The organism is Gracilibacillus pellucidus (genome assembly GCF_033949965.1).
Taxonomy (GTDB): domain Bacteria; phylum Bacillota; class Bacilli; order Bacillales; family Amphibacillaceae; genus Gracilibacillus; species Gracilibacillus pellucidus.
Map to the genome: position 1 here is coordinate 115344 of NZ_JAWZSR010000002.1, position 230686 is coordinate 346029.

Here is a 230686-nt window from a genome sequence, read left to right on the forward strand (position 1 = left end):
AATATTGATGAAACAATCACTGTTGAACAAGAATTAGAGCACTTACAAAATTATGTCCAAATCAATCAAGCTAGATATGGCGATCGTATTAAAGTGAATTATTTAATCGCTCCTGATTGTTTACAGCTTGCTATACCAAAATTAATCATTCAACCTTTTATAGAAAATGCCTTTTTCCATGGTTTCAACACAAAAACAAACGGATATATTCAAGTATTAATCGCTCGTAAAGATGACACGCTTACCTGTGAGATAATAGACAACGGAGACGGAATTAAACTGGAGCAATTGAACAATAAATTAGTGCAATCAAAAGGAAAAAGACAACTGTTCAGTGGCATCGGTGTTAAAAATGTAAATGAAAGAATTCAGTTATTATACGGAAAACATTATGGTGTAGAAATAGACAGCGAATTAAGCAAAGGGACGAAAGTAAAAATAACATTACCAGCAAAGCAGCTGAAATAATTACCTTTTTCTAAAAATAGTCCTATTTTTCTTGCCTACTTAACCAACAACTAAATATTGTCGTAGTTTTTACTAAAGATTATCCAAGAGTAGAAAAAGCTTTTTTTGTTACACTAACGTTACATTAATGAAAGCGATTTCATTAACTAGACTATTTTGAGGGGGTAAGACAAATGAAAGAAATAGGTATGAAGAAGTTTTGGACCCTATTAGCAACGATTTTAATGGTATCCTTGTTAGCAGCTTGCTCTAATAGTACAGATGAAGAGGCTGATTCAGACGATGATGCACCAGCCGAATCAAGTGGCGATGCGGAAATAACGGCATGGGCATGGGATGCTAACTTTAATGTTGCAGCACTGGAAATTGCGTTAGAACATTACGATAATGATGATTTCGACATGGAAGTCATTGAAAATGCACAAGATGATATCGTTCAACGATTAAATACGGGCTTAAGCTCAGGAACGATGAACGGAATGCCTAATATTGTATTAATTGAAGATCAACGTGCACAAAGTTTCTTGCAATCGTATCCAGATGCATTCTACCCACTTGATGACTATTTCAATCCAGATGATTTTGCACCATATAAGCTATCCCCAACAAGTTTTGACGGGCATCAATATGCTCTTCCGTTTGACACTGGTGTAACAGGTTTCTTTTATCGAACGGATTATTTAGAAGAGGCTGGATACACACATGAAGACTTAGTAGATATTACATGGGCAGAATTCATTGATGTTGCAAAAGATGTAAAAGACAACACAGACCATCCAATGGTTTCCTTAGATCCTAACGACTTAGGCATTTTACGTGTAATGATGCAATCTGCTGGCGCATGGTACACAACAGAAGACGGCACGATCAATATTGAAGACAATGAACCGTTAGCACTTGCACTTGAACATTTTAAAGAAATGATGGATAACGACCTTGTCAAGCTAAATTCAGATTGGAGCCAATTTTTAGCTGACTTCAACAGTGGAGCTGTCGCATCTGTTCCTTCTGGTTCCTGGATTGCTCCGAGTATTGAAGCAGAAGAAAGCCAAGCAGGTCTTTGGCAGCTTGCTCCAATTCCTCGTCTAGACATTGATGGAGCTGTTAATGCTTCTAACTTAGGTGGTAGTTCCTTCTACGTATTAAATATTGATGGTAAAGAAGAAGCTGCACAATTCCTAGGTGAAACATTTGGTTCTGATGTTGAATTTTATCAAGATTTAGTTCGTGAAATTGGTGCAATTGGGACATATATCCCTGCTTCTGAAGGGGAAGCATATCAATTCGAAAATGAATATTTCAATAATCAACAAGTTATCTATGACTTATCACAATGGATGGAAGACGTGCCACCAGTTGATTACGGAATGAATACGTACGGTATCGAAGACATTATCACCGCCGAAGTACAAAACTATTTGAATGGTAAAAGTCTAGATGATGTATTAGCTGACTCGCAAACGCAAGCAGAAAATCAATTTAAGTAATAACTATCTGGAGCCTCAGGATGCATTTGTCTCCTGAGGCGTTTATTCAGATATGGAGGGGGATTGTCATGAGTGAGCATGTCGAAACCGTGAAGCAAACTAGTTTCTTGAAAAAAATCCGCAAATCCTATATCGGTTGGCTTTTCATTCTCCTATCTATGATAGGTATTTCATTGTTCTATTTTTACCCAATGATTCAAGCCTTTCTATTATCACTTCAATCAGGTATGGGGGCTAGCTTAGAATATGTCGGATTGGATAACTATGTAAGATTATTTAATGACCCGACATTTATTGCAGCACTAACCAATACAGTTCTCTATTTATTAGTGCAAGTGCCAGCAATGATTATTCTAGCTTTAGTATTTTCCGTGTTATTAAATGATCCTACATTAAAATTTAGAGGCTTCTTCCGAACTGCTATCTTCTTACCTGCTGTAACATCACTTGTTGCCTACGCGGTTATTTTTAAATATCTGTTTAGTGGCGATGGGTTAGTGAATGAATTTTTACTTAGTATGAATCTGATTTCACAACCACTCAATTGGCTTAGTGACCCTACTTTAGCCAAAATCACGATTATTATTGCGATTACATGGCGATGGACTGGTTACAACATGATTTTTTACTTATCTGCTTTACAAAATGTAGACAAATCAATGTATGAAGCGGCCAAAATTGATGGTGCATCCGCTATACAGCAATTCTTTTTTATTACCATACCATTATTAAAGCCGATTATCCTTTTCACCTCGATCGTATCTACAATCGGTACACTTCAATTATTTGACGAGGTAATGAATATTACAAGTGGTGGACCTGGTAATGCTACTTTAAGTATTTCAATGTATATTTATAATTTATCTTTTGAGTACACACCAGATTTTGGCTATGCAGCAACGGTTTCTTATGTTGTTTTACTCTTAGTTGTTGTACTATCGTTTATCCAATTTAGAGTGGCAGGTGATCGAGATTGAAAAAATTAAAACGTTTATTCATTTACTTGTTTTTAAGTGTTGCTGCTTTAGTATCGATTTTTCCATTCTTATGGATGGTTATAAGCATGACGAACAAATCGGTTGACGTCACACAAGGCCGCTTAATTCCTGGTACACATTTGCTAGAGAACATTACTAACCTACTCGATCAAACACAGATTGGGACGGCAATGTGGAATTCTTTTGTTATTGCGATTATTACAACATTCCTTACATTATTAATCGGCTCTTTAGCAGGTTATGGATTTGAAATCTATCGTTCAAAAGGTAAGGATATCGTCTTTAATATCTTAATCTTATCGATGATGATTCCATTTGCTGCGATTATGATCCCTTTATATCGATTATTTGGGCAAATATCTGAAACAGCACCACTAATCGGGATTGATACATTAGCGGCAGCCTTTTTACCGACAGTTATTACCGCCTTTTTTATCTTCTTCTTTAGACAAAATACGAAAATGTTTGCACGTGAATTGGTGGAGGCCGGCAGAATTGATGGGTTAAGTGAGTGGGGCATCTTTTTCCGAATTTATATGCCAACAATGAAAACAACTTATGCAGCGGCTGCGATTATTGCTTTTATGAACAGCTGGAACAATTATCTTTGGCCATTAGTTGTTTTACAATCACCTAGTAAGCAAACGATTCCACTGTTAATCTCTAATTTAGGTGCCGGGTATTCGCCTGATTACGGTCTTATCATGACAGCCATTGTTATTGCAACACTTCCGACAGCACTTGTTTTCTTCTTCATGCAAAGACACTTTGTTGCCGGTATGATGGGGTCTGTGAAAGGATGAGAAAAAGCGAGCTGTTTGTAGGCAGCTCGCTTTCTTCATTTATTCTACTACTACATCCATCAACTCAAATGTTGTAACATCAACAAGTCCTCTGTTAGAGATTCGAACTTCCGGGATAACCGGTAAAGCGATCAGTGAAAAGGTCATAAATGGTGCATTAATTGTACAACCTAATTGTTGCCATGCTTGTTCTAACTCTTTCACTTGTTCTACAACTGTTTCTACTGTTTGATCAGACATTAAGCCTGCAATTGACATTGGAACATGTGCAAGTACTTCCCCGTCTTCAACAACAATCATACCGCCACCCGATTCCGCTAATTTATTTGCAGCAATCGCCATATCTTCTTGATTTACACCCATCACCAATAAATTGTGACTATCATGAGCAACGGTTGAGGCTACAGCTCCAGATTTCAAACCAAAACCTTTGGCAAATGCTAGTGAAATTTGACCTGTTCCTTTATGACGTTCGATACAAGCAAGCTGGATAATATCTTGGTGTACATCCATTTGAATCGTACCGTCTTCTACAGGTAATGTAGCTGTCATTTTTGCCGTTCGTGCACTATTTTCAATAATATGAATACCATTAATTTGCACTTCATTTTCTTGCTCTGTCTGCAAGACAAAATCATCCGCTTGTAGTGCTCGTTGTAATTTGACAGTATTTTTTACGTGATCGGGATATTCGTAACGAGGAATGTCTTTTACAAGCACATTATCGCGAGCAACTATCTCTCCATTCGTTACAACCGTAGATGGCTCCATACTAGCTAAATCATCTAACACAAGCAGATCCGCGACTTTTCCTGGGGTGATACTGCCGTATTGTTTATCTATTTGGAAATAGCGCGCCACATTGATTGTCGCCATCTGAATAGCTACAATCGGGTCTACGCCTTCTTCAATCGCACGACGGACAACATGATTAATCTGTCCTTTCTCTACTAATGTCTCTGGATAAATATCATCTGTCACTAGTGAAACATTGGAAGAATCAATGCCGTCCTCTGTGATAATTTTTATCACTTCTTTTACATCTTGCCAAGCAGATCCTTCTCGAATCATAATATGCATGCCGAGTCTTGCTTTTTCTAATGCTTGTTCCTTTGCCACTGTTTCATGACAGGAATCAACTCCTGAAGCAATATAAGCTTGAAGCATGCCATTTGGGCCATCAGGAAAATGTCCCGTTACAATTTTATCTGTTGCCATTGTTGCTTCTATTTCATTAATCATTTTCGGATCATTATAGACGACTCCCGGAAAGTTCATTACTTCACCTATACCAATAACACCGTCCCATTTTAATCCTTCTTCGATATCTTTTTCTGTTAATGTTGCGCCTGCATCTTCCAAACCGTCAGTAGCAGGAACACAGGAAGGAAATGTGGTAAATACTTTTAACGGAAGGCTTTGCCCTTCTTCATGCATAAGGCGTACCCCTTCTGTACCTAACACATTTGCGATTTCATGAGGATCCATAAAAATCGCAGTCGTTCCTTTTTTCAAGGCAGCCTTCGCAAATTCTGTAACAGATAACATCGTGCTTTCTACGTGCATATGTCCATCCATTAATCCTGGTGCTACATACTTGCCTTTCGCATCTACTATTTTTGTTTCGGGGCCAGTAATATGATCAGCCTTCCCAATTAAGGCAACCTGCTCCCCTTTTATGGCTATATCAACATTAGGCTGTAATTCCCTCGTCAATACATTCACTAATGTTCCATTTTGGATGACAAGGTCTGCATCTTCTTCCCCTAATGCTACCTTTCTCAGTAATTCCCTACTCATTATTCATTCTCCTCTCTTTTCACATGTATATGGAGGAGTATCTCCACACATAGTTTAGCAATTTACGGTTGCTAAGTAGAAACGCTTATGCCTTATCCTTAAGCTTATACATGTTTTCACTATATTACGTCTGAAAACGTTTTACAGTCAATGTTTTTCTGGAATTGGATGAGAAAAGTTGTTTGAACTTGAGAAGCTTAAGAACGAAAGAAGGCCTGTACCGTTTTATTGGTACAAGCCTTCTTTTTCACTTGATTATTGTAATTCTGTTCGTTCTGAGATTTCCTCTAATGCTCTGCCTGCTGCTTCATCTGACATATCATCTACAGATAAATCACCTAATGACACAATTCCGGCTAATTTTCCATTCGCTACAACTGGAAGACGGCGAATTTGGTGCTCTGCCATCGCTTCACTTGCGTCTTGTAATGTAACATCTGGAGAAACATAGTATAAATGTTCACTCATTACTTCTTGGACTTGGCGAGAGCCATCTTTATTGTCTGCATACCCTCTAATTACTAAATCTCGGTCTGTTACCATTCCCAACAACTCTTGATTATCACTACATACAGGAATAGCCCCAACATTTCTTTCTTTCATTAATGTAGCTGCTTCTGATAATGTATCAGTTGGCTTACACGCTGATACGTTATCCGCCATAATATCTCTAACTGTTTTCACTTCGAAAACCTCCTTGTATTCAGCCATCATAGTGTAGTATGGACAGCTTTGTTTAAAACTTGCACTTGAAAACATGGAAGTTTTTTCAATGAAAAAGCACTTCGTTGATGCTATGCTTAACGAAGTGCTTTGATAACCTCTAGTCCCAGCTCTTGCAAACTTTCCACATCTTTATTTTCTGCATGGCTATCTGTCACAATTCGTTCTACATGAGAGAGCGACGCTACATGAGCAAATGCTTGAGAATGGAACTTATGATGGTCAGCTAAAATATAGGATGTATCCGCAATTTCCATCATTTTTTGTTTTACACGCGCTTGTTGTTCATTGGACTCGCTAATCCCTTTATCAAAATGAAGCCCTTTGCAAGATAAAAAAGCCTTATTAACATGGTATTCATCAAGCGATCGTACTGCTAGTGGTCCTACATATGAAAGAGACCGTTGCAACAATGTACCGCCTGTAGAAATGACAGTGATTTGTTTTTTCTTACTTAATTCCAGCGCAACATTAACCGAATTAGTTAAAACCGTCACCGGCATATTCGGCAAGTTCTTGGCCACATACCATGCTGTCGTGCTAGCATCTAACAATATTTTATCGGTTTCTACTATGTGTTTGACAGCTTCTTCTGCGATTTCTTTTTTCTCTTTTACATACATTACTTCTCGTTCTTGAAAAGGAATTTCTGGTCCATCATTAGAGGAATCTATACTTACCGCTCCTCCATGACTTCTTGCTAATTTTTTCTCTTTTTCTAATTTTTCTAAGTCACGTCGAATTGTTTCATCTGTTACGGAGAAAAGAGTTGCAAGCTCAGACACTCTAATGCTCTTCTTCTCGTTCACGACCTCCACAATTCGTTGATGTCGTTCTGCAACTAGCATTCGCCTCTCCTACCTTCTCGATCTACAAAAACTGTTTACTACATGACTATAGGCAAAATTATCATAAATTTCAACTGTTTAGTCAAGGCGGAATACTTCTTGATCAATTACATACATTTTGGGATCACCTTTCTCATCCATCGCTAAAATATCGCTCATAAATGCCTGCCACTTGCGGTTCGCTGGATTTGTTTCAAGCTCCTTCATAGCCCGATGATAATCATCCACTTCCATATAAGCATATAACTTATTACCGTCCATAAAAATACTATAACTTGTTATCCCTACCTCTTTTAATGCTTGCAATAACGCTGGATGAACCGCCTGATGCCTTGCCTTATATTCTTCCTCCGAACCTTCTTTACATTCCATTGTAAAAATATATCGTGCCATCAAACCCCTCCCATCAATGTAATCGCATTCATTTTATAGCACTTTATTTATGTTTGTTTTAATTATAACAAAACCACAAACAAACATAAATAAAAAAAATCAAAATTATACTTCAGCTTGAAAATAGTTCTTTAAGAAATGGTATACGCCTTCTTCATCATTTGTATAGGTAGTCGTATCTGTGACTAACTCTTTAATTTGATCCGTCGCATTACGCATACCTACTGGGTAACCTACATATTTCATCATCGGAATATCATTATTACTATCCCCCATTGCCATCGTTTGTTCAGGGCTAATCCCATAATGATTGAGTAAAGCTTTAATTCCCGTTGCTTTATTCACACCACTAACCATAACTTCTACATTATGATGACTAGATGAAGAAGTAGTAAAATCTGTTTCTTTTTTCAGTTCCTCTAAACACTCAATCCAATTTTTCATTTCTGTTTGCTCAGAAGAAAAACAATACATTTTTGCATATTTTTGTTCTGGTAATTGCTCATACCATTTAATATCATGGTTGATTGCATCTTCTCTTTCCAACCATTCATTAATGCCTACTTGATCTGGCTTATTACCACTAATCATTTTCTCCATATATGGTTTATCCTCTAATAACGATAGACGATCACCATCATTTGGGTGTGCTTCGTAATAAATGTTATGCTCTCTAGCGGACTGAATAACTTTTTCCACAAGTGTTGTTGATAAGCTATGCTCCAACAATTTCTCCCCATCTAAATAAGTAATCATTCCATTAGCCGTTACAAATCCGTCTAATTCGATATCCGCAGGTGCCGAGTCAAATACTTCATTTAATGAACGTCCTGTTACGATAAACACGCGAACACCTTGTTGTCTTATGTACTGAATAATAGTAAGTGTATTTTCCGTTAATTGATTATGATTATTTAATAATGTACCATCCATATCTAAACATAATGCTTTCGGTAAAAATGTCATATTATCACCCTCCTAGCTGTAAGTATAGCATATCCTAAAGTAGGAAGTTGATGACAGCTCTTATCCCATTCTTTCATTGACATTTCCAACTTGTTTGATATAATTTCCCATATTAATATACGTGTTATCACTACTAGGGGTGCCTGTTCATTACAGGCTGAGAGAAAGACATATCAAGCCTTTTAACCCTAAGAACCTGATCTGGCTTATACCAGCGGAGGGAAGTAGTCAAACTATCCACATAGTATGGCTAGGTTCTAAATATAGAATCTGGTCTTTTTTGTTATTAATATGTGAATAAACGGTTAGCGAGACACTTTTTTCAGGTTAGTGACACACGTTCCACATCAATGAGGAGGGTGTTAACTTGAATCGAACGTTACGATTAACAATGATGGCTGTTTTTGTGGCAATCGGCGTATTAGGTTCACAGTTTTTATGGTTTCCAACTGGCATTGCCAAAGCATATCCGGTGCAACATGCTGTAAATGTCATTTCTGCGGTTATACTCGGACCAATTCCTGCTGTGATTATCGCCTTTGTTATCGGACTATTACGAAATTTATTAGGCATCGGAACAATCCTTGCCTTTCCTGGTGGAATGATCGGTGCTTTATTTGCTGGTTACTTATATCACTGGACAAAAAAGAAACTGTTAGCTGGTGTTGGTGAAATTATCGGAACTGGTGTAATAGGAGCTCTGCTCTGTGTACCAATTGCGAATATCATCATGGGAACCCCAGCCGGAATAATAGCGTTTTTACCCGGGTTTCTCGTCAGTAGTATCACAGGAGCGATTATTGGAATGTTAATATTATCAAAGGTTAAGCATACGTCTATTGTCAGGCAACCTGCTTCGCCCAAATAAATGGTGTTTTAAAATAAACTGAACTTCGCATGACGTTAGCATAGTAATAAAATAATGGTTTGTTCGTGAGAGGTTACGTGTTCGAAGACAGAACTTTTGTTAATGGGAACGATATGTCCTTGAGACGCTCTCTCGACGACATAGCTTCATCAAAAAAGAAAGCTGAGGTCCTATCCCAACTTTCTTTTTTTGATTTTATCGTTTATTAAATGTGTCAGGGTCTGCCCCTACGCGTTCATCTTTGTTCATTTCATTAATTAATTGCATTTCTTCTTGTGACAGTTCGAAATCAAACACGTCCGCATTATCTTGAATACGGTGTTGTTTAACTGATTTTGGAATAGTCACTACTTCTTGTTGTAAGTCCCAACGCAAGATTACTTGTACGGTTGTTTTACCGTGACGCTCAGCAATCTTCGTTAAAGTAGGATCATCAAGAAGCTGCCCTTGTTTTAATGGAGACCAAGCTTCTAATTGAATATTGTGTTGTTTACAAAATGCTTGTACATCACGTTGTTGCAAGTGTGGATGGTATTCTACTTGATTAACCATTGGTACTACTTCTGCATCTTTCATAAGATCTTCTAAATGGTGCTCTTTGAAGTTACTTACGCCAATCGCACGAACCTTACCATCTTTATATAATTGCTCCATAGCCTTCCATGATTCTTTATATTTATTTTGTTCAGGAACTGGCCAATGAATTAAATATAAATCTAAATAATCAATTCCTAATTTATTTAAGCTTGTTTCAAATGCTTTAAATGTTTCATCATAACCTTGATCAGCATTCCATAGCTTTGTAGTAATAAATAGATCTTCACGAGGAATACCTGAATCTTTAATTGCTTTTCCTACACCTTCTTCATTACCATAAACAGCTGCTGTATCAATACTTTTATAGCCGTGCTCAAGTGCCCACTTGACAGAGTTATAAACTTCTTCTCCCTCTTCAACTTTGAAAACACCTAAACCGAACCATGGCATTTTCACACCATTATGTAGCGTAGTAGTTGACTCTAAATTCTTCGCCATACCTACATTCCTCCTTTATTTATTACGTATATTAGAATGCCACAAAACAAATAAAATATAAAACATTGTGCTCAAGATCACAGTACTTCTTATTTTGTCGGTGGAACAAAAAATCCGACATATGATAGCCGGATTTTTATATCACACGAATTTTATTCTTTTCCATAATTACCAATTTGGTGCACTTTGTAATGACGATATTGTTGTTTCGGTATATCATCCATGAAAGGGGTTGGAGAGCCAATAGAAAATAGTGCTAGATGATGCATTGCTCTTGTACACGCTGTATAGAAAAGGTTCCGTTCCAATTCATCCTGAAAATTGTCGTGTGATGCGTCTGTAATGATAACCGCATCAAATTCGATCCCTTTTGCTAGATAGGCGGGAATGACGACAATTCCCTTATCAAAAGTATGTGCTTCCTGTGTCATTAACTCTATTTCCATATATGGCTTGAGCTGCTGATACATTTGTTCACATTGTTCCATCGTTTTACCGATCAGCGCAATTGTTTCATTACCATCTTGTTCATATTGTTCTATTTGATCCATTATTTTACCGATCAACATTTCTTGTTGCTCTACTTCCATCAGAATTGGTGTGTCACCATCACGTTCAAATGGTTCAATTAAGTGACCCTTCGGCATAAATGATTTCGTAAATTCCACAATTGGTGCAGTAGAACGGTAACTTCTCGTTAACTCCATTCGTTCATGTTTTTCTTGCCATTTTTCTGATAACAAGGTCTCTTCTCTTAGAGCATGCGCATAAATAGCTTGGTTTATATCACCTAGCAATGTCATTCGACTAACAGGAAACATTAATTTCATCAACGCAAACTGGAAAGGTGTATAATCTTGCGCCTCATCAATAAATAAATGCTGAATAGCTCGTTGCGCATCAAAGCCAAGCAAACTTTTTTCGAAGTAAATATAACCTGGTGCATCTTCCCATGATAAATACTTATGTTTTAAATGTTCATCTGTTAATGCACATATTTCCTCCCATTTTTCCGGTAGTGAATCTATTTCATCCGCTTGGACTTTTTCTGTTGTGAATAACTTCCTAAATGTTTTAAGTGGATCTACAAATGCTAACTGTTTTATTTTTTTACGTAAAGGTCTGAGCTTCGCTGCTACAACTCGCTTACGTAATAGCTCTTCTTCACGGTCAAAATCATCAAACGTATCCTCAGAAAAACGACTTTCATCCTGTAATGCTTTATGCACATCTACATAATCAGCTTTCTCTAGCAATTCACTCTCTTCGAGTACCCAGTCTTGCTCTCTTTCTTCTTTCTCTAACTGTTTCAACTGATGCAAAATCCAATTAGCAACTTGCTCAAGTCTGTCAGGGATTGCTAAAGTACCTTCTGTTTGATAAAAATATTCCTCTATCATTTGTTTGGTGAGAATCGTTTCACCTCTAAACGTAATATTACGGAAGACGATCCCATCACTCGCAAGTCGCTCTAAAAAGTGATCAATTAAACCTTTATATGGAAGACTTGCTTTATAATGCATTGCTTCTACTCTCGCTTCATAATTATCCGCCTGCTTTTGCAAATAGAATTCCATTTGCTCAAATGGCGTTTCTAATTGGAAACTGTCGTCTAGCTGGCGGTGTAAGAATTGATAAAAGGTCATCTGTTGCATATTATCTTCACCAAGCTCTGGCAGAACGGTCGCTACATAGCTATTGAACAATGGATTCGGTGAAAATAAAACAATCTGTTCAGACGTTAATGTCTCACGATAACGATATAACAAATAAGCTACACGTTGCAAAGCAGCTGACGTTTTACCACTTCCAGCTACACCTTGCACAATTAAAACATTTGCTTTTTCATTCCGAATAATTTGATTTTGTTCTCTTTGGATCGTTGACACAATACTCTTCATTTTCGTACTTGCTTGATTACCTAGTACTGCCTGAAGTAAATGGTCACCTATTGTCAAACCAGTGTCAAACATTCCCTTTAAATCGCCATTACGAATCACATATTGTCGTTTTAAGGTTATTTCCCCGGAAATATTTCCATCTACTGTGTCATATTGTGCCGGTCCTGGTGGATAATCGTAGTACATACTCGAAATTGGCGCTCTCCAATCATATACTAAAAAGTCTTCTTCCTCTTTATCCAATACAGAAGCTAACCCTATGTATATATTTTTTTCCTCTTCTTGTCCGTCTTCAAGAAAATCAATTCGGCCAAAATACGGTTTATCCTCTAAACGGCGTAATATATCAAGACGCTCACTTACTTGACCATGGCTTCTTTCACGTTCCGAAAGAAATTCTTGTTGCTGCTTAATACTAGCCTCCGTCTCAATCTTGTCATCCATTTCTTCAATATTAACCGTTACATCTTCCCAAAACTCGCGTCTAATATCGATAACATCTTCCCTTAAATCTTTTGCGCGTGATTGTAGGGAAATCATTTTTCTTTTAATTTCATCGACAACCTCTGTTACTCTCTCTTTTTCCTGTTGCCATTCTTTATCTTCATGTTTATCTGCCACTATATCCACCTCCGTGACATTAATTTTGTCAGTTAGTTTTATTTGTATCACTCATATACAGTTTGTGTTTCAATTAGATTAGCATAGAATCCTTTTTCTTTCATTAATATTGAATGTGTTCCTTTTTCTATTATTTTACCATCCTTTAGGACAAGTATCATATCAGCCTTCTCAATCGTATTCAAGCGATGTGCAATCACAAAGCTAGTCTTCCCTTGCATCAACTTTTCTAACGCATCTGTTATTTTTAATTCGGTGATTGTATCAATACTACTTGTTGCTTCATCTAATAGTAAGAGCGATGGATTAGATAGCATCGCTCTTGCTATCATTAATAATTGACGCTGGCCTTGACTAATACCTTGGCCATTACCTTCCAGTACTGTATCATACTTATTTGGTAATCGTTCGATAAAAGAAGCTGCATTAGCTAGTTTTGCTGCATCTTCTACCTCTTGATCGGTTGCACTCAGTTTTCCATAGCGAATATTCTCCCGTATCGTCGTATCAAATAAATAGGTATCTTGCAAAACAATACCTAGATGACTGCGAATGCTTTGATTCGTTAATTGTTTCATCGGTTGACCATCTAACAAAATTTCTCCCGCTTGTTCTTGAAAAAAACGAGTTAATAACGATAGTATCGTTGTTTTTCCTGCCCCTGTTGGTCCAACTAGAGCAATCATTTGACCCGGCTTCGCATGAAAAGATATCGATTGTAAAACATGTTCATTATCTTTATAAGAAAAAGAAACATCTTTAAATTCAATATCACCTTGAATAGTAGAGAGTGCTTGTTTGCCCTCTTCTTTCGCCTCAGTATCTTGATCGATTAATTCAAAAGCCCGTTCTGCTCCCGCTATTGCTGATAAAACCATGTTAAACTCATTTGCTAAATCATTTAACGGACGGGTAAATTGACGAGCATATGTTGTAAAAGTAACAATTATTCCGATTGTAATTGTGGTCGAATTTGTTGCTAGAACAATCCATCCTCCTATCCCAACAATAATAGCGAACGCAAAATTGTTTAAACCATTCATTAATTTAGGAATAAAACCAGAATATACTTGTGCCCAATAACCCGCTCTCCTTAATTTCTCATTGCGCTGTTGATACTCATCTATTACCCTTTTTTCCTGATGGAACAATTTCACCATTGAATGACCAGATAACGTCTCTTCCAAAAACCCTGTCATATTACCTAATTCCTTTTGTCGCTCTTTAAAATAATAATTTGTTCGCTTCGTAATCCACTTCATCCCCATATACATAATGGGTACGATTGTTACCGTCAATAATGTCAAAAGCGGACTTAACCAAATCATTACAGCTAATGTTCCTACCAGTGTAAGAATGCTCGTCGTCACTTGAATAATAGCTGAATTCAACGTACGACTAATATTTTCCACATCATTGGTTAATCTACTTATTAAATCTCCACTTTCCGTTTGTTGAAAGAAACTAGTCGGTAAATGCAACACATGTCCGAACAAGTCCCTCCTTAATGCAAAAACAGCCTTTTGCGAAATACCAATCATCCAGTAATTTTGCAATGCTATTGTTACAGATTGTAGAATGAATATCCCTAACAATAAGATGAGAAGTAGCTTGAAGGAAAAGAAAGATAATGTTCCTGTCATTACATCTACAGCTACTCCAATAAAATATGGACCAAGCAATGACAAAACAGCACTAAAAAACACCATGATTACTACTAATAAAAACATCATTTTATCTGCCTTCACATACTGCCAGATTCTTCGTAATGTCTCATGAACATTCTTTACTTTTGGCTTTTTTAAATCTGCGGAAAGGTTTCGAACCCTTTTATTCATCATCCAGCTGCACCCCTTCCCGCTCTTGAGTTTCCGATATTTTCCTATATAATGCACTTGATGCTAATAATTCTTGATGAGTTCCTTTTTCCACTATTTTCCCTCGTTCTAACAACATAATTTGATTGGCATCTTTTACAGAACTAATTTTTTGCGAAACGATAAACGTCGTACATTTACGCTTTTTAATTGCTTGCAAAACATGTGACTCTGTTGTTGTATCAAGGGCACTCGTACTATCATCCAGCAGTAATATCCTTGGGGCATCAGCTATGGCACGAGCAATGGAGAGTCGTTGCTTTTGACCACCAGAAAGGTTAACGCCTCTTTGGCCAATGCGTGTTTCGTATTTATTCGGTAAAGTCATAATAAAATCATGTAATTGTGCTTCTTTTGCTACTTTTTCTGCTTGCTTGTGATTTAAATGTTCATTGCCCCATCTAATATTCTCTAATATCGTACCTGAAAAAAGGAATCCTTCTTGCGGTACCAGTGTTACATCATGTCGTACATTGTTTCCAACCTGATCGATTTCTTTGCCATCAATATAAATAGTGCCTTTTGTTGTATGATATAAGTATGGTATTAAATGTAATAATGTCGTTTTCCCAGAACCAGTCTCACCTAGTATTCCTATTTTCTCTCCAGCCTTCACCTGCAGATCAATATTTTCTAGTACGTTGCGCTTCATATTAGGATAGTGAAAGGATACTCGCTCAAATGTTACATCTCCATTTATCTTTTCCTTTTCTCTTCGTTCATCCACTTCATCATCCACGGTTTGTGTCAGTATTTCATTAATTCGCTGAGCAGACGTACGACCTCTGGATACATTCATAATCAAAAAGGAAAAAACACCAAATGATGCTAACATCCTTGTCGCATAATTAATCACTCCAACAATCTCTCCAGCCTGTGCAGATGTTGTCTCAAGTTGGATAGAGCCAAATGCTAATAAAGCAATCATTGCGATATTCATAATGAGCATGACGATTGGCATAACCAATTCCATCACCCATAATGCTTGTTTATTTTTATCCCTTAATTCGCTATTTGCCTGCGAAAATCGTTTACTAGCAAAAGTCATTCGGTGAAATGCTTTTACTAATTTGATCGCCAATAAGTTTTCACGAATGATGCTATTAAGCTGATCAATTTTAATTTGAACCTGGTTAAATAGCTTCATTCCTTTGATCATTAACAAGAACATGACAACAAATAATAATGGAATAGTTGCTAGTAAAATAAGTGCTAACGAAACATTTAACGTAAACGACATCACGATACCAAAAATAATAAATAATGGCGCTCGTAACATAATCCGCATAAAGGCAAATAAGAGGTTCTGCACTTGCACAACATCATTCGTCATTCTCGTCAGTAATGTAGACGTAGAGAACTGTTGTACTTTCATCACTGAAAACATTTGCAGTTTATGAAACATTTCATTTCGCATATCATAACCTGTACCTTGACTTACCTCTGCAGCAAAATAAGAACTCATAATACCGGCAGCGAATGCTAAAGCTGTAATGACTAAAAGAATTGCTCCATAAACATAAACCGCTTGTAAATTTTGAACCACAATACCTTCATCTATGATTTTTGCCATGATGATCGGTTGGACCAGCTCTACCACAAGTTCTACCATCATAAGTAACAAAGCAATAATCATTGCCTTTCTATATGTATCTGCATATTTAAAAATGACTTTCATAGGATTCCTCCGCACGTCAACTTATTAAAATGAGATTTTTCTGACTTTTATACAATTAAGTAGATTATACCTAAAAAAGCAGACTTTCTCCATCTAAATAAAGCGCGTCCTATCAAGAAACAAACACACATTAAGACAAATTTCATCCTGTCTTTTTGTTAAGTTATTAATAAATTTGTAATAATTGTGTAAATTATATAGATTTAATTGGTACTTTCGATATATAATGACAGTACAAGAGTCCTTTGATAGAAGCGACATTTATTGTAAGATCCTCTTACATTTTGGTAGATTTTCATGTCCATTCTATGGAGAATATTCTTGTGCTATTTTTACTATATCAAGGGGGATTTTGAGAAATGAAGAAATGGTTATTAATGCTAGTTGCTTTACTTACTCTTCTTGTAATTTCAGCTTGTGGAACAAGTGATGATACAGAAGACAGTAACGACACTGACGATGCTGACACGGAAGAAAGCGCTAATAGTGATGATGCTAACGAAGATGCTAGTAATGACGCATCGGCTGCAGAAGGTGAAACACCAGATGAAATCGTGATGGGATTTGTTCCTTCACAAGATTCTGACACAATCGCAGACACGGTTGAACCGTTAGCAGAAAGACTTTCTGACGAATTAGGAATTCCTGTCGAAGGTAAAGTTATGACAAACTATACTGCTTTAGTTGAAGCAATGGGTACAAACGAAGTACAAGTTGGTTTCATTCCTGCATTTGCTTACGTATTAGCAAATGACAAGCATGGTGTAGACGTTATCTTAAAATCTGAGCGTTATGGCAGTGGTACATATGTAGCTCAATACCTTGTTAGAGCGGATTCTGATTATGAAGAATTAGCTGATTTAGAAGGCACTGTTTGGGCATATGGCGATCCTTCTTCTACAAGTGGTTACTTATTCCCAGCTGCACAAATCATGGATGAATTTGGTGTGGATGATCCACAAACAGAATTCTTCGCTGATGTCCTACCTACTGGTGGGCATGATAACTCAGCTCTAGCTGTTTATAACGGTGAAGCAGATGTTGCAACTACTTTCGATGATGTTCGTACAACATTGGAAGAAGAATACCCGGATATCATGGACGAACTTAAAGTTCTAGGTTACACAGATGAAATTCCTAACGATACGATTTCTGTAACAAAGGAATTAGATAGTGAATTAGTACAAAATATTAAAGATGCTTTCTTATCATTTAATGATGATGAAGACATGATCCAAATTATGAACGACGTATACAGCTGGGATGCGATCATTGAAGCGGAAGATAGCGAATACGACGTAGTTCGTAGTACGTACAATAAATTTGGAGATGACATCAGTCTAGATTAATAGATAATAAGTAAAGCTTAACAGGAGGGGGCATGCTCTCTCCTGTTTCCATATGAATGAGAGGGGCTATACCATGATTGAGTTTAAGGATGTCTCATTAGTTTATCCAAATGGGACAGAGGGTTTGAAAAACGTTAACGTAAAAATAAATGAAGGTGAGTTTGTTGTTATTGTCGGTTTATCTGGTGCAGGTAAATCAACTTTCATTCGTAGTATCAATAGACTTGTAACACCTACTAGCGGTTCATTAATTGTTGATGATGAAGATATTTTAAAAGCAAAAGGAAAAGGCTTAAGAAAACTTCGTACAAAAATCGGGATGATATTCCAAAATTACAACCTTGTTAAGCGCTCCACAGTTATTAAAAATGTTATTTCTGGTCGATTAGGATACACTGGTACATTTGCAAGTATTTTTAACTTATTTTCGAAGGAAGACAAGCTATTAGCTTACGAAAATTTGAAACGTGTAAATATCGAAGAAAAACTTTATAACCGTGCTGACGAATTAAGTGGTGGACAACAACAACGTGTTAGTATCGCTCGTGTATTAACACAAAAACCAAAATTAATTTTAGCCGATGAGCCAGTAGCAAGTCTTGACCCACCTACGTCTCATCAAGTAATGAACTACTTAAAACAGATAAATCGTGAAGATAAAATCACTACGATTGTCAATCTTCACTTCATTGATATGGCTATGGAATATGCTGATCGTATTATCGGTATGCGTGCAGGGGAAGTTGTATTTGACGGCCCTGCTAGTGAAGTAAGCGAAAAAACATTCGAGGAAATCTATGGACGTTCCATCCGTGAAGACGATCGTCGAGGAGGGGTGGAGGATGAGTAAACACCCTTCTTCCTTCACACCTAAAGGGCTATATCCTGCTAAAACGAAATGGATTACTACAATTTCATTACTAGTAGTTCTTGGCTTTTATTTACTTAGCTCGTTCAAAACGGATTCATTTATCGTGAACTTTTTTGTTAAACTACCAAATGTTTTCGGCTTAATTAGTGACTTTTTCCCACCTGATTGGAGTTATGTATCTAGTATTTGGCCGAAATTATTTGAAACGATTCACATCGCGATTATCGCAACTACTGTCGCAGTTATTATAAGTATTCCTTTCTCACTTTTAACTGCGAACAACGTAACGACCAATTCTTGGTTATATCAAGGGATGCGTTTTATTCTAAATATCATCCGTACGGTTCCAGATATCGTATTAGCGGTTGTATTCGTTGGTTTATTCGGAATCGGTGCATTTTCCGGTATTGTGGCATTAATTGTTTTTGCTGTCGGAATTTTAGTTAAGTTAATGAGTGAAGTAATTGAAACAATCGATATGAATCCCACCGAAGCGATTCGTGCATCAGGAGGTAACACGCTACAAACGATTAGTTTTGCGATTGTACCACAAGTATTACCTCAGTTTATTTCATTCAGTCTCTATGTGTTCGAGATAAATATTCGTGCATCCTTAGTACTTGGACTTGTTGGTGCCGGTGGTATTGGTCAATTGTTAAACACACAAATTAACTTTATGAATTATCCAGCTGTTAGTACGATTATCATTATCGTATTTGCAGTAGTCGTCGTAATTGATTACATTAGTAGTAAATTAAGGGAGGGACTTGTATAATGGCGAAAGAATTAACCCTTCCCGAAAAGCCGAAAAGTAAGATCAAACTGATTAAACGAATTACTATCCTTGTAGCGCTTGTCTTGATTTATACTTGGACATTTACAAGTATTAATATCCGTTGGGATGTTATTTTTAGCGAACGTACATTAGACAACTTTGATCGAATTATTCCGAAGTTCTTCCAGCCAGCGATCGATCAAACAGGTTCTATTATGGAAATGATGTTTGAAACATTATTTATTGCTTACACTGGATCGTTAGCGGCAGCGATTATTGCTGTTCCACTTGCATTCCTATGTGCTTCCAATATGGTAAAAAATAAGTTCCTTAACAATATTGGTATGTGGATTTTAGGTGGTGTCCGCGCCTTCCCTGAGATTGTTCTAGCGATCATTTTTGTGGCGGCTGTAGGACCGAATCCTTTTGCTGGGGTACTTGCGATCGCAATCGGATCGACTGGTATGCTAGGAAAACTCTACTCTGAGGTGCTTGAATCAATCGATATGAATGTAGTTGAAGCACTAGAAGCTAGTGGTGCTAACAAGCTGCAAATTCTGTTTTACGGTATTTTGCCTCAAGTATTACCAGAATTTTTATCCTATGCAATTTATCGATTCGAAATCGATGTTCGTGCTTCATCTGTTTTAGGTATAGTTGGTGCTGGTGGTATCGGTACATTAATCACCTTCGCCTATATGAACCGAAATTGGGAAGAAGTAGGTATGATTCTATTAGTTATCATTATTACGGTTACCATCATTGATCAAATCTCTGGATTTATCCGTAAACGTTTAGTATAACCATTAAAAAACACAATCGTGGTTTTCATTTGAATCACGATTGTGTTTTTTCTTATTTAGTTAAACATCTCTCTAATAGAATTAATAATTCGTTTAAAGAAGTTTTTAACTTCCTGCCAGAAGCCTTCTGTGTCTCCACCAGTTACTTCGTCTAACTTGCCTTTTAAACTCCCAACAATTGATTCAAGCTGCTCAGTTACTTTGCCAAAATCAATGTTCAAGTCACGCATTTTCTCAAAAAGATTCGTAAGCATTTCACGATCTTCTGGACTTAGTTCGATATTCAATTTATCTAATTGCTCGCGGACAATTCGCTCTACATCTTCTTTGGTTGCTGGGTTTTGCTCAGAAATTTCACGTTTAATTTCACTTAATAGCTCACTTACTTTCTCTTTATCAATTCCTGCATCTTCCGCCAAATCTGTGGCCACATCTAATTCTTCATTTGCCACTTCCATTCGATCCTGATCTAGTGATTCACCATCGACATTAAACGCTTTATAGATACCAGTCAAAGCGGAATGACCTGTTACTTTAAGTGGGGATGCCACTTCAACTAGCGCGTTCTCTACACCAGCTGTTAGTAAAGCATTAGCATACATTTCATTTGTTACTTGCGTAATATTTTCTGGTGTAACAACATTCACGACTACACCATTTCCTTCACCTTTACGTGTGATTTTAGCTGATGAATACATATTTGAACTTGGGTCTCCACCAATAAAATTAACAAGATCTTGCGCATTAACAATATATTCATCTACTTGCTCAGCATCTGTCGCATCTAAAAGTTGTCTTACTTTATCTTTATCCGCATCCGATAGTTGTTCGCCGAGAACTAATTTAGGCTTACCATATCTCTCATCAATAACATTATCATCATCATTACCATTACTAGCTGAAGCAATTGGCGCAATAACTAGTCCAATCAACATTACAACCATAAGCATCCATGTAATCTTCTTCATTGTTTATCTCCTTTTCATGATAATACTTACTTTTTTATTATGATTGATTTTCTCCTTTTGGGGAAGAACATTCTACTTTTTTCTATACTTTTTCCTTAAATATATGTGTGTAAGACTACTTTATACATCCCCTCCTATTTTCTTATCGATTAATTTCATCTTACATCATTTGTTCATATATGGAAAATAATTGCACAAAAAACTTCCAACCCTTTTTAGGGTTGAAAGTTTCTGTTTGTTATTTTTTTGCGATAACATCCATTTCTACACCGACACCTTTTGGCAACTTGCTTACCTCTACTGTTGCTCTTGCTGGATATGGTTCCTGCAAGAATTGTGCGTATGCTTCATTAATCGTAGCAAAATCGTCCATATTCGAGATATAAATCGTGAATTTCACTACATTAGCAAAACTTAAATCTGCTTCTGTTAAAATCGCTTCTAAGTTTTTCATGACTTGCTCTGTTTGCTGCGCGATTCCGCCCTCTACTACTTCCATCGTTTCTGGATTAAGGGGAATCTGTCCCGATACAAAAACAAGTTCTCCTGCATCTATTGCTTGTGAATAAGGGCCAATTGCTTGTGGTGCGTTATTAGTATGTATTGCTTTAACCATGATAATGACATCCTCTCTATTTTCTTATTTACTGAAAATTTTAACATATTATTAAGATATAGTAGACTATTTATATTACTAATTTTTTAAAAAAGGATGATACTAATGGAAAAGACATTTACATTAAAAACTTCTCACCACGATCAAATGATTGATATTACCGCACAAGTAGCACAATATATTAGAGAACAACATGTGACAGATGGGATTGTCATTGTTTCCTCCCTACACACAACTGCGGGTATCACTGTAAACGAAAATGCAGATCCAGATGTTAAAACAGACTTTTTGCGTAGATTACGCGAAGTATATCCATGGGAACATCCAGAAGATTTACACATGGAAGGAAACACTGCTGCACATTTGAAGGTTAGCACAGTTGGACATAATCAGACATTAGTTGTGACAAATGAGCGACTTGTATTAGGAACATGGCAAGGAATTTACTTCTGTGAATTTGATGGACCACGCCATCGTAAATTTCACGTAAAAGTACTACAAGGTTAGTGCAAATGTGATGGCAAAGGCTTATAATGAATAGCAGCTAATAAAGGAAGACTTAGTATGTATGCATTTAACATCCTTTCACAAATTAATACAACCTAGCTAGTCACCAAGAATAACCTAACTTTTTTAGGGAGGGAAAACAATGCCCGAAAAAATGACAGAGACAGAAAGCACACTAGTAATCATCCAAGCGATTAAAGATGGGAAAAAAGGGGAACTGCAAGCATTCATTGATGAATTGCAACCATATGATATTGCCCAACATTATCATAGCCTTCCAACCAAACACCGCAATAAATTTCTCATTTATTTATCTATAGAACAATTAACAGACTTGTTGCAGGAGCTTGGTAAAGAGGAACAATTAGCCGTTATCTATAAGCTCGGTATTGAAAAATCTTCCAAAGTCTTTGATTTAATGCAAAATGATGACTTAGCATCCCTTCTTTCAGATTTAGAACCAGAGAAAATCGACGAACTATTGTCGGAAATGAAGGAAGAGGAATCAAAGGCTGTTCAAAACTTGATGAACTATCCGCCTGAAACAGCCGGAAGACTAATGAACAATCGTTATGTTTGGATTTCGCAACATTATACAGTCCGTCAAGCTGTTGATAAATTAAAACACTTCGCTGGTTTAGCTGAGTACCTTAACTATTTATATGTCATTGACGAACAAAAGAAACTATCAGGTGTTGTATCTTATCGTGATTTATTGTTAGCTGATATCCAAGATAAAATAGAAGATATCATGTATCGCAGAGTGGTAAAAGCCGAGGTACATACCGACCAGGAGGAAATCGCCAAACTAATCAGTAGATATGATTTTGTCTCATTGCCGATTGTCGAACCAGACAACACATTAGTCGGTGTCGTAACTGTTGATGACGTGATTGATGTCATGATGCAAGAAGCAAATGAAGATATTGAAAAATTATCTGCCTCTGGTAAAGCCATTACTTTTACAACAAAACCACTTGTAGCCGCTTATCGCCGGCTTCCTTGGTTAATTTTATTACTGTTCATTGGACTAATATCCGGCAGTATTATCAGTTCATTTGAAGACACGTTACAATCTGTTGTAGCCTTAGCCTTTTTCATGCCTCTGATTGCGGGTATGACAGGTAATACTGGTACACAATCACTTGCAGTAGTTGTTCGTGGTTTAGTTTCCGATGACTTAAATCTCAAACAAGTAATCAAACTCATTTTCCGAGAATTATGGGTTGGCATTATTATCGGAATTACATGTGGTGTCATGATCTCTATCATTGCCTATATATGGCGTGGGAATTTCATCCTTGGCTTAGTGGTAGGAAGTTCTTTACTAATTACATTAATCATCGGTACATTAGCAGGAACAATTATTCCACTCATCCTGTACAAACTGAAGGTAGACCCAGCTGTCGCGTCTGGTCCACTTATTACAACGATTAATGACATACTTTCCTTATTAATTTATTTCGGGATTGCAACAGCATTTATTACACAATTGTCGTGATGAAGCGATTCCTATCTTGAATTGAGGTATTAGTAAACAAAGCTCAGATCATGATCTGAGCTTTGTCTATTTAGAAGTTAAAATATTCTTTCGCATTGTAATAAGAGATATTTTGGACAATCTCTCGTAATGTTTCTTCATCGTTTGGATATTCTCCATTTTCTACCCATTCACCGATAAGGTTACACATAATACGACGGAAATACTCATGACGTGTATAAGATAAGAAACTACGTGAATCAGTCAGCATTCCGATGAAACGGCTGAATACACCAATATCCGCTAATGTCTCCATCTGCTTGATCATACCTAGCTTCGTATCGTTAAACCACCATGCTGTGCCGAATTGCATTTTCCCTGGTGTACCTCCACCCTGGAAGCTACCCATTAGTGTCGCAATCGTTACGTTATCTCTAGGATTTAGTGAGTAAAGAATCGTTTTTGGTAATGCATCTGCTTGATCTAATGAGTCAAGTAGTTTTACTAACGGACCAGCTACTAATGTATCATTCATAGAATCAAAACCAGTATCAGGACCAAGCTCCTTAAACATACGTGCATTATTGTTTCGGTGAGCATTCATATGATATTGCATTGCCCAGCCTCGTTTATGATATTCTTTTCCTAAGAAAGTAAGCGTAAATGACTTATATTTTTTCTCTTCTTCGATCGTTACTTTCTCATCTTTTAATGCTTTTGCAAAAATAGCATTAACCTCATCTGCAGTTGCTTTTTCATACATTACTTCATCTAAGGCATGATCTGAAACTCGACCACCTATCTCATGGAAGAAATCAATACGTTGTGCTAATGCTTGCTGGAAAGCCTCATAAGAATCAATGGTCATGCCTGTTACGTCCGCTAACTTCTCCACCCAGCTTAAGAAACCTTCTCGATTAATTTCCAATCCTTTATCAGGACGATAGCTCGGTAATACTTGCACATCAAAGGAAGTATCCGCTTTAATTTTCTCATGATATTCTAAAGAATCAGTCGGATCATCTGTTGTACAAATGACTTCTACTCCTGATTTCACAATAAAGTCACGTACATTCCATTCACCACTATTTAACAGACTATTAACCTTTTCCCAAATAGCTGGCGCTGTATGTTCATTTAATGGTTCTTCTACCCCAAAATAGCGCTTTAATTCTAAATGTGTCCAATGATAAAGTGGGTTACCGATTAGCTGTGGAACTGTTTTTGCCCACGCTAAAAATTTATCGTAATCACTTGCATTACCTGTTACATATTGTTCTTCAATACCATTTGCTCTCATTGCACGCCATTTATAATGATCACCATACAACCATACTTTTGTAATGTTTTCAAATTGGATATTGTCATAAATCTCTTGTGGACTTAAATGACAATGGTAATCAATAATCGGTAAGTCCTTCACATATTTGTGGTAAAGTGTTTCAGCGGTCTTGTTTGTTAAAACGAAATTGTCATCCATAAAGGCTTTCATTATGAACCTTCCTTTCTATAATCCTAGTAAATCTACATGTCTCCCAATATGTTTCACTAACGACTCTCGATAAGCATCCTCATGATTAATTAACGTCGTGAAAAATTCTGTGTTAAACAAATCGTTACCAGCCTCATCTTGAGCAGTTAATAGAATTCCATATGTAACATGGAATAACTGACGAGAGGCATCATGATCCATATAAGACGGAAGCTCCTCATCTTTCGTTTCATTTAGTGGTGCTACGCTATCTAAGTCAGGTGTTACATGATAATATTTTAATGTTTCCTCAAAATGCTCTTCTGCATAGACATGCATTCTGCGATAAAGGTCAGGATTTACTTGTGCAATAACACGGACAGCTTCTAACCAGTTCGTACCTGCCGTTTTAATATGCAATAGCCCTTCTGTATACTTGCCGATAATCGGGAAAACACTGAATTTATCGCTACCAGAGTGAATACTGAGCTTATAACCAAAATATTTCGCAATTTCTGCATGCTCTTGCAATTCTTTCTCAAATTGCGTAATGTCCCCTATATAATCAATACCTTTTTGGAACTCGCCACAGAATCGTGGTGCTAAACTTTGCACTGTCACGCCTCTTCTTCGCAGTTCTTCTGCAACAAAAAAGTGTGCTTCTGGTGCCGTAACAGTTTCCGTCTCATCAATAGAAATTTCAAAATCGATTGCTTTTTCAGCCTTAGAAATATACGCATTATAAACATGTTCCATAAAATCAATCGCTTCGCCATATACAAGTACATTTTTATGGAGACTTGCTTCATCAAATGTTATGTTTAATCCGTCAGCATCAAATGATTTGTTTACATAATGAGTACTATAATAGTCTTTGCGCTCTGCTGGCAAACTTGCAAATTCCTTACTAACCTCTGCTACAGACATCTCTTCAATGCCATTACGAATTTGCTCAGAACAATCCAATGTGATAAAAGAAAACCCAAGATCTAACGCATACTTAATATCTTCTTCTAATTTAATATGGTCAGCATCTGCTCCATAACCATCTTTATAACCTTCTTGGAATACCGCGAATGTTGCTGCATCTAAAATATCTGTCATTGTACGATTTAACAACGTCAATTCACGAATACTTTGTTGAGCAAGGATCGGTTTTACTTTTCTATCCCTCACTGTCTCTATATGCCCTGGAGACGCTAAACCTAGCCTGTCACCAAGTCCCATTGTCGCAATGTCTGTACCGAATGCTTGTGGCTTGGTATAATCAAAAAACTGATTAAGCACTTGGCTATTCTCATGTGTTAATGGACACACTTTTCCGCCTTGTACCACTTCACCATTCAACGCATCAAACAATGGACCATCACCTACCGCAATAAGGTATTTCGTTTGAGCCGCTTTCACCATAATAAGAGAAACATTATCTTGCTTTTCTAATGAATGTTGATAAACTTTCACTACATCTGAAGATTCTGGAGACTGTCCTTCTTGTAACGCTTTCACTACTGACTGAAACTGTTCCAATTATTTCACTCCTTTTCTCTGTTAACGGTTCCAAACTTTTGCTATAATAAAATAACAACGTTGTTATTTATATGATATACTATTTGAAAATAGAACACAACTATAAAGTGAGACTTCAATCAGTGGGAGTTTTTTACTCCCACTGATTGTTAGCGAAACTTATCAGGGCGTTAGCGTCCGTTTATCCCCCACTTAACTTCCTTGTTTTCACTTGAATCTTGAAGTGAGGGATTTACGGACGTTTGCACCGTGATAAATTTTACAATTTCACAGAAAGTTAAAGGTGATCATGATGCACGTAACAATTAAAGATATCGCAAAAGAAGCTAATGTCAGCTATTCCACTGTTTCCAAAGCATTAAATAATAGTCCGCTCGTAAAAGAAGGAACGAAACAAAAAATCTTGCGTGTTGCCGAAAACATGGGATATGAGCCCAATTTAGCTGCGAAACAGTTAGTCCGTAAGAAAACAGAGGTGATTGGATTAATCTGGCCAACGATTGAGAGAGTTGTACTAGCTACTTTAGTAACAAATATTAGTAAAGCTTTTGAATCTAGCCGTTATTCGATGATTTTATCTGTAGATCCTATTGAAATGGCAATGGATACCTTCAAAAAGTTTCAAGTAGACGGAACAATCGTTTTTGCGGAGTCAGAGAATAGGATTCCTGAAGATAATATTCCATTAGTCGCCTATGGTGTCTCTGGCAAAAATGAAGGGACATACCCAATCATTGATGCCAATCACGAACAAGCTATCCAAAAAGCTGTCCATTATTTATATGATTTAGGACATCGAGATATCGCTTATGTAGGACTTTTGCATACAACGGATTCGTTACAAAATGAGAAGATAGAAGGCTATCAAAAAGCGTCTAGAAAGCTTGGACTAACAGAACATAGTATTACAACCAATGGTCTAGATTGGTTTGATGGTTATCTAGCAGTAAATGACGTATTATCATTAGCTAAAAGACCGACCGCTATTATCGGTGGTAGTTATGATATAAGTAGCGGCATTCTTCGAGCGCTGCATGAAAAAGGGATCAGCATTCCAGAAGAAATGTCATTAATCAGTTATGACAATATTCCACAAATGGCTACAGCAGAAACACCGCTGACATGTGTCGGAGTCCCTGTCGACCAACTTGCTGAAGAAATTGTTAATACCATCATTCAACGAATCGAATCAGATGATACGAATGTAGCAAAAAAATTAAAGCCAACACTCACAGAACGAGAAAGTACCGGTACAGTGCCACCACAACATCGTTCCAATTAGCAATAAAAAATCTGAACAATAATATAGCAACGGGCGTTTTAGACGCTCGTTGCTGAAGCATGCGTACCACATTAATGTTCAGATTTATGTTTATTTACTATTCGGTTGTCTCAGCCTAATGATCAATCATCATATTCTACTTTGAGAAAATCACCTGTACTTGCATCTATTTCTAATTCAACATCACCTTTATCTGTTCGAATCTCTACTTCATAGATATATCGCTCATCTTCATCTTCCAGATCAAATTCTACTATTGTACCAGCATACTTTTCTAAAGCAATGGAGCGAACTTCCTCGGCTGATAGCCATTCATTTTTATTTTCTGCTAGATTAGCTTGTTTCACTTTATCGTCATCTTCATCAACGGAAATATATAATATCTCCCCTGTGTTTGCGTGTATAGCTAGTTCAACCTCGCCTGTTTCTGTTACTAATTCCATTTCGTAATAATAACGACCATCGTCTTCATCCATTTCCATCTCTGTCACTACACCTGGATACATATCCGTTGCAATGTTTTTTGCTTTTTCCATTGAAATAAAGGCGTCATCCTTCGATTTAGCTTCATGTTCTTGTGTGTCGTTAGAGAGTGCTACGGTTGTCACTTGTTCATTGTTATTGCTTTGTTTCTTATCAATATGAACAATGTCACCTGTTTCAGCATCTACTTCCATTTTATATTGATAATCTGATCCAGCCATTTTCACCTCATATATGTTGTTACTCTCATCTAATTCAAATGACTCAATCTCTCCAGAAAATTTAGCAGACACCTTTTGTTCTGCTTCCTCTTTAGATACATATGCATTAGCGGTCGTAGGTGAAAATTGCATCACTGCTAACACCCCTCCGATAGTAATTAAACCTGAAACAATAATAAAAAATGCTTTATTCGACATGTTTTGTCCTCCTTGTTAATGTTGTTAACTCTATCATAACCAAGGAAAATGAGTATACTATAAGAGAAAAATGAGAAAACAATGAGAAATGTTTTCTGCCTATGAAAAAACCCGATTTAGCTACTGCTAAACCGGGTTTTCTTTCCTATTAAGCTTCGATAGTTAATTCAGCTAACCGCTCTGCAGCAGCTTTTACTTCTTCTAAACCGTTAGCTACGATTTCTTCTGCTTTATGTGGCATTGCATTATGTCCTTCAATAATCACTTCTTCGACAATTTCCATTCCGAAGATTCCACCTAAAACATTGCGCATGTAGTTAACAGCCATTTCCATCGGTGCTGCTTCTGGTGTAGAATAAACACCTCCACGAGCATTTAAGATAACAGCTTTCTTATCTGTTAATAATGGAATAAGGTTACCTTCTGCATCATATTTGAATGAGAAACCTGCTGCATATACATAATCAATAAATGTTTGTAATTTGGCAGGAATCGTTAAATTCCATAATGGAAAAGCAAATACAACTACATCAGCAGCAGTAATAGCATCCATTGCTTTTTGTTTTGCTGCTAACAGACGAGATTCCACATCTGTCAATTCTTGCTCATTTTGCACTTTACCAAATGCATTGAAAAGGTCTTGACCGAAATATGGTGTATCTTCCTCATATACATCATATGTTGTTACATTAACATCTTTATCTTTTAATGCAGCAATTGCTGTTTCATACATTTTACTTGAAATTCCCTCTGAAGAAGGACGATTGTTTGCTTTTACTACTAATACATTCATTAAAAATCTCTCCTTGTCACTAAAATATCTATTTAAATAGAAAACTATTTTTCATATTTAGTTTTCGATTGTAACATAAATCAAAAGAGAGCGGAACTTGTCCGCTCTCCTTTTTCGACATGTTCAAAAAGTTGTCATAATAAATCATTCAAATTACCTACATATCAGTCCAAACAGCATGATATACATCCTTAAGAGCTATGCCATTTTGTTCAGCAATTTGCTTACAATCATCATATTCTGGAGATGCCTTGATTACTTCCCCTTGCTGGATTCCCTCTTTCACTCGAACAGGCCCCCATTTTGTATCAACCGTTCGTATTCTTCGTTCCATGCGGAACACAGACAATGGGTAATAACGAATCCCTAATGTAGTGGTTTCCGCTAATAGAATCTGCTTCATGTCTGCTAGTTTCGCTTCACTACACAGTAATTGCAATTGTACAGCTGGACGATTCTTTTTCATATAAATCGGTGTGTAATAAACATCATTTGCTCCTGCATCTAATAACTTGTCCATTACATAACCAAGCCATTCACCAGGAGTATCATCTAAGTTCACTTCGACTTTGATCATATTGTCATCGACATGCTCATGGTCTGGCGGATGTTTGCCCATTTTCCCCACCCTCTCCTCTATCTCATCTCTCTTTTACAATACGTGTAAGAAATTGCTGTGTTCTCGGTTCTTTTGGCTTCTCTAATACATCTTTCGGAGGGCCTTGCTCGACAATATGACCACCATCCATAAAAATAACATGGTCAGATACATGTCTGGCAAAAGATACTTCATGTGTCACAACAACCATTGTCCATCCTTCATTCGCTAATTCTTTTATAACACTAAGCACTTCTCCAACCAACTCCGGATCAAGTGCAGATGTTGGTTCATCGAATAACATTAATTCTGGCTCAATCGCAAGTGCTCGAGCAATACCAACACGTTGCTGTTGACCACCAGATAATTGATGTGGATATAAATCCATCTTGTCGTGTAAACCAACTTTTGTCAACAATTGTTGCGCTTCATTTCTAGCTATTTGCTTATCCTTTTTCTGCACAATTACAGGACCTTCCATCACATTTTGTAATGCTGTCTTATGAGGAAACAAGTGATAAGACTGAAAAACCATGCCTGATTTCCTTCTTAATCGGAGCATGTCTTTTTTCGTTAATTTTTGCGTAAAATCTAGTGTAAAGCCATCTCCAAATTGGTAGTGACCTTGTTCAGGCAGTTCTAAGCCATTCAAACAACGTAAAAAGGTTGTCTTTCCAGAGCCAGACGGCCCCATAATCGTGACGACCTTTCCCTTTTCCACCGTTATGTCAACATTTTTTATGACATGTAAATCCTGAAAACTTTTCGTTAAGCCATTTATAGACAAAAGCATGATAATACCCCTTTTTTATTTTGCTATATAGCGATCCAACCTGCGTTCTACTACTTCTTGAACAATCGATAAAGCAAAACAAATGATCCAATATAAAACGGCTGCTTCCATATATAACAACATAAACTGATAAGTTGTCGCAGCAATCTCTTGTGCTTTTCGAAACAATTCTGTTACTAAAATCATCGAGGCAAGTGATGTATCTTTTATTAAACTAATAAACGTATTGGAAAGAGGTGGGATAGATACTCTTGTTGCTTGAGGTAAAATAATTCTCCTTAATGTCGTCGTATAGTTCATACCTATCGTATAACCTGCTTCCCATTGACCTTTTGGTATAGAGGAAATCGATGCACGGATAATTTCTGATGCATATGCTCCAACATTTAGCGAAAAAGCGATGACAGCACTTGGTAATGGATTAAGCGTGATACCAAGTGTCGGCAATCCATAAAAGACAATAAATAATTGCACTAATAATGGTGTTCCTCTAATCGCGGACACATAAAATGTAGCAGGTGCTCGTACTAACCTAATTGGCGATAACCGCATAACAGCCGTGATTAAGGCAATAATAATTCCGATAAAAAAAGAAACAAGCGCAAGGGGAATCGTATATTTGATTGCCCCTTCCACCATTGGCCAAAGTGCTTGCAGGATTAAATCCACATTATCTGTTAAACCAACTTGCACATTATTGACTAGAAACATCTTCACCAAACCATTCTTCGGATATTTCCGCTAATGTACCATCTTCTTTCATTGCTGTTAATGCCTCATTAAATGCTTCTACAAGCTCTTCGTTCCCTTTGCGAAAAGTAAAAGCTGTTTCCGATACATCTTCACCTTCTACCGCTATTTTAATTGAGTCATCGCCAGTTTCATTGATATATTCTAATACAGCTAGACGATCATTCACGGTTACCTCTACTCGTCCTAGCTTGATATTTTCAATGGCTTGCGCGAGCCCCTCTACTCCAACAATCTCTGCCCCATTTTCTTCTGCAACATGACGGAAATTACTGTCTAATGATTGTGCTGATTTCTTCCCATCTATATCATCAAATGACGTAATCTCATCATTATCTGCCGGAACTACTACTACTGAACCAGAATACGTATATGGCTCTGAAAAATCATAAGACTCCAATCGTTCTTGATTAATACCAACCTGATTGGCAATCACATCAAATCGTTCCGCATTCAAACCTGCAAACATAGAGTCCCATTGTGTTTCATCAAAAGATGCTTCAACCCCGATATGAGAAGCAAGTTCACGAATTACCTCTACATCATAACCAGTTAAATTACCTTGATCATCATGGAATGTAAATGGCGCATATGTACCTTCTGTTCCAACATTTATCACGCCATCTTCTTTTATTTGCTCATATAAATTCACTGTTTCTTCTGTCGTCGTATCTTCTTCATTGTCTACTCCACAAGCTGCTAATACTGCTACAAGCACGACCATCAGTATTTTTTTCATATTGCTACCTCCATATGTTATTTGCTTTTTTACACATAAAGTGAGACTTCAATCAGAGGAAGTTTTTGACTCCCACTGATTGTTAGCGAAACTTATCAGGGCGTTAGCGTCCGTTTATCCCCCATCTTCGCTTCTTTGTTTTAACTCGAATCTTGAAGTGGGGGTTTTTCGGACTCGTGCACCGTGATAAAAAAAGAAGGGACTATTTGTGATATAGTCTCTTCTCTTTCGGAGGAAATATGCTTAGGATTACTGATAAATTTCATTCTAATCATACACATTGACTTATTAGCTAAACGAAATATGATAGGATTTATTAGCCTCTACAGTGAATTCAAATAAATAAGGATTAGTTTGAGTAAAAGGTTGGTTTTTAATCATTATTTTCGCATAATTCGGTATCCTCACTCGGCAGATTCCTGACTGATTAGCATGAATCGTTGCTTCTATTAATTGATGCTCCTCCCATTTACATGCTATTTCGTAACCACCACGAGCTTTTAATCCTTTAACACACCCATTTTTCCACACTTTAGGTAAAGCAGGAAGCAAATGGATTTCCTGTTGATGACTTTGCATAAGCATCTCTGCAATACCGGCAGTACCACCAAAGTTCCCATCAATTTGAAATGGTGGATGGTTATCAAATAAATTAGGTAATGTTGATTGTTTTAATAATTCTACTACATTTTCATAGGACTTCTCACTTTTAAATAAACGAGCCCACATATTAATAATCCATGCCCTACTCCAACCAGTATGTCCTCCCCCATGTGCCAATCTTCTATTTAGCGTTATCTCAGCTGCATCTGCTAATCCCGGTGTAGTTAAAGGAGAAACCTGATTACTTGGATGTAAGGCAAACAAATGTGAAATATGGCGATGGCCTGGTTCTGCTTCATCATAATCTTCTAGCCATTCTTGAATTTGGCCATGCTTGCCAACCTTTATTGGAGGTAGTTTTGCTTTTAGTTCCGACAACTGTTGACGAAAACTTTCGTCAACATCCAATAGCTCACCTGCTTTCATACAACTAGAAAATAAACGATCGATAATTTGACTATCCATTGCTGGCGCAATACACAAATTCCCCTTTTCCCCGTTTGGCAATAGATACGTATTTTCTGGAGATACGGATGGCGTTGTCACCAATAAGCCTTCACTATTTTCCACCAGAAAATCAACGAAAAATAATGCTGCTTCTTTGAGTGTATCGTATTTTTCCTGTAAAAATGCCAGGTCACCTGTATACTCATAATGCTCCCACAAATGTAAACAAAGCCAAGCAGCTCCTAATGGCCAATAGCTTGCAGGTGGATAGATATCTTGTGGTGCTGTATCACCCCAAATATCTGTATTGTGATGTGCAGTAAAACCTCGACAATTATACATTTTCTTTGCAGTTATTCTGCCTGATTCTTTCATTTTTTCAATATGTTCTAATAACGGTACATGACATTCCGATAAATTACATACTTCGGCTGGCCAATAATTCATCTGGGCATTAATATTAAGCGTATACTTACTATCCCACGGCGGAAGCATATTATCGTTCCAAATCCCTTGTAGTGTAGCCGGTAAGGAATTCAGTCTACTTGAAGCAATCATTAAATAACGACCAAAGTGGAAGTATGTATTAATCAATCCTAGATCTGCGTCTCCAAGCTTCATATTGTGTAATCTTTCGTCAGTTGGTAAGTGAACTTCAGAATCTGCTTGATTAAAAATATCTAGCTCTACTCGATTGAAAAGTCTTTGGTAATCCTCCACATGGCGTCCTTTAAGTGATTCATAATCAGTTGCTCCGAAACGTTCGATTATTTGCTGACATTGCTTAACTGGATCCTCATATCTAAAAGAGGTTGCGGCACAGACTAATATGGTTACAGCACTTGCTTTATCCACACATATCCGATTTCCAAGTGTCTTTACTTCTCCATCCTCTACCATTACTTTTACTAATGCAGAAAAAGCTATACCATCCTTTCCACCTGTTTCTCCTGACATCACAATACTAGAATCAGAAAGCGCAGCTGTAGTATCAAAATTCCGAGTATTTCCTCTATCTAAGTATATTTGAAAAGTTAATCCCGTCGCATTAGTCGTTGTCAACCGCATTGCTAACAATTGATCCGGATAACTAGTAAATACCTCTCTATCATATTTACTATCATTTGCAGAAAAACTAGTTTTAGTAATAGCTGTATTTAAATCCAATTCCCGATGATAGTCAGTAAAATCATCTAAGCCGTTAAAATGAATGTTCATTTCGCCTAATGGCTCATAATGACGCTGGCTTTTTGGAATACCTGATAAGCACAATCTAGCTAATTCTTCTGCCTCCTTTAATTTCCCTTCTTGTAATAATGCTCGTATTTCTTCTATATGAGGTAACGCATCTGGATTTAGCCGATCACGTGGACCACCATACCAAACAGAATCTTCGTTTAATTGAATTTTTTCTTTTTCTACCTGACCAAATACCATTCCACCTAATCTACCATTTCCAATGGGTAAAGCTTCATTCCAATTATTTGCTGGTCTTTTGTACCATAATTTTTTACTCATCTTTACACATCCTCTCCCAAATAGGTGAATAGGATTCCTCTTTTCAGAGGAATCCTATTTTATATTACTTGTTGTGTGGAGCTTGAATACTTTTCTTTCAAATACCGAATACTATCATTAATATACGGTTCTTTCGTATTTTCTAACAATACTTCAATATATGGCTTATGTTCTTTTAACCATTCGAAGAGTAATGGATAATTTAATAAACCTTTGCCAACAGGAACCATCTTGATCCAATTATCCTCTATAACAAAATCTTTCGCATGAATGGCAATGATACGATCACCGAACAATTCAAATGATTCAGCAAAAACATCTTCTTGCTGCTCATAGTTTTCCATTGACATAAAATTGGCCGGATCAAAAATGACTTGTAGATGATTTGAATCTACTTCATCAATGAGTCGCTTCATTTTTTGTGGAGTATGGATCGGATGATTAATACCACCCTCTATTCCAACAATCACTCCCCATTTTTCCGCTTCATCCGTCAATTCCTTCACACTACTTACGACTTTTTGAAAAGCCTCTTCGGTAAAATTGTCCTCGGTATACCCCATCTTTTCGTTTATATTACCTGTCTCAGAAGCAACAATACTACAACCGAAATCACGCGCGAAACGGATATGTTCCTTAAATCTGGCTAATAATTGTTCTCGTTTTTCTTTATGCGGATGAATCATATTAATATAGCATCCCAATATTGCTATATCGATGTCCTGTTGCTTAAAGGTATGCTTCATATATTTTGCATAGCCTGGGCTTAATGTCCCTGTTTCCGTAGGGATATTCTTAAATGATTTTGCTAATGCTAGTTGAACAGCATGTAGTCCTTTCGAGGATACTTCCTCTGCAATTTGTTGTGGTTCTGCAAAGTCCACATCATGCCCACGAATACCAAGATTCAACTCCATATTTGCTCCTCCCTTTTTGTACTAAATACAAGAAGAAGAGCTAACCTATTTTGTAATCGGGCTAGCTCTGATTCATTTACTATCAACTCTGATACTTTTTCTATCAACTTTTCGGATTTACTATCAACTTCTCATTATTATCTCGCTAGCCATCCGCCGTCTACTGCTAAAATATGTCCGTTCATATAATCGGATGCTGTGCTTGCTAGGTAGACTACCGTTCCCATTAAATCACTTGGGTCTGCCCAGTATCCTGCCGGGATTCTTGATAAGATTTCTGCGTTACGCTTTTCGTCAGCACGAATTGGTGCTGTATTTTTCGTTGCAAAATATCCCGGGGCAATCGCATTTACTTGGATGCCATGTTCAGCTAATTCGTTAGCAAATGATTTGGTTAGACCTGCTACTGCATGCTTACTTGCTGTGTATGGCGGAATAAATTTACCACCTTGAAAAGATAACATGGAGGCAATGTTAATTATTTTCCCGGAACCTTTTTCCACCATAACCTTTGCAGCTCTTTGACTTAAGAAATAAACAGCGTCTAGATTAAGACCGATCACATCATCCCAGTCTTCATCGTTAAATTCCAACAATGGATTTCGTCTAATCGTTCCGGCATTGTTGACGAGAATATCAACTGTGCCAAACTCCTCTACACAAGCTGGTACGACTTGTTGTAACTGTTCGCGATTTATCAAATCCGCTTGAAAAAAAGCTACCTCATTCTCGATATCTGCTAGTTGTTCCTTTGTATCCTCCCAGTCTGTTCCATGTGTCACCACAAATACATTGGCACCAGCCTTAGCCAAGGCTACTGTATAAGCCTGACCAAGACCAGTATTTCCACCTGTTACAATCGCTGTTTTACCTTTTAGAGAGAAATAATCTAATGAAAAATCTTGTAATCCCGTACCCATAGAGCATCCTCCTTAGCGTAATTGATCCATACTGATGTGATCCATGTCATCATACGTAATGTTCTCACCGCACATACCCCAAATAAATGTATAATTGCTTGTTGCTGTTCCACTATGAATGGACCAACTTGGTGAAATAACCGCTTGTTCATTTTTCAAAATAAGATGTCTTGTTTCACTTGGTTCCCCCATAAAATGGAATGCTCGCGTATTTTCTTCCATACCAAAATATAAGTAAACCTCACTACGACGATCATGTGTATGCGCTGGCATTGTGTTCCATACACTTCCTGGCTGAAGCATAGTTAAGCCCATTTGCAATTGACAGCTTTCACACACATTCGGGTGAATATATTGGTGAATTCTTCGCTCATTTAATGTTCCTGGCTCCCCAAGTTCTAATGGCTTAATATCCTTAATATCTATTTTTACCGTTGGATACGTATGATGTGCTGGTGATGACAACGTGTAGAACTTCGCCGGTTTGGCAGGATCGTTAGAACCGAACCATACTTCCTCCGTACCTCTGCTCACATATAAGCCATCATGGCGCTTCATTTCATAACGCTCACCATCTAACACAACATACCCATCATTACCGATATTAATAATACCTAGCTCACGACGTTCTAGAAAATAATTAACACCTAATTGTTTATCCAGCTTAATGGTTAATTCTTCTGCTGCAGGCGTCACTCCACCAAAAATCATTCGTTCCACATGTGTATAAGTTAAATGCACTTTGCCAGGTTCAAATAACTTCTCCACTAAAAACTTCTCACGCAACTCATCGGTATTGTATCTTTTAATTTCCTCCGGGTGATTAGCATAACGTACATCCATTTTTATTCCTCCTCATATTGGTTATCACGGTGCAAACGTCCGTAATACCCCCTCTTCAAGCTTCGAGCTGTAACAAGGAAGCTAGGTGGGGGATAAACGAACGCTAGCTCCCTGATAAGTTTTGCTAACAATCAGTAGAAGTTCTGGAGCTCCCACTGATTGAAGTCCCACTTTATCTACTTATTTCCTTATTAGAACTTACACGATACGATTCCACTTCCTCAGCGGAAAAGATATTGCCGTCGCCTCTGATCGTATGTTTTAGTACGGCATTCGCTATTGCAAAGGAGGCCATTTTCTCCTCAGACCAGTTATGCAAATAGCCATAGAGAATTCCCGCTGCATATGCATCTCCGCCACCAATACGGTCAATGACGGGATTGATCGTAAACTGGGCAGATTTTTCTAAAAACCCTTTCATAAATAGATTTCCTTGTAAAGAATGATGAGATGCTGTTCCTACTTTTCTTGTTGTCGAAGCAAATAGCTCAATGTTCGGATAACGATACTGAATTTGTGTATAATAGCTTGCTAAATCAGCTTGCTCTCCGATATTTAGTAGATATTTAGCATCCATATCATTACAAAAGGCAATATCAACAAAAGGTAACACGTCTTGTATTGCCACGCTCGCTTCTTCCTGAGACCACAATTTCGATCGATAGTTAAAATCAAAGCTAATTTTAACCCCTTTACTACGAGCTACTTGCATTGCTTCTTTCGTTATATGTCGCAATTCCTCTGATAATGCTAATGTAATACCTGTCGTATGAAACAGATCGACATCTTCTAACAATCGATCCCAATCTATTTCCGTCACTTGTAAATTAGCAAAGCTAGAAAATTTGCGATCATAGACTACTTCGCTAGACCTGTTCCCAATTCCTGCTTCTACAAAATAAATTCCTAATCTATCTCCCCCATATAAAACGGAAGTAGCGTCTACTCGATTTGACTGTAAATACCTTGCACACGCTTGACCGATCTGATTGTTTGGCACCTTTGTTACATACTTACTCTCGATTCCTAGGTTCGCTAATGAAACAGCAACATTTGCTTCTGCCCCGCCATAATAAAAATCAAATTGATTTGTTTGCTGAAGGCGTACTGCAGGGTCTGTTGTTAATCGTAATAACATTTCACCAAAAGTTAAAACGTTCATACAGTTACCCCTTTTGCTCTTGAAATATATGCATTAGCTAACTCGGTAATTTTTTGATAGTTCCCTTCCTTAGCTGGTGCTACTAGGTTTCCACCTATTCCAACCGCTATCGCACCATTTTTTAGCCATTTGTCGATATTGTCTAAACTCACACCACCAGTCGGCATCATGTTTGCTTGTGGAACAGGTCCATGAACTGCCTTAATAAAACTAGGGTCAATGCTAGCACCAGGAAAGATTTTTACTACATCTACACCAGACTCCATTGCTTCCTTAATCTCTGTAACAGTTAAGCATCCCGGTAAATAAGGGATTTGATATAAGTTACATAGTTTCGCTGTTTCCTTATCAAACGATGGTCCAACAATAAACGATGCACCAGCAAAAATCGCTTGCCTTGCGGTATATGCATCCAATACCGTCCCCGCCCCAATTATGACCTCTTGATCACTTTGATATTTCATTTGAAGCTCTTCTATGGCACGCTCCGCATTGGGTATCGAATAGGTCAATTCTATTATTTTCATTCCTCCTGCGATACATGCATCTGCAACATGTATTGCTTGCTCTGTTGATTCTGTGCGGATAACTGCTACTACTTTTTGCTGCTGTACATTTCGTAAAACTTGTAACTTTTTCATAGACTCACCTCACTTCTCTTTACATAACTAGCTAGAGGATGATTGATTTTAAGCAACGCTTGAACAAATAGCTGACAATGCGCGCGTGCACCAAGTTCATGCAAGTGCGTATCATCTTCTATTCCGTCTGGATAATTGTTATATTCTCCAGCTGCTAGCCTCATAAACCATTTTTTCGAGGCTTCATCACCTTGGTTTCGTAATGCGTCAGATGTAATAGAAAGCATATCGATACAGAGAACCTCTTCTTTTACCGCAAGTTCTTTCATTGCCTGTGGGTAATCACCATGTGTCTCAACTAGATGACCTGTTTCATTAAAATGCCTACGCGCAATAGATGTGAGTAATATGGGGATAACCCCAGCAGATCTAGCACACTGAATAAAGAAATGCAAATTATGTTGATAACTTGTGAATGGTTGTGTTGCACGTTCTTCATCTTTCTTTTGATCATTGTGGCCAAATTGAATGAGCACATAGTCACCAGGGTGAAACGCTCTCTCCATCTCATCCCAACGCCCTTCATCAATAAAGGATTTCGTACTGCGACCTGATGCTGCATGATTACGAACGATGATTTCATCCGTAAAATAATCTGCTAACGTTTGTCCCCAGCCCATTTGTGGGTATCTTGATGATTCAACAATTGCCATCGTAGAATCTCCCGCTAAAAATAACTGCGTGCCCATTAGTTATCCTCTTTTCCACGTTCCAATTGAATACTAGCTAAAATAAAAGCACCAACACCATGTAAATCATTCACACTTATCTCCCGATGAACATAATAATCATACGTACCAATTGATGTACCAATACAAATATCTTTTAACTGGAAATGCCCTTCATCATTTAACACTACTTTGTGATCTAATAAGCCTTGATATGCTTTTTCTGCATTACTGCGATAAGACGAATCAACATATCCTTTATTAACCGCTTTCGCAATAGCATAAGTAAACAAACAAGAACAAGAACTCTCTAAATAGTTGTCAGGTTGCTCTTGTTTATCCACAACTTGATACCAGAGTCCTGTTTCCTCATCTTGAAAAGTTATTAACGCAGCGATTAACTCCTGCACTACCCCCGTTAATTCTGCTCGCTTCGGATGATCTTCCTCTAACATTTCAATAAAATTAGTCGTCACCATTGCATACCAACCTAACGCACGCCCCCATACTTCAGGCGCATGACCTTTTTCCGTTGCCCATGGTGTTTGTTTACTTTCGTCATACCCATGATAATAAAGGCCATTTTCTTTCTTTGTATTTTTGCGCATTAATCGTTCTTGCTCCATCACTAAATCCGTTAATTCAGGCTCATCAAACAGCTGTCCGTACCGGATTGTAAATGGTCCCCCCATATATAAGCCATCTAACCACATTTGATATGGATATTTATCCTTATGCCAAAATCCACCTTCTTTTGTTTTGTTTAACGTATGCAGTAAGTTTCTTAACTTAGTTGCAGCGACTTTATAGCGTTTATCTTTCGTTTTCTCATACAATGGCAATAATAAAAGGCCTGGTTGGATCGCATCTAATTCACTTCTAGCAAAATAAAAGTTACCTTCCCCATCAACTAACTTATCCACATATTCTTTGTAATACTTGAAATACTTCTCTTCGCCTGTGTAGTTATACAAATCTTGCATACCACATAAGAAGACGCCTTGATGATAATGCCAGCGATTTTCTGGCGGTAATGCAATCGGCTCATATTGTTCCATCAACGTATCACATGCTTTTTTCGCCCAATCTAAGGCAGATAATTGCTTTACTGTCATCTAAATCACTCCTCTATTCCGTGATATTCAAACCAATCAAAATCTGCATAGTTATCTGTTTTACTACCATTACTAGAACAATACATGCCGATGTACGCCCCAACAAACCCATCTGCCACATCTGTACTTAAAATTCTTCCATCAGCCTTTTCCACTAACACTTGCCAATCAAAAGGCTTCGTCGTATAGAAAAAGGAATAGTCTTGACCGTTAGCTTCTACTTTTAGATACACTTTACCTGTTGCATCCATCTCTTCTTTAGCAAGTATTTCATCTTTACCAGCTTCTCGTCTCACCAGTCGGATAAATGTTTGGCCTGCTTCCAACACTAATTCCACCCTGAATTGAAAGTTGTGATTTTGTAACAATACGATTCCTGCTGTTTCATTCGCTTGCTTCGGTTCAAATTCCATCACTGTTTGAGCAAAGAAGTTCAGATGCTGCTGTCTTCTGCCAATAAAGGCTGGATTTTCTTCTTCCATAATGGTTTCTGGCTTTGCTTTTAATCGTAAAAAGCCGGGGCGTTCTGATAATGACCAAAACTCTCCTCTTGGCGTCCGTAAAAAGTTCCATTGGTCGTCTAACTCTTCTGCCTCGAACGAGTCTGCATGTGGAAGAGCACTCCATTTATGCTCGGGAAGATTGGGAAAGTCCATCGTAGGTTCTATAATTCCTTTGCCCTGATTAACAATCGGCCAGCCATCCTCCCAAATAAATGGAACGAGGAATGTTTCACGTCCAAGATTACGGTAGTAACCACCGTATGGTCTTGAGCCAAGCGCAACCATCCACCAATCACCATTTTGTGTTTCAACGATGTCAGCATGACCAACATTGACAATCGGATGATTCCTCCCTAAATGGCGATGTGTTAAGATCGGATTTGTTTCGGTCATCTCATATGGACCTGTCACCTCTTTACTTCGAGCAATCGTCACCGCATGTGTATGACCTGTTCCACCTTCTGCAATTATTAAATAATACCAGCCATCTATTTTATATAAATGTGGTGCTTCTTGAGCATGCGCATTCTTTAATGCACCATCCCACAAGCTATACTTTGGCCCAACTAACTGCTTCTTTTCTATATCTAATTCTTGCAACCAAATTTCGTTATGCTTTTTATAGTTTTGACCTGTTGGCGGTCTGCGATTACCTGTGTAATAGACTTTGCCATCATCATCAAAAAGCAATGAAGGATCAATGCCTGGCGCATCCTCTAACCAGTTTGGATCAGACCATGGACCAGCAGGATCTGTTGCCGTTACATAAAAATTACGTCTTGCACCTGTTTTACTAACAACAAAAGTAGTAATCATATAGAAAATGCCTTCATGATAGCGGATCGTCGGTGCATAAATCCCTCTTGAGTTTGGTGTTTGATCTAAATTAAGCTGTTCCGGTCGATCAAGCACATGACCGATTTGTTGCCAATTAACCAGATCCTTACTATGAAAGATTGGCACACCTGGAAAATACTCAAAACTTGACGTAACAAGATAATAGTCCTCGCCAACGCGGCAAATCGAAGGGTCTGGATAAAACCCTGGAATAATTGGATTGTTAAAGGTTTTCATTATCGTTCACCTGCCTTTTGTAGCTTGCTTTCATTACCTAAAATAAATAGTTCCTCCGTATCTTGATAAACAAGAACAGATTCATGTTGATTCAATGATGTTAACTCTTCTACTTTGATTCGCCTCGCATTATGTAATTGAAGTGCTGGACCTTTTCTTTGTTTCACTTCTACATGATGGAAACGAAGATCCTCGACATATTTAGCATAAATTCCTTCACCTGCCATACTAATCACCTCACGAACCATATCCGGTTCACCACCCGGTATTGTTTCGTCAGCGGTCATTTCTAACGTAACGTGCTCGATGCTAATATTTCTAATAGGCATTTCAGGCAAACCGTAAATAAAACCAGCAGCTGCACGACAGTTTCTTGCTGTAATATGGCTTATTCTCATTTGTTCCACAACCGGTGTTTTCTCTGTTATTGCAGCAGGAGCAGCATCTAATAATTCTGGATTGCTCTTGCTTACGCCGTGACGATAAAAAGCGTTGATCGCAATCGGACAGAGCACATTATCCATCATAATGTTTTGAACTAAAAGGTTACGAATATAGCTACCACGCTCGCGATTTGTTTTGACACGGATTCCTCGGTCAGTACCATCAAATACACAGTTAGACACCGTAATATTTTCAATACCGCCAGAATTTTCACTTCCTAATACAACGCCACCATGTCCATGATGCATCGTACAGTTAGTGACGGTAACATTTTTTGTTGGTATCCCGTAATGACGACCATCTTCATTAATACCTGACTTCAATACAACACAATCATCCCCAACATCAAAATGACAATCCGTAATTCTCACATTCTGACAAGAGTCAATATCTAATCCATCCCCATTCGGTGTATCAGATGGATTCTGAAATGTCACGTTTTGAATCGAAACATTATCACAAAACACTAAATGCGTATTCCAAAATGGTGAATTTTTAACTGTAACTCCTGAAATCGTGATATGCTTCGCTTCGTAAAACTGAATAAGTGGTGGGCGTAAAAATTGCGACGGCCACTCTACTAGATTCGTATCAGCAGGCTCCGTAAATGTTTTATTTGCCTCAGCAATTTCTTCTGTTTTCGGAGATTGATAATGTTCACCTTTTCGTAATTGTCTATTAATCTTCCACCACGCTCGACCATTTCCATTAATGATACCGTTCCCTTTAATCGCTACATTCGTAATGTTTTCACCAAAGATGAGTGGCATAAAACCATGACAAACATAACCAGACCAACGGGTTTTTACAACTGGATAGCGCTCAAAATCATCGATAAACGACAATTCCGCTCCAGCATCAAGATATAATGTCATATTACTTTTCAAAGCAAAGGGACCTGTTTCATAAACTCCAGATGGAAGGTAGACCGTCCCACCACCCGCTTTTTCACACGCATCAATTGCCTGCTGTATCGCTTTAGAACTATCTGTTTCTTCTTGTAGTTGATAGTCTTTCACATTGAATAAAGTCATGCGCTCACTCCTTATCTAATAAATCTTCTCGTAACGGGGTAAATACATCTAATAGCTTACTTTTCGTTAATGCGGTAACTCCGTGAACAGCATTGGGAGGGATTGTTAACGAGTCGCCTTCTTCAATGGTGATTTCCTCTCCATCAATATGAAAAGCTAGCTTCCCTGCTAAACAATACGTTAATTGCTCATGTGGATGACTATGCGCCGATCCTTCTGCTCCCTCTTCAAAAACAACTTCCATCATCATTAATTGCTGACCAGGTTCATGTATCTTTCGCCTTACTCCTGGCTCTGCTTGCTCCCATTCATTAACCGCCATTATGATTCTCCTTTCAACTTTGTAATCATTGGTAAAATGAGTTGAATTGCCATTGCTAGCATAATCACATAAGCAACAGTAATCGTATCAATTCCATCCGAAAACAACATAAACACAATAATTCCTAAACCTCGACCAACATTAATGATCGTTTCTCGTAAAACAACGGATTCCACCCGAAACTCTGAACCTAGTGGCAACCGGTCAATCCACTGAAAATAATAAGCTGCATAGGCATTTGCTTGTAATGGCTTAAACATATTTTGCGTCACCATAAACAAGATGACACTCCAAATCGCGATTTCCCATGTTAAAAAGATAGAAGAGACAAAGAAGCCAATTGCTGCAATCCATAAATATTTTTTCGTTTGGTCAACATCAGCAAAACGCGAAATAATATAGCTCGCTAGAATGGACACTGATAAAAACCCTGCGTTTAAGTAACCAACTACCCCTTCATCCTCGAAGATGCTATAAATGAGAATTGGCGGAATATACATCAAAATACCTTGTGGAAAACCGATAATAAACCAGCCGAATAATGCTTTGCGAAATGCCTTTTGTCGATCAATAATTTGACCTAAATATTTCATATAATAATTTCTATGGCGTAGTGTTTCCTTCTTGATCCTAAAACTACCGATTGTAGCAATGAAAAACATCATAAACGCAATGGAAAAGACAATTAAATAGCCTGATAATCCAGCAAATAAACCAATAATGAATCCAGAAAGTGCTGGTGCAATTAAATTACTTGCACCCATCACGATTTGATTCCAGCCTAAATAACGGTGACGATTTTGATCAGATGATACTTCATGCACAATCGTAAAATACGCGACCCAATAAAGTCCTTGCGCAATTCCACGTAGTAATGCAAATAAGTAAAAGTAATGAACAATTTCTTCTTGCACGATAACAATAAGTAAATAAAAGATGGCCGTCATCAATATCCCGTAGCGATAGATCGTTGTTCTACCTTTTTTCTTCGACATCTTCCCGATGAGAAAGGTTGCCACAGCTTGAGATAAAATGGCGACCAAATTATACATGCCATTTATCCATAAATCATTCGTCAATCGCCATAGATACAAATTAATAAAGATAATCGATAATGAGCCACCAAATTGAAAGATTGCTTGATTAATTAATATTTGGACAGCATGAGAAGACAGACGCTTTTCCTTATTTAGCTTTTTCATTGATTGAACCAAGCCTTACACTTCTTTCTGTTCGCTTATTTTCCTGTAATAATCGGTCCTGTTAAAGTAGTCGGTATGGAACCCTTCTGCTTTCCCCACAACTGATGTAGCTGCTCGCGAATCAATGTTGCTTGTGTCGTAGCGTTCATATCGCCTTCTATTAGTCCTGCACCGATCTCTACTGCTGCAGGCATATTTGGGTAAAAGTCTCCCTGTTTCACTTGTGCAACATTTGGCGCTTTTGGTGAATGTGCTAATTCTCTTGAAAAAGCACCATCTCGCCGTTTTAATCGTTCCATATTGTGGACCGATATTACTGAAATTTCTTTTAATTCCTTTTCTGTCATAGCTGGTTTCATATAACTAATCAAGTCAATTGGATTACGGATATAGCACATATCCATCGCCTCTTCAGTTCTTAGGCACGTAAGAATAGTTTGGTACATCTGCGCTTGATTCGGCATTGGAATACGGTGTCTCCGGTAGAATGTGTGCAATTTAAACGTGCCAGATATACGTACATACAAGGAACCTTCTCCCCATAACCCTGTATCTCTATCTTGCTTTTCTGCTAAATATTTCGCGAAAGCCTCGACGTACTGCGCTTTCTTTGCTTTCTCCATCTGTGAGAAATAGACAGTCGTTGATGCAAGTAAATCACAACCACGCCAGCTATTCGAAAGCTCAATGCTATCCCATTTTTCCTGATAAGCAGACAATGACTCCGTATAGCTTGGCGCTACTTGTTGTTCAACCGGTAAGGCAAATAAAGGCTTACTTCCTAATCGTTTTAAACTGTTTTGTGCATAGGCAAGTGCTCGATGTACCATTACTTCATCTTTTTTCATATTCGGATTTTCATCATAGAAATACCCGGTATGAACATCTTGCTTTTTTTGAAAAAAGCTAATTAATTTCGCTTTTGTTTCTTGTGGCAATTGATCTAGTAACTGATACCGAAGGAGAATATTAATCGCTTGAGCAGTCGACTCAATATCTGGCGCAAACTGCTTACCTTGAACAGAACTTCTCGCATAGTAAAATCCTCCGGTAATCGGATCAAATTGTTCCGACAGCCAAACAAACAAACTATCAAACAAGTGATCCAATCTACGACTAGTTTCATCAAGCCAATTCTGGTTCGTCATTGGACATACACCTCTTAGTGTGAATTAACCTTTTACCGATCCTAGTAATGCACCTTTAGCAAAATATTTTTGTAAAAATGGATACACTAGCAATACTGGAACTGTTGCTACTACAATCGTCGCCATCTTAACCGTTACTTCTGGTGGCGGAACATCGGAATATGCCTCGGCATCGTAATTCATCCCACTCGCTAATACAACGATTTGTCGTAACAATACTTGCACCGGCCATTTATCTGCATCTGCCAAATAAAGAATCGCATGCATATACGTATTCCAATATGTTACGGCATAGAATAGTGAAATAGTCGCAATCGCTGGAAGCGAGATCGGAATAACAATTCGGAATAAAATACTGAAATCATTCGCACCATCAATTTTCGCTGATTCTTCTAGTCCTTGAGGTAGGTTCATAAAGAAACTACGCAAGATAATCATATTAAATGCATTAATTGTCACAGGGATAATTAACGCCCATAATGAGTCTAGTAAACCTGTTTGTTGAACAACTAAGAATGTCGGGATCATCCCACCATTAAATAGCAATGTAAACACGATCAAAAAGTTAATAACACGTCTTCCAACTAAATCTCTTCTCGATAAACCATAGGCAGTTAAGACAGAGAACAACATACTCCACAACGTTCCTCCTACCGTTACGATGATGGATACACCTAACGCTCGGAAAATAGTATCAGTTGAGAAGATATATTTATAGGCTTGCAAAGAGAACTCTGTTGGGAATAGTAAAAACTTTGTTCTAGCAATCTCAGCACTTGTAGCGAAGGAACTACCGACAACATGAATAAACGGAAGAACCGTAATAATAGCTAAAAGTGCTAACAAAAAGTAATTAAAGAAATCAAATACTCTACTACCTGTAGAAATCCGTCGTTGAGCCATATTTTTTCACCTCACCTATTTCCAAATTAATAGATTCCTTCTTCATTAAATTTCTTCGCTAACCAGTTAGCAAAGACTACTAAAATGAGCCCTATGCCACCTTTAAAGAACCCAACCGCGGTACTGTAACTGAATTGTCCTTGCTGCAGACCAGCAACATATACATACGTATCAAATATCTCTGCAACATTACGGTTAGACGAGTTCAGTAATAAATAAACATGCTCAAACCCTAACTCTAAAACATCTCCAATTTTTAAAATTAAAAGAACGATAATAACGTTACGGATTGCCGGCAAGGTGATATGCCACATTTGACGGAAACGATTTGCCCCATCCATTCGTGCTGCTTCATATAGCTGTGGGTCTACTGCGGTAATAGCAGCCAAGAAGATAATCGTTCCCCATCCAGCTTCACGCCAAATTACTTGCAAAATATACATTGGTCTAAACCAATCTTCATTTAATAAGAAATTGACTTTTTGAAATCCTAAAGATTCTAGGATAGCGTTTACAATACCGCCATCTAATGTCAACATTACATAACTAATTGATACAATTACTACCCATGACATGAAGTGTGGTATATAGATTAAGGTTTGCACACCTCGTTTGAAAAAGCTGTGTCTTACTTCATTTAACATGAGTGAAATAATGATCGGTATTGGGAAGAAAATAAATAGTTGTAACGCGAACAAAATGAGTGTATTTTTGAAAATCATCCAAAACTCTGCACTGTTAAATAAACGTGCAAAGTGGTCAAAGCCAACCCATTGACTTCCCATTATCCCTAGGTATGGCTTATAATCCATAAATGAGATAATGAGTCCATACATCGGCAAATATTTATAAATTAGAAAATAAATTAAACCTGGTAAAATCATTAAATAAATCATTTTGTTCCGCTTGATCCGACGCCATGTTTCGGAACGTTTTATCTTCTTGACTTGCTTTTTTTCTTCTTCAGCCGTCAATGTCGAAGTCTCCATAAGCAGCATCCTTTCTTTTTAGATTCCATAAGGAAAAGTGGTGTGATAATACCGCTGTGATATCTTACTGACAGCGGCATTATGCAGCATATCTTCCCTTTTACTGATCAGATTTAGTCTTAAAACATTAAACGTGATACTTTTCTACAAACTTATTTACTAATTAGATGCGTTGTATTCTTCGATGATGTCTTCGCCGCCTTGTGATTTCCAGCTTTCAATTGCGTCTTCAAATCCTGCCTCATCTAATTGACCGATAATATAGTTATATGTTGCGTCAGTGATGATCTCTTGTAATCTAGCTCCATCGTTTACATATGTTTCTGAATAAAGTGATACACTAGGATCCTCAATTAAATGATTTTCGTTATCTTTCGTTAATTCTTCGGCTTTTTCTTTCACATCATAGTCAAATTGCGATTCATAACGTCCATTCGTTTCTGGCTCTCCAATTCCAATTGACATATAGGGTTTCACTTCACTATCTGTTAATGATTTATCATCAGACGGTAATGCTTTATCATCTACAACTTCATAATGTTCTCCTTCAATACCCCAGTAAGTTAAGTTGGCTACCTCTGGTGTCATCAATTGATCGAAGAAATCTAAAATATTTAAAAGCTCTTCTTCTGATTCAACGGAACTTTTCGGGAACATTACTAAACTTCCATAACCAGGGATCGACCAAACACCAAATTCTCCATCCGGACCTGCAATCTCATTTTGTACATCAAACAACACCTCTTCATTAATCTGGATCGCATCATTATTAATACTAACTACATCACCCATTGAACCTACATACATACCGGCTGTACCATTTTTAAAGAATTCTTGTTGATCTGTTTTACTTGTTACAGGGAAATCTTGATTAATATAACCGTTATCATACATTTCTTTAAAGAAATCCATTGTTTGTTTGTATTCATCAAACATAAACTCTGGCAATAATTCACCATCTTTTTCGCCCCAATTGTTCGGTGTACCAAACCAGGAAGCTACGGTTTTAAATGCTCCATAGATTAAGTCACTACGATCCGTTAAACCAAACGTATCATCTTCACCATTTTCATTAGGATCATCTTCTGTAAACGCCCGCGCCATTTCCATAAACTCATCTGTTGTGGTTGGTGCATCTAATCCTAAATTATCTGCCCAATCCTTACGGTATATTAACCCTTGACTTGATAATGGTCGCCCTTGATATAGCGTATATAGCTTGCCATCAACGTTTGTATTATCTAGTACGGTATCTTTTAGTTTAGAGAGGTTTTCAAACTGCTCTAAATATTGGCCAACCTCCCAAAACTGTCCGTCTTCGATTGCTTCACGAAATTGAATAAAGGAAGCTTGATTTTTCAAAAAAACTGCTTCAGGTAATGAGTTAGTCGCAAATGCTGTATTTAATCGATCTTCATAATTACTGTCTGGAACCCATTGAATATCTACCTCTTTACCTGTTATCTCATTTACTTTATCTAGTATTTTGTCGTTTGGAACTTCTGGTGTGTGCAAGTTTGCCATAATAGTGAAAGAATTACCTGCTTCTTCACCACTACTGCTACTATCACTTGATGCATTGTTATCACTACTACAAGCTGTAATGACCAATAAAACAACAATCCCTAACATAATTATTTGCCATTTTTTCCTCAAATCCATCACCTTCTATTTATCTGATTTTGTACAACAATGCTACCGTTGTTAAAGTAAGCGATTTCATAATTCCGATAATATTCATTGCTTATTAACTCCACATGCACTGTTGCCTTAATCAAATATTATATAAAAGGTTGTATAACGTAAATAATCATTATCTTAATAGTTGCTCAAAACCGCATAAATACTCGTTTTTTCTGTATCATCTAAGGTAAACAATCATCATAACATAATGATTATCTATGCTTTCATTTCCGGCTAGAACTCCTATTATCATCCTTTTTTCGACTAGGTGATAGAATGATTATTGTGCTGCATTAAATTCTTCCATGATTTTATTTCCACCTTGTGATCGCCAATTTTCTACAGCTTGATCAAATCCTTCATCATCCAATTGACCTAACATATAATTATACGTTGCATCGGTAATAATCTCTTGAAGTCTCGCTCCATCGTTTACATAAGTCTCTGAGTATAAAGAAAGTGTAGGATCTTCGATTAAATATTGGTCATTATCTTTCACTAACTCTTCTGCCTTTTCCTTTACATCATAATCAAAAAAACCTTCGAGACGTCCATTTGTTTCTGGTTCACCAATTTCTAATGATTGGTATGGTTTTACTTCTCTATCAAATAACGTTTGATCATCTGTCGTTTGAGCACTACCATCTTTCACTTCATAATGCTCCCCTTCTATTCCCCAATAAGCATAGTTGATCAATTCAGGTGTCATTAATTGATCGAAGAAACCTAATATTTTCAGTAGTTTCTCCTCTGTCTCAATCGCATTTTTCGGAAACATCACTAAACTTCCATAACCAGGTATTGCCCAAACACCAAACTCACCATCTGGACCTTCAACGTAATTTTGCACATCAAATGCAGCATCTGGATTAATCGCTACCGTATCATTGTAAAGTGTTCCAACGAATGATATATTCCCAACATACATTCCTGCTGTTCCATTTTTAACGAATTCTTGTTGATCTGTACTAGATGTTACCGGGAAATCTTGATTAATATAGCCTTTTTCATGCATTTCTCTAAAGAAATCCATCGTCTGTTTATATTCATCAAACATAAATTCTGGCAGTAATTCTCCATCTTTCTCACCCCAATTGTTCGGCGTACCAAACCAAGAGGAAACCGTTTTAAATGCACCATAAATCAAATCATTACGATCTGAAAGACCGAATGTATCATCCTCTCCACTACCATTCGGGTCATCCTCGGTGAATGCTCGAGCCATCTCCATAAACTCATCCGTTGTCGTTGGTGTATCTAAACCTAAGTTATCTGCCCAATCTTTACGAAATATGAATCCTTGTCGTGATAAAGGACGTCCTTGGTATAACGAATAAAGCTCGCCTTGAATCCGTGTATTATCTAAAATATTTTCTTTTAACTTTGATAAATGCTCAAATTGGTCTAAATATTGTCCTATTTCCCAAAACTGCCCATCTTCCATCGCATCACGATATTGAATAAATGTTGCTTGATTTTTCAAAAACACTGCTTCTGGTAGCGTATTTGTTGCGAATGCTGTATTCAACCTATCTTCATAATTATTATCAGGAACCCACTGGATATCAATTTCTGTATTCGTTGCTTCTTCTATCTTGTTGAGAATCTTATCACTCGGTACTTCGGGTGTATGAAGGTTCGCCATGATTGTAAATGAGAGTGGTTCTCCTTCGTCCACCGTTTGGTCACCACTTACTGTCTCTTCTTTTGTCTTTTCACCCTCACTTGACGTATTACTGCTACAACCAATTAACAAAGTGGCTAGCAACATTACACCGAAGATATTTTTCCATGAAAACAAGTGAATCACCTTCCTTATATGTGTACTGGCTTGTGAAAGATAGCCCCTTAAAAGGATATTTTAAGGGGCTATCTTTATCGTTATTGTGCTGCATTATATTCTTCGATTATTTTGTCTCCACCTTGCGATCTCCAGTTTTCAACTGCTTGATCAAACCCATCTTCATCTAACTGACCTAAAATATAGTTATATGTTGCATCGGTAATAATCTCTTGCAGCCTTACACCATCATTGACATATGTTTCTGAATATAATGGTACTGTAGGGTCTTCGATTAAGAAGTTCTCGTTATCCTTAAACAACTCTTCTGATTTCGCTTTTGCATCATAATCAAAGTGACCTTCATAACGTCCATTTGTTTCAGGTTCGCCAATTTCAAGTGTCTGATATGGTTTTACTTCACGATCAAATAATGATTGATCTTCTGTCGGAAGGGCACCACCTTCGACTACTTCATAGTGCTCACCTTCAATTCCCCAGTATGCATAGTTCATTACTTCAGGAGTCATTAACTGATCAAAGAAGCCTAATATTTTAAGTAACTGTTCCTCTGTTTCTACAGCACTTTTCGGAAACATTATCAAACTACCATAACCAGGTATTGCCCAAACACCAAATTCACCATCTGGACCTGCTACACGGTTATGCACGTCAAATTCTGCATCGGGATTAATGGCTATTGCATCATTATTTAAACTAACAACATCTCCCATTGAACCGACATATACGCCCGCTGAACCATTTTTGAAGAATTCTTGTTGATCTGTTTTACTTGTTACCGGAAAGTCTTGATTGATATATCCTTTTTCATGCATTTCTTTAAAAAAGTCCATTGTTTCTTTATATTCATCAAACATAAATTCTGGTAACAGTTCGCCATCTTTCTCTCCCCATTCGTTTGGCGTACCAAACCAGGAAGCAACTGTTTTAAATGCTCCGTAAATTAAATCACTACGATCTGTTAGACCAAACGTATCATCTTCACCACTTCCATTTGGGTCATCTTCCGTAAACGCTCTCACCATTTCCATGAATTCATCCGTTGTAGTTGGAGCGTCTAATCCAAGATTGTCTGCCCAGTCCTTACGATAGATAATACCTTGTCTAGCTAATGGACGTCCTTGATATAATGTGTATAAATTCCCATTTACTCTTGTGTTATCCAATACATTCTCTTTTAACTTAGATAAATTATCAAATTGATCTAAATACTGTCCAACTTCCCAGAATTGCTCATCTTCCAACGCATCACGAAATTGGATAAATGTCGCTTGGTTTTTCAAAAATACTGCCTCTGGTAACGAACTTGTTGCAAATGCTGTGTTTAATCGATCTTCATAATTATTATCTGGTACCCATTGAACTTCTATATCTGTGTTTGTTGCTTCTTCAATTTTTTCTAAAATCTTGTCGTTCGGTACTTCAGGTGTGTGTAAGTTTGCCATGATAGTAAATGAAAACGGATCGTCTGAATTAGTATCGCCATCATTCGTATCTGTTGTATCTTCCTCTGATGTATTGTCATCATCTGCATTATTTCCACTGTCTGTTGCAGAATCTCCACTACACGCTACTAACAAAGCGAGTAATAGCAGCAACATAATTCCTACCAATTTCTTTCCAATACTCAAATGAACCACCCTCCATAAATATGAATTTTTTTCACACAACAATTGCTCGCCGTGTACAATCTAATAGTATGAAACTACCATTCATTTGTATATAATCACTTTATTACAGGGATTGTAAACGCTTACTATATAAAAGAAAAATTATAAACATTTGGATTAAATAATCATTTTTTCTTGCAAAATGAAATAATATGAAATAATGATTATTCTCTTTAGTTCTAAGCTAGTCCATTCCTTGAAGCATGAAGGTTAGCGCCACCTAACATGATGATTATAATATGAAAACGCTTAAATTATTTGTTTACGAAACGTTTATTTAGAGGTATTCTAGATATAAGAACATTTAATTTACAGAATTAGGTGATGATTAATGATGGAAATTTCAGGACTATGGGGCGGTTTTTATCGGATCAGTGTGTGGGTGATGAGATTCGCATGGCTAAATATGCTGTGGATTGCTTTCACGCTACTCGGATTAATTTTCTTTGGAATCATGCCAGCAACAATTGCTATGTTTGCCGTTGTTCGAAAATGGGTATTAAAGGATTATGATATTGCTATCTTCGAACTCTTTTTCAAAGAATATAAACGGCATTTTATTCGTGCCAATCTTCTAGGAATAATCCTTTATGTTATCGGATACTTTTTATCAGTCTTTTTGAATTATACTGGGTTTATGCACGACTCTAGCTTTTATCCAGTCCTTCTCGGCATTTTTATTATAGCCGCTTTTCTGTATGTCATGCTGGTACTTTATATTGCGCCTGTGTTTGTTCACTATCAACTTCGATTTTGGCAGTACATTCGCTACGCCGTTTCTATCGGTGCGATTAATTTACATTATTCCATATGCACATTAGCTGTATTAGCTGGCATGTACTATGTCTCGTTCAGACTGCCGGGCATTACACTTTTTTTCTCTTTTAGTGTTAGCGCTTACTTAACGATGTTTATTGTTCATATTGGGTTTAGTCAGCTTCTGAAAAAACAACAAGAGTTAAGTAATGAAACGTCGATCCCTACTTCCTAGTACTCTACAAATTCAAAAATAATGATGAAGGAAGTATGCCTATGAAAAAATTGTCTACTCAACATTATTTTAAATTAATCGCTTTTTTAGTTATTTTAAGTACGGTACCTGTTATCATCACTGGAGGATTATCGTACTGGCAATCTGCCAAAGCAATTGTCGATTATTCTAATGAAGAAAAGAAACAAAATATCTTTCAAATCCAGACAAATGTCGAGCAAGTATTAAAATATATTGATTTATCGACGACCTATTTTGTCCGTTCCGCTCAAACAACAGAATTTTTAAAATCAGATATGAACGGAAGATCCTTTCATGACTTTAACAAATTACGAAAGGATCTAAACCATTTACAGACAATCGATACAGGTATAGAAGATGTTGTACTAGTTAGCTTTGATCACAAGTGGTTGGTGAATAATGATGGATTAGTACGGCTAGATGGGCAAACGTTCGAGCAGATTAATACTAACTATTTGCGTCTACCTAATCAATCTACGTGGTTACTGGAGGATGCTAGTCAACTAAAAATACCGAACGCTACCAAAAAATCATGTTCTCAGTATATTAATTTAGTAAAGAAATTACCGATGTTATCAACTAATCCAAACGGACTTATTTCTGTTGTTATTCCTACATGTGAGCTCAATCAAATTATGACTCAAACCGTTGATAATGAATCATTCATTTTATTAGATGAGAATCGTAACACCATTGCCCACAGTAATGCTGAGTATACTGGTGAAGATGGTTATATACCGAACAATTTATTTGAATTAATTGATCAAAATGAATCTACAGGACAATTTGAATATGAGATTAGTGGTGTTGATTTTAAAGTTTCGTATCAAACATCTGATTATAATGGCTGGACATATTTATCTTTAGTAAAACTTTCTGATCTACATATGAAATCCGTATCGATTGGGTGGCTTACTGCACTGATTGTTGCTATATTACTTATTATTTCTTTATGCTTTGCCTTCATCGGTAGTAGGATTTTATATAAGCCTGTTAAAAAACTACAGAAAGTAATTGGTCCATCTGCCACGGATAGAAATGCTAACGAGTTTGACCTAATTGAAACACATATTGAAAAACTACTTAATCAAAATAACCAATTAGAAAGACGGGTAGAAAGTCAAATCACACAGTTAAAGCATTTATTTATGATTCGCCTATTACAAGGAAAAGTTACAACAAACGAGCTCCCGTTAAAACTAAAATCATTTCATTATAAGAAAGATTGGACAGAACTAACTGTTTTTTCGTTAAAATTAGATGAGATCGATCAGAAAAAATTCGAGAAAAACGATCGTGATTTAATTTTATTTGCTATTAATAACCTAATTGAGGACCTCATTGCAGAGGATGAGCGTTTTACACCAGTTGTTATTAATGATACACAATCAACGATTATCATTTTAGACTCTGAAAATAAGGCAAACTATACCCATACTATTAATCAAAAAGTAAAAATAATCCAAAACAAAGTAATGGAACTATTCCACTTATCTGTTAGTATCGGTATTAGTAATCGATTCAGTGATTTACAAGAGGCAAATCGAGCCTTCAAAGAAAGTAAAGAAGCATTAAAGTATCGTTTGAAAATGGGCGAATCTTCTATCATTTTTTATGAAAACTTAAATAGGCGCTATTCAAGTGTTGCGCCATACCCTACAGCTATTAAGAATAAAATATTTGACGGTATTAAGTTAAGTGATAAAGATAAGGCATTATCAGAGCTCTCCAAATTCTTTGATTATATCGCTCGGCATGATATGAATCATCAACAACTAGAAATTATTTTATCAAGATTTTTATACGAGTTATATGAATTAAAAGAATTACTCGGAGCAACAGTAGAGGACTTTCAATCAACAGACATGATCACTTACTATCAAAACCTGAATTCGATTGAAGCAATTCATGATTGGGTTAGTAAACGAATTATTATCCCACTCATCGACAGTATTGATGCCAAAGATGACTCTAAAAACAAGAAAATATCTGATCGAATGATTCGAATCATTCACGAAGACTATGATAAGGATATTTCCCTTGATGTCATTGCTGCTGAATTACATTATAATCCTAACTATTTAAGTAGCATTTTCCAAAAAGAAACAGGTTATTCCTTTAGTGAATATTTACTTCGCTATCGCCTGAATAAAGCGAAAGAATGGTTAGTAACAACCAATATGTCTGTCAAAGAAATTGCCGAAAGATTACAATATAATAATTCACAAAATTTTATCCGCTCTTTTAGAAAAATGGAGGAAATTACGCCAGGTAAATATCGTGCACAGTATAAAAGTAAAGAAGCGTAAAAAACGAACAATAACGGATGGGGGAAATACCATTGTTATTGTTCGTTTTTTGCTCCAACTGATTATTAAAGTAGGGATTTACGGATGACACCGTAGTAAAATTACTGTTCCTAGATTTCCGCCTACCATTATCCATCCTACTACATAGACATTGCTTTTTTAGCCAAGACCATATCATGTTGAAGTAGCTGGTTTAAGTTATATGACGGATAATTACCAGTTTGATACATATAGTTATAAATTCGTTCATGACTTGCAACTGCCTTGTTCATTTGTTTCTTTAATACATTCCTTAATGCCGGGGTAGCAACTTCTGTAATGGCAATACCATAATTTCTTACGGCTGTCTTTGCGAAAGATAATAAATCCCCCGCAAAAAAACTGTCTGAAACACGATAATCACTGGATTGGCCAGGGTGTGGTGCATAAGGATAGAATTGCAAAAGCTCATTTAAATTCATTTCCAGTTCCTTGATTGTTTGCATATAAATATTTTGCAGTGCTGGATCGTCAATTTGTTGTAAGCCCATTTTTAATTTCATTAAACCTATGGCTTGAAATGCTACTAATTCGTGAATTTCCAATGTTTCATGCCAGGCAAGTGTTGGTTGATGAAAAATTTTATCCAATTAATATCTCTCCTTTTTGATATTCCCCTATAGTGTATGTTAGGAAAAAATATTGGGTACTTATCCCACCAAAACACTTGTTAAAGAAAAAATATATTCATTTTTATTAACATGGTAAATCTTTTTTCAAAATAACACTCTCACAAAATGTGGCTGTAGAGTCATTATTGTTTAAAATGAAATGGACACTTAGATAAAGACTGGTTATCATCCCGTAAAAAATACTGTTTCCACTCATAATTATTATTTTCTCCATATGTTTTTAACTCAGGATGAATAGGAACGGAATCGTACTTTTCTATTCTTCTTCTTACTTTTTCTATTATTTTTTCTGCATATTTAGATTCTTTAAATTGCTGAAACACCCATCTTGGGGTAATAGCTAACATATAGGTTGGAAAAGATCTGCTGTTTCGATTTTTATGTGATGGGGTTGCACAATACACAAAGTACCTTTCACCATGAAAACAAAATTCCCACATGTTATGATTCGGATCTGTTGGAATCTCGCTTGGCCATTCCGCATTGTCTTGATCAATTAATTCACTTAGTTGCTTCCAAAATAGTTGTTCATATTGCTCTATTCCGTGAGTTTTGTTCATTTCCTCTGATATATCATAAAAAATGATCAATGAAGTGTATTTTCCATATTCCCTTGACCGTTCCGAATAAATACGTAATAAATCAGCGAGTTCATGAATAGTGTCCTCTTCTGTCGGATCTCCAACAAAGCCATATCGTAACTGGTCTAACGAATAACCAATCATTGCAGGAACACAAGGAAATAGATGCTCTCTATCTGACATTTTTTCAGTAAATTGTCTAATCATCATTCTCTTCTGATAATCAAGTGATTTGTCTCTCGTTAAATCAGCTTTATTGTATAATTTTTTCATATTAATCACCTCACGCCTATCACATCTTATGCATCCAAGTAGTATTTGGGTAAATGTCTAAATAAAATAGGCACTAGCGGAGGTAATGATTATAAGATGGTTTATTGTGGCGGACTTTCTTCTATCAAATAACTTAATTACGAAAGAATTATCTGAATGGTACAATATCTTTATAATATCAGTGATGATCACTATGTGAGTGGTAACTGTGTGCATGGTTGTGTTCATGATTATGTTCAGGATCATCTATCTGTATGGTCGTGTTGTTGAATAAGGAGCTAGTCACCACAAATATTTCTGTCAAAGGAAATCGTGACTACAATATTATAACTTGCAAATTTCCATCCTATCCCTTAGAAGAATGGAAACACCTTTATTTTTTAAAACCCCTACTACTGCCTATTATTCATCTTTATCCTTATAAAATTTTAAAACCTTTATATTTAAATCACTGATTTCTGAGAAGTGCCATTCATATGCTGTTAGGATTCTATGAAATTCAAATAATATGTTATCCACTTCTTCTCCATCATCCTTATCTATAGATTCCCATCTTCTCAATATTTGATCCAACTAGGTAGCCCCTCCCCAAGAGAAAACCTTGAAAGGCATATAGCCAATCAAGGTTTTTACTGTAGGTTTTGCTATCAATCTTCATCATTTTTTAATTCTTTTAAAAGATCAGGGTCAATCCAAACATCTTCAACTTTGTAATCATCTAAATCACTTCATGATGGTGATATGGTTTCATAAGACTAAAAAATTCCTCACAACTTTTACAAGAGAATTAGTAGACAAAACATCCTCATTCATAAGTTCCGTATCATGGTCCCACAAACTTATTAACCCATTATCAATGTTTAAACAAACTATATTGCACCCCTCTTCAAGGGTTACACACTCTCCCCCACAATTATCCTTAATACATTCGGTTGATTATCAAAAGTTTTTGTCCCTGCACCATATCCGATTTTTTCAACTTTAAAATTTGGCATTGTGGAGAACTCTTTTGCTAACGTTTTAATAATCGCTGCTCCTGTAGGCGTTGTTAATTCCCCTTTTATTTTACTTTCTTTTAACGGAACGCCTTTCAATACCTCCAATGTCGCGGGTGCTGGAACAGGGTAAATACCATGATCTATATGAATGTGACCTGACCCAACTGGTACAGATGCAGAAATTATTTTATCTACCTTTAATGCATCAACTAAAATAGCAGTACCTACGATATCAATAATCGAATCTATTGCACCAACTTCATGAAAATGTACATTTTGTAGATCCATTCCGTGGATTTTCGCTTCTGCCTCTCCAATTTCACGAAACATCTCGAGTGACATACGCTTCACAGAATCATTCAATTCACTTTGCTCAATAAGTTGCACAATGTCTTTATAATGTCTGTGATGGTGACTATGGGAGTGATTATGACCATGATGATGGTGATTATGTGTATGGTCGTGTTGGTGACTATGTTCATGATGATTATGTGTATGGTCATGTTCTTGTTGATTGTTTTCATATATAACATCAAACTTGTTACTATTTATTCCGTTTTTTATGACTTTATGTAATTTCAATTCGTATTCTTCTGCTAAACCTAAAGCTTTTAACTCATTCTCAAACCATTCAAATGAAATACCTGTATCTAATAGTGCTGCAATCGTCATATCTCCACTGATTCCTGTAAAGCAGTCAAAATAAAGGGTTTTAGTCATGATATTTTCCTCCTGATTATTGTATTATTATCATTTTATCTAACCATATAGTTTTGCACAATAACAATCATTAACTACCATTCTAACCGCCACACTTACGAAGTCTAAAAGCGAGAGTCCGTGTTGATACACGTCGGCTACTCGATGAAATGCACTCACTCATACTTATTGATGGATAGTGGAAAACTTTTCGCTACGTCAGAATACTCCGCGTTCCACGGGCTTGTCTTCAACTAACTTTTCAACAAAAGCGGTTGAAAAGTGGATTTTCAGACTGCGCTTTTTCCGTAGGAGTCTCCGTATTCTGCCTTCGCTAGATTTACACGTCTGATGTTTGAGAGAAAACAACGAAGGTTCTATGTCCATAGAACACGATGGTCGCATGTGCTAAGGGTAGAGATATCCGTGCTACATATAAAAAGCAATCTCCTAACCGGGATGTGATTTTAACATGTTTCTACTTTCAAACATTAGATCGCATCACATAGCGTAGTGTTTTGTCGGAGCTTATGCCAGCACTCATCATCAATAGAATGGAAGAAAGACTAGCCCACAAAAGACTCTTGCTTTTAGACTACGAAAACACAGCTTGTGACTACAGATAAAATGAAGCTTGTAAAAAAGAAAATCGGCAAGTTGTTTCTCACCGATTTCCTTTTATAATTATTATTTAATTTTTACGCTTAAAACAGACTTAGACGGTAATGTTAATGATAGTTCACTACCACTCGTTTGGAAATCATTGAATGCTACTGGTTTCACTTTGTCCGGATTGTCAAATGTATTATGTGCATCTAATTCATCCGCTGTAATAACACGAGCTGACACATCTGTAAGGTCTTTTCCTCGTAAATCGATGGATAAATCCGCTGTTTTTGCTTTATCAAGGTTACATAATGTAATAGTAACGGATCCATCTGCTGCTTTTGAAGCAGAAGCAGAAACTTGTGGAATTTCCTTTTCGCCCACTTTGATTGTGTCACTTTCAATATTAAGATCTAAGCGATCCGCATCTTGATGTTCTTTGTACATTTCGAACACATGATATGTTGGCGTTAAGATCATTTTTTCTTTATCTGTTAAAATCATCGCTTGAATAACATTAATCGTTTGGGCGATATTCGCCATTTGCACACGCTCATTGTGGTTATTGAAAATGTTTAAGGAAACACCTGCAACAAGTGCATCACGAATCGTATTTTGTTGATATAAGAATCCTGGGTTTGTACCTGGTTCTACATCATACCACGCACCCCACTCATCGAAAATAATTCCGATACGTTTTTCAGGATCATATTTATCCATAATCGTACTATGTTTTTCAAGAAGCTCTTCTGTGTATACTGTTTTCTCCATTGTAATATCCCAAACATCTTCATCAAATCCAGTCGCAGGTCCCTTGTTCCAGAATCCACCTGGGTGAACGTAATAATGTAAGCTTAGTCCATCCATAAATGGAGCTGCCTCTCTCATTAATACTTCTGTCCAATTGTAGTCATCTACATTTGCACCACCAGCAATACGGAAAATTTTATTATCTCCATAATCTCTTACATATGTCTGGAAGCGTCGATACAAGTCCGCATAGTATTGTGGGCGCATGTTACCACCACAGCCCCAGTTCTCATTACCAACACCGAAATATTTTAGTTTCCATGGCTCTTCTTGCCCATTTTCCTTACGTAAGTTAGCCATTGGTGATTCACCATCGAACGTCATGTATTCAACCCATTCAGACATTTCTTGAACAGTTCCACTACCAACATTTCCATTAATATATGGCTCTGTATCTAACATGTCACATAACATATAAAATTCATGTGTACCGAAATGATTGTTCTCAATAACTCCACCCCAGTGTGTGTTTACCATACGTTTACGGTTTTCTCTTGGGCCAATTCCATCTTTCCAATGATATTCATCTGCAAAACAGCCACCAGGCCAGCGAAGAACTGGAATGTTTAACTGACGTAATGCTTCTACTACATCATTACGGATACCATTAGTGTTTGGGATATCAGAATCTTCTCCTACCCAGAAACCTTCATAAATACAGCGGCCTAAGTGCTCCGCAAAATGTCCATATATATTTTTATTGATTGTCCCTTTACCTACATCAGCATTTACAATTACTTTCTTTGTCATTTTGTCACCTCATTATAAATTTTGTATTTTTACTAATTTTGCAGCATGTGGTTCTAATTCATAGGTAAGCTTATTTGTTAAGATACCTACATCCTTCTGTTCCCAAAGATCACGAACCGCTACCTCATTACTATTCATATCTACATCTTCTAACATAACTTCTACTATCTGCTTCTCATCAGCAATATTAAATAATGCTACATAGACCGACCCATCCTCTGCGAAAGAACGCCACACTACTTGATCTTTCTTTCGGAAAACTTGTCGTGCACCATAACTATTTCGATGAACTTCGAGCACCTCTGCATTCGTTATAAGTGACAATGTCCAGTCATCATTATCACGTAATTCTCCCCCAAACATGAGCGGCGAGCGAAAAATTGTCCATAACGTCATCATCGTAATTTGTTCATCTTTGGTAAATCGCGTGTATCGGTCTGAAGCTCCACCATCAACAGAGCGTATTCCAATATGTCCAAGCGGTAACATATCAGCATCCGGCCAATAGCCTGGTCCGATATTTTTACTCCACTTATAACATCTTTCAAACATGTCATAGAGTAGTTTCCAAATATCCCAATAATCGTCTGTCATGCGCCACATATTTGCATGTTCTTCTAGTAAACTCGCTTGATCAAGTGAAGCTGGTCCAGGTGATAGACTAAGAACCATTGGCCTGCCGCATCGATCAATTGCTTTACGAATCATTTTTATTTCCTCTGCATGAATACCATACAATTTGGAATCTGCAATATCGTCCACCTTAACAAAATCAACGCCCCATTCAGCATACAATTGAAAAAGAGAATCATAATATTGTTGAGCACCATCTTTCGTATGGTCAACTCCATACATATCGGTATTCCATGGGCAAATGGAATTCGGCTTAGCGATGTCTCTTGCCCGCTTATTAGAACCTAGAATTTTCGTATTTTGATGGACAGCTTGCCTAGGTATCCCTCGCATAATATGTATACCAAACTTTAAATCTAGTTGATGAACATAGTCCGCTAAAGGTTTAAAGCCTTGTTTATCTTTTGCAGATGGGAAACGATTCTCAGCGGGTACTAAACGAGAATACTCATCCATCTCAAGTGGAACAAACGGGCGATAAGCAGATGACACGGCACCTGGCTCTGACCACTGAATATCGACAACAACATATTCCCAACCAAATGGTTTCAAATGCTCTGCCATATAGTCTGCATTACCCTTTACTTCATCTTCTCTTACAGTTGCTCCATAACAATCCCAGCTATTCCAACCCATCGGTGGTGTTACTGCATACTGATGATGCTTCACCTGAAACAACTCCCTTTTTTGGTAATCGCGGAAAAAGGGAAAAGCCAAAAAAGATGACTTTTCACCCTTTTCTAAGACTTGTTATGCTTTCTTTTGTAAACGAATCATATTCCAAGAGAATTTAGGGAAAATACCAGTTAATTTACCATCGTCTACAAATGATTCACCATTTGAATGTGGCTTAACATTCTCTTGTCCTGCAAGGTTAACCGCTTTTGCATCTTCATTTTCCAAGACAACATGCTCTACAACGTCATATCCCTCAAATGAACGAACATCAATATCCACTTCTAATGTTTGCTCTAAATGACGATTCGTTGCAAAGATTACCAGCTCTTCTTTTTCTTCATTGTAGACAACAGATGGATCTAAGTAAGGAACATCTGTAAAGTCTTTACTATCATATTTAGGCGAGCTTACTACTGGGTTTAACGCTACACCACGTCCATATACAGAAGTGTAATAGTACGGATAGAAAATGGTTTGTTTCCATGCAGCACCACCATTGTCTGTCATGATTGGTGCAATAACATTAACAAGCTGTGCCATACAAGCTACTTTTACTCGATCAGAGTGGCGTAACATCGTATTAAGCATGCTACCAACTAATAATGCATCCTCAAACGTATACACATCTTCTAATTGAGGTGGCGCAACGGACCATGGCTCAATCTCTTTATCTTGTTCATTAGAGTGGAACCATACATTCCATTCATCAAAGCTTAAGTACATTTTTTTCTTACTACGTTTTTTCGCTTTAATATAATCACATGTTGCAATAACTGTTTGAATAAAGTTTTCCATGTCCATTGATTTCGCTAAAAAGTTAGCCGTATCATTACTACGATTACCATAGTATTGGTGTAAAGAAATATAATCAGCAACTTCATATGTGTGCTCTAATGATTCTGCTTCCCAACTTGGGAAAGTCGGCATATTAGAATTTGAGCTACCACAGCTTACTAGTTCAATATCTGGGTCCACTAATTTCATCGCTTTAGCAGTTTCAAAAGCTAATCTACCATATTCATTAGCTGTTTTTTGTCCTACTTGCCACGGTCCATCCATTTCATTACCTAGGCACCATGTTTTAATTTTGTGAGGGTTTTCATACCCGTGTGACTTACGTAATTCACTCCAATATGTCCCCCCTGGATGATTACAGTATTCTAATAGATTTCTCGCTGCATCAATTCCTCTTGTACCAAGATTGACAGCCATCATTACATCTGTATTGGCAGCTTTTGCCCAATCCATAAATTCATTTGTACCGACTTGATTTGTTTCTAGTACTCTCCAAGCTAATTCCAATCGTGTCGGACGATCATCTTTTGGACCGACACCATCTTCCCAATTGTACGCAGATACCATATTTCCACCTGGGTAACGAACGATTGGTACTTGTAATTCTTTGACTAAATCAATAACATCTTGACGAAAACCATTTGCATCTGCTGTAGGATGATCTGGTTCATAAATCCCACCATAAACTGCTCTACCTAGGTGTTCAATAAATGATCCGTAAACTCTTGGATCAATCTCGGAAATCTTAAATTCCTTGTCTACAACCATTTTTGCTTTTACTGTTTCGTTAGACATTTTGATTATCCCCCCATTAATTATTTGACTCATAATTTATTTAAGTATGAGCTCGATTTGAACTGCTATTTCCTTTTCTTAAACGCCTACTATCTTATTCACCTTAGGATCCGCTAGTTTAATTGCTTTATTTTTCGCTGTATACATAATAAAAGCAAACATATAAATAAGGAACCCTACAATATCCATAGATATCAGCTGGATAACAGCCCAAATTCCAACCCATATCATTACCCCTTTTTGTATCTCGTTATCTCGTAATTTTGTTGCTACTAAAAAATTGATAATCGCACCTACTAAGGTAAATAAACCAAAGATAAAAATGACACTAGAGATATTATTAAGCATTTGAGAGCCAGCTAACGCTACATTGCCATCAACCTGTTCAAGTTGCTTGGCACCCTCTCGATTAAACCAAGAATTATAACTAAACATCGTTAACAATGCGATAATTAGATTCCATACAGAACCAGTAATTAACAGTTTCCTTTCTAGCCCTCGCTTCATATAATCTCCTCATTTCTATCTTAGTTTAACTCTTACCCTTTAATACCTGAGTTTAAATTGATTCCTTTAATAAAATGTTTTTGTGCAAAGAAGAATAATAACAATGTCGGGATAATTGCTAAAATAGCTGATCCCATTAACTGACCTATCATACGGTAGTTTCCGTATACATCTTGTAATAACAATAGTCCTGCCGTTACAGGCATTTTATTCACATCCGTATACACAATTACCGGCCACAAGAAATCATTCCACGATCCCGTAAAGGAAAATAACGCACAAACTATTAAAACTGGCTTGATGAGCGGCAAAATAATCTTAGAGAATATGGTGAAGTCACCAGCTCCATCCACCCTAGCAGATTCATCAAGATCCATTGGAATCCCCTTCATAAACTGACGAACTAAAAAGATATTCCCCATACCTGCTAGTCCTGGAATAATCATCGCCCACGGTGTATTTACCCAGCCAAGAATATCAATAATTTTATAAGAAGGGATCAAGTTTACAACATTCGGGAAAAAGGAAATCCCTAACAACGTGAAGAATAGTAAATCTCTCCCTTTAAATTTCATACGTGAATAACCGTATGCCGTTACCGAGATAACAACAACGACTAAAAGAGTATGAAGTGTTGCAATAAATACTGAATTCCACAACCATTGAAGAATCGGTGCTGTCGACGTATTTTCCAATATTGCTACATAATTTTCTACAATCCAGTTTACTGGTAATAGCCGAAATCCTTCACTTACTACTTCCGTCTGGGACCTAAAAGATGTCACAATCCCAAATATTACTGGTATCGTCCAAATAGCACTAACTATTACCAAAAATAAATATGCTAAATACTTGGATATCTTTAACTTCTTCAACATGGTACATCCCTACCTTTCTCTTCAAACTTCCATTCATCGTGATTATGTTGTAGCATTACGGTTCATGATGTAATACTGAATAGCTGAAATAATCAGGATTACTATACCTAGTAACACCGCCATCGCGGAAGCCATACCAGCAATCGATTCACCATGACTAAACGCTAGATCTCGTATATACATCATTAACACTGTCGTACTTTGACGTGGTCCACCTTCTGTCATCATCAAAGGTTGAGCAAACACATTAAATGCTCCAGCAGTTGTCATAACCATTGTATAGATTAATGGAAATTTGATAGCAGGTAACGTAACATTGAAAAACTTACGGATCGGTCCAGCTCCATCAATCTCCGCAGCTTCATAAAGATCTTTCGAAACACCATTAATACCTGCTCGGTAAATAATCATATTCCCGCCAATACCTGCCCATATCGTAATAATAATAATGATGAGCCAAGCATACGGTTGTGTTGTGGACCATACTACCTCTGATCCAAATAAGTTATTTACCACCCCAAGCTGCGCATTAAAAATTAACGACCAAATTAGTGCTGCAGCTGAGATAGATACTAATCCAGGAATATAGATTAATGTTTGAAATAGGCTAGTGAACTTCACTTCTTTATGCTCCATCGCCACCGCAATTAATAGCGGAATGACAATCATTAACGGAACACTTAATCCAACAAAAATAAACGTATTTTGCATTCCGTTAAAAAACTGGCTATAAAAAGTAGAATCACTGTTTGTTAATATTGTTTTATAATTATCAAGCCCTACCCACTCTGGATTACCGACTAAATTCCATTTTGTAAAAGAAGCATAAATACCATAAATTGATGGTATCAAGATAAATACTAGAAATAAGATAATATGTGGCCCAACAAAGAATAGAGGAGCAAATTTACTTTGTTCTTTCAATTAAATGACCTCCTTCATAAAAGAGACTAGGATAGTTCCCTCAAGTGAAAATCCATATTACTTGAGGGGATTATTTCCAAACCATCCTAACAATACTTATTCGTCTGATAATTCTTCTTCTAACTCATCTTCATCAAGCAATTCTGTATTTTCCATATCTAACGCGCCTTCATCCACTTTATCTTCGACGAATCTTTGCATATCAGCAAATCCTTCATCCATATCTATTTCACCGTGGATAAGGTCACCAACATAGGTATCAATAGCTTCTGCTACATATGGATAGTGCTCATACGTATAAATATAAAGCGATTCTTCTTCTGCTTGGTTAGAAGTGAAGAAAGATTGCATATAGTTTTCATATTCAGGACTTTCAATGACGTCCACACTGGCAACGATTTGACCAGCTTCCGCCCATTCAATAGAGTTTTCTCGAATAAATTCTAAAAAGTCCGCAATTCCTGCTTCTTTTTCATCCGTTCTTTCTTCTTTCGTTAACATTGCAAATAAGTGTGCAGATGAACGATTATGGAATATTGATGGTTCAAAGGAATAAATGTTTGTCACACCAAAATTCAAATCTTCTACCTGCGCATGTCCTGTAGAACTCCATGTACCATCAGTTGAAAACATAACATTTCCTGATTGGAACATTAAATAGCCGTCTTCACCATACGGTGTCATAATTCCTGCATCTGACAAATCTTTGATTGCTTGGAATGCTTCACGCATTTCCGGAGTATCTATAACAGGCTTACCGTCCTCTTGAATATCCCCGCCAAGGTTTTGGAGTTGTGCTAACACTACCCAACCAATTAATGCATCATTTAATACATAGTCGCCTTCCTCCAATTGACCTTGTAAGCTCAACATTTCATCGAATGTAACAACATCATCATCTAACCAATGCTCTACACCGTATTTTTTCATTAAATCTTCATTGTAGTACATCGCACTACCATGAATATCCAGTGGAATTGTATATTGGGTTCCATCCACTTCGCCAGCCGTCCAAGCTTGCGGAATGTAGTTATCAGCGTTTAAATTTGGTTGCGCTTCCATTATGTCTGTCATTGGTTCTAACAATCCTTGCTCTACAAAGCTTGCTATACGGTCCGCATGAATAATTGATAAATCTGGAATACCATTACCTGAGTTCAACACTGTGTACATCTTCGTATACATATCTGAGGTAATAACATGATTTACTTCTATTTCAGGCTCTGTAGCGTTATATTCCTCTACTAATTTGTCCATATAAGCACCGTCATCACCTGTTAAAGGTGTCCAAAATTGAATCTTGTTTTCGTCGTCCCCACTGCATGCTGCTAACAAAACCGTCAATAAAACTAACATAAACATTAGTCTCTTTCTCATTAACGACCCCTCCATTTATTTACTAATTGTTTAAGGTGTATCCTAGCTTAATCGTTTTAAAAACGCTTACATATTAAACCTCCCTATATATACATTTTTGTTACACACAAACTACATATGTTTAAGCTAAGCGGTTTATTACTATTCATACGAATAAATTTTATTAAAAAAATAAAATTTGTACGTATGAGATGTCTTGCCTTTAGTATAGCGAATGATATTCTTTTTTTCAATACTTTTTTGTTTATGTAATAAAATAAATTTCAACTTTTCCAACCTAAATATTAATAACTATTTTTATTGGCAGAAGAAAAAAAGGACGCCCAGTCTACCGCCCCTTTTCACTGTTTCCTACTTCTTCTTGGCTATAGAAACAATTCCTTTATCATTCTTACCGATAAATACTACCGTCTCTTGCCATCGTTCCCAGTCCCAACTTTTCATCGTTACACCACTAACATCTTCCTCTTGCACTTTCAATTGATAATGTTCTTTTGATAAAGCAGTCCAGTTTTCCTCTGGCAATGTGATAGTTATTGCAAGGTCTTGTTTATCATTATGTGGATCAACGGTAATCCACTCCCATTCTCCAACAAGTTGTGATTTATCTAACTCCATTAAAACTTCACCAGCAAATCGCTCAGGTGATACGAGTGGCCAACCATCATTTGTCCAGACAATTTTCCTTATATGTAAGTAGTGCCAATGCTTATCTTTTGGCGCTCGAATATGATGACAAATATAGTGTTCTTCCCCATCTGTCAGAACAGAATTATGCCCCGGTGCAACCCATCCGTCCGAGCCACTAAACCGGTAGCCTCCTAATATCTTCATGCCTATTTCATATTGTTCCGACTCTATATCCGTCATTTCTTTGCCATTGAAATCATAATAGGGTCCTTCAATCGTTTTAGATCTTGCAACTCGAATATTATAGTTCGAAAACAAGGAATCATAGGACACAAATAAGTAATATTGTTTAAAGGTAGGATGATAGACAATATATGGACCTTCAATCGCTCGATCTACACTCCGGTTTCTTTTAGCAATTAATGTCCCTAACCCTTCATGTACTAATTTTCCAGTCTGTTGATTCACCTCTGCAACATAGATCCCGCCAAAAAATGACCCATAGACCATCCATGGTGTTCCATGTTCATCAAACGTAATATTCGGATCTATCGCATTTGGTCCATCTGTACCTTCTTCCGATTTGATTACCACACCTTTGTCTACATATGGCCCTTCAATTTGCTTACTCGTTGCTACGCCGATAAAAGATTGTGTCTTACCAAATTGACTTGCCGCATAATACATATAATAAGTATCACCGTACTTAACAACCTCTGGTGCCCATAAGCCTTTTGCACCCGTCCATTTTTTCGCCTCTTCTGGTACACCATTTGGAAAAGCACGCCCTACCCATTGCCAATTCATTAAGTCGTTAGATTTACGAATTTGAATGCCAGCCTTAAATTCTCCCCCTACCTGGGCATCAGTCGAAAAAACATAGTACCAATCTCCATCCTTAATAATAGCAGGATCATGTACATTGTTAGTTGTCCACATCGTTTCATCATCCGCAATTTTTCTATTGTACAACGAATCTTTCGGTATATTCTTTTCCTCAAACATCAAAACGCACCTCTCTTTCTAGATATCTGCTACCCCTCTAAATGCAGCGGTTGATTGTCTTACAACTAATTCAGGTTCATACAATTTTGACAGTGATTCCATCGATTGATGATTAGCTTCATTTGGTCTAATCATTTGAATGATTGCTTTTGCTGCATCAAGTCCCAACTTGCTCTTAGGGTGTGTGATAGATGTCAGCTTTATTTCCGAGACTTCTGCGAACATAGAATCATCATACCCAACAAGTGATAACTCATCAGGGATTCTAATCCCTAATTCCCTTACCTCATCCATCAATTGCAAAACTAATTGATCGTTATAGCAAACAAGTGCTGTTGGCCTATCCATTTTTGCAGTTAAAAGTCGTTTCAACTCTTGTTTCGGCTTTGCTATATTATTTTCTGTACTATATGTGATAATATTTTTAGGATGTAATGGAACGTTTGATTCTCGGTACGCTTTAATGTATCCTTTTAAACGTTTTTGTCCTTGTGCATCATCTGTCTTATACATACAAGCAATATTCTGGTGTCCTAAATCTAACAAGTGCTTTGTTTGTAAATAGCCACCTAATTCATCATCCATCATAAAATAGATTGGCTCTAATTCATCATAAATAGCATTGATCATTACATATGGGATTTGTGCTTTTTCTAAATTTAGATAATACCTTAAATTTGGTGTAGCAGATGCACTATGACTCGGCTCTATAATGACACCATCATAATTCCCTTCTAACAATAGATTAATAATTTTCTTCTCTTGTTCATGCTTATTGTTCGTATTAAAAATACTGACATGATAGCCTTGTTCACTTAAATATGCTTCTGCTCCACGAATTATAGAAGGAAAAATATACGCGGATATATACGTCGTTACAATAGCAATATTTTTTTGTGGTAATCGAGATGAATAACTATCATTCTTAGTCCGATCTGCACAAAAAGTACCTGCGCCTTGCTCTCGATACAACCATCCTTCATTTACCAGTTCTCCAATTGCAACTCGTACTGTATGCCTACTCACATCAAACTGACTCATCAATTCACTTTCAGAACTTATTTTTTCATGTGGTTGCATTAATCCTTCTAGTATCTTTGACTTGATTGACTGTTTAATCTGTTTATACATAGCCTCCATTTTCTCTTCCCTCTCTCCACTCACCTGAACATAAGCCAGTAGTCACTTCACAGTTATACAGAAACCGTTTTCAATAACATTTTTATGCCCCTTGAAAATTTATACGTACTAATATTATAGCACACCACTCTAAAGTTACACTATTGGTATGGTCTATTTTTCAGAAAATTATTAATAATTCACCCATTTAAAAAACAAACAAGGTATACACAATGCTTACATTGAATACACCTTGTCCTCTTAACTATTTTGTTTTCTTCGACAATGGAGCCGTTGAATTTCGTTCGACCAGTTTTGGTTCAAAACGGATTAAATCATTCTCCATATTTTGTTGTTTTTTCGATGCTTTACTTTTTTTCACCATATCTAAAATAACTTTAGCTGCAAGTTCGCCCATTTCGCTTTGTGGGTGACTTACGGTAGTCAACTTCACTTCTGTTAAATCTGCCATAAATGAATTGTCAAAACCTACAATTGAAATATCCTCCGGCACTTTAAGCCTTGCTTCTCTTAAAATATCAAGTAATCTAATAGCCAATTCATCATTATAGCAAACAATAGCTGTTGGACGTTTGCTAGCTGGTTCTTTCAGTAATTCTTTTAATACGGCTGCCGGTTTTGTCGCCTTGTCTACCGTGTTATACGTTACAATATTATTTGGTTGAATATCAATAGCATGTTTACGGTGAGCTTTTAAATAACCTTTCATCCGTTTCGTACCTTGGATGTCATCCGTTTTGAAAAAACCTACAATATTCGTATGCCCTAATTCAATTAAATGCTCTGTTTGGAGCATCCCACCCTTTTCATCATCCATTACGATATGAAAAGGTTCTAACTCATCATAATAAGCATTAATCATTAGATAAGGAATATTTTCTCGTTCAAGATTTAAATAATAATTAATATTAGGGTTACTCACTGCACTCTTCGTTGGTTCTACAATGACACCATCGAATTGTTGTGTCAGTATTTTCTCCAGGAATTTACGTTCATTTTCGTGGTCATTATTTGTACTGAAAAGACTGACTTGATAACCTTGCTTACTTAAATAGGATTCCGCCCCTCGAATAATAGACGGGAAAATGTAATCAGAAAGATAGGTAGTAATAAGTGCAATACTTTTCTGTTCAACCATTGATTGGGCGTTATTTTTAGAACGGTCTGCACAGAAAGTACCTGCCCCCTGTTCTCTATATAACCATCCTTGATTAACTAAATCCCCAATTGCTAGACGTACAGTATGTCTACTCACGCCAAACTCTTCCATTAATTCACTTTCTGAACTTATTTTTTCATGTGGTTGGAATGTACCATCCAATATTTGTGATTTTATCGCTTCTTTTACTATGCTATATTTTGTCTGCACGGTAAACACCTCATTTATTTGCCTTGTCTACTATTAAGGATAAAGGTTTCACTCATACTGTCAAGTGATTTTGACGTACAACAAGAAATACGTCCACAATAAACCTAACCGACACCATTCATTATCATTAGACCGGAAGAATACTAACCTATATGTTCATGATCATTTTTAAATGGTTCAGACTTGGTTACTTTTTTTCTAGATTGAAAACAACACGCGTTTCTTTGGTTGAAACGCGTGTTGTTTTGGTTTTTATAATCTTAGCGATAGAGCGCCTCGTTCCATTTTAGTTCATTACGGAATTGGCGAAGTTTTGTATCCTCATCGATTATGACACATTCGATTTTCGCCATGTTTGCGAAATCGTATAATTGTTCTGTCGATACATCAAATGAGAATACTGTATGGTGTGCACCACCTGCATAAATCCATGCTTCTGTTGCTTCACTTAGTGATGGTTCTGGCTTCCATAGTACTTTCGCAACTGGTAGATTTGGTGTTTCTACTTTCGGTTGCTCCGCTTTTACTTCATTAATAATTAGGCGATATCTACCACCCATTTCAACAAGAGATGCATTGACTGCATCGCCACCACGTCCATCAAATACTAGACGAGCAGGATCTTCTTTTCCACCTATACCTAGTGGATTAACAACGATTTTCGGTTTTGTCGCAGAAACTGTCGGACAAATTTCTAACATGTGAGAACCTAAAATCATTTCGTTACCAGGCTCAAGGTGGTACGTATAATCTTCCATGAATGATGTACCTTCATTACCTGCAACAATCTTCATAAAACGAAGCAATGCAGCTGTTCTCCAGTCACCCTCACCAGCAAAACCATAACCTTCCGCCATCAAACGTTGTGCTGCAAGACCTGGCAATTGTTTCATACCATGTAAATCTTCAAAGTTTGTTGTAAATGCTGTATAGTTACCTTTTTGTAAGAATGATTTCAATCCTAACTCTACTTTTCCTTGATATAAAATAGCATCGCGAACAGCTCCAGGCTCACTTGCTTCTGCTGGTAGCTCATATAACTCTTCATATTCTTTGTATAATGCATCTAATTCCGCATCTGTTACTTTTTCCATCTCTTCAACTAAATCACCGATACCGTAATAGTCAACTGTCCAACCAAACTTGATTTGTGCTTCGACTTTATCACCATCTGTTACAGCTACATTACGCATGTTGTCACCAAAACGAGCTACACGGATATTGCTACCTTCTGCAACACCTACTGCCGTCTTCATCCAATCAGACACTTTTGTTGTAACATCTTTACTTTGCCAGTGTCCTACAACTACTTTTCTTGCGATATCCATTCTTGTATTAATGAAACCATATTCACGATCACCATGTGCTGCTTGATTTAAGTTCATAAAATCCATATCAATCGTATCCCATGGGATATCACGATTGAATTGTGTATGAAGATGTAATAAAGGTTTTTGTAATGAACCTAAACCTGCAATCCATATTTTCGCCGGAGAGAATGTATGCATCCATGTGATGACACCTGCACAGTTCTCATCTGCATTCGCTTGTAGCATCAGACGCTTAATATCTGCTGAAGTTGTTAGCACTTCTTTAAACTCTACTGCGAAAGGTAAATTCCCTTCCTTATTTAACCCTTCTACTACCTCTTTTGAATTATTTGCTACTTCTGTTAATGTTTCTTCCCCATATAAATGTTGACTACCTGTTACAAACCAAAATGTATAAGGACGTACTTCTAGCATTGTTATTCCTCCTCTAGTTTTCTCTTTATTTATTATTTTTTATCTTGACCATAGTACGCATTTGCACCATGTTTTCGTAAATAGTGTTTATCTAATAAAAACTGATCCATATTTGCTGCATCCGGATTAATTTGGTAAGTATGTAATGCCATCTTCGCGACTTCCTCTACTACAACCGCATTATGGACTGCTTCATGAGGATCTTTCCCCCAGTTAAATGGAGCGTGACTATGCACTAACACACTCGGAACTTGTAATGGATCAATATCTTTGAATGCTTCCACAATCACATTACCTGTTTCCCACTCATACTCACCTTTTACCTCTTCTTCTGTCATTCTGCGAGTACAAGGAATTTCACCGTAAAAATAATCTGCTTGTGTTGTACCAAGCGCAGGAATTCCTTTACCTGCTTGAGCCCAACTTGTTGCCCATGGCGAGTGAGTATGTACAATACCACCGATTCCTGGAAATTTCTTATACAACAAACGATGTGTTGGTGTATCAGAAGACGGTTTCAAATCACCTTCCACGATATTCCCATCTAAATCAAGTACTACTAAATCCTCCACTTTCAACTCCTCATACGGCACACCACTAGGCTTGATCACCATTAAACCTGACTCTTTATCGAAACCGCTTACATTGCCCCAAGTAAAAGTTACTAATCCATACTTAGGTAGATCAAGGTTTGCCTCCAATACTTGCTGTTTTAACGCTTCAAGCATGTTATATCCACCCTTTTCTTTATATTCCGCACTTGTGCGTATGTGTAAAATAGGTTACTTTTATGATAATATAATTCGTACGTACATTCAATAGATAAATAATATTTTCTTCTAAAAAAATTTTACTTTTTTAGCTTGTACCCCCCAATTACTTTTATCAAGAATAGTAATATACCGCATTTCTATCGTTAGAAATGCGGTATTCTGGTTTCAATATTTACACAACTGTTCAGTCTATAAATCAATTAAAAATTCTACCTCTTCGTGTTGATAGATAATCTCAAAATCTTTGTTCTCCAGTAATTGATGATACAAATCCTCTGGAGAAAACCATAAGTGATCATTTTCAAATGTATAATCCGCTCCGTAATGATAACAAAGCCATACTAATTTAGAACAGTATATTTTATCCCATGGGTCATCTAATTGTTGTGCTAAAGTGAACGAAAAAGTTGGTTGCTGTATGCCATTTTCTAAATTTTTCATATATGTTTGATGATAATCGATAGCATATTGTGTAGCCTGTTGTCCTAGCTTTGACTGAACTGGTCTAAATTGTGCATGCAGTGGATGCTTAGCTAAAAATTGCTGAATGGATTCTCTCACAATCGCTATTGCTGTTCCTGGAGCTTCCACTAATTCATTCTCATTAACCACAATAGCAGCATGCCCCATATATCCTGTTAACTCTGTCTTTACATTATCACTTGCGACTAATATATCACCTGGCTGATAATCGCGCACTCTTGTTGCATAAAAATATTTTAACGGATAACATTCTCGATATAACTTATTATCCATAAAATATTCTATCGAAATTTTCGTATCAGGTTTTCTTTCATTTATTCGAATCAATGTCTCTTCACCATCTCGACTACTTGCTATCAAGTGTCTATTTTCATATATTTTGTATACGATATTCGCGATCGTCGGTTTGACTAATAATTCTCGCCCACGAATCCATAGATTAAAATAACTCACCTAAACCACCTCACCATAGCATATGAGAAAAGATCGTGATGGGCACTGATGAAAAAGCCTATTTCATAAGAAAAGCGCAAAGCCCCTTAACTGAGATAAAGTGAGACTTCAATCAGTGGGAGTCTTTGACTCCCACTGATTGTTAGCGAAACTTATCACGGTGAATGGACGAATCGATGATGACTCTCACCTAAAGGCACGACGAACACGATGTTCTAGTATTGACGTTGGTCACAGGACGTGACCGAATGTAGTCGATGGAAGTGCGACTAAGCCTCGTGAAGTCACCTAGTTTCTGGGCACTCGCGTAAACAGGTACCCAAACTTTATACTTTCTTTCCTTATAACAAAAAAGCACTCTTACCTTTTATCAAAGTGTAAGAATGCTTATCGTTTTAAAATACAATCGTTTTATTTCCATATACAATAATGCGATCATCAAGATGCCATTTAATTGCTCGTGCTAATACACTACGTTCCACAGATTGACCGATCTTTTTCATTGCTGCTGCATTATCACGATGGTCTACTCGACTAATATCTTGTTCAATAATTGGCCCTTCATCCAGATCATTCGTCACATAATGCGATGTTGCACCAATTAATTTTACCCCGCGGTGATACGCACGCTCATACGGCTTCGCTCCGATAAACGCTGGTAAAAAAGAATGATGGATATTAATAATTTTATTTTTAAATGTTTCCACAAAATTGGGTGTTAAAATTTGCATATAACGGGCTAATACAATCACATCAATTTCATGTTCTTGTAACAATCGAATTTGCTCTTCTTCTACTTGATTACGAATATCTTTATTCGCTGGAATATAATAATACGGAATACCAAGCGGTTCGACAAAAGCACGTGATGTTTCATGATTACTAATGACAAGGCTAATATCAGCCATCAAGTCACCACTTTGCCACTCCCATAGTAATTCAAGTAAACAATGTGGTTCTTTCGATACAAAGATTGCCATCTTCTTCACTTCATCCACATATTTAAACGTTGCCTCCATGCTAAATGATCGCTTCACTTCTTCAAAGTCTGCCTCAAGCTTCTCGACATTCGCCTTCAGCTCTTCTACTTCAAATTCAATTCGCATGAAGAATTCACCACCGTGTGGATCTGTTGTATATTGATTTGACTCAATAATATTGGCATCATGTTCATGTAAAAACTTTGATACAGCTGAAACAATGCCTGGCTGATCGGCACAATTAATTAATAAACGTGCTCTATTTTTATTCACATTTTTAAAAGCGTCAATTTTTTCTGCAATATAACTTTTCATTTTTGCTCCCTCTTTATCTTCGATTCTTCTCTTACTTTACCACGTAAACGGGAATCGTCAAAGAGTCTTACACAAATAATTGGTCGATAATTGCAATAAATTGTTCTGCTTCTGTTTTACTTGCTGTTAACGGCGGAAGGATACGCACGATATTTGGTCCTGCGACAACGATTAACAATTGATGTTCTTCCCTTGCTTTATTCACATATTCCATCGCATTACCGTCTACTTCTATACCAATTAACAGCCCTTTACCTCTAATAGATTTTATTGCTTGTTTATTTGATGATAACTTTTGCAGTTCACTCCAAATAAACGCTGCCAACTGGTTCGATTGTTCTAAAATATCGGATTCAACAAATTGACTGATTGTCGCTAACCCTGCAGTTGCCGCTAACGGATTTCCGCCAAATGTACTGCCATGTGTTCCTGGCGAAAATACTTTAGCAACATGCTCTTTTGCTATCATCGCTCCAATCGGAAAGCCTGAACCTAGACCTTTTGCCAACGTAATCACATCTGGTTCGATATCGTAATGTTCATATGCAAATAACGTTCCTGTCCGGCCAATACCTGTCTGGATCTCATCGATCATAAGCAAAATATCTAATTCCTTACAGATCTCCGCCATTTTATGCATCCATGTAGCGTCAGCAGGTATCACTCCACCTTCTCCTTGGATAAGCTCTAACAGAACAGCTGTCGGTTTCTGTGCAATTAACGCATCAAGCGAAGCATCGTCATTAAAAGGCAAATAAGAAAAGCCAGGCGTTAAAGGAGTAAACCCATTTTGAATTTTCTCTTGTCCTGTCGCGGATAAGGTTGCCATTGTTCGACCATGAAATGAATTTTTAAATGTAATGATATGTGGATTAGCTTGGTTTCGTACGTCATGGCCATATTTTTTAGCAATTTTAATTGCTGCTTCATTCGCCTCTGCACCACTATTACAGAAAAACACCTGGTCACCAACACTATTCTCCGTTAATGTTTGTGCTAATTTCTCTTGATTTGGTATATGATAAAGATTAGAACAATGCCATAGTTTCTCTACTTGTTCCGCAACCGCCGTCTTCACCTCATCAGGTACATGCCCTAAGTTACACGTTGCAATACCAGATGTGAAATCTAAATATTTCGTTCCTTTGTCATCCCATACATTGCTCCCTTTTCCTTCTACTAATGTAATCGGAAAACGACCATACGTATGCATAACTGATTGTACTGCTTGTTTATACATGTGACACCTCCTGTGTTAAAGCAATTCTTGTACCAATTTGTTCTCCTTGCATAAATGCTTTTAAACCATGAATTTGTGTCCCGTCGACAATCGATACTTCCGACACGTTTTGATGAAGTGCAGCTATGGCTGATTTCACTTTAGGAACCATTCCGCCTTCAATCACCTTTTGCTCGATTAATGCATCTATTTTCTGTTCATTTAGTTGATGGAATACTTGCTTTGTTCCGCCTACTTCCTGATAAATCCCTGGGATATCACTAATAAAACACAATTTCGCTCCTAATGCTTGTGCAACTGCCGAGGCTGCCATATCTGCATTAATATTGTAACGTTGACCTGTTTTATCAATAGCGATTGGGGATACGACAGGAATAAGACCTTGGCTAACTAAATTCTCTAACATTTTCGTATTGACATTGATCACTTCTCCAACAAAACCTAAATCCTCCTTACCACTAACTGGTTTTGCTTCTAATAGGGATCCATCAACACCACTCACACCAATCGCATTACCGGATTTTTCTCTAATTTTACGAACAATTCCTTTATTCATTGAACCGCTAAGTGCCATTTCTACTACATCTAATACATCATTCGTCGTGACACGCAATCCGTCAACAAATGTAGTTTTCACACCTGTTTGTTGTAATAATTTCGTTATTAATGGACCACCGCCATGAACAATAATCGGCTGCCATTCACCTGATTCTTGAATTGTCACAATGTCTTGATAAAAAGTTGACGGTAATTGTTCAAAAACACTTCCACCACATTTAATCACTACATAATTCATTGTTCGTCCCCCTCAAGTCCGATATGAAGCATTGATTCTGACATATTCATAAGAAAGGTCACATCCCCAAGCAGTTGCTTTGCCTTCACCATCACCAAGTTTGACAAATAGCGTTACCTCGTCCTCTAGCAAGTGTTGCTTCGCGACATCTTCATCAAATGGATGTGGCACTCCCTTCTCTACTACTAATGTTTCGCCTAAATATACACTCACCTTATTAGGATCTAAAGGCTCACCACTATAGCCTACCGCTGTAATAATACGCCCCCAGTTCGCATCTGCACCATGAATAGCTGTTTTAACAAGGTTAGAAGAAACGACGGATTTCGCAATCGCTGTTGCTCCCTGATCTGTCCATGCTCCATCAACCTGTACTTCTACTAATCTAGTTGCTCCCTCTCCATCACGAGCAATCTCTTTCGCTAAATATTCACAAACAAATTTTAACCCTTCATAGAAATGAGACCATTCTGCATGTTCCGGTGTTAAGGCTTGGTTTTCAGCCATGCCATTTGCTAAAACAAGTACCATGTCATTTGTACTTGTGTCACCATCTACTGTAATCATGTTGAACGATTTATTCGTAATAGATTTTAATGCATCTGACAAATGACTAGCTGGTATACTCGCGTCTGTTGTAATAAAACTGAGCATTGTCGCCATATTCGGATGAATCATACCTGATCCTTTTGCCGCCCCACCGATTGTGACAGTCTGCCCATCTATTTCTAATTCAATCGCAATCCCCTTTTCTTTTGTATCTGTTGTTAAAATAGCTGTTTCAAATTTATTTGCACCGACAAACTGATCTTCGGGTATTTGGCTAATTCCTTTTTGCAATTTGTCCATCGGTAGTAATTCGCCAATAACTCCTGTCGAAGCAACTGCTGCTAAATGCTCTTCTACACCAATCGTTTCAGCAAATTGTTGACGCATATCGTAAGCATCTTGTAATCCTTGTTCACCTGTACATGCATTAGCAATCGCAGAATTCACTATAAGTGCTTGTAATTTATTTTCTTTTGCCATACTCTCTTGTGTTACTTTAAGTGGAGCAGCTTGGAATGCATTCATTGTATAAACACCTGCTGCTTCTGCTGGAATCTCTGAATATACCCAACCTAAATCTAATTTTTTCTTGCGTAGCCCACAATGTAATCCTCCTGCCTGGAATCCTTTCGCAGAGGCAATATTACCATTTTGCAATTGTTTAAATTGTTCTAGTTGAACTTCCATGTCTGTTTTCACTCCTTATGGATAAATAGGTAGTTGATGTAAACCTGTTGTCTCTTCCCATCCGCACATAATATTCATGTTTTGAATAGCTTGACCTGATGCTCCCTTAACTAAATTGTCAATAACGGAAACAATAATTAGTTTCCCTGTCCGTTCGTCAGCATATAATCCAATATCACAATAGTTGCTTCCATACACCTCTTTTGTCGCTGGCAATGCCCCTTCTTTTCGAATACGTACAAAAGGATGGGTCTGATAATATTCTTGATAAAGCTGAATTAATTCTTCTGTTGAATAAACATCTTTCATATCGACATACATCGTACTCATAATCCCTCGTGTCATAGGCACAATGTGTGGTGTAAAAATAACTTGAATCGCTTGCTCCGCTCGTTCTGATAACATTTGCTCTATTTCCGGAATGTGTTTATGCACACCCACCTTGTATGCCTTGAAATTTTCATTCATTTCTGAAAAATGAACATTTAATGATAACTTGCGACCTGCACCAGAAACACCTGTTTTCGCATCAACAATAATAGAGTTAGGATTAACGAGGCCTTTCTCTAGTACCGGAATTAAACCTAGTGTTGTTGCAGTTGGATAGCATCCTGGATTTGCGATAATCATAGCTTGCTTGATTGCTTCCTTATTAATCTCTGATAATCCGTATACCGCTTTATCAATATATGATTGTGGTGCCATCTCCTCGCCATAATACTCTACATACTTCTTGCCGTCTCTTAGACGAAAGTCGCCTGATAGGTCGATACATCGGACTCCCTTGTCAACTAAATCTGGAATATACCTTTTACTAACATTTGATGGCGTCGCAAAAAAGACTAGGTCCACTTCTTCGGCTAATGTATGTACATCAAGCTCAGCCATCTCGATATCCACAACATTAACTAGGTGTGGATAAACTTCTGCTAATTTTGTACCACTATTTGAATGTGAGATAACCTTTTTCACTTCTACATATGGATGATTATGCAAAAAGCGTAACAACTCTACTGCTCCATAACCAGTACCACCAACAATCGCTACATTCACAACATTTCCCCCTAATATCCCGTATCTGATTAATTCATAATTATACTTTAAAATGTATTTTCATGCAATGGTATTTATAAAAAAGTTTAAAATTCAAGCGCTTGTTTATCTCTAAGCCATGAAGCGAACATATGATGAACATTCATATGATGATAAACACTATATTATTCCCTAACCGAAAAAATATACATCACATTGTATAATTATCCATTCAAAACAAAAGAGTAATTAGATAGGAAAAATCCGAACATTGAAACATGCTTAAATATCGCTTCGGCAAAATACTTCGCTTTCCGCGGGCACGGCTTTAGCTAATTGTGTGAAGAAAAGTACTTCACACAATGGATCTTCAGCTCGCGCTATTCCCGCAGGAGTCTACGTATTTTACCTACGCTTAGCATAGAATTGTTCGGATCTTGACTCTTCTTATTTAATTATGTCCCAACCTCGTCTTCTAGTGTACTTTCTTATAATTTCTAACCTTTTAGTTCTGCGGTAAATAATCTACTGCAGCTCTCTCAATCTGTAAGCCTTCTTTATACCTTTCAATAAACTGCTCATAGCCTGCAACATCTGTTTTATCTGGTGAGATAGTCTTCACGACTTCATCAGCAAATACTTTTTCATTCAAATATTCCTCTAACGTTTCGTCTTGTTCTTTGTTAATCATGTAAGAACCTAACAGAGCGATGCCCCATGCACCACCTTCACCAGCTGTTTCCATAACAGAAACAGGTACATCGAAGGCTGCAGCTAGCATCTTTTGTGCGACACCTTCTGTTTTAAATATACCACCGTGTCCTAAAACCTCATCTAATTGCACGCCTTCTTCTTTCGTTAATATATCCATTCCAATCTTCATCGCTCCGAATGATGTATATAAATGTGTTCGCATAAAGTTGGCTAAATTAAAGTTACTTTCAGATGAGCGTACAAATAATGGACGTCCTTCTTCAAAATGAGTCATGTGTTCACCAGACAAATAACCGAAGGACAATAATCCACCTGCATCTGCATCACCTTCTAACGCTTTAGCAAATAACATTTCGAACAATTTATTTTTATCTAGTTCCATCCCTACTTGTTGGCTAAACTCTTCGAACAACCCTACCCACGCATTCAAATCAGATGTACAGTTATTAGAGTGCGCCATTGCCACAAGGCTACCTGAAGGTGTTGTGACAAGGTCAATCTCCGGGTGCACCTTCGATAAGTCCTTTTCCAACACTACCATCGCAAATGCTGACGTACCAGCTGAAACGTTACCTGTACGCTGTGCTACACTATTCGTCGCAACCATTCCTGTTCCTGCATCACCTTCTGGTGGACAAAGTGGATTACCACCAGTTAAATCACCTGTCACATCTAGCAGTTTTGCACCTTCATCAGATAGAATACCAGCTTCTTCTCCTGCCACTAATACTTCAGGTAAAATATCTTCTAACTGCCAGGATAATTGGCTTGCTTCATTTAATTGATTAAATTGTTGAATCATACGTTGATTGAAGCTTTTCGTTTCCAAATCAATCGGAAATACACCTGACGCTTCACCAACACCAAGTACTTTCTTGCCTGTTAACTTCCAATGAACGTAACCTGCAAGGGTAGTAATAAATTGGACGTCATCTACATGCTCTTCTTTGTTTAAAATGGCTTGATACAAGTGAGCAATGCTCCATCTTTGTGGAATATTGTATTGAAAAAGTTCTGTTAGCTTTGTTGATGCTTCTTCTGTAATATTATTTCTCCATGTACGGAATGGAACAAGTAACTGTTCATCCTGTCCGAAAGCCATATAACCGTGCATCATTGCACTAAAACCAATCGAACCAATCTTATTAATCGTTACACCGTATTGTTGTTTTACGTCTTCTTTCATCTTTTGATAACTATCCTGGAGACCTGACCATACTTCATCAATACTATACGTCCAAACATTATCGATATAACTATTTTCCCAATCATGACTACCAGCAGCAATCACTTTATGCTCCTCATCAATAAGTACTGCTTTAATTCTTGTAGACCCCAATTCAATCCCAAGTACGGTATTTCCATTCTGAATCGCTTGTTTTACATCACCCATATTAATCCCCTCCAACACTTTTTCTGTAATCGTTTTTATATTAGCGCTTTCATATAACGACTCATAATAGTTGTGACTTTCGTAAACTACATACAACTTATACGAACCAAATTATCTTCTTATTTTATACACTCTATGATACCATCTAATCATTTAGACAGTCAATTATATTCGTACGTACGTGTTAGAGAAAGAGGTTTATGAATGGATAAAATGTCCATTCATATCGTTATAGCCCGCCTAATTTGGCATCAAACCAAATAAGAATCCTAAATAATAACTAGGATTCTTATTAAATATAGGAAAGAAATTCCCTTCAAATTAATAATAAAGTGCATCTTTAATAGATGCCGTATAACTCGGTTCAAATCCTTGTAAATTATATTGTACCTCTCCACTTAAAGAAACAACTACTAACAGATAATATCAATGCTGATGACTTACATGATGAAAGCCAAGCATTACTACTATTACTCTTAAAAGCACTAGAAAAACTTCTACACAACACTCCACCACTTTGAATACTAAAATCTTTTTTCTCAAGTACTTGCACTTACTTTGTTTCAACTAATTCATATTCATCTAAATCCAAACCTTCCTCACTGATAAATACTTTCCATTTACCATCCATATCAATTACTTGAAATGGTTCCTCAAAAATATCCATTGCTCCATCTTTTTCATAACGAGTACGAACTTGAAAAGTATACTGATCATCACTTATTTTTTCTTCCTCTAAAATTTCATAATCTACAAGAGGAAAATCTTCTTGCAATGAATATAACTCTTTTATAGTTTCACTTTTAGACTCACTCCACTCTATTTCTGCATTTTCTACATATGTCTCAATATCATAATTCACTAATGCTTCTAAAGAATTTTCAAGTACATCGTTAGCTGATTCATTTTCTGATACTAAGACTAAATTGTAGATGAAAAAAAACAAAATTAGAGTACTTACAAAAATGATTTTTTTCTTCATTTTTTCACCTTCTCCTTCAATACAAAATAGTAAATATCTCCTGTTATTATAAATCTACGTCTAAATCTTCGGTGTTTTCACTTACAAAAATAGAGTCTGCTAAAATTAGAGAAAGAAAACTAAAACTAAAATGAATATTTTTTCATATACTAACATTCCTTTCCAATTTATTTACATTTAATATAATATCATAAAAAGGACATGGAGGAAGAATTTAATGAAAAAGCAAGACTCCTTTAAAGATTCTATTAAAATCTTTTGTAAATATTATGAGATCTCGCCCACAAAAAAGGATTCAACAATAACGATAACTTCATAACCATAAGCATAAAAAATCACTCAGAAACTGGGATAGATATAGAGTGTTTCAAAATCATAGACTTTATTTTTAATCTACTCGGTCCTACTGAAACTAAATTCAGACAAAATACATTTATGTTTCCAAACTCTCCAAAAATAGATACAGTAAACACTACCTTTGAGAAAAAAGATTATAAAAACATTATTTAACGAAGATATATAGTTAAACAGGAGAGGGATGGCGCTAAGCCATTCTACTGCCAAGAGATGTATTACGGGGAAACACGCTGTACGTTCAAAGAATTAAGAAGGAATTAGGAAGAAAAATTGAAGAATATATTGCTTATTTATAATAATAACCGTATAAAGGAAAAATCAGCAGGCATGAGTCCGGTTCAATACCGCATTCACACCAACCAATTAGCTGTTTAATATAAAGTGAGACTTCAATCAGTGGGAGTTTTGGACTCCCGCTGATTGCTAGCGAAACTTATCAGGGCGTTAGCGTCCGTTTATCCTCACTTATCTTCTTTGTTTTCAGTCGAATCTTGAAGTGGGGGTTTTACGGACGTTTACTCCGTGATAAAAACTTTAATTTTTCGAGATCGCATCAATTCATGAATGAAATAGGGAGAATTTTTCATCAACTACTCACAACTCGATTAGTCAATGTACCAATCTGCTCAATTTCTAATGTTACGCTATCACCATCATTCAAGAATTGTGATGGGTTCAGCGCAAATCCAACGCCATCTGGTGTACCAGTCAAAATAATATCTCCTGGTTCCAATGTCATCAAATTGGAGATGAAACTAATTAAATGCGGAATATCGAATATTAAATGCTCTGTATTGGATGATTGTCGTAACTCGCCATTTACATAAGACTTAATAGATAAGTTACTTGGATCAGGTAACTCAGAGGTTGTGACAAGCCATGGGCCAACAGGTGTTGTATGATCTAATGATTTTCCTTGTAACCATTGTGACGTACGTTTTTGCAAATCACGCGCAGAAATATCATTTCCAATTGCATAACCTGCTACATAATCAAGTGCCGCTTCTTCAGACACCTTTGTTGCTGTTTCACCTATTACAACCGCTAACTCTACTTCATAGTCCAGTTTCTCTGTTGCACTTGCTTTATAGATAGCATCTTCAGGCCCAATAAGCGCATTATGAAATTTAGCAAATAAGACAGGGTGTTCTGGTAATTCACTCCCCATCTCTTTTACATGATCTGCATAATTTGTGCCGACACAAATAATTTTGGATGGATTGGCACTTGGCGTTTCAAGGATAACTTCATCACGTTTAAAAACATGTGATGTTGTATGATTTTTCATTTGTACCATAAGAGCTTCCGCCTCTTTAATATGTACTTTTGCTCGTTGGAAGAATAAACGCGGATCCGCTGGAATAATCACGCTATCTGATGGTAGTTTCTGTTGCTTTAGTAATTCTTGTTGCGTGGCATGAAGATCAATCACGGTATCCTTTTCTACTACTCCGATTCGACCGTGTGTATAAGGGTGTTTCAACTGATAATGGACAAGTTTCATGTTACATCCCTCCTGTTATTTTCCTTTATTTTAGCATAGAAAAAAACCCGCTTCACGAAAAAGCGGGTTTGCAATCTTATAGTACTTTACTTAAAAATGATTGTGTTCGTTCATGTTGTGGATTTTCGAATAGCTGTTTCGGCTCATTCTCTTCAATAACATATCCTTCATCCATAAAAATAACACGATCTCCAACTTCTCGGGCAAAGCCCATCTCATGGGTGACAACAACCATTGTCATTCCTTCTTCAGCTAGTTGTTTCATAACACCTAACACTTCTCCAACCATTTCTGGGTCTAGTGCAGATGTAGGCTCGTCAAACAACATGACTTTTGGTTCCATTCCAAGCGCTCTAGCAATGGCAACACGTTGTTTTTGACCACCTGAAAGCGACTCCGGATACACATCTGCTTTGTCTAATAAACCGACTTTTTCCAGTAAATCTTTTGCCTTTTTCTCAGCATCTTGTTTGTTCCATTTTTTCACTGTGATAATCGGCAATGTAATGTTTTCTAGAACGGTTTTATGTGGGAAAAGGTTAAACTGTTGAAACACCATTCCAACCTCTGCTCTTAATTTATTAATATCTACCTTCTTATCTGTTAACTCTTCACCATCAATGGTAACCGTTCCGTCTGTAACAGATTCAATTAAATTAAGGCATCTTAAAAATGTTGATTTTCCTGATCCAGAAGGTCCGATTACTACGACTACTTCTTTTTGCGCAATATCTACATTAATATCCTTTAACACATCTAAATCACCAAAGGATTTCTTTAAATGTCTAACAGAGATCATTTTACATCTAACCTTCTTTCTAGATAATTTAATAAGTACGTCAAGGTAAGTGTAAGAATTAGATACATCAACGCTACCATTAAGTACGGCTCCCACACTCGTAAATATTGACCTGATGCTGCTCTTCCCCAATACAATAGTTCTTGCGCCGCGATCATCGCACCTAAAGATGAATCTTTTAGTAAGACAATAAATTCATTACCTAATGGTGGGATCGAACGTTTAAACGCTTGTGGTAAGAGAACATGTCGCATTACTTGATATTTATTCATCCCTAACGAATGCGCTGCTTCTGCTTGCCCCTTATCAATAGACTGTAATCCTGCTCTAAAGATTTCCGCTACATATGCTGATGAATTAAGTGACAATGTGACCATTACGGAAATGACAGGTGTTGTTTCTCCAAAAATGGATGGTAAAACAGCAAAATGGAATAAGAACAATTGTACAAGTAAAGGCGTACCTCTTAAAAAGTTAATATACCAAACAAACGGCAAACGAACAATTAATGTACGTGACATCTTTCCTAACGCTATAAAAAATCCAAGTATACATCCCATTAAAACACCGACTACGGACATGAGGATAGTAAGTCCCATCCCTTTCATGAAAAAGGGGAAATACTCGGTAATAATATCAAATCTAAAATCCATAACATAAACTCCTTTCATTAATCTGTCTATAAAAACGTTATTCCCTATATTTATCGAGGCTATTCCTAAAACGCAAACGAAAAGCGTAACGTGGTCGCTACGCTTTCGGCCTACATTTGTAAACGTCCATAATCCCCAAACTTCAAGATATAAGAGATGAACGGGCGCTAATTTCTACTTTATTGATTCAATGCATCTAAATCTGGTTCGACTTCAAACCATTTTTCATAAATCTCAGAATATGTTCCATTATCAATAATCGCTTGTAAGGCTGCATCGATATCTGTCTCTATCTCGCTGTCTTTTGGTAACAACATGCCATAAAATTCTGATTCAAATGTTTCCGGGTCAGCAATCATCTCTAGTCCCGATTCTGGATTGTTCGCAACATATGCATCTGCTACAACATTATCTGTAACCGCAGCTTCTACATCACCAGATTGAAGCGACATTAACGTTAATGTGTTTGATTCATATTTAGAAATGTTTTCATGATTTTTGCCTAAAATCTTTTCTACCGCGGCTTCACCAGTAGTTCCGCCTTGGACACCTACTTTAATATCTTTAATATCTTCTCCACTTGTAATATCTGTTCCTTCACGGAAGACAATTTTATGTGTTGATTCGAAATATGGTGAAGAGAAATCATATGATTGTTTTCGATCTTCATTTACTGTAATTCCTGCAATCGCTAAATCAGCATTACCTTCTTCAACAGACAGTAACATAGAATCCCAAGATACATTGTCTAATTTATATTCATAACCTGCTTCTTTCATTACAGCGTCTAGTAAATCAATATCGAAACCAACAATTTCCCCTTTATCTAAATAAGAAAAAGGCATAAAACTTGTTTCTGTTACAACATTCAATGTTGGCTTATCTGTATCCGAAGCATTCGTCCCCTCTGAGTCATCACTTGTTCCACATGCCACAAGGACCGCAAGCAATAAAACAGCAAATCCTTTTACAAACCATTTATTCATAAATATTCACTCCATTTATTATTTATACATTTAATAGTGAATATATTATAGCATTTTCGTATATAAATTCAATATGTTTGGTAGAAAATAAAACATTAAAATAATTCTGACTATTTAAATGTGGGGAGGACAACTCCCCTATATTAGAAGAAACAACAATATCGGCAAAGTAACGATACTTAATAATGTTGTAATCAAGGTGACACTTGATACGAACGCTGGCCTTGATCCGAATTGCACTGCATACATAGTTGTATTAGCGGCTGTCGGCATAGCAGCTGTTAATATAAGAATATTCTTCACCATTTCATCAATTGGCAATGGTAATGTTAAGAAATATGCAATAATGGGAGCTAATATTAGTCGAAAGGCTACCGCTAAGCTTACTCGACCAAACTCTAAATCATGCAGTTTAATTTTGGCTAATTGCATACCTAGTACAATCATAATAGTCGGAATCGTTGCCTCAGATACCATATCAATACCTGTCATCATTTGATCACTGATCGGAACACCTACCAAATTAAAAATAATACCTAAAATTGCCCCGTATACAATCGGTACTTTGATCACATCTTTTAATGGTGATATTTTAACCCGTTTTCCTGAAGCTCCACCTTTTGCCGCAAAATATATACCTACTGTACACATAATTAACGTTTGAAGCACCATTAAAATAATTGCATAATGAAGTCCTTCTTCTCCAAACACTAATAATGTTAAGGGAACACCGTAATTTCCATTATTCATAAAGACAGAAGCAAGCACGAAGCCACTTTGGACAGATTGATCCCACTTCCTAAAATAGCCAACTACATAACAAAATAGCAGGCTGATCACACAAAGTACTAATAAAAATGCTCCTAGATATATGTAATCCATATTCAATTCATTTGCATAAAAAGTTCGAAACGCTAAAAATGGCGACATCAAGTATAGCGTTAAGGTAGAGATCGGTTTTGTATCAATGTTTAAAAATTTCATTCCGATATAGCCGATCGCAAAAATACTAAAAATCGGAATTAAGACCGTTATGAACCCCATATTTACCACCAATCTCATTTGTTTTTGAGCGTTTGTTTACACTACGATAGATTAAGTGTACACAAAACGCTGAGCAGGAACAATGTTTTTTGCATAGATTGATGCGCTTGTTTTGTGAAAGTTTCGGGCAACTTTTCGATATTACTATCAACTTTCGACATTTTATTATCAACTTTTTCGATTTTTTATCAACTTCCGGCTTTTTATTATCAACTTCGGCTGATTTACTATCAACTAACAAAAAACTCGCACATGTTCCTGCGCGAGTCTTTTGATATCGACTTATTTTCGAATAAACATTTGTGTCCAGTAATTTCCGTCTGGGCTATAACCTACACCGATATGTGATACGTTTGGATCTAGCAGATTTTTTCGGTGGCCTTCACTGTGTAACCAACTTTCTACCACTTCTTCTGGTGTTGATTGGCCAGCAGCAATATTCTCCGAAGCTCTCGTGTACTCCACATCAAAAGCCTTCAGCATATCAAATGGTGAGCCGTATGTTGGTGACGTATGCGAAAAGTAATTTCTATCCGCCATTTCTTCTGCTTTATTTTGGGCCACGTTTGCTACATCATGGTCAAAATTAACTGTGTCTACACCATTCTCGTTACGTGCTTGATTCGTCAATTCGACTACTTTTTGGACATAGCCATCCAACGAAGGTCGATCAAACGATTCTGGCTCCTCGTTACGATCTAGATAATCCTCATCTTGCACTTCTGTCTCCATGTTCTCTTCTGTTTGTCGCATTTTTTCTTGTGTTGTTTGTCTATTTCTCACATCCGCTCCGTAATTGCGATCTTCTTGACGAAACCACTTACTAGGATTTGCGTCCTCAAAAATATTTTGTTCTCTACCTGGGTTAACTGGGATTTCCTCATCTGGACCACCAAAGCTAACATTTTGTGGTTCAATATTCGGATCTTCCGGTTCTAAAGAAGATTCATTATTACACCCCACCATAAAGACAGCCATCATAATCATCAAAAAATACACAGTTTGTTTGTACATATATATCACCTCAAGGATATTTTCTTGTCCTGTAGGTTTACTATGCACAAAACATTTTTATCTTATTCGTCCATTTCACTTACATACACTACTCTGCCCTCTAGAATAGATTTTTGTGCAGCCATAGCTACTTTGAAAGATCGCCAAGCATCCTCATAATCAGAAAGGATTTTCGAGCGGTCACCTGTTTTTACCGCGTGAAGAAATCCTTCATTTTCCCTTCTATACGGGTTTTGCCTTGCAAGATATTTTTCTATTTTCGCAGCCGTTCTTTTTTCCACATGTCCTAATCGCCATTCAACGATTCCTTGATCTGTATACGTTTTTATTCCTATATCACCTGTTCCTTCTGGCAAAACAGATGTATTCGTCAGTTGAACAGATAATCCGCTTTCCAATGTGAGCGTAAACAACCCTACATCTGCTACTGTTACCGAAGGATTTTTATTAGTTAAATTATTTTCCAATGCATAAACAGATGTTACTTCGCCAAATAAGAAGCGAATTAAGTCAACAATGTGTGTCGTCTGCTCATTAAATTGACCACCTGATTGATCCTGACGTCTCCACCAATCTACTTCTGGCATGGAACCCATCCATTTTCCTAGCACCACACCACTGGTAGTTCCTTCAAGCATTTCTTGAAATTTCTTTACTGTATCTGCATAGCGAAAATGGTAGCCAACCGCTGTCAGGTGATTCGTTTCCTTAATTTTATCTCGAACAGACCGCACTTTCTCTACATCTATTCCTAATGGTTTCTCCACTAAAAAAGGAATGCCATGATCAACTAATATTTCTTCATAATTTTCATGAGCCATTGGTGGCACACAAATATACACAGCATCTAATTGTTCATAACTCAACATCGTTTCCACATCTTTATAACCCGTTGTTTCATCATAACTTTTAGCGAAGTGCTCTGCCTTTTCTTGACTAGACCCAACGAAACCTACCACTTTCACATTTTCAATTCCTCGTAATATTTCTACGTGGTGTCGTGTGAATCCACCAGTCCCAACAAAACCTACTCGAATCATTTGCAACCCCTCCTTTTATAATAATAAAACGCTTACAATTATCTATGCCCTTCTATACAGAAGGGCAAACTTTATCACTGATTAAACGTCCGTAATCCCCCCCACTTCAAGCTTCGAGTGAAAACAAAGAAGATAAGCGGGGGATAAACAGACGCTAACGCCCTGATAAGTTTCGCTAACAATCAGCGGGAGTAAAAAACTCCCACTGATTGAAGTCTCACTTTATCACGAAGCAAAGATTTGCTTATTTCGCCATTTACCAAAACGATAATATAAAAAGGCAATAATACTACTTACCATAAAGCTTACACCAATTCCTATTCCAATACCATTCTCTCCTAATAATTTTGAAAAGAAAAAGGCTAATGGATAACGTAAAGCCCAGAAGGACAATAGATTTAAAATCAGCACTTGATACATCGCACCGGATGCTCTAACAATGCCATTTAAGACAAAATTAATTCCCAAGAACGGATAAAAGAAAGCAATAATCATTAAATACTTAGCACCAAACTGCACTGCTGCTTCCTCTTGGATAAACAATCGAATCCCTAAATCAGCAAATAACACAATAAGAAACGCGAACAACAACATCACAACCGTGTTGTAGACAACTCCATACGTCGCAATTTTCTTCACGCGATCCCATTTGCCAACACCAATGTTCTGTCCAGCCATACTGTTCACTGTAGCACTTAAAGCATGTGCTGGTAATAAAAATAAACTATCTAAACGTTGAGCCGCACTATACCCCGCAACAGCCGCTTCTCCCTGTGATGTAACAACACTCAGAATTGCTGCTGCACCTGCTGATATAACAGCCATTTGTAAGCCAGACGGAATACCTAAATGTAAAACTAATTTCACCTCTGACCATCTCGGTAATTGTGGCCAATTTAACGGAATTAGTTTTTTTCTAATAATATAGACTAACCCAAAGGCAAAGGAAACACCTTGCGATAGTATCGTAGCAAGTGCCGCACCTTGCACACCAAGTCCGAACACCGAAATAAACAACGGATCAAGTACAATGTTTAAAGCTACGGCAATAGCGACGAATAATAACGGTGTGCGACTATTCCCCACAGCTCGTAAGGCAGTACTAATAAAGTTATAGCCTACTAAGAAGAAAATACCGATAGCATTAATCCGTAAATAAATGATTGCCTCAGCTAACATTGATTCTGGTGTTCCGAGTAATAATAAGACCGGTTTGGCAAAAACAAATCCTAGAACCCCCATCACAATTGCTAAAGCAGATAATGTAACGACAAAAGCATTTACGTATGTTCGAAGGCCTTGTTCGTCCCCTTTTCCTTTTTGCTGAGATAATACAGTCAATGTTGTGTTGTTGACACCAATAATAAAGGAAAGAACCGTGAATATAACGGTACTAGCAATATTGACAGCACCCAGCGCATTTGCTCCAATCAGATTTCCTACCCACAAGCTATCAATAATTTGGTAGGAAACTTGTAGTAACTGAGCAAACATAATGGGTGTGGAGAAATGAAATAAATCTGCCCATATATTCCCTTTCGTGAAATCATGTTGTCTTCTCAAACTCACTTACCTCCTACCACATCAATCTTGATTGGGGCATTATTCGGCCGTCCCATATCCGTTCACTTTCCGCTTCTCTAGCCTTCATCTCTGGTTCTTCTAACAATAAATGGAAATTTTTTGTCGGTAGATACCCTAACTGATGTTTCTCACTCAATTTATCTAAATAGTGACGCATACGTTCTAAATTATTAGACTGATTATTACCACCATCAGAAAACGCATATAATACACTTGCTACTGGAATACGCTTAATATGATACTTTTCTGCTACACGTAAAAAGAAATCCCAATCCCAGTAATTACGTACATTTTCATCAAATCCACCGATTTCTTGATGAATCGCTTTACGATATAGACTACCTGATGGTACAAAGGTAGAAAATTTGCGCATTTTTTCAATATCAAATTGATAGGCAAATAAACGATGGCTTTCTGGTACTCTTTTATTATCTAGGGTTTGATAATGAACAATTTCTACATCAGAATAAACCAAATCTGCATCTCCTATATTCGCGACCATCGTTTCTAAATGTGTAGGTAATGGTAAATCATCATCATCCATTAGCATAATAAATTCTCCTGCAGCATATTCGACCGCTTTGTTTCTAGCGTATACATGATAATGATTTTCCGGCAAATCAATCACCGTAATGGTTAAGTCTGGATACACTTCAACAATATCATCTATACTTTCTCCTGCATCATTCACAATCATTACATCAAACGTTTGATAGGTTTGGTCAGCAAGGGCGGCTAATAACTCCGCAAGTTCCCTTCGACGATTATATGTTGCTATCACAACTGTTACATTTGGATTGAACATTTTGTAAACTCTCCTATAAAAAAAGATAAAAGTATGTAAATTTTGTTGACATTAGCCATGACAAAGTTAGAATGATGGCATATAGTAGAGACATATTCTACTTTCAATCTACTAACATCTTCACTTATTATATCTCAAATATTTTCAACAATGAAATCATCTAACCTTAAAAACCTTTCAATACTTTTACAAATTTGTCACAATTCAAACAAATTGACATGAACCTTTTTTGCATAACATATAACAAAGATGGCAATACTTTTCTGTAAAGAGGAAGCGCAATCATATATATAAAGGAGGAACGTTAAATGGCTTTTTTACGTGAAGCAGTTGAGAAACAAAAAATGTATCTCATTCAACAGTTAATAGCAAAAGGAATTGTGGATAAAGATGATCAAGAGGTTTATAATAAACCAATTAGCGAAATCGTTCATGACTATGAAAAGTTTTGTATAGAATTTGATAAACAAAACGCTATTAAAATCACTCGTTACACGCCCCCAAAGGAAAAAGAGAGGCCTAATTACCACTAGGCTTCTCTTTCTTTACATAACTATTATCTTTCACGCTGGATACCAAATCGCGCATTGATTTCACCACGTAAGAGTTGCTTCCGCATCCTTTTCTCTCGTTTCTTCTCTTCTCTAATCATATCTTGTCTAATTTCATATGTTTGAACGCCTTCTTCACGCTTGTTTGCAATATCGATTAATAATTCCACATCAGCGAAAGAATATTTACGGTTCCCTTTTGGCGAGCGTTCTGGAAAAACTAATTTTCTTTCTTCATAATAACGAATTTGCCTTTCAGATAAACCAGTTAGTTCACTTACTACCCCTATAGTTATCACTTTACGTTCTTTATAGGAAGGAGCTTCTGACATGCAATACACCACCTAATTTCAGATACCGTTATTACTTTATTTTAATAAAGTATATCTTTTTTCCATTATATTGCACAAACATTTGTTAGATAATCTAACACTAATTATCAAACACTTATTTTACAACGTCAAAAGTATAGTGTACATGCTGAAAAAGCTCTTTATTTGCATAGTTGTTGCGCTTATCCCTAGAAGGTATAAGGAGGCATGCTAATAAAAGATACTACTAGCGCCACGCTTATATTTTCGTTAGTATGTAACTAAGGGAGTTGAGGATAAATGGAGATGTCAATAACAAAACCAGCAGCTAAATGGTTTATAAAAGAATTAGAGCTAGAAGAAGGAGATGCTATCCGCTTCTTAGCAAGATATGGCGGATTTGGTGGTGTACATAAAGGGTTTTCTCTAGCATTAGAAAAAACCGTTCCCAATAATCCTGGTGCTGAAGTAACAGCGGAAGGTATTCGTTTTTTTGTAGAGGAATCTGATATGTGGTATTTTGACCAAAAGAACTTTCATATAAAATACTCACGGAAGTTTGACGAAGTGGAATATATTATTGAGTAATATGTGTTATGTACATCGATAAAGAGGCTGGGACATAATTAAATAGGAAGAATGAAAATCCGAACAATTCTATGCTAAGCGTAGGCAAAATACGTAGACTCCTGCGGGAATAGCGCGAGCTGAAGATCCACTGTGTGAAGTGCTTTTCTTCACACAGTTAGCAGACCGCCGTGCCCGCGGCAAAGAAAACACTACGAGAGCGTTCTTTGCTTGAGTAGATGTTGCACTTGTGCCCAGCGGGTGAAAGCGAAGTGTTTTGCCGAAGCGATATATTATCATACTTAGATGTTCGGATTTTTCCTATCTAATTACTCTTTTGTCCCAGCCTCTTTATCTACTTATTATTTCAAAGTAATAGTCGCTTTTGCTTTATGATTAGAAAAGTCTAATTGATAACCTGGTTCACCGAAATACGGGAAACCGTCATTTGTCCAGAATAGACGTTGAATACGAGCGTGACGATTATGATCATATAAAGAGTTTTCTGTATTAAAACCTTTATATGGACGCGCATGATAGATTAATAAGTCATAACCATCTTCATCCACACTAAAGCTATTATGTCCAGGACCATATTCGCTAGTGTTATCACTAGATACGAATACAGGTTTTTCTGTTTTTGACCATGATTCAGGATTTAACAAATCACTATCAACATCCGCATATAGCAATCCTACTGCATAGTTTTCATCTGTCGCACTGGCAGAGAACGCAATATAAAGCGTTTGATCATTTTTGATCATTGCAGGTCCTTCATTTACATCAAATCCGATTGTTTCCCAGTCATACTCTGGTGTTGACAATAGCACTTGTTTTTTAATAGTCCATGGATTTTCCATTTCAGCAATATATAAGTTAGAGATTGTATCATTTTCTACTTTTTGTGCCCAAACATAATAACGCTTACCTTGATGTTCGAATGTTGTCGCATCTAATGAAAAACTTTGAAATTCCGTATTGATTTGTCCCTTTTCAACCCACTCACCCTCTAATGGGTTGTCTGCCGCACACTCTAATACGTACGGACGAATTGCCCAAACATCATCTTTATCACCTGCAGCAAAATGGACATACCATTTACCATCAACATGATGAATCTCTGGTGCCCAAATATGTTCAGACATAATGCCTTCTTCATGCTTCCACCAAATCACCTTTTCTTCTGCTTCTGGCAATTCATCAATTGTTTTCGCTCTTCTCAACACAATGCGGTCATACAACGGGTAGGATCCCATAAAATAGTAGTAACCATCTGTATGTTTATATAAGTAAGGATCTGCTCGTTGTTCAATAAATGGTTTAGGATAATCTTTATGTTTTACTACACCTTCTACTTCAACGCTTCCTTTATTTAAAAATTCAGTTTCATTTACATCATTCCATGCGACATTAAACGCTGCCGTAATATTATCCTGTAAATCTACCGAAACTCTTTCCGGCAACTGAATTGCCTCACCCTTTGATACAGTAATGTTTACATCATGAATGCGCTTAACTTTCATTTGTGACATCCTTTCCAACTTTTGATTAATTACTATTATAAACAACTAAACTTGTACTTACAACCTTTTTGTTAATTTTATAACTTGTTTTTTATTTAACAAAACAAAAACCAACAACATAAAGGGTTGTTGGTTTTATACTTTACTATTTTGTTTAACAAATCGACTTATTCTTTTCATTGCCTCATCTAATTGTTTGATGGATGTAGCATATGAACATCGAATGTAGCCCTCTCCACTTTCCCCAAAAACATGTCCAGGTACAACCGCTACTCGTTCTTCTTCCAATAATTTTTGGGCAAATTCTTCTGAACTATAGCCAGTTGCTTTAATAGATGGGAAGACATAAAAAGCTCCACCAGGCAAATGACAGGATAATCCCATTTCATTTAGTGCCTTCACGACGAAATTACGTCGTTGTTGATAACTAGTTTTCATTTCTCTCACACTATCATTACCATTACGTAATGCTTCCAATGCGCCATGTTGTGCCATTGTCGGTGCACACATGATGGTGTACTGATGGATTTTCGTCATTGCTTGCATAATTTCTGTTGGACCTGTTGCAAAACCAAGTCGCCATCCCGTCATAGCAAATGATTTAGAGAAACCTGAGAGGACGATAGTATGCTCCTTCATTCCCTCAATCGATGCGAAACTAGTTGCTGGACCATCATAGGCAAGTTCTGCATAAATTTCGTCAGACAGTACAACTAAGTCATGTTTTTCCACAACCGTCGCGATCGCTGTTAACTCTTCCTTACTTAATACAGCACCTGTTGGATTATTCGGACTACATATCACAATTGCTTTTGTTTTGGGAGTAATCGCTGACTCTATCTGTTGTGGTGTCACTTTAAATTCATTTTCTGCTGTCGCACTAACAGATACCGGAACTCCACCCGCTAACTCAATCGCCGGCCCATAAGAAACGAAGCATGGCTCTACAACAATTACTTCATCCCCTCTGTTAACAATCGTTCTTAACGCAACATCTATTGCCTGACTTGCACCTACCGTAACTAAAATCTGATCTTCTGGATTATAAGAAACAGAAAAAGTTTCTTCTAAATATTTACTAATTTCTTCTCTTAATTCTAATAAACCAGCATTAGCCGTATAAGCTGTATAGCCTTGCTCTAATGAATGATAACTTGCTTCAATTACGTTCCAAGGAGTTACGAAATCAGGCTCCCCTACACCAAGTGAGATCACGTTGTCCATTTTAGAAGCAAGATCAAAAAACTTCCGAATCCCTGATGGCTGTAGTCCTTTTACATGTTCTGCTAAATAGGATTTACTCATGGTGTCACCATGATTCGCTTATCATCATCGTCGCCTTCATCAAATATAATGCCGTCATGTTTATATTTTTTCAGAATAAAGTGCGTCGTCGTGGAAAGTACCGTATCTAATGTAGATAGTTTTTCTGATACGAAGCGGCTCACTTCCATCATTGTTTTTCCTTCAACAGAAACACTCAAATCATACGATCCTGACATTAAGTATACGGCTTTTACTTCTGGGAACCTGTAAATTCTTGAAGCAATCTTATCAAAACCAACGCCTCTTACTGGTGTTACTTTCACATCTATTAGCGCTGCCACACCTTCATATTCATATACACTAGACCAATCAACAAGTGCGGAATAACCAAGAATTGCATGCTCTTGCTCTAATTTTTTAATCATTTCCTCTACTTCAACTGGTGTGATATCCAACATTTTACTAATTGTGTCATTATCCAATCGACCATTTTTTTCTAATAATTTCAACAATTCGATTTCTTTTTGTTCCAATTGATTCACCTTCTTTAGCTGATATGTATACACTAATTACAACTTGTTCATTCAACATTTATCGTACAAAAAGTAAGTGATTAGTTATTCTTCCTAATTAATTAATCATACTACAATTAGAATTAATTTTAAAGCGAGACTTCTAGGGAAGAACGGGGTTTTCTTCCCTAGTTAGTGAGACTTATCAGGATGCTTACTGACCGTTTCCTTCCCTTTAACTTACCTTTCTTCTATACATTCTAAGGAAGGTTACGGACAGTTTGCGCTGTGGTAAAGCGAGACTTCTAGGAAAGAACGGGGTTTCCTTCCCTAGTTAGCGAGACTTATTAAAGGAGAAAACGATGACTATTCATAAAACAGATAAATGGATAAAGGATTTTATCCAACAAAGAAAACAAGATAGAGTGACATCAACATCCTTACATCAAACCATTATTTGCGAACCACTCACCGATTATTTTCATTTTACTCCAAAGGAAGTTATTCAAGAGCACTTATGGCAACATGGCCTTTTTTCACCGAAAATATCCGATTCAGACGCGGAAAAATGGTTGAAGCAAGATTACTTAACAAAAGTCCGCGTTCTCTATCATAAGTGTAGAACTACATGGAATGGCCCAGAAACAGAGATATTTATCCTACCATCCAATGAAGAGATAAAGGAATTGAAGGAATGGTTTAATAGTAATGCTGGGCTTAGTTTTCCTGATAAACTATTTATCTTTTTAAACAAACAGGCTAGTAATCGTGAAATTGCCGCTTTATTTTTACATGAATATAGCCATGTTTGTCGACTTAATCTTTTTCCCAAAGACGAAGTGGAGTATAACTTATTAGACGCTATTATATTAGAAGGAATCGCAGAATGGATTGTACGAAAGAAAGTTGGAAAAGAGTATGGAAACAAACGGATAAAAGAACTATCGGATAACAGTCTACAAGCATTATGGAAAAAATGGGCTGCGCCACATCTAGGCATTACAAGAGACCATCCAAAACATGACATGATTATGTATGGCGGACGTCGTCCCCCAAAAAATACTGGCTACATCATTGGCTATAATATAGTGAAGCGATATATGAAGGAACAGCAATGTTCCATCCGAACCTTACTTGGCACTCCGAATGAGCGTATTGTTGAAACTTGTTCTTTTCTTCATAATTGATACAATTGCCGATGAACAACTGACCACAACCTTCTTTCTTTATTGCATAGTCTATTTAGTAGCTAGATGTAAAGAAAGGAGCAACACAATGTCCCATTTTGATTTCTGCAGACGAAACATCGGTAGTCCAGTAAAAATTGTTACGCGAGACGGTGTGACCCATAGAGGATATATTAATAGAGTAAATCGTTCTAAAGTATTTATTGAACCATTTCAAAGAAGAGGGCTTGGTGGATACGGATACGGTTTCTTTGGTTATGGTAGTGGATTAGGTATCGGTATTGCTCTCGGAGCTATTGCCACTATTGCTGTATTGCCGTTTTTCTTTTGGTAATAACAAAGCAACTGGTTACAATAATTATAAGGTAAAACTGCAATCAGCGGGAGTTTTTGACTCCCGCTGATTGTTGTCAAGTTAGCATCTATAGTCTAAGTGTTAACTAGTTGCTTCTCTATTATTTTTGAGTAAAATAGGTAATCTTTATCCAAAATAATACTCTGTCCAGAAAATTCTCGGATACGAATTACCCCCCATATTTGGTTTACTCCTCTTAGATAAAATTGATCTTTCAAGTATTGTCCTGACTTCAGGGGTACCTCAAACAATCTGCACCTAGTGAATTTCAAGCTAAACAATCGAATTCTCGAATGTTAAAGATTCAAGTTTTTAGATTAGACTTATACAACATAATATTAAATATTAGAATTAGACCGCAAGAAATGAGAAGTACTAGACTCCCACTTAATGATACAGTTTTACTGAAGGAAGGGATGTCTTATGGAAAAACGTTCAATTGGTTTATATGAAGGGATAGCATTATATATTGCCGCAATACTAGGTTCAGGAGTTCTTTTTATTTCCTCCGTCACTGCTTCTATCGCAGGCCCTGTCTCCATATTATCATGGATAATTGTAATTATTGCTAATCTCCCACTTGCCTACACATTTGCTTGTCTAGCACGTGAATATCCGGATGCCGGAGGAGCAGCTACTTTTGTCAGAAGATCATTTGGATTTCATTCTGGAAATATTGTAGGTTGGTTTTACTTTGTAACTGCTGCAGTTGGACAAACAATTGTATCTTTAACTGGGGCATTTTACGTTAGTCATGCTTTTGGATTTTCTGACTTTACAAGAAGGTTACTCGCATTCACCATTCTAATCATTGCTGGTATAACTAATTACAACGGAGTTAAAATGAGTGGTAGAGTCGCATTAATCCTGAGTGGTTGCTTACTATTATTACTTACACTTACTGTTATCGTTTCAATACCGAATATTGATTTAGATAATTTCACTCCTTTTGTGCCTAATGGATGGCATTCAACAGGAATAGCAATAACAGCAATATTTTGGGCATTTTTTGGCTGGGAAGCCATTTGTAATCTTGCGAATCACTTTAAGAACCCCAATAAAAGCATTGTTAATAGTACCTTTATTAGCGTAATAATTATAGGAATATTATTTTTAGCACTAAGCTTTGTAACAATCGGAACTGGGACATACGGAAGTATAGAAAGTGATCTTTCACCAATTGGTGCTATAATGGGAGAAACGCTAGGAATTGGCGCACAAATCGTTACTGCTATATCGGCATTTTTCATTTGTATAGGAACTTCGAATGCATTTGTAGCTAGCCTAACACAACTCGGTTATTCTTTAAGTAGAGACGGTGCATTTCCAAAACAATTATCGCTTATACATCCAACAAAGCAAATCCCAAGACGTATGGTCATTTTTATAATTGGTTTTGCGGGTATCGGAGTTATTATTACAGAATCCTTTACAATGGCATTTAATGATATCTTATTTATCCCAACCTCATTAGGTGTGATTGTCTATATTTTTTCTATGGCTGCTGGTGTTAAGCTTTTTAAAAATAAAACATTACCCTGGTACGCCTCTTTAGTATCAATAATCTTTTGTATCCTTGTGTTACCGTTCTTTCAATTGTACATTTTTGTTCCGGCAATCGTTATTGCTTTATACATTAGCTATATGACATTTCAAAAATGATTTTGTCTTCTGACTAAAAAGCAGGTTGAATATAATTAATTTATACGGGAATTTTCTTACTATACGTTAGCTTCAAGATTCATTATTGATAGGAGAGTAATTTTTCATGAAATCAAATACTCCGTTTTCTTCCGAGTTAATGTGGAACGCAGTAGTTACATGTGATAAAAGATATGATGGAATGTTTTTTTATGCGGTAAGGACAACTGGTATTTTCTGTCGTCCATCTTGTAAATCTAAAACTCCAAATATTGATAATATATGCTTTTTTGAAAATGTTGAGGATGCTATACACCAAGGATTTAGACCATGTAAAAGATGTCAACCTGAACTATCTATTAAAACATATGATCCTCAGCAAGAAATAGTTGATGTTACAATCAATTATTTAAAACAGCACTATCAAGAAAAATTAACCTTAAACTATATCGCTTTCCAAATTGGGGTAAGCCCTTATTATTTAAGCCGAATTTTCACAGAAAAGTTAAACATCAGCCCTCTAAAATATCTAGAATCCATTAGAATTCGTGAAGCTCAGCAATTATTACTGAATACCGTCCATAATAGTACAGAAATTTGCTTTCAAGTAGGATATAATAATTTTTCTAGTTTCTATAGACACTTCAAAAAAAATTGCGGGTGCTCACCATCCCAATATAGATATAAAAATGGAATTAGAAATTAGAACCAGAAACAAACTAGAAAGCTAAGGCATCCTATTATTAAATAAGAAGTTAACTTTTTAGAGGTACCTCTCTCAAGAAACCATTTTTATTTATAGATTCTCCTATCCATAAATTTAAAATATGGTAAACATATTCCCGCTAATGAGCCTATGCTGGTTAAGATTTTTAGGTAATGCTCCTCTATTTTCTTCCAATAACTTCAAGTAATTACGACATGCCCAAGAGCACATTCCATAAAATCGTCTCTCATAAACATTCTTATGGAACGTCATTCCAGCTTAATGTAAGTAATACTACGAAGATTGATTAAATCCCAAACAAATCATTCGATTCTTATCTAGTATTCTTTTATAATTGTGTAAACGCTTAATAATATAAGGAGGTTTTTTTGATGGAGTATCGTCGTTTAGGTAACACTGGTTTAAAAGTTAGTGAAATTAGTTTAGGTAGCTGGCTTACATATGGTGGCTATGTAGAAGAACAAAAAGCAGAAGCATCGATTGATAAGGCATATGACCTAGGTATTAACTTTTTTGATACAGCAAACGTCTATATGCGTGGGGAAGCAGAAAAAATTGTTGGAAAAGCATTGAAAAAATATCCACGAAGCTCTTATGTCCTTGCCACTAAAGTATTTGGTGATATGGGCGATGGGCCTAATGACCGTGGTCTTTCACGCAAACACATTACAGAGCAATGTAATGCAAGCTTACAAAGACTTGGTTTAGATTATGTCGACATCTACTATTGCCACCGTTACCACCAAGATACACCATTAGAAGAAACATTACGTGCCTTAGATGACCTTGTTCGACAAGGTAAAATCTTATATATCGGCGTTAGTGAATGGACTGCCGAACAAATTTCAGAAGCCGTTCATTTAGCTGATAAGAAACTACTAGATCGAATTGTCGTCAACCAACCAAATTATAGTATGCTTCACCGCTATATTGAGGATGAAATCATCCCTGTTAGTGATAAACATGGTATTGGTCAAGTTGTCTTCTCTCCTCTTGCTCAAGGTGTATTAACTGGTAAGTACAAAAAAGGTGAAGCAATTCCTTCAGGTAGTCGCGCAGCCCAAGAAAATTTAGATTTATCTCGTATTCTAACAGAGCAAAACTTAGAACGTGTTGAAGCTCTTCAAGGTATCGCAGCTAACGAAAATCTTTCATTAACTCAATTGGCAATTGCTTGGATACTACGTCAGGATAACGTTTCTAGTGCGTTAATTGGTGCAAGCAGACCCGAACAAATTGAAGAAAATGCTAAAGCTTCTGGCGTAAAATTAGCACCAGGAACCATTGAAGAAATCGAGAATATATTAAAAGCATGAAATTAACTTCCATCTGTGAAGGCTATTGGCCGTAACTCCTTTTCATTATACTCGAAAGGTTTATGGACATTTACACCGTGATAAACAAAAAAGTAACGATATTTCGATTGCAAACCCTGAAATTTCGTTACTTTTTTTCATATTAGCTCGGGTTTTAATTAAAACCTAGTAACTTGGTATTAATTTTTACATTTTTTTCTTAAAGTTATTGACTTTACTATTTCTACTGTTTACTATAGTAGTAACAAAAGACTTAAATGCAATTCTTATCCAGAGAGGTGGAGGGGCAGGCCCTGTGAATCCTCGGCAACAGGTTCTTAAATCGTAATACTGTGCCAAATCCTGCGGAAACAGCATATGCTGAACCGAAAGATGAGAAGGAATTAACTTAGATTATTCGCCTTCTTATCACCTTGGTAAGAAGGCTTTTTAATAAGGAGGAGCAAATATTCATGCTGACTTATGAAACGTACTATGATAGTCCGCTCAATAATGAGACCCCAAGTCCTGATGACCCGACAAAAGGAGCAGAAAAGATTTTAGAATGGGCCTATCAAACATACGGAGATTCCTTAGTCTATGCTTGTAGCTTTGGAGCAGAAAGTATGGTTTTGATTGATATGATTGCGCGTGTTAAGCCTGATGCTAGTTTAGTATTTTTAGACACTGGTTTACATTTTCAAGAAACCTATGATTTGATTGACGAAGTGAAGGAGCGCTATCCACTATTATCTATCGAAATGAAGCAGCCTGAACTGACTGTTGATGAACAACGCGAAAAACACGGAGCTGCCTTATGGAGTAGGAAACCAGATCAATGTTGCTATATCCGCAAAGTAAAACCATTGGAAGAAGCACTTAGCGGAGCGACTGCATGGATATCTGGTTTAAGAAGAGCGCAATCACCCACTAGAGCGAATACCGATTTTTTGAACAAAGACGAACGCTTTCAATCAATTAAGGTTTGCCCTTTAATTCATTGGTCTTGGGATGATGTATGGGATTATATTGAGAAGCACCAATTACCATACAATAAACTACATGATCAAAATTATCCAAGTATTGGTTGTGTTCCGTGTACATCACCTGTCACAGATGCAAGTGACGAGCGTTCAGGAAGATGGGCCAATTCTCAAAAAACAGAATGTGGTTTACATGTGGCACCACCAACATCCAATTAAATTTTTTTACGCTTAAACTCGAGTAAAACTATCGGAATAATTAAAAGAGGTGAATATATTGACATTACAAGTGGTAAACAGTCCGTTTGATGAAAAGCAGACGGAAATACTAAATCAAATTCTCCCAACTTTAACTGATGCACAAAAAAACTGGCTAGCAGGGTATCTAGCTGCTTCACAGGGAGTAACAAACGTAGTACCACCAACACCAACAGTAGAAACTAAGGAGCCTGTTCAAACAAGCACTCGTACCGTCACTATTTTATTTGGGTCCGAAACAGGTAATAGCCAAGCATTAGCAGAACAATTATCGACTCAGCTAAAAGAGATTAATCGTGATGTTACCGTATCTTGCATGGACGATTTTAAACCAAAAAAATTAAAAGAAGTAGAAGATTTACTTATTATTACGGCTACACACGGCGAAGGAGATCCACCTGATAATGCCATTGAATTCCATGAGTTCTTACACGGTCGTAAGGCTCCAAAACTCGACAATGTGAATTTCTCTGTTTTATCACTTGGAGATGAGTCGTATGAATTCTTTTGCCAAACAGGTAAAGACTTTGATAAACGATTAGAAGAATTAGGTGCTACGAGAATTCACCCACGCGTTGATTGTGACGTTGATTATGAAGAATTAGCAGAAGAATGGGCAAAAGAAGTAATCGCCACTTTACAAAAAGATGCAGGTGCTACGAATGCTCCAACAACTACTGTAACACCTACTGAACAAACTTTTTCAAAAAGCAATCCATACACTGCTGAAGTACTAGAAAATATTGTACTTAGTGGAAAAGGGTCTAACAAAGAAACAAGACATATCGAAATTTCACTAGAAGGATCTAATTTCCAATATGAACCTGGTGATTGTTTAGCAATTAATCCTAAAAACGATCCAGCCCTTGTAGCAGCTATTATCGAAGAATTGAAGTGGAATCCTGAACAGACTATCCCTATTAATAAACAAGGGGAAATCCGTTCCGTGCAGGAAGCCTTAACATCCATTTTCGAGATTACTAGACTAACAAAAGGATCATTGGAGAAAGCAAGCACCTATTTCCAAAATGAAAAATTACAACAATTAGTACAAAATTCTGACGAAGTAAAAGCATATATTGATGGTCGAGATCTCTTAGATTTAATCATTGATTACCCACCAGAACAATTGGACCCGACAACTATTATGCATTTCATGCGAAAAATTCCAGCTAGACAATACTCGATTTCAAGCAGCTATCAAGCAAACCCAGATGAAGTGCATTTAACCGTTGCAACTGTAAAATATCAGGCACATGGTCGAGATCGAAGTGGTGTATGTTCAGGTGAAATCTCTGACCGAATTAAACCTGGAGATCAGCTCAATGTTTATGTACACAAAAATCCAAACTTTAAATTCCCGATGGATGAGGCGACACCAGTTATTATGATCGGACCTGGAACAGGCGTAGCACCGTTTAGAGGGTATATTGAAGAACGTGAAGAACTTGAATTAAAAGGGAAAACATGGCTCTTCTTCGGTGATCAGCATTTCCGGACGGACTTCCTTTACCAAGTAGATTGGCAAAGATGGATACAGCAAGGCTATTTAACGAAGATGGACGTTGCCTTCTCCAGAGATACAGATGAAAAGGTATATGTACAACATCGTATGCAGGAAAAAGCAAAAGAACTATTTGAATGGCTAGAAGCTGGTGCACACCTTTATGTTTGTGGAGATGAAAAGAGAATGGCAAAAGACGTACATGATACATTGATTTCTATCATCAGCCAAGAAGGTAACCTTAGCGAAGAAGAAGCAAAAGAATATATCAATCAATTAAAACACGAAAAAAGATATCAACGCGATGTGTATTAAGGGGGATGACATATGGTAAATGATCCGAAGAAACTTGATCCAATGGAAAAACTGAAAGATGAAAGTCGTTATTTGAGAGGTACGATTCAAGAAGGTTTAGATGATCCGATAACCGCTGCTATATCAGAAGATGATACGAAATTATTAAAATTCCACGGCAGCTATCAACAAGATGATCGGGATATTCGTGATGAACGCCGAAAACAAAAATTAGAGCCTGCTTATCAATTTATGCTACGAATTGCTATCCCTGGTGGTGTCGCAACACCTGAGCAATGGCTTGCAACAGACGACTTGGCAGAAGCGTATGGTGATAACACGATTAAACTAACGACTCGCCAAGCCTTTCAATTACACGGCATCTTAAAATGGAATTTAAAAGATACGATAAAAACCATTAACAAAGTTTCCATGACAACTATCGCTGCATGTGGAGACGTAAACCGAAATGTCATGTGTAATCCCAATCCTTATCAATCAGATGTCCATCAAGAAGTACAAGATTGGGCACAAGCCATTAGTGATCACCTATCACCTAAAACAGGTGCTTACCATGAAATATGGTTAGATCAAAAGAAAGTAATCGACTCAAAAGAGGAAGTAGAGCCTATCTACGGAAAAACCTATTTGCCTCGAAAATTTAAAATCGGAATCGCGGTCCCTCCTTCTAATGATATTGATGTATTTTCACAAGATATCGGATTAATTGCGATTCTGGAAAATGATCAATTACAAGGCTTTAATATCGTCGTTGGTGGTGGTATGGGATCTACTCACGGGAACACAAAAACATATCCGCAGCTTGGGAAAATTGCTGGATATGCTCCAAAAGAGAACATTGTCGATGTAACAGAAAAGATCGTTACTATTCAGCGTGATTATGGCAACAGATCGGATCGTAAAAACGCGAGATTCAAATATACCATCGATCGTTACGGGCTTGATTGGTTCAAACAAGAGCTAGCTGAACGACTGGGGTGGGAATTAACAGAAGCAAAAGATTATAAATTTGACCATAATGGTGACAGATATGGTTGGGTCAAAGGTAAAAACAGATGGCACCTTACCCTTTTCATCGAAAACGGACGTGTAAAAGATGAAGATGGCTATCAATTAAGAACAGCATTACGAGAAATCGCCCATATCCATACAGGTGATTTCCGTTTAACACCAAACCAAAATCTAGTTATCGCCAATGCAACAGCACAGAAAAAGAAAAAAATTATTGAAATTCTTGAAAGTTACGGTATTCAAGATGAGAAAAAATACTCTGGCTTACGTAAAAATTCCATCGCATGTGTTGCACTACCTACATGTGCGTTAGCAATGGCAGAGTCTGAACGTTATTTACCTAGTTTAATTACGAAAGTGGAAGACATCCTCGAAGCAGAAGGTATTAAAGATGAGGAGATTGTCATTAGAATGTCTGGTTGTCCAAATGGCTGTGCACGACCTGCTCTAGCAGAAGTTGCCTTTATCGGAAAAGCACCAGGGAAATACAACATGTATCTAGGTGGTAGCTTCACTGGTGATCGTTTAAATCAACTATACCGCGAAAACATCGGTGAAGAAGAAATTTTAGCCATTCTAAAAGAGTTGATTCATGATTTTGCGCAAAACCGCTTAGATAAAGAACATTTTGGCGATTTTGTCGTTCGTAATGGCTATGTAAAAGAAGTATATGATGGACAACAATTCCATCAAGAACCGAAAGGAGTTTTATAATGGTTGTAACGACAGAAAAAGCAGTAGAGACGATTAAGCCACATGGAGGTACATTAATTAATCGAGAGGCAACCGGTGCCGAACGGGATACTTTACTAAAGGAAGCAGAACACCTTTCATCACTAACCATTAATGCTTGGACTATTTCAGATCTGGAACTGATCGCCATTGGCGGATTCAGCCCATTAACCGGATTTCTTGGTAAAAATGATTATCTAGAAGTCGTGGAAAATCTTCATTTAACAGATGGGTCTGTTTGGAGTATTCCCATTAATTTGGCTGCTACAGAAGAAGAAGCGGAGCGTTTAACCATTGGAGAGCGTGTTGCCTTATATGGTGAAGATGGTGTCCTTTACGGAACATTAGACTTAGAGGAAAAATACACGTATGACAAAGAAAAAGAAGCACAATTAGTGTACGGTACTACAGAAGAAGCACACCCAGGTGTAAAAAAACTGTACGAGAAAGGTAATGTCTATTTAGCCGGTCCCATTACCTTACTTAATCGCCCGCGTCATGACGAATTTAAAGATTTTTACCTTGATCCTAGAGAAACACGTCAACTATTTCAAGATTTAGGTTGGAAAACAGTAGTTGGTTTCCAAACGCGAAATCCTGTTCACCGTGCACATGAATATATTCAAAAATCTGCTTTAGAAACAGTTGATGGCCTATTGTTAAACCCACTAGTTGGTGAAACAAAATCTGATGATATTCCAGCAGACATTCGTATGGAAAGTTATCAAGTTATTTTGCAAAATTATTATCCAAAAGGCCGTACTAATCTCGTTATATACCCTGCCGCTATGCGTTATGCAGGTCCACGTGAGGCTATTTTACATGCACTCGTTCGTAAAAATTACGGATGTACACATTTTATTGTCGGACGTGATCATGCAGGTGTCGGTGATTACTACGGAACATATGAAGCGCAAGAGTTAATTGCACAGTACGAGGATGAAATAGATATTCAAATTTTCAAATTCGAGCATGCTTTCTATTGCACAAAATGCAGCAACATGGCTACATCCAAAACATGCCCACATGACAAGGATCAGCACGTTCATTTAAGCGGAACGAAAGTACGTGAAAAATTGCGTAATGGAGAATCCTTACCACCTGAATTTTCTAGACCAGAAGTTGCAGCAGTACTGATTAAAGGCTTGCAAAGGGGCGAGAAAGCATGACAGAAACGAAAAATATTGTATGGCATGACTCTGTCATAACGAAGCAAGATCGAACGAAACAAAATAATCACAAAAGCCCTGTATTATGGTTTACTGGACTTTCAGGATCAGGTAAATCAACGATTACAGTAGAGTTAGAAAAAGCATTATTTGAAGAAGGTATTCGCTCTTATCGATTGGATGGCGACAATATTCGCCATGGCTTAAATAATAATTTAGGCTTTAGTCCAGAAGACCGTAAAGAGAATATTAGACGTATTGGCGAAGTCGCTAAATTGCTAAATGATGCTGGACTTATTACACTTACTGCCTTTATCTCACCATATCAAGAAGACCGTGATAAAGTGAGAGAGCTTTTAGCAGATGGTGAGTTTGTCGAAGTATATGTAAAATGTAGCTTGGAAAGCTGTGAGGCACGTGATCCAAAAGGTCTCTATCAAAAAGCACGATCTGGCGAAATCAAAGGCTTTACAGGCATTGATGCACCATATGAAGAACCAACTTCACCTGAATTAGTGATTGATACCGAAAATAGTTCAGTTGAAGAAGCAGTAGAAGAAATAATTAACTACCTAAAAGGACAACAATATATTTAATTGACCAGCAGGACAGAATACGATTGTTTCGTATTTTGTCCTTCCTTTTGTCTCGCCTCCCCCCCAACCCTAAAAAACAAACTGTATGTATCTTCAAGAAAAAAAGAGCCACACTACTTCTAACAGATGTAGAAAGGACAGATATATATGAAAAAAGTTACGATTATTGGTGGAGCTGGCACAGTTGGTGATATTTTATTGAAGCAATTACACGAAGATTATGACTTGCTTGTTCTAGATAAAAGCATTAAACAAAATACTGCCACTCATTGTTATGTAGATGCTACGGATATGCAAAGTTTAACGGAAGCTATTCCAGAAGATACAGATGTGTTGATTAATTTGCTTCGCATCGAAACTTCTCAAGCTATTGAGCCTACAGAGGTTTTCAATCAGATGACAGATGTCTTTTTTAAGGCGAGCTATTACATGATGTTCATTGCAGACATGTACAAGATACCAAAGGTTATTTTCGCCAGCAGCAATCATGTAACAGATTATTATGAGGAGAATGGCTACTCTAAACTAGGCCGTGAAATCACAACACAGGATTACCCTGCTCCGAAAGGGCTTTACGGTGTATTAAAGATTGCCTCCGAACAAGCTGGATTTATTTTTTCCTTACACACAGATCTGTCTATCCTTAATATTCGTATTGGCTCCGTACCAAATGAAAATGAGTTAGTGGCCATGAAGAAAACTGACCGTCTATCTCGTACATTACTTTCCAAAAATGATCTTGGTAAGCTTTTTTCTGCTGCCATTGAATCAACGATTAAATTCGGAACCTATTATGGGGTATCCAATAATACAGATAAACCATGGGACCTATCCAATACTATTAAAGAGCTCGGCTTTTCACCTGAACGAAAATAATCATTCCCCATTACTTGTACCTACAATTAGGTCTTTATAACCATCCTAAAAACATTTACCACACTACTATGAAACTTTCTTCCCCTTTTATGTCTATTAATGTCGAAAACATAGATATATCCATCCTAGCATGCTATTTTATTAGTTGGATGTAATTTCCTTATAAGATTAATGCTTTTCATAAATTAATATTATAGGTAGGAAGTTGCGCATTTATTATTGAGGAGGAACATATTAAATGACAGATATGGTACAGCAAGAAGGTAGTACACAGAAAAAGCCTAAATGGATACTTATTGTTGCAATTATTGCTATAGTGCTTATTGCCGGTATCTTTACCGTTCAAGCTTTAGTCAGTACTTCAACGAAAGAAGACTACTTCTTAGCAGAAAAAAGCACATTCGAACAACTACAAGAAACATTCGAATCTAGATTCCAAGATGAGCTGGCTTGGAAAGAACATACGAAAGAGCATGCTATTGAAAGCACCTATGAAATCACTGGGCAGACAAATGATCTAGGAATGGGTGAAGCAGGACCTGGTCAGATTATCAATAACGCGAATATTACGGTAGATACAGCTTTAGATACAAGTAATCAAAAAGCTGCAGCAAACATCTCTGCCTCTATGGCAGGCATTGAATTAAACGGAATTGAGACATATATAGAAGAAAATGATGTATATATTGGTTTGCCTTTTCTTGATGACATTATTCAATTCAATGGCGATGACTTAGGGAAAGTTTTACAAGCTGCAGATCCTTATTATTTTACTGGCGAAGAAAACCTAGATTTCAGTACACTTTTCAATGAGGGTCCACTTCCAGAAGAAGATATCGAATATATAAATGAAGAATATGTACAATATTTATATGAAGAACTTCCGGAAGAAGCATTTGAAGGAGAAAAAGAACAAATAACAGTTGGTAGTAATGATGTAAATACAAGTAAAATTTCATTCAATCTATCAGAAGACGAAACAAAAATCATTTTAAAGAATCTTCTTAATAAAATGGCACAAGATGAAAAACTGCAAACGATCCTAATCGATCAAATTTCTTATATGGAGTTCGTTGATAATACCGTTGCAGACGATCAAATCGATTCTTTAAAAGAAGCGTTCACTGAAGCACTAAATCAAGCTGCTACAAATATGGAACAAGTAGCATTCCCTGATGGATTCCAATCTACTATTTGGATAAACAATCATATAATCGTACAACGTGAACTAGATTTCCAGGTGGAATATCAAGGGGAAACAATCGAACTCACTATCGATGGAACAAATGAACAAACAGATGAAAATCAAACAATGACCTATAACATCACATTAAATGATGGTTATACGGAAGAAACAGCAACAGTTCAATTGGATTTAACAGATAATGATGGTGAAACAGAAGATATCATTTCCTTTTCTGCATCTGATGTAGCCTTGACTATCGAACTAAACCAAGAGAAGCAAGATGACGGAAATAAGAATTTTGAGCGCAGTATCTCCGTTACAGAATTTGGCGTTCCTGTATTCGCACTTTATTGGCTAGGTGATGCTCATTATGAAAAGGATCAAATGACGGTTGATCATACGTTTTATGCAGAAGACGGATTTACGTTCAATCAAGATACATTGTCAATCTTCGTCACAGAAGAAGGAACAACAACTGATAACATCGACATCCCAAGTTCTGATCAAGTGACAGATCTCGGTGATATGACTGGAGACGAAATCTTTGATTATCTTGAAACAGACGTTGCAGATCAACTAGATATATGGCTCAATTCATTTATGGGACCAGGTATGTTCTAATCTATTGAAACAAAGTGAGACTTCAATCAATGGGAGTTTAAAACTCTCATTGATTGTTAGCGTTCGTTTATCCTCTCTCCTATCTTGAAACAGAGGGTTATGGGCGATTTCACCATGATAAAAGCAGGTGACATATATGCAATTTCTTAAACATATCGTTTTATTTATTAAAAATAATCTAACACAACTTAGGAGGAAGTGGTTATCACTTCCTCTTCTTCTACTGTCTCCACTCCTTCTACTTGGACTTTTAGCGTTTATCATCATTTCCACGTTGGATGTGGGGGAAGATAATTCGATTGAAATTGGACTTGTAGATTTAGACCAATCAGAAGAAACAGATCTGATTGTTACATTATTAGAAGAGTCATCTCAAATAGGCGATTATATGGAAATGAAAAGAATGGACCAATCAGATGCGGAGAAGTCTATTAAAAATAATCAGATCAGTTCTTACATTCTATTTCCAGATAACTTTTTTCAGAAAATGATAGATGGTGAAAGATCACAACTATCTATTATTGGTAACCCTGATCAACCAGTTGAAAGTGAGCTTGTGAATGAATTAGTCGAGACCGTTACACGACACATTCGCAGTTCACAAGCGAATATTTTAACGATAAACTATTATGCAAAACAGCTACATATGGAGGATGAGGAAAGAACATCCCTACTATTAGAACAGTTTGTTAACTATTTCTTCTACGTACTTGGTGGAGATACCGCTGTGAAAGAAAATCAAGTGACGAATAATGCAACCAATTCTCCTATTCTCTATTTTAGTATTGCAGGATGGTTTTCATTAGTGACGATTTGGTTATTCTTGATCTACTCGCTATTACATAAAGACAATAGTAGAAACCTGAAAAAACGAATGAAGCTTTATGGTGTGACAGACTTGGAACAGAAAATCGCCAATAGTGTTGTAACGCTTTTTATAACAGCCATTTTAGCGATAATATCTTTTCGTTTTTTAGCGTATTTCTTTGAGGAAATAAGTATTGCAGCAGAAAATTATGGGAGAGTTAGCTTATTAGTTCTTTTACATAGCATCATCTTTTTACAATGCTTAATATTGCTCGATTGGGTGATTTCTTCTACTAAATTAACGGTGCTCATACAAACCCTTTTCACGGGAATCGTCATTTTATTTAGTGGAGCACTTATTCCAAAGATTTATTTTCCTCGTTATTTAGAAGAGGCTTTTACTTTTAGTTTTTCCCACCAATCTTTTCATTGGGTAGAGCAAATCATCCTAAATGGTAGGTATTATGCTGAATTACAACCATTAATGTGGACCGCTATTATCGGTTCGCTGATACTTGCTATCTTTTCTTTCGGAAAGGAGCGTATCTCTTCATGAAAGATATTATATATACTCGTTTCCTATTGTTGAAAAAACAATCGTTTAGTCTTACTTGCTGGATTTTACTTCCGTTACTTGTTACGGTCGGTTTTGTTTATATTGCTGAAACGGCACAAGATGATATGAATGTTCCGATCGGTATGGTATTGGAGGAAGATTCTTCAGCATCTCACTTATTATTAGAAGCGATCGAAGATTCCTCCCTTGTATCTGTGACATCATTATCAGAGCGTGAGGCCATTCGCAAATTAGAACAGCATGAGTTGGACAGTGTGTTTATTATTCGAGCAGGTTATGAGGAAAACATCCATAATGGAAATAGAAAAAACGTATTAACCAGTTATTATTCCGATCGCTCCTTTGCCTATACTCCTGTAAGAGAAATGATCGTCTCCATCATCCAACAGGACACTGGAAGAAGCAAAGCAGCAGATGCTGTTATGAATTTAGAGCGGCAATTAAACGGAGAACAAAATTGGGCAATAGATGAAATAATCGAAAAATCTAGACAAATAGAACAAGAAGAAGATTTATTACAAAATGAGTTCCGTTATGACACTGATTCAGAACCAATCGCCCCTTCCAATACTTTATGGAATCCATGGATCATTTGGGCTTTTGCTACCATGTTAGTGACGATATTACTATTTGATTGGGTCATCAAAGAACAGAAAACTAAAGTGCGTGTGCGCTTCCCTTTTACCAAAATAACGTATCCAGCCTATATGCTCATGAATGTATTTATTTATCTAATTGGGCTTTTGTTCATTGATTTGATTACTGCACTAGTTTTCTACTTTGTCTATCAAGTAACCATCAACATCTTATCACTCGTAACCTTTCGAATGATGATCTGTTTATTTGCTTTCTTATTTGTTAGCCTTATTCGACATGCATATGCAAGCTATGTGGCTGCTATTATGTGGACACTTGTACTAATCGTCATAAGTGGAACGTTTCTGCCATTTAGCCCAAACAACCAATTGTTACAATGGCTCAATCCATTACGTCACTTCTTAAATGGGGAACCTACTACCTTTTGGCTTGGTATTTGTGTCATCGGAATGATTATATGGTATGTGAAAGAGGGGAAAAAATATGCTTAAGGTGACGAATATCACCAAAAAATATCCTAAAAAAATAGTTTTAGACCCGTTATCTTTCGAGATAGAACGAGGAGAAATTGTAGGACTAGTCGGTGAAAACGGTGCCGGAAAATCCACGTTACTCCAAATACTAGCAACAACACTGAAGCCAACATCAGGTGACATTTACTTTAACGAATGGAGCTATCAAAAATATAAGTCAAAAATCCGTAGAAAAATCGGCTTTGTTCCGCAAGATATTGCAGTTTGGGAAGAACTCACAGTGAAAGAGAATATGGTGTTTTTTGAAAAGCTAGCTTGGGAGAATAAATCAACTTCTCAATTACAACAAATATGCCAAGACATGCATTTAGATCGCTGGCAGGATCCTGTAAAAAATCTATCTGGGGGAATGAAGCGAAAACTCAATCTGGCTATTAGCTTCATTCACGACCCAGATTTACTCTTGTTAGATGAACCGACTGTAGGAATCGATTTAAAATCTAGAAAGGAAATTGGTGCCTATTTGCGTGAACAAGCAACAACACACAACAAAACGATTATCTACACCTCACATGACATGGATGAAATAACGGCACTTTGCGACCGCATTATTACGATTGGAAAAGACCCATTCTATAAAGATTTATTAAAAGAAGCTGGCAAAGAGGTGCTTTCATTTTAAGTCAGGCAATTATAATCAAAGTACTCGATTTCTTGAGACTCTGAGCTAGGTAAGCACACAAATTTTATATTGTCTTTACTATTCAAAAAAGCTATTCCGCTTTCATCCACGGAATAGCTTTTTCTCATTATTTGTTGTTTACTGGTTTCTTCCAAAAACCAACCATTAATGCGGAGATAATCGTACCGACCAAAATAGATAGGACATATAGCCATGGACTTCCCTCAACTGCTGGAATTACGAAGATTCCACCATGTGGCGCTGGTAAACCAGTACCGAAGTACATTGCTAATCCACCAGCAACAGCTGAACCGACAACCATAGACGGAATTACTCGTCCTGGGTCTGCTGCTGCAAATGGAATCGCACCTTCCGAAATAAAGAATGCACCTAAAGCATAGTTTGTCTTACCTGCATCACGTTGTTCTTGTGTAAACTTGTTACGGAAAATTGTTGTTGCAAGAGCTAATGCTAATGGTGGTACCATACCACCTGCCATAACTGCTGCATGTGGACCTAATAGTCCTGCATCAATCATTGCAATACCGAACGTAAAGGCAGTTTTATTAATCGGACCACCCATATCAATTGCCATCATTCCACCTAGGATTAAGCCTAGTAATAATACATTCGCTCCCGTTAAACCACCTAACCATGATTCTAGAGCAGACATAAGCGAAGCGATTGGACCTATGATAAGGTGCATAAGCACTCCGGTAATAAAGATGTTAATCACCGGGAAGAACAGGATTGTTTTAATACCGTCAAATGTTTTTGGCAAGTGAGCTAATACTTTCTTCACCCCTACTGCTACATAACCACCTAGGAAACCGGCAATTAAACCACCAAGGAATCCTGCATCACCAGCAAACGCCATAAATCCACCGATCATTGCTGGAGCAAAACCTGGTCGATCGGCAATACTCATACCAATGAAACCAGCTAATACTGCCACCATTAAGCCAAATGCATACTCTGAACCAATATCATTGATTAGCGCAGCAAACGCATTGTAACTTGGATCTGATGGGTCTGCTGAATTGATTCCAAAGAAGAAGGAAATAGCGATTAGTACCCCACCACCAACAACAAATGGTAGCATATTAGATACACCGTTCATTAAGTGCTTATAGAAAGAAGATCCTGCTGAGCTCGAACTAGAAGATGTTTCTCCACTTCCTTCTGCTTGATAAACAGGTGCTTCACCTTTTAATGCTGTATCGATTAATTCTTCTGTTTTACGAATACCGTCTGTTACACCACGGCGCAGAACTTGTTTACCAGCAAAACGATCCATTTCAATCTTCGTATCTGCTGCAACGATAATCGCTTTAGCGTTTTTAATTTCTTCATCTGTTAAACGGCCTTTGACACCGTCTGAACCGTTTGTTTCTACCTTAATTGATACACCTAATTCTTCTGCTTTCGCTTTCAATGCATCAGCTGCCATATATGTGTGGGCAATACCTGTTGGACAACCTGTAACAGCTAATAGTTCTGGTCCAGAAGAAGCTTCTGTGCTTGTTGACGCCGCTTCTTTTGCTTCCTCTTCTTGTTTACCAAGCTTTTCTTCTTCTTTCGCATCAATAATTCGTAAAATTTCATCCTCATTTGATGCTTCCATTAGTTGATTACGAAAATCTTCATCAATTAACAATGTCGAAAGTCTTGATAATGTTTGTAAGTGGTCATTGTTTGCTCCTTCACTCGCAGCAATCATAAAGAATAGATGTGCTGGCTGGCCATCCAATGATTCATAGTCTAGTCCAGCTTTTGATCTTGCAAAAGCAATCGCAGGTGTTGCTACTGCACTTGTTTTTGCGTGGGGAATTGCTACTGTCTCCCCGATACCTGTACTACTTTGGTTCTCTCTATCCCAAATTGCTTGAACAAATTGCTGTTTATCTTGCAAGTAATTACCGTCAGCTAATTTTGTAGCAATTTCTTCAATAATTTCATCTTTTGACTGCGCCTTCGCATCCATAATAACGATATTACGCTTTAAAAGCTCTGTTATTTTCATAGCTTCCATCCTTTCTTCAAATACTATTTAGATATGTTCTATACTCACTGTAGGAAGTAATGCTTCTACTTCTTCTTTCGTACATAATGTTTTAGAAAACGCTGTTGCACTACCAGATGCTACTGCATATTTTGCTGCAGCTTCCGCATTTTCTAATGACTGCCAGCCATAAATAAAGCCAGCTACCGCTGAATCTCCTGCACCTACAGAATTAACAGCTGTTCCTTGTGGTGCACTCAATTTCATGACACCACCAGTACCTACATAAATCGCACCATCTTTTGCCATGGAGATAAGTACATGGTCAATTTGTTGTTCTTCATGTAGTCTTTTCGCAAGTGTTACCACATCTGCATCATTTTTCACTTCTGTATCAAATAATTCCGCTAATTCATGATGATTTGGTTTAACAAAAGCAGGACTTGCCTTCAACGCTTCTGTTAACGGTGTTCCACTCGTATCTAAAATAGTCATGACACCTTTTTGCTTCAACATAGCGACGATTTCTTTATACGTGTCACTTGGTAATGAACTTGGTAAACTACCTGCCAACACAACGATATCGCCTTCTTTTAGTTGCTCAAGCTTGGCGATAAATGTTTGATATGCTTCCTCATCAATTGTCGGAGACACACCATTTACTTCTGACTCTTCTCCGGCTGCTTTCAATTTGACATTAATTCTTGTATCTTGTTGTAAAGAGACAAAATCATGCTCAATATTCATATCTGTTAAGTAATCCGTGATATATTTTCCCGTAAAACCACCGATAAAACCTAAAGCTGTTGTAGAAACATCGAAACGGTCCAAAACACGAGAAACATTGATTCCTTTCCCACCTGCTTCTTTATAGTCAGACGCACTACGGTTCACCTCACCTGGGTGAAAAGCGTCCAAGCTAACAACATAATCAATTGCTGGATTTAATGTTACGGTATAAATCATAACGGTACCACCTCCAAAGTTGTTTGTTTACTAATCGTTTCTTGTTGTTCGTTCGATAACCCATCGGTTGTAATAATTTGAACATTAGCTAAATCAGCTACATTCGCGAATGAAACTTCACCAAATTTCGCTGGATCTGCTAATACATAATTTGATTGTGATTGTGATAATGCTGCCCTTTTTACGCTTGCTTCTTCAGGGTCTGGTGTTGTTAAGCCTTGTTCGGAATGGATACCATTGATACCCAGAAAGCACTTATCAAAACGATATTCTTTAATAGCCTCTACTGCCTTTGTACCAACAAGTGCAGCAGTCCCTTCTTTCGCTTTACCAGAAATACAATACGTTTCAATCCCATATTCAATGAGCATTTGCACATGTGGGATTCCGTTTGTAACGACCATGACCGATTTATTTTGTAAAAACGGTATCAATTCCAATGTAGATGAACCCGCATCCAAATAAAGTGAATCGCCTTCTTCAATAAATGAAGCAGCTTTCTGTGCGATCACGACCTTTTCCCTTTGATTGACCGTCGACTTTTCTAATAGTGTTGGTTCTTCACGCTTCTTCTTTAACAGTGATGCTCCGCCATGAACACGTTTAATATGTTGCTGTTTTTCTAACTCTGTTAAATCTCTACGAATAGTTGATTCTGAAGCTTTCGTAACTTCACACATTTCCTTCACTGTAACAATATCTTTTTTCTTTAATAACGATAAAATGAAGTTTTGTCGTTCAATCGTCAGCATTGATCACATTCTCCTAATTTAGTTATTAATCGCTTTCAGTTATATAATACAATCACAAACAGTCATTGTCAATCATTTTTAGTCATTAAAGACCAAAAACAATCAAAAGTGATCATGCACTGATTGCACGTTATGGTATGATGGAATAAGGCTGGTATTGATACGACATAAGAAAGTAGGTTCAACAAATGCAGCGTCTCTATTTATTGTTATCTTTTCTATTCTTCTTGCATATTATTTCTGCTTTTTCACCGAGTTCTTCATTATCTTACACACTAGGTATCCTTTCTATTATGATGCTTATTATTTGTTTTAGACAGGCTTCTAGGTTATTCCAAACGCTTGGGATCGCATTTTTTATTGTAGGATCGCTCTTATTTATCTCTACTGATTTAACGGTGTGGGAAGTCATTCCGATGTTTGGAGACAATTTATCTTTATTAACGTTATTAGCGGGATTACCTTGGATGAATAGTGTTGTGACAGCAGGGCGTTTTGATCAATTGATGCGACACATGTTAAGAGGCAATGTCCGTGATTTAGGGCAACTTTATCAGCGAAGCACAACTGCAATGGCAGCGTTAACAGCCTTTTTGAATGTATCATCAGCCACTATTGCTCGTGATGTGTTAGTTGATAACTTAAAGCACGCTCCAAAAAAAGTGGCGAATAAAATGATTATGATGACTACTTTGCGTGGATACTCACTTGCCCTACCATGGAGCCCTTTAGAAGTGTTACTTGCAATGGGGATTTTTATTACAGGGGTTAATTACGCAGAACTGTTGCCATGGATGATTCTCGCCACCATTGTCATGTACGGTTTAGATAGTTTATGGGGACGAATATATTTTAAAAAATATCACTATCCAACTATGAAACAATCAACCGGACAACAGCAAAACAGTCAAAAACGGTCAAAAATATGGCAATTAGTGATTGCTTTATCTACTTTTTTACTATTAGTTATCACGATTGGTAAACTGTTTGATCTTGCATTCATTCTAACGGTTACCTTACTAGTCTTCCCTTTTGCATGTTTATGGGCTCTCGCAATTGGTAGACGGAAGAGCTTCTGGATAATCGGATGGAACAGATGGAAAAGTAGTATGAACAACATGGGGAATTTCATCGTACTGTTCGTTACATTAGCCCTTTTTACAAATACATTAAACGCATCACCCGCTCTATCCTTACTGCAAGAACCGATCCTGTTAGTAGCAGATTATCCAATCTTGATTTTGATCATGATTCAGTTATTATTTGTTATCTTAAGCATGTTCGGTGTGCATCCGATTGCAACAATGGGGATTTTAGGTGGGATCAGCACAATGCTTATGGATATTTTGAGCCCATTAAGCCTTGCTGTCAGTCTTATTATTGGTGGTGTCTCTACCGTACCAATTGGAACCTATGGGCTCGTTGTGACGATTACATCGATGAGTTTGAAGCAAAGCCCCTACTATATTACTTATTATAATTTGATTTACTCCTTTGTATTTGGAGGGCTTGGGATTTTGTTGGCTTATTTTTTGATTTGATGAAGGTTGTTGGTCTTAAAATGATGAATGGAAGTTGGTTTTCAACTTATAAATTCTTTTCAAATGAAACCTAGATAATAATCTGTTATGTTAAGAATGAACTATATCATTACTTAGGAGTTGGTTATTAATGTATCGTAAAGTTGAGGATTTTATTGCAGATTGGAATGCTAGTGCAGAAGGAACGATTCGTGTGCTTGAATCATTAACAGATGAAAAGCTTGATCAAGCGATTGTAGAAGGACATAGTACACTAGGATGGCTAGGTTGGCATTTAGCATCAGCTCCTGCTTTCTTTGGTGGATTAGTTGGCTTAAATGTAAAAGTTTCTGGTAATCCAAGCGAAGTACCAACTAAAGCTGCAACAATTGTACAAGCATACAAAAAAATTGCAGAAGATGTGAAAACAGAAGCAGAACTTTTAACTGATGAACAATTAACAGAAGAAGTCGATAGCTTCGGCGCTCCAACACCACGTGGTGCCATCTTACGTCAATTTATCGACCATCAAATACACCACAGAGGGCAAATGACGGTACTACTTCGTCAAGCTGGATTAAAAGTTCCTGGCGTTATGGGACCAACCAAAGAAGAAAGTAATTAATATTAGAAAAAGCGCAAAGTGCCCGTCTAGTTTCTGGCGCTTGGAGCTAGACAAATACACAAATTTTATACTTTCTTTCCCAAAGACAAAACCAGCATACAAGGGCTCACCTTACATGCTGGTTTTTATTTATTCCGTAAATTCTCTATGTGCTTCTGTTGTTAATTCAATTCCACCACGAGGTGTTTGGTGAACTGTCACTTTTACAGATGCTGGCTCAATAGCCCACATAATATCATCCGCAATTTGTGCTGCTAATGATTCACAAAATGCGCCATGATCACGAAACGACCATAAATAAAATTTCATTGATTTTGATTCAATACACTTATGGCGTGGTGTATAAGAAATTTCTACCGTCCCGAAATCTGGTTGACCTGTTTTCGGACAAACAGCCGTAAATTCTAATGCACGAAATGTAATATTTTGAACATTTGGCGCATCAAACGCTTCTTGTTTTAATACTTCTCTTGCTTCTTCCACACTGTTTGGACGTGGCATTGGGCCAGACCTCGGCAAATAATAATTTTCTGACATATATATTCCTCCTAGTTTTGGTAAAGCAGGATGGTCTCGAACTGCTCTATTAGTCTAAAAACGAATTATAGCAGAACTCACCGCAAATGCCAATCCAAGTACGTAAAGTGAATGGATCGCTTTTTTCATTTACTATCAACTTTGGCCATTTTTCTATCAACTTTCCAGATTCACTGATTCGCTTCTGCAAATTTCTTCATGAAGACAATTAGTGCTTCTACGCCTTCAACAGGCATGGCATTGTATATACTTGCGCGCATTCCTCCGACAGATCGGTGTCCTTTTAATGTTTCTAGTCCTTCTTCTTGTGCAGCTTTGATGAAATCAGCATCTAAATCGCGATTCGGAATCACAAAAGGAATGTTCATTAACGAACGGCTATCTTCTTGTACAGGTGAGTGATAGAAATCAGAAGCAGCAATATAATCATAAAGCAATGCAGCTTTTTTCTCGTTACGTGCTTGCATTTCTTTCAATCCACCGAGGTCTTTCAACCATTCGAATACTAGCTTAGCGATGTATATACCGTAAGTTGGTGGCGTGTTATAAAGCGAACCACTTTCACTATGTGTTTGGTAATCTAGCATTGTTGGACATTGTGCGGAAGCATGACCGATTAAATCTTCACGAATAATGACAACCGTTAGACCAGCTGGACCGATGTTCTTTTGTGCACCTGCATAGATGATGCCAAACTTAGATACATCGATTTCTTCAGACAAAATGTTAGACGACATATCCGCAACAAGTGGAACATTTCCAGTGTCAGGAATCTCACAGAATGCCGTACCTTCAATCGTATTATTCGTTGTAATATGTACATAATCTGCTTCTGGATCCACTTCGAAAGAAGCAGGAATATACGTAAAGTTCTTATCTTCAGATGAGGCTATCTCATTGACTTCGATAAATTTCTTCGCCTCTTTCATCGCCTTTTTAGACCATGAACCAGTATTAATATAGTCCGCTTTGCCATTCTTCTTTAAATTAAGTGGAATGGCAGCAAATTGTTGAGAAGCACCACCTTGAACAAAGAGCACCTTATAGTTATCGGGAATATGCATTAATTCACGCAGAAGGCTTTCTGCTTGTGTAATAATATCTGTGAAAAGTCCTGAACGGTGACTTAATTCCATCACAGACATGCCAGAATCTTGGTAATTTGGCAATTCTTTTTGTGCTTTTTCTAAAACTTCCAAAGGTAACATAGATGGTCCTGCTGAAAAATTGTGTACTCGTTTCATCGTTTTCCACACTCCTATCGATTTTTAAACAGAAAGAGGTAAGGAATAAATCCTTACCTTTTGCCCAGGCGAGCGGCTTGCGATACCATGTGCTCCCTCTGCGTTTATCCGCATCCTCGCCAGTTACACACAGCCTATTATTTTGTGAAAATTATAACAACTTTCTTGTCGCATTTCAATTATAATTTGTGTAAATTCGTCGTTATAGAAAAAAGAGTACGAGCTTTGTAACAGTTTCACAAGATAATGTGTGATAAAATGGCTAAGTGAGAAAAAATAAGGGATGATAACATGCAGACAATTATTTTCGACGTTGATGACACACTATATGACCAATTACTACCGTTTCAAAAGACGGTTCATTTGCTAATAGATGCTTCCTTCCCTGAAGCAGAAATGGGAGCATTTTATAAAACAAGTAGAAAGTATAGCGATGAAGTGTTTGAAAAACATATGAACGGTGAAATCACTGGATTAGAATTACAAACCTATCGAATTATGAAGGCTTGTGAAGATTATCAGATTAAGCTTAGTTATGAAGATGCGGTTCGTTTCCAAGAAGTTTATCTACAAGAACAACGAAAAATCCAATTATTTCATCCAATGAAACATTTATTAGAGCAATTAGCTAAACAAAATATTCGTTTAGCCGTACTAACAAATGGTGAGCTCAACCATCAAATGATGAAGGTAGAGCAGTTAGGACTGACAAACTGGATTCCTGCTGAACATATTTTTGTTTCAGGAGATGTTGGCTGTTCAAAACCTGACATCCAAGTCTTTGAGCATTTAGAGAATAAGTTAAACCTAGAAAAAGAACAGACATTATATATTGGTGACTCGTATCATCATGATGTCATTGGCGCTAAAAATGCGGGGTGGCAAGTCGCTTGGCTTAATCACCGCAACAGAGAGTTGCCTGAACATCGTTTGAAACCCGATTATATCGCCGAAAAACCAGACGATATTTTATCTATCGTCAACGAATGGTGTCATTCGTTACGCAAAATATAATATGAAGCATCACGTTTGATGACTTTCATCTTTGGAGTGAGAATGTTGAATGCAAAAAAAGTATTAGCAATATTATTTGCGGTCATGTTCTTTGTTATGGTTGGGTTTGGGATTATTATTCCTGTCCTCCCGTTTTATGCGGAAGAGCTTGGCGCATCACCAGTAACGTTAGGATTATTAATGGCAACTTATTCTGTCATGCAATTTTTGTTCTCTCCTATGTGGGGGAGAATCTCAGATAAAATCGGCCGAAAACCTGTATTAATGATTGGGATTGCAGGACTTGCTTTATCCTTTTTCTTACTTGCAATAGCAACACAGGTTTGGATGCTATTTGCCGCTCGAATTATTGGCGGAATCTTATCGGCAGCTAACATGCCTACAGTAACGGCATATGTAGCAGATATTACAACAGAAGAAGACCGTGGTAAGGGAATGGGAATTATCGGTGCAGCCGTTGGTCTTGGCTTTATTTTTGGTCCTGCCATCGGAGGCGTATTCGCTTCGAGCAATTTAGCTATTCCATTCTATTTGTCAGGTGTTTCTTCGATTATTACCTTTTTACTCGTTGCGTTCGTGTTAAAAGAATCGATTCCGGAAAAAGGTGTTGTACGTGAGAAAAAACGTCCTTCTTTACTAGCAGCATTAAAATCACCTAATGCTAACTTGTTTATTTTACAAGGATTTGTTTCCATCTCATTAGCAGGACTTGAAGCGACATTCGCTTACTTTGCTTTTGATCGTGCAGGACTTGGCACGGTAAGACTCGGTTATATTTTTATGATAATGGGCTTAGCCGGGGCAATTGTTCAAGGTGGTTTAGTCGGACAGATGACGAAACGATTAGGAGAGGGGAAAGTGATTCAGATTGGCATTATTGGGTCCGCCATCGGCTTTGCACTAATCCTATTTGTACAAGATTTCGTTACCGCAGCAATCTTCCTAACTATCTTCGGTTTAGGAAATGGCTTGATTCGACCAGCTGTTTCATCACTATTGACGAAAAAAGCCAGCTCCGGTTATGGACAAGTAACAGGCTTACTATCTTCCTTTGATTCATTAGGAAGAATTATCGGCCCACCATTAGGCGGACTGTTATATGGTATAACGATATTTATGCCTTACGTATCAGGAATTGTTCTATCTGTTCTAGCGTTAGGTGTGTATTATTTGTATATGCATCAGAGCAGCAAATTAGAAAAACACGTATAACGAAAAACAAGCACATGTAGGGTTGATAATTATGTAATTAAGCAAGGCTGATGTTCAGCAAATGGGGCAAATTGTTGCAACTTAGGAGATGGAATAATGAATGATTTTTATACAGCATTAAACTATGTAAATAAAATGATTTACGAGCCTAATGACTTAACTTTAAAATCGGTTCAAGAAGAACAACAAAATTCTAAGTATGGTGCTGGGACGTTTCGATTATCTTCACGAACAATTCGATTCAGAGTTGCAAATATAACCCCTACCAAAGAAGGACAATTTGTTGCATTTTGGGAAAAAGATGACAATAATAAAAACCAACCCTATGCATATGAGGAAGCGCCTGATTTATTAGTTATAACTACTTTTAAAGATGATAGCGAGTTTGGACAATTTATTTTCCCAAAGGAAATTCTTTTCAAACATAATATTCTTAGGTCCAGTTCAACAAAAGGGAAAATGGCGATAAGAGTTTATCCTAGCTGGGATAAGCCAACCAGTATGCAAGCCACGAAAACGCAAAAATGGCAGTCGCCTTATTTTGTTGATATGAGTAATCCAAGAAAATTACCTATAGACAAAATAATAGAACTATATTCGCTTTAATCCGATGCAAACAGGCGCGTAGCAGAACGGAGATTGGGACATAATTAAATAGTGAAATTGGAAATCCGAACAACTTATGCTAAGCGTAGGCAAAATACGTAGACTCCTGCGGGAATAGCGCGAGCTGAAGATCCATTGTGTGAAGTGGTTTTCTTCACACAATTAGCTGAAGCCGTGCCCGCGGAAAGCGAAATGTTTTGCCGAAGCGATATTTGAGCATATTTCAATGTTCGGATTTTTCTTATCTAATTATTCTTTTGCCCCAGAATCTTTTTCCTCAGCCAAATTTATTGCTTGCTTTTCATTATACACTTACATTTATTCCATCGCTTTTTTCAATCTACCTTTACCAAATAGATACATCATATAGCCAAAGAATAGAGCTTGTATCACCATTATAACAAGGTCCTTCCAACTAATATGAATAGCTGCCCCTTCTACAAAAGGTAAAAGATAATTCATTAGCACAAAGAATAAGAACGCAAATGATATACCGCTAAAACAAGCTGTTTTTTGGAGTTGTTTTGTCTGTAATTTATACGATGCTTCATCATAAAATTCGGTATCTGTTACTCCTGTTTTTCTTAGTTTCAAGAGAATGTAATAAACATTAAATTGTTGTGCAACTAGCAAAAATAATGTACCTAATGAAAATTGGTGATGATAGGTATCCCATATTAAGCTAATCAGCATCAATAATGTTATCAACCAAAAACTAAGAACATTTGCATTGGCAAGGGCCTTATAAATCACACCTTTTTGATATTCATCTCTTTGTCCAACATATCCTACATACTTATTTAACAGTTTGTCCTCAAAGTTATTCATGATTCTTCTACACCTTCCTCATCCCAAAATAATGTATTTAAATCCGTACCTAATGCCTTCGCAATCCTTATACACAAATCCAAAGATGGGTTATATTTCTGGTTTTCAATCAAATTTATCGTTTGACGTGCTACATTTGTTCTTTTAGCTAATTCTAATTGTGATATTTTCACTTCTGTTCTATATTGCTTTACCTTATTCATGAATCATCTCTCCAATTAAAGTCATATATATACGACACTTATTAGTATACATGATTTGTTACCATTGTCAAATATATATGACATATTTCTTTTTTCGATCGAAAACAACGCTCAGACAATCTGAGCGTTGTTGTGTCGTTATATCATCAACCATACTTTACGGAGCAAATGGAATCTGTCTAGTCACCAACAAGACAAAAATAATAATCCAAAAAATAATAAGAGATAAAGAGAGGATTAAAGAGACAATCGGGATTAGTTTTTTCTCTGTAGTTTTGGCTATTTCCACAATAGATAGTACGGTGCCTACACCCATAAGAACAATAGCGATAATATCTCCCATCATATTCCCGGTATTTGCTATTCTAGTCGGTGTGACAAAAACGATAAAAAAACAAATAATGCCTATAGCAAGAGCGAAATAACTAATCATGCTGTGCTTCTTCGGTGTAGTGATGTTATTTTCCATAAACTCACAACCTTTTACGTTTTCTTGCACACTCATTTTTAAAAAAGGAACACTAATCCCCCTAAGAATTGTGTTCCTCTTTCTGTTTATTCTTTATCATAATCTGACGAGCGTAATACTTCTTTCGGAACAGACATTCCTTTCGAACCTCGCAGATCAATTTCCTTTTCTTCTGTTGGATAATAAATAATGAAGTTGTCTGGCACTATTTCCACTAAGTATTTTGGTGCTTCTTCTAGCTCTGGGTGCCAGCCGATTGTTCCTTTTCTAGCGCTTAATAAAATAACTAAATCGTCTGTCTTCAAGTGTTTATTAACATGATCATTCTCTAATTCTTGCCAGTCTTCTACTCGATAAAACTGAGTAGGTGGGTTCGGACGAATTTTCTTAAAGTAATTCTCGTAATGCTCTTGCATGCCTTTAATAATAACGACATGTAAACGAGCATTAAGGCGGCTCGTTAATATTTTTATCCGCTCCACCGCATCCTGGAATCCTGGTTTATGATCCGCACCAAACGGTACGATCAGCACAATTCTTGATGTTGTTTCTAATGGACGACCTAATTTAGTAATCAAAATAGATTGATTCGTCTTATCAATCAGTCTATCCAACACAGAGCCAAGTTTAAAATGGTTACTACTTAACTTAGCATTCCATCCAATAACTACCGTACTAATACGCTCCTCGATAATCGCTCTTGAAATACCATGAATGATATCCTTGTCCACTTTCGTCAGAATACGCACAGGCATTTCTGCACCAGCAGCATATAATTGTGCATGACCAAGCATTCTTTCTGCTTGTGCTACTTGTTCTTTTGCACCTTCCATATCCTGCTCTACGACACTTAACGGATAAATCGGTTGGTCATTTGTGTTCGCATGTTTAATCGAGTGGGCCAGATCGATTAGCGCCTCCATCGTATCTGGGTTAGCAATCGGGATTAGAATTCGTTCTGGTATATTGCTATTTGCTTGTGGAAGTGCCTCTTCTTGCAACGCTTGACGTCTTGCGTATTTCTCTACTAAATATGGACCTGTAATACAAGTGATTAAAATCATAATAATTACGGCATTCACCGTCACTTGATCGAGCAATCCTACTTCATAACCAACTAATGTGGAGGCTAATGTAGCGGCTGCTTGTGGAACGGTTAAACCTATCATCAGCTTCTGCTCTGTCGGTGTGTAGTGATATATTTTACTAACAATAAGTGGCGGAATAGCCTTACCAATTAACACAGCAGCAAGTATCGCACCTGTCACAAGCCATGCTTGCGGATTACTAAATAGCACACTTAAATCCATTAACATACCGACCGACAATAGAAAAAATGGAATAAATAACCCATTACCTAAAAATCGAATTCGGTTCATTAATGTACCATGTTCTAATACATAGCGATTTAGCGCAAGTCCTGCAAGGAAAGCACCGATAATTGGCGCAAGTCCTGCCACAATGGCAAGTGTACCAGCCACAAACAGGATAACCATCACAAAAGTAAAGTTGGTAACTCCTTCTGTTCCATAATTACGGAAAAACCATCTTGAAAAAGTCGGAACTACTTTTAACATGAGTAAAACAAATACTACTAACGAGACAATTAATTGCACCCAGAAGTGGAACGACAATTGTCCTGCTGCCACACCTGTCACAACAGCTAAAATTAATAAGGCAAATGTATCTGTCAGTAATGTTCCACCTACTGCGGTAGTAACGGCTTTATTTTTCGCAACACCTAGCCGACTTGCTATCGGATATGCGAGTAATGTGTGCGAGCCAATAATGGAACCAATCAGTATTGCTGCGACAACAGAGTATCCGAGCAGCATACTAATCACAACACCTAAAATAAGTGGCAACCCGAAGCTGATCGAACCAAATACTAAACTACGATTTTGATATTTCTTGAATCCATCAATATCTAATTCTAATCCAGCTATAAATATAATGAATAACAAACCAACCGCGCCTAACAACTCGATAGTTTGATCTCTTTCTAGTAAATGAAAACCATTTGGACCAATAATTGCACCTGCCACGATTGGACCAATAATACCTGGGATTCGGATTTTTTCCATTAACAATGGCGAAATAAAAAAGATAACCATTGCTATGGCAAAAATCACCACAGGTTCTGTTATAGGATAAGACATAATTGTTACCTCTCAAATAAATATTTTTTTAAAATATACCACAAGCCCCCCTCTCTTGCACGTAAAAAAACTGTAAAGCTCTTATGAAGTCCTCTCGCCAAATTCACGCAGTCTATAGCAGTTTTTCGCTGTTTCACCTAGCTGATCAAGCAAATTATAATTGGCATATGCTCCAACAACAGCACCTAACCCTGGAATCATTTGCATCATTTTGATGAGATCGATGTAATCGCGGTATTCTTGCTGAAATACACGCCAATCCATATCAGAAAGACGCTCTTTCTCCACTTCCCAATTTTTGATAAAATGATAGACTTCTCTCCTTTTCTCATCTGTAGAAAAAGCGAGCTGAAATACATGTAAAATAAATAATCTTTCCTCATATTTGGATGTATCATAACCATAGAGGGTGGCAGCTTCAAATAAAAACTTCATCTTTATCGATAATAATAAAGGGAAATCTGCTAATCCTAAAAAGATACCACCAGCCCCTGTACCTGCCCCTTCAAGCATTGCTGTCTTTCGATAAGCTTCTAATTTTTGTCGTACGATTTTTTCCTTTTCTTCTAACTGCTCACCAACGAGCCTGCCCTTTTTTGTGGTAAAATCAGAACCAACTAGCGTCGTCTTCACCATATGTTTAATCGCTTCTGTAACAACTTGATGTGCTTTTTCCGGTATATAGCTATTCATTTTATTTTGTGCTTTTTTAGAGAATTGCTGAAATACATTCTTTTTCTTTAAAATAGATAATTCCCAATCAAGCATTTCTTGATATGCTTGTTTTTCATATTGATTCATCGTCAATCTCCTCACTTCTAGTATCCATTATTTTTTTGTATGATTACCTTGACCTTAACGTTACGTGATAGCTTACACTTAATGTGAAAGGAGGTGCAAGATGAAAATAAAGGAAGTAGCAGCCTTAACAGGTGTTAGCATACGCACTTTGCACCATTATGATGAAATTGGTCTATTGTCACCTGAAAAATCATTAGAAAATGGCTACCGTATCTATACGGACGTGGACCTTTCAACGTTGCAACAAATTTTATTCTTTCGGGCACTTGACTTTCCTTTGAAGAAAATTAAAGAAATGATGTCTAGTTCTTATTATAACCGATTAGAGGCGCTTGAGATGCAACGAACAATGCTAGTTGATAAACAAAGCAAAATAAGTGCCATGATCGAAACAATTGAAAAAACAATTCAACATGAGAAAGGAGAATATGTCATGAGTCAACAAGAAAAATTCGCAGGTTTTGACTTCGAAAATAACCCTTATGAAGCAGAAGCAAGAAAACGATGGGGAGATAAAAAAGTGGACGACGCAAATAAACGTGTACACAACATGAACAAGCAAGTACAAGAAGAAATGAATCGCATTTACAGAGATTTAGCAGCCATTCGCACGATAGATCCTACTTCAGAACAAGCACAACAAGCGATTACACAATGGTTTCATTTCCTGAACAAACATTTTGGCACTTATACACCTGAAGCATTTCGCGGATTAGGTTTGATGTATATAGAAGATGAACGTTTCACTAACAACATCGATCAGTTCGGCGAAGGGCTAGCTAAATTTATGAGTGAAGCAATGAATGAATTTGCTCATAAAACCACTACTAAACCTTAAAATTATATAAAAAATGATCATTGGATGCTATCCTTTGATCATTTTTTGTATATTTTTTCTATATAAGAAAATACTACATCAAAAAAGGAGGAGAAACGATGGATGATCTGTTAATTGTCTTCGCAAGAGTGGTTACGATATTACCGATTATGTTGATCATTACTATTTTCATGGGTAAGAGAGCTATTGGAGAACTGCCTGTCTTTGACTTTCTCGTCATTATTACGTTAGCTTCTGTCGTTGGTGCCGATATTGCAGACCCTAACATCAACCATTTTCCAACTATTGTAGCAGTCATCCTTATTGGAATACTGCAGAAACTTGTCTCTTATGTAAAAATAGCGAATCGAAGAGCAGGGAAACTACTGACTTTTGAACCGACTGTTGTTATCTATGATGGAACGATACTACATCAAAATTTAAAAGACACAGGTTTCTCTATTGATAATCTTTTACAATTATTAAGAGATAAAGATGCTTTTGATATACGTGAAGTAGAAATAGCGATTATCGAAGCGAACGGTACATTAAGCGTGTTAAAAAAGCCAGACAAACAACCTGTCACCTCAGATCAGCTAGAAACCAAGCAACCACTATCCACCTTAACCTTTCCCGTAATTATGGAAGGTACGATTAATTCAAAAATGTTGAACGCTAGAAACTTAAGTGAAGAATGGTTGCTACAAGAGCTAAAGAAAAAAGGTGTTACGAATCAACAGGAGGTATTCTTCGCTTCGATTAATATGTTGAATGAATTGCATCTGTCTAGATATGACGATCAATACGTGGACACTCCACCCTTGAAACATTAAAAACATTGGTTATCCAACTAAATGTGGCTCTTCTGCTTCATAACTCACTTGATTTTTACCATCGCTTTTCGCTTTATATAATAATTCATCTGCTTTTTGGAAGAAATTTTCTTTCTTTATATCACCTTTTAATTCTTTCAAGCCGATGCTTACGGTAATATTCTCTGCTAATTCATCATGCTCCTGACTCTCAATATATTGACGGAGATTTTCCATCACTAATAAAGACTCTTTAAAGGTCTTATTAGTAAGCAGTATAGCAAACTCTTCACCACCATATCTCGCTGCTACATCATCCTCTGTCATCTGATTCGTAATAGTAGTTGCTACTCTTTTTAAGACGATATCACCATTAGTGTGGCCATATCGATCATTGATTTGTTTAAAATTATCAATATCAACTAGCGCGAGCTGTAATGGCATATGTTGTGTAATACTTTGATCATAGAGAAAATCTAAATATTCATGGAATGTTTTGTGGTTATAGAGCCCTGTCAATGCATCAACCTTCGACAAGCGTTCCATCATCGCACTTTTAACAATCAGCTCTTTTTCATTTTCTGATGCTTTTTGTAAGAAGCTAAATACCTCATTACCTCTTTCTAAAATAATCCGACATGCAACATAACCACCAATTAAAACAAGGTGGTATGAGAAGTGGTGATAAATACTACTAGATATTCGAATAAAAGGAAATCCATACAATAATGTTAAAGCTATTAAATTAATAAAAAAACTAACAAGCAAAATCCTTTCATCAAAGTAAATTAACGTTACTACCATCGCTATGATGAAAAGAGTCTGTAAGCCTGGAATATCTGGATGGTGTACAATCGTGATAAAAGCAACTAATGTTCCAGTAGCCGCAATAAATGTTTCGTTATATATTTGCTTCTTATTAACTAAGTAATAAACGACTAATAATAAGATAGACTGCAAGAAAGTAGGGAAAAATAATTTTGTCAAAGCGAATTCAGCGACATTATCTGGATAATAATACAACGTTGTTATTAAACCAATAAATTGACCAATGAAAGCAACTACTACCATTAAACAATAAATATAAATAATTCTCCTCGTCCACTCTTTATGATTGACTTTAGTAAGCCTCATATTTCCCATTCATTCCCCACCTTTATTCTAAAACAATCACCTCTATTATACACCAATAATTAGGACTATCCACCCATTTATTTGAATATTTTTAATTTTATCAACATTAATCTATATAAAACGAACAAAATAATTACGCATGATGTTAGACGACTATGTCCTAGCAATACATAACATCATAGTCCACATACATTTGTTTTAACCTAGCTATTTTTTGTACGTTAGTAGCAATAATATCGATCACATCTGAACTCACATATAACAAAATATCATCTAAATAAAAAGCAATATACGCTTCACGATGCCCTAAATAAACAGCTGAACAATACCGACTCACATCATGACGATTAATATTTTTCACTGTTGCATATATAGCACTTTCACCAATTGTTTTATCTTTCACAACTGTTTCTTTCCAATTTCTTATCTTAATGATTTTTCCTATGTTTGTTTTAGTAGAATATCGTTTATTTGTTATATATTCTGATAGAAATGTGACATGTATAGCATCTTCTTCACCGAATGTATCCGCTACAATTTGTTGAATTAGCGATACACTTAACCTTTCCATTCCCCACCTAATTCTTTGCTCCGTACTCACTTGGAAATAAGGCGCTTCCTTATTCGCATCAAAATCAATATTATTTATCACGGTGCAAACCTTCTTTCTTTTTTAATCCTCTAAAAAAAGTACCATGTGTTCCTCATCATAATACACATTATCTATTTTCAATGCTCTTTTCTCCGTCCCAAACACTGCAAAACCAAGTGATTGATATAACCTTTTCGCAGGCTCATTACTTGTTACAACAGATAAATAAAGTTGTTCAACTTCGCTCATTTGCCTAGCTTGCTCGATCACGGTTGTGACTAGCGCCTGTGCAATACCTTGCCTGCGCGCTTCAGGCTTTACATACATTGCAACTAGACTGGCACGGTGGCGTAAATTTTGTGGTTTCTCTTTGATCAACGTAACCATTCCAACTAAATGATCATCTATAAAGGCTCCGAATGATACAGCGTTCTCAGTAGTTGCTAATCTATTTTGATATTTTTCTACTGTTTGCATTTTTTCCTCTTCATAACTTGCTGCAAATGATTGCGGACTTTCTTGTAATGCCTCTAACCTTAACACATAATAATGATCCGCATCTGCTTTATGTAGTTGCCTTATTTCCATAGGGACTCTCCTCCTTCTACCTTTCTAACATACCTGAAAGATACTTGTTCTTCCCCCGTCTCGGTCATTGTGATTTTTTTCTTTCTATATATAAACCCACGAGCTTCATAAAAAGGAATTCCCCTATCATTATCTTCTTGTACGGAAACCCATTGTTCTGTTGCTCCCTCTTCTATTTGCTTTTTCGTCAATGCGTCAAGCAATTGCCTACCTACACCTTTATATCGATAATTTTCATCCATATAGAGCATAAACACTTCACCTGTGTGAGGTTTAGTTATGTCTCCCCCAATAACTCCAATGACTTTTGCATGATGTATTGCTACATAAGAATAACTTCCTTGTTTAATATCATTTTTCACCCGTTCAAGATTGTACCAAAAGGCACTATTTTTCGTCTGATATTCTTCGCTTAACTTTCCGTCTACCGTCTGTTTCCAACCTGTAGAGCAGATGTCAGCTATCGCCTCTGCATGTTCTTCCTTTGGTTTTGCTATGATGATATTCACTTGTTTTCTCCTCCTACATGAACATGTTTTAATTGTATCGGTTTCTTATATTTCTTTTGGACTCTCTCCTAATTATCATTTTTAATAGCTAGATAACAATATCATATTCCATCCTTTTAGCTGTTTTATTAGCCACCTCAGAGCCTAATAATTTTTTATAATATGAAATGACATATTAATCCCTGCTGATATTCCACCAGATGTAAAAATATTCCGCTCATCAACAAACTTCACACCTCCTATCACATCTGTCTCAGGAAACTCTGATCGGAAACCTCGATACTTGCTCAATGAGTTGTCGCTCTTTTCCCTTTTAATAGCCCTGCCTTAGCTAGTAGGAAGGAACCAGTACATACAGAAGTCATTAATTGAACGTTTTGCATCTCACTGGCAATCCAGTTAATTACTACATCATTGTTTATTTCTCGTTCTCTTGCTCCAAAGCCACCAGGGATAACCAAAATATCGAATAATGGCATATTTGCAAAGCTATAACCGGGTTGTACTTTTAAGCCATTACGTGCGCTTATTAACTCACCATTTTGAGATACTGTCTCCACCTTAAATGGTTTATTACCGTCTTCTAATGTTGTAATAGAAAAAACTTCAAATGGTCCTGCAAAATCTAACACTTCCACATCATTAAATAGAAATATGCCTATTCTCCAAGAATTCATCCAGCCCATCGCCCTTCTGATTTTATTTTCGTTCCTAGTCAATTAATATCTCAGATAATTTCACTATCTTATATCTATCAATTAACAGTACACCTGTCCAATACCTTCTAGTAACAGCAAACGCTTCAGAATAACTTCCACATTCCCAAGGAATATTCCAAATGCCATCCTCAGTCATTTGTTCCAGATAAAAGCGCAGATTCTGTTCAACTAAGTCACCCATTTTTTCCTAAAGGTAATAATCACGACTATCAATAAAATCTAGCGGGAGTGGGTTGTATCCAGTCGAGTGGTGTATTTTTTTCCTTTAATATCATTGAATAAGCGATCATCGTCATGTTTTTCGAGAACTTTTAGTAATTGTTGAAAATTCTTACATTCATGGCTGTCCATTTTATCACTTTCCATTAAATGTGCGATTGCCTTATCAACCACAGCCAACCCTAACTGTGCAGCTTCACTGTTGTTTGGGGACCAATGAATAAGAAAAGCTGCTATCTCGGTACTTGGATTAAACATCCAGTTATCCTGAACTCCTTCTTTCCAATGCCACTACGGCGCGTGAGAATATTGATTGTTTTCAGGTAAAACAGAATCTCACATACCCGTACTTTCATTGCAGGTTTTTGTCAAATATGCAAGCATCGACTGTACAATTTTTCCTTCTGCTCCAACTTCCATTAAAATTTGACCTGCTGCCCATGTCGCCATTGGTGAAGAAGCTGGCGTCCAAAAATCTAATTCAATACCATGACCAAAGCCACCGTCATCATTATGAAAAGCGGATAAGTAAGTGATAACGTTATCAAGAGGGGCGCTTTCAAAAAGATATCCCCACCTTGCTGCTTCTATTGGTCTTGCATTTCGCTTTGTCCATGAACTTAATTTTTTTAAATAGTTCCTTCTTAATTTTCATTTCATATAACTCTCCTATACTAGGTTAATTATGATAACTTCCAAGCTGGAATCAATGAATGAAACTGAAAGAAATAACTTACAGAGATGTGGATAACAGTGTAGAGTGCTAATATCGTGATATATGTCAGAAGCCATGTAAGAAAAGTTTTTTGTAAAAAGATGTATAATAGAAGCATACCTACTGGGAATGGCATTAATACAATGAGCCATATTGGTGCATGAAAAGCTTCAGTCAATGCACCTAAAGATACAACGGTAAAGCCAATCACCATAGCTTGCCAAATAGCTATACCATTTCGAACAATCTCACTTCCTAGAAAATAAGATAATGATGTAAGTACAACAGACAAAACAAAACTCAAGAAATAAGTCATTGTTCTACTCCTCTTTTATATTTATTTGATTAAATTCCTTTTTATTTTACCACAATAAAACAATAAGTTTCATAAACTATTTCAAGTTAATCTGCAAAACATGATATAGTGAAGTGTAGGAAGAATCGATATAAGGAGCTACCGAAATGAACAAAAAAGACATTGCAAATATTCGTAAACAATTCAAAATAAATAATGATTCCATGAAGATTAAAGAAATTTTTAATGTCTATGTCATGAAAGAATCTAGTGATATCTATCATGCACAAAGTCAGTTCTTTGACATGCTTGATGAGGATGAAAAAGAATTATTTATGGCTAATTTCAAGAAAGTATTAACAGGACAATTAGATGAAAAATTGTTTGAATTAAAGTTTCGAACAGATGTAGATAACCCAACACAACTCATTCTTCACAAAGGGCTATTAGCAGCGGAAAGTGAAGATTGGCGCGATCAGATGCTAGAAATCGTCGAGAAAATGCTACAAGAAAGACAATATGAAATGGACATTGTCGTCACCTTTATTCGTGGGGAATATGTAAAACCGATGAAGCGTAGTAATGAAGAAACAGAGGAGCATGCACACGATTCTGTCTATTCTCACTCCTTCATTCTTTGTAGCATTAATAAAACACAGGATCCGAAAAAAGAATTACACTTTGATTATGTAGAAAAAGCCTTTAAATATAATGTAGTCGTAGATCCAGTCATCAATCTAACAGCACCAATTGGCGGCTTTTTATTCCCATGCGTGACAGATAACTATCAGAATGTGAACCATGTCCTTTATGCTGCTGGAAAGGCCAATGAGCCTGATGAATATTTTGTTGAAAATGTCTTAAATGCAGAAGAAACGATGACTGCAAAAGAAGATAAAATTGTTTTTGAAGAAGTCGTTCGAGATGCTGTCGGACATGAGATGTCATCCTCTACACTCGCGAATGTGTATGAGGAAATTCATCGAATAACAGAAGATAATGAGGAAGATGAAGCACCAACACTCGATTACAAAGATGTGGAACAAGTATTGAAGTCCAGTGGGATAGAAGATATTAATACAGAAAAAATGGAAGAAGCCTTTAAAAATGTGATTGATGATACGGGGTACGAATTAAAAGCGCGCAATATTGTGCCTAAATATGACAAAAAATCAATCAAGATTAATACAAAAGTAGCGAACATCGCTGTTAGCCCAGAAGACTTACGACATGTCAGACAGGTAACATTAGACGGAAGACGATATTTAATGATTGAAGTAGAAGAAGATACTGTCGTGGATGGCTTCACGATGATTCCAGAAGCTTTTAAATAATTGGTTTATAATGATATAAATGTCCTGATAAGTCTCCCTTTCTCAAATACCTTATCTTCTATAGGAACAATTGCATAGAAGACAAGGTATTTTTATTTAACTAAAGGGAGACTTATCAGGGAGTTAGCGTCCGTTTATCCCCCACTTAGCTTCTTTGTTTTAACTCGAATCTTGATGTGGGGGTTTTACGGACGTTTGCAGCGTGATAAAAGGATATATTTTTAGAGGATAGGGCTAAAGAAACATGTTTACATCGAATATGATATCCATGTAAATAACTTTTTTTCATTAGTTATACCCCATCCTCTTCACTGATGATCCTGTTTTAATTCATTTGATCACAAGTTAAACTTAGCTATGCTTGCCTGCATTTCTTCCGTCAGACGAGCTAATTCATCACTTGCCGTGGCAATTTCATTCATTGCATTTTTCTGCTCTTCAACAGAAGTAGATGCTTGATCCGTACTAGCTGCATTTTCTTCTGATATAGCAGACAAGTTCTCGATCAGATTCACTATTTGTTGTTTCTTCTCTTCCATACTCTCTCCAGATTTAACGATATGCTCTAGTGTTGCTTGCATTTCTTCAATAGCAGAAGCAATCCCTGTAAACTGATCACTTGTTCTACCGAGGCTCTGTTCTTGAGAGCTTGTATTCTGATCTACTAACTCCATTGTTTTTACCGTATTTTCTGTCTTCGTGGTTAATTCCTCAATTATCCCGACAATTTCTTCAGTAAATTGATTGGATTGCTCGGCCAATTTTCTAACTTCATCTGCTACAACAGCAAATCCTTGTCCAGCCTCACCAGCTCTAGACGCTTCAATAGCCGCATTTAGTGCTAATAAATTGGTTTGTTCAGAAATACTTTTAATCATTTGACTTGCCGTTGCAATTTTATCGACACTTTCATTCGTTGTAACAATATTATCTTTGATGTCTGCAATAGATTTTGTATTATGCTCTGTTTTTTGAATTAAATCGTTCAAGCTTTCAAGACCTGCTTCTTTTAACTGATTCACATTATTAGTTGATTGAGCAAATGATGCAACATAATCTTGATTTTTCTGAATTAAATCTCCTAATTGTTGAACATGTTCCAATCCTTGTTCCGTATCGTTAGCCTGTTCACTAGCACCAGTGGAAATTTCATTAATCGTTGTTGCTACCTCATTTGCTGTAGCTGATGCTTGCTGGGTCGTAGCTGATAATTCTTCCGATGACGCAGACACATGCTCCGCTAGACCACCTGTAGACTGTATTAAATCGACAAAATTTGTTCGCATACGAGATAATGCTTTTGCCATTGTTCCAATCTCATCTCGTCGGTTTTCGTAGAGTAATAACTCTTCTTCTACTTCCTTAGTTAAATCATAATTAGATAATTGATCAATACTAGAAGTAATATGTTGAATTGGTTTAGTTAATGACCTACTACCATAATAAGTAACAATGATACCAATAATAATGAATAAGATTGTACTGACTGCTAAAATAACCATTAGTCTATTTAGGAAACCATAAATTTCAGACTTATCTAGTTCTAGCGCTAACATCCAATCTTTACCTTCTATTGGTGCGAAACTAACAAGTGTATCTATTCCTCCAAAAGAATGTTCACCATAGCCTGACTCTCCTTTTGAAATTTCTTGCCTATAAAGGTCTATCACTTCATCAGGTGATTGATCTTTTTCCGATATATCATTACCGTTTGCATCTTTTTCAAGATTGAAATCTACTTTATCCAATTCTAATATATTATGTTGTTCTTCTGTTATGAAACTTTCTGGGTGTGCTTGATAATCTCCATTTAGTCCTACAATAAAGCCTCTAATCGAGTCCAATCCTTTATACTCTACTTCTGTTATATATTGATTGAGCATCGCGGTTGGCTTTTCTCCTAGTAAAACACCAGTAACTGTCCCATCACTCATAACAGGCGCCGCAAAAACAAAGTAGGCACCTTTTTCTTCGTTACTCTCATCTACTTGTATATCAGAAACAAGTGTGTTACCTTCCAACGCTTCTTGAAAGTAAGTCTTGTCACTAATGTTCTTCGTTTCATCTGTACCATAGTAAGTTGCATGACCATTATTATCAGCGTAAGCAATGGATAAATAACTTTTTTCCTCGATTTTTTCTTCAACGAATCTCTCTATTTCACTTTTTCCCGTATCATTTGTAAATAACTGATTTTCGGCCATAGCTTCCATATACAGCTTTTCTCTGTCTAGATTAGCTGCAACTAATTTGGACGCTTCTTTCGCAGCACTTACCAAACCTTTTTCTGTATCAGAATCGATTGTGGAAATGGTGTTATAGATTGCTATTCCACCTAGCCCTATCGTAATAACTAAAATTAAAGCCGTGTAGACTAGAATCATTTTTGATTTAATTGATTTCACTTGATACTACCCCCTATTTGCTATTTCCTTGTAGGGTTAATATCGGAGTAATCTGGAAAAAATCAATAGTTTTTATTTTTCTTATAATTCCGACTCTTTTGACGAGCAATATAAGAAGCGGGAGCTTTACAACTCCCGCTTACTGTTATCTAGACGTTTACACTAATAAATACTGTTCTATTCCCACGGCTTATTTTTTTCCATCACTTTCGCTAATTCTTTGCTAGATTTTCGTCGACGCTTTCTCGCTTCTACACGCTCTTTTGCTGTCTCGTGTAAATATTTTTCTTCTTCTGTTTCTGGAACTACATTTGGCACAGGGATTGGTTTACCTTGTTCGTCAACTGCCACAAATGTTTGAAAAGCAGTAGCCGCAATCGTTCTCTCACCCGTTAATAAGTCTTCTGCCAGTACTTTCACAAAAATCTCCATAGAACTTGTACCTGTCCATGTAACAAAGGACTCTAAACAAACCGCTGAGCCGACACGAATAGGTGCTAAAAAATCAACTGAATCGGTCGAAGCTGTTACGACAAGGCTTCTCGCATGGCGCATCGCAGAAATAGCGGCAATATCATCAATATAGCTCATTAACTTCCCACCAAAAAGTGTGCCATGATTATTCGTATCAAGTGGTAGCACATGACTTACTTTGACTGCTCGTGTCTCTTTAATATACTTATCTTTCATCAGATCACCTTTTTTTCTATTAAAATTTCTCCAGTACTTGCGCTAATTTTTTCACACCTTGCTTCAATTCATCCAAGTTATGGTAACTAAACGAAAGTCGGAGCCATTCCTTTCCGTCTTCTTCTTGTAAGAAAAAGTACTTACCAGGTAAGAAAGATACTCCTTCTTTAAGAGCTTGCTGTAACAGTTCACCTGTATCCACCCCATCGATTTTCACCCATACAAAGTAACCACCATCAGGAATATACCAAGAAACAGATGATGACAGATACGTTTCTAAGGCAGATAAGATAGTATTAGCTCTTTTCTTATAGGAAGCTCTTATTATATCTAGTCTACTCCCAAATGGATGATTTTCCAAATATGTCGCCATAATCGCTTGAGCAAATGGATGATCTAAATCCTTTTTAAACCAATACAAAGTCGAGATGATTTCATTTGTCGCTTTAACCCAACCGATTCGCAATCCTGGTGCTACTACTTTCGACAATGACCCTACATAAAGCACCCGATTCTCTTGGTCCATCGCATTTAGTGTTGCCAGTGATTTATCAAAATATAATTCTCCATATGCATCATCCTCTAAAACGAGAAAATCAAATGTAGAGGCAAGCTCTAACAGATGTTTTCGTCGCTCCATTGACAACGTTGTACCAGTTGGATTATGAAAGGTTGGAATCGTATATATAAGTTTTGGTAATGGTAATCCTTGTTCCTTTCTTTCTACTAATCTATGTTCTAACACTTCTGTCTGCATGCCATATTCATCCATTGGGATACTAATAAACTGGTTCGTATAATTACGGAATATCTCTAACGCTTCCATGTATGTTGGTGCTTCTACTGCTACAACTGTTTGTTCATCAATCAAAATTCGTGCAATCAAGTCAATCGCCTGACATGCACCAGCCGTAACAAGCAGCTCATCTTCCTCTACATCCATGCCACGTTCAATCAATCTAGTTTGAATTTGCTGTTTTAATTGATCGATTTTAGGCGTACCTACATAGTGAAGCGGTAAGTCCTGCTCCTCATCCAGCAGTTGTGCTACTGATTCCTTTATTTCCTTCGACGGCACAAGATCAGGCGCTAGAAATCCTGAACTAAGTTTAATGCAGTTTTCTGGAATCGTTGGCATCCATTCTCCAGGTGGATCATTCCTTAACGCATTTTTAATATTATTGGAATAAAATGAATCAATTTTCATGATGACCAGGCTCCTTTTTAGCGGTTAACATAGTCTTTCAAGCTTTCATTGTACATTAAAAAGCACTGGTAAACACCAATGCTTTTCATTAACTAAATAAAAAATGGGCGATTAAGGCAGCTATCGGTAGCGTTATAATCGTTCTTTGTAAAAAGATAATAAACAACTGGAAAAACGAAATGGGAATTTTTGATTTTAATAACAGAACACCAATTTCCGACATATAAATTAACTGGGCTAACGACATTACTCCAATCACAAAACGAGTCAACTCTGATTCAATCCCACTACCTATTACTGCAGGTAAAAACATATCCGCAAACCCAACAATCATTGCTGGTGCAGCTGCTTCTGCCTCTGGAATTTGTAATAATTGCAGGAATGGAATAAATGGATACGATAAATAATTAAAAATTGGTGTCGTTTCTGCAATAATCAATGCAATGGTTCCAAGTGCCATCACTAATGGAATTAAGGCAAACCAGATATCTAATACATTTATCACACCACTTTTTATCACACTGCGATAACTTTTCACTTGTGATGCTTTTTCTACTGCTTTTTGTACTCCCCATTTAAAACTAGATACCCCTTCAGGCACTACTTCATCTATTTGCTTACCTGTTGCTTCATAGTATGTGTCCTTTTTTAGTGACAACGGTGGAATCCGCGGTACAATCATTGCAGCAACGATACCTGCAACGATGACAGTTAAGTAAAATGGAACAAACATGTGATCAATATCTAAAAAGCGTGATATAACTAAACTAAACGCAATCGAAGCGATCGAAAAATTCGTTGCAACAACCGCAGCTTCTCTTTTCGTATAATAACCCGATTCATATTGTTGTGTTGTTAATAACACACCTACTGTTCCGCTCCCCATCCAAGATGCTAGTGCATCAATTGATGAACGGCCAGGCAACTTGAATAATGGGTGCATAATTTTACGGACAACCGTACCGATAAAGTCCATTAGGCCGAATTGTAATAAGAGAGGCATAAAAAGAGAGGCGAAAAAGAACCACACCATCAATACCGGAATTAAGTCATATAGCATCGTTCCACCTGTTGCCATTGACCAAATAAACTCAGGACCAATTTCATTCAATGTCATCACCGCAAACACTGCTCCTACAACACGAAGTATGATCCATAACGCCGAAACATGAAATAAATCATGTAAAAAAGGAACCCTGTTAACAAATGGTACGTTTGTCCATTTTGCGAGTAAACTACCTATTGCTGTTATACATAATATTACCGTCACAATTAATGGAATATAACTTGCTAGAAGGTGCTGCAAGCCATCTGCGAACACACCTAATCCAATCGTTACCTTATCTCCTATCGGAACGGGAACAAGGAATAACAGTACTCCAATTAATGACGGTAACCAAAATTTCATATATTGACTTGCTGTAAATTTATTTATTTCTTCATTCATGATGTTCTCTCCATTTTGTCATTGTTAGCGAAATCTATTAAGATATTTAATGTCCGCTTTTCTCCTACTTAGAGTCTTTAGTAACGTTTAAATCTTCAAGTAGGACTGTTTACATCGTAATAAAACGAGCAAGTTATAATATATCATCAAATCGTATATTTATGCAATCCATTCAAGGTTATCTTGAAGATTAAAACTTCACAGACACTTTTGATGCCATTATTTGTATGCTCGATTTCCATTTTATTCAAGAGAAGCAGTCGAGAGCGAGTTTTGTCCAATGCCTTTCCCAATCTCTTAAACCTGGTGCACCATGTTTTTTTAAGTACGATGGTCAATCAAGATCAAAACTATTTTCGAACGTGGAGACAACATTTAACCAAACACGGCGGAACCAATACAGAAGCAATACAATTTCAAGAAAGTATCGTAAAACGAATATTTCCAATCGATGAGAGGGGATTAACAGATATACTACACCAAACTTCATTCACACAGACAGATATCCTCTTATTTTCAATCGTTGTTTTTCACAGGTTTTATCTGTTTTAAAGTAGGTACAGAGTCATGAAAGACGCCATTATTGTTATTGGAAGATATGGAAAAGTAGGCAAGATGATTTACAAGCTATTAGCTAAACAGTTTCCTGGAAAAGTATATGCTGCTAGAAATATCGTCACTTTTTAACAAAAGTTAGAAAACTAAAAAAGAGGATATTCTTGCTTCAGCAGTTCTAAGTATTTTCAAAAAGAATATCCTGCTTTTCAGAAAAAATAATCGTCGAACAATTTATTTTAAAAAACTCAAAAAAATGTTAATATACATTCTTAAGGGGGTCTTGTATATGGGGAATAAAGAAACAGAAAGGGTTCATTTAACAGGTTCTCTAACTTTTAATGACTACAAAAAACATCTTACATATCATCTAAGAAAACCAGTTCTATTTTACTTTTGCTTTGTCTTTTTCTTTACAGTATATTTTTGCTATAACATAATAAGTGATGGTGCTTACATTATTATAGTTCCTATTGTTACCATCGTTGCCACTCTAGTCGCATTAATATTTTCTTTCTTATTAAATCTACTGCTTCGTCTATTGGGACGACGAGAATTTAATAGTGATTTAATTTCTAAAAACGAAATTAAGTACATAATAGACGATGAAGGTATAAGACAACAAGTTACGGAGCGGATGCATAATTTTATTGAATGGCGCTACATAATAAAATATTATGAGAGTGAAGATTTGTTTCGTCTATATGTCTCTCGAAGAAAAGCTATCATTATACCTAAAAGGTTTTTCGTTTCTAACGATGACCTAAAGGTTTTTAAAAAAATCGTCAATCAAAACATTTCCAGAGTAAAGTTAATGCGAAAATAGGAAAGAAGAGGCTGGGACAAAACCCAGCTACTTGTTAAGGTTGTAGATCTAACTTTTTAGCTGCTGCACCAAACATATCACAAAATATTTCAAATTTTTCTGCTAACGACACACCTAGTAATGCCACCATCGAAATGTCTTCTACACGTTGATTTTTATTTAGCGATAAGTACCGAAGAATTTGAGCGTTTAGCTACTTTCTGACTTACACTTCCTAAAACAAATTCTTGAAATTTATTCAGACCGCTACTCCCTATCACGACTAAGTCAAATTGATTTTCATTTGCATATTTTACAATAACAGGGCCAGGATCACCGTGTAGAATCTTCACTTGATAGTCAATATTAGCTTTCTTTACTAAGCTTTCTATGTCCATTAGCTGGTTTTCTCGTATATTCTTTACATCAGCAGCACTCCAGTTATTTAATACTTCCGCCCTCACTTCATCTTCATCTACAACATATACAATTTCTAATTCAGCTCCTATACTGGAACTAGCAATAAAAACCGCACGCTCAGCAGCTTTTCGGGAATGCTCCGAACCATCCGATGCAATTAAGATTTTATGATACATAATAACCCCTCCAATCAAAATAGAAGATAACTCTATTTATAAACAAATACCCTTCCCCTACGAAAATTAAACCGCTCTCATTTTTTGGTTTGTAAAAGCTTTTATTTACCTAGCTACTTCATTATTTCTACTCATTTTTTTATCTATCATTTATTCTGTACATATAACTAATTCTACTAAAAATGGTTCTTACTGAAGGGTGATGTTAACAGATGAAAATGGTAATGCTGGTTTAGTTGTTGCTAAACCAGCATTCGTATCTACTAACTACTTTTTGGAGCAGTAGTATTAATTTGCGTAGTAACATTTAATCCAAGCGTTTCTTCTGTTTCACTAAACATATCATGGAACATTTCTGGATTTTCTGCTAATGATACACCATAAGATGGAATCATTTCTTTTATCTTCGGTTCCCATTCCCCGATATATTCTGGGAAACATTTTTCTAATACTTCGAGCATGACATGTACCGCTGTTGAAGCGCCTGGAGACGCACCTAGTAATGCAGCAATCGAACCGTCCTCTGCACTTACTACTTCGGTACCGAATTGTAGTGTTCCTCGTCCACCTGCTTCTGTATCTTTAATGACTTGTACGCGCTGGCCTGCTACGACAATATCCCAATCTTCTGATTTTGCATTTGGTACAAATTCGCGTAACTCTTCCATGCGTTGCTCTTTTGAAGAGAGAACTTGTTGAATTAAATATTTCGTTAAGCCCATTTCTTTTACGCCTGCTGCTAGCATCGTCAATAGATTATTAGGCTTCACAGAACCAATTAAATCAAAGTTGGATCCTGTTTTTAAAAATTTAGGTGAAAAGCCTGCAAATGGCCCGAATAATAACGATTTCTGATTATCAATATACCGTGTATCAAGGTGCGGAACAGACATTGGTGGTGCACCTACTTTTGCCTTGCCATATACTTTCCCATGGTGTTTTTCTGCTATCTCTGGCTTATTACAAACCATGAACAAACCACTAACAGGGAAACCACCAATTCGTTTTGACTCAGGGATTCCTGTTTTTTGCAATAACGGCAGACTACCGCCACCACCACCGATAAATACAAAATCAGCAGTATGGTACTCGATTTTGCTATTTGCGATGTCAAACACCTTCACTTCCCATGAACCATCACTTTTTCGTTTGATATCCTTCACACTATGCTTATAGTTCATCTCTACTTGTTTTTCTGCTAAATGGTCAAATAACTTACGGGTTAATGTACCAAAATTCACATCTGTTCCATTGTCCATTTTCGTCGCTGCAATCGGTTCACCATCTTCTCTTTCTTCCATAATTAATGGTATCCATTGCTTCAATGTTTCAGGGTCATCAGAATATTCCATTCCTGCAAATAGTGGTAATTTTGATAACGCTTCAAAACGTTTTTGCAAAAAAGCAACATTCTCTCCCCCTTGAACTAAGCTCATATGGGGGATTGGCATAATAAAGTCTTGCGGGTTTTCAATCAAATTACTTTTTACAAGGTAAGACCAAAATTGTCTAGATACTTGAAACTGTTCATTTACTTTAACAGCTTTCGTAATATCCATTGTTCCATCAGGTTTTTCGGAAGTATAGTTAAGCTCACACAATGCGGAATGACCTGTACCTGCATTATTCCACTCATTAGAGCTTTCCTCTCCGGCTTTATCGAGTTTCTCAAACACGGTAATATCCCAGTCGGGTACTAATTCTTTCAATATCGATCCTAATGTAGCACTCATTACCCCAGCACCAATTAAGATAACATTTGATTTTTTCGGTGTGTTGCTCATTAAAACCTTCCTTTCCTGCCCCTTTGTCTACTTTTTACCAAGCTATGCCCTTACATATATCAATATAAATAGCTATAAAAATAATTGACTATTACCCTTTAATTATAAACTATTTAAGATGGGAAAAAAAGTGAGAATAACGTCGCAAAAATAGGCACAATCCAATTATTTAACATTTGCTACAGAAAGCTTTAGAATAAAGATAGACGAATGAGAAAGGGTGAGTATAAATGAAAGTATTAGTAGTAGGTGCTAATGGACAAATTGGAAAACATCTTATCAAATTTATACAAGAAGATGACAACTTAGAGGCAAAAGCTATGATTCGAAAAGAAGAACAAGCTAGTTACTTCCAAGAGCATGATGCAGAAGTTGCCATTGTTGACTTAGAAGGCGAAATAGAAGACATTGCAAAAGCAGCAGAAGATGTCGATGCCATCGTTTTCACAGCAGGTTCTGGACCTCATACTGGCAAAGATAAAACCATTATGATTGACCTCGATGGTGCAGTTAAAACAATTGAAGCTGCCAAACAAGCGAATGTAAAACGATTCGTCATGATCAGCTCCTTTGATACCACTCGTGAGGCAATTCAGTCCGCCCCAGAATCATTCGCACCATATGTTGCTGCTAAACATTATGCTGATGAATGGCTAACAGCAACAGATTTAGACTATACGATTATTCACCCAGGTGGACTAACAAATAATGAAGGTACGAATAAAGTGCAGCTAGCAGAAAAGGTGGATAGAGGCGAAGTGCCACGGGAAGATATCGCAAAAGTAATTGCAGCTACACTAAACAATGACTCTACAATCGGCAAAAGATTTCAAGTTATCGGCGGTAACACGCCAGTAGAAGAAGCCGTACAATCTATTTAATATGTAAACGCAAGGCTGGGATAAGTTATTAACTTGTTTCAGCTTTATTTTTTGCATAGCTTGTCTCCTTTACTGCATATACATAAAAGAAATAACTGTTTAAGGAGGCTGTTTATGCCATTAAAAATCTCTAATCATCAACTTATTAGATATGTAGTCGGTTATGTATTTATTGCTTCTGCACTAATGAAATTAGTTGTCACAGATTTTACCGGATCTTTTGCTAACTTTGGCATACCATATCCTCAGGCTGCTGTACTTATTATTGGTCTTATTGAACTAATCGGTGGAATATCTATTATTTTTAATTATTATGTAAAACAAGCGACCGTTCTATTAATAGCGATTATGATCGTAGCTATTTTCCTTACCAAAGTACCTGCACTTCAATCTGGTCTACTAACATTTGCATTTGAAGCAAGATTAGATATAGTGATGTTTTTCCTTTTATATATATTATGGAGCCACAAACAATAAGGGGATTAGAAGCTTCTTTTTAGGTTACTGGACACTCTCAAAAAAGGCTACCCAGCAGTCACTAGGTAACCTTCCAACATTATTGATTAGATACATGCATATCCATTTGCGGATATGGAATAGAGATGTTTTCTTGATCGAATTTTGTTTTTACTTGTTCTAAAATATCAAAATGAACATCCCAATAATCGTCTGCATTTACCCAAACTCTTACGGTATACTCTACCGCGCTATCACCGTGTGCAGATAGGCGAATAAATGGTTCTGGGTCTTGTAAAACTAACGAATGATTTCTAACGACACTTTCTAATGTTTGAAGTACATGCTTCGTATCTGTTTCATAACCTACACCAAAAGTAAAGTCTACCCTACGCGTGTCATTGACAGTATAGTTTACAATTCCTGCATTAGATAAATTACCATTCGGAATAAAAATCACTTTATTATCTGGTGTAATCAGCTCTGTATATAAAATTTGAATACCTTTGACTGTACCAGAATATCCTGCACCTTCAATATAATCGCCAACATTAAATGGACGAAGTGTTAATAATAAAACACCACCAGCAAAGTTAGCTAATGTTCCTTGGAACGCTAAACCAATTGCTAAACCAGCCGCACCCAAAATAGCTGCGAATGTTGTTATTTCTACACCTAACGTTGCAATAACGGAAAGCACAAGTAAAATTTTTAAAATAGCACTGATCACAGAATTAATAAATGGTTTTAAACTCTCATCTAGTTTTGTCTTTTCAATTCTAGAACTAACCATTTTCATAATGAATTTAATAACGGGAAATCCAATTATTAAGATAAGAATTGCATATACTATTGGTTTTCCGAATTCAATTGCCAAATCAATCCAATCCATCATATCTCCCTCTCTTTCTTTTTCACTTAAAGTATCATACCATAATATTATTCGTATTACCGTGATACTTTATGACTATATGTATAGTAAAAATCGAGTTGCTTTAACAATATACCCCTTTTTCCTCTCCATGAAACGACAAAATTTAAGAAAAGCGTAAGCGCCCGTTTAAAAACGTAGCGGCTGGAGCGAATCAACTGAGATAAAGGAATCACGGTGAGTTTACGAACCGATGATGACTTTCACCTCAAGGTACGACGACCACGATGTTCTAGTATCGACGTTGGTCACAGGATGTGACCGAATGTAGTCGATGAAAGTGCGACTAAGCCTCTGGTTTCACCAATCGGCAAGTCTGCTTTATCGTAGGGCGATTCGTGAAGTCGTCTAGTTTATGGGCGCTCAGAGCTAGACAAATACACAAATTTTATACTTTCTTTACTTACGAAAAAAGCCGAACATCTTCATCTACCTAATCCAGATGAGATTGTTCGACTCTATATCAATACTTATTCTTCCACTTTAAGTACAATTTTACCTACAGCATGGTGTGTTTCACTCAATTCATGTGCATCATATACACCTTGGCGTGTTAATGGGAATGTGCTACCTACGATACTTTTGATTTTTTTCGCTTGTAGTAAATCACCTATTTTGCTTAGCTGTTTGCCATCAGGATTTAACCAGATACTTTTAGCGACAACGTTTTTTTCTTTCGCTTTCTCTTCATCTGGTTGGCCAACGACGGATATAAGGCGACCTGTGTTTTCCTTTACGACATCGAAGCTATGTTTTTCTACTTCGCCACCCATTGTATCTAAAACAAGGTCCACTTTACCAACAACATCTCTGAAGTCTGTTGTACGATAATCAATTACTTCATCCGCACCTAATGACTCAAGTAATTCGTGGTTTTTCTCACTTGCTGTTGTATATACATATGCGCCAGCTTCTTTCGCTAATTGGATAGCAAATGTTCCTACACCACCAGCTCCAGCATGGATTAACACTTTTTCTCCTGCTTTAAGGTCTCCATGATCAAACAACCCTTGGTAAGCGGTCATTCCTGCTAATGGAACTGCTGCAGCTTCCTCAAAAGAAAGAGCAGTTGGTTTTTTCGCTAATAAATGATCATCGACAATCGTATATTCTGCATACGTGCCAAAACGTGTTGTGTCAGGACGTGCAAATATTTCATCGCCGACTTTCCAATCTGTCACTTCTGAACCAACTTCTTCAATGATTCCAGCAACATCCCAACCAACTGTAATCGGGAATTCCCAATCAAACATTTGTTGTAAGTACCCTTCACGTAGCTTCCAATCAATTGGGTTAATAGAAGTTGCTTTCTCACGTACTAGTACTTGATGTGCACCAAGTTCAGGTAATGTAACCGTTCCTTCCTCTAATACATCTTTACTACCATATTTATTAATAATCACGGCTTTTGTTTCCATGAATAAATCTACTCCTTTACATTCATTCAGAGTTGCTTCATCTGAGATAGATATCATATCACTTATAGTATAACGCTGAAAAACAATCTGATTCGAGTATCATTAAGAATGTGCAGGATAATGTTTTACACTTTGTTTTGCATCATGTTTCAACATAAAGTGTAAAGCAAATCCACCAATAATTAGCAAGATACTACTAAAGTAGAACACGGTTGAAATCGTATAGAGACCAGCAATCCAACCACCGATAACAGGGCCGATAATATTACCTAAGAAACGGATACTTGTATCATAGCCTAACACCTCACCTTGAATAGATAATGGTGTTACTTGACGTACATATGCTGTCTTCATCGGGATGATTCCACCTATTGCCATTCCTAATAAGAAGCGGACAATAACAAGCTGCCAAATATTATTCACTAACGCCCCTGGCAAGAAGAATAGTGCTGATAAGAATAATAAAATAACAAGCACTCGCTCATAACCAATTCTATCGCCCAATTTCCCCCAGTTACGTGACATAAACAGATTACCTAATCCTGCCGCTGAGAATGCTAGGCCCGAAAAGAACGCTATACTTGCTGGTCCATGTATTTCTTCGACATACAAGGACAGAATTGGTTGAATACTGAAGTTTGCAATTTGGACAAACATCGATACAACGATAATACTCACTAATACTGGGTTAGCTAGAATATGTTTGATTACTTCTACCGCAGAATAATTCGTACGTTCTTTCTTCTCCGGTGCTATTCTTGTTTCTTTCACACCTAATACTACAAAGATAGCTGCAAGAAAAAGTGTAATAGAAGTCAATTGAAAGGTTGCAGAATAACCAATTGTATCTGCTAATACCCCACCTAACAACGGACCTAATAAACTCCCTGTTACATTACCCGTTTGCAATGTCCCTAAAACTTTACCAGCTATATTCTTAGGTGTTTGTGTTGCAATAAATGCTTGTGACATGGAAATAAATCCAGTAAAAAACCCCATAAACATACGTAAAACAAAGAGCTGCATAACATTTGTCACAAATCCCATTAATAAGACCGAAATTCCTAATCCAAAACCTGCAATAACTAAAAAAGTTTTTCTCCCATGCTTATCACCAAATCTTCCCCAAATTGGTGAAACAATAAATGCAATTAAAAAGGTAATCGCAAATACCCATCCTGACCATGTTTGGACATAATTGTCAGAGTAATTGCCTAATGTTCCAATATATAGTGAAAGAAACGGGATAACCATCGTTAAACTTGCTGCAATAAAAAAGTTCGCAAACCACATAATCGACAAATTACGTTTAACTAGTTTTTCTTGGTTTAAAATAATACCCCTTCTTCTTTTTTTATTTCGACTCTCTAAGTATTATCATACGCTTTTCATTGACAAAAATAAAACAGTATGCCCAGAGATCCTATCATTCGAAATATTGTGTAAATTAATGAAGAAGATGAGGTATATGGTTACTTTCTTTTCTTTTGTTTTATCTTTTCTTTCAATACATGCAAAGCACCCTTAAAGAGGTTTCCATTGACCATCATTAAAAAGCCATCAACCATTGGCATATTTACTATTCCCGCTGTCATTCGAGCAATACCTCTCATCGGCATATTAAATATGGACATTTTCATCAAGTTAGCCGTACTTCGTTTCCCTATTTTTTGGAGGAACCAATGTGCAAATACAATAGAATGATAAACTAGTCGCCCAAATGCTCCTTTTGCATATTGAGTTTGTGCAATCATATCGTTATAACCAAGAGGCTTCGAGCGATCCCAATTAGCTTCCGGCACGGATTTACCTAATAATTGTTCAAACTCTGCTAATGACACTTGTTGCACCTTTCCAGAAAAATAACTCGGAAGCTGCTCTTTATTATAAGGTAACGGCGCATCTGTTCCTTCAACAAACAGTTCACTCTCTAGACGAATATCTGCACTTGAAGCACCAATCATTATTTTATACTCCGCCTCTTCTACCTCCCATGTGTTTGTCTTCACATTAAAGTAACGGAAAGTTTTATCATCAAAAGGTATACGAACCGTTTTCGTCTCACCTGCATTAATAAAAACTTTAATAAAACCTTTCAACTCTTTACTCGATCGATAAATTTTATCCGACTGGCAACCAATATATAATTGAGCTATCTCCATGCCTGCCTTATCACCAGAGTTAGTTATATGAAAGGTAACACCTCGTTTATCTACTCTAATTTTCGAATACGTAAAATTCGTATAACTCAATCCATAACCAAATGGAAATTGCACATCAATCTTTGCTGTATCATAATAACGATACCCTATGTATAAACTTTCACGATATTCAACTGTCGCCTCATTTCCTGGAAAATGGTGATAAGAAGGCGTATCCTCATATTTTAATGGATAGCTTTCCGCTAGTTTCCCCGACGGATTCACATCACCAGATAAAATTCGTAGTATCGCTCTTGCACCAGCTTGTCCACCTAGATAACCATGTAATAACCCTTGTACTTTATCAACCCAAGGCATCTCTACAGCAGATCCACAAGATATAATACCTACGATATGCGGATTTACTTCATGTAACGCATATAACAAATCTATTTGATTATCAGGTATTTTCATATTATTACGGTCAAGTCCTTCTGCTTCTGTTACTTCATCTAATCCAACATACAGTAGTACTACATCTGCCTGTTTAGCTAGCTCACACGCCTTATCTATCATGCGTTGGTTTTTCTTACCATATCGTTCAAAACCAGGCTCATAGCCAATACTGATAATACCTGATTCCTCAAAACAATTCATCGTATGATCAAGAATAGTTGGATTAACGAGTGATGACCCTGCTCCTTGGTATCGTGCATCTTTTGCGAAATCACCAATAACCGCCACTTTTTTCCCAAACTTTAACGGCAAAATATTATCCTCGTTTTTCAATAATACCGTCGACTCTTCTGCTACTTTTTGGGACACACGATGATGCTTTTCTATGTCAAATTTAGCAGAGTTTGTTTGATTCGCTTTTTGCGTTGTGAACACAAGGTGAAGTAGCCGATCAACCGCCTCGTCCAACACGCTTTCATCAAGTCGACCAGTGTTAATTGCTTCAACTATTTCAGCATCCGTTTCTCCAGCTGTTGTTGGCATCTCTAATTCATTACCTGCTAACAAGCCTGATACACGATCATTACTTCCTCCCCAATCCGTAATAACCGACCCTTGAAAGCCCCATTCATTCCTTAAAATATCTTGTAACAAATGAACATTTTCATTTGTATACGTTCCATTTAATTTATTGTAAGATGTCATAATTGCTTTTGAATTTCCCTCTTTAATCGCTATTTCAAAAGCAGTTAAATACATTTCGCGAAGTGTCCGTTCATCTACAACCGCATCAATGGTCATCCGTTTTTCTTCCTGATTGTTAACAGCGAAGTGCTTCACACAAGCTGCAATATCAAAGGATTGAATCCCTCTAATATAACTGGCAGCCATTTTTCCTGCTAAGTACGGATCTTCACTAAAGTATTCAAAATTCCGACCGTTTAACGGATTTCGCTTCATATTAATTCCCGGACCTAACAAGACATTCACATTTTGTGCGATGGCCTCTTCTCCTAAGTATTCGCCCACTTTTTCGCCTAATTCGAGATTCCAACTATTCGCAACGGTGGCTGCTGTCGGATAACATGTAGCAGGAACTCCTTCATTAAGCCCTATTTTATCAGCGGCAATAGCTTGCTTCCTAATACCATGAGGACCATCCGCAAGAAAAATACTGTTAATCCCTAAACGTTCAATATCTTGTGTTTGCCAAAAGTCTTTCCCTGACATAAAGGATGCTTTCTCTTCTAATGTCATCTTTGCAATGATATTATTATATTTCATATGAATTCCTCGTTTATCGTTAAATTCATTTCGTACACCATGTTCTCTACTATATCACACTAGAAAAAAGCGCTCACACAATAACTACTATCCTCATTAAGAAAAGCGTAAAGTACCCGACAGAAACATAGCGACTGGCACGATCCGAGCTAGATAAAGTGAGACTTCAATCAGTGGGAGTTTTTGACTCCCACTAATCGTTAGCGCAACTTATCAAGGCGTTAACGTCCGTTTATCCCCCACTTAGCTTCTTTGTTTTAACTCTAATCTTGAAGTGGGGGTATTACGGACTCATACACCGTGATAAATACGCAAATTTTATACTTTATGTACTTGAAAAAAGCAGAAGACTTCATCTCCTGCTTTCTTTCTATTATTTAATTAAAACCTACTAAACGCTGTGATATTTTATACGCTCCTACTGATATCTTTCGTCCAGCTCTTCCTGGTAAATTGATCAATCTGCCCATTACACCATATTTCAAGCTTTTATACAGACGAAAATCATGTTCTTTCACATAGTCCATTAACTCTTTCTTTTTTGCCAAGTTTTCTACTGTTCCTGAGCGGATCAATAAAATAGCGGAGACAACTGTTACAATTTCTAGATGCCTCAGTAAATAATTTTGTAACGCTTCATGTTCAACCTGCATTTGCCCTGCTGTTTCAATCATGAGCTTATTTACTTTAATTTGTTGATCAATACGTTTAATCATTACTTGTTCTTGTACAGATTGGTCTTCCCTACCAATGAAATAACGGTAAAAGTCAACATCCATATAATACATTTTCTTCACATATTCCAACGGTGTAAAAACATACAAATTATCAACATAAAAAGTATGCTTAGGTAGTTCCAAACCACATTCATGTAACAATGCTGTTCGATAAATAACAGAGTGCATTAAAATATATTGTCCTTTGCGAAAATGACCTACCTCATCCCACGTAAACACTCTATTTTCTGGCATTACATTATCATACTTCATCGTTTTCTTATACTTTGCCCCTACTTTTTCATAAACAAAGTTACTTAAAAACGCATCAATTAATTCCTGTCCACTAGTAAGTTTTCTAAGTGTTTCAAGTATTTTCAAGTAGGCTCGAATTTCTACCCAGTCATCACTGTCTACCACCTTAAAATATAAGCCAGAAGCATGCTGTATCCCTGTATTAACAGCTTGACCATGACCACCATTCTCTTGATGTATAGCCTTCACGATTGTAGGATATTGTGCTTCATAGGCATCCGCTATTTCCGCTGTCTTATCACTTGATCCATCATTAACAATGAGTATTTCTACCTCTTCCCCACCAGGTAATAATGACTCGATACAATATCGCATATATTCTGCTGAGTTATAACATGGTATGGCTACTGATAATAGTTTCATAAATTACACTACCTTTACTCTGCTTGTTTTTCAGGTTCTTGCTTAAAAATTACTTTAAATATAGGGAAGAACACCCAGAATGAAATGGCACTATTAATAATCATCGTAATAACATCGGCTGTTGTTTCACCAAAGCCACCCCAACCCCATGTATTCATAAGTAGATTATAGATTGGCGCCTTATAGAAACCTTGCGCTGCTGCTGCACCGATGGTAATTAGAATATAAGCTATTAGATACCAAAAAGCTGCCTTCCAAATATTACTGTTCGATTTAAAAGTAATACTTCGTTGCGCGAAAAAGTTAATGATTTGTGCGATAGCTATCGTGATTTGTACTGCTAAAAAATAAGCTAAACCACCGCCACCACCAGCAGATAACGGACCTGCAGCATAGTCAAACACATAGTATGATGAGCCATCAAAATTTTGCCCAAATTGCATAATTTGAAAATTCGTTGACACTAAAGCTGTTTTCGCAAAAATACCTTTAAAAATAGGCATTAACGCTAACTGTAATACGGTGATACCATTACTTAACATGAAAAACACAAGAAATTGTGCAATATTTGGATGTTTTTCTTTATATCTAGCCCATATACCTAAGGGCCCTGAAGCTAATTTATTTTCACTACCCATTTTATCTCTCCTCTGCCACTGTTGCCACTATTTCCTTAGATTCTTTTCGTAATTTTCTTTGTTCTTTTAGAAAATGTCGCAGCCCTTTGAAGAATTGACCATTGACCATCATCAATAAACCATCTAGCATTGGCATGTTTATTACTCCACCTGTCATTCTAGCAATCCCTCTAAACGGCATGTGATAGACAGACATCATAATTAAGTTCGCTGTTTCTCTTTTGCCGATCTTTTGTAAGAAACGATGACTAAAACGGATTAAATGAAAGGCAAACCGTGCAATCCAACCTTTAGCATATTGACATTGTGCAATCGTATCATTATAGCCGAGTGGTTTTGTTCTGTCCCAAGTGGAAACAGGAACTTGTCGACCTAATAAGTTTTCAAATTCAGCTTGTTCAATATCTTTCGCTCTCTTTCCTGCGTAATAAGAAGGTAACGCATCTTTATCATACGGTAATGGCGCATCTGTCCCCGTAACATGCAAGAAATCTTCTAAGATCACATCTGCACTTGATGTACCAATCATAATCGTATAATTCGCTTCTTCCACTTCCCATTTATTCGTTTTTACGTTAAAATAACGAAATGTTTTATCATCAAATGGAACGGTCACTTCTTTCGTTTCTCCAGGGTTTAGGTATACTTTTTTAAATCCTTTCAATTCTTTCGTAGGTCGGAAAATGGCATCTGATTGACAATGAACATATAATTGAGCAACTTCAGCGCCAGCTACATCACCCGTATTAGTAATGGTAAATGTTGCCCCTTCATCACTTATCTGAAGATTATCATAGCGGAAAGTGGTGTAACTTAACCCATAACCAAATGGAAAACGAACATTTACTTGAGCTGTGTCATAATAACGATAACCGATGAGTAAACCTTCACGATATTCCACACTTACCTCTTTACCAGGAAAATGTTCAAATGCTGGTGTATCCTCATAACTAATTGGATATGTTTCAGCAAGTTTCCCAGAGGGATTAACTGCACCAGTTAACACATTCAAGATTGCCTTCGCTCCAGCTTGGCCACTCAAATACGCGTGTACAAGTCCTTTCACCTTATTAATCCATGGCATCTCTACTGCCGCACCACATGACAAAATCGCTACAATATTTGGGTTTACTTCATGAATAGCTTCTAACAACTCAACTTGATTTTTCGGTATTTGCATATGACTACGGTCAAGGCCTTCTGCTTCTGTTACTTCATCTAAACCGATGTATAATAAAATGACGTCTGCTTTAGAGGCTAAGTCACACGCTTCGTTGACTAATTGTTTTTTCTGTTTGCCATAACGATCAAAACCTTGTGCATAACCAATATGATTGATTGGTAGCTGTTCTAAGAGCTCCAATGTATTATCCAATTTAGTAGGATTAACAACAGATGAACCCGCCCCTTGATAACGAGGAGTTTGAGCAAAATCACCAATCGTTGCCACTTTTACATTCTCTTTTAATGGTAAAATATTTGCTTCATTTTTTAGTAAAACAAGTGATTCTTCTGCTGCTTGTTGTGCTTTTTGATGGTGTTTTTCTATATCAAATGTTGTATTGTACGCTTGTTCAAATACTTTTCCAGTAGTAAAAATAAGTTCAAGTAAGCGATCCACACATTCATCTAAAACGCCTTCACTAATCTTTCCTTCTTGAATAGTCTTGATAATCTCTTTATCTGTCTCACCATCGGTTGTTGGCATTTCTAACTCGTTTCCAGCAACTAATCCTGCTACACGGTCATTACTACCGCCCCAATCCGTTACCACTACACCATCATAGCCCCACTCTTTACGCAAAATCTCTCTCATCAAGTGGATACTTTCATTTGTATATTCACCATTTAAACGGTTATAAGAAGACATCACTGTTTTTGTCTCCCCTTCTTGAATAGCAATCTCAAAAGCTGTTAAATAGATTTCGCGAAGTGTCCGCTCATCTATAATCGTATCAATGGTCATTCTGCGTTCTTCTTGATTATTTGCAGCAAAGTGTTTCACACAAGCAGAAATTCCTTTTGACTGAATACCTTTGATATAGCTTGCAGAAAGTTTACCAGCGTGGTACGGATCTTCACTAAAATATTCAAAGTTACGACCACATAATGGATCGCGCTTCATGTTGATTCCTGGGCCAAGCAACACATTTACCTCCTGCGCAACCGCTTCCTCACCCAAATACTGTCCAATCTCCTCACCAAGCTTTGTATTCCAACTATTTGCGATAGTTGCAGCAGTTGGGAAACATGTCGCAGGGATACTCTCATTAAGCCCTAAATGGTCCGCTGCTTTTGCCTGTTTACGAATGCCGTGTGGTCCATCAGCAAGAAACATATTTTTAATACCTAAGCGATCAATATTCTCAGATTGCCAAAAATCTTTTCCTGACATTAATGATGCTTTTTCTTCTAGTGTCATCTTGTCAATAATCTGTTTATGCTTCATATCAGATACCTCTTTTCAACCCCTTATTGGCGGTGTTTTGTCATAAAACACCGCCTCAAGGAATAGATTTTATTTAATTTGCTGTTTTTCGACGTTTTCCTGTCGCAATTTTACGGAACCCTAATGTAAGTAACGCTAGAAGTAAGAGGTCTGCCATACTTAACAAGACAATCCACCATGGATAAGGTTTTTCATTCACTTCTAATGCTTTACTATTAGCGATAGTGTAAAGAATATTATGACTAGCCTCACGCATTGCTTGCTGTCCTGTGTTCGTATCTTTACTTTTCGCTGTTGGTTCATCCCCCATTGGCGTCAGCATTAAATCTGTACCACCACGGATAGCTTGATCTGGAACCATATATTCGTAACCATCAAAGTCTGTAATTACTACGCCTCTGAAGCCCCATTCGTCGCGAAGTACGTCTTTCAACAATCCTTCATGTGCACCAGCCCATTTTGTACCAAATCGGTTAAAGGAAGACATCATCGCCGTTGTACCACCTTCTTTAACTGGTAATTCAAAGGCTTTCAAGTAGATTTCACGAATCGATTGCTCATTCGCCCATGTTGCTACGCCTAATCGATTTGTCTCTTGATCATTTAGTGCATAGTGTTTAATAAATGTATAAACACCTTGGTCATTAGTTCCTTTTACTACAGCGGCACCAATTTTCCCTGAGATGAATGGATCTTCTGAATAATATTCAAAATTACGGCCTGAGAATGGTGTACGGTGAATATTCATCGCTGGACCGTAAATACCAGTGATATGGTATACTAACGCTTCATTAGCTAAATATTCGCCCATTTGTTCTGCCAACTCCATGTTCCAAGTAGAAGCAACAACTACTTCACTTACATATTGAACACCATTGACACCAGAGAAAATACCATTGATACCTGCTGGGCCGTCTAATTCCTCAGTAGCTGGCTTACCAATAGATTCAATTGCTTGCGTACCATATCCACCATATCCAATTAACAATGTCATATCTTCAATTGACAATTGTTCTAGTAATTCTCCCCATTTCGGATCATCATAATCTAGACCTACAACATCTTCCAACGTTAAGTCGTTCTTAGCAAAAACGATTGGTTCGTCATCTGGATTATCTTCTACAGAAAGATCTTCCATCGCGGCAATAATCTCTTCTGTTGCTTCCTTATCCGCTGTACGTTCTGTCGGTAATGTTCCTTCCCAATCAGCACGAGAAACATATGTTAAATCACCTTTTGTATCATCAAATTGATTGGTTGCTACAACAAAATCAGAATCACGCTTATTCTCTTCGTTATACACAATTTTGTTTGATAATTCATATTCTCTTTGATCGATAACATCATGAGAATTATTCATCAACTTAATTCCGTATGTACCTTGATCAAGTACATATGCTTGCTCCGTTTCTGCATCATATGAAGCCATATCTTCTACCGCAAGCTCTAGCGTAATCGTTTCGGATTCACCAGGCTCTAGCATGCTTGTTTTATCAAACGCTGCCAAATTAACATGTGATTTTTCAATACCACCGATTTCATATGGTGGTGTGTAATAAAGTTGTACTACTTCTTTACCTGGTTGTGTACCATTGTTTGTAACTTCTATATCCACTGTAATCAAATCATTGCTTTCCTGATAATCGACAATTTCTTGTGAGAAATCTGTGTAGCTTAGTCCATAACCAAATGGATACTGAACTGCTTCACGATAAGCCTCTTCATCCATTTCACCTGTTTCATTATCAACGTAACGAGTTTCATAATAACGATACCCTACGTAAATACCTTCGTTATAATTCAAGAAAGTGTGTGTATCAGGTTCATCATCTGCACCTTCGTGTTCAGTATTAGAATATTTAAAGTCCCCTGCATTATAGAATGCTGGTGATGTTGTCACATCATAAGCATAAATATTTACTAATCGACCAGAAGGGTTTACATCCCCTGCAAGTACTTTCCCTACACTATTGTTTCCTGTCGCACCTGGTCCACCAATTACAATAGCGCCATCAATTCCTGGGTTATCCAAGAACCCTAATTCCATTGCATTACTTGAATTAATGACTACGACTACTTTCTCAAAATCCATTGACGTAACCATATCTATCATATCTTCTTCTGCTTCTGACACTTCAAGGTAATGACGGTCATCAGATCCACCAAATTCACCTGTTTCAAATGGTAGGTCCCCACCTTCACCACCTGATCTTGATAAAACGATTAATGCTACATCAGAAAAGGTTTCCGCATCCGCTTTCACTTCGTCTGTAAAGGCTTCTTCTGGTGGTTGACTTAATGTGTAATCGCCTCCATCCAAACTAAAAATGTCTGTTTCCTCTTTTTCTGGTTTATTCTCTTCATAAATATCTGTTAGTTCTTTGTTCACTGTAAACCCAGCATTCTCTAACCCTTGTTGTAGGGAGATATTTTGCTCTTCATCACCCGCACCTGAACCACTACCACCGTAAACGATTTGGACAGAAGCTTGCCCGAACACGTTTACATTTTTCTCGCGTTCATCCGATGTATCAAGTGGTAATGCGTTTTCTTTATTTTCTAAAAGAACAATTCCCTCATCTTCAATACGTTCAACTAATTCACGTGAGTCATTTGTGACTTGCTCCAATGCCTCATCATCAATTTGAGGCTTTGTTAAATATTGATTAATCGCAACGTTAAAATAGTCCACAGCTCCATTAAACACCATAACTATTACAACACCGAGGCTTAATAAGGAAAGTAATATACCTCTTTTTACTTTTTTCTCTGTAGGATTACGTTTCGACCAAACAAAGCCGACTATAAGTGTTATTAGCCCTAATACAATAATGCTTATAAATACTGTTTTCACCGCGTTTGGAACGCTTACAACAGGCATTATAATTGCTGAAGCGATACTCAATACGACAAATAAGACTGCTAAAACACCTAATAACTTTTTGTTATTACGCTTCTCACTCATGTATTTCCCCCCTAAACTATGTCTGTAAATAAGTTGATACACAGTGTATGTGCTTTCACAACTATATACATAGCTTAACTCATAGATATCATCCTGACCATCAACCAAAAGTTCACTACTAGTAACTTTTAGTTGAATGTATAAAAAATAGCCATTCTAACAATAAATAATTACTTGTCAGAATGGCTAGCTTTCTTCTTTTATCACAGGGCACAAGCGTCACTTTATATATTTCTCAAACAAAGCTATGGCTTTTGATTGCACTCCTTGCTCGCGATAAACTAAATATATATTTTGGGGAATTTTCTCCTTTAGTCGAATCACTTTTATCTGAGGATGGGCGGTCGCTTCTTCGACAAAATCAGTAGATACGCCAATATAATCACCTGTTGCACATAATTGATGAGCGGTCATGATGTTTCCAAATTCATGAATAATGTGTGGAGTAAAGCCATATTCTAAACACCGCTCTACAAATGGATGATCCTTTCCTTTTCTTACCGCTTTAACAACTAACTCACTTTCTTCTAATTCTCTAATAGAGACTTCTTCCTTGCTTGCTAATGGATGGTCTATAGATACAATCAACACTACTTCACCTGAAGCAACCACTTCATAATCACTATTATGAATACCCTCTGGATCTACAACTAATCCTACATCAATCTCCTCATTAAATATATTATCCATATTCGCCTCATCTGGATATTCCTTTAATTTCACTTGAATAGAAGGGTGCAAATGGGAAAATTGAAACAAATAATCTAACGGAAATAAAGTTGTAGCAGAGTATGTAACTAGCACATTCAAAATCCCTTTACTTCCACTTATAAGACTTATTTCATGTTTTAAATCTTCAATTAAGTAACGTAAATGTTTTGCACGAGCGTGAAGTACTTCGCCAGCTTCTGTCGCCTCCACTCCACGTGGCCCTCGCGAAAATAATTCAGTCTCTAATTCTAGTTCTAATTGTTTAATTGTTTTACTTACCCCTTGAGGAGTAATATATAAATCCTTTGCCGCAGCCGTTACACTTTTCTTTTCATACACTTTGATGAAATATTCTAATGCCTCTGTATTCATAGCGATCCCTTTCATTCATAAAGTGAGACTTCACTTCCTCGTTTTACTTGAACCTTGAAGTGGGGGTTTTACGGACGTTTGCACCGTGATAAAACAAGTTTTGTTCTATCAAATAAGAACAAATATTGCGAAAACTTGTAGAATATGAAAAAATACAATTGATATTAGCTTATCATAAAAATGATGGTTGTGTGAGATTTTATATCTAAAAGGAGAACAAACGATGTACGATTATTTAATTGTTGGCGCAGGCTTATTTGGGGCTGTCTTTGCATATGAAGCAACCAAACGCGGGAAAAAATGCCTAGTTATTGATAAGAGAGAGCACATTGGTGGCAATGTGTATACAGAGGAAGTAGACGGAATTCATGTACATAAATATGGGGCACATATTTTCCATACAAACAATCAGGAGATTTGGGAGTATATCAATCAATTTGCATCATTTAATCGTTATACGAATTCTCCCGTAGCAAATTACAAGGGGGAAATATACAATCTACCATTCAATATGAATACTTTTAATAAGTTATGGGGCGTAACAACACCGACAGAAGCGAAACAAAAAATCGAGGAACAACGAAGGAAAGCGCATATTACAAAACCTCGCAATTTGGAAGAACAAGCTATTTCCTTGGTCGGTATCGATATCTATGAAAAATTAATTAAAGGATATACGGAAAAACAATGGGGAAGACCTGCGGAACAATTACCTGCATTTATTATCAAACGATTACCTGTACGCTTTACCTATGATAATAATTACTTTAATGATCGTTTCCAAGGTATACCGATTGGTGGGTATACACAAATTATCGATAAAATGTTAGCAGACAGTAATATTAAGTTGCAAGTTGACTATTTTCAAGATAAAGAAACATGGGACAAGCAAGCTAAAAAAGTCGTTTATACTGGTATGATCGACCAATTTTTCGATTATAAATTCGGTACTTTACAATATCGAAGTCTAACATTTGAAACGTCGTTATTAGACGACACAGATAACTATCAAGGTAACGCTGTTGTGAATTATACAGACAAGGAGACACCTTATACGAGAATCATTGAACATAAACACTTTGAACATGGTACACAAGATAAAACCATTATTACCAAAGAGTATCCTGCTGAATGGAAACCCGGTGATGAACCATATTATCCTATCAATGATACTACTAACAATACGATGTATAAACAATATAAAGCATTAGCAGCGCAAGAAGAAAACGTTATATTCGGAGGCAGACTAGCTACTTATCAGTATTATGACATGCATCAAGTCATTGGAAGTGCTTTAGTTGCTGTCCAAAAAGAATTCGATTAACGAGCGTTTAATACTAGTTTATCGTTTTCGTCCGTATATCCCCCACTTATCTTCCTTGTTTTAATTCGAAGTTAGAAGTGGGGATTACTGACTGATGCACTGTAATAAATATAATCAAACCCGTTTGACATTCCTCATTTTACATGATACATTTTAACCATTCACATTAATTCATATTATGGATTGTTACTGATCTGATCAGGCATTACCATATTCCAAATACACTTCCGTATTTTTACAAGATGGGGGAATAAGCTTTGAAATATATGAAAGCCTTTAACAACAATGTGGCTTTAGTAGAAGATTCCTCTGGGCTTGAGTGGATTGTAATGGGTACGGGTGTCGGTTTCCAAAAAAAGAAAGGGGATCCAATTGATGAGTCTAGCATCAGACGGAAGTTTGTAGCAGAGCAATCAACAAGTCGAAAACCCTTACTTCAACTATTAAAAGACATGGATTCCGAAGTCTTGGATGTTTCTGTAGAGATTATTAAGAATGCGGAATCACAACTAGGCGTTACCTTTAGCAATAATATTTATTTAACACTTGCGGATCATTTGAATTTTGCCGTCAAACGGGCAACAGAAGATATTGATTATGCGGATACAAACCGTTGGGAAGTAAAAAATCTCTATCCGAAAGAACATCAAGCAGCACTTGATGCTATACGCCTTGTATTTGACCGTCTCGATATACTTCTTCCAAAGAGTGAAGAAACATTTTTAACTTATCACTTCGTTAATGGTCAACAGACGAAAAAGACGCGAATTGAAGAAACATTAAAAATGACGGAAGTGATCAACCGCATTATCGAAATTGTGCAGTACCATTTTCAACTTAAGCTTGACGAAGAATCATTAAACTATACACGTTTTATAACTCATCTGCGTTATTTCTTCATTCGCCAATACAATCAAGACCCTGTAGATGGTGAAGAAATGGACCAGACACTTTTAGAAGTAGTCAAAGATAAGTACGAAAAAGCATACCAAGCTGCTGAGAAAATCGCAGCACTATTAAGGCAAAAATATGGTTGGACAGTCTCATCAAATGAAAAACTATATTTAACTTTACACATTTGGCGAGTTACGAATCGTCAAACAAATGAATAGCAACATAGTGGATTGTTACTAATACTATTTTAGGCATTACCCAAACAGACTAAGTGCATGAGCATTACTAGTCCTTGTTTGGGTATTTTTTATGCCTAAAAGACCCAAATTACTAAAGGAGGAGAACAATATGGCTTCACATAAAGAGTTAGCTAAACAAGTCGTAGATAAAATCGGCGGCGCACAAAATGTTGATCAAGCATGGCACTGTGTAACACGTCTCCGTTTTAATTTAAATGATAAAGATAAAGTAGAGATAGAAGACATCAAAAAATTGAATGGTGTTATGGGGGCACAGTTTTCTGGTGACCAATTCCAAGTTATCATCGGTAACCAAGTATCTGATGTGTTTGCAGAAGTTGAACCATTAGTTGGTGGTAGCGGAAGCAGTGAAGGGAAAAATTCCGGAGAAAAACAAGGAGTTCTTTCCTTAGTAATGGACTTTATCTCTGGTATTTTCACACCCATTTTACCAGCACTTGCTGGAGCAGGTTTATTAAAAGGATTTAACGCACTATTTTTAACTGTAGGTTGGCTGACAGAGGAAAGCCCGACTTATATGGTACTAAATGCAATTGGAGATAGTGTATTTTACTTCCTACCATTCTTCCTAGCTGTTTCAACTGCAAGGAAAATGCGGACGAACGAGTATCTCGCTCTTATTGTAGCAGGTACATTGATGTATCCTACATTTGCTGAAGCATTAGCTGGAGAACAAACATCGATTGACTTTTTAGGTTGGGGATTCATTAATATCCCATTGATTGATTACAACACCAGTGTAATACCGATTATTTTAAGTGTTATCTTACTGAAATATGTGTACGATTTAGTAAAAAAAGTAATTCCATCTGCCATTCAATTAATGTTTGCACCGATGATCACGTTCTTAATTGTTCTTCCACTATCACTATGGCTAATCGGGCCGTTAGGAACAACAATTGGTAACTTTGTTTCAGATATCTTTAATTGGCTATTTGATTTCTCTGGGCTATTTGCTGGTTTATTACTTGCAGGATTGATGCCATTAATTATCATGACAGGTATGCATTATGCATTCGCACCAATTGCGATTACAAGTATCGCTGCTTTAGGTTACGATAACATGGTTATGCCAATGATGTTTATTAGTAACGCAGCACAAGCAGGAGCAGCCTTAGGGGTTGCCGTTGTAACTAGAAATGCCCAAATGAAACAACTTGGTCTATCAAGTGGTATCTCCGCAGCTATTGGTATTACCGAACCAGCGATGTACGGAGTTAATATGAAATTGAAAAAACCATTTGTTCTAGCAATGATTTCAGCAGGACTAATTGGAGCATTTGCAGGATGGTATGGATTAAAGGCATATACAATGAGTGGTATTGTCGGCGTCTTCGCTCTTCCCGTTTTCGCTGACCCAACAGGGGAATCTGCAAGCTTCCTTGTAGCTACAATCTTATTCATTCTGGCAATTGTTTTACCATTTATTTTAGTACTCATCTTCCGTTTCAAAGATGTGGAAGATGATACGATACATGCAAAAGAAGAAACAACAAAACCTGAAACAAAACAAGCCGAAGTAGGAAAAGAAACAATGGTACAATCACCATTAAAAGGACATATCGTTCCATTATCAGAAGTATCTGATCCAACTTTTGCTCAAGAAATTATGGGGAAGGGAATTGCAATTGAACCAGAAGAAAACCGTGTTGTTGCACCAGTCACAGGATCCATTATGGTATTCCCAGATTCACAACATGCTATTGGTATTAAAGGAGATAATGGGGAGGAAATTTTGATCCATATTGGTATTGATACTGTTTCATTAAAAGGGGAACATTTTAACGGATTAATCAATGAAGGTGATCGAGTTGAAGTAGGACAAACATTAGTTGAATTCGACCGTGATGCAATCCGTGCTAAGGATATCCCAACTGTCACAATGATTCTGGTAACAAACACCGCTGACTATCTTGATGTACTACCAATGAACAATAGCGGTGAAATCTTTGAAGGTGAACACCTGTTAACACTTGTAAAATAGGAAATAATAGAGGGCATGATCAAGTGCCCTCTAATCAAATAAAAGGAGTGGAAGAATAATGACAAACGCAATCAATGGATTCAAACCTGATTTTCTATGGGGAGGGGCTACAGCTGCCAACCAAGTTGAAGGTGCTTATAATATAGATGGCAAAGGACTTTCAACTGCTGACATGGTTAAATATATTCCAAAAGAAGAGCGTGGCATTCACAACTTCTCTATGGACGTAACAGCAGACTATATTGAAGGCGTGTTAGCAGGAAAAGTAAATGATCGCTACCCTAAACGTGACGGCATTGACTTTTACCACCGTTATAAAGAAGATATCGCTCTTTTCGCTGAGATGGGCTTCAAAGTATTCCGTCTATCTATTAACTGGGCTCGTATTTTCCCTAATGGTGATGACGCTGAGCCAAACGAAGCAGGTTTACAATTTTACGATAATGTCTTCGATGAGTTAAAAAAATACGATATCGAACCCCTAGTAACACTATCACACTATGAAACACCATTAGAACTTTCTCGTAAATATAATGGTTGGTACAATCGTAAATTAATTGGTTTCTTCACTAAATATGCAGAAACTGTCTTCAGCCGTTACAAAGACAAAGTGAAATATTGGTTAACATTCAATGAAATTAACGTTATTACACATAGTCCTTATACTGGTGGCGGTGTATTAATCGATAAAATCCCTGGTAAAACAAAAGACCAAATCGCTTACCAAGCAGCACACCACCAATTTGTGGCAAGCTCACTTGCTACAAAGCTAGCACATGAAATCATTCCTGATGTACAAGTTGGTTGTATGTTAGCTCGTATGGAAACATATCCACATACGAATAATCCAGATGACATCTTGGAAGCACAACATCAGAATGATTTGAACTTATTCTTTACAGATGTACATGCCAAAGGTGAATACCCAAGCTATATGAACCGCTACTTCGCTGAAAATAACATTACGATTGAAAAAGAAGTTGGCGATGATGAAATTATTAAACAATATACCGTTGACTTCATTTCCTTCAGCTACTATATGTCTGTAACAGTTGCGACACAAGGTGCTCACGACGAAGTAGCTGGTAACATGATCAAAGGCGGCGTGAAGAATGAATACCTAGAATCATCTGACTGGGGCTGGCAAATTGATCCGAAAGGTTTACGTGTTGCTTTACGTGATTTTCACAACCGTTATAACAAACCTTTATTCATCGTTGAAAATGGGCTCGGTGCATTTGATACAGTTGAAGAAGATGGGTCTATTCATGACGACTATCGCATTGCTTACTTAAGCAAACATATCGAACAAATGAAAGAAGCCGTGAAAGACGGCGTAGACTTAATGGGCTTCACTGCATGGGGGCCAATTGACTTAGTAAGTATGTCTACATCCGAAATGTCTAAACGTTATGGATTCATCTACGTTGACCAAGATGATGATGGTAACGGAACATTAAACCGTTCTAAGAAAGATTCATTTGACTGGTATAAAAAAGTAATCGAAACAAACGGTGAAGAATTGTAAAGTGAGACTTCAATCAGCGGGAGTTTACGGATGTTTACACCGTGGTAAAAATAATGTAAGTGCGTTACCATTTAGGTAGCGCTCTTTTTTGTTATAAAGGATAAGGATGAATGACCTTTGGATGATTTCGGTATTCCAGGCCTTCATTCGCTCCATGAGTGACTGGATTTTTACCCAGATGATTTTTAAAAGATCGACTGTGAAACTTTTGGCTAATCCGCTTCGTATATTATAGTAAAAGGATGGTGAGTAACGTGGAAATAGTTATAAGTATTGTTTTTATAATGTTAATCGCTTATCACTTATACAAATTCATCTATATGCTAACGAAGTTAAATCAACCAGCTAGTTTACCCAAAACGGAAAATGATTTAAGTGAATTAAGAAGCACCTCACTCAACAAATTAAAACCTTCTACTTTCAAAGGACAAAAGCTAGGCATTATTCTATATACTATTACATTGCTGATTGCCAGTTCTCTACTCATTACAATGATTACAACAAATCAGTTCACCCTTGCATTCGCTCCATTGCTTGTACCATTATTATTTGCTGAACAGCACTATTTTAGTCAATTCGCTATTAGAGAAGATGGCATCTTAAGCAACACGAGATTTGTCCCATGGAAAAAGATTCGCTCCTTTACATTCATTCATATTGATATCAACCATCGAAATTATGGCTACCCAGAAATCAACGATAAGTATGAACTGAAAATAAAAACAACATTCGGAGCGATAAGATGTATAGTATTAACAGACGAACTAAAAGAACGATTAGCAGAAGAACTTATTGCCCATCATGTACCTGAAGCAACCTCTAATGAAAAAATTACTCCAATAAAGTGAGACTTCAATCAGTGGGAGTTTTTAACTCTCACTGATTGTTAGCGAAACTTATCAGGGCGCTAGCGTCCGTTTATCCTCCATCTTCACTTCTTTGTTTTAACTCGAATCTTGAAGTGGGGGAATTACGGACGTTTGCACCGTGGTAAAATAAAAGGAGCAGATATCACATCTGTTCCTTAAAATGTATCTTCAAACTTTGCATCTGAATAAATGGTAATGAGAATAACAGAGTTGGTATCTCCGATATTTTTCACTTTATGCGGCACACTTGCGTTCCAACTAAAGGAATCTCCTTCTTCTGCGATAATAGACTCTTCCCCTTGCTCTGCCAAGACTTTTCCTTTTAACACTAAATGACTCTCTTCCCCTTCATGCGCATGCATATCTTCTTCTCCAATTGCCACTCCTGGTGGTGCTTCGACAATCAGCATTCTAAGTGGTCCTTTGGATGTTACATGTTCAATCTTTACATCTTTATAGGAAATTTTCTTTCGCTTATCTTTTCGCACAACACGCATATGTTGTTTTTTTTCTAACAATAAATATGGTAAAGGTATATTTAAAAACTCAGCGATTGTATTTAATGTATTAATAGATGGTGATGTATTATTGTTTTCTACATTACTAATAAAACCTTTTGATAGTCCCGTTCCTTCACACATTTGTGCAATCGTAATTTGCTTTCGCTTTCTAATTGCTCTAATCTTACCCCCAATATCCATTCCAATCATCTCCATTTCGTATCCATTACATCACTTAATCTAATAGTAGCAAAAGGATTGACAGTCAGCAAGGACGATGTTACTCTACAAGAAACTAATATTTCTATTAGAAAACTACATAAGTTTGTTTTCTAATATGAATTATTTATTTTTATTCAACAAAACAGGAGGGTTAATGATGAATAAAAAAGCCGAATTTGGTGGATTATTATTACGAATTGTATTAGGAATTATTTTTATCGGCCATGGTGCAGATAAATTTCAAGGAGGTATCTCTAATACCGTTCAATGGTTCGATAGTATTGGACTCCCTGGATTTCTTGCTTATATGGTAGCGACTATTGAAATACTTGGAGGAATTGCCTTAGTACTTGGGCTAGCTACTCGTATCGTAGGAGCAATCTTTATTCTTATATTAGCAGGAGCTATAATTAAAGTTCAATTTGCTGCAGGATTTATTGGTGGGTATGCATATGACCTTGCATTACTTGTTATGTCTATTTATTTACTATTAAGTGGTAGCAAACTATTTGCGTTAGACAATCTCATTACTAAAACAAAACATCACTACTAAAATGAATAGTATCAAGATTATCGCCGTCATTGTTTTCATTATCGGACTCATCGCGTTGTTTATTATCTTAAGAAAGGAGGAAGATGACAAAGTGACTCATCAAGAGATATATACTGGAGATAACGAACCTAGAATTGGATATGTAGAACTACAAGTCTCCAATCTAGAACAGTCACTATCCTTTTATCAAGAAACGATTGGATTTAAGCTGTTAGAGAAAAGAGAAAAATCCGCGAAGCTTACAACAGATGGTAGCACTCCACTACTTTCGTTAATAGAAACAGATGATTACGTTAAACGACCGCTCGGTACCACTGGGCTATATCATTTTGCTATTGTCGTTCCAACGCGGCAGGATTTAGCTTTATCTTTAGTTCATTTATTGCAATCTGGTTATCCGGTACAAGGAGCAGCTGATCATCAATATAGTGAAGCACTTTATTTAGCTGATCCTGACAATAACGGCATCGAGATTTACACAGATCGGAATGCAAATGACTGGATTCAAACAGAGAGTGGTTGGTATGTCGGTGGAGCCGATCCATTAGATGCGGAACATTTACTGACAGAAATAAAGGATGCAACATGGAGTGGTTTACCTGACAAAACGAGAATTGGTCACATGCATTTACAAGTAGCCAATATAGAAGAATCAGAGAAATTTTATGTCGATACGCTAGGATTTGATATCGTCGCAAAAGATACTCATATGCTCTTTGTGTCAAAAGATCGCTATCATCACCATATTGGGATGAATATTTGGGCAGGTAAAGGATTACCTCAACCACCAGCAAATGCACTAGGTCTAAAACACTTTACCTTTGCTTTTACGGACGAAGAATATCAAGACGCAAAGCAATTGTTAGAGCAAAACGGCTATCATTTTGAAGAACATGAACAAAGCTTAACTGTTGTTGACCCAGCTGGGAATAACATAAAAATAACAACGATAGAGACATGAACTGGCTTTCATGTCTCTTTTTTTATACGTTGCCTACTTCCAATCCGTATACTTAAGACCATATATTTTTTCCAATTATTCAGATAATGGTACAATCAATATCATAAGGAGAGTGATAGAAATGAAATACGTAGATACTTGGGACTTAGAAGCTATCTTCCCTGGGGGTACACAATCCACTGAGTTACAAGCAAAAATCACAGATATAACGAACCAAATCAGTAATTATAAAACACAATTAAGTGACTGGAATTATCAGACACAGTCAGTCGACGCGTTCAAAGCACTTCTTGCAAAACAAGAAACTATCTCAAAAGGATTAGGACAAGCTTCAACATTTGTGCAAATGTGGCATGATGCTTATACAAATGACGAGCACGCTAATGTAGTAAAAGGACAGATGATCGAGCTTTATAGTGAGATGCAAAAGCTTTCGAATACTTTCACACAGAAGCTTGTAGAAATTCCCGATCAAGATTGGCAAGCACTTTTAGAAGATCAAGATTTACAAAAGACAGATTTTGCTTTAAACGAGATTCGTGATGAAGGAAAACGACTTCTTTCTGAAAAAGAAGAAGAATTAATCGCTGAGTTGAATAAAGACGGAATCACAGCATGGAGCAACATCTATGACACCGTTGTTTCTACTATGACGATTCCATTCACAGATAAAGAAGGAACTACAACAGACTTATCTGTAGGACAAGCGATGAATAGGATGTATGCAGATCCAGATCCAGCAGTACGAAAACAAATTTTTGAAAACTGGGAAGCAGCTTGGGAGAAAAATGCTCCGATCCTTGCCGATGTGTTAAACCACTTAGATGGTTATCGCATTACATTGCAAACGAAACATCAATACAAACACCATTTAGAAGAACCGTTAGAATACAACCGAATGTCAGAGAATTCACTGAATGCAATGTGGTCTGCCGTTTCCAACAATAAAGAACCATTTATTCAGTTCCTTAACCAAAAAGCTAGCTTACTAGGCATGAATAAGCTTGGCTGGCAGGATGTTGATGCACCCGTTGCATTAGGTGATTTAGAGCCTACTACATTTACATATGATCAAGCATCAGATTTCATCATTGAACATTTCGCATCATTCGGTGATAAACTTGCCAATTTTGCTAAGCACGCCTTAGAAAATCGCTGGGTAGAAGCTGAAGACCGTCCGAATAAACGCCCTGGTGGTTATTGTACAAGTTTACCAGAGTTAAATGAGTCACGTATTTTTATGACGTTCACTGGCTCACCGTCTGATACAAGTACGCTTGCACATGAATTAGGACATGCCTTCCACAGCCATGTGATGAAGGATCTACCTACATTAAATCAAGGCTATGCAATGAACGTTGCTGAAACAGCTAGTACATTTGCTGAAACGATTATCAACAATGCAACTGTTGCAAATGCAAAGTCAAAAGAGGAGAAAATTTCCTTATTAAATACGAAATTAGAAAATGCGACAGCAATGTTCATGAACATTCATGCTCGTTTTCTTTTTGAAAATGCCTTCTATGAAGAACGTGCAAACGGATTTGTTTCAGCTAAACGTTTAAATGAGTTAATGGTGCAAGCACAAAAAGAAGCATATGGCGATAGTCTAGCAAGCTACCATCCACACTTCTGGAGTAGTAAACTACACTTCTTTATTGATAGCGTACCATTCTATAACTTCCCATACACGTTTGGCTTCTTATTCAGTCTAGGCATCTATGCGAATTACTTAGAGAATCCTGAAGGCTTTGAAGAAAAATATATCGCATTGTTACGCGATACAGGTTCAATGAAAGTAGAAGATCTTGCGAAGAAACACCTCGATGTAGATATTACAAAAGAAGACTTCTGGGCTGCTGGTATTCAGCTTATGGCGAAAGATGTTGAAGAATTTATTGAATTAACGAAATAAGTAAAGGGAAAAGAAAGTTGGAATTCCAACTTTCTTTTTTTAATGAGCTTTGTCCTTGAGGCGCCTGCTCAACGACTTATCTTCTACTCCACTTGAGTTTTGTCTTCGAGAGAAGCTATTTCCTTCTCAATCGACTCATTTTACTTTTTATTCGCGCTTTGGCATTGTTCGTCTTTTCTTGATCAAGTTGAATTTGCTCAATACTATCTGACACTATTTTAACAAGTAGAATAGCTCCCTCTGTTGCTCCTGTTGGTAAGGCAGATGCTGCGAGGATGTATTCTTGTTCTTGTTCGCCAACTAATACTATTGCCTGTTGGTCCTCTATTCGATCTAAGACAGCTTGTTCCATCCTTCTGATTACTCCCTTCTACCTTTCTGTTTGTACATCAAAAGTATTTCCATCTGTTGTGACCGTAACCGTTCCATTCTTGTCTGTACCGTATAAGGTGATATTTAGCTCATCAAACAGTTGTAAAATCTCTCTATGTGGGTGTCCATAAGAGTTGGACTCACCCGCAGAATAAATTGCCACTTCCGGAGAAATCGCTTGAACGAATGCTTTAGAATTAGATGTTGATGAACCATGATGCCCTACTTGATAAATATCTGCTTGAAGATTTAGATTACGTGCAAGCATCTCTTTTTCTGACTTCACTTCTGCATCTCCAGTAAAGACAAATCGAACATTGCCAAACGTAATGCGAGTACTGATCGAATCATTGTTTAAATTACCTGATAGATCTGATGGATGTAATACTTCAATATGAAAGTCTCCTATATCATGTTGTTCTCCAGCTTTTGGTTCTGAGACAGCTGTATCCGTATCAATTAGCGCATCAATTAATCGTTCAAATGTTCGTGAAGTCGTTTCGTTACCATCAATCCACACTTCTTCAGGGTGATACGTCTCGACCACTTTATCCGCATTACCAATATGGTCTGCATGTGGATGTGTTAAAATCAATAAGTCCAGTTTCTCTACGCCTAAATCAGCTAAATGCTCCATCGTCAAATTAGAATCATGTCTACCTGTATCAATTAAAATCGTCGTATCATCTGTTTGTAATAATGTACTATCCCCTTGTCCTACATCTAAAAAGGAAACAATCGCTTCTGATGATAAATTACTCGCACTATTCTGAACTGGTTCCTCCACCAAGTCAAAGATGTACACTCCCGCTACGACTAGTAACATAGCGATTACGCTGACTATTTTCTTCATGACTTGTTCTCCCTCTCCCCACTTGGTTGAATTTATTTGATATGCTTAGTTTAACATTTTCAGAAATGTTTTACATCGGATATATAACATGATGCAACTTATACACGAATAATTGGAAAACAACCAGAAATAATTGGATTTATCTGTTATAATAAGGGGTAGCGCCGTTAAAGCGAGATAAACGGTTATAAGAAACTTATCAAGGAGAAACACGCCATGGAAGTACTTGGGGGCTTTATCGAATCATATGGCTATATAGCTATTTTTGTTGTTTTAGTACTTGGTATTGTCGGATTACCAATACCAGATGAAGTATTGCTCACATATGTAGGATACAATATATTCATCGGTAGAATGACATGGAGCAGTTCACTTTCAGCAGCACTTGCTGGCTCAATCATAGGAATTACCATAAGTTATTATTTAGGAATTAAACTTGGTCTACCATTTTTGAAACGATATGGACCAAAGATTCATATAAGCGAAAAGAGAATTGATACAGCATCTAGTTATTTTTCTAAATATGGAAGCTGGTTCCTTACTTTTGGCTACTATTTACCTGGTATACGCCACATCACGGCTTATACAGCTGGTATTTCACGATATAAATTTGGCCGATTCGCACTCTTTGCTTATTTAGGTGCTATCATATGGGTGCTTTCATTCCTTTTGTTAGGAGTGCTACTAGGAAATAAATGGACACTTGTCACGACATTCGAAGGCTTTTTGCATGATAAGATCATTCCTGTTGCACTTGTAGCGATCGTACTTATAGCCGTTTTTTGGTACTTTCGCAAACGGAAAAAGAATCTAGTTAAATAAACCGATTCTTTCTCCAACCTTCAAGGCTTGCTCAACAGCAAGGGTTGAGAAGGAAAGCTGTTCAAACAAGAGTATAACGGTCGACCCAAATGAGAAGTAACCTATTTCCTGACCTTTCACTAGCTTGTTACCTTCGTATGTCAGTTGGATACTATTAATGTTCAATGCGCCAACCTTCACAATGGCACAAAAACCATGCTCAGTATCCACTTCTGTTATGCGACGATAATTAGTCGAAAGTGGACGTTTACCATATTTTTCACCAAGCTTATTTACTGGATAGGACTTACCTCCTAACGTATAGTTATCAACTATTCGGCCACTTACAGGACTGTGGATACGGTGGTAATGCTGTGGAGATAAATAAATAACCATATAGCTACCACCATTATAACGGCTTGCTTTTGTTTTACTACCTAATAGTTCGTCTATGGAAAGCTGCTTACCCTTTACAGAAAAGGCGATTCCATCCTGAATCGTACCGTAATCATTAAGGACTCCATCAACTGGACTGACAGCACTTGCCTCATGTGAATCAATCGGGCGCAAATCCTGCTTCAACTTACGTGTAAACAAAGCTTGCACAGATGGATAAGAGGATAAAGGATCACGCATTTCTTCCTGATCTATTTTATATATAGAAGCGAAAGCTGGAACTAAAAATTTACTATATTTTGATTCTGTAAAAGTAGCTAACTTACGAGAAACAAATCGATTACCGGTTAACTCAACCAATGATTTTAACAAGAATTTTAACATATATACCGAAACTCCTTAACATGCGAGAAAATAATGAACTATTGTAAACTATAGTACAATGCAGCCTTTTTGTAAAAAGGGAGAGAACAATTATGAATATAAGAAAGCATATTCCAAACAGTATTACACTTGGTAACATGTACTGTGGTTTTTTATCCATGGGTTTTACTGTTCATCATTATTATCGAAGTGCTGCGGCATTGATTCTTATCGGAATGCTCTTAGATGCCTTAGACGGCAGAGTCGCACGGCGATTAAATGTAAAAAGTGAAATAGGAAAACAATTAGATTCGCTTGCAGATATCGTTACATTCGGTATTGCACCGACGATACTTTTTGCGTATACAAACGCAATCGAGGGAGGCATGCTTGATTTTGTCTTAACAGGTCTATTTATCTTATGTGGTGGTTACCGCTTAGCACGATTTAATGTGGATACGTCTGAAGATCTGTCACACTTTTCCGGGGTACCGATTACAGCAGCTGGTGGATTACTAGCATTCTCCACTCTATTTCATGCACATATATCTGCTATCGGGAATATTGTGATTATCTGTATACTAAGCTACTTGATGGTTAGCACGTGGAAAATTCCTAGCTTTAAAACAAGTATCATTTCCAAGCAATAAAACGATTGCCGTTATCCTTACCGGAATCGTTCTATTAATCTTTGATAAGATCTCTAGATTCGCATTATTATTAACAATCGTCTATTTAATCTATATTTCTTATCGCTTAAAAGTTATTCGAGATCGGCGATAATTATAAAGGACTTGGCATGATGCCAAGTCCTTTATTTATCACATGTTTACCAAACATTCTCTGCGATTTCAACTAAATGACGAATTTTGTTCCACTGTTCTTCTTCTGTTAGCTTGTTTCCTTCCTCTGTACTTGCAAAACCACATTGCGGACTCAATGCTAAGTTTGCTAATGGAATTGATTGACTAGCTTCTTTGATTCGGGCCTTGATTTTTTCCGGATCCTCCAGATCGGGGAACTTAGACGTAAGTAATCCCAATACAACCGTTTGGTTATCACGAGTAAAGCCTTCTAGAGGTGTAAAATCACCAGAACGATCATCATCATACTCTAAAAATAGGCCATCAACCTTTAACTTCGCGAAAATTGCGTCTGATATATGGTTATATCCACCACTTGTTATGTAAGTAGAACGGAAGTTACCTCGACAAATGTGCATGGTTATCAGCATATCACTAGGTTTCTTCGCAATCGCCTCATTTAAGCACTGCACTCTTTTTTCAATAATATCGTCAACGCTCATTTGATTTTTCTCCACAACTGCTTCAATGCGCTCATCTGATACAAAATCGATCCAAGATGTATCATCTAATTGTAAATAACGGCAGCCTGCATCATAAAATGCTTGAATTGCTTTTTGGTATGCTGCGACTGTATCCTGGAAGAACTGCTCGTCATCACCGTTATAGTATTCGTCTCCTTGAATTCTAGTAAATAACATATTCGGACTTGGAATAGAGAATTTAGCCACTTGACTACCGTCACCATATTTTTCAACCGCTTCTTTTAAAAAGGTAAAGTGGTCTACCATCTCATGTCCAGAAAAATCAATTTTATCAACCACTTTAATGGCCTGATTTTTCGTCTTTGCTCCCTTAAAATTGCTAATATATTCTGTCTCAAACAGCTCAACGCCGTGTAACCCAGCAAGGAAATCTAAATGCCACCAGGAACGTCTAAACTCCCCGTCTGTAATAGACTTCAAGCCTACTTCTATCTCTTTTTGTACTAATTTCTCAATTTCTTCATCTTCCACTTGTTTCAGGCTAACTTTATCTAGTTTACCTTCTGCATATGCTTTTCTCGCTTCTTTAATCGCTTCTGTTCTTAGTAGACTCCCTACATGATCTGCCTTAAATACTGTCTTTACCATCGTAATCCTCCTCTATAATAAAAAATCCCCTTCTTACAGATAAGAAGAGGATTTGATATATCTAACGATTCTCTCTTCTTATCTGTAAGCAAATTGCTGCTGGAATTGGCACAGTACTTCTAGTAAGTCCGCTGCCGAGGTTTCCTAGGGCCAGTCCCTCCACCTCTCTTGATAAGAATATACAATTATTACATAAGGATATAATTATTTGGCAATTCTGTCAACTCATGATGTAAATTATGAAGGCACTACTACTTCTTCCTTTTGTACTTTTTTTACTTTATTATTCTTTAAAGTAAATATAGATAACATAACAAACAGTACGACAATCCCACCTAAAATATAAAATGTTGTTTGATAATTAGTCAGATCATAAATCCAGCCGACCAGTGCAGAGAAAATGATAACACCAATCTCACTTGAAACCTTAAATCCTATCAAATATACCGTGGCAGATAATCTTGCATCAAAGTTAACTGATATATACTTAAATACAGCAATTAATAGAATTGGTAATTCTACAGCATGTAACATTTTCATAAATGAAATGCCAAACCCTCCTGTAACAACTGCAGAGCCCACGATACGAAAAGCCATAATAGAACCAGCAAAAACTAAAGATTGTTTAATACCGATTTTATTGACTATGAAAGGCGCTAAGAATAAAAACAAAGCCTCTACAAATACTTGGACCGAATTTAAAATCCCATAAACAGTATTACCCTGAGCTTGATCAGTGAATAGGCTTACAAAATAAACAGGAAATAGCTGTTGATCATACACTGTGTAAATGCAAACTGTACCAAATAAATAAATGATAAGATACCAAAATATCTTACTAGAGAATAAATAACGTATATCCTTCATCGAAACATTGGATACACTTTTTTCTTCTGTCTTAGAAACTTCCACTTTAAAAAACATATTCAGTAGTAAAAACATAACCCCTGTGAAAGATGCAATCCAAAAATTAATATGGGGATTGATGCTCATTAATGCACCTGCACCAATCGCGGCTACAGCATAGCCCAATGACCCCCACATTCTAGCCTTTCCAAACTCAAAATTATATTTACGACTTATCTTTTCCGTATATGACTCTAGAAAACCTGCTCCCGCAACAAAGCCTGCCCCTAAATAAATGGCACCTAGTATAGCACCTAAGTAAAAATTACTTAATAATAATGGTTCATAAACATAAATAACAAATGGAGCAATCAATACTAGAATAAGACTTTGAAACCAGACTAGGTTTTTCTTAGTGCCCAACTTATCTTGTAAATATCCATAAATGATCATGAAAAACAAAGAAAAGAAAGAATTAAAGGAATATATGGTTCCTACTTGTGCCCCTGTTAAACCTAAACTGTTATTTAACCAGATAGAATAAAAGGACCACCATATAGACCATGTGATAAAGAACAAAAACAAGTAACCAGATGAAAACCAATACTTAGTATTCTTTAAAAAATCCATTGTGATTAGCTCCTCTCACTTATTCAATGTAGTCACTTCCAAATAGATTGATATTCTTCCAAGCTCAAGCCGTTAAAAGGTACTTCCTCTTTTTCTGTGTATAATTGCATTTTTTCTATGCTTCCTCTTGGATAAAATAGATTAGTAGAAACACTTAATCCATCATTCACAAAAATCTCAACAGATGATTGATCAAGAATACTAAAAATATTCTTCACCTTCTGCCCTTTCAAAGACCCTGTGATTTCCTTAGAAAAGTCCTTAGAAAAATCAAGAATTCCAGCAGTGCGAGAAAAGAAATATACATCCTTTTCTTGATCAAAGTGAAAAGTAAATATTTCTTCCTGATCACTAATTAATCGGAATCCCCATTGGCCACTATTGGGAATCTCTTTAGTCTCTACATTAATTGTGACAGGAAGCTTTATTTCATATTCCAAATAAGCGGATGGTTGTACAGTAAATGGTTCCTCCTGCAACTGTTTCTGTTGATTCTCAGGTATGACAGGGGTTTGCTTTAATAGGTAATCTCCTTTCACCTGCTGAACAGTAAGTGTCCTAACCAGACTCATAGAACTTCTCCAAGGAGATACAGGTACTTCCCCGGCATATTCCCAGTTATTCATCCAACCTATCCAATATGTCTTTGCCGTATTATCCCACGTTATCGCTGCATAAAAATCTTTTCCTTCATCCGCCCATTTTACAGGATCTTCTGCTTGTTCATTAGGACGAAAGAATATGCCATCAAATGAACCAGTAAAATATTGAACAGCTGAACCACCATTCGGTCCACCTTCATTCATGCTTACAATGAGAACCCATATACTATCGTCCGTTCCTTCAATTGGTAAACAAACTAAGTCAGGGCATTCCCAAACACCTTCATGTGATGGATATTCCTTACCAAACGAAGATAAGTACTCCCAATCAATGAGATTAGGAGAACCATAAATTTGAATATGATCGCCACAAGCCAAAACCATCATCCATTTTTCCGTTTCCTTATGCCAAAACACCTTTGGATCACGAAAATCTTTAATAGTTGTATTTTCAATTACCGGATTACCAATATATTTTTTCCATGTTCGTCCTTTGTCTGAGCTGTAAGCAATACTTTGTTGCTGACTTTGACCATCGTGGGTAAATATAGCAACTAAACCACCACTTCCTTCTTCAAACAAACCACTCGTGTTATCTTTATCTACCACGGCTGAACCAGAAAAAATTGTTCCTAACTCATCTGGTGCCAATGCTATATCTAACTCTTCCCAGTGAAAAAGGTCACTGCTTACCGCATGCCCCCAATGCATATGATCATGATCATTACCATAAGGGTTTCTTTGATAAAATAAATGATACTCTCCTTCAAAATAAACAAGACCATTTGGATCATTAATCCAATTTTCTTTAGGAGTAAAATGAATCTGTGGTCGATGTGGTTCTTGATAATACATACTAATCTCCCCTTCTAATATGATGTTTTTTGATAGCGTTATCATTTTTCCTTGGTTACAAATTATCACTTTCTGTTTCGTATGTCAACCGGTTGACATATGGCTTTTAATACTGCTCTACCAAAAAAGAGCAGAAAAATGGAACCTATTGTGTAGTGCTTCCTTTCCATAGTTCGATTGGGAGAACCGTTTCAGAAATAGAAAATTCTTTATTTTCAATTTGCTGTTCTAACACTTTCACAGCCGACTCAGCAATCAATAAAACAGGCTGTATAATAGTAGTTAACTGAGGGGAAATGGATCGAATTAATTCCGTACCATCATAGCCAATAACTTTAAGATCATTTGGGATATGGTAGCCTAAACCTTCTGCATACTGTATTATTTTCAACGCTAATAAGTCATCACTTGCGAAAATACCATCTACATCAGGATGTTCCCTAAACAATTGTTCTATTACGTTTATATTTTCCTCTAAAAAAGCTACACTAGGCGTTTCATATACAATTGGATCCCTACCTCGCTCCCTCAATACCGCTTCATAGGCATATCGTCGATCATTAGCGGGTGTTTTTAATTGAGATGGACCATTAATATGTATTATTTTTTTACAACCACTTTGAATTAATTCATTCGTTGCAATCTCGCCACCTTGATAGTTATTAGAGCTTATAACATGTATGTTTTTTCCTAAGTAATGATCAATCGCAATAGCTGGTAATAAGTGATTATCATTTACTAAACCACGATTATACGTAACAACAATCACCCCATCTACTTGGTTACGTAATAGCATTTCCCAATATTTTTTTTCTTTATCTGCCTCATTCAAACTATTACACAACAATACTTTGTATCCTTTTCTATTACATATTCCTTCTATATGTGATACAAGTTCTCCATAAAACGGATTGCTCGTTGATGGCACAATTACTCCTATTAAATGTGTTCTATTTTTATACAAAGACCTAGCTAAATCGTTAGGAACATAGTTTATCTCTTTCATCGCTTGATAAACCTTTCGTTTTGTTTCTTCGCTAATGTATCCTCTATCATTTAGTACTCTCGAAACAGTAGTAGCCGAAACACCTGCTACTCTTGCTACATCTTGTATTTTAGGTTTCATCCTTTCACTCCTTGTGTAAATCTCATTTATTTCATTATTAAAGCGCTTTTATTAGTATACTATCATTCTTTCAAACCTGTCTTGTATTTACAACATCCGCTGTCCTCAACACCTCTGCCAACTCCTGCAACTTATCAAGCTTTATAATATGATATTCCCTTCCTACTTTTTGCAAATAATGCTTATCACAAAATTGGTTCAGTACATGCAACAAATGGCGGTAGGATACGCCTAAATAATCACAAACGGTTACATGTTTCTCTTTATAAATGCCTTGATCTGCTGTTTGTAAAATGAAATCTGCCAATCTATTTTCAAGCGGAAAGGCAAGGCTCTGTGTATATTTCGTTGCCATATGTGTGGATTTCACACTTAAAAACTTCGTTAACTCCCGCAAAAATGTTACGTCATTTAGTAATTGTGTGCGATAGCGATGAAACGGAAGTGCCAAACAAATAGTCTTCGTCGATGCTTGAATCCCTTTTGTATAATAGACATCATTTAATAATTCCATTTCTCCAATATAATCGTTGGCATTAATAAAATTAATCAGCGACACTTTCCCGTTTTGGTGAGTAACATAAATTTTTGCCTTTCCCTCTATAACATAATACAAAAAATCAGGGCGCAATCCCTCTTTAATAATCCATTCATCACGTTGATATTCATGAACTTCCATAAACTCTGTCACCGAAATAGAAAATAAATGATCTTGTAAATAATTTAGCCTTTTGTCACCTTTGTAAATTTCCATACTTCACCTCAAAATAGGAGATATCTCATATTACTTTCTGTTAGTTCCATGATATCATGCAATGGATAAGGGGGATACAAATGAATACACAAAAATGGATGAGTAGTCAGTTTTTTAGTTTTTTCCTAACATGGGGGATCTTTTTGCCTTATTGGGCAGGATGGATGGTTTATACGAAGGGAATTAGTGTTTCTGAAGCTAGCTTAATTATGAGTCTTGGTTTAGTTGCACGAGGGTTGTCTACTTTGTTCGCCTTTCCTTATTTTTCAGAAAAGGTAAGCAGTAAAACGCTTTTAAACATTACGGGAATCGGAACCATTATTGCATTACTATGCTATATACCAGCCAACTCTTTTACTAGTTTACTGGTTGTAACTGTCTTTTTACATATCTTTTTTCCAACGTTAATGCCTGCCTTAGATAGTGTTGCAAGTATTCTTGTACAACATAAGCAATTGCAACATTACGGGCGAAGTAGACAATGGGGGTCTATCGGCTTTGTTTCGATTGGAATCATTTTAACGGTTTTTACTGATAAGTTTGGTGATGAGATTATTTTTTGGGCGCTATTACTTGGGATGGTTGGCTTTGTCTTTCTTGGTCTAATGAAAGCACCTACTATTTTAACGGTGAGACCGCAGATAGACCGATCGAACAAAGTGAGTCTACTATCATTATTTAAAATCAAACATTTTGGATTAGTCCTTGTAATCGTTGTCTTATTACAAGCAGCGCATGCTACATATTATAATTATGGCTATATATTTTTACAGGATATTCATGCTCCGGTTTATCTCATTGGTGTAATAATCAATATTGCCGTTATCGCGGAAATCATCTTTTTTGCGATTGCAGATAAACATTTTAATAAATTTTCCGTTGGCACATTGCTAGCAATTGCTGCACTTGGCTCTTCCATTCGATGGATAGTTGTATTTGCTTTTCCTAATGTGATTGTTTTCAGTATCGCACAAATATTACACGCCTGTTCGTTTGCAATGGGGCACTATGCATTTATGAAATATTTGATTCAGCACATGCCACATGCACAAATTCCGAAAGCACAAGGAATGTACTCAGCCTTTGCACTAAGCTGGAGTACAGCAGTATTTACTGTTTTCGGTGGCTATTTGTACGAAATAGAACCACGCTATGCCTTCATCGGGATGGTCGTATGTTCAATACCGTCGATGTTGATTGCACTTGTTTACCGGAAATTAGAGCGTAAAAAAGAAGTAGCCATCTCTGCTTGATTCGTGATTTGTCGGGCACTTTTGGATGCTTGAAAAGGGGCTGCACTCAACATAAGTTGAGGCAGCCCCTTTTCATTATTCAATAATTAAGCTGTTTTCTTTTTCCATCTCACAACTGCGTAGATACTTCCACCCATAAGCATTAATACTAATCCTAGTACAAGCCAGTTGTACTGATTAGTCGCTGTTTCAGGTAACTCTTTTCCATCTTCGTTGTTTTCTTGCTTCGTGCCATTTTCTTCTTGATCTTGTTTGTCATTATCGTTTTCTGGAGTCGGTGTTTCAGACCCTTTAACATCTCCATCATCCGAGTCTTCTGGTTTTGTTGGTTCTTGTGGTTCTTGTGGCTCTTCAGGATCTTCTGATGGTTCTTGCGGTTCTTGTGGCTCTTCAGGATCTTCTGCTGGTTCTTGCGGTTCTTGTGGCTCTTCAGGATCTTCTGCTGGTTCTTGCGGTTCCTGTGGTTCTTCAGGATCTTCTGCTGGTTCTTGCGGTTCCTGTGGTTCTTCAGGATCTTCTGATGGTTCTTGCGGTTCCTGTGGTTCTTCAGGATCTTCTGCTGGTTCTTGCGGTTCCTGTGGTTCTTCAGGATCTTCTGCTGGTTCTTGCGGTTCCTGTGGTTCTTCAGGATCTTCTGATGGTTCTTGCGGCTTCTCTACCTCACCAGCTGGATTCTGATATAAATCTTCAACTTCTGCATCTGATAAAATAACACTATCATATACACGTACTTCATCCATTAACCCTTTGAATGGTGTATCCCAATAGTTAACTCCTAAAGCAAATTGGGCATTAGATGTAGTGAAGATATTTGGGAAGTTTTCCCCAGTGAATGCTGCTTCGCCATTAATATATAACACAGCATCTCCTTCATCTACAGTAAATGTAAGATGTGACCACTCATTCACTGGAATGATAGAATCTGCCTCTGCATCGTACCAATCATCTCCATTATGTGACCATACTTTCGTCACATTATCTCCATTTGGCACAAGGCTAATCCAATTGTTATCTGTTCTTGCACCAAAAAACGTTGTCGTAAACTCAGTAATTTCTTCTGGGTTTACCCATAGAGAAATAGAATACTGATTACTTGATATTAAACCATCTGCAAGCTTTAATCCTGATTCTCCATCAAATTGTGCGGCTTGTCCTGATACACCTTCCGCAAAAGAAATGTCGCCACCAGTATTATCAATTCTATTTCCAGTAATTGTAGCATCTTCTTGCTTGCCAGTACTGTCAGCTAAACCGTCATTAAAATCATAATGTGCAACTAAGCTACCTTCTGATTGAGTTGGAACAGATACTGGTATTGTCACTGTATCCGTCACATCCCCTAATGAAATCGTTGCTGTTAAGTCAACCTGTACATCTTCAAAACCAGACTCAGGTCTATTCACTATACCGTCTGTCGTAATGACATCAGGATGTGAAGATTCCCAAGTAATTTCAGCACCTTGTGTCGCAAGTGTTGGTAAGTTAATATCAGCAACTGCTTGTTCAGGAACAATCGATGCTAATTCACTTTTAATACCATCTACTACTTCTTGTTCCTCTTTACTTTCTGCATGACTACCCCACACAACAACACCATTATTGGACATAGCACTGAATGTCATTACCCATGACTGTGATGTTGGATCATATTGACGAATAAATACACCATCAAACGTTTCCTCGTCAACTGTTAACGATACTCGATAATCATCAGATAGTTCCCATGTTCCTGACACAGCACCTGACACCGTATTATCTTCATTTAATCTTACCCATGTAGATTCCGTAAGTTCTCCTGTAATCTCTTTACCATGGTTCACATACTTATAGTCTCCTACTACATCCTCAAACGCTACAGGTTCAATCGTTTCACCAGCATAATGATAAGGTGTTGGCACTGGCCACATATCACGGTTTTTAAATGTTTGGTGAACACGTATCTCATGCATTTCTCCTTCTTGTGGGAAACGAGTATGTGTCACAATAAACTCTTTACCAAGTTCGTCATCAATTAAATAAGAATTGTGTCCTGGTGCCATATAACCTGTTCCAATGCCTGTTCCCTCTTCACCAAGATCACGTTTAAACAAGAAGTTTCCAATCATCTTATTACCGATTTCTTTATGATCGTCATTGCCTGGGAAATTCCCTACCCCAATGTCAAAGCTCTCCGGGAAAACGGCTTCATTTCCTGCCGCATCAACATATGGCCCTTCGATATTTTCAGATCTAAACTGTCTCATTTGATAACCACCGTCAGAGGCAAGACCACCATACGTTATATAAAGGTAGTAATAACCTGCAGCTTCATCATAAACTGCATACGTAGCCTCTCCAGATCTTCCGTAGCCACCTGCAATCTTCGTACCATAATATCTATCGATCATTCGGCCATCAGCTGTTTCACCATCTTCACCAGGATAGATTGGTGTTCCGGTTTCTTTATCTAATTGCAAAATAAATGTTCCACCTGACCATGAACCATACGTCATCCATAGGTCACCGTTTTCATCATATAAAATATTTGGATCAATCGCATTTGTGTACAATGCGTTATTGAATTCTCCATCATCTGTAAACCAATCAGGATTCTCTTCTTCCAATATGCCTTCTTCGATTAGTTCAGAGATATTCGTGTTTTCCCAATGTTTATTAATTTCACTATTATTGTCATATGCTTCTTTGTTCGTAAAACCAGAATACATAATCGTATCTGTATACTCATATGGTCCTTCAATATCTTTTGATACGGCAATACCAATAGCAGATCTAATATACGTAGAAGATGCACTATAATACTGCATGTAAGCACCTGTTGATCCGTCTTCCCAAACAAAATCTTCATTCCAAAAAATATCTGGTGCCCAAATAGCATATCCACCTAAGCTATCTGAATCATTTTCTCCAGCCCATTCAAATGATTCTGCTAGGTTTTCAGATAAATTTCCGAATATCGGATTATTTTCCGGTGTTTGATACTCCGTGTCCACTATAGAACGCCAATTAATTAAGTCATCTGATTTGGCAACCGCAATATGCGAACCAAAAGCATAATAGGTATCATCAACTTTGATAATCGATGGATCGTGTGCAGAAGCACGTTCCAACTCAAGTGGTGCTTGTTCTTCACCAAAAACTGTAGTAGGTAACATTAATAACAAAATAAAACCAACAATCGATATCCTTTTCATAAAACTAACCATTATTATTCTCCCTTCACTAACTAAAATGAAAACGCAACCAAAATAACACTTGTTTCATACACCTGATTAGTAACCTCGCAAAAGAATATATTCTATGTATGTCTAGCTGGTTCTTATTCTCTCACGCCGTGCTCTTATAATCATTCCTCCCCTCAATATATAAACCGCTTACATATAAGATTACTATAAAGATATAACTTACTCAACTGAAATTTATCAAAAGTAACATTTTTATTAATACAAAAGTTATTTATTTACTTTTTAATTATCCTTTATATTTAGAAAATGAATTCGATTTTTCGTTTAGCTATTCAATAAAAAATAAAAGGGATAAATAATCGAACACACAGAACATTTTGATAATGAAAAGCCGTCCTCATTCTTTCCAAACAGCTACTGTCCATATTTTACAAATTCCACCAAACACTCTAAAGAGGTTTACCGTCTCCACAACTCGGTAATACTAAGTGTGTTGAGCATAAAATCATCACTTTTAAAAAAAATTATATTTTTTTATTTGGTTGAATTCACTAATTATTTATAGTGTGTGTCCAAATTCTCGCTTGCATATAATATAACTATCACATTCCTTTATATAATGCGTTTTCTGTTCATATAGTTGAACATTGCCTAAAAAAGGGGCAGGATTTCGAATAAATCGACAAAAAGTGCATTTGCTATTTTTCCTACTTTTAGGGATAATAAAATAGTTTTTAAAATAAAATTTGAGGTGAAATCGTGAAAGACAAAGGATCCGTGTTTTGGATTTCTATTGTTATCTGTGCAGCTCTCGTTGTATGGGGAGCAGTGAATCCTGACAATCTTCTATTCGTTACATCAAGTGTTACAGCTTTTATTTCAGACAAGTTTGGTTGGTATTACTTAATTACCATCATGGTAGTTATGGTATTTTGTATTTTCCTCATATTCTCTCCTATTAGTAAGCTCAGATTAGGTAAAGATAATGAAAAACCAGAGTACAGCTTAAAAGCATGGCTTTCTATGTTGTTTAGTGCTGGTTTAGGTGTTGGTTTAGTATTTTATTCAACTGCAGAACCAATTTCTCATGCTTTTTCACAGTCTCCTTCGGGTGCGGAAGGCTCTGATCAAGCAATTAAAGAAGCATTACAGTATTCCTTTTTCCACTGGGGATTACATGGTTGGGTAGCATATGCCTTTGTTGGTCTATGTTTAGCCTATTTTAAATTTTATAAAGGTTATCCAGGTCTAATCAGTTCAACATTAATCCCGCTATTAGGCGAGAAATTAATGAAAGGTTGGCTCGGTAAATTAATCGATATACTTGCTGTTATCGCAACAGTGGTTGGTGTTGCTTCAACACTTGGCTTCGCTTCTGCGCAAGTTAATAGTGGACTGGCATTTATTTTCAACACACCAGAAACATTCTGGATGCAAGTGCTTATCTTAGCTATTGCGACGGTTCTGTTTATCGGGTCCGCATGGTCAGGAATTAGTAAAGGTATTAAGACATTAAGTACAACTAATATGACGATACTATTTTCCATTGCGATTATCTTATTTGCAGTAGGACCGACATTATACATTTTAGAAATGTTCACCAATTCTCTCGGTGGTTATATTACGAACTTCTTTAGTATGAGTTTTAGTTTATCTCCATTAAATGAAGAAGGTCGTTCATGGATTGATATTTGGACATTATTCTATTGGGCATGGTGGATTTCTTGGGCGCCATTCGTTGGTATGTTTATCGCCAGAATTTCCCGTGGTCGTACCGTTAGAGAACTTCTGCTAGGTGTACTATTTGTTCCACCAGTAGTATGTTTTATCTTCTTCTCTGTATTCGGAATTTCAGCGATTAATCTAGAGCAACTAGGTATTGATACTATTTCTAGCTATGCTGTAGAAACGACTACATTCGGTGTGATGCAGCATTACCCATTAGGTACATTGATGTCTATTATGACAATTGTTGGTGTTAGTATCTTCTTTATTACATCAGCTGACTCTGCAACATTTGTACTTGGAATGTTTAGTACCTATGGATCGATTAATCCTTCTAACTCAATAAAAGTCACATGGGGATTAACATTGTCCGCAATTTCCGCCATTATTATCTATTTTGGTGGTGTACAAAGTTTACAGGATATGTTCTTAATCGCCGCATTGCCGTTCTCTATCGTCTTGTATTTGATGATCGTTTCATTCTACAAGTCCGCACATTTAGAAGTAGAGAAACGACGTATTAACAAAAAGAGAAAAAATAAGCGAGTAGATTCCATTTAAGAATAGAAGAAAGCTGCCATGCTCTTTGTGAGGATGGGAGCTTTTTTTATGTATATGTTAAGAGCTAATGCTTTTATTTCTGTTGATTACACTGCGATAAACCGCTTTGTGTCGAACAAATTCCATCGTACATTTCACACTAGAGACAAATGGCACTACTGCTGCCGCAAAAAAAGCAGGTTTTTCATATACGAAATACAACACAACACAAACGATACTGATTAACATACCTATTATGGCCCCAAGTAAACTAGATGACATTTTTCTCTTTTCTCGCTCTTTATACGATTCTTGATCAGAGAAAATATCTATTTGTGGTTTCGTAGATGTTGTATAAAAAATATGTTTGGAATACCACATGCTCTTTGAAAAACTCGTCCATCCTGCATGTTCAAACAGCTCCTTATACTCTTGAAATTCTTTTTTTCTACTAAAATCACGGTAATCAATTTTATAAATAATATGTTTTTGCTGTTCATCTGTAATAGGTTCAAACACATATTTACAGTTCCCTACATCTACGTCTACGTCTTCATAACTTTTCAATACCCAACCAGTATCTAACATGCTTTGCAGCCATTGTTCCTCCTCAAAAAAATTAAAAAATCGCTTAGCCACCTTTTTGGTTGTCTTATTCTCTCTCATTTTCCAATCCTCCTGGAATAACCTTTTCTGAAAGTTTCGTCATTCTTATATATCTTACGTATTCTATATGAAGTGCTTCTTTACCTTGCTCTGTAATAGCATAGGTCTTCTTCTTCCTTTGTTCCTTTTCAATGGCGATTGTTTCAATCAAGCCTTGCTTCTGCAAATTTTTTAACACACCATAAAGTGTACCAGGTGCAAGAATAATTGCTCCTTCACTCACCTGCTCAATTTCTTTAATAATGCCATAGCCATGTAACGGTTGTTGATAAAGAGCTAACAAAACTAAGTATGTTGATTCTGACAATGGATTCATATGAGACGCCTCCTGAATATATTGACACTCGATATATCGATATACATAATATAAACGATCATATATCGAGTGTCAATATATTATTAGGTATTTATCATTAGTTTTTTTTCATTACTTTCCATTCTGTTTAGTTCATTTGTTTTTTAGTTTATCTCTATGGTATTGATAGGAATATATATTTATCAGAAACATATACCTGTTTTAGTGTTAGATGATTGTACCTAAAGACTAAAATAGGTATTTTTGTGAGAATGATGTTGATTTTATTTGTAAGCACTTTGCACTGTTTTTTCTTCTTCGTTATTAGCTAAGCAAACTTGGCATTTCATTAAAATCTGATGGACCAACTCTTCCTTCTATAAAAGATGGCCTTTAACAAGATATTAAACGTCAAATGCAAGTATATGTCTATGACGCACTAATTGATAGATATACAACAAGGAATAGCACAAGTGGCCTCACTGAAATAGACATTCATGGTGGAGTTGCTTCCACTATTATACTCGGACTTAATAACAAGAATTTAAACGAGGATAACCGTAGTCACTCTTCTATTTTTTGAAACATCTGGTAATACTAGAAAGGAAACTTAGGTCAAAAAAACGCGTGGGCATAATATAAAACAAAATGCACTGGGTATTCAAATATTGCTTTATGGGCTTGCTTCAGAAGAATTATACTATGCACATTCTAAAAAATGGAGTGAGTTACCGCGTCCAGATATCTTTGATTATCAAACAGATCATGCTGGGTTTGTGCCTGGCGGTTATTAAACTGAAGAGAGAGGATGGGGTAATTAACCTCATCCTCTCTCTTCATAATATACAAGGGAAGTTATTGATCTTTTTTCCATTGTTTTAGCAATTGCTCTGCCTGAACTTCAAGCTCTTCTCTCGCTTGTTCTTCCACATGATTACTAAACGATTCTTTGTTCAAATGTTTTAGAAAATCCTCTATCCCCTTCGTTGCCTGGTCCCATTTTTCATTTTGATAGTGTTTTTTCGCTTGCTTTAATCTGTTACTTAATTTATTTTCTAATGGTCCAGATACATCGTTAGACTCGATATAATTGTTCAACGTGTCTTGTAGTGAATCAATTGTGATATCTTCTACTTCAGATGTAAATACTTTTACTTCATGCAATCCTGTATACCAAGTAACGGATCTATCTGCATTATTCGTATGACCGTATTGCCCTAAAATGTTAACTCTCACATATCGATATTTCCCTTCTAAATTAAGGCTCTGAAATGATGGAGTCTTATTTTCGCTTTGATCAACTAAAGTTGTGAAATTTTCACCATCATTACTCCCTTCCACTACATACTGTACATATACTTCCGAACCATTGTATTGTCTCCAACTTAAATCAATTCTACTTAAGTCATATGGTTGCTCTAAATCTACCGTCCATTGTACTGGTAAGTCTTCACCAAATTCAAAGTAGCTTTGTTCATCACCATCATTAGCTGCTTCAGGATTCGTCCCTTTATCCGCCTTAACTGGTTTATTTTCTGAAACAAGTATGTCATTGTAGATATTCACTTGTCCTGTTTCTGCATTCAATCCGAACTCTTTTACATAATTCATTTCTGCTACACCACTATCTAATTCCAGCGGAAGCCAAATATACTGAGATTCCCTTAATGCTGTCGGATTCCATCTATCACCAACATACATGATAGTATCTTCTTCCGATCCTTGGATCGTAAACGTATAGGCAGGTTGTGTGTAAAAAGTAGATGGATTACCAAGATCTTTTAGCTCTGACCAACCATTTGGGTTAGTGATATCTTTCGTATAAGCATATTTACCTTGATTTGGGTACCATCCTGAGGACCCTGAAGATATGAAATAATAGAATTCCCCTTCCTTAATCACTGCCGGGGCTTCTCGATGACCACCTTCAAACATTGTATAAAGATGTTCATCCACATATAAATAATCATCTGTCAGGCGATATACATTTGTATTTACGAGATTAGCCGTACTAAACAAATACGCCGTTCCATCAGTATCTTGAAAAACAGTAAAGTCACGTGATGTAAAGCCCTTAGGCTGGAATCGATACACGAATTCATAATCTCCATCTATCGTATCTGAGACTGCAACAACAACATTCCCTTGATTATAATTATGTGCTTCTTCCCAATGTCCCCACAGTACATACTTATCAATCTTTTCATTATATAATACCTTGGGACGTTCAATTTTAGACTCTGCCAACTCTGGATGGGATTCTGAAGTAATGACCGAATTTCGGAACTCCCAGTTCTTTAAATCTTTTGAAGCGTATACATTCACTCCTTGGAGCGTTGCACCATTATGTCCCTTATCTTCTCCAAACCAATAATAGGTGTCAGCCTCTTTTACGATATGACCACCATGCGCTTGAATCATCGCTCCATCCTCATCATACCAAAACTCGCCATTTTGAATCGTATCTGATGAAACCCCTTCTGTTACTTCGACTGTTGCAGTTACTTCCGTACCAAAGTCTTTAACAGCCCCTGAAGCAGTAAATGTACCACTATTAGCATAATCGCTAGCATCAATCGGGTCCCAATCAATAGTTACCATAGTATATAAACCATTCGTATAAACAATTCTAACTATATTAGGCATTCTTGGAGCAGTTCCTTTTCTCGTTGTGACCGTAACAACATCCAAAGACGCTGGCTCTGACAATTGATGCACTAGCTGATTCCATTCTTTTTCGTTAACTTGCTTAAATGTACCCTCCAAAGCATTATCAGGAAGAGAATAAGATTGATCCTCTTCTTTAAATTCTCCATCTAGTTTACTTGCTGAGAATAGAGTCCAATTATCATCCACATATTCATATTTATACCATTTATCCTCTGATCTAAGCTTAAATTGATTATTTCCTTGTATTGGTTTTACCAACTCTGCATCATACTCAAGCTCTATCCACTCACTACCATAACGACTAACCGCATAATGCAATTTTTCCTCGCCATTCACTATTTTGTTATAGGCAAATAAATAACCTGTATATGGATCCTGTTCCAAGATAGTTATGCTGAAATCTCGAGTATCTGATACGTCACCTTTCGAAACGGTTGCAGTTAATGTTACCTCTACATCACCATCCCCGATTTGCGGGCGGCTCACCATACCATCAGACCTTAGATGGAAATTATCGCTAGATTGCCAACTAATTTCTGTATCATTTTCCCCACTAGTACTAAGAGTTAACTTGGATGTAACACTATCTGGATGAGGGATTTTTAACGCTTGCATATCCTCCTTTACTGCCTGCTCATCTGAAAACATTTCTATCACCGTCACATCGAATACCTTTGTTTGAACTGCATTTCCTTGCTTAATAGTAGCAGTTAATGTTATTGTCTGATCGCCTTCTCCATTTTCTGGACGTGTAACTGTACCATCTGTGTGGATTATTGCTTCATTGCTAGACTCCCATGTGATAGAAGATAAATTCTCCCCTTGAGTAGGAAGAGTCAAATCCTTTATCACGGAACTTGTATCACCTAACGTTAACGCCTCGGTATCCGCTTCGACATTTGCTATATTTTCTGGTGCAGTGAATACAGCTACTTCTTCAGCTGATAAAGCACGGTCAAAGATATAAAAATCATCTATTTGACCAGCTAAATATGGATCAGACCATTGCGATTTACCAATAAAATTTTTGGTAGTATCCCCTAAATTACTTGGCTTTAAGGTTACATCATCTGAACTTGCTACTTCTTGGCCATTTATATATAAGCTAGTCTTATTATTAGATAGAGTAACAGCATAATGCATCCATTTATCAACTTGAACTTGCGGAGGATCTTTTATTACCCTTTGCTCCTCTCCACCATTCTTTATCGCAAATCTAGTATCACCATTATCACTATTCAAAGTTAAAAACATATTAATATCCGTATCATGCCCAAAATCAAACACACGACTCCAAGTCCTCTCGGCTTCTAGCTTTACCCATGTTGCAATAGTCACTTCATCTAGATCACTGACTATTCCTTGTGGAAGTTCTACGTAGCTACCTTCTCCATCTAAATTTACAGCATTACCCCTCCTACCTTCTGTCCATGAAGCACCACCATGAAGAATCGCAACATCACTATTACCACTATGATCTAAAGCTTGGTTTCCTTCCTTTTCATCAAAATGATAAGAGGCGACTATTCCTTCTAATTCGTCAGGAGTTATTTCATTTGGTGTCACATCAGAAGATGGTTCCTCTTTATCGCCAGCCTCCTTCTCCTCAGAAACTGCTCCCACCATACTTTCTACATTTGAAATTAGCGTAACAGATGGAAAAATACTTGTTACTAACAAAATCAACATGACAAACATTACGACTATTTTCTTGTGAATTATCATAAATATTAGCTCCCCTTCTATGATTGATTGTATTTACACAACCTTCTTCTTTTCACCACAAGCATGTCTTGTTGTATAAAGCGGGCTTTAAAAATCTTTCTCCACTACGAATAGTTATTGAAATGTTTGCGCCTGTTATTTCTCGCTTATTATTTCGTTAAAGCTATAACAGCGGAACTTTATGAACATGTCCTATCAAAAATTAGATAGATGCCCCAAACTAAACATACCTTACAATTAGAGGGGCATCACAAAAGTGAATATTATTCTACTCTAGTTCGGCCATACTCGAGATACATTCACATCTCTAATAATGATTGTTTGCGCATCTTTTTCACTCTCCAAATAAATAGTAAATTGTGCTACAGCGCTCCCGTCATGTGATAAATGAAACGGTACTTTAAAACGTCCGTTTTCATTAACTTCAACAGAAAACACTTTATCCATGTTTTTAGCCTCTACTTCTAAACGGACATTAGTATCCTCACTTACTCCTTCTAATGTAACAGCAAATTCATAGTCTCCTTCTAGTAAATCGCCCGTTCTTTGTGAGATATGAAAACTTTGACCACTATCTAATTCCGTAGTCAATCCGGCTCCCGAAGCTACTTTAATACCAGCACTTGAACGATATATTGACCATTCATCTGTTCCTGATTCAAAATTTGGATTTAATACTCGGTTAGTTCCATTATTAGTTGCATATTGAAAATATTCATAGACAACTTTCTGACCTAATTCATACCAATCCACCATTCCCATAGTTGAAAGACGAGACGGCTCTTCCTCTGTATACTGCTCTTTACTGCGGTAATCCTTAAAGTTCCAAAAGGTATATCCAGCTGTATAGGGTTTACTCACTGTTACATCCCAATGGGCAGCAAAGTTAGCTGCTTGCCAATCCTCTGTACCGCCTTCTGTAGCATTTCCCCTATTTCCATACATCGACCAAGTTCCGTTTTCTGTAATAATTATTGGCTTATCTGGATATAACTCATGCAATATCTCTAATCTTTCTTCGAAATCACTAGCACCAAAGTCCTCTGGATTTCCTCCATGAAAACCGTAATATTGGTTAATGGTCAGCAAGTCTGTCTCTACTCGAGTAATATCCTCCGGGTGGTGCTGTGTATTTGAAGCATATGTTATCGGGCGTTCTTTTTGGTCAATTTGATTTACTGCATCACGAAGCATATTAAAAAATTCAACATGTTCTTGATTGTTAGACGTATTTTCATTACCTACACTCCACATAATGACTGAAGGATGATTAGATTGATTCCAAGCCATGGCAATAGCCAACTCCTCTGATATCGTACCTTCCTTTAATTGATGTTGAATAGATTCGACATCCATCCAGTAATTTTCTATTTCATCCATGATATATAAGCCTATCTCATCTGCATATTGATACGCATAGGGATGGCGATTATAATGTGCTTGACGAATAAAGTTAGCATTCGCTTCCTTCATTAGATCTAATTCTTGCTGATATTCAGTAGTTGTCAATGATCTGCCGGATAATACCGATTCTTCATGCCAATTTGTTCCCTTCAAAAATACAGGTTCTTCATTGATAATCAAATCCGTACTCTCCACCTTCACATCAATTGCTCCATACTGAGCAGTAAGTACGTCTTTTTCAGGTATTTCTGCCGTTGCCGTATATAAACGGGGCGAATCAGGCGTCCATGATTCCATAGTAGGTGCATCAAATTCAAACGAAACAACCTTGACTTCGTTCGCTCCCATTTCCACTTCTTTTATTTCAGGCTGGATACCAGCTATTCCCGGATCCATTCTAACCTCTATTTGATCTGTTGATTCTGTTAAATTGAGTACAACAGCCTGCATTTGTACTCTCTTCTCCAATTCTGAAGCTTGCACATTTACTTTTAACACGGTTTGTGGCGTAGTTGCTTCCAAAAAAATATCTCTTGTTATTCCACTGTAGTCCCACCAGTCAAAAGAACCTGATGGTACACTATCTCTATCAATATATCCATGTGGTTTCCGATCTACCCGGATAGCGATGGTATTTTCCTTTCCTATTTCAAGAAAAGGAGTGATGTTTATCGCAAACGGGGTCATACCAAAGTCTGTCGTCCCTATACTGTATCCATTTACAAAAATCTCTGATTTTGGCCCCACACCGAGTGATACTAATTTAATAAATTTATCTTGCCAATCCTCATCCACTATCATCACTTTGCGAAACCAAAAAGAGCCAAACTTTTGACTATACTCCCCATTTTGATAGGCATAATCTAAACTGGCAGGTACACTCTCAAGTGACCATGAAGAATCATCAAAATTAAGTTCTGCTGGTTCTGCATTCTCTTCATAGCTCCCATCTGCATCATGAAAAAAGCTCCACTCTCCATTAAGAGATTCATAAGATCGCTGTAATTGATCTAATTGCCACGTGGTAAAAGCAGGTATAGGAAAACCGTTTTGATAAGCCACCGGAAAACCATCATGCTCCAAAATATGAACACGGTCATTTTCAACAAGCTGCACTTTATCAGATACACCAGTCTGTTTACTTTGCTCCAATGAATATCCCCCTATTAAAATCCCTGCAATTAAAAGAATAGTTAAAAACCCTGCTGTAACATATAATTTTCTCAACTAGCTCTCTCCCTCTGTTGATTTATTTGACTAAAATAAATCTTCATACATAAAGAATAGCTACTCTGAACCATTTCCTTCTCTTTAAAGAGGTTATTCAAAAAGACAATATATTGAATTTCAACATTCGCCATACATAGAAACGCTTACAACCGGAAATAACACAAAACAGAAGTTGCTATGTTCAATATTTAAAAACCCCCTTTTTAGAAAAATTATGCTTATTATGGCTTACACCATGCACCTAAAAACACTTCTCCTGTATGTTTCACTCTACAAAGTGCATATTACAGAAGAACTAGCTTTTACTACTCTTTTGCAGCTATAATTGATTCATTCTCATTTATGGAAGTAACTGTTATATTGACTTCCCCTGAAATAAGGTTAGCTGATTCAGCCCGAACAGTGATTTCCCCTGTATCTGTTGTACTTCTTACATAAGCAAGCAATTTTCCTTTATAGACCTTTCTCATAGGTTCACTATATGGACGTACATCTTGAGCATTTCCATTTTCTAACCCGATAATTTCACCTGGACCATTTATTGATAACCGTATATCGTTATCTGCTAGATATACTAAGTTCCCAAACTGATCAGTTACCTTTATTTCTAGATGAGCAATTTCTTGTCCATTTGCTTTTAACTCGTCACAATCTGTAGAAACCTTCAGCCCTTCTGGTTCTGCACTTGTGTGAATGAAAAATGAAGAGTCTTCACCATTAGCATGCTTGGCTACTGCTTTTAATTCTCCCTCTGCGAAATTCATTACCCATGTCACGCTATTTTTCGATTTATCCACTTTTTTGCTTCCTAAAGATCTTCCATTTAAAAATAGCTCCACCTCTTCACCATTAGTGAAACATTGTACTTGAATCTTTTCACCACTTCGCCAATTCCAATGTGATTCTCCATACCAATCGTCTTGGGATTCTAACGTTTTCGCACTTAAATAGACCATTGGCTTGTCACTCCACAAACTTTGACGGAAATAATAGCTTGGTTTCTTAAACCCAGCTAGATCTAATACACCAGCTTGTGAGGCTCTAATTGGCCATCCCTGTGCTTCACCTAAGAAGTCAATACCTGTCCAAATAAATTGACCACAAATATAGTCATTATTTTTCACGGTAAGCCAATCTTCTAAACTATGGCTATTTTCACTTCCATATATCACTCTGTTTGGATATTTCCGATGGTCTTCTTCATATAAATGTTCTTTATAATTATAACCAACTACATCTAACGTATCGGTATATCCTGTTAGGTTTGATAATTCGGGAAAGGCAACTGCTGCCGTAACAGGTCTTGTTGTATCACATTCTTTTACATATTGAGCCAATTTTTTCGATATAGTAGTAAGCCTTTCTGCATTCGGCTTATCGGGGTCGTACTGTCTTTCAGCTGCTGGCTTATTCGCATCATTATTACCAGTCATCGTTTTGAAATAAGGATGACAATACGGATCATTTGGATAATCTACTTCATTCCCAATACTCCACAAAATAATAGAGGGGTGGTTTCGATCTCTTAAAACCATCTCCTTTATATCTATTTCTCCCCACTGTGGAAAATCTTCTGAATACCCAAAATGCTTTGGTGGGTATACGTTATGACCTCTGGACCACTTATTTTTCACACCCTCCCATTCATCAAACGCCTCATCCATTACTAAAAAGCCCATCTGATCACATAAATCAAGAAGATATGGAACTGGTGGATTGTGACTCATTCGTATAGCATTACATCCCATTTCTTTTAATATTTTAAGTCTTCTTATCCATACCTTTTTAGGTACAGCAGCACCAAGGGCTCCCGCATCATGATGAACACATACACCCTTTATTTTCATGTTTACATCATTAAGAAAAAAACCTTCTTCAGGATCAAATGAAAAATAACGAATTCCTATTGGTGTTGTCACATTATCCACTATTTCTCCATCCTTCATAACCTCCGTTCGTATCGAATATAAATACGGGTTATCTGGTGACCAAAGGTTTGGATGATGAACAGCCATTTGTTGATCAACGTTCAACGAAGAAATCCCCTGAATATTACTCGTTTTTACAATCGAACCGATAGGTACACCAAGATGATCTAACAATGTATTTTTTATATCAACTTGTTCCTCATTTTCTGTTTCATTCAATAATTGCACATTAACGGAGACTTTCGCTTGTTCACTTGTTACCTCTGGCGTTGTAACAAATACACCATATTGGTCAATATGAATCGAGTCAGTAATAGTTAAATAGACATCTCGATAAATACCAGAACCAGTAAACCAACGGGAATCTGCAATATCCCTATGATTTACTTTCACTGATATGACATTGTCGCTCTCGCTAAATGAAACAAAATCCGTTATATCATAGGTGAAAGAGCTATATCCATATGGACGTTTTCCGATATAATAGCTGTTACACCAAACTTGAGCATTATTATAAATACCCTCAAACGTGATATACACTCGTTTTCCTGCTAAATCATTAGGTACATAAAAGTGCTTTCTATACCAACCTACTCCACCTGGTAAATAACCTGTTCCGCTTGAATGTTCCTGCGAAAAGGGGGCTTCTACCGACCAATCATGAGGAAGAGAAATATCACACCAAGATGAATCATCCATCCCTTTATACCAAGCATTCGATATATCTTCCCATGTGAATTTCCACCCTAAATTGAGATTCTGATTTATTCTTGCACTATTCATTTTCTATTCCACCTTTCTACTATAAAACATTGGTATGACACAGAATTAAGTTTGAGCCCCTTTATTTTCTAAAAAGAGGTCCCTAACTGTATTTCCTCAATTTTTTGTAATATTTTTGATACAATATACATTGTCATGAGACTCAGTACACTACCAAAGAAAAACGGTACTAGTCCTGGTAATAAAAGAAACACGACACCTATTAGGAAGATAGCCAAAGCCAAAGCTAGCATATGAAATGGATTGCTAATAACGATCATTGCTGAATATTTAACATAACGATATACAGATAACTTAGCATGACTAAATAGTGGTAGAGAAACTAATATCGTAAACAGAATAAGACCGGTAACAATCAGAACCAGAGCAATAAACAGACTACCTACTATTCCATCTAACTCTCTGACCAGTAGATAGTAAACTGAAAGGAGATAAATAATCAGGAAGTAGATGTAAAACAACATATTGGATTTCCAAAAGTTATTTTTATAGTTTTCCCAGAAAACACTAGAAACAGAGATGTCATCCTCACCTTGAACCCACTTCCTAGTTACAGAAAACATTGCTATAGTAGCTGGCCCCAATCCCAAAACTACTAGACCGATAAGTGTAAAAAAGAGCCATAATATATTCAAGTAAGCCAGCTTCATGATCCATACGCAAAACCTATATAAACCGTTTACAAAACTTGGCGTTTTCACATCCCATCACTCCCATTATCCTTTCAGAGATCCGCCAATTTTTATACCTGCTAAAATATGCTTTTGCAAGAACAAGAATAAAAGCAGCGGTGGTAACAAAGCTGTTAATGATGCAGCAAACAAAATACCATAATCAGTTAGGCCTTCTCTATCACCTTGCAATGAGTATAAACCTAGTTGTAACGGGAAATTATCTGGACTACTCAAATAAATAAGTGGACCTAAAAAGTCATTCCAATGAAAATTAAATGTCATAATACCTATCGTTACCATGATCGGCAGACAAAGTGGAGCAATAATTTTTATTAAAATCTGAAAAGAATTCGCGCCATCCATATAAGCAGATTCATCTAATTCCTTCGGCAATGTTTTAATAAATTGTCGGATGAGAAAGATATTAAATGGAACTCCAAAAGCACTTGGAATGATCAACGGCAAATAAGTATTTACCCATCCTAATTCTGAAAATAATAAAAATTGGGGAACAAGTGTAACTTGCTCTGGGATCATCATTGTTGCCAAAACGATTAAGAATAATGGACCATTTAAAGGCGATTTAAACCTTGCAAATCCATAAGCTACAACAAAAGAGGATGCTAAAACAAAAATAATATTAAAAAAAACGATAATCATACTATTCAAAGCATAGCGGACCATAGGAAAGCTAGAAAACATATTCGAATAGTTCTCCCATCTAAATGTTTCTGGGATCCATTGAATAGGAACCGTAAAGATCTCACCATTAGGCTTTAACGAACCAGATAATGTCCAAACTAGCGGAAGCATAAATATAATTGTTCCACCAACCAAAAAGACATACTTGAGAATTAATAGTGCCAATTCGCCTCGTCTCATCTTTTTCATTTCTTTTACAGATACAATCACTTCACCACTACTCATAATCGTAATACACCCACCTTTTCGACAGATACAAGTTGATAATCGTAATAATCAAAATAATTACGAACATAATCCAAGCTAACGCAGAAGCGTAACCCATCCTAAAGTATTCAAATGCATTATGATAAAGGTGAATCATTAATGTATCAGTCCAAGCAGGGTCGAGACCTGTAATAATCATCGGTTCGATAAACATTTTCAGTGTTCCGATAATCTCCATCGTTGCTACAAATAACACAGCCGGACTAATAGCTGGGAATGTTATAGACCAAAATTTACGAAAAGGAGAGGCACCATCAATATCAGCTGCTTCATGTAATTCCTTTGGAACACTAGATAAAGCTGGCAAAAAGATTAATAAACTTCCACCTACCCCCCATAATTTAACCAAAATAACGGTTGGTTTGGCCCAGCTTGCATCACTAGACCACCCTGGACCATCTATTCCAATCAATGAAAGCATAGCATTAACTAAACCTACATTTTGCCCATTCACTCCTGGAGCTAACATGTAATTCCAAAGCAATAGAATCGCTACACCTCCAAAAATAGCAGGCAAATAAAACGCCGTTCGAAATAACATAATCCCAGGTATAGTACGTAATAGCAAAATAGCTATAAGTAAACCAAGAAAAACGTGTAACGGGACACCTATAATCGTATAATAAATGGTATTCCACAAGGAGCTCCAAAACCTCTCATTTGTTACTAGCTCTACATAGTTACTGCCACCGACCCAAGTATGTGGTGATAATATATCATATTCAGTAAAACTTAAGTAAAGTGATACAATCATCGGACCTGCTGTAAAAGCCAAGAAACCAAATATCCATGGTGAAACATATAACAAAAATTGCTTACGTTCATTCCGCACGGCTTTTCCCCCTTTAAATGTATCAACATGATAAATTACATGCTTGGCTTAGAATGTGGTCTAAACCAAGCATTGCTATGGATTAATCATTCATTTTATCAAGAAGGCTTTCTATTTCTGACTTAACACCTGGCATCACCTTGTCAATAGGCTCATCTAAGTCTATCATCTTACTCATTCCCTCATCGACAGCCCGATTAATTTCACCCCACTCAGAAGTGACTTGTGGCGGAAAAGCACCGTCTAAAGAGGTAAGCATCATTTCAAAGTTTTCTGGAGCTTCACCATCTAAATTCAGGTATAAATCAGATTGTGCAATCTCTTTATTTGTAGGAGTATCGCCATGCTCTTGTGCTAATATTTCTTGAGCTTCTTCCCCAGTCCAGAACTTGATTACTTCCCAAGCTTCATCTTTTACCTTTGAATCCTTCGCCATGTGAAAAGCATTAGAAAAAATTGGGGTAGCATGTTGCGATCCTGATGGAGCTGTTGTAATATTCCAATCAAAATCTGTAATGTTTGCTTGACTGCTTAAAATATGCCATGGTCCATCAATTAACATAGCAATCTTACCACTTGTCCAAAGGTCAATACCTTCAGGGATTTGTGTAGAACTTGGTGAAATATTTTTGTCCCAAGTCGCTTCTTTCATAAACTCAATTGCTTCCATAGACTCTGGTGAATCTAAATTAAAGACATTTTTTTCTTCATTTAATACCCCACCACCAAATGAATGGAGTACTTGAGCTGTACTGGCCCACCATCCACCTATCGGGTTCATTCCAAAAATACCTTCATCAGAGTCAGCTATAACTTCACCTGCACTCATTACGTCATCCCAAGTCCAATCCTCATTTGGATAGTCTAAGTTATGTTCGTCAAATAAATCTTTATTATAAAGCATGATGACAGAACCTACGCGCAACGGCAGTCCATACACTTTATCATCATGTGTATATGCATCTATTGCAACATCATAAAACTGACTTAGGTCGACTCCATCCTCTTCTATATATGGAGTAAGATCCTCTAGCACACCTCTAGATGCAAATTGATAGGACTCTTCTGCAAACTGGATAACATCATATGGAGTGTTTGCTGCCATCATTACCGTCTGTTTCTGTGAGTATTCTTCACCATCCGGTAAATTCACTAATTCTACCTCTATATCTGGTTGAACTTTATCAAACTCCTCTTTTATAGCCTCCATTCTTGCTTTATCAAAATCGCCACCCCAATAACTAAAAGTTACTTTTGTAGACCCATCTGCATTCTGAGAATTTCCATCTGTATTTTCTTCATTACCACTACAAGCAACCATTATCAATAGTAAAAATACTACAACTAATATCAAACGAAAGCATTTCATCAAAAGCACCCCTTTGAAATTAAAATAAGTCCACCAAGTCATCATTCTCCACATCACCTTTAATCATCTAGCAAGGATTGCAAACACCAACAATATCATGAAGAAAATTCCATCACTTGCGTTGAGATGTATACTTTTCTAAAACGTCAGAATAAAAGCCAACATTCCTCCCTTCAATACATTAGAATCAAATCATCCACCCACTAATGAAAAGGCTTTCATAAAATGACGCTTTAATATTATATGCAGGTACACATTTATCTATTCAATTAACACCACAACAGTGAAATGGGTTTCACAGAGAACATTGTAGAACTTATTTTTATAAATGAAACCCCTTTCACGATTATGGTAAATGACAGGTTTTTAATTGTCAACACTTTTATCATTCTGTACCATTTTGCTCGAACCACGTACTACTAACTTTGTCGGAATAGTCCACTCTTTCTCAGGTCTTTTCCCATTGATCAATTCAACTAAAGTTTCAACAGCTTTTGCCCCTAGCTGATTATAATTTTGCGTAACAGAGGTTATTCCTGGAGGGAAGTATTTAGCCAAATATATATCATCAAAACCTATAACAGAGATATCATCAGGAATACGAATATCAAATTGTTGGAGGGTTCGTATTACACCTATTGCTACAAAGTCATTCACACACACAATAGCTGTTGGGCAATCCTTCATATATAATAACTGCTTTGCGAGCTCTTCACCAGACTCTATATCAAAGTCACCATCCAATATCCAATCATCATTAATCTCTAAACTATGTCGAGTCATTGCATCATGAAATGCTTCTAGCTTTATTTTTCTTGAACTAACACCTTTCAGTCCACCAAGAAAGGCTATTTTTCGATGCTTAAAATTCCACAGTAAGTCAATGATTTCATACATACCAGCACTTTCATCCGTTTTGACTATATGCGCATTCACATTGTCCATCCTACCATTAACAAAAACTACCGGCACTTGTTCCATCGTATTATTCATTTCTGCCACATATATTTCATTTGAGTCTACTTCGTTAATCCGCCCACCTAAAAATAGGATACCATCAACCTGTTTGTCTAATAGAGTCTGTAGGTAAGTGGATTCATTTTCAGGGTCATTCATGCTATTACATAAAAAGGTCGTATAACCCAATTCTAACGCCTTTGCTTCCATTTTCTGAACTAACATAGAAAAGAAGGGATGATTAATATCCGGAAGTATAATACCTATCATTTTTGATTGCTTATACAACAAACTTCTCGCTAAACTATTGGGCCTAAAATTATATTTCTCTATCACTTCTAACACTTTTCTCTTTGTTTCTGGCTTGACTCGCTCATTACCAGTTAACACCCTCGAAACGGTAGATGGTGAGACATTAGACTCATTAGCGATATCGTATATAGTTATGCTTTTTTTCATGTGTTCACCTTATCTCTCTACAAATAATAAAGAAAATTAAATATAGCATACATTTTTCTAAAATATCAGTCAAAACATTCAGTCACTAAAGCTTACCACATATATATATGAATTAAATGTAATTAGTACACTTCGTATAGTCGGTTATACCTACTACACAGAGTATACTAATCATCGTTTACTTGATTATCATTTTCCTTCAAAAAATAGCATTATTATTTCACCGTCTCTTTCGCATAAACAGTAGATTCCATATTTCGTGGTGTTACCATTACTGGCCACCAAAATGGTGTTCCACGCCAGCCATTTTCTTCTAAACCTTTTTGCTTCAATAACATAATGGATGGATAATTGACTGCTAAGTCTCTTGCAACCTTCAACTCACCTTTTTTCCCACTAGGCGTATCAGGTGCGTTCTCAAATCTACCATCTTGATTCACTCTTTTAATATTTCGTCCTTCCCTGACCAATAACCAGATATACTTTTTATCTGCGTCTAACAAAGAATAATCCAAGATGGATAAATACTCTTGCAAGTCCCACTCATAACCCTCTTCCATTTCTAATGTAGAATGGATCATCGTGATAATTTCTTTCACCTTACTTACTGGAGCTAAAAAGGCATCATCTGTCACTTTTGGTGAACGTTCCTGTAATTGACGAAGCATGACAGATATTTTTTCTACCGTTTTACTAATATAGGTTTTATAGCCTGTTTGAAATCCAACAGGTAACATTCGCTTGTTTGGCTTCAACGTCACAATGTTGGATAACAATATTTTATTAGGACTACATGGAACGATTTGGTTAGACAGATCGTTTTGTACAAAAACTACTCCTTGATCATGCCCTTTTTTGAAGGCTTCTCTTAATTCCGTATCAAACTCGTGAATCGTCTCCATCACATTGTAAATTTTTCTTGTTGTATAAAACCTTGTAACAGCAATATCCTCTACCGATCTTGCACCATACATTCGTGAATGTTGCAGGACCGTATCTTGTTGAAATGATTTCGGATTTCTCCCATAGAAAAAGCCGGTCAAATTACTAATCGTGACACCTCGATCCAAAATCTGTCCACCGATAAAAATATTCATTGGTGTGCGCAATTGTAATTGACCAGTGAAATCAAGCAATTCCTCTACTTCTTTATCGGAATTAACAGTGGATACAACAACCATTTCCTCTGCTAGTGCTTCTTTCACTTCTATTAATACCTCACGAAATGTGGGTGTAGGCGTGTTGACTAATCGAACAGAACTCATTAAGTGACGATAAGAATCTTTTATTGCTTGGATAAATAATTTATCTTCTGAATCCGCTAGCTGAGATAAATCGCGTAAAATACGATAAAGCAATTGCTCTTGCCATTCATGCGCCTTCTTGCCACGCTCTGTATGGACAATCATCGCATATTTTTCTTGCTCTTCACGTAAACGATCTTGCTGCCACCTGCGAATACAACTACCAACAATAAAATTAATGACTGCTCGATTAATATTCGTTAAATTCTTCTGTGATAAAATATTTTGCTTACGAACACGGCGCAAGTCCATCTTTTTCATCACCGCTAAATCATTATCATCAATCTCTTGATAAAGGTAATAGGCTGGTGAAGCAGGATCATCTGACTCATCAAAATATAGATCCCCACCTACATATTTGTCATGTATGGGCACTAATTCAGTAAACGCCGGTCTAACTGGTTCATATTTAATAAAGTCATTTTTCTCTCTTTCATCAGGCTGCAAGTATAACGAATAAGGTGTCGCCGTAACTTGTAAAAAGGATCCCTTCGCTACACTCGCACGGATATGGTCAATTTTCGAAGCTATGACTCTCATTTCTATAATGTTTTTCTCTGTGTTATTTTCATAGGATACACTAGCAAAATCTGCTTCATCATCAATAAATAAAATATTTTTATCCTTTAATGACGGATATGTCTCAAACAATGCAGCTTGAAGCCTATCGAGGTTTTTCGTTTCCTTTTTCACGACAATCGCAAGCTTCTTCTTTAACTCCCATTTACTTAAGTTATCAGGCATTGTCATAATATCGTACACACGCATATAATCGCGAGCTACCATCCCATCAAATTCCTGGTGGAGGCGAGCAATTGTCTGCTTTACAAGTGCTTTTGTCCCTTTTGTTAAAATAACGACGACATCATAGTCATTATCATACGCTAGTCCCATCACTCCGAGGAATGTTCGCGTTTTTCCTGATTGGATTTTTCCAAGCAGCATCCCTGGCTTATTAGCAGAAGTCTGCTGATAAATTAAGTTGTTCACTGTATTTTCCATACAATCAATATATGCTTGTTCGTATTTATTTTTCTCTATTAAAAAGGAATAAAAAGTTCCTTTTGTGTCGATTCGTGATGATGCTACTTTCACTAAAAAACGTCCTTCCATTTATCACGGTGCAAACATCCGTAATACCCCCACTTCAAGATTCAAGTAAAACAAAGAAGTTAAGTGGGGGATAAACGGACGCTAACACCCTGATAAGTTTCTCTAACAATCAGCGCGAGTAAAAACTCCTACTGATTGAAGTCTCACTTTATATACTCGTTATATCATAAAGGATTTTTCGTGATTTTGCTAATCAATCAGTTTGGGCTGGACAAAAGGGGTTGGTGGAAGCTTTTTTTGATTTACTGGCAACTTTTTTGATTTACTGGCAACTTTTTTGATTTACTGGCAACTTTTTTGATTTACTGGCAACTTTTTTGATTTACTGGCAACTTTTTTGATTTACTGGCAACTTTTTTGATTTACTGGCAACTTTTTTCAACTTTTTTGATTTACTGGCAACTTTTTTGATTTACTGGCAACTTTTTTGATTTACTGGCAACTTTTTTGATTTACTGGCAACTTGAAAAGGGGCTGCACTCAACCTAATGGGTTGAGGCAGCCCCTTTCCTTTTCATCTAATTGATTTTTAATATAGGTTTAATCGCTATTCCACTTTTTGAATCTTCAAATGCTTGATTAATATTTTGGAACTCATAAAATTTTACTAATTTATCAAATGGGAATAATCCTTCTTTATAGTACGCTAGTAATTGAGGGATAAACACTTGTGGTATGGAATCCCCCTCTACAACACCGACCATTGTTTTTCCTTCTGCCATAATTTCTTCATGAACATCAATGTTCACTTCTGGTGTTGCGCCTACAATCGCAAGTTTGCCAAGCGGTCGCAGTGACTGCAATCCTTGATGGACAACTGCTGGCACTCCGGTTGATTCCACACCATAATGGGATCCACCATTTGTGATTTCTTTAATTTGTTCTACTACATCTCCATTTTTTCCGTTAATAACATGAGTAGCACCTAATTCTTTTGCCAGCTCTAAGCGGCTGTCATGCAGGTCAACTGCGATAATATGTTTACAGCTCGTTATTTTCGCTGCCATTATTGCACTTAGCCCTACTGCTCCCGCTCCATAAACCACAATCGATGTACCGAACTCGGGCTTTAAATGATTCAATACTGTCCCACTACCTGTCTGAATACCACAACCTAATGGCCCTAATAAAGAAAGATCGACATCTTTGTCCACCTTCACTAGGTTTCGTTCATTGGTAACAGCATAAGTACCAAAGGAAGACTGACCGAAAAAGCTGGAAAGCTCGGTACCTGCTTGTTCTAGGCGGTGTGTTGCATCTTCCATTTGCCCACCGAAATTCAGCAAATTAAAATCAGTACATACGGTCGGATGACCTGTTCGACAGTTATCACAGTGTCCACAATAAGCAAAGGATAAAACAACATGATCGCCTGGTTCAATGATCTTTACGCCATCACCTACTTTTTCTACGATACCTGCTCCTTCATGCCCTAAAACAGCAGGATAAGGAGTCATGCCACCATCACGAGCAACAGCATCTGTATGACAAACACCAGTCGCAACAATCTTCACTAGCACTTCATTTGCCTTCGGTTCAGATAACTCCACTTCTTCAATTTTGAACTCCTCTTCCTGACCATATGTTACAGCCGCTTGAATCTTCATTCTCCATCAACTCCTTTTATGATTAAGTGCACTAAACGGGCTAGTATTTTTATTCCCTGACATATGGTGTTTCATGCATATATACTCCTTTTTCAGATAACAAAAAAGACATCTGCGTTAAACAGATGTCCCTAAAGTGAGACTTACCAGGGGATTAGCGTCCGTTCACCTCACATATGGCTTCCTCGCTTTGACTCAAAACTTGAAGTGGGGATTTTCCGAACGCTTGCACCGTGATAACATATTTCCTATCTTTCCCGATGCACAATATAATCCATCAATTGCTTAAAGAACGCCACGTTATTTGGAAACTTCTCTAGTGCTTCTACTGCACTACAATAATGTTTCCACATTTCTTTCTTCGCCTGTAGCTCGCCTAATACTGTAACGAACGTAGAACTGTTATTTTGTTGGTCGATACCCGCTTGTTTACCTAATAGGACTGAATCCCCTTCAAGGTCTAACAAATCATCTTTAATTTGAAAAGCAATACCTGCATGGTGCGTAAATTGCTTGATCGCTCTTATCACTTCGGTACGTGCTCCAGCAACAATCGCTGGCATCATCAATGCTGCTTCAAATCCAATTCCAGTCTTGTATAAACATAATTCCGTCAAATCATCGATCGTTAATTGCTTTCCCTTTGCCTCAAGGTCCATGATCTGCCCCTTGCACATTTCTTGCGTCATCTGTGTTGAATAAGCGATTAAGTCTAAAATTTTGTCTGCATCATACCTTCTCAGTTTGGTCTGTTCTTGTACCGCTCTTTGTGTCATCCATAAAGCCGTTAATTCTGCTACAGCACTACTATATTTCTCATGTACTGTCGCTCTCCCTCGTCGCATCGATGCATTGTCCTGTGAAGGCAGATCGTCAAAAATTAAAGAAGCTGTATGCATATATTCAATGGCTTTCAATAACGGAATGACATCCTTGCCCTCTAAATTCAACACTTCCGTCGCCATTACCCATGTCATAATAGGTCTTATCCGTTTTGCCTCACCTTGCAAACTATAGTTAGCTGCATCCTCTATCGTATTTCCCCCTGCCTTCGGGAGTATTAGTAACTGATTAACGGACTCGCGTGCACCTTCCAATGTCTTTTGGAAGGTTACTTTTTCTTTATCCTGACGCTTGATCGCTTCTACTATTTGATCACGGAGTAACTTATCAAAAAAAGCAACATTCTTTGTACGTGCTACTACCTTTTGCAAACATGCAGTAAACGAAGGATCAACAGAAAAAGTATGCAGTAATTCTGTGAATCGACGATTACCTAATCTCTTCTGTAATCTTTTCAGCCCATTCACTGCACGATCCAAAATGATTTGTCGTGTCTTCGCATCATCTTGGTATACATGATGAATTAAATAACTTATAACGGACCAATACATAGCAAAAGGGTTGAGTAAATCTGGTCGTTGAGATCGGTGCTGCAAAAAGTACGTATATGGTGTCACATTCCCCATTGCCATATCTTGATCAATATCTGCTAAATCATCTGCTAACTGATTGTAAATACCATAATAAAACATATACTCCTCAGCCTGATCATTCGTTGAAAAAGTTTGAAAGGTCCGTACAATCATTCGTGATGACGAAGATTTCAAAATGACCGGAATATACAATTCTTCATTCGTATAAAAAGGATGCTCTAACTGTTTATCGCGATCTATTTCCTGCGCATGAAAAAACAAATAAGCATTTTGATAAAAGCGTTCAAGATTTTCAGATGATTGATTTTTTTCAAGATAACGAAAAGCATCTGTTAATTCACGATAAATGGGTTCTACTACTTTTCGCTTATTCCCTGTCCATGCTGTAAAAGGTGTAATCTTTCCTGTCTTTAAAGTCTGACGGATTAGTGTGGCAAATTGCTCTTTCTCTTGTGTGGACAAGATAGTCGCATCCAATAAGTCGTCAATAAATGGATAGGTTAACCCGTAACAATAACCAATTCGGACCGCCTTATCCAACCGTTCTCTTCTAAGTTGCAGCGACATTTGCCCTTGCAATTCTTCGATTTCATGTATCAGTACGCCAGCAATTATTTTGATTAATTTCCGCTGTGCATGTACCTTATCCAATCCTTCTGGAATAAGCGAGGACACATGTTTTAATTTATCTATCAACCATAAAAAGGTAGCTTCTAATGATTCCTTTTGTGCTAGTCGGTAAAGTTTCGCCAGATTGAACCATTCTTGATTTGTATCATGTTGTAACGCTGTTTTGATACCTTCTGCTACATGAGCAATTCTTACTTGAGTCTCTGGAGTCGAAAATTCTCTCCCTAGGTCACGTAAATAGATATATGAAATACTTCGATGTAAATAATCATTGAGCAGTCCTTTTTTCGCTAGCTGTTGAAGGAACTGTTGGTCTTTTGTTATCGCGATATGGTCATAATGCCAAAAAGACACTTTCTTATTTTTTTGGTAAGTTTGCAAATATTCAGTTAATTTTTTTGGAAACTGTTGACCTGCCAACTGATCGACTAAAGCTTGAAAATAGCTACGCGCTTTTTGTTCTGCTTGTTGATATTGTTGATCTAGCATATCTGTCCATCCCTATATTAGTAGTTTTTTTTAGTATAGCATTTTATCAAGGAAAAGTCGGATGATATTTTTGATAGATTAACCTAGACACTAAAAAAGACGACTCGAATGCATAAGAGTCGTCTTTTTGCTAAATAAATATCTCACAATCTATTAAACGATTAATTCGCTCTCCACTGATTAATTACTTGAACATGTGATGGGGTTAATTGTGGTCCCCAGCTTGATGTACTATTAACCGAGATAATGTTGTTGTTGTTCAAGATTGGACCACCACTCATACCACCAGTGATATAAGAAGTATGAACTAACGTATCAGAAGTAACATCACTAATTGCTCCCTCACTTCTAAATAAATAATAACCATTCGCGTCTGCTAGTTCAGCCGGATATCCGTGAGCTAAAATAGAATCTCCTCGATACGAACTAGAGCTGACAGGTAATGTATGTGAGTGATTAGAATTTACTTTTATAACCGCATAATCATGCTGAACATCAGAGAAATAGATACTTCCTGGTTGTGGAGCTTGTGAGTTCATCCAACCTAATGTTGTATAAGCATCCGTTGAGGAGTATCCACCATATGGTTGATTAGCACCATCGGCACCAGGGTATACATACCATAATTGATAGTATTCATTCGCATAGTTATCATAGACACAGTGTGCAGCAGTCAGAACCGTATTGCTGTCTAAGAATGTCCCAGAGCAGGTAAACCAGTTACCATCACTAGATGCATACACGATATGTGCCATTGCATTATAAGGACTGGAAGTAGTGTTGTTAATTCGCACTCTATTATCTGTGGCCATTGTTTCACCAATAGAATTAAGAGTGTCATCAAAATTTTTCTCGATAACAGTAGCAGGACCGTCTAATAGGTCCCCTTGGGAGCTCACAGAGGTGAATTCACTGTGCTCTTCCGTTAATTCTTCTAAGGTAGAGGAGTCATAATCAATAACTTCTGGAAGCTTGTCTTTATCTTCCTCATATTTCTCTTCGAACTGAGGAACTTGTTCTTCGTCTAATTCCGTTTGACCTACGCTATCATATGCTTCATCAGTAGGAGTTGTAGCACCAACTGCAACAGGAAGCATACACGCAAAAACAAGAGACAACAGCAACATCAACAGACTTTTCTTTTGATTCATACCTTACTTTTCTCCTCTCTTTTTCCAAATTTGTAATTTACAGTTAATAGTTTATACTAATAGAGTATAATTGTCAAAAAATTCACACAAAATATCTTATAGATTAATAGTTAATTATTCTCAAAGGAGTTAGATAAAAATGAAAGAATTCACGTTAAGGGTTACAGGCAAACACATGAAGAAGCATTATCTCGTTGAATTAACTACTGAAGGAAGGGAAAGTAATGGAATAGCGTTTCCACCACAACATATCATGGTGATGACAAATGATAGACAAGAAGCAAACGTAACATTACACGCTTCTCTCCTTTATCATATGAGAGTGTCTGAATCAAAAGCAAGCACTATGGAAGAATTCTTACAAAGAAAAATAAAAGAGCGAGTAATTGGACCAGTTGTGAAAGAAGAGACACTAATTCCTAAAGAGAATACTAATTTAATAGAAATTATCATAGAGGATTAATGCCCTTCTATGTCATTAACATATTCTTTTATTTACTTTTCCTCTGCAGCATTTATCATTCTATCTCCACCAGTAAACAGAACAATTTGTCGATTTATGAAACCTTTCAATAATTTTATACGTAGAAATATAATGTGAACAGGAAAAGAATGCCGGCCTCTATTTTCCAAATATTCCCTTATCGCTTATACAAGGGTTATACATCGTCCACTTACATGTACATTATTTCTACCATTATCTTTAGCAGGAGGTATATAAATGAAAAAATATTACGCACTAGTAAGCATTCTAGTATTTACTGGATTACTTATGATTGGTTGTAGTTCTAATGATGCTACAGAAGACACTCAAGAAAATATAGAGGAAAATAACCGTGAAACTAGTTCACAATCAATCGAAAACAAACCTGATTTTACAGAGATTCACGAACTTGAGCAAGATCGTGATATTTCGCGAGAACTTATGTCCATTAACTATGACGGCAGTATCGTATTTTTTAATTTAGAAGATACGTCAGGGGATGACAAGATAAAAACACCATACTTCTATTATGATGAAGAGTTAATCGATGCTTCTTCTGTAGGTGATTTTACTGAATGTAGATTCCGTTTATATGAATCTGATACAACAAATGCGACTGGTAAATGTAAAGATCCAGATGGTACAAGGGTTGCCGTTGTATATGATGTAGCAAACAATACAATCACACATGCAACGGATAATGATCGCATTTTATATCCATTAAATGATGGAAGAGTATTATTTACGATAGAATACGGTCATGATGGAACCATTTATGAGTTAACGGAAAATGGAACAGAACCTTTCATCGAAATCGATGACATACCATCCATTTTAGATATTAGTTATGATCAAGATGCTGAAGTTTTCTTTATTGATGGAGCAAATGATGATTACTGGAACGCATATGTATATGATACGACGAGCGAGGAAGGCCCTGTACTATTCCGAGAGGTCGCAGATGACGATGAGGCAACTACGGTGGAAGGGAACATTTCACCAGATGGTAAGTACATTTTCTATCGCTATCGAGGAATAACATCTGGAAAACATTATAATTATAATGAGCATTATATTTACAATCGAGAAACAGAGGAAGAAATCGGATTAGGACAAGGATTTTCCTTGAATTTTGTACGACCTAATGGATGGGTGATTGATGATGTAAGAAAATATGGACAAGTTATATATAATGTTCATACGGATAAATGGTTAGCACCTGAAGAAGCGGATATCAACTTCACTGATTCCACTTATGCCAACCAATATATATCGGAGGAAGATAAAGAGCATTTCCGCGGAACAACTGTTGCAGCTATTTCAGGAGATGGAGAAACTGTCCTTTTATTAGATAGCTTTTATCCATTAGGCGAAGACAAATATACAAAATTAAAAACGATGGCAACCGATGACTATATAAACTTCTTAGAGGAGAATGATGTAGAAATCGACTTTGAACCGTCACCATTTGATGAGAAAGGTGCGTAACAATAAACCAGAACAGAAGGTATTCCTTTTGTTCTGGTTTATGTTTTTTTAGCAAATAGTAGAATCGACGTGGAGCCATATCAGATTCTAACAACATACGAATATTTGAAAGAATCCCCCATTAATTAAAGGCACTTCCTATCATTGTTAGCCTACTTAATCTAGTGATTGGCACCAATGATGACATTTTGAATTATTTTAATAAACTATCATTCAGTGAGTTTCATTAGAATTCTGTTTACTTTAAATTAAATATTATTAAAAAAAACCTCAGTTTAATACACGAATCCCCTCTCTTATATTCCAAATTATAAATATGATATATATTAGTACCAATAATGACAAACTAATTATAAAAATTCCAGTCACTTTACTTAGCGATGGAGAAATGATAAAAATCGCAGTTGTACTAATTACAGTGCATATCACAATAGCAATCACCATAATAATATGGGATAAAATTGCACGTTTAGCATGTAGTCGCACTATATCATTATTTACCGAAAAAAAAATAATAGCGGGAAATAAGAGTGGTGCAAAAAACACACTGAAGTAATTAAGTGATGCTAAACATTGACTTCTTGTATTCATTATTTATTCACCCGTTAATAAAAAGTTTTATTCCTTTTTGTTAAGTTGGTTACTACAACAATACTCCAAATGCAGATAACAGTACCTATAATACCGATAATGCTCGCTCCAGTTCCACCTCTAAAACCTAAAAAACCAGAGGGTATAAGTCCCAAAAACAATAGTGCAATAAACCCTTGATATATCGCAAACGCAAACCTGGCTCTAGGTTTATTAAAAAGAGATAAGATTAAGGAGGGTAGAAATAGCATAACAACTACTACAAAACCCACTAAAAATGTAATCGGTTCCTCGAAAGAGATTGTTTTACCTGTTTTATTAAAAGCAGCCAATAAAGTCCCGATAATAGCAACTACAAAAGTTAATAAATCTATGTAAAAACTTTTTAACATCAAATAATCTCCTTTCAATAAATCGATACCAGCACCATTAGTTAAAAGTCAAATCAACAAAAAGTTTAATAGAATTTGATCTTAATTAACAACTGAATTTTCCTTGATCCCTCTAGCTATATCAAAGACGCTAATAATGCTAATAACAGTACCTATAATACCTATACACATTATCCAAAAACCGCCATCAGAGATAGAAACATTAAAACCATTAGAGAAAATAAAACCAAGGAGAATAATTCCTAAAAAAACAAGACCAAGGAAACATTGATAAATCGCAAAGATGATTTTAACTGAATTATTATTAAAAAAAGAAAAAATTAATGGTGGTACGAAAAGCGATATTAGTTTTCCGATAGATGACCAAGATGTAGCAGGTTGATCGAAATCAGGAGAACCAGAGCCCGAAGGAGCGTAAGCAATTATGAATAAAGTAATAATTACCAATACCAAAGTAATTAACACCAAGAAAAAACCTTTAGTCATACAGTCCACCTCTCATTTTAGTATACGATTGCTTGAAGTTAATCGTTACAACAATAGTTTGTAAAAATGTAAATCTGTTTACAATTAAATGGTATGATTGGTAAAATTGATTCTTATGTATCCTAATTATTTTAAAGTTATTGATAAAACTGCATAAATATTTAAACTATTTGTTTCAAATTGTATACCTGATTTACCGTCCAAGACTTAACGTAATTTGCTCTAAATTAGTTTATTCATAATAATTGTTGTTCAAGATAAAAGAAACAAAGCAAGATAATTGTTTTCGCAGGTTCATATAAATAGAGTTGGAATAGATAAGCAATTCCATAGTCTCCTAGAATTTGTTCTTGAGACTGATCTCCCCACTCTGTTAAGGGATTTTTAAGGTTATTCATAAAGAAATCCACATGTGATGTAGGATGACCATATCCTACTAGATATTGCGCAAAATCTGATAAACCTTCATTAATGAATGTTTCTTCATCAGGATCTGTATCTCGATGAAGTAAATGCTGAAATTCATGTGCAAATGTTCCTTCATACATGAAAGGGTTGGTCAAGAATCACAATACTGGTAACCACTATCATAAGTGCTGCCATTAGAACCGCATCTACTATGCCAGCAGAAGGACTCACCCAACAAAACAAAAAGTCATTGAAATAGTTTCACTGCACTATTTCAATGACTTTTCTATTATCCTAGATTTTAACGCTGTTGAGCTTCCTGCTACTTGCTTAATTATTCCCTTTTAACTCTAACAATCTTTTATGCATATTCTGAGAAACTGCATTTTCCTCTTCTATTATATTATGGAGCTCAAAGGGATCTTGGATCAGATCATATAATTCATCCTGGTCATTAAAGTTCCGTATATATTTATATTGATTCGTTCGTAACATCTCTGTATTTTCCCACAGCGAAAGCTGTTCTTCTTTATGTTGCGCGTTTTCATTGGTCAATAACGGCAATAAACTCTTTCCATCAATCTTTTGTGACGAATGTATATCTGCAAATGCTAAAATAGTTGGAAATAAATCGACAAGCTCTGTTAGTTTGTCCACTTTTTCTACTTGGTCTTTTCGAGGATCAACAATCACTAGTGGCACTCGTACAGATCCTTCATACATCACTTGCTTGCGAAATAGCCCGTGGTCTCCGAGCATTTCACCATGATCAGAAGTAATAATAATGATCGTATTTTGATCAAACTGACATTCAACAAGTGTATCCACTAATCTCCCTATTAAATAATCCATATAGCTAATCATTCCTGCATAATGACGTTTTACATCATTCATTTTCTCTGAGGTTAATCCATCACGAAAAGTTTCTTGCCGTTTTCTCACCCAAAGTGGCTTCATTTCATCATTTAAATTAGACGAAATAGAATGCGGAAAATCGCTTTCCTTATAGCGATGGAACCACTCCTCTGTAGCATTCCAAGGATCATGTGGACTAACAAAGTTAACACCACAAAACCATGGTCGGTCCTCCGAACGGCTTTTAATAAATCCCTCCGCTTGATCGAAAATAAACTGATCTAACGTATCCTCTGGATTATGTGGTGAACACTTCGTATAAAATATCGGTTTCTCTTCCCTCTCTTTATATTCTTTGATATGACTGGATAATTTTCCTTTTCTGCTTAAATATCGTTGATAAGGACCAATCAGTTTTTCCCCTTTACTTTTGGCAGATGTCATTTTACCTTCTACTTCAAAAGGATGGGTGAACCCTAAATGATAATTAACTGGTGAGTCACCATGTTCCCCATAGTCTGCCTTTGACTTTTGAAACTCTAATTTGCCAAAGCCACCTACATAATAACCATTTTGGCGTAATGCTTGAAAGAAGGTTTGCTGTTTCAATGGATAGGTATGCTCATTAGTTAATACTCCAAGACGATGTGGATATATACCACTATAAATTGCTGCTCTACTAGGAACACAAGTAGATCCATTACAAACCGTTTGCGAAAAATACGTACCACCTTTTATCAATGAATCAATCCTGGGTGTTTCGATTGATATTTTGCCAGCATATCCAAGCCAGTCATATCGCCATTGATCTAATGTGATCATGAGTATATTCGGTGGATTCATGACAAGCTACTTTCTGCACATTGCGACTTCAATACTTTTTTTATCGCAGTAGCCGCCTTCACTTTAATCTCTAAATGAGGGGAAATATAAAGATCATAGTTATCCGTTCTCAACACTTGCTTAAGCTCATCTACTGTCTTACACTCTTTATGAAAACGATTAACCACACTTCCATATTGCAAGTAGTGATGGGTATCACTTCCTGCTAATATAGGAAGATCCTTCTCATAACTATACATCATAAGCTTATCCTTCATCTTTATTCCCATTTTGTAAAGGTCCTTAGCATTGAGATCAAGCGCATCTAATTGATTGAAAACACTAGAATCATGCTGGGTCAATGAATTGGACAAGCGAAAAGGATGTGCACCTATTTGGAGAAACGAATAAGGTTCTGCTAGCGACAATATTTCTTTTATGGGTAGAAAGTTTTCTTTTGATTGATAAGGCTCTAACTGGTACCAAAAGTCACGTATATTCTCCCTCGTACCAATAAACAGAAAATGACCGCCTTCCTTTGCATCTACCTCCATACCAGGGAAAACTTGAACACCATTGACATTGTAAAAATCCTCTTGATATGGGAAGTGTTCATCCATACTTTTGTATACGTCTAGGAAACCTACTGCGTTAAAGTGCTCTGTTAATGCAATAGCATCCAAGCCTGATTCCTTCGCTTCCTTCACTGATTCTATAAATTCACTTACCGAAAAAGGGATTTTTTTGCTCAACTTGCCATGGGTATGAAAATCAATGTTCATCTCACTCATCCTCTCACTAATAATTAAGGACGAGGTCTTCCTCGCCCCTTATCAAATTTTTCTTGTTTATTGCTTATATTGTTCATTCATTTCCTTAATAATTTGTTCGCCACCATTTGCTAACCATTGATCAACAGCTACTTGAACATCGCTAAGTTCACGTTTTCCAACAACGACCTCTGTCAGAATTTGTTCAAATTCCGCGTTAAGCTGTGCACCAGTTTGCAGGTTAGTATCGGATATTAGCCCCGGATCATCACTTTCCCAAAAGTATGTTTCGTTCATCTCATAATAACTTGCAAGGTCATCGGCAAAGTCTTCACCTAACCACCAATATGCACGGTGAAGAGGGTTCCACGCTCTAAGAATATTCGTACCAATTGCACCAGGGTCATCTTCTTCCCATTTATCTAAAACCTCGATAGTTCCATCTTCTGCTTCTTCCCAATGTATATCTTCTAATCCATGGCGTGTAATATCATAGCCTTCTGTTATATTCCACTCAAATAAAGCTAGAATACGTCTTACTTTTTCTTCACTTATATTTGCGTTAATCACTTTCTTATAATAACTCGGTCTAGTAGGAGTCGTTCTTTCACCATCTGGACCAGCTGGAGGAGCAAAATATGCGAAGGATGCATCTGGGTCATGCTCTTTAATATCGGCTGCTTCCTTTCTATGCACACTATTTGGGTTAACATATTCAATTCCAACTACGCTGCTACTTAATAAGTTGTTTGCGTCTCTCCAATCCGAGTGCAACATAAAATCCTTATCTAAAACATCTTCTTCATATGCTTTTCTCATAAATGCTATATAATCCTCTAATTCTTCTCGTTGTGCTTGGTATGGGACAAGTTCTCCGTCTATTTCCTTCCAGTCTCTTGCTAAACCAAATGCTCCACCTCTCCAAGCCGTCCCACTTACATCATCAAACAACCCAACAGCAGAAAAACCAGTTGTATCGTCTTGCCCTGTTTGGTTCGGATCATCATGAGCAAATGCATAGGCAACTTCGTAAAAATCTTCAATTGTATCTGGTACATCTAAACCTAAATGATCTAACCAGTCTTGCCGTATAGCTAACATATTTCTGGTTTGAAGACGATATTCAGGCACTCCGTAATAATGCCCATCTGGGTTTAACATTTCCCAAGCTTCTGTAGGGATTCCGGCTTCTAATTCTGGGTAATCAGCTAATAGAGGTTTTACATCATACAACACATCACGTTCTGCCCAATCGATATATTCACGCGGATCATTATAGCCAAATCTCCAAACATCAGGCACATTTCCACTTGCTACTAATGTATTAAAGTATTCTCCGAAATTATCACGATCATAGTACTCCCATTCCATCGTAATATTGAACTTTTCCTCAATGTAATCAAAGATAGCATTATCTTCATCTTGAATAGGAGAACCTGTTGTTAAGAAAGAAATCGTTAAATGTTCACTAAAATCATATGGAGCCAAATCACTGTTACCACTTTCATTAGCATTTGCCGTATTACCATCCTTATCATTTTCCGATGTGTCTCCGTTTTGTGAGCAACCTACAGCAAGAAATAGAACAAAAATAAGAAAAATAAGTTGACGTTTCATTTCCATTACCTCCAATATTTTTAATCTTTTACTGAACCTAATAAAAAGCCCTTATTAAAATACTTCTGGAAAAAAGGAAAAATAATGATTAGTGGCGTGATCGTTACCACAATCGCAGCCATTCCCACTGCTGGACTGAATAATATATCATCAACTTCTCCTGCTAACACATCTTCATCAAGAATTAAGAGTCGTCTCAAAAATACTTGGAGAGGCATTTTACTCTGGTCTTGAATATATAAAATGGCATCAAAGTATGAATTCCAATGCGCAACTAAATAGAAAATGGTGAATGTCGCCATCGCAGGCTTCACTAAGGGTAAAGCAATTCGAAAGAAAATTCTCCACTCTCCACACCCATCCATCTTGGCAGCCTCTTCTAATTCGGCAGGAATATTGGAAAATAAACTTCTCATTACAATAAGATAGAATGGCGAGATGGCTGATGTTAACCAAAGCGCCCCATAGCTATCCATTAATCCCAATTGGCCAACAATAAGAAATAAAGGAATCATTCCCCCACTAAAAAGCATCGTAAACATCACAAGGAAGTTAAATTTTGACCTTCCTGGCAGCCATTTTTTCGAAAGTGGATAAGCCATCATTGTCGTGAACAGCATATTAATAAACGTTCCTCCAACTGTAATAACAAGAGAGTTAGTAAAAGCTTCAATAAATTCCTTGCTATTCAGCAAATACTTATATGCATCTAACGTAAATTCTTTAGGAATTAGAAAAAAACTTCTTGTAATAAATTCACTCCTAGGTGCAAGCGAACTCATATATACATAAATAAGTGGTAGCAACACTGTTAAGGTAATGATAGTGACGATTGCATAAACAGCTATATCAAAAACCTTATCTTCTGAAAGTCTTCTAGATTTCATTAATAGACACCTTCTTTACCCATTTTCTTAGCTAGTTTATTCGCACCTATAACAAGGATAAGGCCTACAACCGACTTAAATAGCCCTACTGCTGTGGTGTAACTATATTGCCCTCCCAATACTCCTGCACGGTACACATATGTATCAAAGATATCTGAAACACCTAGATTCAAAGGATTTTGTAATAGATAAACATGAGTAAAGCTTAAGTCTAAAAAACCTCCAAGTCTTAAGATAAACATGACAACAATAAGGTAGGATATAGAAGGAATCGTAATGAGCCTCATTAATTGCAAACGAGTAGCACCATCAATCCTTGCTGCTTCATAAAGTTGCGGGTTAATCGATGCCATAGCTGCTAAATAAATAATGGCATCCCACCCCATACCATTCCAAATGTTATGGATCACCCAAAGGGGCCTAAAAAAACTTGCATCTGTCATCACTTCGATACGCGATAAACCAAAGGCATGTAATAAATTATTGATAACTCCTGATTGGGTTGAAAATAACATTGCTGTAATACCTACAATAACAACCCATGAAATAAAGTGTGGTGTATATAAGATCGTTTGTATCGACGTTCGAAACCATTTGATTCTTACTTCATTTAATAACAGAGCCAAAATAATTGGCGCAGGAAAGTAAAACACTAAATCATAAATACTTAGTACGAATGTATTCCACAATAAATCAAGGAAAATTCGTTCTTGAAAAAGTCTTTCAAAATGCGCAAACCAAACCCATTCACTTCCGAAAAATCCTGAGAAGGGATCATATTCCATGAATGCAACGGATAAACCAAACATCGGCAAATACTTAAACAAAAGAAAAAATAGTACACCTGGGAGCATCATTAGATATAATGGTATACCTCGCTTGATCCTCTTCTTCAATAATTTTCCTCTTGATGCGCTGGTTGATTTGTTTGGATATACTTGTTTTTTCAACACGGAAACTTTCTCCAAACATACACCTCCTTTGTTCGTTGTCTAGACATCGTATATTTTTTATTCTATCAGATGATTATTAATTAAGTATTAAGGATTTGTAAAATCTTCTGTTTTCGCTAAATTCTATTCTTTATTTCAGCTATAATTAGCGTAAACATTCGTTCTTTCTCTATTCAAGAAAACAATGTTTTATTTTTGTATGATTATTGATAGTATATTATGGTAGAATTAATACAACTCAATTGTCTAGAGGTGCTTAAATGAAAAAAGAAGGAAAATTCAGTTATGTATACATTAAAGAACATATTGAATCACAAATAAATGAAGGAAAGCTCAAGGTTGGTGAAAAGTTGCCTTCAGAAATTCATATGGCAAAAAAATATGAGGTTAGTAGAGAAACATTCCGCTCAGCAATAAGATTATTAGAAGAAGAAGGAAAGGTCACGATAAAAAGAGGGATAGGAACATTCATCGCAACACCACTTAAAACGATACCTAGCAGTTTGGAGAAACTAACCAGTATCACAGATATTATTAGAGCCGCTTCTTTAAAAGAAGGCGAAAAACGCGAAAAAATTGAGACTGTTGCGTGTACAAAGGAATGGGGAGAGCTTTTAGGATTAGAGGAAGGCGATCCTGTTATTTTCCATAAGCGGACAAGAACTGCCGATGGAGAACCAGTTGTCTTTTCACTAAATGTAATTCCTAAGGAGATTGTAGGTGATTTGTTTGATGAAAAACATTTTTCAGGCTCTTTACTTCATTTTATTGAAAGGGAATGTAATGTAAATGTAGTCTGCTCAGATGCAGAAATTAGTGTCCCATTACATACAGACCGTTACTGTCAGAAGTTGCTTATTCACCCACATACAACCGTATTGTTATTAAAACAAGTCCACTATGATGAATTTAATAGACCTATTTTTTACTCAGAAGATTATTTAAGAAATGACGTATTTCAATTTCAAATGAGACGAAAGAGATGAGGTGTGAAAATGAGTGATACTCCTATAGCTCATTCCAAGTTTTTAACCGGTTGCCATTTCATTATGAGACTCGCTTACGTAAATTTACTTTGGGTTTGTTTTACACTCTTAGGCTTACTTTTTTTTGGTATTTTCCCTGCTACAATTGCTGTTCTAGATACAATCAGAAAGTGGAATATCCGGAATGAGCATACTATCTCACTAGATTTTATTCATACTTATAAACGTGAGTTCCTAAAGTCTAATCTCTATGGGTGGGGATGGACCCTGTTCACAACACTTTTAATCATCGGGTTAGCTCATTTCGTTGTTTCCATCCAACATTATTTTCAGTTTATTATTATTGGGTTCGCCTGTATCTTGTTGATTATTTCTATTTATTTTCCACTCTTATACATTCATTACCGTTTAACGGTTAAAAATTATATAAAAACAGCTTTTGCCTTAACCTTTTTATACCCGCATTTCACTCTATTGATCATAGTTAGTCTATTATTTTGTTATATGCTATTTCTATTCATACCCGGGCTCATACCATTCTTTTTGGTTTCATTACCGGCATGGATGACTGTTTCCGTCTCACTTTATTTATTTAATAAATTAGAAACACAAGCTAGGGTATAATAAGGAGCGCTCCCCTATCCTCCACAGGCATCTTACGGCGGATAGGGTTTTTGTCTACAAAAACCCCTCCTCCTCGGTTATGTCTTCTTGAACATCCTCTTTCTTTTCTTTATCTTCTTGTTCATTAGGTAAATTATTTTCTAGTTCTCTATCGCTTTGTGCTGTCTCTTTTTCTTCTGTATCTGTTCCGATAACTAAAAATATAACTGATACAAAAGCGATAACCACTATAGAAACGGCCAATACCAACCATTTTAGACTCTTCTGTATTCTCATAAATGAACCTCCTTTTTACCATATTCAATAGCAACTACGGATTTCTTCTTCCTTTACGTCTTCTCTCCTATACATAGGAGAGATACATTAAATAAGGATCAAGAAACAAGAACATAATTCGAAGACACTAAAACCATTGGAGAGTTTAAAAAATTGTTTTCCGTGATCCAAACTGTTATGTTTTTCTATATTATAATAGCAGAATTCCTATAATTAGAATATGTGATCTTAATACTCCTGTATTTCGCAATTAAATTTTGAGCCAGTTATATTGGGCTTTATTCACAATCTTTAACTGAAACTTTTGAATAGATCTCGGCTTGACACGGAGCCTCTACGGGCACGGATATTTTGTAAAAGCGTGCGGAATATAAAGATTTCTCACTATCAGACAGGGTACCATGCCCGCCTCTCCGGATAAACCCTTCTTAATGAATAATAATCTTAATTCCACAATCTTTTAGTGGCTCAATCTCTAGTTGTCATCTGGCTCAATTTTCGGTTACCATATACAGCAATATATTTCACTTACATAAGCTTACCTAATTATAGACTGATCTATTTATTTGATTTCATTCAAAATAGGAACCAAATAAAAATATCTAAAACTAAAATAAACCCTTTTACCCACTTAGAATATTAATAATAAAACCTTCAAGTCCATTTATAATACTCTTGAATGCTTTGCTAAATATAATTTGTTTAGTAAGCATACAATAATCTCATGGATTTAAAAGCGTCATGAATCATGGGAAAATATCTCTACAATACTGTTACAGTAGGGAGATGATAATTTGACAACTATGAAAACATCGAAACACGAAATACATAAAGCCCAGTGGCAGGAGCTGATCAGGGAACAAAGTGAGAATGATTTATTAAAGAAGTCCTGAGCCAGGCTCCTAACTTATTAGCTTTATAATCCGAGTCTGGCACCTACTTCTGCATACTCTATATCTTTTCTTTCTGCATTCCAATCACCCCCTGTTTGTCCGTCCCATATCGCTCCTGTTTCAACAAAACCGACAGACGCAAACAATTTCTGGACAGCTTCGTTTACCATCCAATATGATGTAGCAACTGCATCCGCTTTTCCTTGTGGAAACGACTTTATGTAATCAATAACTTTCATCATTGCTTGTTTGCCAAATCCTTTGCCTTGATGCTTTTTATCAATCATAAAGCGATTAAGTCCATAAGTAGATTTATCTCCATATTTTTCACATAAAAGTGAACCTTCCGCCAGTTCGTAAAATCCAATATCGACATATCCTATGACTTCATTATCTTTGCATATAGCGAAGATCATAGGAGGTTTTTCATCGTTGAGTATCTTTACATAAGCTTTAGCCAAACAATATATGCTGGAATCCACATTTCCTTTCTGCTCGTCTGTTATACTTAACTTCAACACTGCCTCAAAATTATCGTAAGTAATCTTTCTTAATTCAATCATTTTTCTTCCCTACTCTCGAAAATATAAATTTAAGTTCATTAACGACAACAATGTAGCATAAAAAATCGGTAGATGTTTGTTTTGTAGATAAAGGATAAAGTCGTGTTGGAATCCTGCTAAATTCAGTTCATCATGTCCACTACAAAACTGATGCAATTTTAATTTATTATTTTTTTCTGACTCAGGATGCATATTTTCATCCATTCGTATTAAATAAACATCAGAATATTTCTCTTGTAACTTTGCAATTCGATCGATTAGTTGCTTTTCAGTTAAGTTAATAATTGCGGAATCATAAACAAAGTAATCTTCTTTTATTTCATAACGATCCACTATCTGCAGACTATCCTGCATAAACGTGAAATGGCTAAAGACGTATAAAAGCATTGCCAACAGCTTGCCGAATATTTTT

The 230686-nt window shown here is 36.8% G+C and carries 202 protein-coding genes, 1 pseudogene and 5 riboswitches (2 of these 208 only partly in view); of the genes and pseudogenes, 60 read left to right on the forward strand and 143 right to left on the reverse strand.

What is annotated here, in order from left to right; genetic code table 11:
* The 4 genes from SH601_RS03950 to SH601_RS03965 form a co-directional block, all read left to right on the forward strand.
* Positions 1-468: the final stretch of a sensor histidine kinase gene (locus SH601_RS03950; RefSeq protein ID WP_319956950.1), read on the forward strand. The gene continues 1299 nt to the left of window position 1, outside the view; only the last 468 of its 1767 coding nucleotides appear in the window; the start codon falls outside the window, past its left edge; the stop codon is at positions 466-468.
* A 173-nt stretch (positions 469-641) separates the two neighbouring features.
* Positions 642-1955: an ABC transporter substrate-binding protein gene (locus SH601_RS03955; protein ID WP_319956951.1), complete on the forward strand. Its 1314-nt coding sequence runs from the start codon at positions 642-644 to the stop codon at positions 1953-1955.
* A 68-nt stretch (positions 1956-2023) separates the two neighbouring features.
* Positions 2024-2932 (forward strand): carbohydrate ABC transporter permease, encoded by a 909-nt coding sequence (locus SH601_RS03960; RefSeq protein ID WP_319956952.1) that lies wholly within the window; start codon positions 2024-2026, stop codon positions 2930-2932.
* Positions 2929-3756 carry a carbohydrate ABC transporter permease gene (locus SH601_RS03965; protein ID WP_319956953.1) on the forward strand — a complete coding sequence of 276 codons (828 nt, stop codon included), beginning with the start codon at positions 2929-2931 and terminating at the stop codon, positions 3754-3756. The genes SH601_RS03960 and SH601_RS03965 overlap by 4 nt, the downstream gene beginning before the upstream one ends.
* A 39-nt stretch (positions 3757-3795) precedes the next feature.
* Here SH601_RS03965 and ade read toward each other — a convergent pair whose 3' ends face one another.
* From ade to SH601_RS03990, 5 genes are all read right to left on the reverse strand, one after another.
* A complete protein-coding gene (ade, locus tag SH601_RS03970; RefSeq protein ID WP_319956954.1) occupies positions 3796-5556 on the reverse strand; it encodes an adenine deaminase in 1761 nt (586 codons plus the stop codon).
* Between the two features lie 30 nt (positions 5557-5586).
* Positions 5587-5688: riboswitch (purine riboswitch) on the reverse strand.
* Between the two features lie 123 nt (positions 5689-5811).
* The gene (locus SH601_RS03975; RefSeq protein ID WP_319956955.1) at positions 5812-6240 is read right to left on the reverse strand and encodes a CBS domain-containing protein; all 429 of its coding nucleotides are present in this window, start codon (positions 6238-6240) and stop codon (positions 5812-5814) included.
* 116 nt (positions 6241-6356) lie between these two features.
* On the reverse strand, positions 6357-7127 hold the full coding sequence (locus SH601_RS03980; protein WP_319956956.1) for a DeoR/GlpR family DNA-binding transcription regulator: 771 nt from the start codon (positions 7125-7127) through the stop codon (positions 6357-6359).
* Positions 7128-7205: 78 nt separating this feature from the next.
* Positions 7206-7520 (reverse strand): L-rhamnose mutarotase, encoded by a 315-nt coding sequence (locus SH601_RS03985; protein ID WP_319956957.1) that lies wholly within the window; start codon positions 7518-7520, stop codon positions 7206-7208.
* 105 nt (positions 7521-7625) lie between these two features.
* Positions 7626-8486, reverse strand: coding sequence for an HAD family hydrolase (locus SH601_RS03990; protein WP_319956958.1), 861 nt, complete (start codon positions 8484-8486; stop codon positions 7626-7628).
* 125 nt (positions 8487-8611) lie between these two features.
* Positions 8612-8726, forward strand: a riboswitch (TPP riboswitch).
* Positions 8727-8853: 127 nt separating this feature from the next.
* Here SH601_RS03990 and thiW point away from each other — a divergent pair.
* Positions 8854-9354 (forward strand): energy coupling factor transporter S component ThiW, encoded by a 501-nt coding sequence (thiW, locus tag SH601_RS03995; protein WP_319956959.1) that lies wholly within the window; start codon positions 8854-8856, stop codon positions 9352-9354.
* A 195-nt stretch (positions 9355-9549) separates the two neighbouring features.
* Here the strand turns inward: thiW and SH601_RS04000 are convergent, their stop codons facing one another.
* The 4 genes from SH601_RS04000 to SH601_RS04015 form a co-directional block, all read right to left on the reverse strand.
* Positions 9550-10389, reverse strand: a complete 840-nt coding sequence (locus tag SH601_RS04000; protein WP_319956960.1) for an aldo/keto reductase — start codon at positions 10387-10389, stop codon at positions 9550-9552.
* A 152-nt stretch (positions 10390-10541) separates the two neighbouring features.
* On the reverse strand, positions 10542-12911 hold the full coding sequence (gene helD, locus SH601_RS04005; RefSeq protein WP_413775093.1) for an RNA polymerase recycling motor HelD: 2370 nt from the start codon (positions 12909-12911) through the stop codon (positions 10542-10544).
* Positions 12912-12958: 47 nt separating this feature from the next.
* Entirely contained in the window at positions 12959-14752 is a 1794-nt protein-coding gene (locus tag SH601_RS04010; protein ID WP_319956961.1) for an ABC transporter ATP-binding protein, read from the reverse strand.
* Positions 14742-16466, reverse strand: coding sequence for an ABC transporter ATP-binding protein (locus tag SH601_RS04015; protein ID WP_319956963.1), 1725 nt, complete (start codon positions 16464-16466; stop codon positions 14742-14744). Before SH601_RS04015 ends, SH601_RS04010 begins: the two co-directional genes overlap by 11 nt.
* 359 nt (positions 16467-16825) lie before the next feature.
* Here SH601_RS04015 and SH601_RS04020 point away from each other — a divergent pair, with 359 nt between their 5' ends.
* From SH601_RS04020 to phnE (SH601_RS04035), 4 genes are all read left to right on the forward strand, one after another.
* Entirely contained in the window at positions 16826-17815 is a 990-nt protein-coding gene (locus tag SH601_RS04020) for a phosphate/phosphite/phosphonate ABC transporter substrate-binding protein (protein WP_319956964.1), read from the forward strand.
* Between the two features lie 73 nt (positions 17816-17888).
* Complete coding sequence (gene phnC, locus SH601_RS04025) at positions 17889-18665, forward strand: phosphonate ABC transporter ATP-binding protein (RefSeq protein ID WP_319956965.1); 777 nt, start codon at positions 17889-17891, stop codon at positions 18663-18665.
* Positions 18658-19461 (forward strand): phosphonate ABC transporter, permease protein PhnE, encoded by an 804-nt coding sequence (phnE, locus tag SH601_RS04030; protein WP_319956966.1) that lies wholly within the window; start codon positions 18658-18660, stop codon positions 19459-19461. Before phnC ends, phnE (SH601_RS04030) begins: the two co-directional genes overlap by 8 nt.
* The gene (gene phnE / locus SH601_RS04035) at positions 19461-20264 is read left to right on the forward strand and encodes a phosphonate ABC transporter, permease protein PhnE (RefSeq protein WP_319956967.1); all 804 of its coding nucleotides are present in this window, start codon (positions 19461-19463) and stop codon (positions 20262-20264) included. Before phnE (SH601_RS04030) ends, phnE (SH601_RS04035) begins: the two co-directional genes overlap by 1 nt.
* Before the next feature lie 56 nt (positions 20265-20320).
* On the opposite strand, the gene SH601_RS04040 is transcribed toward phnE (SH601_RS04035), so the two are convergent.
* A complete protein-coding gene (locus SH601_RS04040; RefSeq protein ID WP_319956968.1) occupies positions 20321-21232 on the reverse strand; it encodes a DUF1002 domain-containing protein in 912 nt (303 codons plus the stop codon).
* A gap of 238 nt (positions 21233-21470) precedes the next feature.
* Complete coding sequence (locus SH601_RS04045) at positions 21471-21848, reverse strand: RidA family protein (RefSeq protein WP_319956969.1); 378 nt, start codon at positions 21846-21848, stop codon at positions 21471-21473.
* 105 nt (positions 21849-21953) lie between these two features.
* Between SH601_RS04045 and SH601_RS04050 the strand changes: the two genes are divergently transcribed.
* Complete coding sequence (locus SH601_RS04050) at positions 21954-22355, forward strand: secondary thiamine-phosphate synthase enzyme YjbQ (protein ID WP_319956970.1); 402 nt, start codon at positions 21954-21956, stop codon at positions 22353-22355.
* Between the two features lie 142 nt (positions 22356-22497).
* Positions 22498-23856 (forward strand): magnesium transporter, encoded by a 1359-nt coding sequence (gene mgtE, locus SH601_RS04055; protein WP_319956971.1) that lies wholly within the window; start codon positions 22498-22500, stop codon positions 23854-23856.
* A gap of 70 nt (positions 23857-23926) precedes the next feature.
* On the opposite strand, the gene uxaC is transcribed toward mgtE, so the two are convergent.
* Both uxaC and SH601_RS04065 read right to left on the reverse strand, forming a co-directional pair.
* Complete coding sequence (uxaC, locus tag SH601_RS04060) at positions 23927-25327, reverse strand: glucuronate isomerase (protein ID WP_319956972.1); 1401 nt, start codon at positions 25325-25327, stop codon at positions 23927-23929.
* 15 nt (positions 25328-25342) lie between these two features.
* Positions 25343-26833, reverse strand: coding sequence for a tagaturonate epimerase family protein (locus SH601_RS04065; protein ID WP_319956973.1), 1491 nt, complete (start codon positions 26831-26833; stop codon positions 25343-25345).
* A gap of 292 nt (positions 26834-27125) precedes the next feature.
* On the opposite strand from SH601_RS04065, the gene SH601_RS04070 reads away from it, so the two are divergent.
* On the forward strand, positions 27126-28115 hold the full coding sequence (locus SH601_RS04070; RefSeq protein ID WP_319956974.1) for a LacI family DNA-binding transcriptional regulator: 990 nt from the start codon (positions 27126-27128) through the stop codon (positions 28113-28115).
* Positions 28116-28237: 122 nt separating this feature from the next.
* On the opposite strand, the gene SH601_RS04075 is transcribed toward SH601_RS04070, so the two are convergent.
* The 24 genes from SH601_RS04075 to SH601_RS04190 form a co-directional block, all read right to left on the reverse strand.
* Positions 28238-29017, reverse strand: coding sequence for a PepSY domain-containing protein (locus SH601_RS04075; protein WP_319956975.1), 780 nt, complete (start codon positions 29015-29017; stop codon positions 28238-28240).
* A gap of 148 nt (positions 29018-29165) precedes the next feature.
* Positions 29166-29810: an FMN-dependent NADH-azoreductase gene (locus SH601_RS04080; RefSeq protein ID WP_319956976.1), complete on the reverse strand. Its 645-nt coding sequence runs from the start codon at positions 29808-29810 to the stop codon at positions 29166-29168.
* A gap of 157 nt (positions 29811-29967) precedes the next feature.
* Positions 29968-30429 carry a nickel pincer cofactor biosynthesis protein LarC2 gene (gene larC2 / locus SH601_RS04085; RefSeq protein ID WP_319956977.1) on the reverse strand — a complete coding sequence of 154 codons (462 nt, stop codon included), beginning with the start codon at positions 30427-30429 and terminating at the stop codon, positions 29968-29970.
* Positions 30430-30451: 22 nt separating this feature from the next.
* A complete protein-coding gene (locus SH601_RS04090) occupies positions 30452-31201 on the reverse strand; it encodes an amino acid ABC transporter ATP-binding protein (RefSeq protein ID WP_319956978.1) in 750 nt (249 codons plus the stop codon).
* A 15-nt stretch (positions 31202-31216) separates the two neighbouring features.
* Positions 31217-31912 (reverse strand): amino acid ABC transporter permease, encoded by a 696-nt coding sequence (locus tag SH601_RS04095; protein WP_319956979.1) that lies wholly within the window; start codon positions 31910-31912, stop codon positions 31217-31219.
* Entirely contained in the window at positions 31896-32690 is a 795-nt protein-coding gene (locus SH601_RS04100) for an amino acid ABC transporter substrate-binding protein (RefSeq protein WP_319956980.1), read from the reverse strand. Before SH601_RS04100 ends, SH601_RS04095 begins: the two co-directional genes overlap by 17 nt.
* A 288-nt stretch (positions 32691-32978) precedes the next feature.
* Positions 32979-35258, reverse strand: a complete 2280-nt coding sequence (locus tag SH601_RS04105; RefSeq protein WP_319956981.1) for a glycoside hydrolase family 95 protein — start codon at positions 35256-35258, stop codon at positions 32979-32981.
* Positions 35259-35317: 59 nt separating this feature from the next.
* Positions 35318-36175, reverse strand: a complete 858-nt coding sequence (locus SH601_RS04110) for a sugar phosphate isomerase/epimerase family protein (RefSeq protein ID WP_319956982.1) — start codon at positions 36173-36175, stop codon at positions 35318-35320.
* Positions 36176-36312: 137 nt separating this feature from the next.
* Positions 36313-37095 (reverse strand): 2-dehydro-3-deoxy-D-gluconate 5-dehydrogenase KduD, encoded by a 783-nt coding sequence (gene kduD / locus SH601_RS04115; protein WP_319956983.1) that lies wholly within the window; start codon positions 37093-37095, stop codon positions 36313-36315.
* A 12-nt stretch (positions 37096-37107) separates the two neighbouring features.
* Positions 37108-37938, reverse strand: coding sequence for a 5-dehydro-4-deoxy-D-glucuronate isomerase (gene kduI / locus SH601_RS04120; protein WP_319956984.1), 831 nt, complete (start codon positions 37936-37938; stop codon positions 37108-37110).
* 172 nt (positions 37939-38110) lie between these two features.
* Positions 38111-39100 carry a sugar kinase gene (locus tag SH601_RS04125; RefSeq protein WP_319956985.1) on the reverse strand — a complete coding sequence of 330 codons (990 nt, stop codon included), beginning with the start codon at positions 39098-39100 and terminating at the stop codon, positions 38111-38113.
* Positions 39097-39741: a bifunctional 2-keto-4-hydroxyglutarate aldolase/2-keto-3-deoxy-6-phosphogluconate aldolase gene (locus SH601_RS04130; RefSeq protein ID WP_319956986.1), complete on the reverse strand. Its 645-nt coding sequence runs from the start codon at positions 39739-39741 to the stop codon at positions 39097-39099. Before SH601_RS04130 ends, SH601_RS04125 begins: the two co-directional genes overlap by 4 nt.
* A complete protein-coding gene (locus SH601_RS04135; protein ID WP_319956987.1) occupies positions 39738-40430 on the reverse strand; it encodes a rhamnogalacturonan acetylesterase in 693 nt (230 codons plus the stop codon). The genes SH601_RS04130 and SH601_RS04135 overlap by 4 nt, the downstream gene beginning before the upstream one ends.
* On the reverse strand, positions 40430-41524 hold the full coding sequence (locus SH601_RS04140; protein ID WP_319956988.1) for a glycoside hydrolase family 88/105 protein: 1095 nt from the start codon (positions 41522-41524) through the stop codon (positions 40430-40432). Before SH601_RS04140 ends, SH601_RS04135 begins: the two co-directional genes overlap by 1 nt.
* Before the next feature lie 5 nt (positions 41525-41529).
* The gene (locus tag SH601_RS04145; RefSeq protein WP_319956989.1) at positions 41530-43101 is read right to left on the reverse strand and encodes a glycoside hydrolase family 43 protein; all 1572 of its coding nucleotides are present in this window, start codon (positions 43099-43101) and stop codon (positions 41530-41532) included.
* The gene (locus SH601_RS04150; protein ID WP_319956990.1) at positions 43101-44579 is read right to left on the reverse strand and encodes a glycoside hydrolase family 28 protein; all 1479 of its coding nucleotides are present in this window, start codon (positions 44577-44579) and stop codon (positions 43101-43103) included. The genes SH601_RS04145 and SH601_RS04150 overlap by 1 nt, the downstream gene beginning before the upstream one ends.
* Positions 44580-44583: 4 nt before the next feature.
* On the reverse strand, positions 44584-44901 hold the full coding sequence (locus SH601_RS04155) for a cupin domain-containing protein (protein ID WP_319956991.1): 318 nt from the start codon (positions 44899-44901) through the stop codon (positions 44584-44586).
* Positions 44901-46115, reverse strand: a complete 1215-nt coding sequence (locus SH601_RS04160; protein WP_319956992.1) for an MFS transporter — start codon at positions 46113-46115, stop codon at positions 44901-44903. The genes SH601_RS04155 and SH601_RS04160 overlap by 1 nt, the downstream gene beginning before the upstream one ends.
* 23 nt (positions 46116-46138) lie before the next feature.
* Positions 46139-47251 (reverse strand): hypothetical protein, encoded by a 1113-nt coding sequence (locus SH601_RS04165; protein ID WP_319956993.1) that lies wholly within the window; start codon positions 47249-47251, stop codon positions 46139-46141.
* 24 nt (positions 47252-47275) lie between these two features.
* On the reverse strand, positions 47276-48154 hold the full coding sequence (locus tag SH601_RS04170; RefSeq protein WP_319956994.1) for a carbohydrate ABC transporter permease: 879 nt from the start codon (positions 48152-48154) through the stop codon (positions 47276-47278).
* Positions 48155-48180: 26 nt separating this feature from the next.
* Complete coding sequence (locus SH601_RS04175) at positions 48181-49143, reverse strand: ABC transporter permease (RefSeq protein ID WP_319956995.1); 963 nt, start codon at positions 49141-49143, stop codon at positions 48181-48183.
* A gap of 159 nt (positions 49144-49302) precedes the next feature.
* Complete coding sequence (locus SH601_RS04180) at positions 49303-50805, reverse strand: extracellular solute-binding protein (protein ID WP_319956996.1); 1503 nt, start codon at positions 50803-50805, stop codon at positions 49303-49305.
* Between the two features lie 301 nt (positions 50806-51106).
* Positions 51107-52597: an extracellular solute-binding protein gene (locus SH601_RS04185; RefSeq protein WP_319957315.1), complete on the reverse strand. Its 1491-nt coding sequence runs from the start codon at positions 52595-52597 to the stop codon at positions 51107-51109.
* 110 nt (positions 52598-52707) lie between these two features.
* On the reverse strand, positions 52708-54228 hold the full coding sequence (locus SH601_RS04190; protein ID WP_319957316.1) for an extracellular solute-binding protein: 1521 nt from the start codon (positions 54226-54228) through the stop codon (positions 52708-52710).
* 400 nt (positions 54229-54628) lie between these two features.
* Here SH601_RS04190 and SH601_RS04195 point away from each other — a divergent pair, with 400 nt between their 5' ends.
* On the forward strand, positions 54629-55288 hold the full coding sequence (locus SH601_RS04195; protein WP_319956997.1) for a YesL family protein: 660 nt from the start codon (positions 54629-54631) through the stop codon (positions 55286-55288).
* Positions 55289-55329: 41 nt separating this feature from the next.
* The gene (locus SH601_RS04200; protein WP_319956998.1) at positions 55330-57618 is read left to right on the forward strand and encodes an AraC family transcriptional regulator; all 2289 of its coding nucleotides are present in this window, start codon (positions 55330-55332) and stop codon (positions 57616-57618) included.
* Positions 57619-57758: 140 nt separating this feature from the next.
* Here the strand turns inward: SH601_RS04200 and SH601_RS04205 are convergent, their stop codons facing one another.
* The 24 genes from SH601_RS04205 to SH601_RS04320 all read right to left on the reverse strand — a co-directional run bounded on the left by SH601_RS04205 (position 57759) and on the right by SH601_RS04320 (position 85879).
* On the reverse strand, positions 57759-58238 hold the full coding sequence (locus tag SH601_RS04205) for a spore coat protein (RefSeq protein ID WP_319957317.1): 480 nt from the start codon (positions 58236-58238) through the stop codon (positions 57759-57761).
* 173 nt (positions 58239-58411) lie between these two features.
* Positions 58412-59143, reverse strand: a complete 732-nt coding sequence (locus SH601_RS04210; protein WP_319956999.1) for a YqcI/YcgG family protein — start codon at positions 59141-59143, stop codon at positions 58412-58414.
* 402 nt (positions 59144-59545) lie between these two features.
* On the reverse strand, positions 59546-59716 hold the full coding sequence (locus SH601_RS04215; protein ID WP_319957000.1) for a hypothetical protein: 171 nt from the start codon (positions 59714-59716) through the stop codon (positions 59546-59548).
* A gap of 320 nt (positions 59717-60036) precedes the next feature.
* A complete protein-coding gene (larC, locus tag SH601_RS04220; RefSeq protein WP_319957001.1) occupies positions 60037-60861 on the reverse strand; it encodes a nickel pincer cofactor biosynthesis protein LarC in 825 nt (274 codons plus the stop codon).
* Between the two features lie 666 nt (positions 60862-61527).
* Positions 61528-63006 (reverse strand): alpha-N-arabinofuranosidase, encoded by a 1479-nt coding sequence (locus SH601_RS04225; protein WP_319957002.1) that lies wholly within the window; start codon positions 63004-63006, stop codon positions 61528-61530.
* A gap of 12 nt (positions 63007-63018) precedes the next feature.
* A complete protein-coding gene (locus tag SH601_RS04230) occupies positions 63019-64308 on the reverse strand; it encodes a glycoside hydrolase family 27 protein (protein WP_319957003.1) in 1290 nt (429 codons plus the stop codon).
* Between the two features lie 81 nt (positions 64309-64389).
* Positions 64390-65907 (reverse strand): arabinosylfuranosidase ArfA, encoded by a 1518-nt coding sequence (gene arfA, locus SH601_RS04235; protein WP_319957004.1) that lies wholly within the window; start codon positions 65905-65907, stop codon positions 64390-64392.
* A 78-nt stretch (positions 65908-65985) separates the two neighbouring features.
* Positions 65986-66414, reverse strand: coding sequence for a hypothetical protein (locus SH601_RS04240; RefSeq protein WP_319957005.1), 429 nt, complete (start codon positions 66412-66414; stop codon positions 65986-65988).
* Between the two features lie 32 nt (positions 66415-66446).
* Positions 66447-67292 (reverse strand): carbohydrate ABC transporter permease, encoded by an 846-nt coding sequence (locus SH601_RS04245; RefSeq protein ID WP_319957006.1) that lies wholly within the window; start codon positions 67290-67292, stop codon positions 66447-66449.
* Positions 67293-67334: 42 nt separating this feature from the next.
* Entirely contained in the window at positions 67335-68216 is an 882-nt protein-coding gene (locus tag SH601_RS04250) for a carbohydrate ABC transporter permease (protein ID WP_319957007.1), read from the reverse strand.
* A 96-nt stretch (positions 68217-68312) separates the two neighbouring features.
* Positions 68313-69593, reverse strand: a complete 1281-nt coding sequence (locus tag SH601_RS04255; protein WP_319957008.1) for an extracellular solute-binding protein — start codon at positions 69591-69593, stop codon at positions 68313-68315.
* A gap of 351 nt (positions 69594-69944) precedes the next feature.
* A complete protein-coding gene (locus tag SH601_RS04260; protein WP_319957009.1) occupies positions 69945-71228 on the reverse strand; it encodes an arabinan endo-1,5-alpha-L-arabinosidase in 1284 nt (427 codons plus the stop codon).
* A gap of 18 nt (positions 71229-71246) precedes the next feature.
* Positions 71247-72368 (reverse strand): GntR family transcriptional regulator, encoded by a 1122-nt coding sequence (locus SH601_RS04265; RefSeq protein ID WP_319957010.1) that lies wholly within the window; start codon positions 72366-72368, stop codon positions 71247-71249.
* 244 nt (positions 72369-72612) lie between these two features.
* Positions 72613-73737: a GntR family transcriptional regulator gene (locus tag SH601_RS04270; protein ID WP_319957011.1), complete on the reverse strand. Its 1125-nt coding sequence runs from the start codon at positions 73735-73737 to the stop codon at positions 72613-72615.
* 260 nt (positions 73738-73997) lie between these two features.
* Positions 73998-75482 (reverse strand): L-arabinose isomerase, encoded by a 1485-nt coding sequence (araA, locus tag SH601_RS04275; protein WP_319957012.1) that lies wholly within the window; start codon positions 75480-75482, stop codon positions 73998-74000.
* Positions 75483-75514: 32 nt separating this feature from the next.
* Positions 75515-76210, reverse strand: a complete 696-nt coding sequence (gene araD, locus SH601_RS04280) for an L-ribulose-5-phosphate 4-epimerase (protein WP_319957013.1) — start codon at positions 76208-76210, stop codon at positions 75515-75517.
* Between the two features lie 234 nt (positions 76211-76444).
* Positions 76445-77191, reverse strand: a complete 747-nt coding sequence (locus SH601_RS04285) for a hypothetical protein (protein WP_319957014.1) — start codon at positions 77189-77191, stop codon at positions 76445-76447.
* A gap of 395 nt (positions 77192-77586) precedes the next feature.
* Positions 77587-78486 (reverse strand): formyltetrahydrofolate deformylase, encoded by a 900-nt coding sequence (gene purU / locus SH601_RS04290; protein ID WP_319957015.1) that lies wholly within the window; start codon positions 78484-78486, stop codon positions 77587-77589.
* Positions 78487-78553: 67 nt separating this feature from the next.
* Positions 78554-79726, reverse strand: a complete 1173-nt coding sequence (locus SH601_RS04295) for an acetylornithine transaminase (protein ID WP_319957016.1) — start codon at positions 79724-79726, stop codon at positions 78554-78556.
* Positions 79719-80522, reverse strand: a complete 804-nt coding sequence (argB, locus tag SH601_RS04300; protein WP_319957017.1) for an acetylglutamate kinase — start codon at positions 80520-80522, stop codon at positions 79719-79721. The genes SH601_RS04295 and argB overlap by 8 nt, the downstream gene beginning before the upstream one ends.
* Positions 80523-80534: 12 nt before the next feature.
* A complete protein-coding gene (argJ, locus tag SH601_RS04305; protein WP_319957018.1) occupies positions 80535-81758 on the reverse strand; it encodes a bifunctional ornithine acetyltransferase/N-acetylglutamate synthase in 1224 nt (407 codons plus the stop codon).
* Positions 81759-81773: 15 nt separating this feature from the next.
* Positions 81774-82811, reverse strand: a complete 1038-nt coding sequence (argC, locus tag SH601_RS04310) for an N-acetyl-gamma-glutamyl-phosphate reductase (RefSeq protein WP_319957019.1) — start codon at positions 82809-82811, stop codon at positions 81774-81776.
* A gap of 484 nt (positions 82812-83295) precedes the next feature.
* Positions 83296-84897 (reverse strand): xylulokinase, encoded by a 1602-nt coding sequence (locus tag SH601_RS04315; RefSeq protein WP_319957020.1) that lies wholly within the window; start codon positions 84895-84897, stop codon positions 83296-83298.
* Positions 84898-85450: 553 nt separating this feature from the next.
* The gene (locus SH601_RS04320) at positions 85451-85879 is read right to left on the reverse strand and encodes a hypothetical protein (protein WP_319957021.1); all 429 of its coding nucleotides are present in this window, start codon (positions 85877-85879) and stop codon (positions 85451-85453) included.
* A gap of 627 nt (positions 85880-86506) precedes the next feature.
* On the opposite strand from SH601_RS04320, the gene SH601_RS17595 reads away from it, so the two are divergent.
* Positions 86507-86611, forward strand: coding sequence for an IS3 family transposase (locus SH601_RS17595; protein ID WP_413775094.1), 105 nt, complete (start codon positions 86507-86509; stop codon positions 86609-86611).
* A 211-nt stretch (positions 86612-86822) separates the two neighbouring features.
* On the opposite strand, the gene SH601_RS04325 is transcribed toward SH601_RS17595, so the two are convergent.
* From SH601_RS04325 to SH601_RS04365, 9 genes are all read right to left on the reverse strand, one after another.
* On the reverse strand, positions 86823-87740 hold the full coding sequence (locus tag SH601_RS04325; protein ID WP_319957022.1) for a fumarylacetoacetate hydrolase family protein: 918 nt from the start codon (positions 87738-87740) through the stop codon (positions 86823-86825).
* 76 nt (positions 87741-87816) lie between these two features.
* The gene (locus SH601_RS04330) at positions 87817-88539 is read right to left on the reverse strand and encodes an amino acid ABC transporter ATP-binding protein (protein ID WP_319957023.1); all 723 of its coding nucleotides are present in this window, start codon (positions 88537-88539) and stop codon (positions 87817-87819) included.
* Positions 88536-89192 carry an amino acid ABC transporter permease gene (locus SH601_RS04335; RefSeq protein ID WP_319957024.1) on the reverse strand — a complete coding sequence of 219 codons (657 nt, stop codon included), beginning with the start codon at positions 89190-89192 and terminating at the stop codon, positions 88536-88538. Before SH601_RS04335 ends, SH601_RS04330 begins: the two co-directional genes overlap by 4 nt.
* Before the next feature lie 179 nt (positions 89193-89371).
* Entirely contained in the window at positions 89372-90178 is an 807-nt protein-coding gene (locus SH601_RS04340; RefSeq protein ID WP_319957025.1) for a basic amino acid ABC transporter substrate-binding protein, read from the reverse strand.
* Between the two features lie 138 nt (positions 90179-90316).
* Positions 90317-91222 (reverse strand): AEC family transporter, encoded by a 906-nt coding sequence (locus SH601_RS04345; RefSeq protein WP_319957026.1) that lies wholly within the window; start codon positions 91220-91222, stop codon positions 90317-90319.
* A gap of 282 nt (positions 91223-91504) precedes the next feature.
* Positions 91505-92236 (reverse strand): CAP domain-containing protein, encoded by a 732-nt coding sequence (locus tag SH601_RS04350; protein WP_319957027.1) that lies wholly within the window; start codon positions 92234-92236, stop codon positions 91505-91507.
* A 62-nt stretch (positions 92237-92298) separates the two neighbouring features.
* Positions 92299-93276 (reverse strand): Gfo/Idh/MocA family protein, encoded by a 978-nt coding sequence (locus SH601_RS04355; protein WP_319957028.1) that lies wholly within the window; start codon positions 93274-93276, stop codon positions 92299-92301.
* Between the two features lie 225 nt (positions 93277-93501).
* Positions 93502-94839 (reverse strand): MATE family efflux transporter, encoded by a 1338-nt coding sequence (locus SH601_RS04360; RefSeq protein WP_319957029.1) that lies wholly within the window; start codon positions 94837-94839, stop codon positions 93502-93504.
* Positions 94840-94852: 13 nt separating this feature from the next.
* A complete protein-coding gene (locus tag SH601_RS04365) occupies positions 94853-95665 on the reverse strand; it encodes a glycosyltransferase family 2 protein (protein ID WP_319957030.1) in 813 nt (270 codons plus the stop codon).
* 308 nt (positions 95666-95973) lie between these two features.
* On the opposite strand from SH601_RS04365, the gene SH601_RS04370 reads away from it, so the two are divergent.
* Positions 95974-96198, forward strand: coding sequence for a Fur-regulated basic protein FbpA (locus tag SH601_RS04370; RefSeq protein ID WP_319957031.1), 225 nt, complete (start codon positions 95974-95976; stop codon positions 96196-96198).
* Between the two features lie 23 nt (positions 96199-96221).
* Here the strand turns inward: SH601_RS04370 and SH601_RS04375 are convergent, their stop codons facing one another.
* The gene (locus tag SH601_RS04375; RefSeq protein ID WP_319957032.1) at positions 96222-96548 is read right to left on the reverse strand and encodes a MerR family transcriptional regulator; all 327 of its coding nucleotides are present in this window, start codon (positions 96546-96548) and stop codon (positions 96222-96224) included.
* Between the two features lie 279 nt (positions 96549-96827).
* Between SH601_RS04375 and SH601_RS04380 the strand changes: the two genes are divergently transcribed.
* Positions 96828-97115, forward strand: a complete 288-nt coding sequence (locus tag SH601_RS04380; RefSeq protein WP_319957033.1) for a HesB/YadR/YfhF family protein — start codon at positions 96828-96830, stop codon at positions 97113-97115.
* A 341-nt stretch (positions 97116-97456) separates the two neighbouring features.
* Here SH601_RS04380 and SH601_RS04385 read toward each other — a convergent pair whose 3' ends face one another.
* The 3 genes from SH601_RS04385 to SH601_RS04395 form a co-directional block, all read right to left on the reverse strand.
* On the reverse strand, positions 97457-98617 hold the full coding sequence (locus tag SH601_RS04385; RefSeq protein WP_319957034.1) for a family 43 glycosylhydrolase: 1161 nt from the start codon (positions 98615-98617) through the stop codon (positions 97457-97459).
* A gap of 135 nt (positions 98618-98752) precedes the next feature.
* On the reverse strand, positions 98753-99922 hold the full coding sequence (locus SH601_RS04390) for an aminotransferase (protein WP_319957035.1): 1170 nt from the start codon (positions 99920-99922) through the stop codon (positions 98753-98755).
* Complete coding sequence (locus SH601_RS04395) at positions 99919-100416, reverse strand: Lrp/AsnC family transcriptional regulator (RefSeq protein WP_319957036.1); 498 nt, start codon at positions 100414-100416, stop codon at positions 99919-99921. The genes SH601_RS04390 and SH601_RS04395 overlap by 4 nt, the downstream gene beginning before the upstream one ends.
* A 341-nt stretch (positions 100417-100757) precedes the next feature.
* On the opposite strand from SH601_RS04395, the gene SH601_RS04400 reads away from it, so the two are divergent.
* The 15 genes from SH601_RS04400 (at position 100758) to SH601_RS04470 (ending at position 117987) form a co-directional block, all read left to right on the forward strand.
* Positions 100758-101582 (forward strand): DUF2268 domain-containing putative Zn-dependent protease, encoded by an 825-nt coding sequence (locus tag SH601_RS04400; protein ID WP_319957037.1) that lies wholly within the window; start codon positions 100758-100760, stop codon positions 101580-101582.
* An 88-nt stretch (positions 101583-101670) separates the two neighbouring features.
* The gene (locus SH601_RS04405; protein ID WP_319957038.1) at positions 101671-101916 is read left to right on the forward strand and encodes a hypothetical protein; all 246 of its coding nucleotides are present in this window, start codon (positions 101671-101673) and stop codon (positions 101914-101916) included.
* Positions 101917-102360: 444 nt separating this feature from the next.
* A complete protein-coding gene (locus SH601_RS04410) occupies positions 102361-103599 on the forward strand; it encodes an APC family permease (protein ID WP_319957039.1) in 1239 nt (412 codons plus the stop codon).
* 106 nt (positions 103600-103705) lie between these two features.
* Positions 103706-104284 (forward strand): bifunctional transcriptional activator/DNA repair enzyme AdaA, encoded by a 579-nt coding sequence (locus SH601_RS04415; RefSeq protein WP_319957040.1) that lies wholly within the window; start codon positions 103706-103708, stop codon positions 104282-104284.
* Between the two features lie 392 nt (positions 104285-104676).
* Entirely contained in the window at positions 104677-105621 is a 945-nt protein-coding gene (locus SH601_RS04420; RefSeq protein WP_319957041.1) for an aldo/keto reductase family protein, read from the forward strand.
* Between the two features lie 263 nt (positions 105622-105884).
* A riboswitch (SAM riboswitch) is annotated at positions 105885-106000 on the forward strand.
* A 73-nt stretch (positions 106001-106073) separates the two neighbouring features.
* The gene (locus SH601_RS04425; protein WP_319957042.1) at positions 106074-106802 is read left to right on the forward strand and encodes a phosphoadenylyl-sulfate reductase; all 729 of its coding nucleotides are present in this window, start codon (positions 106074-106076) and stop codon (positions 106800-106802) included.
* 58 nt (positions 106803-106860) lie between these two features.
* Positions 106861-108660 carry an assimilatory sulfite reductase (NADPH) flavoprotein subunit gene (locus tag SH601_RS04430; RefSeq protein ID WP_319957043.1) on the forward strand — a complete coding sequence of 600 codons (1800 nt, stop codon included), beginning with the start codon at positions 106861-106863 and terminating at the stop codon, positions 108658-108660.
* Between the two features lie 12 nt (positions 108661-108672).
* On the forward strand, positions 108673-110385 hold the full coding sequence (gene cysI, locus SH601_RS04435; protein WP_319957044.1) for an assimilatory sulfite reductase (NADPH) hemoprotein subunit: 1713 nt from the start codon (positions 108673-108675) through the stop codon (positions 110383-110385).
* A complete protein-coding gene (gene sat / locus SH601_RS04440) occupies positions 110385-111572 on the forward strand; it encodes a sulfate adenylyltransferase (RefSeq protein ID WP_319957045.1) in 1188 nt (395 codons plus the stop codon). Before cysI ends, sat begins: the two co-directional genes overlap by 1 nt.
* Positions 111569-112168, forward strand: coding sequence for an adenylyl-sulfate kinase (gene cysC, locus SH601_RS04445; protein ID WP_319957046.1), 600 nt, complete (start codon positions 111569-111571; stop codon positions 112166-112168). The genes sat and cysC overlap by 4 nt, the downstream gene beginning before the upstream one ends.
* Before the next feature lie 147 nt (positions 112169-112315).
* Positions 112316-113044, forward strand: a complete 729-nt coding sequence (locus tag SH601_RS04450; protein WP_319957047.1) for an NAD-dependent epimerase/dehydratase family protein — start codon at positions 112316-112318, stop codon at positions 113042-113044.
* A gap of 238 nt (positions 113045-113282) precedes the next feature.
* Positions 113283-114851, forward strand: coding sequence for a DUF6583 family protein (locus SH601_RS04455; protein WP_319957048.1), 1569 nt, complete (start codon positions 113283-113285; stop codon positions 114849-114851).
* Positions 114852-114987: 136 nt separating this feature from the next.
* Positions 114988-116214 (forward strand): ABC transporter permease, encoded by a 1227-nt coding sequence (locus tag SH601_RS04460; RefSeq protein WP_319957049.1) that lies wholly within the window; start codon positions 114988-114990, stop codon positions 116212-116214.
* Positions 116211-117323 (forward strand): ABC transporter permease, encoded by a 1113-nt coding sequence (locus tag SH601_RS04465; RefSeq protein ID WP_319957050.1) that lies wholly within the window; start codon positions 116211-116213, stop codon positions 117321-117323. Before SH601_RS04460 ends, SH601_RS04465 begins: the two co-directional genes overlap by 4 nt.
* Positions 117316-117987: an ABC transporter ATP-binding protein gene (locus SH601_RS04470; protein ID WP_319957051.1), complete on the forward strand. Its 672-nt coding sequence runs from the start codon at positions 117316-117318 to the stop codon at positions 117985-117987. Before SH601_RS04465 ends, SH601_RS04470 begins: the two co-directional genes overlap by 8 nt.
* Before the next feature lie 127 nt (positions 117988-118114).
* Here SH601_RS04470 and SH601_RS04475 read toward each other — a convergent pair whose 3' ends face one another.
* The 3 genes from SH601_RS04475 to SH601_RS04485 are packed head-to-tail and all read right to left on the reverse strand — an operon-like array spanning position 118115 to position 121707.
* Complete coding sequence (locus SH601_RS04475) at positions 118115-120010, reverse strand: PTS fructose transporter subunit IIABC (RefSeq protein ID WP_319957052.1); 1896 nt, start codon at positions 120008-120010, stop codon at positions 118115-118117.
* 27 nt (positions 120011-120037) lie between these two features.
* Positions 120038-120955 (reverse strand): 1-phosphofructokinase, encoded by a 918-nt coding sequence (pfkB, locus tag SH601_RS04480; RefSeq protein ID WP_319957053.1) that lies wholly within the window; start codon positions 120953-120955, stop codon positions 120038-120040.
* On the reverse strand, positions 120952-121707 hold the full coding sequence (locus SH601_RS04485; protein ID WP_319957054.1) for a DeoR/GlpR family DNA-binding transcription regulator: 756 nt from the start codon (positions 121705-121707) through the stop codon (positions 120952-120954). Before SH601_RS04485 ends, pfkB begins: the two co-directional genes overlap by 4 nt.
* 188 nt (positions 121708-121895) lie before the next feature.
* On the opposite strand from SH601_RS04485, the gene SH601_RS04490 reads away from it, so the two are divergent.
* A complete protein-coding gene (locus SH601_RS04490) occupies positions 121896-123248 on the forward strand; it encodes a hypothetical protein (RefSeq protein ID WP_319957055.1) in 1353 nt (450 codons plus the stop codon).
* A gap of 130 nt (positions 123249-123378) precedes the next feature.
* Positions 123379-123852 carry a DinB family protein gene (locus tag SH601_RS04495; protein WP_319957056.1) on the forward strand — a complete coding sequence of 158 codons (474 nt, stop codon included), beginning with the start codon at positions 123379-123381 and terminating at the stop codon, positions 123850-123852.
* A gap of 129 nt (positions 123853-123981) precedes the next feature.
* Here the strand turns inward: SH601_RS04495 and queF are convergent, their stop codons facing one another.
* Positions 123982-124389, reverse strand: coding sequence for a preQ(1) synthase (queF, locus tag SH601_RS04500; RefSeq protein WP_319957057.1), 408 nt, complete (start codon positions 124387-124389; stop codon positions 123982-123984).
* A 170-nt stretch (positions 124390-124559) separates the two neighbouring features.
* Entirely contained in the window at positions 124560-125633 is a 1074-nt protein-coding gene (serC, locus tag SH601_RS04505; protein ID WP_319957058.1) for a 3-phosphoserine/phosphohydroxythreonine transaminase, read from the reverse strand.
* 55 nt (positions 125634-125688) lie between these two features.
* Positions 125689-125770, reverse strand: a riboswitch (ZMP/ZTP riboswitch).
* A 154-nt stretch (positions 125771-125924) separates the two neighbouring features.
* On the opposite strand from serC, the gene SH601_RS04510 reads away from it, so the two are divergent.
* The 3 genes from SH601_RS04510 to SH601_RS04520 all read left to right on the forward strand — a co-directional run bounded on the left by SH601_RS04510 (position 125925) and on the right by SH601_RS04520 (position 128465).
* Positions 125925-126647 carry an HAD family hydrolase gene (locus tag SH601_RS04510; RefSeq protein WP_319957059.1) on the forward strand — a complete coding sequence of 241 codons (723 nt, stop codon included), beginning with the start codon at positions 125925-125927 and terminating at the stop codon, positions 126645-126647.
* 45 nt (positions 126648-126692) lie between these two features.
* Entirely contained in the window at positions 126693-127859 is a 1167-nt protein-coding gene (locus SH601_RS04515; RefSeq protein ID WP_319957060.1) for an MFS transporter, read from the forward strand.
* Positions 127860-127955: 96 nt separating this feature from the next.
* Positions 127956-128465, forward strand: a complete 510-nt coding sequence (locus tag SH601_RS04520; protein ID WP_319957061.1) for a MepB family protein — start codon at positions 127956-127958, stop codon at positions 128463-128465.
* 318 nt (positions 128466-128783) lie between these two features.
* Here SH601_RS04520 and SH601_RS04525 read toward each other — a convergent pair whose 3' ends face one another.
* The 5 genes from SH601_RS04525 to SH601_RS04545 all read right to left on the reverse strand — a co-directional run bounded on the left by SH601_RS04525 (position 128784) and on the right by SH601_RS04545 (position 132925).
* On the reverse strand, positions 128784-129293 hold the full coding sequence (locus SH601_RS04525) for a DUF3278 domain-containing protein (RefSeq protein ID WP_319957062.1): 510 nt from the start codon (positions 129291-129293) through the stop codon (positions 128784-128786).
* On the reverse strand, positions 129290-129496 hold the full coding sequence (locus SH601_RS04530; RefSeq protein WP_319957063.1) for a helix-turn-helix transcriptional regulator: 207 nt from the start codon (positions 129494-129496) through the stop codon (positions 129290-129292). The genes SH601_RS04525 and SH601_RS04530 overlap by 4 nt, the downstream gene beginning before the upstream one ends.
* Positions 129497-129653: 157 nt before the next feature.
* Entirely contained in the window at positions 129654-129965 is a 312-nt protein-coding gene (locus SH601_RS04535) for a hypothetical protein (protein ID WP_319957064.1), read from the reverse strand.
* A gap of 86 nt (positions 129966-130051) precedes the next feature.
* On the reverse strand, positions 130052-132124 hold the full coding sequence (locus SH601_RS04540; RefSeq protein WP_319957065.1) for a cation:proton antiporter: 2073 nt from the start codon (positions 132122-132124) through the stop codon (positions 130052-130054).
* 81 nt (positions 132125-132205) lie between these two features.
* Entirely contained in the window at positions 132206-132925 is a 720-nt protein-coding gene (locus tag SH601_RS04545) for an EcsC family protein (protein ID WP_319957066.1), read from the reverse strand.
* Positions 132926-133025: 100 nt separating this feature from the next.
* Between SH601_RS04545 and SH601_RS04550 the strand changes: the two genes are divergently transcribed.
* Together SH601_RS04550 and SH601_RS04555 are read left to right on the forward strand one after the other, a co-directional pair.
* Positions 133026-133763 (forward strand): MerR family transcriptional regulator, encoded by a 738-nt coding sequence (locus SH601_RS04550; RefSeq protein ID WP_319957067.1) that lies wholly within the window; start codon positions 133026-133028, stop codon positions 133761-133763.
* A 98-nt stretch (positions 133764-133861) separates the two neighbouring features.
* The gene (locus SH601_RS04555) at positions 133862-134575 is read left to right on the forward strand and encodes a DUF421 domain-containing protein (protein WP_319957068.1); all 714 of its coding nucleotides are present in this window, start codon (positions 133862-133864) and stop codon (positions 134573-134575) included.
* A gap of 9 nt (positions 134576-134584) precedes the next feature.
* Here the strand turns inward: SH601_RS04555 and SH601_RS04560 are convergent, their stop codons facing one another.
* The 8 genes and pseudogenes from SH601_RS04560 to SH601_RS04595 form a co-directional block, all read right to left on the reverse strand.
* Positions 134585-135697, reverse strand: a complete 1113-nt coding sequence (locus SH601_RS04560; protein ID WP_319957069.1) for a GGDEF domain-containing protein — start codon at positions 135695-135697, stop codon at positions 134585-134587.
* 151 nt (positions 135698-135848) lie between these two features.
* Positions 135849-136340 (reverse strand): hypothetical protein, encoded by a 492-nt coding sequence (locus SH601_RS04565; protein WP_319957070.1) that lies wholly within the window; start codon positions 136338-136340, stop codon positions 135849-135851.
* A 21-nt stretch (positions 136341-136361) separates the two neighbouring features.
* Positions 136362-136868 (reverse strand): GNAT family N-acetyltransferase, encoded by a 507-nt coding sequence (locus tag SH601_RS04570; protein WP_319957071.1) that lies wholly within the window; start codon positions 136866-136868, stop codon positions 136362-136364.
* Complete coding sequence (locus SH601_RS04575; protein ID WP_319957072.1) at positions 136859-137377, reverse strand: GNAT family N-acetyltransferase; 519 nt, start codon at positions 137375-137377, stop codon at positions 136859-136861. Before SH601_RS04575 ends, SH601_RS04570 begins: the two co-directional genes overlap by 10 nt.
* Before the next feature lie 88 nt (positions 137378-137465).
* Positions 137466-138054: pseudogene (locus SH601_RS04580) on the reverse strand (DJ-1/PfpI family protein).
* Between the two features lie 34 nt (positions 138055-138088).
* Positions 138089-138277 (reverse strand): hypothetical protein, encoded by a 189-nt coding sequence (locus SH601_RS04585; protein WP_319957073.1) that lies wholly within the window; start codon positions 138275-138277, stop codon positions 138089-138091.
* A gap of 38 nt (positions 138278-138315) precedes the next feature.
* Positions 138316-138573, reverse strand: a complete 258-nt coding sequence (locus SH601_RS04590; RefSeq protein ID WP_319957074.1) for a hypothetical protein — start codon at positions 138571-138573, stop codon at positions 138316-138318.
* A gap of 425 nt (positions 138574-138998) precedes the next feature.
* A complete protein-coding gene (locus SH601_RS04595; RefSeq protein ID WP_319957075.1) occupies positions 138999-139346 on the reverse strand; it encodes a hypothetical protein in 348 nt (115 codons plus the stop codon).
* 146 nt (positions 139347-139492) lie between these two features.
* Here SH601_RS04595 and SH601_RS04600 point away from each other — a divergent pair, with 146 nt between their 5' ends.
* The gene (locus tag SH601_RS04600) at positions 139493-140659 is read left to right on the forward strand and encodes a DUF4317 domain-containing protein (RefSeq protein ID WP_319957076.1); all 1167 of its coding nucleotides are present in this window, start codon (positions 139493-139495) and stop codon (positions 140657-140659) included.
* A gap of 338 nt (positions 140660-140997) precedes the next feature.
* Here SH601_RS04600 and SH601_RS04605 read toward each other — a convergent pair whose 3' ends face one another.
* The 4 genes from SH601_RS04605 to SH601_RS04620 form a co-directional block, all read right to left on the reverse strand.
* On the reverse strand, positions 140998-143064 hold the full coding sequence (locus SH601_RS04605; RefSeq protein ID WP_319957077.1) for a methyl-accepting chemotaxis protein: 2067 nt from the start codon (positions 143062-143064) through the stop codon (positions 140998-141000).
* A gap of 177 nt (positions 143065-143241) precedes the next feature.
* Positions 143242-143754: an acyl-CoA thioesterase gene (locus tag SH601_RS04610; protein ID WP_319957078.1), complete on the reverse strand. Its 513-nt coding sequence runs from the start codon at positions 143752-143754 to the stop codon at positions 143242-143244.
* A 19-nt stretch (positions 143755-143773) separates the two neighbouring features.
* Entirely contained in the window at positions 143774-144961 is a 1188-nt protein-coding gene (locus SH601_RS04615) for an aminotransferase-like domain-containing protein (RefSeq protein WP_319957079.1), read from the reverse strand.
* 88 nt (positions 144962-145049) lie between these two features.
* A complete protein-coding gene (locus SH601_RS04620; protein WP_319957080.1) occupies positions 145050-146408 on the reverse strand; it encodes a YjiH family protein in 1359 nt (452 codons plus the stop codon).
* Between the two features lie 844 nt (positions 146409-147252).
* On the opposite strand from SH601_RS04620, the gene SH601_RS04625 reads away from it, so the two are divergent.
* On the forward strand, positions 147253-147789 hold the full coding sequence (locus SH601_RS04625) for a YcxB family protein (RefSeq protein WP_319957081.1): 537 nt from the start codon (positions 147253-147255) through the stop codon (positions 147787-147789).
* A gap of 155 nt (positions 147790-147944) precedes the next feature.
* On the opposite strand, the gene SH601_RS04630 is transcribed toward SH601_RS04625, so the two are convergent.
* Positions 147945-148364 (reverse strand): universal stress protein, encoded by a 420-nt coding sequence (locus SH601_RS04630; RefSeq protein WP_319957082.1) that lies wholly within the window; start codon positions 148362-148364, stop codon positions 147945-147947.
* Between the two features lie 263 nt (positions 148365-148627).
* Complete coding sequence (gene mqo / locus SH601_RS04635; RefSeq protein WP_319957083.1) at positions 148628-150148, reverse strand: malate dehydrogenase (quinone); 1521 nt, start codon at positions 150146-150148, stop codon at positions 148628-148630.
* Positions 150149-150378: 230 nt separating this feature from the next.
* Here mqo and SH601_RS04640 point away from each other — a divergent pair, with 230 nt between their 5' ends.
* Together SH601_RS04640 and SH601_RS04645 are read left to right on the forward strand one after the other, a co-directional pair.
* Positions 150379-151029, forward strand: a complete 651-nt coding sequence (locus tag SH601_RS04640; protein WP_319957084.1) for an SDR family oxidoreductase — start codon at positions 150379-150381, stop codon at positions 151027-151029.
* 114 nt (positions 151030-151143) lie between these two features.
* Positions 151144-151506 (forward strand): DoxX family protein, encoded by a 363-nt coding sequence (locus SH601_RS04645; RefSeq protein ID WP_319957085.1) that lies wholly within the window; start codon positions 151144-151146, stop codon positions 151504-151506.
* 79 nt (positions 151507-151585) lie between these two features.
* Here the strand turns inward: SH601_RS04645 and SH601_RS04650 are convergent, their stop codons facing one another.
* The 9 genes from SH601_RS04650 to SH601_RS04690 all read right to left on the reverse strand — a co-directional run bounded on the left by SH601_RS04650 (position 151586) and on the right by SH601_RS04690 (position 166244).
* Positions 151586-152377, reverse strand: a complete 792-nt coding sequence (locus SH601_RS04650) for a mechanosensitive ion channel family protein (RefSeq protein WP_319957086.1) — start codon at positions 152375-152377, stop codon at positions 151586-151588.
* A gap of 509 nt (positions 152378-152886) precedes the next feature.
* Positions 152887-153834 carry an NADP-dependent oxidoreductase gene (locus tag SH601_RS04655; RefSeq protein ID WP_319957087.1) on the reverse strand — a complete coding sequence of 316 codons (948 nt, stop codon included), beginning with the start codon at positions 153832-153834 and terminating at the stop codon, positions 152887-152889.
* 102 nt (positions 153835-153936) lie between these two features.
* Positions 153937-155127: an MFS transporter gene (locus SH601_RS04660; RefSeq protein ID WP_319957318.1), complete on the reverse strand. Its 1191-nt coding sequence runs from the start codon at positions 155125-155127 to the stop codon at positions 153937-153939.
* Between the two features lie 179 nt (positions 155128-155306).
* A complete protein-coding gene (locus tag SH601_RS04665) occupies positions 155307-157715 on the reverse strand; it encodes a glycoside hydrolase family 3 C-terminal domain-containing protein (RefSeq protein WP_319957088.1) in 2409 nt (802 codons plus the stop codon).
* A gap of 377 nt (positions 157716-158092) precedes the next feature.
* On the reverse strand, positions 158093-159109 hold the full coding sequence (locus SH601_RS04670) for a glycosyltransferase family 2 protein (RefSeq protein ID WP_319957089.1): 1017 nt from the start codon (positions 159107-159109) through the stop codon (positions 158093-158095).
* 14 nt (positions 159110-159123) lie between these two features.
* Positions 159124-159747: a hypothetical protein gene (locus SH601_RS04675; protein ID WP_319957090.1), complete on the reverse strand. Its 624-nt coding sequence runs from the start codon at positions 159745-159747 to the stop codon at positions 159124-159126.
* Between the two features lies 1 nt (position 159748).
* On the reverse strand, positions 159749-162196 hold the full coding sequence (locus tag SH601_RS04680) for a beta-glucosidase (RefSeq protein ID WP_319957091.1): 2448 nt from the start codon (positions 162194-162196) through the stop codon (positions 159749-159751).
* Positions 162197-162269: 73 nt separating this feature from the next.
* On the reverse strand, positions 162270-165161 hold the full coding sequence (locus SH601_RS04685) for a glycoside hydrolase family 3 C-terminal domain-containing protein (protein WP_319957092.1): 2892 nt from the start codon (positions 165159-165161) through the stop codon (positions 162270-162272).
* A gap of 219 nt (positions 165162-165380) precedes the next feature.
* A complete protein-coding gene (locus tag SH601_RS04690; protein ID WP_319957093.1) occupies positions 165381-166244 on the reverse strand; it encodes a LysR family transcriptional regulator in 864 nt (287 codons plus the stop codon).
* 223 nt (positions 166245-166467) lie between these two features.
* On the opposite strand from SH601_RS04690, the gene glf reads away from it, so the two are divergent.
* The 5 genes from glf (at position 166468) to SH601_RS04715 (ending at position 173082) form a co-directional block, all read left to right on the forward strand.
* Positions 166468-167568: a UDP-galactopyranose mutase gene (gene glf, locus SH601_RS04695; RefSeq protein WP_319957094.1), complete on the forward strand. Its 1101-nt coding sequence runs from the start codon at positions 166468-166470 to the stop codon at positions 167566-167568.
* A gap of 266 nt (positions 167569-167834) precedes the next feature.
* Positions 167835-168680: a PRD domain-containing protein gene (locus SH601_RS04700; protein ID WP_319957319.1), complete on the forward strand. Its 846-nt coding sequence runs from the start codon at positions 167835-167837 to the stop codon at positions 168678-168680.
* 130 nt (positions 168681-168810) lie between these two features.
* Entirely contained in the window at positions 168811-170706 is a 1896-nt protein-coding gene (locus SH601_RS04705) for a beta-glucoside-specific PTS transporter subunit IIABC (RefSeq protein ID WP_319957095.1), read from the forward strand.
* A gap of 58 nt (positions 170707-170764) precedes the next feature.
* Positions 170765-172234 (forward strand): glycoside hydrolase family 1 protein, encoded by a 1470-nt coding sequence (locus SH601_RS04710; RefSeq protein WP_319957096.1) that lies wholly within the window; start codon positions 170765-170767, stop codon positions 172232-172234.
* A 254-nt stretch (positions 172235-172488) separates the two neighbouring features.
* Positions 172489-173082 carry a DUF5673 domain-containing protein gene (locus tag SH601_RS04715; RefSeq protein WP_319957097.1) on the forward strand — a complete coding sequence of 198 codons (594 nt, stop codon included), beginning with the start codon at positions 172489-172491 and terminating at the stop codon, positions 173080-173082.
* Positions 173083-173258: 176 nt separating this feature from the next.
* Here SH601_RS04715 and SH601_RS04720 read toward each other — a convergent pair whose 3' ends face one another.
* Entirely contained in the window at positions 173259-173804 is a 546-nt protein-coding gene (locus tag SH601_RS04720; RefSeq protein WP_319957098.1) for a helix-turn-helix domain-containing protein, read from the reverse strand.
* 178 nt (positions 173805-173982) lie between these two features.
* Between SH601_RS04720 and SH601_RS04725 the strand changes: the two genes are divergently transcribed.
* From SH601_RS04725 to SH601_RS04735, 3 genes are all read left to right on the forward strand, one after another.
* The gene (locus SH601_RS04725) at positions 173983-174378 is read left to right on the forward strand and encodes a DoxX family protein (RefSeq protein WP_319957099.1); all 396 of its coding nucleotides are present in this window, start codon (positions 173983-173985) and stop codon (positions 174376-174378) included.
* Positions 174379-174469: 91 nt separating this feature from the next.
* Positions 174470-175339, forward strand: a complete 870-nt coding sequence (locus SH601_RS04730; protein ID WP_319957100.1) for a VOC family protein — start codon at positions 174470-174472, stop codon at positions 175337-175339.
* Positions 175340-175460: 121 nt separating this feature from the next.
* The gene (locus SH601_RS04735) at positions 175461-177254 is read left to right on the forward strand and encodes a M3 family oligoendopeptidase (protein ID WP_319957101.1); all 1794 of its coding nucleotides are present in this window, start codon (positions 175461-175463) and stop codon (positions 177252-177254) included.
* Between the two features lie 115 nt (positions 177255-177369).
* Here the strand turns inward: SH601_RS04735 and SH601_RS04740 are convergent, their stop codons facing one another.
* Entirely contained in the window at positions 177370-177606 is a 237-nt protein-coding gene (locus tag SH601_RS04740; protein ID WP_319957102.1) for a DUF3006 domain-containing protein, read from the reverse strand.
* 18 nt (positions 177607-177624) lie between these two features.
* Positions 177625-178479, reverse strand: a complete 855-nt coding sequence (locus SH601_RS04745; RefSeq protein WP_319957103.1) for a ComEC/Rec2 family competence protein — start codon at positions 178477-178479, stop codon at positions 177625-177627.
* A 216-nt stretch (positions 178480-178695) separates the two neighbouring features.
* Here SH601_RS04745 and SH601_RS04750 point away from each other — a divergent pair, with 216 nt between their 5' ends.
* Entirely contained in the window at positions 178696-179301 is a 606-nt protein-coding gene (locus tag SH601_RS04750; RefSeq protein ID WP_319957104.1) for a DedA family protein, read from the forward strand.
* Here SH601_RS04750 and SH601_RS04755 read toward each other — a convergent pair.
* A complete protein-coding gene (locus tag SH601_RS04755; protein ID WP_319957105.1) occupies positions 179290-180060 on the reverse strand; it encodes a phosphatidylserine decarboxylase in 771 nt (256 codons plus the stop codon). The two genes, SH601_RS04750 and SH601_RS04755, sit on opposite strands and share 12 nt — an antisense overlap.
* Before the next feature lie 92 nt (positions 180061-180152).
* Between SH601_RS04755 and pssA the strand changes: the two genes are divergently transcribed.
* Entirely contained in the window at positions 180153-180689 is a 537-nt protein-coding gene (pssA, locus tag SH601_RS04760; protein WP_319957106.1) for a CDP-diacylglycerol--serine O-phosphatidyltransferase, read from the forward strand.
* 179 nt (positions 180690-180868) lie between these two features.
* Here pssA and SH601_RS04765 read toward each other — a convergent pair whose 3' ends face one another.
* From SH601_RS04765 to yeiL, 5 genes are all read right to left on the reverse strand, one after another.
* On the reverse strand, positions 180869-181975 hold the full coding sequence (locus SH601_RS04765) for a 5-methyltetrahydropteroyltriglutamate--homocysteine S-methyltransferase (protein ID WP_319957107.1): 1107 nt from the start codon (positions 181973-181975) through the stop codon (positions 180869-180871).
* Positions 181976-182050: 75 nt separating this feature from the next.
* A riboswitch (SAM riboswitch) is annotated at positions 182051-182153 on the reverse strand.
* Between the two features lie 59 nt (positions 182154-182212).
* Positions 182213-183451, reverse strand: coding sequence for an oligosaccharide MFS transporter (locus SH601_RS04770; RefSeq protein ID WP_319957108.1), 1239 nt, complete (start codon positions 183449-183451; stop codon positions 182213-182215).
* Between the two features lie 32 nt (positions 183452-183483).
* Positions 183484-184908, reverse strand: coding sequence for a glycoside hydrolase family 32 protein (locus tag SH601_RS04775; protein ID WP_319957109.1), 1425 nt, complete (start codon positions 184906-184908; stop codon positions 183484-183486).
* Positions 184909-185053: 145 nt separating this feature from the next.
* Positions 185054-186034, reverse strand: a complete 981-nt coding sequence (locus SH601_RS04780; RefSeq protein WP_319957110.1) for a LacI family DNA-binding transcriptional regulator — start codon at positions 186032-186034, stop codon at positions 185054-185056.
* Positions 186035-186104: 70 nt separating this feature from the next.
* A complete protein-coding gene (gene yeiL, locus SH601_RS04785; RefSeq protein WP_319957111.1) occupies positions 186105-186788 on the reverse strand; it encodes a transcriptional regulator YeiL in 684 nt (227 codons plus the stop codon).
* An 80-nt stretch (positions 186789-186868) separates the two neighbouring features.
* Here yeiL and SH601_RS04790 point away from each other — a divergent pair, with 80 nt between their 5' ends.
* Positions 186869-188041: an MFS transporter gene (locus SH601_RS04790; RefSeq protein ID WP_319957112.1), complete on the forward strand. Its 1173-nt coding sequence runs from the start codon at positions 186869-186871 to the stop codon at positions 188039-188041.
* Between the two features lie 86 nt (positions 188042-188127).
* Here the strand turns inward: SH601_RS04790 and SH601_RS04795 are convergent, their stop codons facing one another.
* Entirely contained in the window at positions 188128-191244 is a 3117-nt protein-coding gene (locus SH601_RS04795; protein WP_319957113.1) for a LamG-like jellyroll fold domain-containing protein, read from the reverse strand.
* A 738-nt stretch (positions 191245-191982) separates the two neighbouring features.
* Between SH601_RS04795 and SH601_RS04800 the strand changes: the two genes are divergently transcribed.
* The gene (locus SH601_RS04800) at positions 191983-193509 is read left to right on the forward strand and encodes a BCCT family transporter (protein WP_319957114.1); all 1527 of its coding nucleotides are present in this window, start codon (positions 191983-191985) and stop codon (positions 193507-193509) included.
* A 57-nt stretch (positions 193510-193566) separates the two neighbouring features.
* Here SH601_RS04800 and SH601_RS04805 read toward each other — a convergent pair whose 3' ends face one another.
* Together SH601_RS04805 and SH601_RS04810 are read right to left on the reverse strand one after the other, a co-directional pair.
* A complete protein-coding gene (locus SH601_RS04805) occupies positions 193567-194154 on the reverse strand; it encodes a DUF2812 domain-containing protein (RefSeq protein ID WP_319957115.1) in 588 nt (195 codons plus the stop codon).
* Positions 194141-194470 (reverse strand): PadR family transcriptional regulator, encoded by a 330-nt coding sequence (locus SH601_RS04810; protein WP_319957116.1) that lies wholly within the window; start codon positions 194468-194470, stop codon positions 194141-194143. Before SH601_RS04810 ends, SH601_RS04805 begins: the two co-directional genes overlap by 14 nt.
* Positions 194471-195117: 647 nt before the next feature.
* On the opposite strand from SH601_RS04810, the gene SH601_RS04815 reads away from it, so the two are divergent.
* A complete protein-coding gene (locus SH601_RS04815; RefSeq protein ID WP_319957117.1) occupies positions 195118-195243 on the forward strand; it encodes a hypothetical protein in 126 nt (41 codons plus the stop codon).
* A gap of 61 nt (positions 195244-195304) precedes the next feature.
* Here the strand turns inward: SH601_RS04815 and SH601_RS04820 are convergent, their stop codons facing one another.
* From SH601_RS04820 to SH601_RS04875, 12 genes are all read right to left on the reverse strand, one after another.
* Entirely contained in the window at positions 195305-198844 is a 3540-nt protein-coding gene (locus SH601_RS04820) for an immunoglobulin-like domain-containing protein (RefSeq protein ID WP_319957118.1), read from the reverse strand.
* A gap of 273 nt (positions 198845-199117) precedes the next feature.
* Positions 199118-201475, reverse strand: a complete 2358-nt coding sequence (locus tag SH601_RS04825; RefSeq protein WP_319957119.1) for a glycoside hydrolase family 2 protein — start codon at positions 201473-201475, stop codon at positions 199118-199120.
* Between the two features lie 308 nt (positions 201476-201783).
* The gene (locus tag SH601_RS04830; protein WP_319957120.1) at positions 201784-204189 is read right to left on the reverse strand and encodes a glycoside hydrolase family 2 TIM barrel-domain containing protein; all 2406 of its coding nucleotides are present in this window, start codon (positions 204187-204189) and stop codon (positions 201784-201786) included.
* A gap of 68 nt (positions 204190-204257) precedes the next feature.
* Positions 204258-204890, reverse strand: coding sequence for a YesL family protein (locus tag SH601_RS04835; RefSeq protein ID WP_319957121.1), 633 nt, complete (start codon positions 204888-204890; stop codon positions 204258-204260).
* Between the two features lie 15 nt (positions 204891-204905).
* A complete protein-coding gene (locus tag SH601_RS04840) occupies positions 204906-205790 on the reverse strand; it encodes a carbohydrate ABC transporter permease (RefSeq protein WP_319957122.1) in 885 nt (294 codons plus the stop codon).
* Positions 205783-206664, reverse strand: a complete 882-nt coding sequence (locus SH601_RS04845) for a carbohydrate ABC transporter permease (RefSeq protein ID WP_319957123.1) — start codon at positions 206662-206664, stop codon at positions 205783-205785. The genes SH601_RS04840 and SH601_RS04845 overlap by 8 nt, the downstream gene beginning before the upstream one ends.
* Before the next feature lie 82 nt (positions 206665-206746).
* Positions 206747-208033, reverse strand: a complete 1287-nt coding sequence (locus SH601_RS04850; RefSeq protein WP_319957124.1) for an ABC transporter substrate-binding protein — start codon at positions 208031-208033, stop codon at positions 206747-206749.
* A gap of 366 nt (positions 208034-208399) precedes the next feature.
* Positions 208400-209449, reverse strand: coding sequence for a LacI family DNA-binding transcriptional regulator (locus SH601_RS04855; RefSeq protein WP_319957125.1), 1050 nt, complete (start codon positions 209447-209449; stop codon positions 208400-208402).
* A gap of 215 nt (positions 209450-209664) precedes the next feature.
* Positions 209665-211848 (reverse strand): Z1 domain-containing protein, encoded by a 2184-nt coding sequence (locus SH601_RS04860; protein ID WP_319957126.1) that lies wholly within the window; start codon positions 211846-211848, stop codon positions 209665-209667.
* Positions 211849-212384: 536 nt separating this feature from the next.
* Positions 212385-213473 (reverse strand): NAD(P)-dependent alcohol dehydrogenase, encoded by a 1089-nt coding sequence (locus SH601_RS04865; protein ID WP_319957127.1) that lies wholly within the window; start codon positions 213471-213473, stop codon positions 212385-212387.
* Positions 213474-213721: 248 nt separating this feature from the next.
* Entirely contained in the window at positions 213722-216028 is a 2307-nt protein-coding gene (locus tag SH601_RS04870) for a polyprenyl synthetase family protein (RefSeq protein WP_319957128.1), read from the reverse strand.
* A gap of 161 nt (positions 216029-216189) precedes the next feature.
* Complete coding sequence (locus SH601_RS04875) at positions 216190-217179, reverse strand: trypsin-like serine peptidase (protein ID WP_319957129.1); 990 nt, start codon at positions 217177-217179, stop codon at positions 216190-216192.
* Between the two features lie 139 nt (positions 217180-217318).
* Between SH601_RS04875 and SH601_RS04880 the strand changes: the two genes are divergently transcribed.
* On the forward strand, positions 217319-217642 hold the full coding sequence (locus SH601_RS04880; RefSeq protein WP_319957130.1) for a hypothetical protein: 324 nt from the start codon (positions 217319-217321) through the stop codon (positions 217640-217642).
* A 258-nt stretch (positions 217643-217900) separates the two neighbouring features.
* Positions 217901-219151 carry a hypothetical protein gene (locus SH601_RS04885; protein ID WP_319957131.1) on the forward strand — a complete coding sequence of 417 codons (1251 nt, stop codon included), beginning with the start codon at positions 217901-217903 and terminating at the stop codon, positions 219149-219151.
* Positions 219152-219421: 270 nt separating this feature from the next.
* On the opposite strand, the gene SH601_RS17685 is transcribed toward SH601_RS04885, so the two are convergent.
* The 9 genes from SH601_RS17685 to SH601_RS04925 form a co-directional block, all read right to left on the reverse strand.
* Positions 219422-219742, reverse strand: coding sequence for a magnetosome magnetite crystal formation protein family (locus tag SH601_RS17685; protein WP_483401882.1), 321 nt, complete (start codon positions 219740-219742; stop codon positions 219422-219424).
* Positions 219743-219756: 14 nt separating this feature from the next.
* Positions 219757-220134 carry a hypothetical protein gene (locus SH601_RS04890; RefSeq protein WP_319957132.1) on the reverse strand — a complete coding sequence of 126 codons (378 nt, stop codon included), beginning with the start codon at positions 220132-220134 and terminating at the stop codon, positions 219757-219759.
* A gap of 81 nt (positions 220135-220215) precedes the next feature.
* On the reverse strand, positions 220216-220620 hold the full coding sequence (locus SH601_RS04895) for a hypothetical protein (protein ID WP_319957133.1): 405 nt from the start codon (positions 220618-220620) through the stop codon (positions 220216-220218).
* Between the two features lie 236 nt (positions 220621-220856).
* Positions 220857-221183 carry a hypothetical protein gene (locus SH601_RS04900; RefSeq protein ID WP_319957134.1) on the reverse strand — a complete coding sequence of 109 codons (327 nt, stop codon included), beginning with the start codon at positions 221181-221183 and terminating at the stop codon, positions 220857-220859.
* Positions 221184-221358: 175 nt separating this feature from the next.
* Positions 221359-222726: a sulfatase family protein gene (locus SH601_RS04905; protein WP_319957135.1), complete on the reverse strand. Its 1368-nt coding sequence runs from the start codon at positions 222724-222726 to the stop codon at positions 221359-221361.
* On the reverse strand, positions 222723-223487 hold the full coding sequence (locus tag SH601_RS04910) for a PHP domain-containing protein (RefSeq protein WP_319957136.1): 765 nt from the start codon (positions 223485-223487) through the stop codon (positions 222723-222725). Before SH601_RS04910 ends, SH601_RS04905 begins: the two co-directional genes overlap by 4 nt.
* 66 nt (positions 223488-223553) lie before the next feature.
* The gene (locus tag SH601_RS04915) at positions 223554-225092 is read right to left on the reverse strand and encodes an extracellular solute-binding protein (protein ID WP_319957137.1); all 1539 of its coding nucleotides are present in this window, start codon (positions 225090-225092) and stop codon (positions 223554-223556) included.
* A 20-nt stretch (positions 225093-225112) separates the two neighbouring features.
* A complete protein-coding gene (locus tag SH601_RS04920; RefSeq protein ID WP_319957138.1) occupies positions 225113-225979 on the reverse strand; it encodes a carbohydrate ABC transporter permease in 867 nt (288 codons plus the stop codon).
* Positions 225979-226947, reverse strand: coding sequence for an ABC transporter permease (locus SH601_RS04925; protein ID WP_319957139.1), 969 nt, complete (start codon positions 226945-226947; stop codon positions 225979-225981). The genes SH601_RS04920 and SH601_RS04925 overlap by 1 nt, the downstream gene beginning before the upstream one ends.
* 245 nt (positions 226948-227192) lie before the next feature.
* Between SH601_RS04925 and SH601_RS04930 the strand changes: the two genes are divergently transcribed.
* Positions 227193-227918, forward strand: a complete 726-nt coding sequence (locus tag SH601_RS04930) for a GntR family transcriptional regulator (RefSeq protein ID WP_319957140.1) — start codon at positions 227193-227195, stop codon at positions 227916-227918.
* Between the two features lie 63 nt (positions 227919-227981).
* A complete protein-coding gene (locus SH601_RS17600) occupies positions 227982-228542 on the forward strand; it encodes a YesL family protein (protein WP_413775097.1) in 561 nt (186 codons plus the stop codon).
* Between the two features lie 54 nt (positions 228543-228596).
* Here the strand turns inward: SH601_RS17600 and SH601_RS04935 are convergent, their stop codons facing one another.
* The 3 genes from SH601_RS04935 to SH601_RS04945 all read right to left on the reverse strand — a co-directional run.
* Complete coding sequence (locus SH601_RS04935) at positions 228597-228818, reverse strand: hypothetical protein (RefSeq protein ID WP_319957141.1); 222 nt, start codon at positions 228816-228818, stop codon at positions 228597-228599.
* Positions 228819-229734: 916 nt separating this feature from the next.
* On the reverse strand, positions 229735-230274 hold the full coding sequence (locus SH601_RS04940) for a GNAT family N-acetyltransferase (protein ID WP_319957142.1): 540 nt from the start codon (positions 230272-230274) through the stop codon (positions 229735-229737).
* Positions 230275-230283: 9 nt separating this feature from the next.
* Positions 230284-230686, reverse strand: the 3' portion of a protein-coding gene (locus SH601_RS04945; RefSeq protein WP_319957143.1) for a hypothetical protein. 68 nt of this gene lie beyond the right edge of the window; the window shows 403 of its 471 coding nt (coding positions 69-471); its start codon lies beyond the right edge, outside the window — the gene reads right to left on this strand; it ends in the stop codon at positions 230284-230286.

What these genes read in the sequence shown, in the direction of transcription:
- SH601_RS03955 (WP_319956951.1), top strand. Translation starts at nt 642, where the DNA reads ATGAAAGAAATAGGTATGAAGAAGTTTTGGACCCTATTAGCAACGATT.
- SH601_RS03960 (WP_319956952.1), top strand. Translation starts at nt 2,024, where the DNA reads ATGAGTGAGCATGTCGAAACCGTGAAGCAAACTAGTTTCTTGAAAAAA.
- ade (WP_319956954.1), bottom strand. Translation starts at nt 5,556, where the DNA reads ATGAGTAGGGAATTACTGAGAAAGGTAGCATTAGGGGAAGAAGATGCA.
- SH601_RS03980 (WP_319956956.1), bottom strand. Translation starts at nt 7,127, where the DNA reads ATGCTAGTTGCAGAACGACATCAACGAATTGTGGAGGTCGTGAACGAG.
- SH601_RS03985 (WP_319956957.1), bottom strand. Translation starts at nt 7,520, where the DNA reads ATGGCACGATATATTTTTACAATGGAATGTAAAGAAGGTTCGGAGGAA.
- SH601_RS03990 (WP_319956958.1), bottom strand. Translation starts at nt 8,486, where the DNA reads ATGACATTTTTACCGAAAGCATTATGTTTAGATATGGATGGTACATTA.
- SH601_RS04000 (WP_319956960.1), bottom strand. Translation starts at nt 10,389, where the DNA reads ATGGCGAAGAATTTAGAGTCAACTACTACGCTACATAATGGTGTGAAA.
- SH601_RS04010 (WP_319956961.1), bottom strand. Translation starts at nt 14,752, where the DNA reads ATGATGAATAAAAGGGTTCGAAACCTTTCCGCAGATTTAAAAAAGCCA.
- SH601_RS04015 (WP_319956963.1), bottom strand. Translation starts at nt 16,466, where the DNA reads ATGAAAGTCATTTTTAAATATGCAGATACATATAGAAAGGCAATGATT.
- SH601_RS04020 (WP_319956964.1), top strand. Translation starts at nt 16,826, where the DNA reads ATGAAGAAATGGTTATTAATGCTAGTTGCTTTACTTACTCTTCTTGTA.
- phnC (WP_319956965.1), top strand. Translation starts at nt 17,889, where the DNA reads ATGATTGAGTTTAAGGATGTCTCATTAGTTTATCCAAATGGGACAGAG.
- phnE (WP_319956966.1), top strand. Translation starts at nt 18,658, where the DNA reads ATGAGTAAACACCCTTCTTCCTTCACACCTAAAGGGCTATATCCTGCT.
- phnE (WP_319956967.1), top strand. Translation starts at nt 19,461, where the DNA reads ATGGCGAAAGAATTAACCCTTCCCGAAAAGCCGAAAAGTAAGATCAAA.
- SH601_RS04040 (WP_319956968.1), bottom strand. Translation starts at nt 21,232, where the DNA reads ATGAAGAAGATTACATGGATGCTTATGGTTGTAATGTTGATTGGACTA.
- SH601_RS04045 (WP_319956969.1), bottom strand. Translation starts at nt 21,848, where the DNA reads ATGGTTAAAGCAATACATACTAATAACGCACCACAAGCAATTGGCCCT.
- SH601_RS04050 (WP_319956970.1), top strand. Translation starts at nt 21,954, where the DNA reads ATGGAAAAGACATTTACATTAAAAACTTCTCACCACGATCAAATGATT.
- mgtE (WP_319956971.1), top strand. Translation starts at nt 22,498, where the DNA reads ATGCCCGAAAAAATGACAGAGACAGAAAGCACACTAGTAATCATCCAA.
- uxaC (WP_319956972.1), bottom strand. Translation starts at nt 25,327, where the DNA reads ATGAAAGCCTTTATGGATGACAATTTCGTTTTAACAAACAAGACCGCT.
- SH601_RS04070 (WP_319956974.1), top strand. Translation starts at nt 27,126, where the DNA reads ATGCACGTAACAATTAAAGATATCGCAAAAGAAGCTAATGTCAGCTAT.
- SH601_RS04075 (WP_319956975.1), bottom strand. Translation starts at nt 29,017, where the DNA reads ATGTCGAATAAAGCATTTTTTATTATTGTTTCAGGTTTAATTACTATC.
- SH601_RS04080 (WP_319956976.1), bottom strand. Translation starts at nt 29,810, where the DNA reads ATGAATGTATTAGTAGTAAAAGCAAACAATCGTCCTTCTTCAGAGGGA.
- larC2 (WP_319956977.1), bottom strand. Translation starts at nt 30,429, where the DNA reads ATGGGCAAACATCCGCCAGACCATGAGCATGTCGATGACAATATGATC.
- SH601_RS04090 (WP_319956978.1), bottom strand. Translation starts at nt 31,201, where the DNA reads ATGCTTTTGTCTATAAATGGCTTAACGAAAAGTTTTCAGGATTTACAT.
- SH601_RS04095 (WP_319956979.1), bottom strand. Translation starts at nt 31,912, where the DNA reads ATGTTTCTAGTCAATAATGTGCAAGTTGGTTTAACAGATAATGTGGAT.
- SH601_RS04100 (WP_319956980.1), bottom strand. Translation starts at nt 32,690, where the DNA reads ATGAAAAAAATACTGATGGTCGTGCTTGTAGCAGTATTAGCAGCTTGT.
- SH601_RS04105 (WP_319956981.1), bottom strand. Translation starts at nt 35,258, where the DNA reads ATGAGTAAAAAATTATGGTACAAAAGACCAGCAAATAATTGGAATGAA.
- SH601_RS04110 (WP_319956982.1), bottom strand. Translation starts at nt 36,175, where the DNA reads ATGGAGTTGAATCTTGGTATTCGTGGGCATGATGTGGACTTTGCAGAA.
- kduD (WP_319956983.1), bottom strand. Translation starts at nt 37,095, where the DNA reads ATGGGTACGGGATTACAAGATTTTTCATTAGATTATTTCTCTCTAAAA.
- kduI (WP_319956984.1), bottom strand. Translation starts at nt 37,938, where the DNA reads ATGGATGTACGTTATGCTAATCACCCGGAGGAAATTAAAAGATACAAT.
- SH601_RS04125 (WP_319956985.1), bottom strand. Translation starts at nt 39,100, where the DNA reads ATGAACGTTTTAACTTTTGGTGAAATGTTATTACGATTAACAACAGAC.
- SH601_RS04130 (WP_319956986.1), bottom strand. Translation starts at nt 39,741, where the DNA reads ATGAAAAAGTTACAAGTTTTACGAAATGTACAGCAGCAAAAAGTAGTA.
- SH601_RS04135 (WP_319956987.1), bottom strand. Translation starts at nt 40,430, where the DNA reads ATGGGCACGCAGTTATTTTTAGCGGGAGATTCTACGATGGCAATTGTT.
- SH601_RS04140 (WP_319956988.1), bottom strand. Translation starts at nt 41,524, where the DNA reads ATGACAGTAAAGCAATTATCTGCCTTAGATTGGGCGAAAAAAGCATGT.
- SH601_RS04145 (WP_319956989.1), bottom strand. Translation starts at nt 43,101, where the DNA reads ATGAAAACCTTTAACAATCCAATTATTCCAGGGTTTTATCCAGACCCT.
- SH601_RS04150 (WP_319956990.1), bottom strand. Translation starts at nt 44,579, where the DNA reads ATGACTTTATTCAATGTGAAAGACTATCAACTACAAGAAGAAACAGAT.
- SH601_RS04155 (WP_319956991.1), bottom strand. Translation starts at nt 44,901, where the DNA reads ATGGCGGTTAATGAATGGGAGCAAGCAGAGCCAGGAGTAAGGCGAAAG.
- SH601_RS04165 (WP_319956993.1), bottom strand. Translation starts at nt 47,251, where the DNA reads ATGACGAACCAGAATTGGCTTGATGAAACTAGTCGTAGATTGGATCAC.
- SH601_RS04170 (WP_319956994.1), bottom strand. Translation starts at nt 48,154, where the DNA reads ATGGCTCAACGACGGATTTCTACAGGTAGTAGAGTATTTGATTTCTTT.
- SH601_RS04175 (WP_319956995.1), bottom strand. Translation starts at nt 49,143, where the DNA reads ATGGAGACTTCGACATTGACGGCTGAAGAAGAAAAAAAGCAAGTCAAG.
- SH601_RS04180 (WP_319956996.1), bottom strand. Translation starts at nt 50,805, where the DNA reads ATGGATTTGAGGAAAAAATGGCAAATAATTATGTTAGGGATTGTTGTT.
- SH601_RS04185 (WP_319957315.1), bottom strand. Translation starts at nt 52,597, where the DNA reads ATGTTGCTAGCCACTTTGTTAATTGGTTGTAGCAGTAATACGTCAAGT.
- SH601_RS04190 (WP_319957316.1), bottom strand. Translation starts at nt 54,228, where the DNA reads ATGTTGCTGCTATTACTCGCTTTGTTAGTAGCGTGTAGTGGAGATTCT.
- SH601_RS04195 (WP_319956997.1), top strand. Translation starts at nt 54,629, where the DNA reads ATGATGGAAATTTCAGGACTATGGGGCGGTTTTTATCGGATCAGTGTG.
- SH601_RS04200 (WP_319956998.1), top strand. Translation starts at nt 55,330, where the DNA reads ATGAAAAAATTGTCTACTCAACATTATTTTAAATTAATCGCTTTTTTA.
- SH601_RS04210 (WP_319956999.1), bottom strand. Translation starts at nt 59,143, where the DNA reads ATGAAAAAATTATACAATAAAGCTGATTTAACGAGAGACAAATCACTT.
- larC (WP_319957001.1), bottom strand. Translation starts at nt 60,861, where the DNA reads ATGACTAAAACCCTTTATTTTGACTGCTTTACAGGAATCAGTGGAGAT.
- SH601_RS04225 (WP_319957002.1), bottom strand. Translation starts at nt 63,006, where the DNA reads ATGACAAAGAAAGTAATTGTAAATGCTGATGTAGGTAAAGGGACAATC.
- arfA (WP_319957004.1), bottom strand. Translation starts at nt 65,907, where the DNA reads ATGTCTAACGAAACAGTAAAAGCAAAAATGGTTGTAGACAAGGAATTT.
- SH601_RS04240 (WP_319957005.1), bottom strand. Translation starts at nt 66,414, where the DNA reads ATGAAGCGAGGGCTAGAAAGGAAACTGTTAATTACTGGTTCTGTATGG.
- SH601_RS04245 (WP_319957006.1), bottom strand. Translation starts at nt 67,292, where the DNA reads ATGTTGAAGAAGTTAAAGATATCCAAGTATTTAGCATATTTATTTTTG.
- SH601_RS04255 (WP_319957008.1), bottom strand. Translation starts at nt 69,593, where the DNA reads ATGAGAAAGAGACTAATGTTTATGTTAGTTTTATTGACGGTTTTGTTA.
- SH601_RS04260 (WP_319957009.1), bottom strand. Translation starts at nt 71,228, where the DNA reads ATGTTTGAGGAAAAGAATATACCGAAAGATTCGTTGTACAATAGAAAA.
- SH601_RS04265 (WP_319957010.1), bottom strand. Translation starts at nt 72,368, where the DNA reads ATGGAGGCTATGTATAAACAGATTAAACAGTCAATCAAGTCAAAGATA.
- araA (WP_319957012.1), bottom strand. Translation starts at nt 75,482, where the DNA reads ATGCTAGAAGTACGTCCTTATACATTTTGGTTTGTAACAGGTAGTCAA.
- araD (WP_319957013.1), bottom strand. Translation starts at nt 76,210, where the DNA reads ATGCTTGAAGCGTTAAAACAGCAAGTATTGGAGGCAAACCTTGATCTA.
- purU (WP_319957015.1), bottom strand. Translation starts at nt 78,486, where the DNA reads ATGAAAAGTTATATTGCAGAAAAAATTGACGCTTTTAAAAATGTGAAT.
- SH601_RS04295 (WP_319957016.1), bottom strand. Translation starts at nt 79,726, where the DNA reads ATGTATAAACAAGCAGTACAATCAGTTATGCATACGTATGGTCGTTTT.
- argB (WP_319957017.1), bottom strand. Translation starts at nt 80,522, where the DNA reads ATGAATTATGTAGTGATTAAATGTGGTGGAAGTGTTTTTGAACAATTA.
- argJ (WP_319957018.1), bottom strand. Translation starts at nt 81,758, where the DNA reads ATGGAAGTTCAACTAGAACAATTTAAACAATTGCAAAATGGTAATATT.
- SH601_RS04315 (WP_319957020.1), bottom strand. Translation starts at nt 84,897, where the DNA reads ATGGGTGATGTAAAACAAGCGATTCAGAATGGAAATACCGTACTTGGG.
- SH601_RS04320 (WP_319957021.1), bottom strand. Translation starts at nt 85,879, where the DNA reads ATGAAGAAAAAAATCATTTTTGTAAGTACTCTAATTTTGTTTTTTTTC.
- SH601_RS04325 (WP_319957022.1), bottom strand. Translation starts at nt 87,740, where the DNA reads ATGAAACTTGTCCATTATCAGTTGAAACACCCTTATACACACGGTCGA.
- SH601_RS04330 (WP_319957023.1), bottom strand. Translation starts at nt 88,539, where the DNA reads ATGATCTCTGTTAGACATTTAAAGAAATCCTTTGGTGATTTAGATGTG.
- SH601_RS04335 (WP_319957024.1), bottom strand. Translation starts at nt 89,192, where the DNA reads ATGGATTTTAGATTTGATATTATTACCGAGTATTTCCCCTTTTTCATG.
- SH601_RS04340 (WP_319957025.1), bottom strand. Translation starts at nt 90,178, where the DNA reads ATGAATAAATGGTTTGTAAAAGGATTTGCTGTTTTATTGCTTGCGGTC.
- SH601_RS04345 (WP_319957026.1), bottom strand. Translation starts at nt 91,222, where the DNA reads ATGGGGTTCATAACGGTCTTAATTCCGATTTTTAGTATTTTTGCGATC.
- SH601_RS04350 (WP_319957027.1), bottom strand. Translation starts at nt 92,236, where the DNA reads ATGTACAAACAAACTGTGTATTTTTTGATGATTATGATGGCTGTCTTT.
- SH601_RS04355 (WP_319957028.1), bottom strand. Translation starts at nt 93,276, where the DNA reads ATGATTCGAGTAGGTTTTGTTGGGACTGGTGGATTCACACGACACCAC.
- SH601_RS04365 (WP_319957030.1), bottom strand. Translation starts at nt 95,665, where the DNA reads ATGTTCAATCCAAATGTAACAGTTGTGATAGCAACATATAATCGTCGA.
- SH601_RS04370 (WP_319957031.1), top strand. Translation starts at nt 95,974, where the DNA reads ATGGCTTTTTTACGTGAAGCAGTTGAGAAACAAAAAATGTATCTCATT.
- SH601_RS04375 (WP_319957032.1), bottom strand. Translation starts at nt 96,548, where the DNA reads ATGTCAGAAGCTCCTTCCTATAAAGAACGTAAAGTGATAACTATAGGG.
- SH601_RS04380 (WP_319957033.1), top strand. Translation starts at nt 96,828, where the DNA reads ATGGAGATGTCAATAACAAAACCAGCAGCTAAATGGTTTATAAAAGAA.
- SH601_RS04385 (WP_319957034.1), bottom strand. Translation starts at nt 98,617, where the DNA reads ATGAAAGTTAAGCGCATTCATGATGTAAACATTACTGTATCAAAGGGT.
- SH601_RS04390 (WP_319957035.1), bottom strand. Translation starts at nt 99,922, where the DNA reads ATGAGTAAATCCTATTTAGCAGAACATGTAAAAGGACTACAGCCATCA.
- SH601_RS04400 (WP_319957037.1), top strand. Translation starts at nt 100,758, where the DNA reads ATGACTATTCATAAAACAGATAAATGGATAAAGGATTTTATCCAACAA.
- SH601_RS04405 (WP_319957038.1), top strand. Translation starts at nt 101,671, where the DNA reads ATGTCCCATTTTGATTTCTGCAGACGAAACATCGGTAGTCCAGTAAAA.
- SH601_RS04410 (WP_319957039.1), top strand. Translation starts at nt 102,361, where the DNA reads ATGGAAAAACGTTCAATTGGTTTATATGAAGGGATAGCATTATATATT.
- SH601_RS04415 (WP_319957040.1), top strand. Translation starts at nt 103,706, where the DNA reads ATGAAATCAAATACTCCGTTTTCTTCCGAGTTAATGTGGAACGCAGTA.
- SH601_RS04420 (WP_319957041.1), top strand. Translation starts at nt 104,677, where the DNA reads ATGGAGTATCGTCGTTTAGGTAACACTGGTTTAAAAGTTAGTGAAATT.
- SH601_RS04425 (WP_319957042.1), top strand. Translation starts at nt 106,074, where the DNA reads ATGCTGACTTATGAAACGTACTATGATAGTCCGCTCAATAATGAGACC.
- cysI (WP_319957044.1), top strand. Translation starts at nt 108,673, where the DNA reads ATGGTAAATGATCCGAAGAAACTTGATCCAATGGAAAAACTGAAAGAT.
- sat (WP_319957045.1), top strand. Translation starts at nt 110,385, where the DNA reads ATGGTTGTAACGACAGAAAAAGCAGTAGAGACGATTAAGCCACATGGA.
- cysC (WP_319957046.1), top strand. Translation starts at nt 111,569, where the DNA reads ATGACAGAAACGAAAAATATTGTATGGCATGACTCTGTCATAACGAAG.
- SH601_RS04450 (WP_319957047.1), top strand. Translation starts at nt 112,316, where the DNA reads ATGAAAAAAGTTACGATTATTGGTGGAGCTGGCACAGTTGGTGATATT.
- SH601_RS04455 (WP_319957048.1), top strand. Translation starts at nt 113,283, where the DNA reads ATGACAGATATGGTACAGCAAGAAGGTAGTACACAGAAAAAGCCTAAA.
- SH601_RS04460 (WP_319957049.1), top strand. Translation starts at nt 114,988, where the DNA reads ATGCAATTTCTTAAACATATCGTTTTATTTATTAAAAATAATCTAACA.
- SH601_RS04465 (WP_319957050.1), top strand. Translation starts at nt 116,211, where the DNA reads ATGAAAGATATTATATATACTCGTTTCCTATTGTTGAAAAAACAATCG.
- SH601_RS04470 (WP_319957051.1), top strand. Translation starts at nt 117,316, where the DNA reads ATGCTTAAGGTGACGAATATCACCAAAAAATATCCTAAAAAAATAGTT.
- SH601_RS04475 (WP_319957052.1), bottom strand. Translation starts at nt 120,010, where the DNA reads ATGAAAATAACAGAGCTTTTAAAGCGTAATATCGTTATTATGGATGCG.
- pfkB (WP_319957053.1), bottom strand. Translation starts at nt 120,955, where the DNA reads ATGATTTATACCGTAACATTAAATCCAGCAATTGATTATGTTGTTAGC.
- SH601_RS04485 (WP_319957054.1), bottom strand. Translation starts at nt 121,707, where the DNA reads ATGCTGACGATTGAACGACAAAACTTCATTTTATCGTTATTAAAGAAA.
- SH601_RS04490 (WP_319957055.1), top strand. Translation starts at nt 121,896, where the DNA reads ATGCAGCGTCTCTATTTATTGTTATCTTTTCTATTCTTCTTGCATATT.
- SH601_RS04495 (WP_319957056.1), top strand. Translation starts at nt 123,379, where the DNA reads ATGTATCGTAAAGTTGAGGATTTTATTGCAGATTGGAATGCTAGTGCA.
- queF (WP_319957057.1), bottom strand. Translation starts at nt 124,389, where the DNA reads ATGTCAGAAAATTATTATTTGCCGAGGTCTGGCCCAATGCCACGTCCA.
- serC (WP_319957058.1), bottom strand. Translation starts at nt 125,633, where the DNA reads ATGAAACGAGTACACAATTTTTCAGCAGGACCATCTATGTTACCTTTG.
- SH601_RS04510 (WP_319957059.1), top strand. Translation starts at nt 125,925, where the DNA reads ATGCAGACAATTATTTTCGACGTTGATGACACACTATATGACCAATTA.
- SH601_RS04520 (WP_319957061.1), top strand. Translation starts at nt 127,956, where the DNA reads ATGAATGATTTTTATACAGCATTAAACTATGTAAATAAAATGATTTAC.
- SH601_RS04525 (WP_319957062.1), bottom strand. Translation starts at nt 129,293, where the DNA reads ATGAATAACTTTGAGGACAAACTGTTAAATAAGTATGTAGGATATGTT.
- SH601_RS04530 (WP_319957063.1), bottom strand. Translation starts at nt 129,496, where the DNA reads ATGAATAAGGTAAAGCAATATAGAACAGAAGTGAAAATATCACAATTA.
- SH601_RS04535 (WP_319957064.1), bottom strand. Translation starts at nt 129,965, where the DNA reads ATGGAAAATAACATCACTACACCGAAGAAGCACAGCATGATTAGTTAT.
- SH601_RS04540 (WP_319957065.1), bottom strand. Translation starts at nt 132,124, where the DNA reads ATGTCTTATCCTATAACAGAACCTGTGGTGATTTTTGCCATAGCAATG.
- SH601_RS04545 (WP_319957066.1), bottom strand. Translation starts at nt 132,925, where the DNA reads ATGAATCAATATGAAAAACAAGCATATCAAGAAATGCTTGATTGGGAA.
- SH601_RS04550 (WP_319957067.1), top strand. Translation starts at nt 133,026, where the DNA reads ATGAAAATAAAGGAAGTAGCAGCCTTAACAGGTGTTAGCATACGCACT.
- SH601_RS04555 (WP_319957068.1), top strand. Translation starts at nt 133,862, where the DNA reads ATGGATGATCTGTTAATTGTCTTCGCAAGAGTGGTTACGATATTACCG.
- SH601_RS04560 (WP_319957069.1), bottom strand. Translation starts at nt 135,697, where the DNA reads ATGGGAAATATGAGGCTTACTAAAGTCAATCATAAAGAGTGGACGAGG.
- SH601_RS04570 (WP_319957071.1), bottom strand. Translation starts at nt 136,868, where the DNA reads ATGGAAATAAGGCAACTACATAAAGCAGATGCGGATCATTATTATGTG.
- SH601_RS04585 (WP_319957073.1), bottom strand. Translation starts at nt 138,277, where the DNA reads ATGGGTGACTTAGTTGAACAGAATCTGCGCTTTTATCTGGAACAAATG.
- SH601_RS04590 (WP_319957074.1), bottom strand. Translation starts at nt 138,573, where the DNA reads ATGTTTAATCCAAGTACCGAGATAGCAGCTTTTCTTATTCATTGGTCC.
- SH601_RS04595 (WP_319957075.1), bottom strand. Translation starts at nt 139,346, where the DNA reads ATGACTTATTTCTTGAGTTTTGTTTTGTCTGTTGTACTTACATCATTA.
- SH601_RS04600 (WP_319957076.1), top strand. Translation starts at nt 139,493, where the DNA reads ATGAACAAAAAAGACATTGCAAATATTCGTAAACAATTCAAAATAAAT.
- SH601_RS04610 (WP_319957078.1), bottom strand. Translation starts at nt 143,754, where the DNA reads ATGAAAGATAAGTATATTAAAGAGACACGAGCAGTCAAAGTAAGTCAT.
- SH601_RS04615 (WP_319957079.1), bottom strand. Translation starts at nt 144,961, where the DNA reads ATGAAAATTGATTCATTTTATTCCAATAATATTAAAAATGCGTTAAGG.
- SH601_RS04620 (WP_319957080.1), bottom strand. Translation starts at nt 146,408, where the DNA reads ATGAATGAAGAAATAAATAAATTTACAGCAAGTCAATATATGAAATTT.
- SH601_RS04625 (WP_319957081.1), top strand. Translation starts at nt 147,253, where the DNA reads ATGGGGAATAAAGAAACAGAAAGGGTTCATTTAACAGGTTCTCTAACT.
- SH601_RS04630 (WP_319957082.1), bottom strand. Translation starts at nt 148,364, where the DNA reads ATGTATCATAAAATCTTAATTGCATCGGATGGTTCGGAGCATTCCCGA.
- mqo (WP_319957083.1), bottom strand. Translation starts at nt 150,148, where the DNA reads ATGAGCAACACACCGAAAAAATCAAATGTTATCTTAATTGGTGCTGGG.
- SH601_RS04640 (WP_319957084.1), top strand. Translation starts at nt 150,379, where the DNA reads ATGAAAGTATTAGTAGTAGGTGCTAATGGACAAATTGGAAAACATCTT.
- SH601_RS04645 (WP_319957085.1), top strand. Translation starts at nt 151,144, where the DNA reads ATGCCATTAAAAATCTCTAATCATCAACTTATTAGATATGTAGTCGGT.
- SH601_RS04650 (WP_319957086.1), bottom strand. Translation starts at nt 152,377, where the DNA reads ATGGATTGGATTGATTTGGCAATTGAATTCGGAAAACCAATAGTATAT.
- SH601_RS04655 (WP_319957087.1), bottom strand. Translation starts at nt 153,834, where the DNA reads ATGGAAACAAAAGCCGTGATTATTAATAAATATGGTAGTAAAGATGTA.
- SH601_RS04660 (WP_319957318.1), bottom strand. Translation starts at nt 155,127, where the DNA reads ATGTGGTTTGCGAACTTTTTTATTGCAGCAAGTTTAACGATGGTTATC.
- SH601_RS04665 (WP_319957088.1), bottom strand. Translation starts at nt 157,715, where the DNA reads ATGAAATATAATAATATCATTGCAAAGATGACATTAGAAGAGAAAGCA.
- SH601_RS04670 (WP_319957089.1), bottom strand. Translation starts at nt 159,109, where the DNA reads ATGAAACTATTATCAGTAGCCATACCATGTTATAACTCAGCAGAATAT.
- SH601_RS04675 (WP_319957090.1), bottom strand. Translation starts at nt 159,747, where the DNA reads ATGGGTAGTGAAAATAAATTAGCTTCAGGGCCCTTAGGTATATGGGCT.
- SH601_RS04680 (WP_319957091.1), bottom strand. Translation starts at nt 162,196, where the DNA reads ATGAAGCATAAACAGATTATTGACAAGATGACACTAGAAGAAAAAGCA.
- SH601_RS04685 (WP_319957092.1), bottom strand. Translation starts at nt 165,161, where the DNA reads ATGAGTGAGAAGCGTAATAACAAAAAGTTATTAGGTGTTTTAGCAGTC.
- SH601_RS04690 (WP_319957093.1), bottom strand. Translation starts at nt 166,244, where the DNA reads ATGAATACAGAGGCATTAGAATATTTCATCAAAGTGTATGAAAAGAAA.
- glf (WP_319957094.1), top strand. Translation starts at nt 166,468, where the DNA reads ATGTACGATTATTTAATTGTTGGCGCAGGCTTATTTGGGGCTGTCTTT.
- SH601_RS04700 (WP_319957319.1), top strand. Translation starts at nt 167,835, where the DNA reads ATGAAAGCCTTTAACAACAATGTGGCTTTAGTAGAAGATTCCTCTGGG.
- SH601_RS04705 (WP_319957095.1), top strand. Translation starts at nt 168,811, where the DNA reads ATGGCTTCACATAAAGAGTTAGCTAAACAAGTCGTAGATAAAATCGGC.
- SH601_RS04710 (WP_319957096.1), top strand. Translation starts at nt 170,765, where the DNA reads ATGACAAACGCAATCAATGGATTCAAACCTGATTTTCTATGGGGAGGG.
- SH601_RS04720 (WP_319957098.1), bottom strand. Translation starts at nt 173,804, where the DNA reads ATGGATATTGGGGGTAAGATTAGAGCAATTAGAAAGCGAAAGCAAATT.
- SH601_RS04725 (WP_319957099.1), top strand. Translation starts at nt 173,983, where the DNA reads ATGAATAAAAAAGCCGAATTTGGTGGATTATTATTACGAATTGTATTA.
- SH601_RS04735 (WP_319957101.1), top strand. Translation starts at nt 175,461, where the DNA reads ATGAAATACGTAGATACTTGGGACTTAGAAGCTATCTTCCCTGGGGGT.
- SH601_RS04740 (WP_319957102.1), bottom strand. Translation starts at nt 177,606, where the DNA reads ATGGAACAAGCTGTCTTAGATCGAATAGAGGACCAACAGGCAATAGTA.
- SH601_RS04745 (WP_319957103.1), bottom strand. Translation starts at nt 178,479, where the DNA reads ATGAAGAAAATAGTCAGCGTAATCGCTATGTTACTAGTCGTAGCGGGA.
- SH601_RS04750 (WP_319957104.1), top strand. Translation starts at nt 178,696, where the DNA reads ATGGAAGTACTTGGGGGCTTTATCGAATCATATGGCTATATAGCTATT.
- SH601_RS04755 (WP_319957105.1), bottom strand. Translation starts at nt 180,060, where the DNA reads ATGTTAAAATTCTTGTTAAAATCATTGGTTGAGTTAACCGGTAATCGA.
- pssA (WP_319957106.1), top strand. Translation starts at nt 180,153, where the DNA reads ATGAATATAAGAAAGCATATTCCAAACAGTATTACACTTGGTAACATG.
- SH601_RS04765 (WP_319957107.1), bottom strand. Translation starts at nt 181,975, where the DNA reads ATGGTAAAGACAGTATTTAAGGCAGATCATGTAGGGAGTCTACTAAGA.
- SH601_RS04770 (WP_319957108.1), bottom strand. Translation starts at nt 183,451, where the DNA reads ATGGATTTTTTAAAGAATACTAAGTATTGGTTTTCATCTGGTTACTTG.
- SH601_RS04775 (WP_319957109.1), bottom strand. Translation starts at nt 184,908, where the DNA reads ATGTATTATCAAGAACCACATCGACCACAGATTCATTTTACTCCTAAA.
- SH601_RS04780 (WP_319957110.1), bottom strand. Translation starts at nt 186,034, where the DNA reads ATGAAACCTAAAATACAAGATGTAGCAAGAGTAGCAGGTGTTTCGGCT.
- yeiL (WP_319957111.1), bottom strand. Translation starts at nt 186,788, where the DNA reads ATGGAAATTTACAAAGGTGACAAAAGGCTAAATTATTTACAAGATCAT.
- SH601_RS04790 (WP_319957112.1), top strand. Translation starts at nt 186,869, where the DNA reads ATGAATACACAAAAATGGATGAGTAGTCAGTTTTTTAGTTTTTTCCTA.
- SH601_RS04795 (WP_319957113.1), bottom strand. Translation starts at nt 191,244, where the DNA reads ATGGTTAGTTTTATGAAAAGGATATCGATTGTTGGTTTTATTTTGTTA.
- SH601_RS04805 (WP_319957115.1), bottom strand. Translation starts at nt 194,154, where the DNA reads ATGAGAGAGAATAAGACAACCAAAAAGGTGGCTAAGCGATTTTTTAAT.
- SH601_RS04810 (WP_319957116.1), bottom strand. Translation starts at nt 194,470, where the DNA reads ATGAATCCATTGTCAGAATCAACATACTTAGTTTTGTTAGCTCTTTAT.
- SH601_RS04820 (WP_319957118.1), bottom strand. Translation starts at nt 198,844, where the DNA reads ATGATAATTCACAAGAAAATAGTCGTAATGTTTGTCATGTTGATTTTG.
- SH601_RS04830 (WP_319957120.1), bottom strand. Translation starts at nt 204,189, where the DNA reads ATGAATAGTGCAAGAATAAATCAGAATCTCAATTTAGGGTGGAAATTC.
- SH601_RS04840 (WP_319957122.1), bottom strand. Translation starts at nt 205,790, where the DNA reads ATGAGTAGTGGTGAAGTGATTGTATCTGTAAAAGAAATGAAAAAGATG.
- SH601_RS04850 (WP_319957124.1), bottom strand. Translation starts at nt 208,033, where the DNA reads ATGAAATGCTTTCGTTTGATATTAGTTGTAGTATTTTTACTATTGATA.
- SH601_RS04855 (WP_319957125.1), bottom strand. Translation starts at nt 209,449, where the DNA reads ATGAAAAAAAGCATAACTATATACGATATCGCTAATGAGTCTAATGTC.
- SH601_RS04865 (WP_319957127.1), bottom strand. Translation starts at nt 213,473, where the DNA reads ATGAAGATTCAAGCGGCTGTAACATATGGTCAGGAAGAGGAGTTCAAA.
- SH601_RS04870 (WP_319957128.1), bottom strand. Translation starts at nt 216,028, where the DNA reads ATGCTAGATCAACAATATCAACAAGCAGAACAAAAAGCGCGTAGCTAT.
- SH601_RS04875 (WP_319957129.1), bottom strand. Translation starts at nt 217,179, where the DNA reads ATGAATCAAAAGAAAAGTCTGTTGATGTTGCTGTTGTCTCTTGTTTTT.
- SH601_RS04880 (WP_319957130.1), top strand. Translation starts at nt 217,319, where the DNA reads ATGAAAGAATTCACGTTAAGGGTTACAGGCAAACACATGAAGAAGCAT.
- SH601_RS04885 (WP_319957131.1), top strand. Translation starts at nt 217,901, where the DNA reads ATGAAAAAATATTACGCACTAGTAAGCATTCTAGTATTTACTGGATTA.
- SH601_RS17685 (WP_483401882.1), bottom strand. Translation starts at nt 219,742, where the DNA reads ATGAATACAAGAAGTCAATGTTTAGCATCACTTAATTACTTCAGTGTG.
- SH601_RS04890 (WP_319957132.1), bottom strand. Translation starts at nt 220,134, where the DNA reads ATGTTAAAAAGTTTTTACATAGATTTATTAACTTTTGTAGTTGCTATT.
- SH601_RS04895 (WP_319957133.1), bottom strand. Translation starts at nt 220,620, where the DNA reads ATGACTAAAGGTTTTTTCTTGGTGTTAATTACTTTGGTATTGGTAATT.
- SH601_RS04905 (WP_319957135.1), bottom strand. Translation starts at nt 222,726, where the DNA reads ATGAATCCACCGAATATACTCATGATCACATTAGATCAATGGCGATAT.
- SH601_RS04910 (WP_319957136.1), bottom strand. Translation starts at nt 223,487, where the DNA reads ATGAACATTGATTTTCATACCCATGGCAAGTTGAGCAAAAAAATCCCT.
- SH601_RS04915 (WP_319957137.1), bottom strand. Translation starts at nt 225,092, where the DNA reads ATGAAACGTCAACTTATTTTTCTTATTTTTGTTCTATTTCTTGCTGTA.
- SH601_RS04920 (WP_319957138.1), bottom strand. Translation starts at nt 225,979, where the DNA reads ATGAAATCTAGAAGACTTTCAGAAGATAAGGTTTTTGATATAGCTGTT.
- SH601_RS04930 (WP_319957140.1), top strand. Translation starts at nt 227,193, where the DNA reads ATGAAAAAAGAAGGAAAATTCAGTTATGTATACATTAAAGAACATATT.
- SH601_RS17600 (WP_413775097.1), top strand. Translation starts at nt 227,982, where the DNA reads ATGAGACTCGCTTACGTAAATTTACTTTGGGTTTGTTTTACACTCTTA.
- SH601_RS04935 (WP_319957141.1), bottom strand. Translation starts at nt 228,818, where the DNA reads ATGAGAATACAGAAGAGTCTAAAATGGTTGGTATTGGCCGTTTCTATA.
- SH601_RS04940 (WP_319957142.1), bottom strand. Translation starts at nt 230,274, where the DNA reads ATGATTGAATTAAGAAAGATTACTTACGATAATTTTGAGGCAGTGTTG.